Origin of the sequence: Pseudomonas sp. AOB-7 (genome assembly GCF_003696305.1) — a bacterium.
In the GTDB taxonomy this organism is placed as follows: Bacteria; Pseudomonadota; Gammaproteobacteria; order Pseudomonadales; family Pseudomonadaceae; genus Aquipseudomonas.
In genome coordinates this window covers 1-224,400 of sequence record NZ_RFFK01000003.1, presented here as the reverse complement: position 1 = coordinate 224,400, position 224,400 = coordinate 1, and the positions used below count along the sequence as shown (strand labels likewise).

General features: G+C 65.9%; 218 protein-coding genes and 2 pseudogenes (1 of these 220 only partly in view). 111 read left to right on the top strand and 109 right to left on the bottom strand.

Annotation, left to right across the window (positions count from 1 at the left end; genetic code table 11):
- The 11 genes from EA796_RS07645 to EA796_RS07595 form a co-directional block, all read left to right on the top strand.
- Positions 1-1,063, top strand: partial view of a TonB-dependent receptor domain-containing protein gene (locus EA796_RS07645; RefSeq protein ID WP_122108193.1) — the final stretch only. Its footprint begins 1,166 nt before the window's first position; 1,063 of the gene's 2,229 nt are visible here — the last part of the coding sequence; its start codon lies beyond the left edge, outside the window; it ends in the stop codon at positions 1,061-1,063.
- A 304-nt stretch (positions 1,064-1,367) separates the two neighbouring features.
- Entirely contained in the window at positions 1,368-2,030 is a 663-nt protein-coding gene (locus EA796_RS07640; RefSeq protein ID WP_021446338.1) for a TetR/AcrR family transcriptional regulator, read from the top strand.
- Positions 2,030-2,614 carry a YigZ family protein gene (locus tag EA796_RS07635; protein ID WP_122108192.1) on the top strand — a complete coding sequence of 195 codons (585 nt, stop codon included), beginning with the start codon at positions 2,030-2,032 and terminating at the stop codon, positions 2,612-2,614. The genes EA796_RS07640 and EA796_RS07635 overlap by 1 nt, the downstream gene beginning before the upstream one ends.
- The gene (locus EA796_RS07630; RefSeq protein WP_122108191.1) at positions 2,611-3,165 is read left to right on the top strand and encodes a DUF922 domain-containing protein; all 555 of its coding nucleotides are present in this window, start codon (positions 2,611-2,613) and stop codon (positions 3,163-3,165) included. The genes EA796_RS07635 and EA796_RS07630 overlap by 4 nt, the downstream gene beginning before the upstream one ends.
- 121 nt (positions 3,166-3,286) lie before the next feature.
- On the top strand, positions 3,287-3,997 hold the full coding sequence (locus EA796_RS07625; RefSeq protein ID WP_122108190.1) for an SIMPL domain-containing protein: 711 nt from the start codon (positions 3,287-3,289) through the stop codon (positions 3,995-3,997).
- Between the two features lie 224 nt (positions 3,998-4,221).
- Complete coding sequence (locus EA796_RS07620) at positions 4,222-5,820, top strand: ABC transporter substrate-binding protein (protein ID WP_122108349.1); 1,599 nt, start codon at positions 4,222-4,224, stop codon at positions 5,818-5,820.
- A gap of 53 nt (positions 5,821-5,873) precedes the next feature.
- Positions 5,874-7,472: an ABC transporter substrate-binding protein gene (locus EA796_RS07615; protein WP_122108189.1), complete on the top strand. Its 1,599-nt coding sequence runs from the start codon at positions 5,874-5,876 to the stop codon at positions 7,470-7,472.
- A gap of 136 nt (positions 7,473-7,608) precedes the next feature.
- Positions 7,609-8,619, top strand: a complete 1,011-nt coding sequence (locus EA796_RS07610; RefSeq protein ID WP_122108188.1) for an ABC transporter permease subunit — start codon at positions 7,609-7,611, stop codon at positions 8,617-8,619.
- Between the two features lie 117 nt (positions 8,620-8,736).
- Positions 8,737-9,639, top strand: a complete 903-nt coding sequence (locus tag EA796_RS07605; RefSeq protein WP_021442280.1) for an ABC transporter permease subunit — start codon at positions 8,737-8,739, stop codon at positions 9,637-9,639.
- A 72-nt stretch (positions 9,640-9,711) separates the two neighbouring features.
- On the top strand, positions 9,712-10,677 hold the full coding sequence (locus tag EA796_RS07600) for an ABC transporter ATP-binding protein (protein ID WP_021442281.1): 966 nt from the start codon (positions 9,712-9,714) through the stop codon (positions 10,675-10,677).
- On the top strand, positions 10,674-11,645 hold the full coding sequence (locus EA796_RS07595) for a peptide ABC transporter ATP-binding protein (RefSeq protein WP_021442282.1): 972 nt from the start codon (positions 10,674-10,676) through the stop codon (positions 11,643-11,645). Before EA796_RS07600 ends, EA796_RS07595 begins: the two co-directional genes overlap by 4 nt.
- Before the next feature lie 137 nt (positions 11,646-11,782).
- Here the strand turns inward: EA796_RS07595 and EA796_RS07590 are convergent, their stop codons facing one another.
- Entirely contained in the window at positions 11,783-12,970 is a 1,188-nt protein-coding gene (locus EA796_RS07590) for an HD domain-containing phosphohydrolase (RefSeq protein ID WP_021442283.1), read from the bottom strand.
- A 15-nt stretch (positions 12,971-12,985) separates the two neighbouring features.
- Positions 12,986-16,492 carry a response regulator gene (locus tag EA796_RS07585; protein ID WP_122108187.1) on the bottom strand — a complete coding sequence of 1,169 codons (3,507 nt, stop codon included), beginning with the start codon at positions 16,490-16,492 and terminating at the stop codon, positions 12,986-12,988.
- Between the two features lie 121 nt (positions 16,493-16,613).
- Here EA796_RS07585 and ada point away from each other — a divergent pair, with 121 nt between their 5' ends.
- The gene (gene ada / locus EA796_RS07580; RefSeq protein ID WP_122108186.1) at positions 16,614-17,636 is read left to right on the top strand and encodes a bifunctional DNA-binding transcriptional regulator/O6-methylguanine-DNA methyltransferase Ada; all 1,023 of its coding nucleotides are present in this window, start codon (positions 16,614-16,616) and stop codon (positions 17,634-17,636) included.
- A 48-nt stretch (positions 17,637-17,684) separates the two neighbouring features.
- Here the strand turns inward: ada and EA796_RS07575 are convergent, their stop codons facing one another.
- Entirely contained in the window at positions 17,685-18,236 is a 552-nt protein-coding gene (locus tag EA796_RS07575) for a DJ-1 family glyoxalase III (RefSeq protein WP_021443695.1), read from the bottom strand.
- Between the two features lie 193 nt (positions 18,237-18,429).
- Here EA796_RS07575 and EA796_RS07570 point away from each other — a divergent pair, with 193 nt between their 5' ends.
- Positions 18,430-19,722: an NCS2 family permease gene (locus EA796_RS07570; protein ID WP_122108185.1), complete on the top strand. Its 1,293-nt coding sequence runs from the start codon at positions 18,430-18,432 to the stop codon at positions 19,720-19,722.
- Between the two features lie 59 nt (positions 19,723-19,781).
- Positions 19,782-20,870: a tRNA (uridine(54)-C5)-methyltransferase TrmA gene (gene trmA, locus EA796_RS07565; protein WP_122108184.1), complete on the top strand. Its 1,089-nt coding sequence runs from the start codon at positions 19,782-19,784 to the stop codon at positions 20,868-20,870.
- Between the two features lie 95 nt (positions 20,871-20,965).
- Here the strand turns inward: trmA and EA796_RS07560 are convergent, their stop codons facing one another.
- Complete coding sequence (locus EA796_RS07560) at positions 20,966-21,358, bottom strand: DUF4345 family protein (protein ID WP_122108183.1); 393 nt, start codon at positions 21,356-21,358, stop codon at positions 20,966-20,968.
- A 130-nt stretch (positions 21,359-21,488) separates the two neighbouring features.
- Here EA796_RS07560 and EA796_RS07555 point away from each other — a divergent pair, with 130 nt between their 5' ends.
- Together EA796_RS07555 and EA796_RS07550 are read left to right on the top strand one after the other, a co-directional pair.
- Positions 21,489-21,923, top strand: a complete 435-nt coding sequence (locus tag EA796_RS07555) for a DUF411 domain-containing protein (RefSeq protein WP_021443691.1) — start codon at positions 21,489-21,491, stop codon at positions 21,921-21,923.
- 67 nt (positions 21,924-21,990) lie between these two features.
- Positions 21,991-22,863 carry a neutral zinc metallopeptidase gene (locus tag EA796_RS07550; RefSeq protein WP_122108182.1) on the top strand — a complete coding sequence of 291 codons (873 nt, stop codon included), beginning with the start codon at positions 21,991-21,993 and terminating at the stop codon, positions 22,861-22,863.
- On the opposite strand, the gene EA796_RS07545 is transcribed toward EA796_RS07550, so the two are convergent.
- On the bottom strand, positions 22,860-23,876 hold the full coding sequence (locus tag EA796_RS07545; protein WP_122108181.1) for an AraC family transcriptional regulator: 1,017 nt from the start codon (positions 23,874-23,876) through the stop codon (positions 22,860-22,862). The two genes, EA796_RS07550 and EA796_RS07545, sit on opposite strands and share 4 nt — an antisense overlap.
- 161 nt (positions 23,877-24,037) lie before the next feature.
- Here EA796_RS07545 and EA796_RS07540 point away from each other — a divergent pair, with 161 nt between their 5' ends.
- Positions 24,038-25,864 (top strand): long-chain-acyl-CoA synthetase, encoded by a 1,827-nt coding sequence (locus tag EA796_RS07540; protein ID WP_122108180.1) that lies wholly within the window; start codon positions 24,038-24,040, stop codon positions 25,862-25,864.
- Between the two features lie 99 nt (positions 25,865-25,963).
- Positions 25,964-26,425, top strand: a complete 462-nt coding sequence (locus EA796_RS07535; RefSeq protein ID WP_178082542.1) for an SRPBCC family protein — start codon at positions 25,964-25,966, stop codon at positions 26,423-26,425.
- A 224-nt stretch (positions 26,426-26,649) separates the two neighbouring features.
- Here the strand turns inward: EA796_RS07535 and EA796_RS07530 are convergent, their stop codons facing one another.
- From EA796_RS07530 to EA796_RS07510, 5 genes are all read right to left on the bottom strand, one after another.
- Positions 26,650-27,177 carry a Gar/GrdA family gentamicin resistance ATP-binding protein gene (locus EA796_RS07530; protein ID WP_158603092.1) on the bottom strand — a complete coding sequence of 176 codons (528 nt, stop codon included), beginning with the start codon at positions 27,175-27,177 and terminating at the stop codon, positions 26,650-26,652.
- A 91-nt stretch (positions 27,178-27,268) separates the two neighbouring features.
- On the bottom strand, positions 27,269-27,883 hold the full coding sequence (locus EA796_RS07525; protein WP_122108177.1) for an HAD family hydrolase: 615 nt from the start codon (positions 27,881-27,883) through the stop codon (positions 27,269-27,271).
- Positions 27,880-28,749 carry an acyl-CoA thioesterase II gene (gene tesB, locus EA796_RS07520; RefSeq protein ID WP_021445253.1) on the bottom strand — a complete coding sequence of 290 codons (870 nt, stop codon included), beginning with the start codon at positions 28,747-28,749 and terminating at the stop codon, positions 27,880-27,882. The genes EA796_RS07525 and tesB overlap by 4 nt, the downstream gene beginning before the upstream one ends.
- Positions 28,746-30,350, bottom strand: coding sequence for a SagB/ThcOx family dehydrogenase (locus EA796_RS07515; protein WP_122108176.1), 1,605 nt, complete (start codon positions 30,348-30,350; stop codon positions 28,746-28,748). Before EA796_RS07515 ends, tesB begins: the two co-directional genes overlap by 4 nt.
- Positions 30,347-30,907, bottom strand: a complete 561-nt coding sequence (locus EA796_RS07510; protein WP_122108175.1) for a GNAT family N-acetyltransferase — start codon at positions 30,905-30,907, stop codon at positions 30,347-30,349. The genes EA796_RS07515 and EA796_RS07510 overlap by 4 nt, the downstream gene beginning before the upstream one ends.
- A gap of 69 nt (positions 30,908-30,976) precedes the next feature.
- On the opposite strand from EA796_RS07510, the gene EA796_RS07505 reads away from it, so the two are divergent.
- The 25 genes from EA796_RS07505 to ureC all read left to right on the top strand — a co-directional run bounded on the left by EA796_RS07505 (position 30,977) and on the right by ureC (position 59,404).
- The gene (locus EA796_RS07505; protein ID WP_122108174.1) at positions 30,977-31,897 is read left to right on the top strand and encodes a histone deacetylase; all 921 of its coding nucleotides are present in this window, start codon (positions 30,977-30,979) and stop codon (positions 31,895-31,897) included.
- Positions 31,898-32,015: 118 nt separating this feature from the next.
- On the top strand, positions 32,016-33,788 hold the full coding sequence (gene dsbD / locus EA796_RS07500; protein ID WP_178082541.1) for a protein-disulfide reductase DsbD: 1,773 nt from the start codon (positions 32,016-32,018) through the stop codon (positions 33,786-33,788).
- 143 nt (positions 33,789-33,931) lie between these two features.
- On the top strand, positions 33,932-34,381 hold the full coding sequence (gene aroQ, locus EA796_RS07495) for a type II 3-dehydroquinate dehydratase (RefSeq protein ID WP_021445594.1): 450 nt from the start codon (positions 33,932-33,934) through the stop codon (positions 34,379-34,381).
- Positions 34,382-34,403: 22 nt separating this feature from the next.
- Complete coding sequence (gene accB / locus EA796_RS07490) at positions 34,404-34,862, top strand: acetyl-CoA carboxylase biotin carboxyl carrier protein (RefSeq protein WP_122108172.1); 459 nt, start codon at positions 34,404-34,406, stop codon at positions 34,860-34,862.
- A 17-nt stretch (positions 34,863-34,879) separates the two neighbouring features.
- Positions 34,880-36,235 carry an acetyl-CoA carboxylase biotin carboxylase subunit gene (accC, locus tag EA796_RS07485; RefSeq protein WP_122108171.1) on the top strand — a complete coding sequence of 452 codons (1,356 nt, stop codon included), beginning with the start codon at positions 34,880-34,882 and terminating at the stop codon, positions 36,233-36,235.
- Positions 36,236-36,376: 141 nt separating this feature from the next.
- Positions 36,377-37,255, top strand: a complete 879-nt coding sequence (prmA, locus tag EA796_RS07480) for a 50S ribosomal protein L11 methyltransferase (RefSeq protein WP_021442646.1) — start codon at positions 36,377-36,379, stop codon at positions 37,253-37,255.
- A gap of 50 nt (positions 37,256-37,305) precedes the next feature.
- A complete protein-coding gene (locus tag EA796_RS07475; RefSeq protein ID WP_122108170.1) occupies positions 37,306-38,565 on the top strand; it encodes a DUF3426 domain-containing protein in 1,260 nt (419 codons plus the stop codon).
- A 231-nt stretch (positions 38,566-38,796) separates the two neighbouring features.
- Positions 38,797-39,795: a tRNA dihydrouridine synthase DusB gene (dusB, locus tag EA796_RS07470; RefSeq protein WP_122108169.1), complete on the top strand. Its 999-nt coding sequence runs from the start codon at positions 38,797-38,799 to the stop codon at positions 39,793-39,795.
- On the top strand, positions 39,792-40,112 hold the full coding sequence (gene fis, locus EA796_RS07465) for a DNA-binding transcriptional regulator Fis (RefSeq protein ID WP_031302786.1): 321 nt from the start codon (positions 39,792-39,794) through the stop codon (positions 40,110-40,112). The genes dusB and fis overlap by 4 nt, the downstream gene beginning before the upstream one ends.
- 70 nt (positions 40,113-40,182) lie before the next feature.
- Entirely contained in the window at positions 40,183-41,790 is a 1,608-nt protein-coding gene (gene purH / locus EA796_RS07460) for a bifunctional phosphoribosylaminoimidazolecarboxamide formyltransferase/IMP cyclohydrolase (RefSeq protein ID WP_122108168.1), read from the top strand.
- Positions 41,791-41,989: 199 nt separating this feature from the next.
- Positions 41,990-43,279, top strand: coding sequence for a phosphoribosylamine--glycine ligase (purD, locus tag EA796_RS07455; protein WP_122108167.1), 1,290 nt, complete (start codon positions 41,990-41,992; stop codon positions 43,277-43,279).
- A gap of 206 nt (positions 43,280-43,485) precedes the next feature.
- On the top strand, positions 43,486-46,272 hold the full coding sequence (locus EA796_RS07450; RefSeq protein ID WP_122108166.1) for a hybrid sensor histidine kinase/response regulator: 2,787 nt from the start codon (positions 43,486-43,488) through the stop codon (positions 46,270-46,272).
- Positions 46,273-46,309: 37 nt separating this feature from the next.
- Positions 46,310-46,906 (top strand): MarC family protein, encoded by a 597-nt coding sequence (locus EA796_RS07445; protein WP_021442653.1) that lies wholly within the window; start codon positions 46,310-46,312, stop codon positions 46,904-46,906.
- 215 nt (positions 46,907-47,121) lie between these two features.
- Positions 47,122-48,921, top strand: a complete 1,800-nt coding sequence (gene atzF / locus EA796_RS07440; protein WP_178082540.1) for an allophanate hydrolase — start codon at positions 47,122-47,124, stop codon at positions 48,919-48,921.
- An 8-nt stretch (positions 48,922-48,929) separates the two neighbouring features.
- The gene (locus EA796_RS07435) at positions 48,930-49,634 is read left to right on the top strand and encodes a GntR family transcriptional regulator (protein WP_021442655.1); all 705 of its coding nucleotides are present in this window, start codon (positions 48,930-48,932) and stop codon (positions 49,632-49,634) included.
- 75 nt (positions 49,635-49,709) lie between these two features.
- Positions 49,710-50,975, top strand: coding sequence for an urea ABC transporter substrate-binding protein (gene urtA, locus EA796_RS07430; RefSeq protein ID WP_122108164.1), 1,266 nt, complete (start codon positions 49,710-49,712; stop codon positions 50,973-50,975).
- 144 nt (positions 50,976-51,119) lie between these two features.
- Positions 51,120-52,688: an urea ABC transporter permease subunit UrtB gene (gene urtB, locus EA796_RS07425; protein WP_122108163.1), complete on the top strand. Its 1,569-nt coding sequence runs from the start codon at positions 51,120-51,122 to the stop codon at positions 52,686-52,688.
- Positions 52,688-53,779: an urea ABC transporter permease subunit UrtC gene (gene urtC, locus EA796_RS07420; protein ID WP_122108162.1), complete on the top strand. Its 1,092-nt coding sequence runs from the start codon at positions 52,688-52,690 to the stop codon at positions 53,777-53,779. The genes urtB and urtC overlap by 1 nt, the downstream gene beginning before the upstream one ends.
- The gene (urtD, locus tag EA796_RS07415) at positions 53,776-54,618 is read left to right on the top strand and encodes an urea ABC transporter ATP-binding protein UrtD (RefSeq protein ID WP_122108161.1); all 843 of its coding nucleotides are present in this window, start codon (positions 53,776-53,778) and stop codon (positions 54,616-54,618) included. The genes urtC and urtD overlap by 4 nt, the downstream gene beginning before the upstream one ends.
- 109 nt (positions 54,619-54,727) lie before the next feature.
- Entirely contained in the window at positions 54,728-55,426 is a 699-nt protein-coding gene (urtE, locus tag EA796_RS07410) for an urea ABC transporter ATP-binding subunit UrtE (RefSeq protein ID WP_122108160.1), read from the top strand.
- A 142-nt stretch (positions 55,427-55,568) separates the two neighbouring features.
- Complete coding sequence (locus EA796_RS07405; RefSeq protein ID WP_122108159.1) at positions 55,569-56,405, top strand: urease accessory protein UreD; 837 nt, start codon at positions 55,569-55,571, stop codon at positions 56,403-56,405.
- 86 nt (positions 56,406-56,491) lie between these two features.
- Entirely contained in the window at positions 56,492-56,794 is a 303-nt protein-coding gene (gene ureA / locus EA796_RS07400) for an urease subunit gamma (protein ID WP_122108158.1), read from the top strand.
- 3 nt (positions 56,795-56,797) lie between these two features.
- Entirely contained in the window at positions 56,798-57,298 is a 501-nt protein-coding gene (locus EA796_RS07395; RefSeq protein ID WP_122108157.1) for a GNAT family N-acetyltransferase, read from the top strand.
- Positions 57,299-57,305: 7 nt separating this feature from the next.
- Positions 57,306-57,611 carry an urease subunit beta gene (locus tag EA796_RS07390; RefSeq protein ID WP_021442664.1) on the top strand — a complete coding sequence of 102 codons (306 nt, stop codon included), beginning with the start codon at positions 57,306-57,308 and terminating at the stop codon, positions 57,609-57,611.
- Between the two features lie 92 nt (positions 57,612-57,703).
- Positions 57,704-59,404 (top strand): urease subunit alpha, encoded by a 1,701-nt coding sequence (ureC, locus tag EA796_RS07385; protein ID WP_122108156.1) that lies wholly within the window; start codon positions 57,704-57,706, stop codon positions 59,402-59,404.
- A 73-nt stretch (positions 59,405-59,477) separates the two neighbouring features.
- Here the strand turns inward: ureC and EA796_RS07380 are convergent, their stop codons facing one another.
- Entirely contained in the window at positions 59,478-60,341 is an 864-nt protein-coding gene (locus EA796_RS07380) for a DMT family transporter (protein ID WP_256679188.1), read from the bottom strand.
- Between the two features lie 186 nt (positions 60,342-60,527).
- On the opposite strand from EA796_RS07380, the gene EA796_RS07375 reads away from it, so the two are divergent.
- Positions 60,528-60,998, top strand: coding sequence for a YMGG-like glycine zipper-containing protein (locus tag EA796_RS07375; protein WP_122108154.1), 471 nt, complete (start codon positions 60,528-60,530; stop codon positions 60,996-60,998).
- Here EA796_RS07375 and EA796_RS07370 read toward each other — a convergent pair whose 3' ends face one another.
- From EA796_RS07370 to EA796_RS23200, 4 genes are all read right to left on the bottom strand, one after another.
- On the bottom strand, positions 60,999-61,265 hold the full coding sequence (locus tag EA796_RS07370; protein WP_021442668.1) for a DksA/TraR family C4-type zinc finger protein: 267 nt from the start codon (positions 61,263-61,265) through the stop codon (positions 60,999-61,001). It lies immediately after the preceding gene.
- Between the two features lie 69 nt (positions 61,266-61,334).
- The gene (locus EA796_RS07365; protein ID WP_122108348.1) at positions 61,335-62,198 is read right to left on the bottom strand and encodes an oxaloacetate decarboxylase; all 864 of its coding nucleotides are present in this window, start codon (positions 62,196-62,198) and stop codon (positions 61,335-61,337) included.
- A gap of 155 nt (positions 62,199-62,353) precedes the next feature.
- Complete coding sequence (locus EA796_RS07360) at positions 62,354-63,124, bottom strand: ABC transporter substrate-binding protein (RefSeq protein WP_122108153.1); 771 nt, start codon at positions 63,122-63,124, stop codon at positions 62,354-62,356.
- A gap of 80 nt (positions 63,125-63,204) precedes the next feature.
- Positions 63,205-63,348, bottom strand: coding sequence for a hypothetical protein (locus EA796_RS23200; protein WP_158603091.1), 144 nt, complete (start codon positions 63,346-63,348; stop codon positions 63,205-63,207).
- A 77-nt stretch (positions 63,349-63,425) separates the two neighbouring features.
- Here EA796_RS23200 and EA796_RS07355 point away from each other — a divergent pair, with 77 nt between their 5' ends.
- Together EA796_RS07355 and EA796_RS07350 are read left to right on the top strand one after the other, a co-directional pair.
- Positions 63,426-64,154 (top strand): VC0807 family protein, encoded by a 729-nt coding sequence (locus EA796_RS07355; protein ID WP_021442672.1) that lies wholly within the window; start codon positions 63,426-63,428, stop codon positions 64,152-64,154.
- A 40-nt stretch (positions 64,155-64,194) separates the two neighbouring features.
- Positions 64,195-64,632, top strand: a complete 438-nt coding sequence (locus tag EA796_RS07350) for a YqaA family protein (RefSeq protein WP_122108152.1) — start codon at positions 64,195-64,197, stop codon at positions 64,630-64,632.
- A gap of 197 nt (positions 64,633-64,829) precedes the next feature.
- Here EA796_RS07350 and EA796_RS07345 read toward each other — a convergent pair whose 3' ends face one another.
- The 4 genes from EA796_RS07345 to EA796_RS07330 form a co-directional block, all read right to left on the bottom strand.
- On the bottom strand, positions 64,830-65,936 hold the full coding sequence (locus EA796_RS07345) for an alpha-hydroxy acid oxidase (RefSeq protein ID WP_122108151.1): 1,107 nt from the start codon (positions 65,934-65,936) through the stop codon (positions 64,830-64,832).
- 94 nt (positions 65,937-66,030) lie between these two features.
- Complete coding sequence (locus EA796_RS07340; protein WP_122108150.1) at positions 66,031-66,696, bottom strand: Fe2+-dependent dioxygenase; 666 nt, start codon at positions 66,694-66,696, stop codon at positions 66,031-66,033.
- 147 nt (positions 66,697-66,843) lie between these two features.
- Complete coding sequence (locus EA796_RS07335; RefSeq protein ID WP_021442829.1) at positions 66,844-69,138, bottom strand: TonB-dependent siderophore receptor; 2,295 nt, start codon at positions 69,136-69,138, stop codon at positions 66,844-66,846.
- Positions 69,139-69,372: 234 nt separating this feature from the next.
- Positions 69,373-70,536, bottom strand: a complete 1,164-nt coding sequence (locus EA796_RS07330; RefSeq protein ID WP_021442828.1) for a type III PLP-dependent enzyme — start codon at positions 70,534-70,536, stop codon at positions 69,373-69,375.
- Between the two features lie 569 nt (positions 70,537-71,105).
- Here EA796_RS07330 and EA796_RS07325 point away from each other — a divergent pair.
- Positions 71,106-72,689, top strand: coding sequence for a peptide chain release factor 3 (locus tag EA796_RS07325; RefSeq protein WP_122108149.1), 1,584 nt, complete (start codon positions 71,106-71,108; stop codon positions 72,687-72,689).
- 84 nt (positions 72,690-72,773) lie between these two features.
- Here EA796_RS07325 and EA796_RS07320 read toward each other — a convergent pair whose 3' ends face one another.
- The 3 genes from EA796_RS07320 to ptsP are packed head-to-tail and all read right to left on the bottom strand — an operon-like array spanning position 72,774 to position 78,302.
- Complete coding sequence (locus EA796_RS07320; RefSeq protein WP_122108148.1) at positions 72,774-74,504, bottom strand: fructose-specific PTS transporter subunit EIIC; 1,731 nt, start codon at positions 74,502-74,504, stop codon at positions 72,774-72,776.
- 13 nt (positions 74,505-74,517) lie between these two features.
- Positions 74,518-75,438 carry a 1-phosphofructokinase gene (pfkB, locus tag EA796_RS07315; protein WP_122108147.1) on the bottom strand — a complete coding sequence of 307 codons (921 nt, stop codon included), beginning with the start codon at positions 75,436-75,438 and terminating at the stop codon, positions 74,518-74,520.
- Complete coding sequence (gene ptsP, locus EA796_RS07310) at positions 75,438-78,302, bottom strand: phosphoenolpyruvate--protein phosphotransferase (protein ID WP_122108146.1); 2,865 nt, start codon at positions 78,300-78,302, stop codon at positions 75,438-75,440. Before ptsP ends, pfkB begins: the two co-directional genes overlap by 1 nt.
- Before the next feature lie 174 nt (positions 78,303-78,476).
- Here ptsP and cra point away from each other — a divergent pair, with 174 nt between their 5' ends.
- Both cra and EA796_RS07300 read left to right on the top strand, forming a co-directional pair.
- Positions 78,477-79,463 (top strand): catabolite repressor/activator, encoded by a 987-nt coding sequence (gene cra, locus EA796_RS07305; RefSeq protein WP_122108145.1) that lies wholly within the window; start codon positions 78,477-78,479, stop codon positions 79,461-79,463.
- A gap of 268 nt (positions 79,464-79,731) precedes the next feature.
- Positions 79,732-80,511, top strand: coding sequence for a TatD family hydrolase (locus EA796_RS07300; RefSeq protein ID WP_122108144.1), 780 nt, complete (start codon positions 79,732-79,734; stop codon positions 80,509-80,511).
- A 226-nt stretch (positions 80,512-80,737) separates the two neighbouring features.
- Here the strand turns inward: EA796_RS07300 and EA796_RS23675 are convergent, their stop codons facing one another.
- The 5 genes and pseudogenes from EA796_RS23675 to EA796_RS07280 form a co-directional block, all read right to left on the bottom strand.
- Positions 80,738-81,442, bottom strand: coding sequence for a methyl-accepting chemotaxis protein (locus EA796_RS23675; protein ID WP_371921463.1), 705 nt, complete (start codon positions 81,440-81,442; stop codon positions 80,738-80,740).
- Between the two features lie 150 nt (positions 81,443-81,592).
- Positions 81,593-81,799, bottom strand: a pseudogene (locus EA796_RS23670) (HAMP domain-containing protein); the annotation flags it as partial.
- A gap of 1,296 nt (positions 81,800-83,095) precedes the next feature.
- Positions 83,096-83,929: a regulatory signaling modulator protein AmpE gene (gene ampE / locus EA796_RS07290; RefSeq protein ID WP_122108142.1), complete on the bottom strand. Its 834-nt coding sequence runs from the start codon at positions 83,927-83,929 to the stop codon at positions 83,096-83,098.
- 12 nt (positions 83,930-83,941) lie between these two features.
- Positions 83,942-84,490: a 1,6-anhydro-N-acetylmuramyl-L-alanine amidase AmpD gene (gene ampD, locus EA796_RS07285; RefSeq protein WP_122108141.1), complete on the bottom strand. Its 549-nt coding sequence runs from the start codon at positions 84,488-84,490 to the stop codon at positions 83,942-83,944.
- A gap of 202 nt (positions 84,491-84,692) precedes the next feature.
- The gene (locus EA796_RS07280) at positions 84,693-86,975 is read right to left on the bottom strand and encodes a DUF1631 domain-containing protein (RefSeq protein ID WP_122108140.1); all 2,283 of its coding nucleotides are present in this window, start codon (positions 86,973-86,975) and stop codon (positions 84,693-84,695) included.
- Positions 86,976-87,281: 306 nt separating this feature from the next.
- On the opposite strand from EA796_RS07280, the gene nadC reads away from it, so the two are divergent.
- The 9 genes from nadC to EA796_RS07235 all read left to right on the top strand — a co-directional run bounded on the left by nadC (position 87,282) and on the right by EA796_RS07235 (position 96,773).
- Entirely contained in the window at positions 87,282-88,130 is an 849-nt protein-coding gene (nadC, locus tag EA796_RS07275) for a carboxylating nicotinate-nucleotide diphosphorylase (RefSeq protein WP_122108139.1), read from the top strand.
- 466 nt (positions 88,131-88,596) lie between these two features.
- The gene (locus EA796_RS07270; protein WP_122108138.1) at positions 88,597-89,034 is read left to right on the top strand and encodes a pilin; all 438 of its coding nucleotides are present in this window, start codon (positions 88,597-88,599) and stop codon (positions 89,032-89,034) included.
- Between the two features lie 97 nt (positions 89,035-89,131).
- Positions 89,132-91,090: a hypothetical protein gene (locus EA796_RS07265; protein WP_122108137.1), complete on the top strand. Its 1,959-nt coding sequence runs from the start codon at positions 89,132-89,134 to the stop codon at positions 91,088-91,090.
- Positions 91,083-91,949: a glycosyltransferase family 2 protein gene (locus EA796_RS07260; protein ID WP_122108136.1), complete on the top strand. Its 867-nt coding sequence runs from the start codon at positions 91,083-91,085 to the stop codon at positions 91,947-91,949. The genes EA796_RS07265 and EA796_RS07260 overlap by 8 nt, the downstream gene beginning before the upstream one ends.
- Positions 91,930-92,739 (top strand): class I SAM-dependent methyltransferase, encoded by an 810-nt coding sequence (locus EA796_RS07255; protein WP_122108135.1) that lies wholly within the window; start codon positions 91,930-91,932, stop codon positions 92,737-92,739. The genes EA796_RS07260 and EA796_RS07255 overlap by 20 nt, the downstream gene beginning before the upstream one ends.
- The gene (locus EA796_RS07250; RefSeq protein ID WP_122108134.1) at positions 92,732-93,565 is read left to right on the top strand and encodes a bifunctional 2-polyprenyl-6-hydroxyphenol methylase/3-demethylubiquinol 3-O-methyltransferase UbiG; all 834 of its coding nucleotides are present in this window, start codon (positions 92,732-92,734) and stop codon (positions 93,563-93,565) included. The genes EA796_RS07255 and EA796_RS07250 overlap by 8 nt, the downstream gene beginning before the upstream one ends.
- Positions 93,566-93,704: 139 nt before the next feature.
- Positions 93,705-94,427 (top strand): class I SAM-dependent methyltransferase, encoded by a 723-nt coding sequence (locus EA796_RS07245; protein WP_158603090.1) that lies wholly within the window; start codon positions 93,705-93,707, stop codon positions 94,425-94,427.
- The gene (locus EA796_RS07240; protein ID WP_158603089.1) at positions 94,409-95,665 is read left to right on the top strand and encodes a lipid II flippase MurJ; all 1,257 of its coding nucleotides are present in this window, start codon (positions 94,409-94,411) and stop codon (positions 95,663-95,665) included. The genes EA796_RS07245 and EA796_RS07240 overlap by 19 nt, the downstream gene beginning before the upstream one ends.
- The gene (locus EA796_RS07235; RefSeq protein WP_122108131.1) at positions 95,643-96,773 is read left to right on the top strand and encodes a glycosyltransferase family 4 protein; all 1,131 of its coding nucleotides are present in this window, start codon (positions 95,643-95,645) and stop codon (positions 96,771-96,773) included. Before EA796_RS07240 ends, EA796_RS07235 begins: the two co-directional genes overlap by 23 nt.
- Here the strand turns inward: EA796_RS07235 and EA796_RS07230 are convergent.
- The 7 genes from EA796_RS07230 to tviB all read right to left on the bottom strand — a co-directional run bounded on the left by EA796_RS07230 (position 96,749) and on the right by tviB (position 105,951).
- Positions 96,749-97,828, bottom strand: a complete 1,080-nt coding sequence (locus EA796_RS07230; protein ID WP_122108130.1) for a glycosyltransferase — start codon at positions 97,826-97,828, stop codon at positions 96,749-96,751. The genes EA796_RS07235 and EA796_RS07230 overlap by 25 nt on opposite strands.
- Complete coding sequence (gene asnB, locus EA796_RS07225; RefSeq protein WP_122108129.1) at positions 97,825-99,678, bottom strand: asparagine synthase (glutamine-hydrolyzing); 1,854 nt, start codon at positions 99,676-99,678, stop codon at positions 97,825-97,827. The genes EA796_RS07230 and asnB overlap by 4 nt, the downstream gene beginning before the upstream one ends.
- A 7-nt stretch (positions 99,679-99,685) precedes the next feature.
- Positions 99,686-100,915 (bottom strand): glycosyltransferase family 4 protein, encoded by a 1,230-nt coding sequence (locus tag EA796_RS07220; RefSeq protein ID WP_158603087.1) that lies wholly within the window; start codon positions 100,913-100,915, stop codon positions 99,686-99,688.
- Between the two features lie 128 nt (positions 100,916-101,043).
- Positions 101,044-102,369 (bottom strand): UDP-glucose/GDP-mannose dehydrogenase family protein, encoded by a 1,326-nt coding sequence (locus tag EA796_RS07215; protein WP_122108127.1) that lies wholly within the window; start codon positions 102,367-102,369, stop codon positions 101,044-101,046.
- Positions 102,370-102,387: 18 nt separating this feature from the next.
- Positions 102,388-103,395, bottom strand: coding sequence for an NAD-dependent epimerase (locus EA796_RS07210; RefSeq protein WP_122108126.1), 1,008 nt, complete (start codon positions 103,393-103,395; stop codon positions 102,388-102,390).
- Positions 103,396-103,561: 166 nt separating this feature from the next.
- Positions 103,562-104,590, bottom strand: a complete 1,029-nt coding sequence (locus EA796_RS07205; protein WP_122108125.1) for an SDR family oxidoreductase — start codon at positions 104,588-104,590, stop codon at positions 103,562-103,564.
- A gap of 83 nt (positions 104,591-104,673) precedes the next feature.
- Positions 104,674-105,951, bottom strand: a complete 1,278-nt coding sequence (gene tviB / locus EA796_RS07200; RefSeq protein WP_122108124.1) for a Vi polysaccharide biosynthesis UDP-N-acetylglucosamine C-6 dehydrogenase TviB — start codon at positions 105,949-105,951, stop codon at positions 104,674-104,676.
- Positions 105,952-106,227: 276 nt separating this feature from the next.
- Here tviB and pilB point away from each other — a divergent pair, with 276 nt between their 5' ends.
- The 4 genes from pilB to lnt all read left to right on the top strand — a co-directional run bounded on the left by pilB (position 106,228) and on the right by lnt (position 111,767).
- Positions 106,228-107,934 (top strand): type IV-A pilus assembly ATPase PilB, encoded by a 1,707-nt coding sequence (gene pilB, locus EA796_RS07195; RefSeq protein WP_122108123.1) that lies wholly within the window; start codon positions 106,228-106,230, stop codon positions 107,932-107,934.
- A 2-nt stretch (positions 107,935-107,936) separates the two neighbouring features.
- Entirely contained in the window at positions 107,937-109,157 is a 1,221-nt protein-coding gene (locus EA796_RS07190) for a type II secretion system F family protein (RefSeq protein ID WP_122108122.1), read from the top strand.
- Positions 109,157-110,026, top strand: a complete 870-nt coding sequence (locus EA796_RS07185) for an A24 family peptidase (RefSeq protein ID WP_122108121.1) — start codon at positions 109,157-109,159, stop codon at positions 110,024-110,026. Before EA796_RS07190 ends, EA796_RS07185 begins: the two co-directional genes overlap by 1 nt.
- A gap of 217 nt (positions 110,027-110,243) precedes the next feature.
- Positions 110,244-111,767 carry an apolipoprotein N-acyltransferase gene (gene lnt / locus EA796_RS07180; RefSeq protein WP_122108120.1) on the top strand — a complete coding sequence of 508 codons (1,524 nt, stop codon included), beginning with the start codon at positions 110,244-110,246 and terminating at the stop codon, positions 111,765-111,767.
- An 89-nt stretch (positions 111,768-111,856) separates the two neighbouring features.
- On the opposite strand, the gene EA796_RS07175 is transcribed toward lnt, so the two are convergent.
- The 5 genes and pseudogenes from EA796_RS07175 to EA796_RS07160 form a co-directional block, all read right to left on the bottom strand.
- Positions 111,857-112,975, bottom strand: a complete 1,119-nt coding sequence (locus EA796_RS07175; RefSeq protein ID WP_122108119.1) for a GGDEF domain-containing protein — start codon at positions 112,973-112,975, stop codon at positions 111,857-111,859.
- Positions 112,976-113,071: 96 nt separating this feature from the next.
- Positions 113,072-113,788: a methyl-accepting chemotaxis protein gene (locus EA796_RS23665; protein ID WP_371921462.1), complete on the bottom strand. Its 717-nt coding sequence runs from the start codon at positions 113,786-113,788 to the stop codon at positions 113,072-113,074.
- Positions 113,789-113,929: 141 nt separating this feature from the next.
- Positions 113,930-115,030: pseudogene (locus tag EA796_RS23660) on the bottom strand (methyl-accepting chemotaxis protein); the annotation flags it as partial.
- A gap of 100 nt (positions 115,031-115,130) precedes the next feature.
- Positions 115,131-116,252 carry a GGDEF domain-containing protein gene (locus tag EA796_RS07165; RefSeq protein ID WP_122108117.1) on the bottom strand — a complete coding sequence of 374 codons (1,122 nt, stop codon included), beginning with the start codon at positions 116,250-116,252 and terminating at the stop codon, positions 115,131-115,133.
- Positions 116,253-116,492: 240 nt separating this feature from the next.
- Complete coding sequence (locus EA796_RS07160) at positions 116,493-117,344, bottom strand: universal stress protein (protein WP_122108116.1); 852 nt, start codon at positions 117,342-117,344, stop codon at positions 116,493-116,495.
- A 258-nt stretch (positions 117,345-117,602) separates the two neighbouring features.
- On the opposite strand from EA796_RS07160, the gene EA796_RS07155 reads away from it, so the two are divergent.
- Positions 117,603-118,538, top strand: coding sequence for an SdiA-regulated domain-containing protein (locus EA796_RS07155; protein ID WP_122108115.1), 936 nt, complete (start codon positions 117,603-117,605; stop codon positions 118,536-118,538).
- Positions 118,539-118,665: 127 nt separating this feature from the next.
- On the opposite strand, the gene EA796_RS07150 is transcribed toward EA796_RS07155, so the two are convergent.
- The 7 genes from EA796_RS07150 to EA796_RS07120 all read right to left on the bottom strand — a co-directional run bounded on the left by EA796_RS07150 (position 118,666) and on the right by EA796_RS07120 (position 123,075).
- Positions 118,666-119,115 carry a DMT family transporter gene (locus EA796_RS07150; RefSeq protein ID WP_031302760.1) on the bottom strand — a complete coding sequence of 150 codons (450 nt, stop codon included), beginning with the start codon at positions 119,113-119,115 and terminating at the stop codon, positions 118,666-118,668.
- A 79-nt stretch (positions 119,116-119,194) separates the two neighbouring features.
- Positions 119,195-119,683, bottom strand: a complete 489-nt coding sequence (locus EA796_RS07145) for a GNAT family N-acetyltransferase (RefSeq protein WP_122108114.1) — start codon at positions 119,681-119,683, stop codon at positions 119,195-119,197.
- A 92-nt stretch (positions 119,684-119,775) separates the two neighbouring features.
- Entirely contained in the window at positions 119,776-120,336 is a 561-nt protein-coding gene (locus EA796_RS07140; protein WP_122108113.1) for a DUF4136 domain-containing protein, read from the bottom strand.
- Positions 120,337-120,355: 19 nt separating this feature from the next.
- Positions 120,356-120,955, bottom strand: coding sequence for a DUF4136 domain-containing protein (locus EA796_RS07135; RefSeq protein WP_122108347.1), 600 nt, complete (start codon positions 120,953-120,955; stop codon positions 120,356-120,358).
- Between the two features lie 79 nt (positions 120,956-121,034).
- Entirely contained in the window at positions 121,035-121,784 is a 750-nt protein-coding gene (locus EA796_RS07130) for a methyltransferase domain-containing protein (RefSeq protein WP_122108112.1), read from the bottom strand.
- On the bottom strand, positions 121,781-122,086 hold the full coding sequence (locus EA796_RS07125) for a MazG-like family protein (protein ID WP_021445759.1): 306 nt from the start codon (positions 122,084-122,086) through the stop codon (positions 121,781-121,783). The genes EA796_RS07130 and EA796_RS07125 overlap by 4 nt, the downstream gene beginning before the upstream one ends.
- A gap of 131 nt (positions 122,087-122,217) precedes the next feature.
- Positions 122,218-123,075: a MaoC family dehydratase gene (locus tag EA796_RS07120; RefSeq protein WP_122108111.1), complete on the bottom strand. Its 858-nt coding sequence runs from the start codon at positions 123,073-123,075 to the stop codon at positions 122,218-122,220.
- A 177-nt stretch (positions 123,076-123,252) separates the two neighbouring features.
- On the opposite strand from EA796_RS07120, the gene EA796_RS07115 reads away from it, so the two are divergent.
- A complete protein-coding gene (locus tag EA796_RS07115; protein WP_122108110.1) occupies positions 123,253-124,245 on the top strand; it encodes an AraC family transcriptional regulator in 993 nt (330 codons plus the stop codon).
- Positions 124,246-124,332: 87 nt separating this feature from the next.
- On the opposite strand, the gene EA796_RS07110 is transcribed toward EA796_RS07115, so the two are convergent.
- Entirely contained in the window at positions 124,333-125,688 is a 1,356-nt protein-coding gene (locus tag EA796_RS07110) for a 3-oxoacyl-ACP reductase (protein ID WP_122108109.1), read from the bottom strand.
- A gap of 301 nt (positions 125,689-125,989) precedes the next feature.
- Between EA796_RS07110 and EA796_RS07105 the strand changes: the two genes are divergently transcribed.
- The 4 genes from EA796_RS07105 to EA796_RS07090 all read left to right on the top strand — a co-directional run bounded on the left by EA796_RS07105 (position 125,990) and on the right by EA796_RS07090 (position 130,350).
- Positions 125,990-127,267 (top strand): acetyl-CoA C-acetyltransferase, encoded by a 1,278-nt coding sequence (locus EA796_RS07105; RefSeq protein WP_122108108.1) that lies wholly within the window; start codon positions 125,990-125,992, stop codon positions 127,265-127,267.
- 483 nt (positions 127,268-127,750) lie between these two features.
- Positions 127,751-129,190, top strand: a complete 1,440-nt coding sequence (locus tag EA796_RS07100; RefSeq protein ID WP_122108107.1) for a cytochrome ubiquinol oxidase subunit I — start codon at positions 127,751-127,753, stop codon at positions 129,188-129,190.
- Positions 129,191-129,192: 2 nt separating this feature from the next.
- Positions 129,193-130,200 (top strand): cytochrome d ubiquinol oxidase subunit II, encoded by a 1,008-nt coding sequence (cydB, locus tag EA796_RS07095; RefSeq protein WP_021443069.1) that lies wholly within the window; start codon positions 129,193-129,195, stop codon positions 130,198-130,200.
- Between the two features lie 9 nt (positions 130,201-130,209).
- Entirely contained in the window at positions 130,210-130,350 is a 141-nt protein-coding gene (locus tag EA796_RS07090; protein ID WP_021443070.1) for a DUF2474 domain-containing protein, read from the top strand.
- A gap of 144 nt (positions 130,351-130,494) precedes the next feature.
- On the opposite strand, the gene EA796_RS07080 is transcribed toward EA796_RS07090, so the two are convergent.
- The 3 genes from EA796_RS07080 to EA796_RS07070 are packed head-to-tail and all read right to left on the bottom strand — an operon-like array spanning position 130,495 to position 132,165.
- On the bottom strand, positions 130,495-131,085 hold the full coding sequence (locus tag EA796_RS07080) for an LON peptidase substrate-binding domain-containing protein (protein WP_122108106.1): 591 nt from the start codon (positions 131,083-131,085) through the stop codon (positions 130,495-130,497).
- Positions 131,086-131,092: 7 nt separating this feature from the next.
- Positions 131,093-131,809 carry an LrgB family protein gene (locus EA796_RS07075; RefSeq protein WP_122108105.1) on the bottom strand — a complete coding sequence of 239 codons (717 nt, stop codon included), beginning with the start codon at positions 131,807-131,809 and terminating at the stop codon, positions 131,093-131,095.
- The gene (locus tag EA796_RS07070) at positions 131,806-132,165 is read right to left on the bottom strand and encodes a CidA/LrgA family protein (protein ID WP_122108104.1); all 360 of its coding nucleotides are present in this window, start codon (positions 132,163-132,165) and stop codon (positions 131,806-131,808) included. The genes EA796_RS07075 and EA796_RS07070 overlap by 4 nt, the downstream gene beginning before the upstream one ends.
- Before the next feature lie 303 nt (positions 132,166-132,468).
- Between EA796_RS07070 and EA796_RS07065 the strand changes: the two genes are divergently transcribed.
- The 6 genes from EA796_RS07065 to EA796_RS07040 all read left to right on the top strand — a co-directional run bounded on the left by EA796_RS07065 (position 132,469) and on the right by EA796_RS07040 (position 139,119).
- The gene (locus EA796_RS07065) at positions 132,469-132,924 is read left to right on the top strand and encodes a MaoC family dehydratase (RefSeq protein WP_003240173.1); all 456 of its coding nucleotides are present in this window, start codon (positions 132,469-132,471) and stop codon (positions 132,922-132,924) included.
- A 109-nt stretch (positions 132,925-133,033) separates the two neighbouring features.
- Complete coding sequence (locus EA796_RS07060; protein WP_122108103.1) at positions 133,034-134,758, top strand: C13 family peptidase; 1,725 nt, start codon at positions 133,034-133,036, stop codon at positions 134,756-134,758.
- Between the two features lie 30 nt (positions 134,759-134,788).
- A complete protein-coding gene (locus EA796_RS07055; protein ID WP_122108102.1) occupies positions 134,789-135,430 on the top strand; it encodes an oxidoreductase in 642 nt (213 codons plus the stop codon).
- A gap of 16 nt (positions 135,431-135,446) precedes the next feature.
- Complete coding sequence (locus tag EA796_RS07050) at positions 135,447-135,779, top strand: DUF5629 family protein (protein WP_122108101.1); 333 nt, start codon at positions 135,447-135,449, stop codon at positions 135,777-135,779.
- A gap of 3 nt (positions 135,780-135,782) precedes the next feature.
- A complete protein-coding gene (locus tag EA796_RS07045; protein ID WP_122108100.1) occupies positions 135,783-136,394 on the top strand; it encodes a class I SAM-dependent methyltransferase in 612 nt (203 codons plus the stop codon).
- A gap of 121 nt (positions 136,395-136,515) precedes the next feature.
- The gene (locus tag EA796_RS07040) at positions 136,516-139,119 is read left to right on the top strand and encodes an EAL domain-containing protein (protein WP_122108099.1); all 2,604 of its coding nucleotides are present in this window, start codon (positions 136,516-136,518) and stop codon (positions 139,117-139,119) included.
- Between the two features lie 4 nt (positions 139,120-139,123).
- Here EA796_RS07040 and EA796_RS07035 read toward each other — a convergent pair whose 3' ends face one another.
- Positions 139,124-139,756: a response regulator transcription factor gene (locus tag EA796_RS07035; protein WP_122108098.1), complete on the bottom strand. Its 633-nt coding sequence runs from the start codon at positions 139,754-139,756 to the stop codon at positions 139,124-139,126.
- Between the two features lie 44 nt (positions 139,757-139,800).
- Positions 139,801-141,711, bottom strand: coding sequence for an ATP-binding protein (locus EA796_RS07030; RefSeq protein ID WP_122108097.1), 1,911 nt, complete (start codon positions 141,709-141,711; stop codon positions 139,801-139,803).
- Between the two features lie 141 nt (positions 141,712-141,852).
- Here EA796_RS07030 and EA796_RS07025 point away from each other — a divergent pair, with 141 nt between their 5' ends.
- From EA796_RS07025 to EA796_RS07000, 6 genes are all read left to right on the top strand, one after another.
- Positions 141,853-143,472, top strand: a complete 1,620-nt coding sequence (locus EA796_RS07025; protein WP_122108096.1) for an acyl-CoA synthetase — start codon at positions 141,853-141,855, stop codon at positions 143,470-143,472.
- A 91-nt stretch (positions 143,473-143,563) separates the two neighbouring features.
- The gene (locus tag EA796_RS07020; protein WP_122108095.1) at positions 143,564-144,937 is read left to right on the top strand and encodes a solute carrier family 23 protein; all 1,374 of its coding nucleotides are present in this window, start codon (positions 143,564-143,566) and stop codon (positions 144,935-144,937) included.
- A 59-nt stretch (positions 144,938-144,996) separates the two neighbouring features.
- Positions 144,997-146,769: an acyl-CoA dehydrogenase C-terminal domain-containing protein gene (locus EA796_RS07015; RefSeq protein WP_122108094.1), complete on the top strand. Its 1,773-nt coding sequence runs from the start codon at positions 144,997-144,999 to the stop codon at positions 146,767-146,769.
- A 157-nt stretch (positions 146,770-146,926) separates the two neighbouring features.
- Positions 146,927-147,793, top strand: a complete 867-nt coding sequence (locus tag EA796_RS07010) for an MBL fold metallo-hydrolase (protein WP_122108093.1) — start codon at positions 146,927-146,929, stop codon at positions 147,791-147,793.
- Positions 147,794-147,899: 106 nt separating this feature from the next.
- Entirely contained in the window at positions 147,900-148,382 is a 483-nt protein-coding gene (locus tag EA796_RS07005) for a YbaK/EbsC family protein (RefSeq protein ID WP_021445123.1), read from the top strand.
- 98 nt (positions 148,383-148,480) lie between these two features.
- The gene (locus tag EA796_RS07000; protein WP_256679185.1) at positions 148,481-148,753 is read left to right on the top strand and encodes a thiol-disulfide oxidoreductase DCC family protein; all 273 of its coding nucleotides are present in this window, start codon (positions 148,481-148,483) and stop codon (positions 148,751-148,753) included.
- Positions 148,754-148,760: 7 nt separating this feature from the next.
- On the opposite strand, the gene EA796_RS06995 is transcribed toward EA796_RS07000, so the two are convergent.
- The 3 genes from EA796_RS06995 to mpl are packed head-to-tail and all read right to left on the bottom strand — an operon-like array spanning position 148,761 to position 151,035.
- Positions 148,761-149,057, bottom strand: a complete 297-nt coding sequence (locus tag EA796_RS06995; protein ID WP_021445125.1) for a YceK/YidQ family lipoprotein — start codon at positions 149,055-149,057, stop codon at positions 148,761-148,763.
- On the bottom strand, positions 149,050-149,679 hold the full coding sequence (gene ubiX / locus EA796_RS06990) for a flavin prenyltransferase UbiX (protein ID WP_122108092.1): 630 nt from the start codon (positions 149,677-149,679) through the stop codon (positions 149,050-149,052). Before ubiX ends, EA796_RS06995 begins: the two co-directional genes overlap by 8 nt.
- Positions 149,680-151,035, bottom strand: coding sequence for a UDP-N-acetylmuramate:L-alanyl-gamma-D-glutamyl-meso-diaminopimelate ligase (mpl, locus tag EA796_RS06985; protein WP_122108091.1), 1,356 nt, complete (start codon positions 151,033-151,035; stop codon positions 149,680-149,682).
- Between the two features lie 242 nt (positions 151,036-151,277).
- Here mpl and EA796_RS06980 point away from each other — a divergent pair, with 242 nt between their 5' ends.
- A complete protein-coding gene (locus EA796_RS06980) occupies positions 151,278-151,733 on the top strand; it encodes a GNAT family N-acetyltransferase (protein WP_021445133.1) in 456 nt (151 codons plus the stop codon).
- A gap of 6 nt (positions 151,734-151,739) precedes the next feature.
- Here the strand turns inward: EA796_RS06980 and EA796_RS06975 are convergent, their stop codons facing one another.
- Positions 151,740-153,332: a protein kinase gene (locus tag EA796_RS06975; protein WP_122108090.1), complete on the bottom strand. Its 1,593-nt coding sequence runs from the start codon at positions 153,330-153,332 to the stop codon at positions 151,740-151,742.
- 115 nt (positions 153,333-153,447) lie between these two features.
- Here EA796_RS06975 and EA796_RS06970 point away from each other — a divergent pair, with 115 nt between their 5' ends.
- From EA796_RS06970 to EA796_RS06960, 3 genes are all read left to right on the top strand, one after another.
- Positions 153,448-154,275, top strand: a complete 828-nt coding sequence (locus EA796_RS06970) for a zinc-dependent peptidase (RefSeq protein ID WP_021444771.1) — start codon at positions 153,448-153,450, stop codon at positions 154,273-154,275.
- Positions 154,276-154,352: 77 nt separating this feature from the next.
- Positions 154,353-154,880 carry an inorganic diphosphatase gene (ppa, locus tag EA796_RS06965; protein WP_017675534.1) on the top strand — a complete coding sequence of 176 codons (528 nt, stop codon included), beginning with the start codon at positions 154,353-154,355 and terminating at the stop codon, positions 154,878-154,880.
- A 310-nt stretch (positions 154,881-155,190) separates the two neighbouring features.
- Complete coding sequence (locus EA796_RS06960) at positions 155,191-156,105, top strand: DUF4760 domain-containing protein (protein WP_122108089.1); 915 nt, start codon at positions 155,191-155,193, stop codon at positions 156,103-156,105.
- 66 nt (positions 156,106-156,171) lie between these two features.
- Here EA796_RS06960 and EA796_RS06955 read toward each other — a convergent pair whose 3' ends face one another.
- The gene (locus EA796_RS06955) at positions 156,172-157,449 is read right to left on the bottom strand and encodes a Y-family DNA polymerase (RefSeq protein WP_122108088.1); all 1,278 of its coding nucleotides are present in this window, start codon (positions 157,447-157,449) and stop codon (positions 156,172-156,174) included.
- Positions 157,442-157,879 carry a LexA family transcriptional regulator gene (locus tag EA796_RS06950; protein WP_122108087.1) on the bottom strand — a complete coding sequence of 146 codons (438 nt, stop codon included), beginning with the start codon at positions 157,877-157,879 and terminating at the stop codon, positions 157,442-157,444. The genes EA796_RS06955 and EA796_RS06950 overlap by 8 nt, the downstream gene beginning before the upstream one ends.
- A 99-nt stretch (positions 157,880-157,978) precedes the next feature.
- Between EA796_RS06950 and EA796_RS06945 the strand changes: the two genes are divergently transcribed.
- Positions 157,979-158,677, top strand: a complete 699-nt coding sequence (locus EA796_RS06945) for an SOS response-associated peptidase family protein (protein ID WP_122108086.1) — start codon at positions 157,979-157,981, stop codon at positions 158,675-158,677.
- Between the two features lie 793 nt (positions 158,678-159,470).
- Here the strand turns inward: EA796_RS06945 and EA796_RS06940 are convergent.
- The 35 genes from EA796_RS06940 to EA796_RS06765 form a co-directional block, all read right to left on the bottom strand.
- A complete protein-coding gene (locus EA796_RS06940; protein WP_122108085.1) occupies positions 159,471-159,737 on the bottom strand; it encodes a hypothetical protein in 267 nt (88 codons plus the stop codon).
- Positions 159,738-159,741: 4 nt separating this feature from the next.
- A complete protein-coding gene (locus EA796_RS06935; RefSeq protein ID WP_122108084.1) occupies positions 159,742-159,942 on the bottom strand; it encodes a hypothetical protein in 201 nt (66 codons plus the stop codon).
- A gap of 66 nt (positions 159,943-160,008) precedes the next feature.
- The gene (locus tag EA796_RS06930; protein WP_122108083.1) at positions 160,009-160,812 is read right to left on the bottom strand and encodes a DNA adenine methylase; all 804 of its coding nucleotides are present in this window, start codon (positions 160,810-160,812) and stop codon (positions 160,009-160,011) included.
- 160 nt (positions 160,813-160,972) lie between these two features.
- Entirely contained in the window at positions 160,973-161,443 is a 471-nt protein-coding gene (locus EA796_RS06925; protein ID WP_122108082.1) for a DUF2514 family protein, read from the bottom strand.
- Positions 161,440-161,928, bottom strand: coding sequence for a TIGR02594 family protein (locus tag EA796_RS06920; RefSeq protein ID WP_122108081.1), 489 nt, complete (start codon positions 161,926-161,928; stop codon positions 161,440-161,442). The genes EA796_RS06925 and EA796_RS06920 overlap by 4 nt, the downstream gene beginning before the upstream one ends.
- 312 nt (positions 161,929-162,240) lie before the next feature.
- On the bottom strand, positions 162,241-162,507 hold the full coding sequence (locus EA796_RS06910; protein WP_147459038.1) for a hypothetical protein: 267 nt from the start codon (positions 162,505-162,507) through the stop codon (positions 162,241-162,243).
- Between the two features lie 339 nt (positions 162,508-162,846).
- Positions 162,847-163,083, bottom strand: a complete 237-nt coding sequence (locus EA796_RS06900; RefSeq protein ID WP_122108077.1) for a hypothetical protein — start codon at positions 163,081-163,083, stop codon at positions 162,847-162,849.
- On the bottom strand, positions 163,083-164,840 hold the full coding sequence (locus EA796_RS06895; protein ID WP_122108076.1) for a hypothetical protein: 1,758 nt from the start codon (positions 164,838-164,840) through the stop codon (positions 163,083-163,085). The genes EA796_RS06900 and EA796_RS06895 overlap by 1 nt, the downstream gene beginning before the upstream one ends.
- Entirely contained in the window at positions 164,840-165,628 is a 789-nt protein-coding gene (locus EA796_RS06890; protein ID WP_122108075.1) for a hypothetical protein, read from the bottom strand. Before EA796_RS06890 ends, EA796_RS06895 begins: the two co-directional genes overlap by 1 nt.
- Positions 165,628-166,596 (bottom strand): hypothetical protein, encoded by a 969-nt coding sequence (locus EA796_RS06885; RefSeq protein WP_122108074.1) that lies wholly within the window; start codon positions 166,594-166,596, stop codon positions 165,628-165,630. The genes EA796_RS06890 and EA796_RS06885 overlap by 1 nt, the downstream gene beginning before the upstream one ends.
- Positions 166,596-170,174: a hypothetical protein gene (locus EA796_RS06880; RefSeq protein ID WP_122108073.1), complete on the bottom strand. Its 3,579-nt coding sequence runs from the start codon at positions 170,172-170,174 to the stop codon at positions 166,596-166,598. The genes EA796_RS06885 and EA796_RS06880 overlap by 1 nt, the downstream gene beginning before the upstream one ends.
- 65 nt (positions 170,175-170,239) lie before the next feature.
- Positions 170,240-170,974 carry a hypothetical protein gene (locus EA796_RS23060; RefSeq protein ID WP_147459037.1) on the bottom strand — a complete coding sequence of 245 codons (735 nt, stop codon included), beginning with the start codon at positions 170,972-170,974 and terminating at the stop codon, positions 170,240-170,242.
- A 76-nt stretch (positions 170,975-171,050) separates the two neighbouring features.
- Positions 171,051-171,467 (bottom strand): hypothetical protein, encoded by a 417-nt coding sequence (locus EA796_RS06875; RefSeq protein WP_256679184.1) that lies wholly within the window; start codon positions 171,465-171,467, stop codon positions 171,051-171,053.
- On the bottom strand, positions 171,467-174,892 hold the full coding sequence (locus EA796_RS06870) for a phage tail length tape measure family protein (protein ID WP_122108072.1): 3,426 nt from the start codon (positions 174,890-174,892) through the stop codon (positions 171,467-171,469). Before EA796_RS06870 ends, EA796_RS06875 begins: the two co-directional genes overlap by 1 nt.
- Before the next feature lie 56 nt (positions 174,893-174,948).
- A complete protein-coding gene (locus EA796_RS06865) occupies positions 174,949-175,752 on the bottom strand; it encodes a DUF6694 family lipoprotein (protein WP_122108071.1) in 804 nt (267 codons plus the stop codon).
- A gap of 203 nt (positions 175,753-175,955) precedes the next feature.
- On the bottom strand, positions 175,956-176,312 hold the full coding sequence (locus tag EA796_RS06860; protein ID WP_122108070.1) for a superinfection immunity protein: 357 nt from the start codon (positions 176,310-176,312) through the stop codon (positions 175,956-175,958).
- A 78-nt stretch (positions 176,313-176,390) separates the two neighbouring features.
- Entirely contained in the window at positions 176,391-177,143 is a 753-nt protein-coding gene (locus EA796_RS06855) for a hypothetical protein (RefSeq protein WP_122108069.1), read from the bottom strand.
- Positions 177,144-177,180: 37 nt separating this feature from the next.
- Complete coding sequence (locus EA796_RS06850) at positions 177,181-177,372, bottom strand: glycogen branching protein (RefSeq protein WP_122108068.1); 192 nt, start codon at positions 177,370-177,372, stop codon at positions 177,181-177,183.
- A gap of 10 nt (positions 177,373-177,382) precedes the next feature.
- On the bottom strand, positions 177,383-177,829 hold the full coding sequence (locus EA796_RS06845) for a hypothetical protein (RefSeq protein ID WP_122108067.1): 447 nt from the start codon (positions 177,827-177,829) through the stop codon (positions 177,383-177,385).
- Between the two features lies 1 nt (position 177,830).
- Positions 177,831-178,139, bottom strand: a complete 309-nt coding sequence (locus EA796_RS06840; RefSeq protein ID WP_122108066.1) for a hypothetical protein — start codon at positions 178,137-178,139, stop codon at positions 177,831-177,833.
- A complete protein-coding gene (locus EA796_RS06835; protein WP_122108065.1) occupies positions 178,139-178,348 on the bottom strand; it encodes a hypothetical protein in 210 nt (69 codons plus the stop codon). Before EA796_RS06835 ends, EA796_RS06840 begins: the two co-directional genes overlap by 1 nt.
- Position 178,349: 1 nt before the next feature.
- Positions 178,350-179,372: a major capsid protein gene (locus EA796_RS06830; protein WP_122108064.1), complete on the bottom strand. Its 1,023-nt coding sequence runs from the start codon at positions 179,370-179,372 to the stop codon at positions 178,350-178,352.
- Positions 179,373-179,387: 15 nt separating this feature from the next.
- Positions 179,388-179,738 (bottom strand): head decoration protein, encoded by a 351-nt coding sequence (locus EA796_RS06825; RefSeq protein WP_122108063.1) that lies wholly within the window; start codon positions 179,736-179,738, stop codon positions 179,388-179,390.
- Between the two features lie 12 nt (positions 179,739-179,750).
- Positions 179,751-180,932, bottom strand: coding sequence for a S49 family peptidase (locus EA796_RS06820; RefSeq protein WP_256679183.1), 1,182 nt, complete (start codon positions 180,930-180,932; stop codon positions 179,751-179,753).
- 45 nt (positions 180,933-180,977) lie between these two features.
- The gene (locus EA796_RS06815) at positions 180,978-182,591 is read right to left on the bottom strand and encodes a phage portal protein (RefSeq protein ID WP_122108061.1); all 1,614 of its coding nucleotides are present in this window, start codon (positions 182,589-182,591) and stop codon (positions 180,978-180,980) included.
- Between the two features lie 2 nt (positions 182,592-182,593).
- Complete coding sequence (locus tag EA796_RS06810; RefSeq protein ID WP_122108060.1) at positions 182,594-182,809, bottom strand: hypothetical protein; 216 nt, start codon at positions 182,807-182,809, stop codon at positions 182,594-182,596.
- A gap of 8 nt (positions 182,810-182,817) precedes the next feature.
- Positions 182,818-184,836, bottom strand: a complete 2,019-nt coding sequence (locus EA796_RS06805) for a phage terminase large subunit family protein (RefSeq protein ID WP_371921461.1) — start codon at positions 184,834-184,836, stop codon at positions 182,818-182,820.
- The gene (locus tag EA796_RS06800) at positions 184,754-185,281 is read right to left on the bottom strand and encodes a terminase small subunit (protein ID WP_122108058.1); all 528 of its coding nucleotides are present in this window, start codon (positions 185,279-185,281) and stop codon (positions 184,754-184,756) included. The genes EA796_RS06805 and EA796_RS06800 overlap by 83 nt, the downstream gene beginning before the upstream one ends.
- A 130-nt stretch (positions 185,282-185,411) precedes the next feature.
- Positions 185,412-186,185 (bottom strand): hypothetical protein, encoded by a 774-nt coding sequence (locus EA796_RS06795; protein ID WP_122108057.1) that lies wholly within the window; start codon positions 186,183-186,185, stop codon positions 185,412-185,414.
- Entirely contained in the window at positions 186,182-186,526 is a 345-nt protein-coding gene (locus EA796_RS06790; protein ID WP_122108056.1) for a phage holin family protein, read from the bottom strand. The genes EA796_RS06795 and EA796_RS06790 overlap by 4 nt, the downstream gene beginning before the upstream one ends.
- A 566-nt stretch (positions 186,527-187,092) precedes the next feature.
- Positions 187,093-187,437, bottom strand: a complete 345-nt coding sequence (locus EA796_RS06785) for a hypothetical protein (protein WP_256679182.1) — start codon at positions 187,435-187,437, stop codon at positions 187,093-187,095.
- A 17-nt stretch (positions 187,438-187,454) separates the two neighbouring features.
- Positions 187,455-189,689 (bottom strand): VapE domain-containing protein, encoded by a 2,235-nt coding sequence (locus EA796_RS06780; RefSeq protein ID WP_122108054.1) that lies wholly within the window; start codon positions 189,687-189,689, stop codon positions 187,455-187,457.
- Positions 189,686-189,904, bottom strand: coding sequence for a TraR/DksA C4-type zinc finger protein (locus EA796_RS06775; RefSeq protein WP_122108053.1), 219 nt, complete (start codon positions 189,902-189,904; stop codon positions 189,686-189,688). The genes EA796_RS06780 and EA796_RS06775 overlap by 4 nt, the downstream gene beginning before the upstream one ends.
- Positions 189,897-190,415: a phage regulatory CII family protein gene (locus EA796_RS06770; RefSeq protein ID WP_122108052.1), complete on the bottom strand. Its 519-nt coding sequence runs from the start codon at positions 190,413-190,415 to the stop codon at positions 189,897-189,899. Before EA796_RS06770 ends, EA796_RS06775 begins: the two co-directional genes overlap by 8 nt.
- 406 nt (positions 190,416-190,821) lie before the next feature.
- On the bottom strand, positions 190,822-191,049 hold the full coding sequence (locus EA796_RS06765; protein ID WP_122108051.1) for a helix-turn-helix transcriptional regulator: 228 nt from the start codon (positions 191,047-191,049) through the stop codon (positions 190,822-190,824).
- Positions 191,050-191,153: 104 nt separating this feature from the next.
- Between EA796_RS06765 and EA796_RS06760 the strand changes: the two genes are divergently transcribed.
- The 13 genes from EA796_RS06760 (at position 191,154) to EA796_RS23340 (ending at position 197,262) form a co-directional block, all read left to right on the top strand.
- Positions 191,154-191,840 (top strand): LexA family transcriptional regulator, encoded by a 687-nt coding sequence (locus EA796_RS06760; RefSeq protein WP_122108050.1) that lies wholly within the window; start codon positions 191,154-191,156, stop codon positions 191,838-191,840.
- Entirely contained in the window at positions 191,840-192,286 is a 447-nt protein-coding gene (locus EA796_RS06755) for a hypothetical protein (RefSeq protein ID WP_122108049.1), read from the top strand. The genes EA796_RS06760 and EA796_RS06755 overlap by 1 nt, the downstream gene beginning before the upstream one ends.
- On the top strand, positions 192,240-192,872 hold the full coding sequence (locus EA796_RS06750) for a BRCT domain-containing protein (protein WP_122108048.1): 633 nt from the start codon (positions 192,240-192,242) through the stop codon (positions 192,870-192,872). The genes EA796_RS06755 and EA796_RS06750 overlap by 47 nt, the downstream gene beginning before the upstream one ends.
- A gap of 94 nt (positions 192,873-192,966) precedes the next feature.
- On the top strand, positions 192,967-193,128 hold the full coding sequence (locus tag EA796_RS23285) for a hypothetical protein (RefSeq protein WP_178082539.1): 162 nt from the start codon (positions 192,967-192,969) through the stop codon (positions 193,126-193,128).
- Complete coding sequence (locus EA796_RS06745; protein ID WP_122108047.1) at positions 193,125-193,457, top strand: hypothetical protein; 333 nt, start codon at positions 193,125-193,127, stop codon at positions 193,455-193,457. The genes EA796_RS23285 and EA796_RS06745 overlap by 4 nt, the downstream gene beginning before the upstream one ends.
- Positions 193,454-194,053 carry a hypothetical protein gene (locus EA796_RS06740; RefSeq protein WP_122108046.1) on the top strand — a complete coding sequence of 200 codons (600 nt, stop codon included), beginning with the start codon at positions 193,454-193,456 and terminating at the stop codon, positions 194,051-194,053. Before EA796_RS06745 ends, EA796_RS06740 begins: the two co-directional genes overlap by 4 nt.
- A gap of 10 nt (positions 194,054-194,063) precedes the next feature.
- Complete coding sequence (locus EA796_RS06735; protein WP_122108045.1) at positions 194,064-194,354, top strand: phage antirepressor KilAC domain-containing protein; 291 nt, start codon at positions 194,064-194,066, stop codon at positions 194,352-194,354.
- On the top strand, positions 194,344-194,541 hold the full coding sequence (locus EA796_RS06730; RefSeq protein WP_122108044.1) for a hypothetical protein: 198 nt from the start codon (positions 194,344-194,346) through the stop codon (positions 194,539-194,541). The genes EA796_RS06735 and EA796_RS06730 overlap by 11 nt, the downstream gene beginning before the upstream one ends.
- Positions 194,541-195,014 carry a hypothetical protein gene (locus tag EA796_RS06725; RefSeq protein WP_122108043.1) on the top strand — a complete coding sequence of 158 codons (474 nt, stop codon included), beginning with the start codon at positions 194,541-194,543 and terminating at the stop codon, positions 195,012-195,014. The genes EA796_RS06730 and EA796_RS06725 overlap by 1 nt, the downstream gene beginning before the upstream one ends.
- Positions 195,011-195,331 carry a pyocin activator PrtN family protein gene (locus tag EA796_RS06720; RefSeq protein ID WP_122108042.1) on the top strand — a complete coding sequence of 107 codons (321 nt, stop codon included), beginning with the start codon at positions 195,011-195,013 and terminating at the stop codon, positions 195,329-195,331. The genes EA796_RS06725 and EA796_RS06720 overlap by 4 nt, the downstream gene beginning before the upstream one ends.
- A 70-nt stretch (positions 195,332-195,401) precedes the next feature.
- Positions 195,402-196,103 (top strand): hypothetical protein, encoded by a 702-nt coding sequence (locus EA796_RS06715; protein ID WP_122108041.1) that lies wholly within the window; start codon positions 195,402-195,404, stop codon positions 196,101-196,103.
- Entirely contained in the window at positions 196,100-196,645 is a 546-nt protein-coding gene (locus EA796_RS06710; protein WP_122108040.1) for a phosphohydrolase, read from the top strand. The genes EA796_RS06715 and EA796_RS06710 overlap by 4 nt, the downstream gene beginning before the upstream one ends.
- Positions 196,642-197,262 (top strand): hypothetical protein, encoded by a 621-nt coding sequence (locus EA796_RS23340; protein WP_218567627.1) that lies wholly within the window; start codon positions 196,642-196,644, stop codon positions 197,260-197,262. The genes EA796_RS06710 and EA796_RS23340 overlap by 4 nt, the downstream gene beginning before the upstream one ends.
- Before the next feature lie 281 nt (positions 197,263-197,543).
- On the opposite strand, the gene EA796_RS06700 is transcribed toward EA796_RS23340, so the two are convergent.
- A complete protein-coding gene (locus EA796_RS06700; protein ID WP_147459036.1) occupies positions 197,544-198,149 on the bottom strand; it encodes a hypothetical protein in 606 nt (201 codons plus the stop codon).
- Between the two features lie 71 nt (positions 198,150-198,220).
- Between EA796_RS06700 and EA796_RS06695 the strand changes: the two genes are divergently transcribed.
- The 6 genes from EA796_RS06695 to EA796_RS23050 all read left to right on the top strand — a co-directional run bounded on the left by EA796_RS06695 (position 198,221) and on the right by EA796_RS23050 (position 201,730).
- Positions 198,221-199,075: a DNA adenine methylase gene (locus EA796_RS06695; RefSeq protein WP_122108038.1), complete on the top strand. Its 855-nt coding sequence runs from the start codon at positions 198,221-198,223 to the stop codon at positions 199,073-199,075.
- Entirely contained in the window at positions 199,072-199,413 is a 342-nt protein-coding gene (locus EA796_RS23415; protein ID WP_256679181.1) for a hypothetical protein, read from the top strand. The genes EA796_RS06695 and EA796_RS23415 overlap by 4 nt, the downstream gene beginning before the upstream one ends.
- Positions 199,308-200,441, top strand: a complete 1,134-nt coding sequence (locus tag EA796_RS06690; RefSeq protein ID WP_256679191.1) for a tyrosine-type recombinase/integrase — start codon at positions 199,308-199,310, stop codon at positions 200,439-200,441. Before EA796_RS23415 ends, EA796_RS06690 begins: the two co-directional genes overlap by 106 nt.
- 257 nt (positions 200,442-200,698) lie before the next feature.
- Positions 200,699-201,034, top strand: a complete 336-nt coding sequence (locus EA796_RS06685; protein ID WP_122108036.1) for an outer membrane protein assembly factor BamE — start codon at positions 200,699-200,701, stop codon at positions 201,032-201,034.
- Between the two features lie 41 nt (positions 201,035-201,075).
- Positions 201,076-201,300 carry a hypothetical protein gene (locus tag EA796_RS23055; protein ID WP_147459035.1) on the top strand — a complete coding sequence of 75 codons (225 nt, stop codon included), beginning with the start codon at positions 201,076-201,078 and terminating at the stop codon, positions 201,298-201,300.
- Positions 201,293-201,730 carry a hypothetical protein gene (locus EA796_RS23050; RefSeq protein ID WP_147459034.1) on the top strand — a complete coding sequence of 146 codons (438 nt, stop codon included), beginning with the start codon at positions 201,293-201,295 and terminating at the stop codon, positions 201,728-201,730. The genes EA796_RS23055 and EA796_RS23050 overlap by 8 nt, the downstream gene beginning before the upstream one ends.
- A gap of 220 nt (positions 201,731-201,950) precedes the next feature.
- On the opposite strand, the gene EA796_RS06675 is transcribed toward EA796_RS23050, so the two are convergent.
- The 9 genes from EA796_RS06675 to EA796_RS06640 form a co-directional block, all read right to left on the bottom strand.
- The gene (locus tag EA796_RS06675) at positions 201,951-202,349 is read right to left on the bottom strand and encodes a hypothetical protein (protein WP_122108034.1); all 399 of its coding nucleotides are present in this window, start codon (positions 202,347-202,349) and stop codon (positions 201,951-201,953) included.
- Positions 202,346-203,605, bottom strand: coding sequence for a hypothetical protein (locus tag EA796_RS23560; protein WP_122108033.1), 1,260 nt, complete (start codon positions 203,603-203,605; stop codon positions 202,346-202,348). The genes EA796_RS06675 and EA796_RS23560 overlap by 4 nt, the downstream gene beginning before the upstream one ends.
- 193 nt (positions 203,606-203,798) lie before the next feature.
- Positions 203,799-204,017: a hypothetical protein gene (locus EA796_RS23045; RefSeq protein WP_147459033.1), complete on the bottom strand. Its 219-nt coding sequence runs from the start codon at positions 204,015-204,017 to the stop codon at positions 203,799-203,801.
- 55 nt (positions 204,018-204,072) lie between these two features.
- Positions 204,073-204,606, bottom strand: coding sequence for a hypothetical protein (locus EA796_RS06665; protein ID WP_122108032.1), 534 nt, complete (start codon positions 204,604-204,606; stop codon positions 204,073-204,075).
- 142 nt (positions 204,607-204,748) lie between these two features.
- On the bottom strand, positions 204,749-205,075 hold the full coding sequence (locus EA796_RS06660; protein WP_147459032.1) for a hypothetical protein: 327 nt from the start codon (positions 205,073-205,075) through the stop codon (positions 204,749-204,751).
- 390 nt (positions 205,076-205,465) lie between these two features.
- Positions 205,466-207,568, bottom strand: coding sequence for an AAA family ATPase (locus EA796_RS06655; RefSeq protein ID WP_158603085.1), 2,103 nt, complete (start codon positions 207,566-207,568; stop codon positions 205,466-205,468).
- Positions 207,565-207,864, bottom strand: a complete 300-nt coding sequence (locus EA796_RS06650; protein WP_122108029.1) for a helix-turn-helix domain-containing protein — start codon at positions 207,862-207,864, stop codon at positions 207,565-207,567. Before EA796_RS06650 ends, EA796_RS06655 begins: the two co-directional genes overlap by 4 nt.
- Before the next feature lie 3 nt (positions 207,865-207,867).
- On the bottom strand, positions 207,868-208,062 hold the full coding sequence (locus tag EA796_RS06645; RefSeq protein ID WP_122108028.1) for an AlpA family transcriptional regulator: 195 nt from the start codon (positions 208,060-208,062) through the stop codon (positions 207,868-207,870).
- A gap of 340 nt (positions 208,063-208,402) precedes the next feature.
- The gene (locus tag EA796_RS06640) at positions 208,403-209,671 is read right to left on the bottom strand and encodes a site-specific integrase (protein WP_122108027.1); all 1,269 of its coding nucleotides are present in this window, start codon (positions 209,669-209,671) and stop codon (positions 208,403-208,405) included.
- Positions 209,672-210,102: 431 nt separating this feature from the next.
- Between EA796_RS06640 and aroQ (EA796_RS06635) the strand changes: the two genes are divergently transcribed.
- A complete protein-coding gene (gene aroQ, locus EA796_RS06635; protein ID WP_021444772.1) occupies positions 210,103-210,543 on the top strand; it encodes a type II 3-dehydroquinate dehydratase in 441 nt (146 codons plus the stop codon).
- Between the two features lie 4 nt (positions 210,544-210,547).
- On the top strand, positions 210,548-211,399 hold the full coding sequence (locus EA796_RS06630; protein WP_122108026.1) for a shikimate dehydrogenase: 852 nt from the start codon (positions 210,548-210,550) through the stop codon (positions 211,397-211,399).
- A gap of 121 nt (positions 211,400-211,520) precedes the next feature.
- Here the strand turns inward: EA796_RS06630 and EA796_RS06625 are convergent, their stop codons facing one another.
- Positions 211,521-212,192, bottom strand: a complete 672-nt coding sequence (locus EA796_RS06625; protein ID WP_021445556.1) for a TetR family transcriptional regulator — start codon at positions 212,190-212,192, stop codon at positions 211,521-211,523.
- A 76-nt stretch (positions 212,193-212,268) separates the two neighbouring features.
- The gene (quiC, locus tag EA796_RS06620; protein WP_122108025.1) at positions 212,269-214,176 is read right to left on the bottom strand and encodes a 3-dehydroshikimate dehydratase QuiC; all 1,908 of its coding nucleotides are present in this window, start codon (positions 214,174-214,176) and stop codon (positions 212,269-212,271) included.
- Positions 214,177-214,787: 611 nt separating this feature from the next.
- On the opposite strand from quiC, the gene EA796_RS06615 reads away from it, so the two are divergent.
- Positions 214,788-216,125: an MFS transporter gene (locus EA796_RS06615; protein ID WP_122108024.1), complete on the top strand. Its 1,338-nt coding sequence runs from the start codon at positions 214,788-214,790 to the stop codon at positions 216,123-216,125.
- Between the two features lie 16 nt (positions 216,126-216,141).
- Here the strand turns inward: EA796_RS06615 and EA796_RS06610 are convergent, their stop codons facing one another.
- The 4 genes from EA796_RS06610 to EA796_RS06595 all read right to left on the bottom strand — a co-directional run bounded on the left by EA796_RS06610 (position 216,142) and on the right by EA796_RS06595 (position 220,056).
- Positions 216,142-217,017, bottom strand: coding sequence for a DMT family transporter (locus EA796_RS06610; RefSeq protein WP_122108023.1), 876 nt, complete (start codon positions 217,015-217,017; stop codon positions 216,142-216,144).
- A gap of 2 nt (positions 217,018-217,019) precedes the next feature.
- Positions 217,020-217,835 carry a sugar phosphate isomerase/epimerase gene (locus EA796_RS06605; RefSeq protein ID WP_122108022.1) on the bottom strand — a complete coding sequence of 272 codons (816 nt, stop codon included), beginning with the start codon at positions 217,833-217,835 and terminating at the stop codon, positions 217,020-217,022.
- Between the two features lie 12 nt (positions 217,836-217,847).
- The gene (locus EA796_RS06600; RefSeq protein ID WP_122108021.1) at positions 217,848-218,897 is read right to left on the bottom strand and encodes a Gfo/Idh/MocA family protein; all 1,050 of its coding nucleotides are present in this window, start codon (positions 218,895-218,897) and stop codon (positions 217,848-217,850) included.
- 382 nt (positions 218,898-219,279) lie between these two features.
- The gene (locus EA796_RS06595; protein ID WP_122108020.1) at positions 219,280-220,056 is read right to left on the bottom strand and encodes an IclR family transcriptional regulator; all 777 of its coding nucleotides are present in this window, start codon (positions 220,054-220,056) and stop codon (positions 219,280-219,282) included.
- Positions 220,057-220,585: 529 nt separating this feature from the next.
- On the opposite strand from EA796_RS06595, the gene EA796_RS06590 reads away from it, so the two are divergent.
- The 4 genes from EA796_RS06590 to EA796_RS06575 all read left to right on the top strand — a co-directional run.
- Positions 220,586-221,056: a tripartite tricarboxylate transporter TctB family protein gene (locus EA796_RS06590; RefSeq protein ID WP_122108019.1), complete on the top strand. Its 471-nt coding sequence runs from the start codon at positions 220,586-220,588 to the stop codon at positions 221,054-221,056.
- Between the two features lie 13 nt (positions 221,057-221,069).
- Positions 221,070-222,584 (top strand): tripartite tricarboxylate transporter permease, encoded by a 1,515-nt coding sequence (locus EA796_RS06585; protein WP_122108018.1) that lies wholly within the window; start codon positions 221,070-221,072, stop codon positions 222,582-222,584.
- 67 nt (positions 222,585-222,651) lie between these two features.
- Complete coding sequence (locus EA796_RS06580; protein WP_021444420.1) at positions 222,652-223,653, top strand: tripartite tricarboxylate transporter substrate binding protein; 1,002 nt, start codon at positions 222,652-222,654, stop codon at positions 223,651-223,653.
- 127 nt (positions 223,654-223,780) lie between these two features.
- The coding region (locus EA796_RS06575; RefSeq protein WP_122108017.1) for an OprD family outer membrane porin at positions 223,781-224,400 on the top strand (620 nt) is incomplete at its 3' end.

Below are 224,400 nucleotides of genomic sequence, written 5' to 3'. Positions count from 1 at the left end.
GTACTGGGACGCCAAGGTCGAGGACGGCATCGCCGACGAAGACTTCCAGCAGACCTCCTGGGCGCTGTTCGTCGAGGACGAGTGGCGCCTGCGCCACGATCTGGCCCTGACCCTGGGCGGCCGTTACGAGGATCACGAAGCCTTCGGCGGCCACTTCAGCCCGCGCGCCTACCTGGTGTGGAACACCAACGACAACTGGACGCTCAAGGGCGGCGTGAGCAAGGGCTACAAGACGCCGAGCCTCAACCAGCTGCACGACGGCATCAACGGCGTCACCGCCCAGGGCCGCACCATCACCATCGGCAGCCCGGACCTCGACCCGGAAACCACCACCAACACCGAGTTCGGCGCCTACTACGACAACCTCGCCGGCTTCAGCGCCAATGCCACGCTGTTCCACACCAAGTTCAAGGACAAGATCGACGACGGCGCGCCGATCGCCAACTGCAACTTCCCCGGCGCCGCGAACCAGCCGGGCTGCATCAGCCTGGGCAGCAGCTTCCTGCAGGAAAGCTTCGCGCAGAGCGTCAACATCGGCGAAGCCAAGACCCGGGGCGTGGAACTGGCCAGCCGCTGGCAGTTCGCCCCGGGCTGGACCCTGGCCGGCAACTACACCTACACCGACAGCGAGCAGAGCAGCGGCGCCGACAAGGGTGCACCGCTGACCAACACGCCGCAGCACATGCTCAACGCCAGCCTCAACTGGCATGCAACCGAGCGCCTGAGCCTGTGGTTCAAGGGCGAGTACCGCGGCGAGCGGGCGCGCTTCAACCAGCGCTACGCCAACCTGACGGCCGCCAACCAGGCGCTGCAGGATCAGGTCGGCGACCTCAAGGCCTACGAGCTGTTCCACCTCGGCGGCTCGTTCAAGGCGTCGCAGAACCTCACCCTCAACGCCACCCTCTACAACCTGTTCGACAAGGACTTCCTCGACGGCGAGAGCTACACCACCAATACCGGCGCCAGCGGCTGGGCCTCCTACTACACGCAGATCGCCCAATCCACCACCGGCACCCTCGAAGAGGGCCGTCGCCTGTGGCTGTCGGCCGTGCTCGAGTTCTGACCCGGCACCGTCCCAACCCCGGCCGCACGGCCGGGGTTATCGAATCGGCACCCTGCGCCAACGGCACTGGATCGGCTCGGCTCGGCCGCGAGCAGGTGCAGGCCCTGCGCGAGGCCGGGCGTTATCGGCGGGATCTGTAGCGAGGGCGGCCATGGGGCGTGCTGGGGACAGCGCCGCACAGCCTTGGTGCACACCCCGGATTCGCGGCATTTCCCGCCACTTTTCCGCGACTTGCGCTTGTCACCCGGGCGACGCTGGGGTATCTGTGCACTCGCTGTGCTCCCAGATCAGTTCGGAATCGCCCATGACCTTCGAAGTCCCCGCCCATAGCGCCAGCGGCAAGCCCGCCGGGCGCATCCGCCAGAAGAACGAAGAAGCCATAATCCAAGCCGCCGAAGAGGAGTTCGCCCGCCACGGCTTCAAGGGCACCAGCATGAACACCATCGCGCAGAACGTCGGCCTGCCCAAGGCCAACCTGCACTACTACTTCAACAACAAACTGGGCCTGTACCTGGCGGTGCTGAGCAACATCCTCGAACTGTGGGACAGCACCTTCAATACCCTGACCGTCGACGACGACCCGGCCGAGGCGCTGGCGCGCTACATCCGCGCCAAGATGGAATTCTCCCGCCGCCAGCCGAAGGCCTCGCGGATCTTCGCCATGGAAGTGATCAGCGGCGGCGACTGCCTGTCGCAGTACTTCAACCAGAACTACCTGGACTGGTTCCGCGGCCGCGCCGCGGTGTTCGAGGCCTGGATCGCCGCCGGCAAGATGGATCCGGTCGACCCGGTGCACCTGATCTTCCTGCTGTGGAGCAGCACCCAGCACTACGCCGACTTCGCCTCGCAGATCTGCCGGGTCAGCGGCCGCTCGCGTCTGACCAAGCAGGACTTCGAAGCCGCCACAGGCAACCTGATCCAGATCATCCTCAAGGGCTGCGGCCTGACGCCGCCCGCCAAGCCCTGATGGCCTTCACCCTCAGCGCGCCCTGCGAGTACCGCGAGGAGATCCGCAAGAGCCGCTTTCACGCCCTCGCCGCGCCGGTCGCCAGCGCGGCCGAGGCGCAGGCCTTTATCGCTGCCCACAGCGACCCCGGTGCCTCGCACAACTGCTGGGCCTGGAAGGTCGGCGCGCAGTACCGCTTCAGCGACGACGGCGAACCCGGCGGCACCGCCGGCCGGCCGATTCTCGCCGCCATCGAAGGCCAGGCGTGCGACCAGGTGGCGGTGCTGGTGATCCGCTGGTACGGCGGCATCCAGCTCGGCACCGGCGGCCTGGCGCGTGCCTACGGCGGCAGTGCGGCCAAGTGCCTGCAGGGCGGCGAACGCCGCGAGCTGGTGCCGCGCCAGGCCTGCCACTGCCACCTGCAGTTCGCCGAACTGGCGCCGTTCAAGGCGCGCCTGGGCGAGTTCGACGCCCTGCTGGAAAACGAGGCCTTCGACGCCAGCGGCGCCCGCCTCGAGCTGGCCGTGCCCGCCGCCCAGCTGGACGCGCTGGATCGACTGCTGGCCGACCTCAGCCGCGGCCGCGAACGGCTGCGCCGGTCATGAAGCGCGCCCTGCTGCCGCTGCTGCTGGCCGCGCCGCTGCACGCCGAGGTGCGCGAGCAGCTCGACTACCGCCACTACGACGCCCACCTCGAAACGCACGCCAGCCTGCGCCAGGCGCTGAACAGCGCCTCGCCGATCCGTCTGGACAGCCAGACCTACCACGGCTTCACCCGCTGGCAGGTGGAATGGCGCTTCTGGTGGCGGGAGGCGCGCGATGGCCGCTGCCGTATCGAACGCAGCAGCACCCAGCTGCAGGCCAGCATCACCCTGCCGCGCCTGCACGGCGGCGACGCCCAGCAGCAACAGCGCTTCGCCCGCTACCTGGCGGCGCTCGAGGAACACGAACTGGGCCACTACCGCATCGGCCAGGCGGCGGCGCAGGCCATCGACACGGCGCTACTGGCGCTGCCGGAGCAAGCCGACTGCAAGACCCTGGAACAGCAGGCCAATGCCCGCGCCCACGCCACCTTGCAACGCCATATCGAGCGCGAACACCGCTACGACCGTGACACCGGCCACGGTGAAACCCAGGGCGCCTGGCTGGACGATTGAGCCGGCACGACCCGGTGCCGACGCGGCACAGAAAAAAGTTGAACCGCCATTAACCCGAACAGTCACTCTGCTTCGTCTACCCTCGCGTAACGGCCCATCGGCCATCGACAAGGAACCGCCCATGCGCACCATGACCCGTATCGCCACCGCCCTCGCCCTGACCGCCGCCAGCCTGGCCAGCACCGCCCTGCTGGCCGAGGAGGCGCGCTACAACCAGATCGCCCTGCGCGCCGAGGTGAATCAGGAGGTCGCCCACGACCTGATGCACGTCACCCTCTATACCGAAGCGCAGCACGCCGACCCGGCCAAGCTGGCCGCCGAGATCACCAACACCCTCAACCAGACGCTGGAGCAGGTGCGCCAGGTGCGCGGCGTCTCGGTCAAGCTCGGCAGCCGTCACAGCTACCCGGTGTATGACGACAAGGGCCAGAAGATCACCGCCTGGCGCGAGCGCGCCGAAGTGCGCCTGGAAAGCGCCGACTTCGCCCGCCTGTCGGCACTGACCGGCGAGTTGCTGCAACAGATGAAGATGGCCGGCATGGACTTCAGCATCGCCACCGACACCCGCAAGACCCGCGAGGACGCCATGCTCAAGGACGCGGTGAATGCCTTCAAGGCCCGCGCCCAGCTGGCCACCGAGGCGCTCGGTGGCAAGGGCTACAAGCTGGTCAGCCTCAACCTCAACACCGGCGGTTTCCAGCCGCCGATGCCGCGCCACTACGCGGCCAAGGGCATGGCGATGATGGAAGCGGCGCCCACCCCGGAAATCGAGGCCGGCACCAGCCAGGTCACGGTCAGCGCCGACGGCGTCATCGAAGTGCAGATGCCCTGACCACGCCCCGCAACAAGGCCACGCCGTTATCGTCAGATAACGGCGTTTCGCCATCTTTTCCCTGCAAAATTTTCATAAATGCGACAGCAAGTTACAGCGCTGTAGCGCTAACCATTTGCTGTGCGACATCGCGCTTGCCTCGGGCACAAGGGCTGCATAGTTTCGGCGGTGGCCTCCACAAGAGGCTCCTCAAGGATCACAACCACAACAACGATGAGGTCATGATGCGCAAGAACGCCGTTATCCAGGCTTTGCTTACCGCTGGGCTGATCGCCAGCGCCCCCCTCGCCAGCGCCGCCAACCTGGTGTTCTGCTCCGAAGGCAGCCCCGCCGGTTTCGACCCGGGCCTGTACACCACCGGCACCGATTTCGACGCCGCGGCGGAAACCATCTTCAACCGTCTGACCCAGTTCGAGCGCGGCGGCACCCAGGTCGAGCCCGGCCTGGCCGAAAGCTGGGAGGTGTCCGAGGACGGTCTGGTCTACACCTTCAAGCTGCGCCCCGGGGTGAAGTTCCACAGCACCGAGTACTTCAAGCCCAGCCGCGCATTCAACGCCGACGACGTGCTCTTCACCTTCGGCCGCATGCTCGACAAGGATCATCCCTTCCGCAAGGCCTACCCCACCGAGTTCCCCTACTTCACCGACATGGGCATGGACGCCAATATCGCTAAGCTGGAAAAGCTGGACGATCAGACGGTGCGCTTCACCCTCAACGAAGTGGACGCCGCCTTCGTGCAGAACCTGGCGATGAGCTTCGCCTCGATCCAGTCCGCCGAGTACGCCGACCAGTTGCTCAAGGCCGGCAAGGCCGCCGACATCAACCAGAGGCCGATCGGCACCGGCCCCTTCGTGTTCAGCCGCTACCAGAAGGACGCGGTGATCCGCTACAAGGGCAACCAGGACTACTGGAAGCCCGAGGACGTGAAGATCGACAACCTGATCTTCGCCATCAACACCGACGCCTCGGTGCGCATGCAGAAGCTCAAGGCCGGCGAATGCCACGTGACCCTGTTCCCGCGCCCGGCCGACATCGCCTCGCTGCAGCAGGACGCCAAGCTGCAGATGCCCGAACAGGCCGGTTTCAACGTCGGCTATATCGCCTACAACGTCACCCACCCGCCGTTCGACAAGCTGGAGGTGCGCCAGGCGCTGGACATGGCGGTGAACAAGCAGGCGATCCTCGACGCGGTGTACCAGAACGCCGGCCAGCTGGCAGTCAACGGCATGCCGCCGACCCAGTGGTCCTATAACGAGACCATCAAGGACCCGGCCTTCGACCCGGAAAAGGCCAAGGCGCTGCTCAAGGCCGCCGGCGTCGAGGAAGGCACCGAGATCACCCTGTGGGCCATGCCGGTGCAGCGCCCGTACAACCCCAACGCCAAGCTGATCGCCGAGATGCTGCAGGCCGACTGGGCCAAGATCGGCATCCAGGCGCGCATCGTCAGCTACGAGTGGGGCGAGTACCTCAAGCGCGCCAAGGCCGGCGAACACGACGCCATGCTGATCGGCTGGAGCGGCGACAACGGCGACCCGGACAACTGGCTCGGTACCCTCTACGGCTGCGACGCGGTCGACGGCAACAACTTCTCCAAGTGGTGCTTCGAGGACTACGACAAGCTGGTCAAGGCCGCCAAGCGCACCACCGACCAGGCCGAGCGTACCGAGCTGTACCGGCAGGCGCAGGTGATCCTCAAGCGTGAGGTGCCGATCACCCCGCTGGCGCACTCCACCGTGTACCAGCCGATGCGCAAGGAGGTGCAGGACTTCCGCATCAGCCCCTTCGCGCTCAACTCCTTCTATGGTGTAGGTATCGCCCAGTGATGGCAGGCGGCGCGCCTGCGGGTGCGCCGCTTCTACCCGGATCAGGAGTTCACATGTCTTCCATGCCCTTTAAGCGCGGCGGCCTGCTGCTGGCCGCTTTGCTGTGCGCACAGGTCCAGGCGGCGAATAATCTGGTGGTGTGCAGCGAAGCCAGCACGGAAGGTTTCGATATCGTCCAGTACACCGCCGCGACCACCGCCGATGCCACGGCCGAGACCCTGTTCGAGCGTCTGGTGGCCTTCGCCCCCGGCAGCACCGAGCTGGTGCCGGCGCTGGCAGAAAGCTGGGAAATCTCCGCCGACGGCCTGAGCTACAGCTTCACCCTGCGCCAGGGGGTGAAATTTCACGCCAACAACGACTTCACGCCCACGCGCGCGTTCAATGCCGACGACGTGCTGTGGAGCTTCCAGCGCCAGCTCGATCCGAATCATCCCTGGCACAAGCTGTCGCTGCGCGGTTTCCCCTATGCCGAGGCCATGGGCCTGGCAAAGCTGATCGAGCGCATCGACAAGCTCGACGAACATCGGGTGCGCTTCGTCCTCAGGCATCCGGAGGCGCCCTTCCTGGCCAACCTGGCCATGGGCTTCGCCTCGATCTATTCGGCCGAATACGCCGAGCATCTGCTCGCAACGAACAAGCCCGAACGGCTCAACAGTCAGCCGATCGGCACCGGCCCCTTCGTCTTCGAGCGCTATGCCAAGGACGCCCAGGTGCGCTTTCGCGGCAACCCGGAGTACTGGGATGGCGCGCCAGCGATCGAGCGCCTGGTGCTGGCCATCACCCCCGAACCCAACGTGCGCCAGCAGCGGCTCAAGGCCGGCGACTGCCAGATCGCCCTCTACCCGCGCCCGGTGGACATCCCGGCGCTCAAGGCCGACGCCAGACTGCAGGTGCTGGAACTGGATTCGCTGCTGACCGCCTATATCGGCATCAACACCCGTCACCCGCCGCTGGACGACGTGCGCGTGCGCCAGGCGCTGAATCTGGCGTTCGACAAGGCTGCCTATATCCGCGCGCAGTACGGCGAAGGCAACGCCACCCCGGCCGTGGCGCCCTACCCGGCGACGCTCTGGGGCCATGACCCCGAGCTCGCGGACTGGCCGCATGACGTTGAACGGGCCAAGGCCCTGCTGGCCGAGGCTGGTCACGCCGACGGCTTTTCCCTGTCGATCTGGACCCGCCCCGGTGGCGGGCCGACCAACCCCAACCCGGGCATCGGCGCGCAGATGCTGCAGGCCGATCTCGCCGCCATCGGCATCCGCAGCGACATCCGCGTGTTCGAGTGGGGCGAGCTGATCAAGCGCGCCAAGAACGGCGAGCACGACCTGGTGTTCATGGGCTGGGCCGGCGACAACGGCGACCCGGACAACTTCCTCACCCCCAACCTGTCCTGCGCCGCCGCCGAAAGCGGCGAGAATCAGGCGGGTTGGTGCGACAGGGCCTTCGACGCGCTGATCACCCAGGCGCGCCGCGAGCCCGAGCAGGAAAAACGCGCCGCGCTGTATCGCCAGGCCCTGGCGATCTTCCATAAGCAGGCGCCCTGGATCGCCCTGGCCCACCCCAAGCAGTTCGCCGCCCTGCGCAAGGGCGTCGAGGGCTTCGTGCTGAGCCCGCTGGGGTCGAACAATTTCGCTCGGGTGAAGCTGCCATGAACAACCCTAGCCCGGATGCGATCCGGGACTCCTCTCGCGCCCTATCCCCGGATTGCATCCGGGCTACGACAAGACCACAACAACGCCGGACCATGCAGTCCGGCACCCGCATCCCGCCACGGAGTAGAACCGCCTGATGCTGTCCTTTATCGCCAGACGCCTGGGGCTTTTGATCCCCACCTTCTTCGGCGTCACCCTGCTGACCTTCGCCCTGATCCGCCTGATCCCCGGCGACCCGGTGGAAGTGATGATGGGCGAACGCCGCGTCGACCCGGAGATGCACGCCCAGGCCATGGAGCGCCTGGGGCTGAACAAGCCGCTGCATGAGCAGTACTTCGACTACATCGGCCAGCTCGCCAGCGGCAATCTGGGCGAGTCGCTGCGTTCGCGCGAAAGCGTGTGGCGCGAGTTCCTCAGCCTGTTCCCCGCCACCGTCGAACTGGCCCTGGCGGCCTTGTTGTTCGCCGGCACCCTGGGTCTGATCGCCGGGGTGATCGCCGCGCTCAAGCGCGGCTCGCTGTTCGACCACGGGGTGATGGGTATCTCGCTGACCGGCTACTCGATGCCGATCTTCTGGTGGGGCCTGCTGCTGATCATGTTCTTCTCGGTCGGCCTGGGCTGGACGCCGGTGTCCGGGCGTATCGATCTGCTCTACGACATCCCGCCGGTCACCGGCTTCATGCTGATCGACACCCTGCTCAGCGACGAGCAAGGCGCTTTCGTCGACGCCCTGCGCCACCTGATCCTGCCGGCCATCGTGCTCGGCACCATCCCGCTGGCGGTGATCGCCCGGATGACCCGCTCGGCCATGCTCGAAGTGCTGCGCGAGGACTACATCCGCACCGCGCAGGCCAAGGGCCTGTCGCCGGCGCGGGTGGTGTTCGTGCACGGCCTGCGCAACGCGCTGATCCCGGTGCTGACGGTGTTCGGCCTGCAGGTCGGCAGCCTGCTGGCCGGCGCGGTGCTGACCGAGACCATCTTCTCCTGGCCGGGCATCGGCAAATGGCTGATCGAGGCCATCGGCGCCCGCGACTACCCGGTGGTGCAGAACGGCATCCTGCTGATCGCCTGCCTGGTGATCCTGGTCAACTTCACCGTGGACATCCTCTACGGCCTGGCCAATCCCCGTATTCGCCATCAGAAATAAGGACGGCGCCATGCATAACCACATCGATCACCTAGGGTGGATGACGCTCTTTTCATCCACCGTGAAAAGGCATCGGTGGACGGATGAAACGTCGTCCACCCTACGCGAGGTACGCCCATGACCGCCGCCACCAGCCTCGACCAGAGCCTGCTCTACCCCTCGCCGCTGAAGGAATTCTGGCAGGCCTTCAGCCATAACAAGGGCGCCCTCGCCGGCCTGGCGTTCATGCTGCTGATGCTGTTCTGCGCGCTGTTCGCGCCCTGGATCGCGCCGCATGATCCCAGCGAGCAGTACCGCGACTTCCTGCTCACCCCGCCGGTATGGCTGGACGGTGGCCAGTGGCGTTTCCTGCTCGGCACCGACGAGCTGGGCCGCGACCTGCTCTCGCGGCTGATCCATGGCGCGCGCCTGTCGCTGCTGATCGGCCTGGCCTCGGTGCTGCTGTCGCTGATTCCCGGCATCCTGCTGGGCCTGGCCGCCGGCTTTTTCCCGCGCCTGCTCGGCCCCGGCATCATGCGCCTGATGGACGTCATGCTGGCGCTGCCGTCGCTGCTGCTGGCGGTGGCCATCGTCGCCATCCTCGGTCCGGGGCTGATCAACACCATCTTCGCCATCGCCATAGTCTCCTTGCCCAGCTACGTGCGCCTGACCCGCGCGGCGGTGATGGGCGAGCTGGGCCGTGACTACGTCACCGCCGCGCAGTTGTCCGGCGCCGGCCTGCTGCGGCTGATGTTCGTCACCGTACTGCCCAACTGCATGGCGCCTTTGATCGTGCAGGCCACCCTGAGCTTTTCCTCGGCGATTCTCGATGCCGCCGCACTGGGCTTTCTCGGCCTTGGCGTGCAGCCGCCGACGCCCGAGTGGGGCACCATGCTGGCCTCGGCGCGTGACTACATCGAACGCGCCTGGTGGGTGGTGACCCTGCCCGGCCTGGCGATTCTGCTCAGCGTGCTGGCCATCAACCTGATGGGCGACGGCCTGCGCGACGCGCTCGACCCGAAACTGAAGAACGCCATCTGAGGAGGCCCGTATGCACAAGATGATCCCGCTGCGCATGGCGCTCCCTACCCCGATCCACACGGGGGGCCATGCATGAGCCTGCTGGATATCCGCAACCTCTCGGTGCGCTTCGGCGCCGCCGATGCCGTGCCGGTGGTCGACGGCCTCGACCTCTGCGTGGAAAAGGGCGAGGTGCTGGCCATAGTCGGCGAGTCAGGCTCCGGCAAGTCGGTGACCATGATGGCGCTGATGGGCCTGATCGACGCGCCTGGCATCGTCCATGCCGACTGCCTGCAGTTCGACGGCACCGACATGCTGCGCCTGAAGGGCCGCCAGCGCCGGCATATAGTCGGCAAGGACCTGGCGATGGTGTTCCAGGACCCGATGACCGCGCTCAACCCCAGCTACAGCGTGGGTTTCCAGATCGAGGAAGTGCTGCGCCAGCATATGGGCCTGAAAGGCAAGGCGGCGCGCGCCCGTGCCCTCGAGCTGCTGGAGCGGGTGGAGATCCCCGCCGCCGCCAGCCGCCTGGATGCCTACCCGCACCAGCTCTCCGGCGGCATGAGCCAGCGCGTGGCGATCGCCATGGCGATTGCCGCCGAACCCAAGCTGCTGATCGCCGACGAGCCGACCACGGCGCTGGACGTGACCATCCAGGCGCAGATCATGGAACTGCTGCTGAACCTGCAGCGCGACCAGGGCATGGCCCTGGTGCTGATCACCCACGACCTGGCGGTGGTCGCCGAGACCGCCCAGCGCGTCTGCGTGATGTACGCAGGGCAAGCGGTGGAGCTGGGCCGGGTGCCGACCCTGTTCGACGCGCCCAGCCACCCCTACACCGAGGCGCTGCTCAAGGCCATCCCCGAACACAGCGCCGGCGCCCGCCGCCTGGCGACGCTGCCCGGCATAGTGCCCGGCCGCTACGACCGTCCGCAGGGCTGCCTGCTGTCACCGCGCTGCCCCTACGTGCAGCCGCGTTGCCGCGAGGAGCGCCCAGCGCTGGACGCACACGAGCGTGGCGCCGCGCGCTGCTTCTTTCCCCTGGAGGTGGCCCGATGAACAGCGTTCTCCAAGCCCATGAGCTGACCCGTCACTACAGCGTCTCGCGCGGCCTGTTCAAGCCGGCGGCCTTGGTCCAGGCGCTCAACGGCGTGTCCTTCAGCCTCGAGGCCGGCAAGACCCTGGCGGTGGTCGGCGAGTCCGGCTGCGGCAAGTCCACCCTGGCCCGCGCCCTGACCCTGATCGAAGAGCCCAGCGCCGGCAGCCTGCAGATCGCCGGGCGCGAGGTTGCCGGCGCCAGCCGGGCCGAGCGCAAACAGCTGCGCCGCGACGTGCAGATGGTGTTCCAGAACCCCTATGCCTCGCTCAACCCGCGGCAGAAGATCGGCGATCAGCTGGCCGAGCCGCTGTTGATCAACACCGATCTGTCCCGCGCCGAACGCCGCGAGCGGGTGCAGGCGATGATGCAGCAGGTGGGCCTGCGCCCCGAGCATTACCAGCGCTACCCGCACATGTTCTCCGGCGGCCAGCGCCAGCGCATCGCCCTGGCCCGCGCCATGATGCTGCAACCCAAGGTGCTGGTGGCGGACGAGCCGACCTCGGCGCTGGACGTGTCGATCCAGGCCCAGGTGCTCAACCTGTTCATGGACCTGCAGGAGCAGTACCGCACCGGCTACGTCTTCATCTCGCACAACCTCGCCGTGGTGCGCCACGTCGCCGACGAGGTGCTGGTGATGTACCTCGGCCGCCCGGTGGAGATGGGCGCCAGCGCCGCCATCTACCATCGCCCGCTGCACCCCTACACCCAGGCGCTGCTGTCGGCCACCCCGACCCTCCATCCCGATCCGCACAAGCCCAGGATCAAGATAGTCGGCGAGCTGCCCAACCCGCTCGACCCGCCCTCCGGCTGCGCCTTCCACCAGCGCTGCCCGCATGCCGACGCACGCTGCCGCGGCGAGCGCCCGGAGCTGCGCCTGATCGAAGCGCGCCAGGTGGCCTGCCACCATGTGGAGCGGATCAACGGCTAGCAGGCTCAACCGTAGGTTGGCGCTGAGCGCAACGAAGCCCAACGAGCAGCCCCGAGCAGCGCTCATGGGGGGCGTTGGGCTTCGTCGTCGGCGCCTCAACCCCACCGACGAGCCGAGGGGAAAACCTCCTCGCCAACTCAAGGCGCCGGCGGCAGGGTCAGCTCGATGCTTTCTGCCAGCGAATCCTCCAGCCGCTGCAGCTCGAGGCCCACGGCAGCGGCGTCGTCGGCCAGGGATTCGGCGATGCGAATGAACTGCGGCGTCGCTTCGACGAAGGCCAGCACCACCATGGGGTCGAAGCGCGTGCCGCTGGCCGCGCCGATCTGCGTCACCGCCTGCGCCGGGCTGATGCGCGGCAGGTAGGGATGCTGGCAGGTCAGCTCCTCGAAATGGCCGATCAGCGCCATCAGCCGCGCCGACAGCGGGATCTGCTCGCCGTGCAGGCCCTGCGGGTAGCCCTTGCCGTCCCAGCGCTCGTGCTGGCCGTAGACGATGTCCTTGGCATCGCAGAGAAAACCGGCGCTACCGCCCAGCTTGCGCTCGGCGCGCTCCAGGGCATCGCGGCCGGCCGTCACGCCCTCCTGCAACAGGCGCAGATCGGCCTCGTTCGGCTCGCCGTGGCTGAGCAGCACGCGATCGGGCAGGGTCAGACGACCCAGTACATGGAGCATGGCCGAACGCCCCAGCTGGGCGATGCGCTCGGCGTCCAGCTCGCCGCTCAGCGCCGGCTGCTGACGGGCCAGGGCCTTGGCCAGGCAAGTCATGTAGCGCTCGATACGCTGCAGGTGCCGGCTGCGCGGGTTGTCGCGCATCAGCGCCAGGCTGGCCATGGCCTCGATGGTCACGTCCTGCAGCTTCTGGATGTCGCGGGTGCGACGCTTGACCTCCAGCTCCAGGTACTCGCTCTTGTCGCGCAGGTAGTCGGTGGCGGCCTTGAGCTGCAGCTGCGCCTTGACCCGGGCGAGGACGATGGGCGGGCTGATCGGCTTGGTGATGTAGTCGGCGGCGCCGAGGTCGAAACCCAGCTGTTCGTCGGCCACCTCGCTCTTGGCGGTGAGGAAGATCAGCGGAATGTCGCGGGTCTGCGGGTCGGCCTTGAGCCGCCGACAGACTTCGTAGCCGTCCATCTCCGGCATCATGATGTCGAGCAGGATCAGGTCCGGTGCCGGGCTGCCCTGGGCGATGCGCAGGGCCTTGGCGCCGTTGTTGGCGACCTTGACCCGGTAACGGTCGATCAGCAGTTCGCTGATCAGCTGCAGGTTGTCCGGGGTGTCGTCCACCACCAGGATCATCTCCTGCTCGGGCCTGTCGAGCATCTCGACCATCGCATCCCCCCTGTTTCAGCACTCTATGCCCTGCTCGGCCGCCGCCTCGCGCAAAGCCAGCAGCCCCTGTTCGAAATCGTAGCCGTGCACCGCGCGGGCGATGGCGGCATATCCCTCATTAAAGGCGCTCTGCAGCATTTCGCGCTGTTCCTCCAGCAGTTTTCCGCTGCGCGGATCGTCCTCGTCGAGCAGCCGCGCCAGCTGCTGGCAGACCCGCTGCAATTCGCCGGGCTCGACGGCGACCTCGCGCGGCAACGGCGGCGCCGGCAGCTGCGCGGCGATGGCGGCGAGCAGCGCTTGCAGCGGGGGCTCCAGCTCGCCGAGCAGCGCCTCGATCCGCGCCGCGGCGGCGCCCTGCCTGAGGGCCTCCTCCAGCGACGCGGCCTGCGCCTGCAAGGCGCCGGCGCCGATGCTGCCGGCCAGGCCCTTGAAGGTGTGGGCCAGCCGTTCGGCGCGCGCGCCATCGGCGTCCGCCAGGGCGGCGCGCAGCTGCGCGGGGAACTCGCCCTGACCGGCGGCGAACTTGCCGAGCAGCTCCAGGTACAGCGCGCGCTTGCCCAGCACCCGGCGCAGGCCGCTGGCCACGTCCACGCCCGCCAGCTCGAAATCCAGAGCCTGCGCCGCCGGCGCGCCAGCGACCGCCGCGCTCCCCGGCAGCCAGCGCTGCAGGGTGGCCCAGAGCGTGGCCGGCTCGATGGGCTTGCTCAGGTGATCGTTCATCCCCGCGTCCAGGCAGGCCTGGCGGTCGGCGTCCAGGGCGTTGGCGGTCATGGCCAGGATCGGCAGCGCGGCGAAGCGCGGCTGGGCGCGCAGCACGCGGGTGGCCGCCAGGCCGTCGAGCACCGGCATCTGCATGTCCATCAGCACCAGCTGGTAATGATCGTCCGCCGCCGCCTGCAGGCGCTCGATGGCCTGCGCGCCGTCGCCGGCCAGTTCCACCTGCAGCCCGGCCTCCTGCAGCAGGCCGCTGGCCACTTCCTGGTTCAGCTCGTTGTCCTCCACCAGCAGCACACGACGACCGGCGAAATCCGGTACCGCCTCGCCCACGCCGCTGCGCGCATAGCTGCTCAGCCCGCCGTTGCCGCCCAGGCAGCGCATCGCCGCATCGAACAGCAGCGAGGGGTTGAGCGGCTTGAGCAGGACGTCCTCGACGCCGACCCGCTGCGCGCCCTGCAGCAGCTCCTCGCGGCCGTGGGCGCTGACCATCAGCAGCTTGGGCGGCGGCGTCAGCGCCAGCGCGCGCACCCGCCGGGCCAGCTCCAGGCCGTCCATGCCGGGCATCTGCCAGTCGATGAAGAGCAGCTCGAAGCCCTCGCCGGCGGCCTGCGCCTGGCGTACCAGCGCCAGCGCCTGCACGCCGTCTGCGGCCTCGGCGACGCGAAAGGTCATGCTGGTCAGCAGCTCGGCAAGCACCTGGCGGGCATTGTCGTTGTCGTCCACCACCAGCACCCGCCGCCCGCGCAGATCGGCCTGCGGCTGCAGCGCCGGGCGCTGGCGACTGGCCAGGGCGAACGGCAGGCGGCACCAGAAAAGGCTGCCGACGCCGACCTGGCTGTCGACCCCGACCTCGCCGCCCATGGCCTCGGCCAGGCGCTTGCAGATGGCCAGGCCGAGGCCGGTGCCGCCGTACTTGCGGGTGGTGGAGCTGTCGGCCTGCTGGAAGGATTCGAACAGCCGCGCCTGCTGCTCGGCGTCCAGACCGATGCCGGTGTCGCGCACCGCGAACAGCAGCCAGACCTGCTTGCCGTCGCGCCGCTCCAGCTCGATGCGCACCTCCACCTCGCCCTCGGCGGTGAACTTCACCGCGTTGTTGGCGTAGTTGATCAGGATCTGCCCCAGCCGCAGCGGATCGCCGAGCAGGCTGCAGGGCACCTGCGGATCGAGGCGAAACAGCAGCTCCAGGCCCTTGGCCGCGGCCTTGTCGCCGATCAGGTTGGCCAGGTTGTCGAGCACCTGCTCGAGGTCGAACTCGATGCACTCGACGCTGACCTTGCCGGCCTCGATCTTGGAGAAGTCGAGGATGTCGTTGATCACCCCGAGCAGGTGCTGGCCGGCCTGCTGGATCTTGTTCAGGTAGTCGCGCTGGCGCGGGTCGAGGTCGGTCTTCAGCGCCAGGTGCGACATGCCGATGATGGCGTTCATCGGCGTGCGGATCTCGTGGCTCATGTTGGCGAGAAAGTCCGCCTTGGCCCGCGCCGCCTGCTCGGCCAGGGCCTTGGCGCGCGCCATGGCCTCCTCGACCTCCTTGCGCACGGTGATGTCGCGGCCGGTGCCGACCAGCCCGAGCAACTGCCCGCGGTCGTCGTAGAAGGCCACGCGCAGGGTGTCGTAGAGCACCCGCCGACCGTCGGCGTGGTCCAGCCAGGTCTCGTTTTCCAGCGGCGCGCGGCTGGCCAGGGCGCGGCGGTCGAGGTCGGCGCGCTCGCGGCTGAGCGCGGCGTCGAACAGCTGCTCGTCGCGGCAGCCGACCAGGCTCTCCGGACTGCGCGCGAAGATCGCCGCGAAGGCCTGGTTGCAGCCGCGGTAGACGCCGTCGCTGTCCTTGAACCAGATCGGGTCGGGGATCGCATTTACCAGCGCCAGCAAGGTGCTGCGCTGGCGCCTGGCCTCGGCCTCGGCGCGCTGGCGCTCGGCGATCTGCACCGTCAGGCGGCGGTTCCACACCAGCACGAAGACGATCAGCGCCAGCAGGCCGAGGGCGTAGGGCCAGCCCACCTGCAGCGCCTTGCGCCAGTTGAACTCGGTCAGCGGCGGCAGCCAGCGATCGCGGATCGCCTCGCGCTCCTCACGGCTGAGGCTGGCCAGGGCGCGGTCGAGCAGATCGACCAACTGCGGCAGGTCGCGGCGTACGCCGAAGCGGATCTCGCTGCTGCTCAGCCCCGACTCGCCGCGCAGCTCCAGGTTGGCCAGGTTGTGCCGGCGGATCAGGTAGCTGGCCACTATCATGTCGCCGACGTAGGCCTCGGCGCGCCCGGACGACACCGCGCGCAGGGCCTCCTCGGTGTTCAGGGTCTCGACGAACTCGATGCCGGCCACCTCGTCGCGCAGCAGTTGCTGCAGCACGTAGCCGCGCTCGATGGCCACACGCTTGCCGGCCAGGTCGGCGACCTGCTGCACGCGCACCTCCGGGCGGCTGAAGATCAGGCTGCTGCTGATCAGATAGGGATCGCTGAAGCGCATCCAGCCCTCGCGCTCGGGGGTGCGCGCCACCGACGGCAGGATTTCGATGCGGCCCTCGCGCAGGGCGGCCAGGGCCTGCTCCCAGTCGTCGAAGTAGACCGCGTCGATCTCCACCCCCAGGCGTTCGCCGAGCAGGCGCAGGTAGTCGGCGCTGATACCCTGATAGCGGCCGTCCTCGACCATGTCGAACGGCGGCCAGCCGGCGCGTTCCACCCCCACCAGCAGCTGCGGGTGCTGCGCCAGCCAGTGCTGCTCCGCCTTGCTCAGCGGCAGCGCCGCCAGTGCCGGCGCCAGCGCGCCCCACAGCAGCAACGCCAGCGCCCAACGAGCGTAACGCGCCATGCCTGCATCCCCTTGCCGGCCGTCGATGGGCTGTAAGCCTAGCCCGGCTTTGAAAGCGCATTACGGATTGGCAGCGCGCGGCTGCGGGCCGACAATCGAAAGCATCAGGAGGAAGGCCCCCATGCTCGACACCGACCACTGCTGGCAAGCCGTCTGCGCCCGTGATGCAGGCCAGGACGGGCGCTTCGTCTTCGCCGTACGCAGCACCGGCATCTACTGCCGGCCCAGTTGCCCGGCGCGGCGGCCGCGGCGCGACAACGTCAGCTTCCACGGCGATGCGGCCAGCGCCGAGGCCGCCGGCTTCCGCCCGTGCAAGCGCTGCACGCCGCAGGGGCAGAGCCCGGCGCAGCAGCTCGACGCCCTGGTCGCCGCCGCCTGCCAGCTGCTGCGCGGCGAGCAGCGCCTGAGCCTGGCGCAACTGGCGGCGCGCATCGGCCTGTCGCCCTCGCACCTGGCCCGCGCCTTCAAGGCCCGTACCGGGCTGACGCCCCATGCCTGGGCCGCCGCCCAGCGGCGCCAGCGCCTGGAGGCGCAACTGGGCACGGCAGATAGCGTGCTCGATGCCGCCCTGGCCGCCGGCTATTCCGGCACCCGCGCCCTCTATGAAAAGCCCCAGGCCATGAGCCCGGCGCAGCGCCGCCAGCGCGGCGCCGGCGAACGCCTGCGCTACGCCAGCGCCCCCTGCCCGCTGGGCCAGATGCTGATCGCGGCCAGCGCCAAGGGCGTCTGCGCCCTGCTGTTCGGCGACGACGCGCAGGCGCTGCGCGCGGAGTTGCGGCAGCGCTTCGCCCTGGCCCATCTCGAAGAGGACGACCTAGGGTTGAGGGATTGGCTGCAGCAGGTGCTGCAGCAACTGGACGAGCCCGAGCGGGCCGCCCAGCTGCCCCTGGACATTCGCGGCAGCGCCTTCCAGCAGCGGGTCTGGCAGGCGCTGCAGACGATCCCGCCGGGGCAGACGCGCAGCTACGGCGAACTGGCCGTCCAGCTGCACAGCCACCCGCGCGCGGTGGCACGCGCCTGCGCCAGCAACGCCATCGGCCTGCTGCTGCCCTGCCACCGCGTGGTGGCCAGCGATGGCAGCCTCAGCGGCTACCGCTGGGGCCTGCAGCGCAAGCGGCGCTTGTTGGAGCAGGAACAGTCGTAGGGCATCGCGGGTTCTCGGTGCGCGCGGCGCACCAATCCTCCCCAGGTGCTATACCAACATCGCCTTGGCCACCTCGTTGCGTGTGCTGCGGCCCACCAGTTGTTCCACCAGGCACAGGGCAAAGGCCAACGCCGTACCGGGCCCCTGACTGGTGATGCAATTGCCATCGACCACCACCGCCTCGTCGACGAAGGTGCAGCCGGAAAGACGCTCGCTGAATGCCGGGTAGCAGGTCATCCGCCGCTGCTTGAGCACGCCGTACTGCTGCAGGGCCAGCGCCGGCGCGGCGCAGATCGCGGCAAACAGCTCGCCGGCCTTGGCCTGCTGGCGCACCCGCTCGGCCAGCGGTTCGAAATCGGCCAGGTGCTGGGCGCCGGGCATGCCGCCGGGCAGCACGATCAGGTCGAAATCCTGGGCCAGCACGTCCACCAGCATGGCGTCGGCGGTCAGCCGCGTGCCGCGGGCGCAGGTGATCATGCGGCGTTCCTCGATGCTGGCCACCAGCACCTCGATGTCGGCGCGGCGCAGCACGTCGATCAGGGTCACGCATTCGAGGTCTTCGACGCCGTCGGCGACGGCGATCAGCGCACGCTTGCTCATATCTCAACTCCTTCAGGCAGGAAACGAAACTGTCCGCCCGGTCATAAAATGAGACGACAGGCCATAAATTCACCGGGGAAAACCTTGCTGCTATGATGCGCGGCTTTTGCGCAAACGGGCAATTTTCCGGCACGGATATGCTTAGCTTGCTGCACATCACTTTCGGCGCGTTCGCGCCTCGGGGGAGCCCACCATGCTGGAAAAACTGTTCCAACTCAAAGCGCACCACACCAACGTGCGCACCGAGGTCATCGCCGGTCTCACCACCTTCCTGACCATGGCCTACATCCTCTTCGTCAACCCCAACATGCTGGCCGAGACCGGCATGGATCACGGCGCGGTGTTCGTCGCCACCTGCCTGGCGGCCGCCATCGGCTCGCTGATCATGGGACTTCTGGCCAACTACCCGATCGCCCTGGCACCGGGCATGGGCCTCAACGCCTTCTTCACCTACACCGTGGTGATGACCATGGGCTACAGCTGGCAGACCGCCCTGGGCGCGGTGTTCCTCTCCGGCGCGATCTTCTTTCTGCTGTCGATCTTCAAGATCCGCGAGTGGATCATCAACAGCATCCCGCTGGCCCTGCGCGCCGGCATCGCCGCCGGCATCGGCCTGTTCCTCGCGATCATCGCGCTGAAGAACGCCGGCATCGTGGTCGATCACCCGGCCACCCTGGTCGGTCTCGGCGACCTCAGCCAGGGCGGCGCCCTGCTCGCCTGCCTGGGCTTCTTCGTCATCGCCGCGCTGGCCTATCGCAAGGTCACCGGCGCGGTGATGATCGGCATCCTGCTGGTCACCGGCCTGTCCATCGCCCTGGGCCTTTCGGAGCTGCCGGGCGTGGTGTCGATGCCGCCGTCGCTGATGCCGACCCTGCTGCAGCTGGATATCGCCGGCGCCCTGGACATCGGCCTGATCAGCGTGATCTTCGCCTTCCTCTTCGTCGACCTGTTCGACACCTCCGGCACCCTGGTCGGCGTGGCGCAGAAGGCCGACCTGCTGGACAAGGACGGCAAGATGCCGCGCCTGGGCCGCGCGCTGATGGCCGACAGCACCGCCACCATGGCCGGCGCCGCGCTGGGCACCAGCACCACCACCAGCTATATCGAGTCCGCCGCCGGCATCAGCGCTGGCGGGCGCACCGGCCTGACCGCCTGCGTGGTCGCCGCGCTGTTTCTGCTCAGCCTGTTCTTCGCCCCGCTGGCCGGTTCGGTACCGGCCTACGCCACCGCGCCGGCGCTGCTGTTCGTCGCCGTGCTGATGATGAGCAGCCTGGCGCAGATCGACTGGGACGACCTCACCGTCGCCGCCCCGGTGGTGGCCGCCGCCCTGGCCATGCCGCTGACCTTCTCCATCGCCAACGGCATCGCCTTCGGCTTTATCGCCTGGACCGCGGTCAAGGTGCTGTCCGGGCGCTGGCGCGAGCTGAACCCGGCGATGTGGATTCTCTCTGCGCTGTTCGTCGTCAAGCTGGGCCTGTTCGCCTGATCCCCCTTTCGCCGACGACCGGCTGCAACGCCGGTCGCCGGCCGCTTTAGAGTGTTGCCATGAGCGCCCCCGTATTCGACCCCGCCACCTACGCCGCCCAGCTCGCCGAGAAAGAGCAGCGCCTGATCGAACTGCTGGCCCCCTTCGCCGCCCCCGCGCCCGAAGTGTTCGACTCGCCGCGCGAGCACTACCGCCTGCGCGCCGAGTTCCGCCTGTGGCGCGAGGACGGCCAGCGCCACTATGCGATGTTCGCGCCGGGCGACAAGCACACGCCGATCCTCCTCGACGACTTCCCCATCGCCAGCCTGCGCATCAACGAGCTGATGCCACGCCTGCGCGCAGCCTGGCAGGCCAGCGAGGCGCTGTCGTTCAAACTGTTCCAGGTGGAATTTCTCACCACCCTGGCCGGCGATGCGCTGATCACCCTGGCCTACCACCGCCCGCTGGACGCCGCCTGGCAGGCCGAGGCCGAGCGCCTGGCCGCGCAGCTGAACGTCAGCCTGGTCGGCCGCTCGCGCGGCCAGCGCCTGGTGATCGGCCGCGACTACGTCGAGGAAGAACTGAGGGTGGCCGGGCGCCGCTTCCGCTACCGCCAACCGGAAGGCGCCTTCACCCAGCCCAACGGCGCGGTGTGCGAGAAGATGCTGAACTGGGCCCATGATGCCCTCGGCCAGCGCGACGACGACCTGCTGGAGCTGTACTGCGGCAACGGCAACTTCACCCTGCCGCTGGCCACTCGCGTGCGCCGCGTACTGGCCACCGAGATCAGCAAGACCTCGGTGAACGCCGCGCTGGCCAACCTGGCTGATAACGGCGTGGACAACGTCGAGCTGGTGCGCCTGTCCGCCGAGGAACTGACCCAGGCGCTGAACGAGGTGCGGCCGTTCCGCCGCCTGGCCGGCATCGACCTGAAAAGCTACGACTTCGGCAGCGTCTTCGTCGACCCGCCGCGCGCCGGCATGGACCCGGACACCTGCGAGCTGACCCGGCGCTTTCAGCGCATTCTGTATATCTCCTGCAACCCCGAGACCCTGGCGGCCAATATCGCCCAGCTCAACGATAGCCATCGGGTGACGCGCAGCGCGCTGTTCGACCAGTTCCCCTACACCCACCATATGGAAGCCGGGGTGTTGCTGGAGCGGCGCTAAGCCATGCTCTGAGCCGTCTCGGAGTAGGGTGGAAAACCGCGCAGCGTTTTCCACCACAAGCGACAGGTGGACAAGCTTCGCGTTGTCCACCCTACCTAACTAGGTGTGCCGCGTAGCCCGCGCAACGCCCACCAGGCCAGCCCGGCCGAAACCAGCTCCAGCAGCAATGCGGCCAGGTTGAAGGTCTGCTGCGCGCCACCGTCCAGCCACAGCCCGGCGATACGCGCCAGCGCCAGCACGCTGTAGAGCAGCACCAGCAGCGTCAAGGCCGGACGCAGCAGTTCCAGGCGCAGCAGCGCCAGCACCAGGTAGGCGGCCAGGCCCAACTGCAGGCCGCCGTAGTAGGCGCGCACCTCGGTCACCGCGGCGTTACCCATCAGCAGCGCGCCGCTGAGGCTGGCCATTTCATGGGGTTTGACGAAATACACCAGGCCCAGCCCGGTCAGGGCGGCGATCTGGATCAGTACGACGATCCGGGCGAACAGCATCGAACAGCCTCCTTGTCGACATCGGCTGCAGGCAGCATAGGTGCAGCCGGTCGCGACGCATAGTCGCAACGCCTTGGGCTGTGCTCGCCACGGCGCTATGCTCTGCGCCACAGCCCATCGGAGTCCCATCATGCGCCGCTCGCTACTCGCCCTCGCCCTCTTTGCCGGCCTGGCCCAGGCCGCCGAACCGCTGACCATCGACGTGCACCGCGACGCCAACTGCGGCTGCTGCAAGGCCTGGATCAGCCACCTGCAGGACAACGGCTTCACCGTCAACGACCACGTCGAAACCGACATGGCCGCGGTCAAGCAGCGCCTCGGCGTACCGCCGCGCCTGGCCTCGTGCCACACCGGGGTGATCGACGGCAAGTTCGTCGAAGGCCACGTGCCGGCCGCCGACATCCTCAAGCTGCGCCAGCGCCCGGACCTGCTCGGCGCCGCCGTGCCCGGCATGCCGGTCGGCTCGCCCGGCATGGAGTACGGCGACCGCGTCGACGCCTACCAGGTGATCGGCCTGGACCGCGAGCGCCGCGACCAGGTGCTGGCCGACTACCCCGGCAACTGACGGCCGGCCTGGCGCGCAGCAGCGGCGCCGACGACACTGAACAGCCAGAGCCACAGGGAGAGCGAAGATGCGCTGGCGCAAGGCAAGACGCAGTGACAACGTGGTGGACGCGCGCGGCCGCTCCGGCGGCATGCGCATGGGCGGCAAGGGGCTGAGCCTGGGCGGGGTGGCGGTGATCGTCATCGTCGGCCTGCTGATGGGCCAGGATCCGCTGCAGATCCTCGGCCAGATCGCCGGCCAGGCCACCCAGACCAGCCAGGTCGGCCTGCCCCAGGGCGCGCCGCCGGCGGCCAACGACGAGCACAGCGAGTTCGTCCGCGCCATTCTCGGCGACACCGAGGACACCTGGCGCGAGCTGTTCCAGAGCGCCGGCCAGCAGTATCGCGATCCTAAGCTGGTGCTGTTCTCCGGCGGCGTCAACTCGGCCTGCGGCTTCGCCAATTCGGCGGTCGGCCCCTTCTACTGCCCGGGCGACCAGCGGGTCTATCTCGACCTGACGTTCTTCCGCGAGCTGGAACAGCGCTTCGCCGCCGCCGGCGACTTCGCCCAGGCCTACGTCATCGCCCACGAAGTCGGCCACCACGTGCAGACCCTGCTCGGCGTCTCGGCCAGGGTCAACGCGGCGCGCCAGCGCGGCGAGCGGGTCGAGGGCGACGGTGGCCTGCTGGTGCGCCAGGAACTGCAGGCCGACTGCCTGGCCGGGGTCTGGGCACACCACGCCCAGCGCCGCCATGCCTGGCTGGAGGAGGGCGATCTGGAAGAAGCGCTGAACGCCGCCAGCGCGATCGGCGACGACCGCCTGCAGAAACAGGCGCGCGGCCAGGTGGTACCGGACGCCTTCACCCACGGCACCTCGGCGCAGCGGGTGCGCTGGTTCCGCATGGGCTTCGACAGCGGCCAACCGGGGCGCTGCGATACCTTCAAGGTGGCGCGACTCTAGGCGTCCCGGTCTACCTGGTAGGCTCTGGGTGAAACGCCGAACCAGCCCTTGAACGCCTTGTAGAAAGCGCTCGGCTCGGCGAAGCCCAGCTCGCGGCTGAGCTGCTCGACCCGGCACCCTGGCTGCGCCAGGCGCTGCAGGGCGTAGTTGCGGCGCACTTCGGCCAGCAACCCGGAAAAACTGCACTGCTCCGCGCGCAGGTGGCGGTGCAGGGTCTGCCGACTGATCCCCAGGCGCCGCGCCACCCCCGCCACCGACAGCTCGCCGCTCGGCAAGCCATGCTCGATCTGCTGCAGCACCCGGGCGCGCAGGCTGTGCTGCGCCGGCAGCTGCGCCTGCATGGCGCTCACCCGCTGCTGCATCAGGCCCTTGAGGTAGTCATTGGCACTCGGCACCGGCAGCTGCAGGTCACTCGCCAGCAACTCCAGGTAGTCCGCGTCCTCGCCGAAACGCGCCGCCACGCCGAACACCTGGCGATAGATCGCCGGTGCCGCCAGCGGCGCATGACGAAAGCCCACCGCCTGCGGCACCAGGCGCACCGCCGTGAGCTGGCGCGCCCAGCACAGCGCCGAGCTGAGGCTGTGCTCGCAGGCCACGGCGTGCCCGAGCAGCGGCGCATGGAACAGGAAGTGTACGCGAATGCGCGTGCCGAGCGCCTCGACCCGCAGGCTCTCGCCCTCGCTCATCACCGGGATGTAGCGGCGGAACAGCTCCACCGCCTCGCCCAGGGTGGCGCTCTGCGCCGCCAGGTGGGCGACCGGCCCGCGGGTATGCAGGCCGCGCCGCTGGCCGACCAGCAGGCCGATCTCCGGCGGCGCCCCGCGACTGGCCGCGCGCTCCCAGAGATGCACGGCCCAGCGCACCGGCACGCGCATCTCCAGGTTCCTCAGCTGCTCCAGCTCAATGCCCAGCACCTGCAGATCCGCCGGGCCGACCAGGCCGAAACCCTGCAGCGACAGGTACAGGTCCAGCAGTTGCGAGGCGGTCGCGCTGGGGCTGTTCGGCAGCGACATGGGGGCTCCTTGCGCCAATCGAAGGAGTCCGATTGTGCGCCGCGCATGAGACGAATTGCCAGTTTCGTGCGACCCCTGGCTATCAACAGCGCGGCGGCGACTGACTAGATTGGCCGGCAAACAACAACACCGAGTGCCTCGCACCGCCTGGAGTCCGCGCCATGAGCCATGCCGACCTGATCACCCTGCCCCGCCTGCTGTCCCGCCTGCCCCGCCTGCTCGTCGACCTGCCCGGCATCGTCAAGGGCCTGCACATCGGCAACCGCAGCCGCGGCGCCTACCCCGCCAGCCTGGCCCGCTGCGTCGAGACGGCCGCGCGCGAGAACCCCGACGGCGTGGCGCTGATCCAGGACGACGAGCAGCTCAGCTACGCCGAGCTCGAGCGCTGGAGCAACCAGCTGGCCCACTACCTGCGCGCCCATGGCCTGCGCCAGGGCGACCGCGCCGCGCTGATGTTCGAGAACCGCTTCGAGCTGCTCGCCGCGGTCATCGCCTGCGCCAAGCTCGGCGCGGTCAGCGCGCTGATCAACAGCAGCCAGCGCGGCCGCGTGCTGGCGCACAGCATCGGCCTGGCGGCGCCGCGCATGGCGCTGGTCGGCGAGGAGCTGCTGGAGGCCTTCAACGAAGTCGCTGAGGACACGGCGCTGCCCGCCGATGCCCGCCTCTACTTCGCCGACCGCCCGACCTGGCGCGACCCGGGCGAGGCGCCGAGCGGCTGGCTGCACCCGGCCGCCACGCTGCACGACTACCCCAGCGAGGCGCCGCTGCTGGAGCGCGCCGTGCGCGCCGACGACCCGTGCTTCTTCATCTACACCTCGGGCACTACCGGCCTGCCCAAGGCCGTGGTGTTCAACCACGGGCGCTTCATCAAGGGCTATGGCGCCTTCGGCTTCGCCGCCGTGCGCCTGGGCCGCGCGGACCGCATGTACGTCAGCCTGCCGTTCTACCACGGCACCGCCATGGTGGTGTGCTGGGGCTCGGTGCTGGCAGGCCAGGCGGCGCTGATCATGGTGCGCAAGTTCAGCGCCAGCCGCTTCTGGGACGAGGTGCAACGGCATCGGGCGACCGCCTTCGGCTACGTCGGCGAACTCTGCCGCTACCTGCTCGACCAGCCGCCGCGCCCCGAGGATGGCAACAACCCGATCCGCGTGATGGTTGGCAACGGCCTGCGCCCCAGTCTCTGGCAGGCATTCAAGCAGCGCTTCGCGGTCGAGCGGGTGGTCGAGCTGTATGCCTCCAGCGAGGGCAATATCGGCTTCACCAACCTGCTCAACCTGGACAACACCGTGGGCTTCTCGCCCTACCCCTACGCCATCGTCCGCTACGACCAGGAGCGCGAGGCGCCGCTACGCGAGAACGGCCGCCTGCAGCGCGTGGCCAAGGGCGAAACCGGCCTGCTGCTGGGCAAGATCACCGACAAGACGCCCTTCCACGGCTATACCGACGCGCGCGACACCGAGCGCTGCATCCTGCGCGACGTGTTCGAGCCGGGCGACGCCTGGTTCAACACCGGCGACCTGATGCGTGACATGGGCTTCCGCCACGCGCAGTTCGTCGACCGTCTCGGCGATACCTTCCGCTGGAAGGGCGAGAACGTCTCCACCACCCAGGTCGAGGCCGTGCTCGACGGCATCGAGCACGTCAGCGAGACGGTGGTCTACGGCGTGGAAATCCCCGGCACCAACGGCCGCGCCGGCATGGCCTGCGTGCGCCTGGACTGCGCGGCAGCGGACTTCGACTTCCACGCCCTGCTCGGGCAGCTGCGCCAGGCACTGCCGGCCTATGCCATCCCGCTGTTCCTGCGCCTGAGCGCGCAGCTGGAGACCACCGGCACCTTCAAGCACAAGAAGGCACCGCTCAAGGAGCAGGGCTTCGACCCGCAGCGCTGCGCCGACCCGCTGTACGCCTGGCTGCCCGGCACGGCGAGCTATGTGCCGCTGACCGGCGAGCTGCACGCCGCGATCCTCGCCGGCAGCTACCGCTACTAGCGACCGAATATTAAAGGAGGGGCTTGGACCACACAGAGTCTAGTCAGTCTCTGGTTTTACATACGACCAGAGCCTGGCTCAAAGCTTGGAGTCGCCTTGATGGAAATTAGCAACTTTGTAGTAGAGTCCCAGATGCTTATCCTGCGCTCTGCAGCTGATTGTTTCGAAGCATTTGTTAATCCAAAAATCACAACCAAATTTTGGTTCACGAAAAGCAGCGGCCGCCTTGCAATTGGCAGAAAAGTACGCTGGGACTGGGAAATGTTCGGAGCTAGCGACACCCTCACAGTCAAAGAATTGAAGGAAAACCATCGCATACTAATCGAATGGGATTCCGATCTAACCAAAGTAGAATTAAATTTTGAACCTATTGGCGAAGACGCCACTTTAGTCAAAATAGCTAACTGGGGCTTCCCAGGCAGTCTTGAAAAAATATTATCTCAAGCAGTTGATGCAAAAGGGGGCTACACAATAGTCCTTGCTGGGCTCAAGTCATGGCTTGAGCATGGCATTGAGCTCAACCTGGTTCGAGATCAATTCCCAAAGGGATATCCGACTTGAAGCATACGTATAAAAAGCGCAGAAAAAGCGACACAAGAGACAGCATCTACCGCAAACTTTAGCGATACACAAAGGCGCTAAAATTGACAATCAACAGAGTGACAATGACCCGACCAAGATCAACTCCTCATACATAGCCATATATTTAGACTTCAACATCGCAAGCATTAAATCAACAAGACTCTGGCACTCCCATCAAAACATTGATCCGTCAGTCCCGGGCTCTAGGGCTCTGTACGCCCATCGATTCCAAGAGTGATCAGCAGCTTCGCGACTAACTCCTCCGGCGAAGCTGACGCATCAAAGGGCTCACCCACGCTTTCGCTACCTGCCGTGAACAGTAGTTCTCGCTCAGCCAAAACAGTCCTGCTTTCAAACTCCGCCTCATCGAGGGCGCGGGCGCTCTGCCGACGCTCAATCCGTCGCAGGTTTTCGTCGAGTGGAAGTTGCAGCAGGAAGCAGCGAATCTCTGCCTCAGGGTAATGGACCAGGAGCCGGCGGCGCAGATCGGCCAGTTCCTCGGCCGTGCGCCACAGGTGGCTGATGACGAAGTGGCGGTAGCCCGCGGCGCGGTGGTGGCCGATAAGCAGGGCCAGGAGCCCGTGCAGGTAGTCCACTTCATCGGCCGGCGCCGGGGTCATGGCGATCAGCTGGTCGCCATCGAGCATCACCGCTCCGTCGAGGCTCTCGGCCAGCGCCTCGGCCAGGGTCGACTTGCCAATCCCCAGCGGTCCGTTCAGAAGGATGACCATGTGCTTGTCGTCACCAGGTTGCTCGTTTGCCGCAGGGTACTGCGCCAGGCCCGCCGAGCGCCGACGGAAATGTAACGGGATGCATGGACGCCTAGAACGCCAGCCCCTCGGCACAGTCGATGCGCGCCAGCAGCTCGGCGCAATCGCGCGCATGCAGCCCGGTCAGCTCGGGCCAGGGGTTGTCCGGCAGGTTGACCAGCACAGCGCGCGCACCGGCGGCCTGGGCGCATTCCAGGTCGAAGCGGTAGTCGCCGACCATCACCAGCTCGCTCGGCGCCACGCTCCAGCGTTCGGCCAGCTGCAGCAGGCCGCCGGGATGGGGCTTGGGCGGCGCCTCGTCGCGGCCGAGGATATCGGCGTCGGCGAAACAGTCGGCCAGGCCGATGGCGACCAGCGTCAGCAGCGCCAGAGGATGAGCGTTGCGGGTCAGGATGCCGAGCCGGCAGTCGCGCTCGCGCAGGGCGCGCACCAGCTGCAGCGCGCCCGGCGCCGGCTGCGCAGCCAGGGCCAGTTCACGTTCGTGCTGCAGCAGCCAGGCGTGCTTGGCCGCCGCCACCTCGGCCGGCAGGGCGGCGAGGTGATGGAGGATGTCGTGCTCCTGGGGTATCTCCAGGGCGCGCTTGATTGCCGGAAAATCGTGCACCGCCAGGGTCAGGGTGCCGTCCATGTCGAACACCCAGTGGCGCGCCGTCGCCAGTTGCCTCATTTCCAGTCTTCCCGCACGCGGGTCAGGCCTTCCTGGGCCGCCGAGGCCACCAGTTCGCCCTGGCGGTTGTAGATGCTGGCGCGGGAGAAGCCGCGGGCGTTGCCGGCCCAGGGGCTGTCCATGGCGTACAGCAGCCAGTCGTCCAGGCGCAGGTTGCGGTGGAACCACAGCGAATGGTCGAGGCTGGCGACTTGCATGAACTTCTGGAACACCGACACGCCATGCGGCTGCATGGAGGTGGTGAGCAGGTTGAAGTCGCTGGCGTAGGCCAGCAGGTACTTGTGCAGCTGCGGGTCGTCCGGCAGCTCGCCGGCGGCGCGGAACCACACGTACTTGACCGGCTCGCAGGGCTCGGGGGCGAAGGGATTGATCAGGGTCACCGGGCGGATCTCGATCGGCTTGTCGCTGATGGCGCGCTCGCGCAGGCGCTCGGGGATCATCGGTGCGACCATCCGCGCCAGTTCGGTTTCCGATTTCAGCCCCTCGGGGCCGGGCACCTCGGGCATCGGGCTCTGGTGGTGGAAGCCCTCCTCGTCGGACTGGAACGAGGCGCTGCAGAAGAAGATCGGCTGGCCCTTCTGCACCGCCACCACGCGGCGGGTGCTGAAGCTGCCGCCGTCGCGGGTACGCTCGACCTGGTAGACCACCGGCAGGCTGGCGTCGCCCGGACGCAGGAAGTAGCCGTGCATCGAATGCACATGGCGTTCGGCGGCCACCGTCTGGCTGGCCGCGGAGATGCACTGGCCGAGCACCTGGCCGCCGAACAGCTGGCGGAAACCCAGGTCCTGGCTGCGCCCGCGGAACAGGTTTTCCTCGATCTGCTCCAGGCTGAGCAGCGCCACCAGATCGTCGAGCACCTGGGTCATGGGGTCTCTCCTTGCACAGGGGGAATACGGGGTTGCGGGTAGGCCGGCAGGGAGGTCAGGCGTTCGTCCCATACGGCGCGGCCAAGGGTGAAATGGTAAAGGCTTTGCCAGCCGCTGTCGGCAGCGCCGAGCAATTCGTGCAGCGCATCGTCGAAATAGCAGCCGATGCCGGTGGCCGACAGCCCGGCCGCCTCGGCTTCCAGATAGAGCAGCTGGCCGATCTGCCCGCACTCCCAGTAGAGCCTGGGATAGCGCCAGGCGCCATCTGTCAGGGCATCCTCCAGCCGCGCCAGCATGGCCAGGGCCAGGCAGCCGTCGGCGGCGATGTCCTGGCCGCAACTCAGGAACCCCGCCAGGCCGCGGGCATCGCCTTCGAGCAGGCGGTACAGCGGCAGCTCGTCGTCCACCCGCTGCCACAGATAGTCCTCGCGCAGCGCCTGCACGCCGCGGCCGCTGCGATCCAGCCAGTACAGCCCCGGCGCCAGCCCCTGCACGCGATGGACGAACAGCAGCAGGTCGATGGCCGGCGGCTCGCCGGTCGCGGCGAAGGGCACAGGCGACTGCGCCGGCAGCAGGCGCCGCAGCCAGGCCAGCAGCAGCTCGGCCTGGATGCCGCTGCGCCCGTCCATGGCCTGTGCGCTGCGCCGCCGGTGCAGGAGCGGCCGTAGCGGCAGCCCCGGATTGTCCGCTCGCACGACGGCCGGCTCGGCACTCCAGGCCACCGGCGGCAGCGCCGGCGCCCGGCATAGTTCATGTACCCGTGGCAGTTCGGGCCAGTGGCGGTAGTCGCGCGACAGGCGATTGGGCGTGCCCTGCAGTTGCAGCTGCACGAGGTCATCGAGCAGGGTCTCGGGAAGACGAAACTCAGACTCCTGCGCCGGGCCTATCCACAGCAGGCAGTCGCCGCATTCCGCCTCGTGAAAGCCGCTGCGATCCAGCCCCAGTAGGACATCCAGCCGCCTTTCCGCCACACCGCGCAGCAGCCGTACCTGCCAGCCCAGCGCACTGGCGGCGATGGCGATGGCCGCCAGCGCGTGGCCGAGGTCGTGCTGGCAGTAGCGGTAGGCGCGCTCGCCATACTTCCAGGCCTCGCGCCAGGGGATGCTGGCCAGGCCGAGCAACAAGCCTCCGGTCGGCAACGCTGCGGCCAGCCGCTTGCCCAGCGCCCCCGACAGCTCGGCGCGCACTTCCAGGCCGTGCAGATCCGGCGCGTAATGCGCCAGCAAGCCGTGCTCATCGAGCGCGCCGGGCGGCAGCAGCAGATAGGCCTCGGTGGGGTGCAGGTTGCCGGACGAGGGGTTGACCCGCAGCGCCCAGCGGCTGCCGCCGGCCGCCTTCCAGGCGGAAATGGCCAGACTGTCGTAGAGCAGTTGCGCGACGCTGGCGCGATCCAGCGGCGCGGGCGACGCCTGCGCCCCGGCGAATGCCGCGTCGTACGCCGGCCCCTCCTCCAGCGGGCGATGCCAGAGCTCGATCAACGGCGCACCGGCGTAGCGACGAAACGGCGCCGGCTGGGTGGCCCAGTCCAGCTGCCCCGGCCCCGGTGCGAAACGCTCGGGGGCATGCTTGCTGAGTCGGTGGTAGGCGAGTACCTCGTTCATCGCCGTGCCTCCCACTGCGCGCGGCGGATGCGATAGAGCACATGCGGCTGCAGCGGATGACCGTCCGGCACGCGCGGATGGCGGAAATCGCCGCTCTCGTCACGTTGCATGCCGATGGCGCGCATCACCGCCTGCGACGGCAGATTGGCCGGCACGGTAAAGCTCACCACCTGCTCCAGGCCGAGCCGCTCGAAGGCCACCGCCAGCGCCGCGCGCGCCGCCTCGCTGGCGTAGCCCTGACGCCAGTGAGCCCGTGCCAGACGCCAGCCGATCTCCACCGCCGGCACGAAAGGCGCATCGAAGCCAACCTGCGCCAGGCCGGTGACACCGATCAGTTCGCCCGTGTCGCGCCGCTCCAGCGCCCAGAAGCCATAGCCATACGCCTCGAAATGGGCGCGGATGCGCGCCAGCAGCTGCGCGCTCTGCGCGGCGTCCAGCGGCGCGGGAAAGTGGCGCATCACCTCGGCATCGGCATTCAGCGCGGCGAAAACCGGCAGGTCGGCGTCGCGCCAGGCGCGCAGCAGCAGGCGCGGGCTGTGGGTCTCGATAGGCGGCATGGCGGCTCGCTTGAGTAGGGAGGAAGGCTGCGGCCATACTCGGTCGCTCGATTCGTTGATACCTATTCTATGCCGCTACCGCTGGTCTACCACGAGGACTACAGCCCGCCCTTCCCCGCCGGGCACCGTTTCCCCATGGAAAAATTCCGCCTGCTGCGCGATCACCTGATCGCCAGCGGCCTGACCACCGACGCCCAGCTGCAGCGCCCCGCGCTCTGCCCGGCGGACATCCTCGCCCTGGCCCACTGCCCGGACTATATCGCCCGCTACATGGCCGGCGAGCTGGCGCACGAGGAGCAGCGCCGCCTCGGCCTGCCCTGGAGCGAGGCGCTGGCGCAGCGCACGGTGCGCGCAGTGGGCGGCTCGCTGCTGACCGCCGAGCTGGCGCTGCAGCACGGCCTGGCCTGCCACCTGGCCGGCGGCACCCACCACGCCCACTACGACTTCCCCTCCGGCTTCTGCATCTTCAACGACCTGGCGGTGATCGCCCGCTACCTGCTGGAAGCCGGGCGGGTGCAGCGGGTGCTGATCTTCGACTGCGACGTGCACCAGGGCGACGGCACCGCGCGGCTGCTGGAAAACGTGCCGGACGCCATCACAGTGTCGCTGCACTGCGCGCAGAACTTCCCCGCGCGCAAGGCCGAGAGCGACTGGGACATCCCCCTGCCGCGCGGCATGGGCGACGCCGACTACCTCAGGGTGGTGGACGACACGCTGAACTACCTGCTGCCGCTGTACCAGCCGGACCTGGTGCTCTACGACGCCGGCGTCGACGTGCACCAGGATGACGCCCTCGGCCATCTGCAGCTCACCGACGCCGGCATCGCCGCGCGCGACGAGGCGGTGCTGCAGCACTGCCTGGGCCGCGACATCCCGGTGCTCGGCGTGATCGGCGGCGGCTACGCCAAGGACCGCGCCGTCCTGGCCCGCCGCCACGGCATCCTGCATCACAGCGCGCACAAGGTTTGGAACGCGCTGGGGCTGGGCTAGCCGCCGACGTGCCACTGGTCCCCCGGCAATATCCGCTGACACCCTGCGCCACCACGTCGCCTGGGGCCTGGGCGCCAACTTGGGTATGATGCCGGCGAGTCCGTCGTGCGAGTCCACCATGCGCCGTCTGTTGCCCCTGCTTCTGTTGCTGCTCGTCTTCCCGGCCGCCGCCGGCCTGTTCGATCAACGCCCCGCCGTCGCGCCCATCGGCGCCACGCTGAACAACAGCGGCGATTTCCTGCCGGTGCGCGAAGCGTTCAAGCTGAGCCTGGTGAGCAGCGACGCCGAGGCGCTGACCCTGCGCTTCGTCGCCGCCGAGGGCTATTACCTCTACCGCCACCGCTTCAACTTCGCCGTCGAGCCAGGCGATCTCGCGCTCGGCCAGGCCGAACTGCCGCCGGGCCAGGCCAAGCACGACGAGTACTTCGGCGACGTCGAGGTCTACTACGGCGTGCTGGATATCCGCCTGCCGCTGGCCAACCCGGAGCAGCGCCCGCTGCGCCTGCAGGTCGGCTACCAGGGCTGCGCCGACAAGGGCCTGTGCTATCCGCCGGAAACCGAATTCATCGAGATCGGCGAGCTGCCCGCCGTTGCCGCACCCGACAGCCCCGCCAGCGCGCCGGCCGAGGGCTGGAACTGGCAGGAGCTGGCGCTGTTCTTCCTCGGCGGCCTGGCCCTGACCTTCACCCCCTGCGTGCTGCCGATGCTGCCGATCCTCTCCGGCGTGGTGCTGCGCGGCCAGCTCGGCGGCCTGCGCAGCCTGACCCTGTCGCTGGCCTACGTGGTGCCGATGGCCGCCTGCTTCGCCCTGCTCGGCACCCTGATGGGCCTGTTCGGCGCCGGTCTCAACCTGCAGGCGCGGTTGCAATCGGCCTGGGTGTTGGTGCCCTTCGCCGCCTTCTTCGCGCTGTTCGCCCTGGCCATGTTCGGCCTGTTCGAACTGCGTCTGCCGCGCGTGATCAGCGAACCGCTGGACCGCCTGGCAGGCAAGACCCACGGCGGCTCGCACCTCAATGCCGCACTGCTCGGCGTGCTCTCCAGCCTGCTGGTCAGCCCCTGCGTGTCGGCGCCGCTGGCCGGCGCCCTGCTCTATATCAGTGCCAGCGGCGACGCCCTCGGCGGCGGTCTCAAGCTGCTCGCCCTAGGCCTGGGCATGGGCACGCCGCTGGTGCTGTTCGCCGTCGGCGGCGGCGCCCTGCTGCCGAAGAGCGGCACCTGGATGGTCACCGTGCGCAACGCCTTCGGCGTGCTGCTGCTGGCGGTCTCGGTGTGGCTGCTCGAACGGGTGCTGCCGGGCAGCCTCAGCCTGGCCCTGTGGGGCCTGCTGGCCGGCGGCGTGGCGGTGTTTCTCGGCGCCCTGGAGTTCGGCCCCAAGACCCACCGGCAGAAGCTCGGCCAGATCGCCGGCCTGGCCCTGCTGGTCTACGCCCTGGCCAGCTGGGTCGGCGCCCTGCAGGGGGCGAGCGATCCGCTCAAGCCGCTCGGCCAGCTGCAGGCCGGCACCGGCGCGGCGAGCGCCAAGGGCGGCGCCTGGCTGACCCTGAGCAGCCCGGCCGAACTGGACGCCGCGCTGGCCGAGGCCAAGGCTGCCGGCCAGCCGCTGCTGCTGGACTGGTACGCCGACTGGTGCATCAGCTGCAAGGTGATCGAACGCGAGGTGTTCGGCTCGGTCGAAGTGGGCAGCAAGCTCGGCGACTGGCGCCTGATCCGCTTCGACATCACCGAGAGCAACGCCGCGCAGCGCGCCCTGCTCGACCGTTATCAGCTGTTCGGCCCGCCGGCGATTCAATTGTTCGCCGGCAACGGTGACGAATGGCTCGATCTGCGTGTCGTAGGTGAGGTCGATGCCGCCAGCTTCGCCGCCCGCCTGGATCAGGCCAGCGCGCGCTAGGCGCCCAGCTCAGCCTGGCAACGACCGAAACCACCGCTATAGTCATATTTTTGCCGCAAACGCCGGGCATCGTGTCGGCTATTGCTGACATCGGGCCAGCTGCGGCATAGTCCTGCGCAGCTCGAACAACAAGGAACGCGACCATGGCCACCCTACTGGTGCTGCACGGCCCCAACCTCAACCTGCTGGGCACCCGCGAGCCCGACAAATACGGCGCCACCACCCTGGCCGAGATCAACCAGGACCTGGAACGCCGTGCCCGCGACGCCGGCCATCACCTGCTGTACCTGCAGAGCAACGCCGAGTACGAGCTGATCGAGCGGATTCACGCAGCGAAAGGCGAAGGTGTCGACTTTATCCTGATCAATCCCGCCGCTTTTACCCATACCAGCGTCGCATTACGTGACGCGTTGCTGGCGGTGAGCATCCCATTCATCGAAGTGCACCTGTCCAACGTGCACAAACGTGAACCATTCCGCCATCACTCCTACTTCTCCGACGTTGCGGTGGGGGTGATCTGCGGCCTTGGCGCCAGCGGTTATCGGCTGGCCCTGGAGGCCGCGCTAGAACAACTTGAAACTAAACGACCCTGACCTCACCGGGAGTTGAATCGCTATGGATATCCGTAAAGTCAAGAAACTGATCGAGCTGCTGGAAGAATCCGGTATCGACGAGCTGGAGATCAAAGAGGGCGAAGAGTCCGTACGCATCAGCCGCCACAGCAAGCAGCCGGCCTACGCGCCGCAACCGGTCTACGCCCAGGCCCCGGCGCCGGCCGCCGCCCCGGCAGCCGCCGCTCCCGCCGCCGAGGCCGCCCCGGCCGCCGCGCCGAAGCTGAACGGCAGCGTGGCCCGCTCGCCGATGGTCGGCACCTTCTACCGCGCCGCCTCGCCGACCTCGGCCAACTTCGTCGAAGTCGGTCAGAGCGTGAAGAAAGGCGACATCCTGTGCATCGTCGAAGCCATGAAGATGATGAACCACATCGAGGCCGAAGCCAGCGGCGTGATCGAGTCCATCCTGGTGGAAAACGGCCAGCCGGTTGAGTACGACCAGCCCCTGTTCACCATCGTTTGATGCGCGGGGAGCCTGCAATGCAGAAGCTGGAAAAAGTCCTGATCGCCAACCGTGGCGAAATTGCCCTGCGCATCCTGCGCGCCTGCAAGGAGCTGGGCATCAAGACGGTGGCCGTGCATTCCACCGCCGACCGTGAATTGATGCACCTGGGCCTGGCCGACGAGTCCGTCTGCATTGGTCCGGCGCCCGGCGCACGGTCCTACCTGAACATCCCGGCGATCATCAGCGCCGCCGAAGTCACCGGCGCCACCGCGATCCACCCGGGCTACGGCTTCCTCGCCGAGAACGCCGACTTCGCCGAACAGGTGGAGAACTCCGGCTTCGCCTTCATCGGCCCGAAAGCCGACACCATCCGCCTGATGGGCGACAAGGTGTCGGCCAAGGACGCCATGATCAAGTCCGGCGTGCCGGTGGTGCCCGGCTCCGACGGCCCGCTGCCGGAAGACGAGGAGGAAGCCCTGCGCATCGCCCGCGAAGTGGGCTACCCGGTGATCATCAAGGCCGCCGGCGGCGGCGGTGGTCGCGGCATGCGCGTGGTGCACAAGGAAGAAGACCTGATCAAGTCGGCCAAGCTGACCCGCACCGAAGCCGGCGCGGCGTTCGGCAACCCGATGGTCTACCTGGAAAAATTCCTCGGCAACCCGCGCCACGTCGAGGTGCAGGTACTGTCGGACGGCCAGGGCAACGCCATCCACCTGTACGACCGCGACTGCTCGCTGCAGCGCCGCCACCAGAAGGTGATCGAGGAGGCCCCGGCCCCCTACATCGACGAGAAGGCCCGCGCCGAGGTGCTCAAGCGCTGCGTCGACGCCTGCATCGAGATCGGCTACCGCGGTGCCGGCACCTTCGAGTTCCTCTACGAAGACGGCCGTTTCTACTTCATCGAGATGAACACCCGCGTGCAGGTCGAGCACCCGGTCACCGAGATGATCACCGGCTTCGACATCGTTAAGGAGATGCTCAGCATCGCCGCAGGCAACAAGCTGTCGATCAAGCAGGAAGACGTGAAGATCCTCGGCCACTCGGTCGAGTGCCGGATCAACGCCGAAGACCCGGACAACTTCATGCCCAGCCCCGGCAAGGTCAAGCACTTCCATGCCCCGGGCGGCAACGGCGTGCGCGTCGACTCGCACCTGTACAGCGGCTACAGCGTGCCGCCGCACTACGACTCGCTGATCGGCAAGCTGATCACCTTCGGCAAGGACCGCGACGAGGCCATGGCGCGCATGCGCAACGCCCTCGACGAGATCGTGGTCGACGGCATCAAGACCAACGTGCCGCTGCACCGCGACCTGACCCGCGACAAGGGCTTCGTCAAGGGCGGCGTGAACATCCACTACCTGGAAAAGAAACTGGGTATGGACAAGCACTGAGACTTAGGTCTGCTGCACCGACAAGGGCTGCCATCTGGCGGCCCTTGTCGTTTCCGGCCGGCGGCCGAACTGGCAGCCCGCCCATCCGTTCAAGTAAGCTGCGCGGCCAAACGCCCCGCCGCATCGTTCATGAGGTTGCCCATGCCCTGGTTACAAGTCCGTCTCGCCATCACCCCGGAGCAGGCGGAGACCTACGAGGACGCCCTGCTCGAGGTCGGCGCCGTGTCGGTGACCTTTATGGACGCCGAAGACCAGCCGATCTTCGAGCCGGACCTGGGCACCACCCCGCTGTGGTCGCACACCCACCTGCTGGCCCTGTTCGAGGCCGATACCGACGAGACCGCGCTGCTCGCCCACCTGCAGCTGCTGTGCGGCGGCGCTCTGCCGGAACACCATGTCGAACGCATCGAGGACCAGGACTGGGAGCGCAGCTGGATGGACGGTTTCCAGCCGATGCGCTTCGGCCAACGCCTGTGGATAGTGCCGAGCTGGCACGCCGCACCGGAGCCGGAGGCGGTCAACCTGCTGCTCGATCCGGGCCTGGCCTTCGGCACCGGCACCCACCCGACCACCGCGCTGTGCCTGGAATGGCTGGACGGCCAGGATCTGGCCGGCTGCAACGTGCTCGATTTCGGCTGCGGCTCCGGCATCCTGGCCATCGCCGCGCTGCTGCTCGGCGCGCCGCAGGCGGTCGGTACCGATATCGACCCGCAGGCGCTGGAGGCCTCGCGCGACAACGCCTCGCGCAACGGCATCGATCCGGCGCGCTTCCCGGTGTATCTGCCCGCCGACCTGCCGCAGCAGCCGGCCGAGGTGGTGGTGGCCAATATCCTCGCCGGCCCGCTGGTCTCCCTGGCGCCGCAGATCGGCGCGCTGGTCAAGCCGGGCGGGCGCCTGGCGCTGTCGGGCATCCTCGCCGAGCAGGCCGAGGAAGTGCGCGCCGCCTACGCCGGCGCCTTCGACCTCGACCCGACAGCCGTCAAGGACGGCTGGGTGCGCATCAGCGGCGTCAAGCGCTGAACCCCTGACCATTGCGTTAGACTAACCGCCTCGAGTTATCGGACCCGCGCATGAGCGAAAGCCACGTCACCCAGTGCCCCCATTGCCGCACCAGCTTCCGCGTCAGCCAGGCGCAGCTGGCTGCCGCCCGTGGCGCGGTGCGCTGCGGGGCCTGCCTGCACGTGTTCAACGCCGCGCAGCAGTTGTTCGGCACGCCCAGCGCTGCGCCCACGGCCGCCCCGCCGGCAGCGGCCGGCAAACCACAGCCAGCGGCCGCCGGCAAACCGGCCAAGGCCGCCGACGACACCCTGTGGATTCACGACGACCTCGACCTGGATGGCCTCGATCTGGACGAGGAACTGGCCAAGCTGGAGGAACAGGAACAGCAACTGTCGCAGCAGTTCCTCGCCCTGGAACGCGCCCCGCGCCACAGCGAACGCTTCGACAGCGACGAAGCGCCGAGCCGCGACGCGCCGCACGACGAGGCCTGGGCCGAAGCCCTGCTGCGTGACGAGCCGGTAAAACGCGAGCGCGACAGCTTCGCACTGCAACCTACCGAAGAGCAGCCAGAGCCCGCCGCCGCTGAGCCCAAAGCAGCCAGCGAATTCACCGCCCCCGTCACACCCCGCGAGCAGCAGCCCAGCGCCGACGAGCTCGACGAACCGAGCGAGCCGCGCCTGGGTAGCCTCGATGACGAACCGGACGAGCAAGAGCGACAGGATGAAGACCTGCGCAGCGAGCGCGAAGAACCCAGGGCGGCGCGCAACGAGCCGGGCCTGCGCGAGGAACGCCTGTTCGAACTGGACGACGAACCGCTGCAACTGGACTGGCGCCAGCCGCAGTCGCGCCCCTGGGGCCGCTGGTTCGCCTGGAGCCTGCTCAACCTGCTGGCCGCCGGCGGCCTGCTGGCGCAGTACGCCGCCTACAACTTCGACGAGCTGGCGCGCCAGGATCGCTACCGGCCCTGGTTCGAGCAACTCTGCCCGAGCATCGGCTGCAGCCTGCCGTCGAAGGTCGATATCAGCCAGATCCGCAGCAGCAACCTGGTGGTGCGCAGCCACCCGGAGTTCTCCGGCGCGCTGATCGTCGACGCCATCCTCTACAACCGCGCGCCCTTCGCCCAACCCTTCCCGCTGCTGGAAATGCGCTTCGCCGACCTCGGTGGCCAGCTGGTCGCCAGCCGCAGTTTCAAGCCCAGCGAATACCTCGCCGGCGAGCTCGCCGGGCAGAGCGAAATGCCGCCGCAGACGCCGATCCACATCTCCCTGGACATCCTCGACCCGGGCACCCGCGCGGTGAACTACAGCCTCAGCTTCCACTCCCCGGAATAGCCTGCAGGCGGCGCGACAACTGGCCGCAGGCCGCCTATCGAACTCTTGGCGATAAGCCCATAGCTGTTCAGAATTTGTTCAAAACAGCCTTTATCCGGTCATCCAGAGCGGGTATCATGCCCACCCTTTTGCGAGCACAGGCCCACCATTGTTTCCCCCTGCGGAAACCGTGGAGGACAGCTGTTGATCGCCCCATTGTCTCAACTGCGAACCAACAAGCAGGGACGCCCCATGTCGGCCCCACGTATCGGCCCCTACACATTGCCCAATCGGTTGATCCTGGCCCCCATGGCCGGCGTCACCGATCGCCCGTTCCGCCAGCTGTGCCGCCGTCTCGGTGCCGGCCTGGTGGTGTCGGAGATGGTCACCAGCGATGTGCGCCTGTGGAATAGCCGCAAGTCCAGCCTGCGTTTGCTGCACGCCGGCGACCCCGAGCCGCGTTCGGTGCAGATCGCCGGCGGCGACCCGCAGATGCTCGCCGAAGCCGCACGCAAGAACGTCGAGCTCGGCGCGCAGATCATCGACATCAACATGGGCTGCCCGGCCAAGAAGGTCTGCAACAAGGCCGCCGGCTCCGCCCTGCTGCGCGACGAACCGCTGGTGCGCGAGATTCTCGCCGCGGTGGTCGGCGCGGTGGACGTACCGGTGACCCTGAAGATCCGCACCGGCTGGGATCGCGCGAACAAGAACGGCGTCACCGTGGCGAAGATCGCCGAAGATGCCGGCATCGCCGCGCTGGCCGTGCACGGCCGCACGCGCGCCGACCTCTACACCGGCGAAGCCGAGTACGACACCATCGCCGCGATCAAGCAGGCGGTGTCGATTCCGGTGTTCGCCAACGGCGACATCGACTCGCCGCAAAAAGCCCGCGCCGTACTCGACGCCACCGGCGCCGATGCCCTGCTGATCGGTCGTGCCGCGCAGGGCCGGCCGTGGATCTTCCGTGAGATCGAGCATTATCTGCGCACCGGCGAAAGCCTGCCGGCGCCCGGCCTGCTCGAGGTGGAACGCATTCTGCTAGAACACCTGGACGCCCTGCACGCCTTCTACGGCGACGAAATGGGCGTGCGCATCGCCCGCAAGCATGTCGGCTGGTATCTCGCAACCCTGCCGGGCGCCAGGGAGTTTCGCGCCCAGTTCAACCGTCTGGACAGTACGGACGCACAGTGCGCCCACGTTCGCGCGTTTTTCCGCGAACGGCACAACGATGGAAACGAGGTGGCCGCATGACGTTGATGACAGAGACCTTAGTGAGTGGAACCGCACCCGTGAGTGACAACACCAGCCTTAAACAGCACCTGAGCACGCCGAGCGACGAGGGCCAGACCCTGCGTGGCGCCGTGGAAAAGGCGCTGCACAACTATTTCGCCCATCTCGAGGGCGCGGACGTCACCGATGTGTACAACCTGGTGCTCACCGAAGTGGAAGCGCCGCTGCTGGAAACCGTCATGAATTACGTGAAAGGTAACCAGACCAAGGCCTCCGAGCTGCTCGGCCTGAACCGCGGCACGCTGCGCAAGAAGCTCAAGCAGTACGACCTGCTGTAAGCGAATCCCCGGAAAAGGGCGGCCGAGTGCCGCCTTTTTTCACTGTTTTCCTGTTCCGATGGACTTTGCCATGACCGACCAGACCACCCGCCTCCCCGTTCGCCGCGCCCTGATCAGCGTCTCCGACAAGACCGGCATCCTCGAGTTCGCCCGCGAACTGGCCACCCTCGGTGTCGAGATCCTCTCCACCGGCGGCACCTACAAGCTGCTCAAGGACAACGGCGTAGCCGCAGTGGAAGTGGCCGACTACACCGGCTTCCCGGAGATGATGGACGGCCGGGTGAAGACCCTGCACCCGAAGATCCACGGCGGCATCCTCGGCCGTCGCGCCCTCGACGGCGCGGTGATGGACGAGCACGGCATCAAGCCGATCGACCTGGTCGCGGTCAACCTCTACCCCTTCGAAGCCACCGTGGCCAAGCCTGATTGCGACCTGGCCGATGCCATCGAGAACATCGACATCGGCGGCCCGACCATGGTCCGCAGCGCGGCGAAGAACCACAAGGACGTCGCCATCGTGGTCAACGCCGGCGACTACGCCGGCATCGTCGAGTCCCTCAAGGCCGGCGGCCTGACCTACGCCCAGCGTTTTGACCTGGCGCTCAAGGCCTTCGAGCACACTGCCGCCTACGACGGCATGATCGCCAACTACCTGGGCACCATCGACCAGTCGCGCGACACCCTGTCCACCGAAGGCCGTGGCGCCTTCCCGCGCACCTTCAACAGCCAGTTCATCAAGGCGCAGGAAATGCGCTACGGCGAGAACCCGCACCAGAGCGCGGCCTTCTACGTAGAGGCGAAGAAGGGCGAGGCCAGCGTTTCCACCGCCGTCCAGCTGCAGGGCAAGGAATTGTCGTTCAACAACGTGGCCGACACCGACGCCGCGCTGGAATGCGTGAAGAGCTTCGTCAAGCCGGCCTGCGTCATCGTCAAGCACGCCAACCCCTGCGGCGTGGCCGTGGTCCCGGACAACGAAGGCGGTATCCGCAAGGCCTACGACCTGGCCTATGCCACCGATACGGAATCCGCGTTTGGCGGCATCATCGCCTTTAACCGCGAGCTGGATGGCGAGACCGCCAAGGCCATCGTCGAGCGTCAGTTCGTCGAAGTGATCATCGCCCCGAGCATCAGCGCCGCCGCCCGTGAAGTGGTGGCCGCCAAGGCCAACGTGCGTCTGCTCGAGTGCGGCCAGTGGCCGGCCGAGCGTGCCGCGGGCTGGGACTTCAAGCGCGTCAACGGCGGCCTGCTGGTGCAGAGCCGCGATATCGGCATGATCGCCGCCAGCGATCTCAAGGTGGTCACCCAGCGCGCGCCGAGCGAGCAGGAGATCCACGACCTGGTGTTCGCCTGGAAAGTGGCCAAGTTCGTCAAGTCCAACGCCATCGTCTACGCCAAGAACCGCCAGACCGTCGGCGTCGGCGCCGGCCAGATGAGCCGCGTCAACTCCGCGCGCATCGCCGCGATCAAGGCCGAGCACGCCGGCCTGCAGGTGCAGGGCGCGGTGATGGCCTCGGACGCCTTCTTCCCCTTCCGCGACGGCATCGACAACGCGGCCAAGGCCGGCATCACCGCGGTGATCCAGCCCGGTGGTTCGATGCGCGACAACGAAGTGATCGCTGCCGCCGACGAGGCCGGCATTGCCATGGTGTTCACCGGCATGCGCCACTTCAGGCACTGAAATCGGCCGCACTGAAACCGGCATCTGCGTTGTTGCCCCGGGTTCCGCCAATGCTCATTGCCAATAGGCAACTCCGCTTGTCGAAACCCGTGGCGCCTAGCATCTACCGGCTTCATCGCGACCTCGGAATTCGTAGGGTGGATAACGCTTTTCTTATCCACCAAACGGGCCACCGGCCCGCCTCCATTGGGAGAGAGACATGAACGTACTGATCATCGGCAGCGGCGGTCGCGAACACGCCCTGGCCTGGAAAGTGGCGCAGGATCCGCGCGTCGAGAAGGTCTTCGTCGCCCCGGGCAACGCCGGCACCGCGGTGGAAGCCAAGTGCGAGAACGTGGCCATCGACGTGCTGGCCATCGAACAGCTCGCCGATTTCGCCGAGCAGAACGTGCAGCTGACCATAGTCGGGCCCGAGGCACCGCTGGTGAAGGGCGTGGTCGACCTGTTCCGCAGCCGCAAGCTGGACATCTTCGGCCCCACCGCCGCCGCCGCCCAGCTGGAAGGCTCCAAGGCCTTCACCAAGGATTTCCTGGCCCGCCACCAGATCCCCACCGCCGACTACCAGAACTTCACCGAGATCGAGCCGGCGCTGGCCTACCTGCGCGAGAAGGGCGCGCCCATCGTGATCAAGGCCGACGGCCTGGCCGCCGGCAAGGGCGTGATAGTCGCCATGACCCTGAGTGAGGCCGAAGACGCCGTACGCGACATGCTCGCCGGCAACGCCTTCGGTGAGGCCGGCTCGCGCGTGGTGATCGAAGAGTTCCTCGACGGCGAAGAGGCTTCCTTTATCGTCATGGTCGACGGCGAGCATGTGCTGCCGATGGCCACCAGCCAGGACCACAAGCGCGTCGGCGACGCCGATACCGGCCCGAACACCGGCGGCATGGGCGCCTACTCGCCGGCGCCGGTGGTGACGCCTGAGGTGCACCAGCGGGTGATGGACGAGGTGATCTACCCCACCGTGCGCGGCATGGCCAGCGAAGGCAACGTCTACACCGGCTTCCTCTATGCCGGGCTGATGATCGACAAGGCCGGCAAGCCCAAGGTCATCGAGTTCAACTGCCGCTTCGGCGACCCGGAAACCCAGCCGATCATGTGCCGCCTGGAAAGCTCCCTGGTGCTGCTGGTCGAGGCCGCGCTGGCCAAGGCGCTGGACAAGGTCGAAGCGACCTGGGATCCGCGCCCCACCGTGGGCGTGGTGCTGGCCGCCGGCGGCTACCCCGGCGACTACGCCAAGGGCGATGTGATCGAAGGCCTGGACGACGCCGCCCAGCTCGACGGCAAGGTGTTCCACGCCGGTACCGCGCTTAAGGACGGCCGGGTCGTCACCGCCGGCGGCCGCGTGCTGTGCGCCACCGCCATCGGTCGCACGGTGGCCGAGGCCCAGCAGCAGGCCTACCGCCTGGCCGAGAAGATCCGCTGGAACGGCATGTTCCACCGCAACGACATCGGCTACCGCGCCATCGCCCGCGAGCGTGGCGAAGGCTGATCGCCGCCAGGGCATATGACGCAGGCCGGTGGCCGCCAGGGACGGCAGGCCACAAAAAAACGCCTGGAGCGTTTTTTGACGTCGCTTGCGACGGCCCGCAGGGTGGCCGCCAGGGATGGCAGGCCACAAAAATGCCCGCCTACGCCATATTCTCCCGAACAAATGCTTGGCTATAATCCGGCCACTCATTTAGAAGGGATTTGCCCGTGCGCCGGCTCAGGATTGCCATCGGACTATTCGCCAGTTTGCTGCTGCTCGGTGTCAACCTGACAGCCTGCGCCGGCACCGCTCCGACAAGCCCGCAGGGCTGGTCCTACCTGATCGACGCCAGCGCCCGCCTGGGCCTGGAAGAGGTGCGCGCCCAGCGCCAGCAGTTCAAGCCGCTCACTAAACAATCCTTCACCTTCCCGCCCAGCCAGCACGCCGTCTGGTTGCGCGTCGAGCTCGCCGCGCAGCAGCAGCCGACCTGGCTCTGGGTGTTCTCGCCACGGGTGCAGTACCTCGACTACTACCTGCTGCGCGACGGCCAGCTGGAGCAGAACCTGCACACCGGCGAGGCCATGCCGCTGGAGTCGCGCCCGCTGCCCTCGCGTTTCTACCTGATGCCGCTGCCCAACGACGGCCAGGCCCGCGTCGCCTATGTGCGGCTGACCTCCAACCACCCGCTGATGACCTGGTTCAAGGTGATGGACCAGGCCGAGCTGGTCAGCCTGGAAAAGCCCGCCTACCTGTTCGGCGCCCTGTTCGGCGCGCTGCTGCTGCTGACCCTGTACAACCTGATCCGCTTCTTCTACAGCCGCAGCGCCAGCAGCCTGTGGCTGGCCGGGGTGAATATCGGCCTGGCGGTATGTTCCTCGGCCAACCTCGGCATCTTCGCCCAGTGGCTGCCGAGCCTGAGCCACAACCAGTCGCTGATCGCCGACCTCTCGGCGCTGTTCGCCGCCTTCAGCGGCCTGGCCTTCGCCCTCAGTTTCGTCCGCGGCACGCCGGTGCAGGCCAGCCCGCTCAACCGCCTGCTGCAGGGCAACGCGCTGCTGCTGCTGGCCTACGCCGTCACCGTCGCCCTCACCGGGCTGCTCTGGTACAGCTCGCTGGTCTACCTGCTGGTGGCGCTGAGCACCCTCAATCTGCTGCTGGTCAGCACCCTGCACTGGCGCGCCGGTTACCAGCCGGCGCGGCTGATCGCCGTGGGCATGCTGGTGTTCAACCTGGGCTTCGGCTTCTTCATTCCGGTGTTGCTCGGTTACGACCAGCTCAACCCCGGCTGGCTGGTGCTCGGCGTGTTCAGCGTCGCCACCCTGGCCGGGCTGATCCTCAGCGTGTCGCTGACCGAGCGCCAGCGGCAGATCCAGCGCGACACCCTGGACGAGCGCACCGCGCTGGCCGCCAGCAGCGCCGAACTGCGCGCCAAGGCCGAGTTCCTGGCCAAGATCAGCCACGAGATCCGCACGCCGATGAACGGCGTGCTGGGCATGACCGAGCTGCTGCTGGGCACGCCGCTGTCGGCCAAGCAACGCGACTACGTGCAGACCATCCACAGTTCGGGCAACGAGCTGCTCACCCTGATCAACGAGATTCTCGACATTTCCAAGCTGGAATCCGGACAGATCGAGCTGGACGACGTGCAGTTCGACCTCGGCGCGCTGATCGAGGACTGCCTCGACATCTTCCGCGCCAAGGCCGAGCAGCAACGGGTGGAGCTGATCAGTTTCATCCAGCCGCAGGTGCCGCGGGTGATCAGCGGCGACCCGACGCGCCTGCGCCAGGCCCTGCTCAGCCTGCTCGACAACGCCTTCAAGCAGACCGACGAGGGCGAGATCCTGCTGGTCGCCGCGCTGGACAGCAGCGACGGCCAGCACCGCCTGCGCATCGCCGTGCAGGACAGCGGCCGCCCGCTGCTGGCCGAGGAGCGCGACGCCCTGCTCAACGCCGAGCTGCACAGCAAGGACTTCCTCGCCGCCACCCGCCTCGGCGGGCGCCTGGGCCTGATCATCGCCCGTCAGCTGGTGCGCCTGATGGGCGGCGAGTTCGGCATCCAGGGCAGCGGCAACCAGGGCTCGACCCTGTGGCTGACCCTGCCGCTGGACGCCGCCCGCCTGCAGCAGCCCGAAGCCGACCTGGACAGCCCGCTGCAGGGCGCGCGCCTGCTGGTAGTGGACGACAACGACACCTGCCGCAAGGTGCTGGTGCAGCAGTGCAACGCCTGGGGCCTGCAGGTCAGCGCCGTGCCGTCGGGCAAGGAGGCCCTGGCCCTGCTGCGCACCAAGGCGCATATGCGCGAATACTTCGACGCGGTGCTGCTCGATCAGGACATGCCCGGCATGACCGGCATGCAGCTGGCGGCCAAGATCAAGGAAGACCCCAGCCTCAACCACGACATCCTGATCATCATGCTCACCGGCATCAGCAACGCGCCGAGCAAGGTGATCGCGCGCAACGCCGGGATCAAGCGCATCCTGGCCAAGCCGGTGGCCGGCTATACGCTCAAGACCACCCTGGCCGACGAGCTGGCCCAGCGCCCCAACGACAGCCAGGTGCAGGCCGCGCCGACGCCGGTCAGCACGCCGCTCGAGGTGCCCGGCGACTTCCGCATCCTGGTGGCCGAGGACAACAGCATCTCCACCAAGGTGATCCGCGGCATGCTCGGCAAGCTCAACCTGCAGCCGGACACTGCCAGCAATGGCGAGGAAGCCCTCAGCGCGATGAAGGCGCAGCACTACGACCTGGTGCTGATGGACTGCGAGATGCCGGTGCTCGACGGTTTTTCCGCCACCGAACAGCTGCGCGCCTGGGAGGCCGCGGAACATCGCCCGCGCACCCCGGTGGTGGCGCTCACCGCGCACATCCTCAGCGAACACAAGGAACGCGCCCGCGCCGTGGGCATGGACGGCCACATGTCCAAGCCGGTGGAGCTGTCGCAACTGCGCGAGCTGATCGAACACTGGATCGCCGAACGCGAACTGCGCCGCCAGCGTGACGCACTGCCAAACTGATCGTCTCCTTCCCCCAGTTTTCTGCGAGCCTGCCGCCATGGCCTCCGAGTTGTTCAGCCTGTACCTGAAGATGTTGGTGCTCTACAGCCCCTTCTTCGTGCTGTCGTGCTTTATCGGCCTGAGCCGCGGCTACACCCTCAGGGAGCGCAAGCGCCTGGCCTGGAAAGTGGCGCTGGCCACGCTGATCGCCAGCGTGCTGCTGTACCTGTTCGGCAGGCACATCTTCACCCTGTTCGGCATCACCATCGACGCCTTCCGCATCGGCGCAGGCAGCGTGCTGTTCATCTCCGCGCTGGGCATGGCCCAGGGCAAGCCGGCGGTGCAGAGCGACAACGTGCAGCAGGACGTGACCATAGTGCCGCTGACCATTCCGCTGACCGTCGGCCCCGGCACCATCGGCGCCCTGCTGCTGATGGGCGCCAGCCAGCCGCACTGGGACGACAAGCTGGTGGCGGTGGTGGCGATCTTCTTCGCCAGCCTCACCGTCGGCGTGGTGCTGTACCTGTCCAACCAGTTCGAGCGCCTGCTCGGCGACCAGGGCCTGCAGATCGTCAGCCGCCTGATGGGCCTGTTCGTCTGCGCCCTGGCGGCGCAGATCATCTTTACCGGGGTGAAGAACTACCTGGTGCCGTAATCCGCAGAGCCTGCCCCGGATTTCATCCGGGCTACGCCGCTCTCTTCTGCACCATATGCTTGCAACAACGCTCTGGCTCGGTGCATGCCGCTCACCTGGCAGAGCCTCACGCGCCCTAAAAACTCACTAAGCGACTGAAATTAAAAGCTTTAAAAGAAATGGCACTGACATTGCTCTGCTGATCCCAACTTGGATACAAGATGGAATCTCAGCGCATGTCCGACGCCCCGCTCGCCTTCACCCTCACCGACTGGCAACAGGCCTACCGCGACGGCCAATCCCCCTTTGAGCTGCTGCACGCCCTGCGCCGCGAACTGCGCGCCGGCGACAGCGCCTGGATCGCCCTGGCCAGCGAGGCTCAGCTCGATGCCCAGCTCGATGCCCTGGCCAGCGCACTGGACGGTGCAGCCGGCGACCCGAGCAAGCTGCCGCTGTACGGCGTGCCCTTCGCCATCAAGGACAATATCGACGCCGCCGGCTGGCCCACCACCGCCGCCTGCCCCGAGTTCGCCTATAGCGCCGAGGCGGACGCCACAGTGGTGGCGCGCCTGCGCGCCGCCGGCGCCATCCTGATCGGCAAGACCAACCTCGACCAGTTCGCCACCGGCCTGGTCGGCACCCGCTCGCCCTATGGCGCGGTGCCCAATAGCTTCAACCCGGCTTACGTCAGCGGCGGCTCCAGCTCCGGCTCGGCCAGCGTGATCGCGCGCGGCCTGGTGCCCTTCGCTCTGGGCACCGACACCGCCGGCTCCGGCCGCGTGCCGGCCGGCTTCAACAATATCGTCGGGCTCAAGCCGACCAAGGGCTGGCTGCCCAATACCGGCCTGGTGCCGGCCTGCAAGACCCTGGACTGCATCTCGGTATTCGCCCTGACCGTGGCCGATGCGCTGACCGTGGCCACTATCGCCGGCGGCTATGACGCCGCCGATCCCTACAGCCGCCAGAACCCTACCAGCGCCAAGGTCGGCATGCCGGCCCAGCCACGCCTGGCCGTGCCGGCCAACCCCGAGTTCTTCGGCGACGCGCAGAACCAGGCCGTCTACGAAGCTGCGCTGGGCAAGCTGCGCGAACTGGGCGCCGAGCTGGTGGAGATCGACTTCGCTCCCTTCCGGCAACTGGCCGAGCAGCTCTACCAGGGTTCCTGGGTCGCCGAGCGCACGGTGGCGATGGAAGGCGTCGACCCGGCGCATATCAACCCGGTGGTGCGCGGCATAGTCGCGGGCGGCCACAACTACAGCGCCTGCGACGCCTACAAGGCCGAATACATCCGCGCCGAGCTGAGCCGCCGCATCAACGAGGCCTTGGCCGGTTTCGACGCCCTGGTGGTGCCCACCTCGCCGACCATTCGCAGCCTGGCCGAGATGGACGTCGAGCCGGTGCTGTACAACAGCCAGTTCGGCACCTACACCAACTTCACCAACCTCGCCGACCTATCCGCCCTGGCCGTACCGGCGGGTCTGCGCGCCGACGGCCTGCCGGCCGGCATCACCCTGATCGCCCCGGCCTGGCACGACCAGGCGCTGGCCGCCTTCGGCCAGCGCTGGCAGCAGGCACTCAATCTGCCGCTGGGCGCCACCGGCAAGCCGCTGCCGGCGCCAAAACCAAGCGACAAACCGGCGCCGGGTTGCATCCGCGTCGCCGTGGTCGGCGCGCACCTGACCGGCATGCCGCTGAACTTCCAGCTCACCAGCCGCGACGCCGTGCTGGTGGAGCAGACCAGCAGCGCCGCCAGCTACCGCCTCTTTGCCCTGCCCGGCAGCGTGCCGCCCAAGCCGGGCCTGGCGCGGGTCGCCGAGGACGGCGCCGAGATCATCGTCGAGCTGTGGGACGTGCCGCAGGCGCGCTTCGGCGAGTTCGTCGCCGAGATCCCGCCGCCGCTGGGCATCGGCAACCTGCAGCTGGCCGACGGCCGCTGGGTCAAGGGCTTTATCTGCGAGCCGTATGCGCTCGCAGGAGCCCGCGATATCACCAGCTTTGGCGGCTGGCGCGCCTTTATCGCCAGCACCCAGGCCTGAGCACAAGCATGTCGCGCGCCGTTTCACGCCCGCAGAGTCTGGCCGAGCGCATCTACGCCCAGCTCAAGGACGACATCTTCGAGTTCCGCCTGATGCCCGGCGACCGCTTCTCCGAGGGCGAGGTGGCCGAGCGCGTCGCCGCCAGCCGCACGCCGGTGCGCCAGGCCCTGCATCGCCTGCAACGCGAGGGTTTTCTCGAGGTGCACTTTCGCAGCGGCTGGCAGGTACGCCCGCTGGACTTCGCCCACTTCGACGAACTCTACGAGCTGCGCGTCGTCCTCGAACTCGAGGCCGTACGCCGGCTGTGCCTGCGCCCCAACGACGAACAGCCCGCCGCACTGCAGGCGCTCGAGCGCACCTGGTTGGTGCGTAAAGAGGCGCAATTGCAGGACGGCGCCGCCGTTTCACGCCTCGACGAGGCCTTCCATTGCCAATTGCTGGAGGCCGCCGGCAACCGCGAGATGGCCCGCGTGCACCGCGAGGTCAGCGAGAAGATCCGCATTCTAAGGCGCCTGGATTTCACCCAGGCGCAGCGCATCGAGCTGACCTACGCCGAACACGGGCAAATTCTCGAAGCGATCCTGACTCGGCGCCTAGAAGAGGCACAGCAATTGCTCAAGAGCCATATAGAGGTCAGCCAGGCAGAGGTGCACAGCATCACCCTGCACAAGCTGTACGGCGCTCGCCAGCGCGTGCAGCCGATGCCGGAATAGCCGAGCCATGACCTTCACTGCATGACCAATAACAACGCTGTCCACTTACTCACATCTGTGAATGGAGATCGCACCATGCAACGTCGCAGCCTGATCAAGGCCTTTACCCTTTCCGCTTCCATCGCCGCCATGGGCATGACCTGGACCGTACAGGCCGCCGAGACCATCAAGGTCGGCATCCTGCATTCGCTGTCCGGCACCATGGCGATCTCCGAAACCTCGCTGAAAGACATGGCGCTGATGACCATCGACGAGATCAACGCCAAGGGCGGCGTGCTCGGCAAGCAGCTCGAGCCGGTGGTGGTCGACCCGGCCTCCAACTGGCCGCTGTTCGCCGAACGCGGTCGTCAGCTGCTGACCCAGGACAAGGTCGCGGTGACCTTCGGCTGCTGGACCAGCGTGTCGCGCAAATCCGTGCTGCCGGTCTATGAAGAGCTCAACGGCCTGCTGTTCTACCCGGTGCAGTACGAAGGCGAGGAGCTGTCGCCCAACGTCTTCTACACCGGCGCGGCGCCGAACCAGCAGGCCATCCCGGCGGTCGAGTACCTGATGAGCGAGGACGGCGGCGCCGCCAAGCGCTTCTTCCTGCTCGGCACCGACTACGTCTATCCGCGCACCACCAACAAGATCCTGCGCGCCTTCCTGATCAGCAAGGGCGTCGACGAGAAGGATATCGAAGAGGTCTACACCCCCTTCGGCCACAGCGACTATCAAACCATCGTCGCCAACATCAAGAAGTTCTCCGCCGGCGGCAAGACCGCGGTGATCTCCACCGTCAACGGCGACTCCAACGTGCCCTTCTACAAGGAACTGGCCAACCAGGGCCTGGAAGCCACCGACGTGCCGGTGGTGGCCTTCTCGGTGGGCGAGGAAGAACTGCGCGGCATCGACACCAAGCCGCTGGTCGGCCACCTGGCCGCCTGGAACTACTTCCAGTCGGTGGAAAACCCGGTCAACACCGAGTTCGTCAACAAGTGGAAGGCCTATGCCAAGGCCAAGAACCTGCCGGGCGCCGACAAGGCGGTGACCAACGACCCGATGGAAGCCACCTACGTCGGCATCCATATGTGGGCCCAGGCCGTGGAGAAGGCCGGCACCACCGAAGTGGACAAGGTGCGCGAGGCCATCTACGGCCAGACCTTCGAGGCGCCGAGCGGCTACACCCTGACCATGGACAAGAGCAACCACCACCTGCACAAGCCGGTGATGATCGGCGAAATCCAGGAAGACGGGCAGTTCTCCGTGGTCTGGGAAACCGACAGCCCGATCCGCGCCCAGCCGTGGAGCCCCTATATCGAAGGCAACGACAAGAAGCCGGATTACGCGGTGAAGTCGAACTAAGGCAAAAGCCCCTCTCCCCCTGTCCCTCTCCCGCAAGCGGCAGAGGGGCAGCGGCCCGCGCAGGGAGAGGGTCGCTGTAGCCCGGATGCAATCCGGGAAGACCGCGCCCGGATTGCATCCGGGCTACGCCAAGGACACCCCCTTATGCCCACTGCCCTTACCCGAATTCTGCTCGGCCTGTTGCTGCTGCTACCTCTGGCTGCCAGCGCCAATGAGGCCGACGCCTTCGTCGCCGCCAACCCGGCCAAGCAGGCCAAGCTGCTGCAGGACTGGGCCGCCGCGCCCACGCCTGAACGTCTGCCGCTGCTGCAGGCGCTGCAACAGGGCCGCGTCGCCGGCGACGCCGACAAGCGCGCCTTTATCCATCAGGCCGGCACCTGGCAAGCCGCCGACGGCCAAGCGGAGCCCAACGGCACGCCGCGCAAACTGCGCCTGAACAACCGCCTGCGCGGGCTGATCGCCAGCGCCCTGGCCAGCCATGAGTTGCTCGACAAGGATGCCGCCGTCCGCCTCGAGGCCGCCAAACAGCTGCAACGCAATACCCCGCCGGCCCTGCTGCCGCTGCTGGAAAGCCGCCTGAGCATCGAGGCCGACGAGGCCGTGCGCGACGCCCTGACCCTGGCCCTGGCCAACCTGCAACTGGCAGCCGAGGATCCGGCCGTGCGCCTGGCCGCCGTGGAGCGCCTCGGCCAGACCGGCGACCCGCTGGCGCGCACCCGCCTGGAGGCCCTGCTCGATGGTGAGGAAAGCGACACCGCCGTGCGCAGCGCCGCAGAAAAAAGCCTGGCCCAGGTGAAGAACAAGCTGCTGGTCGGCGAGCTGCTCGGCCAGGCCTTTAGCGGCCTGTCGCTGGGTTCGATCCTGCTGCTGGCGGCGCTGGGCCTGGCCATCACCTTCGGCCTGCTCGGGGTGATCAATATGGCCCACGGCGAGATGCTGATGCTCGGCGCCTACACCACCTATATGGTGCAGATCGCCTTCCAGAAATTCGCTCCTGGTTACCTCGCCCTCTACCCATTGCTCGCCCTGCCCATCGCCTTCCTGGTCACCGCGGCCATCGGCATGGCCCTGGAGCGCACGGTGATCCGCCACCTGTACGGTCGCCCGCTGGAAACCCTGCTGGCCACCTGGGGTATCAGCCTGATCCTGATCCAGCTGGTGCGCGTCACCTTCGGCGCGCAGAACGTCGAAGTGGCCAACCCCTACTGGCTGTCCGGCGGCGTGCAGGTGCTGCCCAACCTGGTGCTGCCGTACAACCGCATCGTGATCATCGGCTTCGCCCTGTTCGTGGTGCTGCTGACCTGGCTGCTGCTGAACAAGACCCGTCTCGGCCTTAACGTCCGTGCCGTCACCCAGAACCGCAATATGGCCGCCTGCTGCGGCGTGCCGACCGGCCGCGTCGACATGCTCGCCTTCGGCCTCGGCTCGGGTATCGCCGGCCTTGGTGGCGTGGCCCTGAGCCAGATCGGCAACGTCGGGCCGGACCTGGGGCAGAGCTACATCATCGACTCCTTCCTGGTGGTGGTGCTCGGCGGCGTCGGCCAGCTGGCCGGCAGCGTCACCGCCGCCTTCGGCCTGGGCGTGCTGAACAAGTTCCTCGAACCGCAGATCGGCGCCGTGCTGGGCAAGATCCTGATCCTCGCGCTGATCATTCTGTTTATCCAGAAGCGGCCCCAAGGGCTCTTCGCACTCAAGGGACGGGTGATCGACTGATGACCATGCCACTCAATCAAACGCTGCTGGCGCGCGCCAGCGCCAAGCTCGGCCCGCAGGTCTCGCTGGCCATCGGCCTGCTGGTGCTGGCCGTGCTGCTCGCCATGCCGCTGCTGCACCTGCTGCCGGCCGACCACGCCCTGCATGTCTCGGCCTACAGCCTGACCCTGGTGGGCAAGATCCTCTGCTACGCCATAGTCGCCTTGGCCCTGGATCTGGTCTGGGGCTACGCCGGCATGCTGTCGCTGGGCCACGGCCTGTTCTTCGCCCTCGGTGGCTACGCCATGGGCATGTACCTGATGCGCCAATCGGCGGGCGATGGCCTGCCGGCCTTTATGAGCTTCCTGGCCTGGAGCGAGCTGCCCTGGTACTGGTACGGCACCTCCAGCTTCCTCTGGGCCCTGTGCCTGGTGGTGCTGGCGCCGGGCCTGCTGGCGCTGGTGTTCGGCTTCTTCGCCTTCCGCTCGCGGATCAAGGGCGTGTACTTCTCGATCATGACCCAGGCGCTGACCTTCGCCGGCATGCTGCTGTTCTTCCGCAACGAAACCGGCTTTGGCGGCAATAACGGTTTTACCGGCTTCACCCGCATCCTCGGCTTCGATATCACCGCCGCCGGCACCCGCGCCGCGCTGTTTATCGCCACCGTGGCCCTGCTGGTCGGCAGCCTGTACCTGGGCTTTCGCCTGGCGCGCAGCAAGTTCGGCCGGGTGCTGACCGCATTGCGCGACGCCGAGAACCGCCTGATGTTCTGCGGCTACGATCCGCGCGGCTACAAGCTGTTTATCTGGGTGCTCTCTGCCGTGCTGTGCGGCCTGGCCGGCGCGCTGTACGTGCCGCAGGTGGGCATCATCAACCCCAGCGAGATGGCACCGACCCAGTCCATCGAGGCCGCCGTCTGGGTCGCCCTGGGCGGGCGCGGCACGCTGATCGGCCCGCTGCTCGGCGCCGGCCTGGTCAACGGCATGAAGAGCTGGTTCACCGTGGCCTTCCCGGAATACTGGCTGTTCGCCCTGGGCGCGCTGTTTATCGTCGTCACCCTGTTCCTGCCCAGGGGCGTGGTGGGTCTGCTGCGCAAGGAGAAGGATCAATGAGAACCGCCCCCGTTCCCGAAGCCATGCTCGAAGCGGCCTTCGATCCCACCGGCCTGGCGCTGGATACCGGCAAGAACGTCGGCAAGGGCGTCAACGTGCGCCACGGCACCATCCTTACCCTGGAAGCGATCAACGTCAGCTTCGACGGCTTCAAGGCGCTGACCGACCTGACCCTGTATATCGGCGTCGGCGAACTGCGCTGCATCATCGGCCCCAACGGCGCCGGCAAGACCACCATGATGGACGTGATCACCGGCAAGACCCGCCCGGACAACGGCGTGGCCTACTTCGGCGAGCAGTACGACCTGACCGCCATGAGCGAGGTGCAGATCGCCCAGGCCGGCATCGGCCGCAAGTTCCAGAAGCCGACGGTATTCGAGGCGCTCTCGGTGTTCGAAAACCTGGAGCTGGCGCAGAAGACCAACAAGTCGGTGTGGGCCAGCCTGCGCGCCCGCCTGTCCGGCGAGCAGAAGGACCGCATCGACGAGGTGCTCGCCACCATCCGCCTGGACGCCTCGCGCCACCGCCCGGCCGGCCTGCTCTCCCACGGCCAGAAGCAGTTCCTGGAGATCGGCATGCTGCTGATGCAGGAGCCGCACCTGCTGCTGCTCGACGAGCCGGTGGCGGGCATGACCGACGCCGAAACCGAGTTCACCGCCGAGCTGTTCAAGTCCCTGGCGCGCAAGCATTCGCTGATGGTGGTCGAGCACGATATGGGCTTTGTCGGCTCCATCGCCGACCACGTCACCGTGCTGCACCAGGGCAGCGTGCTGGCCGAAGGCTCGCTGGAGCAGGTGCAGAACGACGAGCGGGTGATCGAGGTGTATCTCGGTCGGTAAGGGATTCGTAGGGTGGATGACGCTTTTTTCATCCACCAATGGCATCGCACGGTGGATCGATAGCGCGCGAGCTACGCGCCCCGCTCCACCCTACGCAAAGGACATCGACATGCTGCAAGTTGAACAACTCCACCAGTACTACGGCGGCAGCCATATCCTCCGTGGCCTGTCGTTCGACGTGAAGGTCGGCGAAGTCACCTGCCTGCTCGGCCGTAACGGCGTGGGCAAGACCACCCTGCTCAAATGCCTGATGGGCCTGATCCCGGCCAAGGACGGCAGCGTGCAGTGGGAGGGCCAGGCCATCACCGGCCACAAGCCGCACCAGCGCGTACAGGCCGGTATCGCCTACGTGCCGCAGGGCCGCGAAATCTTCGGTCGCCTGACGGTGGAGGAAAACCTGCTGATGGGCCTGTCGCGTTTCCCCGCCGGCCAGGCCAAGGCCGTGCCGGAGTTCATCTACGAACTGTTTCCGGTGCTGCGCGAGATGAAGCATCGCCGCGGCGGCGACCTCTCCGGCGGCCAGCAGCAACAGCTGGCCATCGGCCGCGCCCTGGCCAGCCAGCCGCGCCTGTTGATCCTCGACGAACCCACCGAAGGCATCCAGCCCTCGGTGATCAAGGAAATCGGCGCAGTGATCCGCAAACTGGCGGAACGTGGCGATATGGCCATCCTGCTGGTGGAGCAGTTCTATGATTTTGCCGCCGAACTGGCCGACCAGTACCTGGTGATGAGCCGCGGCGAGATCGTCCAGCAGGGCCGCGGCGAGAATATGGAAGCCGAGGGCGTGCGCGGGCTGGTGGCCATCTAGTAGGGTGCGCCGCGCGCACCGCCGCCCTCTCGGGTCAGCGCAGTCCAGACGCGCACGGCGCGCCCCACGCACCGAATTGGTTCGAGGCACGCCTCTTGCTTGCCCACTCGGTCAACTAATGCGCGGAAATCTTTGCCCTGTCATGAACCTGCCTGTCGCCCCGTTCACGCCGAGCTGGCCCGCCGAGCTGGAGCTGGCCTACGCACGCCACGGCGAACGCACCACGCCAGTGCAAAGGCGCCACCTCGGCCCTCTTAGGGTGCAGAAGCACCTCTATGCCGAAGGGCCGCAAGTCTGCCAGCACATCATCGTCCATCCGCCCGGCGGCATCGCCGGCGGCGACCGCCTGGACATCTCCGCCCATGCCGGCGAAGGCACCTGGGTGCAGCTCACCAGCCCCGGCGCCGCCAAGTGGTACCGCGCCGCCGGCGTCGCCCGCCAGGAGCTGCGCCTGAGCGCCGCGGCCGGCGCCACCCTGGAATGGCTGCCGCAGGAGACCATCGTCTACGCCGGCGCCCAGGCCGAACTGCACACGCAGATCGAGCTGCACGGCGACGCCCGCCTGCTGTACTGGGACATCGTCGCCCTCGGCCGCCCCGCCGCCGCCGAGCGTTTCGCCAGCGGCCACTTCCAGGCCGCCCTGGGTATCCGCCGCGACGGCCAGCTGCTGTGGCACGAGCGCCAGCGCGTAACCGGCGGCGACGGCCTGCTCGACTCGCCCGTGGGCCTCGACGGCCAGCCGGTATTCGCCACCCTGCTGGCCAGCGGCGAAGTGGACAGCGAATTGCTGGAACGCTGCCGCGAACTGAAGATCGACGGCGTGCGCGGCGACCTCAGCCAGCTCTCGGGCCTGCTGATCGCCCGCTGCCTGGCCAGCGAGGCGCTGCAGGCGCGCGCCTGGCTGATCGCCCTGTGGCGCCTGCTGCGCCCGGCGCTGCTCGGTCGCGAGGCGCTGCTGCCGCGCATCTGGAGTACCTGACGGATGTAGGGCCAAGGCACGCGCCTTGGCTACCCCAATGATTGCGGCGGCTGCGACAGGCGGTCGCCCAGAAACGGAGTCACGAGATGGATCTGAGTCCACGCGAGAAAGACAAGCTGCTGATCTTCACCGCCGGCCTGGTGGCCGAGCGTCGCCTGGCCCGCGGGGTCAAGCTCAACTACCCGGAGGCCATGGCCTATATCTCCGCCGCCCTGCTCGAAGGCGCCCGCGACGGCCGCACCGTGGCCGAGCTGATGCACTTCGGCACTACCCTGCTGAGCCGCGAGCAGGTGATGGAGGGCGTGCCGGAGATGATCCCGGAGATCCAGATCGAGGCCACCTTCCCCGACGGCACCAAGCTGGTGACCGTCCACCAGCCGATTGCCTGAACCATGAGCTATTCGATACATGACGCCGGCGAGGCCGACCTGCCCGGCATCCTGGCCATTTACAACGACGCGGTGGCGTACACCACGGCGATCTGGAACGAGACCCTGGTGGACCTGGCCAACCGCCGCGCCTGGCTGGCCGAGCGCACGGCGGCGGGCTTTCCCGTGCTGGTGGCACGCGATGCCGCCGGCGGGGTGGTCGGCTATGCCAGCTACGGCACCTGGCGCAGCATCGAGGGCTTTCGCCAGACCGTCGAACACTCGGTGTATGTGCGCAGCGACCAGCGCGGCCAGGGCCTGGGACCTGTGCTGATGCAGGCGCTGATCGAACGCGCCCGCGCCGCCGCCCTGCACGTCATGGTCGCCGCCATCGAGTCGCAAAACGCCGCCTCGATCCGCCTGCACCAGCGCCTGGGTTTCGTCACCACCGGGCAGATGCCCCAGGTCGGCCGCAAGTTCGGCCGCTGGCTGGATCTGACCTTTATGCAACTGATTCTGGAGTGAACCGCCCATGATTCCCGGCCAATACCAGATTGCCGACGGCGAGATCGAGCTCAATGCCGGCCGCCGCACCCTGACCCTGTCCGTGGCCAACAGCGGCGACCGCCCCATCCAGGTCGGCTCGCACTACCACTTCTTCGAGACCAACGATGCGCTGCTGTTCGACCGTGCCAGCACCCGTGGCATGCGCCTGAATATCCCGGCGGGCACCGCGGTGCGTTTCGAGCCGGGGCAGAGCCGCGAGGTGGAGCTGGTCGATTTGGCCGGCGCGCGCCGGGTATTCGGCTTCGCCGGCCGGGTAATGGGCGACCTTTGACGAGTAGGGTGTCGCGGGGCCGCCTGGGCCATGCGCGCCACAAACAACGCGGATAGCGATGGTGCGCACGGCGCACCCAACGGGACGAACCAATGAAGATCAGCAGACAAGCCTACGCCGATATGTTCGGCCCCACCGTCGGCGACAAGGTGCGCCTGGCCGATACCAACCTGTGGATCGAAGTGGAGAAGGACTTCACCAGCTACGGCGAGGAAGTGAAGTTCGGCGGCGGCAAGGTGATCCGCGACGGCATGGGCCAGGGCCAGCTGTGCGCCGCCGACGTGGTCGACACCCTGATCACCAACGCGCTGATCATCGACCACTGGGGCATCGTCAAGGCCGACGTCGGCCTCAAGAACGGGCGCATCCACGCCATCGGCAAGGCCGGCAACCCGGATATCCAGCCCGACGTGACCATCGCGATCGGCGCCGGCACCGAGGTGATCGCCGGCGAGGGCATGATCCTCACCGCCGGCGGCATCGACACCCATATCCACTTCATCTGCCCGCAGCAGATCGAAGAGGCGCTGATGAGCGGCGTCACCACCATGATCGGTGGCGGCACCGGGCCGGCCACCGGTACCAATGCCACTACCTGCACTTCCGGGCCCTGGCACATGGCGCGCATGCTGCAGGCTGCCGACGCCTTCCCGATGAACCTGGGCTTCACCGGCAAGGGCAACGCCTCGCTGCCCGAGCCGTTGATCGAGCAGGTCAGGGCCGGCGCCATCGGCCTCAAGCTGCACGAGGACTGGGGCACCACCCCGGCGGCCATCGACAACTGCCTGAGCGTCGCCGACAAGTACGACGTGCAGGTGGCGATCCACACCGACACGCTGAACGAGTCCGGCTTCGTCGAAACCACCCTCGGCGCCTTCAAAGGCCGCACCATCCACACCTACCACACCGAGGGCGCCGGCGGCGGTCACGCGCCGGATATCATCAAGGCGTGCGGCTTCCCGAATGTGCTGCCCAGCTCGACCAACCCGACCCGGCCGTTCACCGAGAACACCATCGACGAACACCTGGACATGCTGATGGTCTGCCACCACCTCGACCCGAGCATCGCCGAGGACGTCGCGTTTGCCGAAAGCCGCATACGCCGGGAAACCATTGCGGCGGAGGATATCCTGCATGACCTCGGCGCCTTCTCCATGATCAGCTCCGACAGCCAGGCCATGGGCCGCGTCGGCGAGGTGATCACCCGCACCTGGCAGACCGCCGACAAGATGAAGCAGCAGCGCGGCCCGCTGCCCGAGGACGTGCCCGGCAACGACAACTTCCGCGCCAAGCGCTACATCGCCAAGTACACCATCAACCCCGCCATCACCCATGGCATCAGCCACGAGGTGGGCTCGGTGGAAGTGGGCAAGTGGGCCGACCTGGTGCTCTGGCGCCCGGCCTTCTTCGGGGTGAAACCGACGCTGATCCTCAAGGGCGGCGCCATCGCCGCCAGCCTGATGGGCGACGCCAACGCCTCGATCCCCACGCCGCAACCGGTGCACTACCGGCCGATGTTCGCCAGCTACGCCGGCAGCCGCCATGCCACCAGCATCACCTTTATCAGCCAGGCCGCGTTCGACGCCGGCGTGCCGCAGCAGCTCGGCCTGCAGAAGAAAATCGGTGTGGTCAAAGGCTGCCGCGAGGTGCAGAAGACCGACCTGATCCACAACGGCTACCTGCCGAACATCGAGGTCGACCCGCAGAACTACCAGGTCAAAGCCGACGGCCAACTGCTCTGGTGCGAGCCGGCCGAGGTGCTGCCGATGGCGCAGCGCTATTTTCTGTTTTGAAGCAGCCGACAGTCCTGCCCCCGTTGGGCTTGGGCGCAGGCGCCTCGACCCACCGAATGCGCCACAACCGTATCTAGCCCGTCCGCCGCTGGCTCCAGGCCAGACACAGGCCGCTTAGGATGATGATGGCCATGCCGGCGATGCCGCCGGCGTCCGGGGTGTGGGCGAAGAAGAGCATGCTCAGCAGGGTGGCGATGACGATCTGGCCGTAGGTGAAGGGCGCCAGGCTGGCCGCGCTGGCGAAACGGTAGGCGTGGGTCAGCAGCATGTGCCCGGTCATCGCCAGGGCGCCGAGCGCCGCCATCAGCAGGCCGTGGGAGAACTCCGGTAGTTGCCAGACCCAGGGCAGCGCCAGGCTCATCAGCAGCGCGCCGAGCAGGCTGGTGAGAAAGTTGCTGGTGGCCGGATGGTCGGTGGCGCTCAGGCGCCGGGTGAGCAGCTGGTAGAGGCCGAAGCACAGCGCCGCCGCGAACGGCAGCAGGATTGCCGGGGTGAACAGCGCGCCGCCAGGGCGCACGATGATCAGCACACCGAGCAGACCGCAGCCCACCGCCAGCCATATCCCGGCGCCGATCTGCTCCTTGAGCACGAAGGCCGATAGCAGGATCACCACCAGCGGCGCCAGGAAGATCACCGCCGTCGCCTCGCCCAGCGGTATGTAGCGCAGTGCACTGAAGAACAGCAGGCTGATCGCCACCAGGCTCAGGCCACGCGTCAGTTGCAGCCAGGGCCGCCGGGTGCGCACCAGGTCCCAGCCCAGGCGCGGGGCGAACAGCACCGCCATCAACAGGGTCTGCGCCAGGTAGCGCGCCCACACCACCAGCAGCACCGGGTAGAGCTGGGTCAGGGATTTCGACAGGGCGTCGTGGCTGGCCAGCAACAGGCCGGCGGCGAGGATCAGCAGGATGCCCAGGCCCGGGCGATGGGAAGTCGGCACGAAACAAACCAAACGAATAGTTAGCAGGCTACCAACTCTAGCGAGCATTCGCCGCTTTGCCCAGGGGCACCACGCCTCCGACCGGACCGTCCATCGAACGCCCGTCGGCAAACCCGAGCGGGCGCCAGCGGCCGTCCATGGCGGGACTATAGTGAAAATCCATCCCTCCGATGGGAGATCGACCTCATGCGCCCGCCCTCGCCGTCTTGCCGCCTACTCGGCGGCCTGTTGCTGCTCAGCCTGCCCCTCGCCCAGGCGGAAACACTGACGCCCCTGCAGGGGCAAAGCCCGGAGCAGATTCAAGCCGATATTGCCAGCTGCCAGGCCCAGGCCGGCGGCAGCCAAACGCAGAGCGGCAACGACGGCGTCGGTGGCGAGCGCCTGCGCGGCGCGGCCAAAGGTGCCGCGGTGGGTGCCACGGCGGCGCAGATTCGCGGCAATCGCCACGACGAGGTCTACGACCGGGTGGACGACGATATCAAGCAGGATTACCGGCAGAATCAGGCGCGCGACGCGGCGGCAGTCGGCATGGCCGTGGGAGGCTCCAGGCAGCGCCAGGAGCGGCGCGAAAACCGTCGCAACGACAGCGCCGGCGACAACGCGCAGCAGGCCTATATCAATTGCATGAGCGGGCGCGGCTACTCCGTCACGCCCTGATCAGCGCAGCTGACTGTCCTTGCTGCCGCGCCTGTTGTAGCCGCTGAAAGCGGCCTGCTCGCGGTCGTGCTCGGCCTGGCAGGCCACGCACAGGCGTACGCCGGGAATGGCCTGGCGGCGCGCCTCGGGAATCGCCGCGCCGCATTCCTCGCAGTGGCGCAGGCTCTCGCCTTTCGGCAGCTGGCTGCGGGCGCGCGCCACGGCGTCCTCGATGCTGCTGTCGATCTGTTCCTGTACTGCCGTGTCGCTCGCCCAACCGCCTGCCATCGTCTGTCTCCTCGCCCCCACCAGACAGATATGCGCCCACGGCGGGCGAAGTTCAAGAGCAGCCCGTCGTCACTCCTTGACCTCCATAAACTCGCGGGCCCAGACGATATAGTCCTCGGGCAGGCTGTACTTGTGGGTCAGCTCGGTGGCGTTGAGATCGCCCGGCTCGATGCCGCGCTGCTCGCGCAGGCAGTCGTAGGTGGCCTTGATCGCGGCGAAGTAGGCGCCGTGGCCGTTGACCAGGATGCGCACGCCGAGCCGCGCCAGGCGGGCGTTGTCGCGCAGCTGCGGGTTGCCGTAGGTGACCAGCATCAGCGGCACGCCAAGGCCGCCGGCGATCTGCTCCAGGTGGGCGAAATCCTTGACCCCGACCAGGCAGATGGCGTCGGCGCCGGCAGCCTGGTAGGCGCGGGTGCGGCGGATCACCTCGTCGGCCTCGAGCACCCCGGCGTGGCTGCGGGCGATGATCGCCAGCTCCGGATCGATGCGCGCCTCCAGCGCCGCGCGGATCTTGCCGACACCCTCCTCGACCGAGATCAGGTCGGTGGACTTGCGGCCGAACTGCGCCGGCAGCAGGGTGTCCTCGATGGTCAGCGCGGCCACCCCGGCACGCTCCAGTTCGACCACCGTGCGCATCACGTTGAGCGCGTTGCCGTAGCCATGGTCGGCGTCGGCGATCACCGGCAGGCGCGCGACCCGGCCGATGCGCGTGGCCTGCTCGACGAACTCGCTCAGGCTGATCAGGGCGAAGTCCGGCGCCCCCAGCACCTGCAGCGAGGCCACCGAGCCGCCGAGGATGCCGACCTCGAAATCCAGGTCGGCGGCGATCCGTGCGGACATCGGGTCGAACACCGAGGCGGTGTGGTAGCAGCGGTCGGAGGCCAGCAGCGCGCGAAAGGCGCTGCGCAGTTGGTGGTGGGAGGCGCGTTGCAGGATGGGCATGGTGCGTATTCCAGTCAGGTGAATCGCGGATCGGCTGTAGGGTTACCCGGATAGACGCGACGAACCGGGGCGCAGGACACCGACATGCGCCACCGCTGGCCGAGCGGTGTCACTCGGCGCGCTGCGGCAGGAGGCGTGCCGAGCGCTCAGTCGTCGCGCAGCAGCTCGGCCAAGGTCTCGGCATCGACCCAGGGCAACCAGTGCCGGTAGATGCGTTCCAGGCTGCCGTCACGGCGCATCTCCAGCAGCGCCTGCTGCCAGCGCTCCACGCGCCGCGCATCGGTCTGGCGGGAGAAGGCGATGTAGGAATCGTTGGGCATCAGGTCGAACTGCGCCTGCAGCTGCTCGGCCTGCATGCCCTGTTCGGCCAGCATGCCGTCGAGGGTCAGGCTGTTGGCGAGCAGCAGCTTGACCCGGCCGTGGCGGAACATGCGCAGCATGTCCTGCGGCGTCGGCACGCCGTAAAGGTTGTCCAGGCCCAGCTCGGTCAGCAGCTCGTAGGAGTACCACTGCTTGGGCACGGCCAGGGGACCGAGACGGCGCACGCCGTCCAGGTCGGCGACGTGCAGGCCGTCCGCCTTGCGGCTGTAGAAGCGCGTATGGCCGCGGGCGATGGGGCCGACCCAGTGGAACAGCGCCTCGCGCGGCGCCGTGCGCACGGTGGAGAACAGCGCCGTATCGGGCAGCCGGCGAACCTGGTGGTAACCGCGCGTCCAGGGCACCACTTCGATGCGCGCCGACTCGCCGGTGCGGCGGATCAGTTCCTCGACCACCGCCACTGCCATGCCGCTCGGCTGGCCGTCCTCCAGGTAGCTGAACGGCCGATAGTCCTCGGTGTACAGGCGCAGCTCGGCGGCCAGGGAGGTGGCCAGGCTGCAGAGCAACAACAGGACACAGGCTTTGCATTTCAGGGTCATCAGCGGCCACCGACTGAGGCGCGCCCCACTGCAGGATTCGGAGCGACCAGGCGCACGATGATAAACGCCTGCCCGGCGCATCACCAAGGCTGCTCGGCGGCGGCGGCGGCGTCGACCAGCTCCGCCGCAGTCAGCACGCGCGGTTCGGGCAGCAGCTGCAGGCGCGACGCCGCCGGTTCGCCCTGCAGCGCCTGTCGCCCAGCTGTCGGCTCATACTTTTTCACATTCCAACCGACGGTCGGGCTAGCCCTGGCGCGCCGGGCAGGCGATCATCGGGCCTCCTACGCAGACTCCAGACGTTATGACCGCTACCACCGACAGCCGCATCCCGACGCACAAGCCCCGCCCGCTGATCGACCTGGCCATCAGCATCCTGATCCCCTCGTTCATCCTGATGAAGCTCAGCGGCGACGAGCGCCTCGGCGCCGACGGCGCGCTGCTGCTGGCGCTGGCGTTCCCGCTGGGCTGGGGCGCGTTCGAGCTGATCAAGTACCGCAAGTTCAACTTCATCGCCCTGCTCGGCCTGATCAGCGTGGCGCTGACCGGCGGCATCGGCCTGCTGCACCTCGACACTCAGTGGCTGGCAGTCAAGGAGGCGGCGATCCCCGGGCTGATCGGCATCGCCGTGCTGGTCTCGACCCGCACCCGCTACCCGCTGATCCGCACCCTGCTGTTCAACAAGTCGGTGCTCAACGTCGACAAGATCCACCAGCGCCTGGAACAGGGCGGCCACCTCGAGCACTTCGAGACGCGGCTGATGCGCGCCACCTACTGGCTCAGCGGCACCTTCTTCTTCTCCTCGCTGATGAACTACGTGCTGGCCAAGTGGATAGTCGTCAGCCCGGCCGGCACCGAGGCGTTCAACGACGAGCTGGGGCGCATGACCCTGCTCAGCTACCCGATGATCGCCATCCCCTCGATGATCATGCTGATGGCGATCTTCTACTACCTGTGGAAGACCATCCACGGCCTCACCGGCCTGAGCCTGGAAGAGATCATGGCCCACCAGGGCCAGGAGTCGCAGTCCTGATTCCCGTCCGCGCCGGCCGCCCGGTCGGCGCAACGCCACGATGCTGAGCCTGTCCGCCTACCCGGCCCTGTTCCTCTCCGCCTTCGGCGCCGCCACCCTGCTGCCGCTGCAGTCGGAGGCCGTGCTGGTGGGCCTGCTGCTGCACGGCGAACACGCCCTCTGGGCCCTGCTGCTGGTGGCCACCTGCGGCAACGTGCTGGGTTCCTGGATCAACTGGCTGCTCGGCCGCTCCCTCGAGCGCTACCGGGAACGCCGCTGGTTCCCGGTCAGCCCGGCGCGCCTGCAGCAGGCGCAGGCCTGGTACGCCCGCCATGGGCGCTGGTCACTGCTGCTGAGCTGGCTGCCGGTGATCGGCGACCCGCTGACCCTGGTCGCCGGGGTGATGCGCGAACGCCTGTGGGTATTCCTCGCCCTCGTCAGCCTGGCCAAGGCCTCGCGCTACGCCGTGCTGGCCGCGCTGACCCTGCAGCTGAGCTGAACGCGCGCCCAGCAGGCCGTTGAAAAACGTAGGCGAGGCAGCCAGCGCAATACCGATGGCGGCCCCGCAAAAACAGGCGAAAAACGGCTGGGGTCGCAGGCGACTTTACGAGCTGTAAATGAGCATTTTGATCGGACTCGCGCACGAGCCTGTTTTTAACGCCGCGATGGCAACGCAGGTAGTTTTTCAACAGCCTGCTACGCCGGCCGCCAGATAGTTTCGGCACCGATGGAGGCCAGGTCGCGGCAGCCGGTCAGGGCCATGGCCACTTCCAGTTCGCCGCGCAGCATCTGCAGCACATGGGCCACGCCCACCGCGCCGGCCGCCGCCAGGCCGAACACATAGGGCCTTCCCACCAGCACTCCGTCGGCGCCCAGGGCCAGCGCCTTGAGCACGTCGCTGCCGCGACGAATGCCGCCGTCGAGCAGCAGCGGCACTTGCTTCTGCACCGCGGCGGCCACTTCCGGCAGCGCCTCGATGGTCGCCGGCAGGCCGTCCAGGCTGCGCCCGCCGTGATTGGAGACGATCAGCCCATCCATCCCCGCCGCCAGCGCCTGCTCGGCATCGGCGCCGCTCATGATGCCCTTGAGCAGGATCGGCAGGCGGGTCAGACCACGCAGCCAGGCCAGATCGGCCCAGGTCGGCGCCGCCGCCAATAGCGGGCCGCCGAGCAGCAGGCTGCCGGCAGGCGGCTCGATTGATGCCTGCAGCGGGCGCATGCCGCGCAGGTTGACCGCCTCGACACCCGCCGGCAGGGCGAAGCCGGCGCGCTGCTCGCGGTTGCGCACGCCGCTGACCGGCGCATCCACGGTCAGCACCAGCGCCTGGTAGCCGGCCGCCTCGGCGCGGCGCACCAGCGCCGCGGTGAAGTCGCGATCGGGCTGGATATACAGCTGGAACCACAGCGGCGTCTGCGCGGCGGCGGCGATAGTTTCCAGTTCGACGCTGGCCTGGGTGCTGACCAGCATGCCGGCGCGCACCGCGCCGGCCGCCAGCACGCTGGCCAGCTCGCCGTCGGGGTGGGCCAGCTTCTGATAGGCCACCGGGGCGAGGAAGATCGGGTGGTCGAAGTCCTGGCCGAACAGGCGCAGGCGCGTGTTGCCGCCGCTCAGGTCGCGCAGTACGCGGCTGCGCAAGCGCAGGCGGTCGAAGGCGGCACGGTTGTCGGCCAGGGTCAGCTCGTCGGCGGCGCCGCCGGCCAGGTAGGCCCAGGCCTGCTCGCTCAGGCGCTCGCGGGCGAAGCGCTCGTAGTCGGCCAGCGCGGCGATTTCTGCGGGTATCTGCTGCAGTTTGGGCAAGGGCATGGGAGCCTCTCCGCGAGTTGTTCGTCGCCCGGATGCCATCCGGGAAATGCGCGCCAGCTATCCCCGGATTGCATCCGGGCTATGGGTCGGGCGCTCAGGTCTGCGACCACTGGCGCAGCAGGTTGTGGTAGACGCCGGTCAGGCGCAGCAGCTCGGGGCTGTCCGGCAGTTGCTGGCGCAACGCCTGGATGCTGTCGTCCAGCTCCAGCAGCAGGTTACGCTGCGACTCCTCGCGCACCAGGCTCTGCACCCAGAAGAAGGCGGCCAGGCGCGCGCCGCGGGTCACCGGCTCGACCCGGTGCAGGCTGCCGCTGGAATAGAGCAGCAGATGGCCGGCAGGCAGCTTGACGCGCTTGTCCTGCAGCACCAGCTCGCCGCCGTCGTACTCGTCCGGCTCGCTGAGGAACAGGGTGGCCGACAGGTCGGCGCGGATGCGGTGCGGCGTGCCCGGCACGCTGAACACGGCGCTGTCGATATGCGCGCCGTAGCTGCCGCCCTCGGCGTAGCGGTTGAAGCGCGGCGGCAGCACCTTGAGCGGCAGTGCAGCGGCCATGAAACGCGGGCTCTGGCCGAGCTGGGCGAGGACGAACTCGGCCAGTTGCTGGGCCAGCGGATCGTCCTGGGCCAGTTGCTGGTTGGCCTTGACGCCGACCGCCTGGTGCCCGGCGCTGTGCCGACCGTCCTGCCAGTTGGCGGCCTGCAGCGCGGCGCGACACTGGCGCAGCTGCTCGGCGCTCAGCAGATCGGGGATATGCAGCATGGGTGAGGTCTCCAGGGCGGCTCGCCGTTGGCGCAGAATTCTAAAGAGAGCGAGGCCACTATGACAGCCATGCCTGGCGCTCGCTCCTGCTATAGGCAAACGCCCCGGCCGCTGGCGCGGTCGGGGCGTTGCCACAGGCACTTGCGCTTAGAAGCGGAAGTTGGTGCTCAGGGTGAAGGTACGCGGGTCGCCCAGCAGCACGCGGCGACCGTTCCAGTTGCTGGAGACGGCGTATTCCTCGTCGGTCAGGTTGTCGACGTTCAGGCGCACATCGAGGTTCTGGTTGACCTCGTAGCTGGCCATGGCGGCGAAGGTGGTGTAGCTCGGCAGCTTGCCGTACAGGCCGTTGGCGACGATACGGCTGGCATCGTCCGGGCGACCCAGGTAGGACGAACCGACGTGCTGCGCGCCCAGGCCCAGGGTCAGGCCGACCGGCAGGCGGTAGGTGGTCCACAGGTTGCCAGACACCTTGGGGGTGAAGGCCAGCTCGTCGCCGTCGGTGCGCAGCGCAGTGCCGTAGTCGCCGGCGTTGGCGCGTCGACGCACCTCGTCCAGATAGGCGCTGTGCTTGCGCTCGCTGTCCATGAAGACGATGCCGCCGTAGACGTTCCAGGCCTCGGTGATCTGGCCCGAGGCGCCCAGCTCCAGGCCCTTGACCACCTGCTCGCCGTAGCCCTTGAGGCTGTCGCTGGTCTCGCCGGCGTCGCGGCCGGTGATGGCCACGTCCTTCTTCACCGTGTAGAACAGCGCTGCGGTGGTGGACAGGCGCTTGTCGAAGAAGTCCCACTTGGTGCCGACTTCGTAGTTGTGCGCGCGCACCGGATCGGCGCCCGGGACGAAGCCGGGGAAGGCCTGGCCGTTGACCCGCGAGATGTCCGGGTTGGACAGGTAGGAGCCGGGCGGCTGGGTGGACACGCCGTAGGCGGCATACAGACTGCCGTTCTCTGCCGGCTTGTAGACCAGGCCGAGTTTGCCGCCGATGCTGAACTCGCGGTCGTCGAAGCCGTCGGCGCCCACCGCGGCGCCGGTCTGGACGTTACGGCTGCGGATATCGACGTCGTACTGCTCCAGGCGCAGGCCGCCGGTCAGTTGCCACTGCGGGGTGAACTCCAGGGTGTCGTAGAGGTACAGCGCCACGGTGTCGACGGTCACGTCGCTGCGCTCGCGCAGGCGGCTGTGCTTGGAAACCGGCCCGCTACGCTCCCAGTCCGGATCGAAGATATTGACGTTGCCCGGGTTGACCTCGGCATAGGTGCCGGCCTCGGACTCCTCGCGGGTCAGCTCCAGGCCGGCGGCCAGGTTGTGCTTGATCGAACCGGTGGCGAACTGCGCCGACAGGTTGGTCAGGTTGCTCAGGCTGGTGTTGACCCGGTCGTAGAACTGGGTGTCGGTACGCAGCTGGTCGCCGCCCAGGTACTGGAAGGGCAGGGTGTAGCGCGCCTGGCGGTCGACGCGCGCCCAGCGGGTCTGGTTGCTCAGGGTCATGCCGGTGGACAGGTCGTGTTCCAGACGCACCAGCAGCGCATCGCTGGTGGTGTCGTCGAAGTCCGACTTGAGGCCGTAGAACTCGTCGCGGTCGACCCCGGACAGCGCCGGGTTGTAGGGCGTGTCGCCCTTCATGCCCTTGACCGACGCACCGGAAACGCCCCAGTCCGGGCGGTCGTTCATCTGCACGTGCTCGTAGGCGAAGATCGCGCGGGTGTCGGTGCCCAGGCCGAAGGCCAGCGACGGCGCCAGGCCCCAGCTGTTCTTTTCGGCGTGCTCGCGACCGGCCACGCCGCTGTCTTCCACCAGCAGGTTGAGGCGGAAGGCGGCGCTGTCGTGGATGATCTGGTTGGTATCTAGGGTGGCGCGGCGGCGCGCCTCGGAATCGTACTGATCGAAGCCGAAGCTGGCGCCACCGGCAATGAAGCTTTCCAGGGTCGGCGTCTTGGTCACCAGATTGACGTAGCCGCCGGCGCCACCGCGGCCGTTGTCGGCGGCCGGGCCCTTGGCCACTTCCACCTGCTCGACGTTGAACACGTCGCGGGTGTAGCTGCCGTTGTCGCGGGCGCCGTCGATGAAGATGCTGCCGCTGGTGTCGAAACCGCGCAGGCTGAAGTTGTTGGTGCCGCTGGCGAAGCCGTTCTCACCGGCGTTGAAACTGATCCCCGGGGTGTTTTTCAGCACCTCGGTGAGGGTGCGCGCGTTCTGCTCGCGAAACAGCGCTTCGGGAATGATGTTGATCGTCTGTGGGGTATCCAGCAGCGCCGCGGTCTGCTTCGGCGAGGACGCCTTGTCGACCTTGTAGCCCTGGTCCTGCTGCCCCTGCACGGTGACGTTGTCCAGCTCCACTGCACTGTCCTGAGCCACGGCGAAGCCGGACGCCAGGGCCAGGCCGACGGCCGAAGCCAGCAGGCGACGCTGGGGAAGAGGTGCACGCTTGTTATGCTTATCGCTCACGAGAATCACTCCAGATAAAAACTGCGCGCGATAGTAGATGAGATTCAGTTGCAATCAATCTTTACGAACGATTTACAAAGGAGAATTTGTAACAAATATGTCACTGACAATCGCGCCTAGCCAACAGAGCGCTCTGGAAAGGGGTTTACAGCCGAACCGGGGGAAAGCGCAGAAGCCCGGCGGCAGAAATGACAACGCCCACACAAGGTGGGCGTTGCTGACCAGGCAGGTCGCTTACAGGTAGTAGGACTTCAGCGGCGGGAAGCCGTTGAACTCCACCGCGCTGTAGCTGGTGGTGTAGGCACCGGTGGACAGCCAGTACAGGCGGTCGCCGCTGGCCAGGTTGAGCGGCAGGCCGTACTTGTAGTGCTCGTACATGATGTCGGCGCTGTCGCAGGTGGGACCGGCGATCACCACTTCCTCCATCTCGCCCTTCTTCTCGGTCCAGATCGGGAACTTGATCGACTCGTCCATGGTTTCGATCAGGCCGCTGAACTTGCCGACGTCGGCGTAGACCCAGCGCTCCACCGCGGTGCGCGACTTGCGCGCCACCAGCACCACTTCCGAGACCAGCACGCCGGCGTTGGCGATCAGCGAGCGACCCGGTTCGAGGATGATTTCTGGCAGCTCGTCGCCGAAGTCTTCCTTGAGGAAACGGGTGATTTCCTCGGCGTAGGTTTCCAGGTCGTTGGTGCGCTGGATGTAGTTGGCCGGGAAGCCGCCGCCCATGTTGATCATCTGCAGGGTGATGCCGTCTTCTTCCTTGAGGCGCTCGAAGATCACCTTGACCTTGGCGATGGCCGCGTCCCACACGTCGATGTCGCGCTGCTGCGAGCCGACGTGGAAGGAGATGCCGTAGGGCACCAGGCCCAGCTGCTTGGCCAGGATCAGCAGGTCCAGGGCCATGTCCGGCTGGCAGCCGAACTTGCGCGACAGCGGCCAGTCGGCGCTGGTCGAGCCTTCGGTGAGGATGCGCACATAGACCTTGGCGCCCGGTGCGGCCTTGGCGATATTGCGCAGGTCGGCCTCGGAGTCGGTGGCGAACAGGCGCACGCCCTTGTCGAAGAAGTAGCGGATGTCGCGCGCCTTCTTGATGGTGTTGCCGTAGCTGATGCGCTCGGGACCAACGCCGGTGGCCATCACCTTGTCCAGCTCGTAGATCGAGGCGATGTCGAAGCTCGAGCCCTTGTCGCGCAGCAGCTCGATGATCTCGACGGCCGGGTTGGCCTTGACCGCGTAGTAGACCTTGGCGAACGGGAAGCAGTTGCCCAGCTGATCGTAGGCATCGCTGATGATCTGCCGGTCGATCACCACGAAGGGGGTTTCGTGCTGATCGGCGAACGCCTTCATGCGGGCAAAAGTGGCGGGTGCGTAATAGTCTTCGACCTTGATCGACATGCTGGTGACTCCAATGGCAAAACCGGGAACACATTGATTCGGGCAGCAGAACCGCTTACAGGTTCCGCCACGTGTCGGGGCTGGCCGCGCGTTGCTCCGGCCTGAACGTCTGACAGTTTCCCCACTTTGGTTCGCCTACTTCCCAAGGCATGTCGCCGAGCATCACCGGTACCGACCTGGCCGGCCGGCAACCTCTCGTCGTCAGTACTTGAGCCGGATGGATCGTTTCCAGCATGGACGTTCGGGCGCGGACTTTAAGACCATGCGCCCCTCAGATCAACCGGAAATTTCATCGTTCCGGATATCGCACGAAATGCCCGGAAATGCTGAACGGGCGCGGCCTGCAGCCGCTTGCCCGGCAGGCGAACTCCTTGCGGCAAAACAGTCTAGAACAGCCTTGAGTCAGCGCCATGACCAGGCCGGAGATTGGCTTCGCAAAAACCCATCCGACACTCTGCAGCGGCGCGACAAGCTGCCGGCGGCTCGCCACCGAGGTGCAGGCACCCGCACGGCGCTTGCTGTATACTTCGCGACCAATTTTTCGCCCCATCTTCATCCAGGTTCAGCCCATGACCACCCAGGCCGCCGAAGTCGCCAAGCGCCGTACCTTCGCCATCATTTCCCACCCGGACGCCGGTAAGACCACCATCACCGAGAAGCTGCTGCTGATGGGCAAGGCCATCGAGGTCGCCGGCACGGTGAAGTCGCGCAAATCCGACCGCCACGCCACCAGCGACTGGATGGAGATGGAAAAGCAGCGCGGCATCTCCATCACCACCTCGGTGATGCAGTTCCCCTACCGCGAGCACATGATCAACCTGCTCGACACCCCCGGCCACGAAGACTTCTCCGAAGACACCTACCGCACCCTGACCGCGGTGGACAGCGCGCTGATGGTGCTCGACGGCGGCAAGGGCGTGGAGCCGCGCACCATCGCCCTGATGGACGTGTGCCGCCTGCGGGATACTCCGATTGTGAGCTTTATCAACAAGCTCGACCGCGATATCCGCGACCCCATCGAGTTGCTCGACGAGATCGAGGCGGTGCTGAACATCAAGGCCGCGCCCATCACCTGGCCGATCGGCTGCTACCGCGACTTCAAGGGCGTGTACCACCTGTCCGAAGACAAGATCATCGTCTACACCCCGGGCCACGGCCACGAGCGTACCGAGGTGAAGATCATCGAGCACCTCGACTCGGACGCGGCCCGCGCACACCTGGGCGACCTCTACGACAACTTCGTCGACCAGCTGGAGCTGGTGCAGGGCGCCTGCCACGAATTCGATGCCGAAGCCTTCCTCAAGGGCGAGATGACCCCGGTGTTCTTCGGCACCGCGCTGGGCAACTTCGGCGTCGACCAGGTGCTCGACGCCGTGGTCGACTGGGCACCGCGCCCGCTGCCGCGCGCCGCCCACGAACGGGTGGTGGAACCGATCGAGGAGAAGTTCAGCGGCTTCGTGTTCAAGATCCAGGCGAACATGGACCCGAAACACCGCGACCGCATCGCCTTTATGCGTATCTGTTCGGGCAAGTACGAGAAGGGCATGAAGATGCGCCACGTGCGCATCAAGAAGGACCTCAAGGTCGCCGACGCGCTGACCTTCTTCTCCAGCGAGCGCGAGCACCTGGACGAAGCCTTCGCCGGCGACATCATCGGCCTGCACAACCACGGCACCATCCAGATCGGCGACACCTTCACCGAAGGCGAGAGCCTGGGCTTCACCGGCATCCCCCACTTCGCCCCGGAACTGTTCCGCCGCGTGCGCCTGAAGGACCCGCTGAAATCCAAGCAGCTACGCCAGGGCCTGCAGGAACTGGCCGAGGAAGGCGCGACCCAGGTGTTCTTCCCCGAGCGCAACAACGACATCATCCTCGGCGCGGTCGGTGTGCTACAGTTCGACGTGGTCGCCAGCCGCCTGAAGGAGGAATACAAGGTGGAATGCGCCTACGAGGCGATCAACGTCTGGTCGGCGCGCTGGATCGACTGCAGCGACGAGAAGAAGCTCAAGGAGTTCAAGGACAAGGCCTACGAGAACCTCGCCGTCGACGGCGGCGGCCACCTCACCTACCTGGCCCCGACCCGGGTCAACCTCAGCCTGATGGAAGAGCGCTGGCCGGAGATCAAGTTCCGCGCCACGCGTGAGCATCACTGATCGGCGGTGAACCCACGACCCCCCCCCCCTCGCCGGGCACCCCATCCCTCTCCCTTATAGGAAGAGGGATGGGGTAAGAGGGGCCTACGCCGCCGCCCCCACCGCCAGCGGCGGGGCATCGGCGCGTTTGATCACGGCATAGACCACCCCGGTGAGCAGGCTGCCGGCGACGATGGCCAGCAGATACGGCAGCGCCTGGTTGATCGCGTTGGGGATCAGCAGCACGAACAGCCCGCCGTGCGGCGCCATCAGCTTGCAGCCGAAGTACATCGACAGCGCACCGGTCAGGGCACCGCCGGCGATGCTGGCCGGGATCACCCGCAGCGGGTCCTTGGCGGCGAAAGGGATCGCCCCCTCGGAGATAAAGCAAAGCCCCAGTACGCCAGCCGCCTTGCCGGCCTGGCGTTCGCTCTGGGCGAACTTGCGCCGCGCCAGCAGGGTGGCGATGGCCATGCCGATCGGCGGCACCATGCCGGCGGCCATGGTCGCGGCCATCGGCGCGTAGCTCTGCGAGGCCAGCAGGCCCACGGAGAAGGCGTAGGCGGCCTTGTTGATCGGTCCGCCGAGATCGACGCACATCATGCCGCCGAGCAGCAGGCCGAGCAGAATCGCATTGGTGCTGCCCATGCCGTCGAGGAAGGCGGTCAGCCCGGCGAGCATGCCGGCCACCGGGCTGCCCACCAGGTAGATCATCACCAGGCCGGTGAACAGGCTGGCGACCAGCGGGATGATCAGGATGGGTTTCAGCGCCTCGATGCTGTCCGGCAGGCGCAGCCAGCGGGCGATGGCCAGGGCCGAGTAACCGGCGAGAAAGCCGGCGATGATGCCGCCGATAAAACCGGCGCCCAGCGAGCTGGCCAGCAGCCCGCCGATCATCCCCGGCGCCAGCCCCGGGCGATCGGCGATGGAGTAGGCGATATAGCCGGCCAGCAGCGGCACCATCAGCTGGAACGCCGTCTCGCCGCCGATCTTCATCAGCGCCGCGGCCAGGCTGCCCTCCTCCTTGAACGCCTCGATGCCGAAGACGAAGGACAGGGCGATCAGCAGACCGCCGGCCACCACCATCGGCAGCATATAGGACACGCCGGTGAGCAGGTGCTTGTAGGGCCCGGCCTTGGCACCGGGTTTGGCCGTGGTGGCGCCCTCGGCCGGCGTCGCCTCGCTCAGCGGCCGGGCCTCGGCCAGGGCGCGCTCGAGGGTCTGCTGCGGCTGCTTCAGCGCCACCCCGGTGCCGCAGCGATAGACCTTCTTGCCGGCGAAGCGGGCGGTATCCACCTCGATATCGGCGGCCAGCAGCACCGCGTCGGCGGCAGCGATGGCAGCCTCGTCCAGCAGGTTGCGCGCGCCCACCGAGCCGCGGGTCTCCACCTGCAGCTCGAGGCCCATGCGCGCGGCCGCCTGCTGCAGCGCCTCGGCGGCCATAAAGGTGTGCGCCACCCCGGTCGGGCAGGCGGTCACCGCCACCAGACGGGGTCGGTCAGCGGCCACGGCCGCGGCCTGCTCGGCGTAGGGCTGGGCGCGCTCGGCCGCCTCGCGCAGGAAACGCTGCGGATCGGCCAGCGCCTCGGCCGGGGTGGATTGCAGCAGGCGTTTGCCGACGAAGCGGCTCAGCGGCAACTCGCCGGTCTTGACCACCAGTACCAGGTCGGCGGCGGCGATATCCGCCTCGCTCAGCGGCGCGCCGATGGCGCGGGCGTCGTGCACCTCGACGCGGGTGCTCCAGCCCAGGCGCTCGGCGGCGGCCTGCAGCAGGCGCGAGCAGAGCACGCTGGTGACCTGGCCGTTGGGGCAGGCGGTGACGATCAGCAGGTTCATCGTGAAAGGCCTCTTATTCTTCTAGGGACTGCAGCTGCACCGCCGCTTCCAGGCGCGCCAGCTGTTCGCGATCGTGGATGCCGAAGCCGACCTGGGTCACCGCCTGGGCGGCCACCGCGGTGGCCAGGCGCAGGGTGCGCTCGGCCGGCCAGCCCGACAGCACACCGTGCAGGCTGGCGGCCAGCAGGGAGTCGCCGGCGCCGACCGTGCTGGCCACCGCGACCCGCGGCGGAATAGCGCGCAGGGCGATGCCTGGGCCGTGCCAGTCGACGCCGGCGGCGCCGCGCGACAGCAGCACGTGCTCGATGCCCTGGGCGCGCAGGCCGCGCACCGCCGCGTCGAGGTCGCTGCCGCAGGCCTCGGCCAGCTCCTCCTCGTTGGGCTTGATCAGCCAGGGCGTCACCGCCAGCGCAGCGCTCAGTGCGGCGCCGCTGCTGTCGACCGCCAGCGGCACACCGCTGGCCCTGAGCCGGCGCAGCAGGCCGGCGAACCACTCAGGCGCAACCCCGCGCGGCAGGCTGCCGGCCACGACCATGGCGTCGTGGCCGGCCAGCAGCGGGGCCAGCTCTTCGAGCAACTGCTCCAGGTGCTCGGCCTCGACCTGCGGACCGGGGCCGTTGAGGTCGGTGATGCGCCCGTCGGCCTCGGCCAGCTTGATATTGCTGCGCGTCTCGCCGGGCACGCGGACGAACAGGTCGTGGAAGCCGCGCCGGTGCATCAGGGCCTCGAACGGCGCCGCGTTGGCGCGGCCGAGGAAGCCGGCCACGCTCAGGCTGTGGCCGAGGTCGGCGAGCACCTGGGCGACGTTCAGGCCCTTGCCGGCGGCATGGCTGGCAAAATCGTGGCAGCGGTTGACCGCGCCGGGCTGCAGCTGGTCGAGGCTAAGGGTCAGGTCCAGCGCCGGGTTCAGGGTCAGGGTCAGGATGCGCGCCATCAGTGCACCTCCGCGACCAGCGCGCGCACCGCGACGGCGCTGTCCAGCGCCAGCGCCTGCTCGGCCAGCGCGCGCGCATGGCGGCTGTCCAGCTCGCGCACGCGCGCCTTGACCAGGGCGATGGCGCGCGGTGACACGCTCAGCTCGTCCACGCCCAGGCCGACCAGCAGCGGCACCGCCAGACGGTCGCTGGCCAGCTCGCCGCACACCCCGACCCACTTGCCCTCGGCATGCGCCGCCGCCGCCGTCATGCCGATCAGCCGCAGCACCGCCGGGTGCAGGCCGTCGGCCTGGGCCGAGAGGGTCGGGTGACCACGGTCGATGGCCAGGCAATACTGGGTCAGGTCGTTGGTGCCGATGCTGAAGAAGTCCACCTCGCGCGCCAGCACCGACGCCAGCAGGGCCGCCGACGGCACCTCGACCATGATGCCGAGCTGCAGGTCGGCCAGGGGGATTTCCTCGCGCAGGCGCAGGGCCATGTCGCGCGCCACCCGCCACTCCTCCACCGCGCCGACCATGGGGAACATGATCCGCAGCGGACGCCCCTCGGCCGCGGCCAGCAGCGCGCGCAGCTGGGTTTCGAGGATCTCCGGACGCTGCAGGCTAAGGCGAATGCCGCGCACGCCGAGGAAGGGGTTTTCCTCGGCCGGCATCGGCCAGTAGGGCAGCGGCTTGTCGCCGCCGACATCCAGGGTGCGCACCACCAGCGGGCGACCGCCCAAGGCGTCGAGTACGCGGCGGTACTCGACTTCCTGGGCCGCCTGGCTCGGCGCCTGGGCGTGTTCCATAAACACCAGTTCGGTGCGCAGCAGGCCCACCGCCTCGGCGCCCAGGGCCACCGCCTCGGCGGCCTCGCCGGCGGCGCCGATATTGGCCGCCACCTCGACGCGCACGCCGTCGCTGGTCACGGCCGCCTGCAGGCGCTCGGCATGCGCCTGCTCGCGGCGGCGCTGCGCGGTTTCGCGCTCGCGCAGGGCCTGCTGGCGGGTCGCCTGATCCGGCGCCACGCGCAGCAGGCCGCTGTCGCCGTCGAGCAGCAGCGGCGTGCCCTGGGCCAGCGCCAGCACCGCCTCGCCGGCGCCAACCACGGCGGGAATGCCCAGGGCGCGGGCGATGATGGCGCTGTGCGCGGTGGCGCCGCCGCGCGCGGTGAGGATGCCGGCGACGCGCTGGCGGTCCAGGCCGGCGACATCGGACGGCGCCACCTCGGCCATCACCAGTACATAGGGCTCGTCCGGCTCGCCCGGCAGCTCGACGCCGCACAGGCGCGCCAGCACGCGGCGGCCGATGTCGCGCAGGTCGGCGGCGCGCTCGGCCAGCAGCGCGTCGTGCAGGGCCTCCTGACGCTGCGCGGCGGCCTCGATCTCGGCCTGCCAGGCCGCCTCGGCACTGGCGCCGCGGGCCAGACGGGCGTCGACGTCCTCGCGCAGCGCCGGATCGTCGAGCATGGCCAGGTGGGCGCTGAAGATCTCGCGGATGCTGGCCACCCCGGCGCCATCGACCATCCGTTGGATCTCGCCGCCGATGGCCGCCAGCGCCGCATCCAGCCGGCGCCGCTCGCTAGCGGCGCCCTGGCCCTGCTCGGCATAGTCGAAGCGCGGCAGCACCCGCACCAGCGCCGGGCCCATGGCGATGCCCGGCGAGGCGGCCACCGCCTGCAGGCGGCTGCCGGCCGGCGGCGCCTGCAGCGGCACCTGCGCGGTTTCGTCGGCTGCCGGCTCCTGCGGCGCCACTGGCAACGGCTCGACCGCCTCGCCCAGGCCGCTCTCCAGCGCCGCGCGCAGCGCCGGCAGGGCGTCATCGGCGATGCCCGGTTCGGCGCTGAATTCGAGGACCTGCCCACGCCGCGCGCCGAGGGCGAGCAGGCGGCTGAGGCTCTTGGCCGAGACGCCGGCGCCGTCGTCGCCGGCCAGGCGCACGCGGATCTCGCCGGCGAAGCCCTGCGCCAGTTCGCTCAGAATCTTGGCCGGGCGCGCATGCAGGCCGTGGGCGTTGGCCAGTGGCAGCTGCACGCTGGGCCAGTCCGGCGCAACCTCGCCGCCGAGGGCCTCGATCACGCTGCGGCTGCTGTGCGCCTCGCACAACTCGGCGGCGCGCCCGCCGATCAGCACGTCGCACAGCCGTTCCAGCGCCTGACGATGCGCCTCGCCCTGGCTGGCCAGGCAGAACAGGCCCTTGAGCGGCTCGCCGCGAAACCTCAGGGGCGCCGCCGGAGTGACGAAGGCCAGCCCCGGCCGCTCCACGCCCCGTTCGCTGTGCAGCCACCACAGCCCCTCGCCCAGTGGCAGCGGCTCGCCGCGGGCCAGGCTGAGGGCGAAACCGGAGGCCGCGCAGCCGGCCTGCTTGAGCAGCCGCGCGCCCTGCCAGAGCAGCTCGTCGAAATCCTCGACCGGCAGGCCCAGGCCCACCAGTTGGCCGTCCATCGCCAGCGCCTGCGGCGCGCCCTGCAGCAACTCGACGATCTGCTCGGGCGTGCGCGCCGTGCGCAGCGCCTGGCTCAAATCGCCCTCGCCGAGCGCACGGGTGAGCAGCTGCAGCAGGTGCAGGTGCTCGTCGGACTGCGCGGCGATGGCGATGGCCAGGTACACCTGTTGGCCGTTGCCCCAGTCCACGCCGTCGGGGAACTGGATCAGGCAGACGCCGGTGCGCAGCACCTGGTCGCGGGTCTGCGGGGTGCCGTGGGGGATGGCGATGCCCTGGCCGAGAAAGGTCGAGCCCTGTGCCTCGCGCGCCTGCAGGCCGGCCAGGTAATCCGCGGTGGCCAGGCCGGCGGCGGCCAGAGCCTCGCCGAGCATGGCCAGCGCCGCCTGTTTGTCCACGGCCTGACGGCCCATCTGGATCTGGCTGGCGTCGAGTTCGAGCATGGAAATGTCCTCCGGCAGGCGAGGTATCCGAGTCATGCGGCCACCCGGATTCGCGATCTTGTTCTTAGCCTAGTCGATGAAAGCACTTGCTGAAACGTTTCATCTAGCGCTGGCACCTTATCCCAGAATCGGCGATCCTTGAAGCCCGATCGTCGTCGACAGCCTGGAAGCCCCGTGAAACTCAGCGATATCGCCCGCCTGGCGCAGGTCTCGGTGACCACCGCCAGCTACGTGATCAACGGTCAGGCCGAGCGCCGGCGCATCAGCCCGGCCACGGTGGAGCGGGTGCTGGCGGTGGTCGAGCAGCACGGCTATCGCCCCGACCAGCAGGCCGCCGGCCTGCGCCGCGGGCAGAGCCGCTGCCTGGGCTTCATCCTCCCCGACCTGGAAAACCCCAGCTACGCGCGCCTGGCCAAGCTGCTGGAGCAGAAGGCCCGCGCTGCCGGCTATCAATTGCTGATCGCCAGCTCCGACGACGACCCGCACAGCGAGCGGCAGTTGCTCGAACTGTTCCGCTCGCGCCGCTGCGACGCGCTGATCGTCGCCAGCTGCCTGCCGCCGGACGATCCGCTGTACCGCCGCCTGGTGGCCGGCGGCCTGCCGGTGATCGCGGTGGACCGCGCGCTGGACCCGGCGCATATCCGCTCGGTGGTCAGCGACGACGAGCAGGCCGGCGCCCAGCTCACCGCCAGCCTGCTCACGCCGCCGCCGCGGCATATCGCCCTGCTCGGCGCGCGCCCCGAGTTGGTGATCAGCCAAGCCCGCGAACGCGGCTTTCGCCAGGCGCTGCAAGGGTTCGCCGGGCGCATCAGCGTGCTGCACGGCGAGCAGTTCAGCCGCGCCAGCGGCCAGCGCCAGATGCAGGCGCTGCTGGCCGAGGCCGGCGCCCCCGACGCCCTGCTCACCACCGCCTACGTACTGCTCGAAGGGGTGCTCGACGCCCTGCGCGAACGGGCGCCGCAAGCCTGGCCGGCGCTGCGCCTGGCCACCTTCGGCGACACCCAGTTGTTGGATTTTCTGCCGCTGCGGGTCAACGTCATGAGCCAGCAGCACGAGCGCATCGCCGAACGGGTGCTGGCCTGGGCGCTGCAGGCGGTGGAGCAGGACGACTACCGCCCCGGCATCGAGGCCATCGAGCGCAGCTTCAAGGCGCGGCTGTAGAGCGCGGAGAAGACGCCGGTAGAAGCCCGCTGGCGGGCGATCGAGCACAGATCGCCGGCCAGACCAGGCGCCCCGCAGCTCCTAGGATCAAGCCACGCCGATCAATAAACGACCAGCCGAGACAATGCCGCGCCGGCTCTGCGCCGGCGCCATCGGCGCACAACTTATACACAGCTTGCTGCACCGTTACTGTGAGTTAAACGATTGAATCGGCTGGCAAATTTCTGCGCGCCTGGCATCTGCCGGACAAATCGCCGATGCTTGCTCCATGCGCCTGATCGACACCCACACCCACCTGGATTTCCCCGACTTCGACGCAGACCGCGCCGAGATGCTGGCGCGCAGCCGCGCCCTGGGTGTCGAGCGCCTGGTGGTGCTCGGGGTGTACCAGACCAACTGGCAACGGCTGTGGGATCTGGTGCAGGTCGAAGACGGCCTGTACGCCGCCTTCGGCCTGCACCCGGTGTATCTGGAGCAGCACCTGCCCGAACACCTGGGCGAGCTGCGCGCCTGGCTGACGCGCCTGGCCGGCCATCCGCGGCTCTGCGCGCTGGGCGAATTCGGCCTGGACTACTACCTGGACAGCCTAGACCGCCAGCGCCAGCAGGCGCTGTTCGAGGCGCAGCTGGCGCTGGCCGCCGAGTTCGAACTACCCGCCCTGCTCCACGTGCGCCGCGCCCATGCGGCGACCATCGCCACCCTCAAGCGCTTTCGCCTCAAGCGCGGCGGCATCGTCCACGCCTTCGCCGGCAGCTACGAGGAGGCGCGCGAGTACCTCAAGCTGGGCTTTCGCCTCGGCCTCGGCGGCGCCGCCACCTGGCCGCAAGCCAACCGCCTGCGCAAGGTGCTCACGCAACTGCCGCTGGAGGCCATGGTGCTGGAGACCGACGCCCCGGACATGGCCCCGGCCATGCACCCGAACCAGCGCAACAGCCCCGAATACCTGGCGGACATCTGCACCGTGCTGGCGGCGCTGCGCGGCATCACGGCCGAGGAACTGGCCACGGCCAGCAGCCGCAATGCCTGCGAATTGTTCGGCTGGACTTAAAACGCCGTAGGAGCCAGCGTGCTGGCAAGGCTAGGCGCCCCGCAGCACCTATGGGGGGGCACTGTCGTTGTAGCCCGGATGAAATCCGGGCTCAGACGCCAAACCATCCCGGATTGCGTCCGAGCTAAGAGCTGGTCGTGGGTTAGCTCGAATATCCGCGGGAGAGGCTTTAGCCGCGACTACAACCGCTGAAAGCTCGCCGCTAAAGCACCTGCCATACGTATCCCTACACCCGAAACGCACCGATCAGTTGCTTGAGCCGCGAGACCAGTTCGCTCAGCTCGCGGCTGGCCTGTTCGGTCTGGCTGGCGCCGGCGGCGGTGCGTTCGCCGGCGTGGTTGATCTCGACGATGTTCTGGTCGATGTCGTGGGCCACCGCGGTCTGCTGCTCGGCGGCGGCGGCGATCTGCTGGTTCTGGTCGACGATCAAGCCCACCGCACCGAGGATGTTCTCCAGCGCCTGCTGCACCTTGGCCGACTCGCTGACCGTGCCATCGGCCATCTGGTGGCTGGCGTTCATCGCCTTGACCGCCGCGCCGACGCCGCCCTGCAGCTTGGCGATCATCGACTCGATTTCCTCGGTGGACTGCTGGGTGCGCTTGGCCAGGTTGCGCACCTCGTCGGCCACCACGGCGAAGCCGCGACCCTGCTCGCCGGCACGCGCCGCCTCGATGGCGGCGTTGAGCGCCAGCAGGTTGGTCTGCTCGGCGATGCCCTTGATCACGTCGAGCACCTGGCTGATCGAGGCGCTGTCGCTGGCCAGCTGGTTGATCACCGCCACCGACTGGTCGATCTCGCCGGCCAGACGCTGGATGGCGCCGACCTGGGTCTCGACCAGGGCGCGGCCGCTGACCGTTTCCTGGTTGACGCTCTGCGCGCTGCCCACCGCGGCGGCGGCGCTGCGTGCCACTTCCTGGGCAGTGGCGGACATCTGGTTCATCGCCGTGGCCACCTGCTCGATCTGCGCGCGCTGGCCGGCCACCGCCTGGTTGCTCTCGCCGGACACCAGCTCGACGCGGTCGGCCTGGCCTTCGACTTCGCCGACGGTGTGGCCGACCCGTTCGATCAGGTCGTGAATACGCACCACGGTCTGGTTGAACACCTGGCCCAGTTCACCCAGTTCGTCGCGGCTCTGCGCCTGGAAGCTCACGGTCATGTCGCCGGCGGCGACCTTTTCCATCACCTGGCCGAGGGTCTTCAGGGTGGAGCGGGTGGAGACGTAGAAGCCGGCGTAGAGGTAGAGAATCAACAGGAACACCACTACCAGGGCCGCCACCAGCAGCACCATCTGCGCGCGGTTGTCATTCAGGCGCTCGCTCAGCTGGCTGTCGAGGAAGGCCAGCAGGCCGTCGTTGAAGGCGTGGGTCTTGGCCATCTGCTGGCTGACCTGGTCGTAGAATTGCGCCCAGGGCGTGTCCAGACTGTCGGCGATGATCACCTGATCCTCGAACAGCACGGCGCTGTCCTTGAGGGTCTGCCGGCTGGCCTCGGCCAGGCTGCCCAGGCCGTTCTGCGCGGTGACGTTGCCGGCCAGCGCTTCCTGCAGGTTGAGGCCGTACTCGGCGTGCAGCTTTTCCAGTTGCAGCAGCAGGTCGTCGAACTTGGTGCTGGCCGCGGAGTTGAGGAAGCCCTGGCCCAGGGAGTAGGAGCCGATGGCCCGGCCCTGGCTGAGCACATCGGTGACCTGCGGGGTGACGTTGGCGATCAGCTCGGTGATCTGCCGCACCTGCCGCTGCGGGTCCTGGCTGAGGCCGGCCTGGCTGGCCACCAGCTTGATGAACACCTGGGAGGAGCCGAGCAGCTTCTCGACTATCACCGTCTTGCTCTGCAACGAGGTCTCGGCCTCGGCACTCTTCAGTGCGGCGAGCATCTCGTCGCGCTTGGCAACGAACTCGGCGGCCTGCTCGGCATCGCGCACCACCGGCTCGAGACCTTGCAGGCCGGCGTCGAGCGCCTGCTGCAACTGCTTGATGCGCCCCTCCAGATCGCCGGCCTGACCGGACTGGCCGATCATCGCGTTGATCTGCACCAGGTCGTTGAGGCTCTCCAGATCGCGGCGCAACTGCAGGCTGTCGCCGAGCAACTCGAGGCTTTCCAGTGCGCTCTGGGTGCCGACGAACTGACGATAGGAGTCACGCACCAGGTAGAAGTTGGTGACCAGCATGGGCAGGAAGAACAGAACGCTGATCAGGCTGAACTTCATGCCGAAGCTGAGGCGATTCATCAGCGCGATGGCCGGATACAACACGGTCTTCACTAGACGTCTCCAGTTGCCATTATTGTTATGAGTGTTGCCTGGACCGCCGCCGAGCCTCTCATGGGCTGACGACGGCGTCCTGTGCAGCCCGATCTGTATGTGAGTAGGCGCCGTCTATACAGGCAGGCAGTGAGACGGACATCACGAAAACAGGATCGACCACGGCCTCCTATATACCCGTTATCGACGCCGATCTCTGTAACTTAAGGTTAAGCGTCCGCCCCTGGGGGATTAGGCTCGCCATCCGTCGCCTGGATTAGCCGCAGGCGTAATCCGGGCCATGCAAGCGCCGCGGATTTCGGGTTCCGCGTTGATCGCCGATTGCGCTCAGACCAGTAGCACCCACAGGGCGTAGCCGGCGTACCAGACCACCGCGGCGCGGATCAGCAGCTGCCAGAGCTGATCCAGGGTATCGACGCCCGCCTCGCCCAGCACCGGCGCCGGCATTTCCCCGGCGGCCCGCCCGGCCTTGATCACCAGCTGCGCCGCGGAAATGTCCCAGCTGAGCAGCTCGTGCAGCAAGGCACGGCTGACCGCGACGAAATTGCCGACCAGGGCGAAGCTGGAGGCCAGCACCCGCGCCGGCAGCCAGTCGAAGGCGTGCCGCAGCTGCACCGCGCGTTCGCGCAGCGCCGGCTGCTCGGCATGTTCGGCGCAGAGCGCCAGCAGGCGATAGGCCAGGGCGGCCATGGGCCCGAGCAACAGGTACCAGAAGATCACCGCGAAGAAACTCTGGTAGGCCTGCCACAGCAAATGCCCCTGCACCTGCTGCAGGAGTTCGGCGCCCTCCTCCGGCTGCAGCGCCAGGTCACGCTCCACCACGTGGTAGGCCGCCTGCCCGTCACCGCGGCGCCAGGCGTCGCGAAACGGCCCCAGCGCGGTCAGCAGATCGCCCCGTCCTAGGCTGTAGATCAGCACCAGCAGGTGCACCGGCAGCGCCAGCCAGCCGTAGGCCACCGGTTCGAGCACCAGCAACACCAGGCCCAGCGCCAGCACCGGCACCAGCACCAGCGCCGCCAGGCACAACCAGGGCGCCTGCTGCAGGCTGCCCTGCTGCAGCCGCTGCAACTGGGCCAGCCAGGGGCCGTCCTGCTGGATGCGCAGGCGCCAGGCGGAAAACTTCTCGACCCACAGCACCAGCAGAATCACCAGAAAACTCATCGTACTTCTCCTTTAATCCTTGAGCGCTGCGTGCAGACGCGACCAGTCGAAGGCCGGCCCCGGGTCGGTCTTGCGCCCGGGCGCGATATCGCTGTGGCCGCGAATGCGCTGCGCCGAAAGCGCCGGGTAGGCGGCCAGCAACTGGCGCGTCAGCTCGCCCAGACAGGCATACTGGGCATCGGTGTAGGGCTGCTCGTCGGTGCCTTCCAGCTCCACGCCGAGAGAAAAATCGTTGCAGTTGTCGCGCCCCTCGAACCAGGACTGCCCGGCATGCCAGGCGCGATCCAGGCAGGAGACGAACTGGGTCAGCGTACCGTCGCGCTCGATGAAGAAATGCGCGGAGACCCGCAGCGTGGCGATCTCGGCATAGAAGGGATGCTCGTCCAGCGGCAGGCGGTTCTGGAAGAACGCCTGCACCTTGCTGGTGCCGAACTGCCCGGGCGGCAGGCTGATGTTATGCACCACCAGCAGCGATACCTCGCCGCTTGGCCGCGCATTGAAATTCGGCGAAGGGCAATGGCCAATGCCCTGGAACCAGCCGGTGGAGGGATCAAGCTGCATGGGGCGCTCCTGAACGAGGCCCCACTCTAGAGCAGCCAGCCGCAGCGGCCAAGGGCGCGCAAGGATTGGAAAAGATTCGGCCCGGAAATCGGGCACGCGGCTTCGTAGTGGTAGATTGGGCTGAGGAGCCCGCGACGAAGCCCAGCATCGGCGCACGCCGCATCAGCATCACCGGGCCACATGGGTGACCCGGCAGAACGCCTCAGGCGTTCTTCAGCTTGCGCAGATTGCCGATCACCGACTCCAGGGCGCGGTCGAACAGCAGCGCGTCGTCGAGCAGGCGAATGGCGTTGCGCCGGAACTCCACGGCCAGGCCGGTGCGGGTCTTCTCCAGCACCTTCATGCCGGTGCGGTTGACGAAGACGAACTTGCCGGTGGGCTTGATGATCGCAGCCAGCTTGCAGCGCAGCTTGTGCTCGTCGTCTTCCTGAAGCTCGACCCAGCTGCCCACGCGCAGGTTGTCCACCTGCAGCAGCGCCTCGTCGTCGTCCGGCAGCGCCACCTCCGGCTCCTGCGGGCGGGTCTGGCCAGGCGCCAGGAGCACGATCTCCTCGACCACCTCGACCATCGCCGGTGCGTCGTCGGCCACCTCGGCCGGCGGCAGTTCCAGCAGTGGCGCCTCGATACCGGCTTCGGCCTGGGTGCTCGGCACCTCGCCGACTTCGACCTCCGCGACCGCGCGCTTGAAACGCTGGAAGGCCTGCACGTGCAGCATCTCCAGCTGGCTGAAGAACTCGCTGGTGGAGAAGGGATCGAAGGCCGCGCTGGCCATCCCCTCGCGCAGCGCCTTGAGCAAGCCGGGCACCAGTTCCAGCAGGCGCAGGCGCGCCTCGGGATCTTCGTGCGGTGCCACGCTCCAGACCAGGTCGTCCATGGTCTGCAGAGCGGCCTGCCATTCCGGCGAATGCACGCCGTGCTTGAGGCAGGTGAGCATCAACACCTTGCTCCAGGCCTCCTGCAGCAAACGCACCACCACCTCGGGCAGGGTCTTGCCCAGCAGCCGCTCGTTCAGTGCATGCTCCACCTCACGGCGGGCCAGCTCGGCCTTGGCGCTGCCTTCCTCGGCATCGCGGGTGCGCTGCTCGAGCAGCTCGCTGCGTCGGCGTTCGTCGCCGGTGAAGGCCATGAACTCGGCGAGCAGTTCGGAGAAGATCGCCGGATCGTCGACGAAATCGTTGAGCAAACGCTGCACCACCTGCTCGATCTTCTGATACAGGCTGTCGCGCTGGGCGTCGCCCTGATCGCCCCACCCCAGGGCCGCCGAGGCGATCTCGTTGAGCAGCCGGCGTGCCGGGTGGCTGCCGCGGCTGAAGAAGGTCTTGTCCAGCACCGCGACCTTGAGCATGGGAATCTGCAGGCGGCCGATCAGCGCCTTGAGCGAGTCCGGCAGGGTGCGGTCGTCGAGGATGAACTCGAATAGCATGGACACCAGGTTGATCACGTCTTCGTCGACTTCGCCGACCACGCGCGCCTTGCCGCTCTTGGCGCTGGCGCGCACCAGCAGCTGTTCGAGCTGATCGCGCAGGTCGAAATCGGCGACGCCGACCTGCGCCGGCGCGCGCTGCTGCATGTGCGACAGCAGGCGCATCAGATCGTTGCTGGAAATCGGCAGCGCATCGGCCACCTGGGCGCGCCTGGGCATCGCCGTGCCGCGCACCTGGGAGAGCAGCTCCTGCAGGGCGGCGAACACCTCACGCACGCCCTCGTCGGCCCCGTCCAGCAGCGGAATGCTTTCTTCGCCGGCGGCATGCGCGGAGGCGGCCGCACGTTGCGGCCGCCGCGGCAACGCGGACTTGAGTTCAGGTAGTACGCCGACCGCCACCAGGGTTTGATTGGCTTCGGCATAAAGCTGATCACAGCCGCCTAGCACGTACTTTTCGAACAGCTTGAGGATTATCAGCTTGACCTTGATCTCCACACCCAGGCTGCTACAAGCGTCGAGGAAGCAGGCACTGAGCAGGGCTGGCCCGAGCGGGTTGCCCTTGTCGTCGAGTTTCTTGCTGATCACCGCATTGAGGCGCGTGGTGAGGTGCCCGAGGGCGACGCCGTCGCGGCTCATCACCTTGGCCACCATGGCATCCAGGGCCACGGTTTCTTCCAGCTCGTCATCCTGCACCAGGCTCAGGCTGTCGAACGACGCCGTGTCCAGCGCCGGCTGCGGCTTGCCGATCTCGTACTGGTTGAGGTTGGAGAAGGCCTCGAAGACCTTCTGCAGGAAACCGCGCTCGATATTCTTGCGCTTCAGGCGCAAGTCGCGCATGGCTTCGAAAAAGGCGTTCTGCTCGACATTGCTGGTCGCCCGGTCGGCCATCTCGAAGAGGCTGTCGTCGGCATTCTCGAACAGGCTCTGCAGGCTCTGCCTGAGCTGTTGCGCGGCTTTGTCACGCACCTGGATCAGCGCCACGGGCAGTCTTCCTACCGGCGATGTTGGCGATTGCGCAGCGGCGGCCTTGTTCAGGGGCACCACCTTCGCGTCGGTTTTCATTTCAATCTCCTGCAGACTGCCCGTACTTGGGCCATCTGGTCTGCACAGCATCAACCGAGCGTCATCCGTAACATCAATAAAATGGCGTCAAAAAATCGAAAAGCAAAGGCATTATAGAGCGCTCGCACCCCGAACCAAGCCCATTCTTCCACTTCCATGAAACCGCTCACAGATGCGACACCGACACACCCAACGACTGCCATCGACCGCTGGGCGCATAGAACAGCGTAACTGTCGAAACGCCAGCACGCTGCACCGATGGTCGGCTGCCCCTATAATCGCCGCACCCCTGACCCGGAGCCGACCATGCCCAACCTGACCCTCGCCGACCTCACCGCCGAAATCGAGGCCAATGTTCGCCGCGCCCTGGCCGAGGACATCGGCAACGGCGACATCACCGCCCAGCTGATTCCCGCCGAGCGCCTGGCCAGCGCCCGCGTCATCACCCGCGAGGCGGCGGTGGTCTGCGGCACGGCCTGGGTCGATGCGGTGTTCCGCCAGCTCGACCCGCGCGTGGCGGTGCACTGGCAGGTGCAGGACGGCGACCGGGTCAGCGCCGAGCAGACCCTGTTCAGCCTCGAAGGCCCGGCCCGCGCCCTGCTCAGCGGCGAACGCAGTGCGCTGAACTTCCTGCAGACCCTGTCGGCGGTCGCCACCCGCTGCCGCCACTACGCCGACCTGGTCGAAGGCACCACAGTGAAACTGCTGGACACCCGCAAGACGCTGCCCGGCCTGCGCCTGGCGCAGAAATACGCGGTGACCTGCGGCAGCTGCCACAACCACCGCATCGGCCTGTATGACGCCTTCCTTATCAAGGAAAACCATATCGCCGCCTGCGGCGGCATCGCCCAGGCCGTGGCCGCCGCCCACCACATCGCTCCGGGCAAGCCGGTGGAGGTGGAAGTGGAAAACCTGGAAGAACTGCGCCAGGCCCTGGCAGCCGGCGCCGATATCGTCATGCTCGACGAACTGTCGCTGGCGGACATGCGCGAAGCCGTGCGCCTGACCGCCGGCCGCGCCAAACTGGAGGCCTCCGGAGGGATCAACGACAGCACCCTGCGCAGCATCGCCGAGACGGGCGTGGACTATATCTCGCTGGGCACGCTGACCAAGGACGTCAAGGCGGTGGATCTGTCGATGCGGCTGGCGCTGTGACCCCCTTAGCGATTGCCCGGTCACCATAAAGCCAAGGAGCCAAAGACACCTTCATCTTGCGCAATACGGCCACGCGGTTCATTGCGCAACAACCCCGAACCTTCTCGCGACAAGCGCGCTATCCACCGATCTACTGCGGCAGTACATAAAGGGGGCGTCCTGCACCTGGGCACTCGCCATATGCCCCTACAATCCATCACTACCAAATTACGCCCGCCTGCTCGTCAAACGACCCAAACGACAGAGAGTGACGCTTTTGGTCACCGAACTTACCTTAAATGTCAGCCTTGCTATTTATCCCACCCCTTCGCCGGCACCTGACACAGACTGCAAAGCCCCGCAACCCGGGAACCTCGAGCCTGCCCCAGGCACCAGAACCCACCACTGGCACAGCTCTTGCTGAATGATCCGACAGGAATCCATCGTTCCTACTCAAAACGCCTGATCCAACACTAGGAGCAAGACCATGAAGAAGGTGCAGCAAGGCTTCACCCTGATCGAACTGATGATCGTGGTAGCGATCATCGGTATCCTGGCCGCCATCGCCATCCCGGCTTACCAGGACTACACCATCCGCGCCCAGGTGACCGAGGGCATGTCCCTGGCCTCCGGCGTACGTACCGCGGTTTCCGAGGTGTATCAATCCACCGGCTCCTTCCCCACCGGCAACGGTAGCGCTGGTGTGGCTGCAGCAACTGCCATCAACGGCAATTACGTCGAATCCGTAACTGTGGCCAGCACTGGCACCAACACCGGCACCATCACCGCACTGTTCAGCTCTGGCGCCAACCCTGCAATCACCGGCCAAAACCTGGTGCTGACCGGCAGCGGCAGCGCCGGCAGCGTCACCTGGGACTGCGCCGGTTCAGTCGACGCCAAGTACCGCCCGTCCAGCTGCCGTTAATCGGTTAGTGGATGCCCAGGAGGGCCCGATAGCTATCGGGCCCTCTTGCTTTGCAGGCTACACTGCCTCCCTGATCAGCCCCCCCAAATCAAGACCAATGAACGACGCCCCGTCCGCCCGCAAGCCCCCATCATTTGCCATCTTTGCCGTATTGCTTGCCCTCGCCCTGGCGCTCTGCGCGGCGGCCTATGCCCCCGGCCTGGGCGGCTCGTACCTGTACGACGACGAGCACAACCTCGGCGGCCTGGCCTATGTACACGACCTGACCAGTGCGCTGGACTTCGCCTTGCTCGGCAACGCCGGCCCCCTGGGCAGGCCGGTTTCTCTGCTGAGCTTCGCCGCGCAGGCCTATGCCTGGCCGGCGTCTCCTGAGGTGTTCCTCTACACCAATATCGCCATTCACCTGCTTAACGGCTGCCTGCTGGCGTTGTTCCTGAGCCTGCTGGGCCGGGCACAGGGCCTGGACGCCAACCGCTCGGCGCTCGTCGCCCTCGCCTCCGCCACGCTCTGGATGCTGCTGCCCATACTGGCCTCCAGCAGCCTGATGATCGTGCAGCGCATGACGCTGCTAGCCGGCACCTTTTCCCTGGCGGGCCTGTGCGCCTATCTCCATTTCAGGCTAAGACTTAACAAGCGGCCGCTGCCCGCACTAGCCGGCATGACCATAAGCCTCGGCCTCGCCACGCTGTTAGCGGCTCTGGCCAAGGAAAATGGCGCACTGCTACCCGCGCTCACCCTGGTCATCGAAATAACGCTGCTTGCACGCCCGGCAAACCTGAATGCCAGGCTATGGCTCGGCTGGCGGATTTCGGTGCTGGGCGCCCCCGCCCTGATCGTGCTTGCCTATCTGATCATGCGCCTGGACTACAACGAGGCGACGGTCGCCATGCGCGGCTACACAGCGGACGAGCGCATACTGACCCAAGCCCACATCCTCTGGGCCTACCTGTTCAACAGCTTCATCCCTAACCCAGCTCTGCTCGGCCCGTTCCACGATCACCAAACGATCTATCACGACTGGCTCAGCCCTCTGTCGATTGCCGCCGTCGGCGGCTGGCTGCTAATCATCGCAGCCGCCATTCGCTTTCGACGCAAGGCCCCTCTATTCAGCTTCGCAGTACTCTGGTACCTCATCAGCCACAGCCTGGAATCGAGCAGCATCCCGTTGGAGCTCTACTTCGAACACAGGAACTACCTCCCGCTGCTGGGACCGATCTATGCGCTGATGGCGGCCGTAGCCGGGCTTCAGGCGCAATGGCGGGCCTACCTCGCGACGGCCATGTGCACCTACATGCTGCTGCTGGCCGCGGTGCTGTACAGCGTCACCAGTACCTGGGGCAACCCTGCACTGGCCGCCGAGATGTGGGCCATCCACAACCCGGACTCGCCCCGCGCACTCAGTTACCTCGTTCAGCAGCTACAGAGGGATCGCTATAACAAGGCCGCCCTACGCGCGCTTGAGCGCTTCCTCGAGGCCCATCCGGACGCCGGAGGCACTCGGCTTCAGGCAGTGGCGATGTCCTGCATCGCTCGCGATGAGGGCGTCACGCCGGAGCAGGTCGCGACCATGGATACGCAACTCAAGACGATGCGTTTTCAGCACGGCATCATCGATCAGCTGGAGAAGATCCGCAGCATGATCCTGGAGGGACGCTGCGCATCGCTGGCGCCCGAAGTCGTATACCGATTCGCCAGCAGCCTTGCAGAGAATCCGAACTACCAGGCCAATGCGGTGACCCACCATAACCTGCACATCACCATGGCCATGACCGGCTTCGACACCAGGAACCTGGCGCTGACCATGCGTCACCTGGAACAAGCCTTGGACATCTACTTCAGCCTCGATACCGTCGCCCTGATCGTGAATACCCTGCGTAGCGCAGGACTATCGGAGCAGGCTGCCGCCGTCATCGCCAAGGCCGAGGCTCGTCGCCCCAGCAATCCGCTACAGGCTAGAACCTGGGATCGCCAGCTGGCCCTGCTGAATCATAGTCCCGCCCCGCCGCGTCCCAGAAGTGACGAGGCCGCCTTGCTGGAACCATCAGTCTATGAATAGCCGTATTTCCGTCATTCTTCCCGCCAAGAATGAAGCACCGAGCCTACCAACCGTTGTCGCCCGGATAGAACAGCACCTGCCCGGGGCAGAGATCATCGTCGTCAACGACGGATCGACCGATGACACCGCAAACGCCGCCCAGACCGCTGGGGCACAGGTCGTATCCCATCCCTACTCCAAGGGCAACGGCGCGGCGATCAAGACCGGGGCACGAGCCGCGACGGGAGAAATACTGGTCTTCATGGACGCCGATGGCCAGCATGATCCGGCCGATATCCCACGCCTGCTGGCACGCCTGGACGAGGGCCACGACATGGTGGTGGGCGCCCGCCAGAACGGCTCGCAAGCCAGCCTCGGCCGCGGCGTGGCCAACGGCTTCTACAACCGCCTGGCCAGCTATATGACGGGCCAGCCGGTGGAGGACCTGACATCCGGCTTCCGCGCAGTGCGCGCCGACAAGTTCCGGGAATTTCTCTACCTGCTGCCCAACGGTTTCTCCTACCCCACCACCAGCACCATGGCCTTTTTCCGCGCCGGCTACTCCGTCGCCTACGAGCCCATCCATGCCGCCCAGCGTATCGGCAATAGCCATATCCATCTGCTTAAGGATGGCGTGCGCTTCCTGCTGATCATCTTCAAGATCGGCACGCTCTACTCGCCTCTCAAGCTGTTCGCTCCGGCAGCGCTGCTGTTCTTCCTGGTCGGCCTGGGCTGGTACGGGTATACCTTTCTAAGCATGGGCCGCTTTACCAACATGAGCGCCCTGCTCATGAGCGGCAGCGTGATCATTTTTATGATGGGCCTGATCTCGGAACAGATAACCGCCCTGATGTATAAAGATGATTCGCGCAGGTCGTGACATCCCTTATGCCGCATCCCTAACCCGCATGGCCAATATGACAAGTTCAACCGAAGTCGACGATCTCGCTACGAAAGCAAGAAGATGGCTTGATTGCATACGGTCGACTCCTTTGCACCCGCAATTCTTCGCATTCAAGTATGAAGAACTGCGCCACCGCTACACGGCGGGGCATTGCCGAGGCCTGGTACTCGATATCGGCAGCGGCAGGCAACCCCTGCGGGATCAACTGGATCGCAGCTGCCGCTATATTCCCCTCGATTACCCCCGCACCGGCAATGCCTACGACTCCAAGCCGCTCGTTCATGGCGACGCCGGCCAACTCCCCTTTGCCGAAGCAGTGTTTGACACCGTCGTGCTTCTGGAAGTACTGGAACACCTTCCTGCACCGAAAAAGGCAATGCAAGAAGCCTGCAGAGTGCTGAAACCCAACGGCAAGCTCATAATTTCCACCCCGTTCATCTATCCAATACATGATGCTCCGCATGATTACCAACGCTGGACGCAATTCGGCATAGAAGAACTTTCGCAACAAAGTGGCCTGGTTATTGATGAGTCGCTCCCACTGGGGCAAACGCTTGAGTCCAGTGCTCTACTTTTCAACCTTGGCTATGCGTGGGAGGCCTTGAACAGCAGGGGGTTGCGCCGCATGGCGCTGCTCATACTGGCGACCGTGCTGATCCCCCTATCGAACATTCTGGCCATGCTTTTCAATACAGGCCGACTGAATCGCGCATTAAGCCCAATATCCATCGGCTATTTGTGCGTCCTGAGGAAGAATAATGTCTAGCCACCAAGACGACCTAGACCGCGGCGAAAGATTCACCTTTGGGAAGAACTGGAAGGCCTTCCTTGAAGTCCTGAATGAGAAACGCATCACCAGCGCCCAAAACTCACTCCGTGAAATGCTTGGTGTTGAGCGCCTGGACGGAGTTTCTTTTCTGGACATAGGAAGCGGTAGCGGGTTGTTCTCGCTTGCAGCGCACCGTTTAGGCGCTAGCGTCCACTCCTTCGACTTCGACCCACAATCGGTTGCAACCACTGTGGAGTTACGCCGGCGCTTCGGCTCCAACCCGGAAAACTGGATAATCGAAGAGGGCTCGATCCTTGACGACAACTATCTTTCAAACCTTGGCCAGTTCGATATCGTTTATTCATGGGGAGTACTGCACCATACAGGTAGCATGTGGCAAGCCATAGAAAACAGCATTGCCCGTGTAGCCCCGGGTGGCAAACTATTCATTGCGCTATACAACGACCAAGGTATGCGTTCCCGCGCCTGGCATGAGGTCAAAAAGCTCTACTGTAGAAACGCTCTTGGCCGGTACGTGGTAAGCGCACTGTTCTTCCCGCTTTTCGCTTTTAGCGGTTTATTGCAGGATATCGGCCGACGTAAGAATCCACTACAGCGATATACCGAGTATTACAGCAAGCGTGGCATGTCCCTATATCACGATTGGGTTGACTGGCTTGGCGGATTTCCATACGAAACCTGCACTCCACAGGCAGCCACAGAGTTCTGTGAAAAAAAGGGATTAACCGCTAGAAAGAAGAAAACGACCGACACACTAGGTTGCAACGAATACCTATTCATAAAACAAGCGACAGATATCTGACATTATGAAAAGTCAATGTTGCCCTATATGTGATGGCCCCGTAAGGATCAACCCTAAAGCTCGTGACTTTCTCGCCCTCGACAAAGCTCCCAAAAGCTACACCATCATGTCCTGCATATCGGGTTGCAAGCTAAGCTGGATGACGCCATACCCGCAACCTGATGACTATCAGGAGTTGTACAGCAACTCCTACTATGAAGACTCACAAGCGGAGTGTTCCCCCTATAGCCAAGAAAAAGACGAGCTCGCTGACCACTACAATTCCATCGCAAGAAATTTTCTCGCATTGAATATCAGCGGAACACTTCTGGACATAGGATGTGGCACCGGAAGTTTCCTCGTAGCGGCCCAATCCAACGGCATAAATGCCGAAGGCATCGAGCCCTCCGAATACGCCGCCAATAAAGCCTCGGAGCAGGGACTGAAGGTGACATGCGGAACATTAGGCGCCCACTCAAAAAAACTTTACCAGGCCGCCTTCTGCAGCCATGTGCTTGAGCATGTACCTGACGCACACGACTTCATGCAGAACCTCAGCGCTACACTGTCGCCTGGCGCTCCTGTTTACATCGAAGTCCCCCTGCAATTCGATGGAGTTCTCGACCTCTTAAAAAGAACCATCAAAAAGAAAACTCAATACTCCATATACTCTATTCACCACCATTACTTCTTCACCCCGTCCGCCATAACGCTACTACTGCAACGACACGGCTTTGAAGTGCTCTCACTCAAAACTTTCCTTCCCAGCAGACGATCTCGACGCAAAGGATTTCGAACCCACGCAATCCAATTCTTGCTATGGACAGCAGATCGTTTCCTCAAGCGCGGCGACGTTATTTCTGTATGGGCAAGACGGGTATAATTCTCACAAGGGCTATCCACCGAGTTGCTTTGGCATCTACCGGGGAAATAATAGGCCGAGCAGTCAACCTGCTACTCCCTTTACTCCTGATAAAGCTGTACGGCCTTGCCCCACTGATAGATGTTTTTTTCCTTGCGCTAGCCATCGCCTTTTTCTTCCAAGGCACACTGGCAAACTCACTTACTAACGCACTCGTTCCAAGCTTCACAGAGAACAATGACAGGAAAAATGCAAAGCCCATCCTGTACATATCACTGTTAGGAGGAGTCATTGCGGGCCTCACTACGCTCTCGATAGCCGGTGTTACGGCAGACGCCACTCGCGCCGCCATCTACACTTGCTCCATTTTTATTATTTCCTGCACGGGCCTAGCATCGGCCGCACCAGTTGCATCGCTATACGCAAATCACAGGTATGCTCTAGCAGGGTGCACGTGGGGACTCAGGGCCTTTCCCGTAGCCCTATATTACTTCTCACACCCCAGCATTAACGATTTGCACCTCCTGCTCGCAGGACTAGCCTTGGCAGACACCGCACGACTCGCCATCCTCAGCGCAGCCTGCAGAAACAAACTATCTATTTGCAGCAACCTTCCCACACTAAGAGCCCCAACAGCTACCTTACACCTTATCGCAGCAAGTGTTATCGCCGGTCTTTCACCACTTCTTCTACGTGGAATCGCCGCCTTCGGACCAGAGGGAACGATCACTTTATTCGAAGCCACTGATCGACTCTATTCAGCTATAGCATCTCTAGCATCAATCGGTGTCGGCAGTGTAACCCTGGTTTATCTATCAAGACTTAGAGGCAACGACGACAACAAAAACACATGGCGATGGATCTTGTATGCGACTACTTCCTGGAGCCTGCTATGGTTATTTATAGCCATTACTATAGGAATTTCACTGCCGGGCGCAGCCAGCCTTTTCGGAATAAATCAAGACCACCACACGAAAGAAATCCAAGGTACTTTTATAATATTAGCCCTAGGGCTCCCCGGATTCATGCTCACAGGACTACTTAGCCGACGCATGCTCACACTGGGACTTGCCCACCACCTTACTTTACTTGCGATAATAGGTCTTTCCTTCACAGCACTCTCAGCCTTTCTCATGTTCGACAGATATGAGATCCTCGGCCTTGCGCTTGCTACGACACTAAGCCATTACCTGGTTGCAGCACTCATGGCCATAAAACTCTCGAGCCCAACTAATCGTGCGAATACTAATACTAGCTAATGTACCCCCTGGCGCCGTTGGCGGTGCAGAAGTTCAAGCATTGCATCTCGCTCGACGATGGGCCGCCTCGGGTCATCAGGTTACGGTTGCAGGACACGCCAACCAGCCACTAGTAGAAGAAAATCTAAGCATTCGTAGAATTCCTACCATACGCTTGGGCCGCCCATTGAGAGCGGCATCCTATCTCGTCTCCACATTGGGGCTACTCTGGACGCACAGAAACGACGTGGATGTCATCTACTGTCGTTTTTTAAAGGAGCAAGCCATAGCCGCGAGCCTAGGCAAACTGCTATTCGGGCTCAAGCACCCCCTGATTGCTTGCCCCGCCTGCGCCTCTATCGGTGGCGAGGCTGAACTGATCAAAGCGTCACGATTTCGCAAACTACTGACAAGCCTGTTCGCCAGGGAAATCAACACCATAAACACAATGAGCAGTGCAATCAGGTCGGAAATGCTAGATCTGGGCTTCACTCCAGAGAAGCTCAGCAATATTCCGAACGGGGTAGTAATACCGCCTCTTCCTGATAGAACCTGCCCTGCAAGCAGCACGCTGAAAATTATTTTCGTGGGTAGGCTCACCCACCAAAAAGGACTCGACACACTCATCAAAGCAGCCCATCTAGTAAGAAAAAGGAACTGCGCATTCCAGCTAAATTTGGTGGGAGACGGCCCTCTTCGCCAAGAACTGAGGTCACTGATCGAGAAACTTGATTTGGTGAATCATGTATTTCTGGATGGCCCCGTTTCGCCAATGGAAGTATCAGACAAGCTATTGGGGGCCGATCTCTTCATTCTGCCCTCTCGATTCGAAGGCATGCCCGGCGCTCTACTTGAAGCCATTGCCCATGGGCTACCTGCCATTGCAACAGAAGTGAGTGGCTCAGAAGAGATAGTCGATGCTTCCATCGGCTGGACAGTGCCTGTCGACGACAGTAGCGCCTTGGCCGACGCCCTGCAAAATGCCATTGGCCTAGGTTCAATCAAACTGAGAGCAATGGGTGGAAAATCACGCAAGAAGGCTCTAGCCCAATTCAGTGCGGATATAGTCGCCGAACGCTACGAAAAACTCTTCATTCAACTTCTTCAGCGAAAGAGTATCGACTCGTAACGATCCAGCATACTTACGCCGTCCACTCGCACAGTCGCCTCGCCGCTAGGTTCGCTCTCAAGTTTCACTTGCATGGCCGAGGCCAGGGATTCGAAATCGCCAACCGCTACTGTTTCGAACCCATGCCGTTGCGCCATTTCGCACAGCGACTGGTCATAGGCAGTTGCAACAACGGGAACCCTCAGGGCCAAGGCTTCAAGCAAAGAGTTTGGATGACCTTCAGAGTTTGAAGAAAGCACATAAAGATCAGCCTTAGTCATCCAGCGCCAGGGATTGGAGTCATAACCCAGGAGAACGACCTGCCGTTCAACCCCCAGACTCTTGATCAATTGCTCAAGTCTATTGCGCTCTTCCCCCTCACCGATGATCACGAGCCTGACAGGCAGGCTGCGAGCAAGAACCGCCACCGCCTTGATCAAGGTCGGATAGTCTTTCTGGGGGATCAAGCGCCCAACAGAAACGACCAACTTGGCGTCACTATCCAGAACGCCCCCCTCGATGCCCTCCGCTCCCTTCTTCAGCAAGTAATCGAGGTCGACTGCATTAGGAATGCACTGGATGTCACTTGTGGGAACGCCGATGCGACCGGCCAGTTTATCTGCCATCACTGGTGTCAGCGCCACCACCGTATCCGCCTTGGGGTAAAGTCGCCGTAGCAGCCACAGCCTAATCCTCCCCCTCACATCATCTACATTCCCTGCTTCTCTTATCACCACGCGCACACTACCGCCAAGCAGTTGGCGAACAATCAACGCGACGATGTTCGCCCCGGTGACCGAACTGAGCAGTACTGCAGGCCTGTTAACCCTTAACCACCGCCATAATCTCAACACAGCGATAAGCGCTAGTGTCCCGTGCCTGTATTGTTCGTCACCCGGGCAGAGCTCGATAAGATTGACTTTGTTAGGAATAACTTCACGCAGCGAACCGTGTCCAGAAATCACGAGCAGGGTAGCGATATAGCCTCGCCCAGCCAGCCCCTCGGCTAGGTTGAGAATGATTCTTTGTGCTCCGCCCACTTCGAGATCGGGAAGCAAAAGAGCCACATGCTTCATGCGCCACTCCGCCGCCAGAGCAAATAATTGAAAATCAGCCAAAGGCGGTAACCGTTGTCGCGGCCGGCTTGTCGGTGCTGCTCGAGCAACTTCATGACTACTGAAGGCTCGATTGGTCCTGGGTCGGCTTCCAACAGGCCAATCAGCTTGTCTTGGAGGCCGTTTCTAAACCAGTCCTGAATGGGAACACCAAAACCTTGTTTGCGGCGTCGCCACACCTGACTAGGTAGATCGGCATGAAAACTTCGCTGCAGCATGCGCTTTCCCGATATGCCCCGCCGATGCCACTCCCTCGGCAAGGAGAACGCCAACTCGACGACCTGCCGATCCAGGAAGGGTGCCCGCGCTTCCAGTGCGCAGGCCATGGAGGCTCGATCCACCTTGGTGAGGATGTCTTGTGGCAAATAGATAAGTGCATCGGCCAACATCATCCGCCGCAAATCATCCAGGCCAGTTTCCTGCGGAATACCAGGAGGCTGGTGCCCACGATCTCTTAACGCAGGCGCCAGCAGTCGAATATCCTCCGGCGAGAACATCAAGGGGGCGAAGTAGGGCCACTCTGCCTCCTGCCTGGCGGCGACGTCCATGAACAGATGGGCCTTTTTCAGCAAGCTGCGACTGTGATGCACCATGGGCTCGGGCAGTGCGCGCACAGCGTGCTCCGCCAGTTTGCGGGCCGACTGGGGCAAGCGCGAGTACCAGCGCCAGAGCGTACGGGCCTGGTAACGCTGGTAGCCGCAGAACAGCTCGTCCCCGCCGTCTCCCGAGAGTGCCACCTTGACCTGCCTGGCCGCGACCTTCGACACCAGGTGGGTGGGCAGCAGTGACGAATCGGCGAAAGGTTGCCCGACATGCTCGAGCATGAGACGCTCCAACTCGCTTTCATCCCAGTTGGCCAACACCTCTTCGTAGTGGTCGGTGCCTAGCGCATCGGCGACCTGTCGTGCGAACGGACGCTCATCGAACGCGGCTTCGTTGAACCCAATAGTAAAGGTCTTGAGTGGCTGCTGTAGTTCGCGCCGAACGATCGCGCAGATCAGCGAGGAGTCCACACCGCCGGACAGGAATGCGCCGACCTCCACGTCGGCGACCATACGCTTGCGAACAGCGTCGACCAGCACTTCGCGCAATTGCTCGGCAGCCTGCTGCTGAGTCCCTGAATAGCATCCGAGCTGCAGTTGCCAGTACTGCCGCATGTCCGTCTGACCGCTCCGCGCATCCCAGCGCAGGGTGTGGCCAGGTAGCAGTTCACCGACCTCCCGGTAAGCAGTGTGGCCAGGCAGGAAGTAGCCATAGCGCAGATAGTCCGCGGTGCTGTCCTCATCCTCCGACCAAACTGCGCCGCCGAGTCGACGCAGGGCAGGAAGCTCCGACGCGCAGGCGATGCCGCCCCCCCGCAGTGACTGGAAGAAAAGCGGCTTCTTGCCCATTCGGTCACGTCCGAGCACAAGCTGCTGCGTCTGCACATCCCACAAGGCGAATGCCCACATGCCCTCGAGGCGCGCGAGAAAGTTCTCGCCCTCGAGAATCAGCCCAGCTAGCAACACCTCCGTGTCGCCTTGAGTCTGGAATGCCCAGCGCGACTGCAGGGTGGCCCGGACCTCCCGGTAGTTGTAGATCTCGCCGTTATAGGTCAGTGCGTAACGCCCCGATGGATCGGTCATGGGTTGCGGGCTGCCGGCGATATCGATGATCGACAGACGGCGATGGCCGAGCAGTGCCCCTCCCACCTGCATGAGGTGACCATCATCAGGTCCGCGATGACGCATCGCCTGAAGGCAGGCCGCCATCTGCTGAACCGCGGTCTGGTCCGGAGTCGATGGCGCAAACAGAAAAGCGAAACCACACATGAAGGGCTCAGTTCCTGGATCGGAGATATTGAAATATGTTGGCGTAACGCTGGGCAGAGCGCTGCCAGGTCAGGCCCTCGTCCTCGATATAGCGACGGGCATTGACGCCAAGCTGGGAACGCAACTCGAAGTCGCCAAGCCTGGCGATGCATCGAGCCAGGGCTTCACTATCGCCCACAGGGAAGAGCAGTCCGCGCTGATCCTGCCCTACCAGCTCGAACAGTCCATCGATAGCTGTTGCGATCACGGGACGAGAGGCTGCAAAGGCCTCCAGCACCACATTGGGACGTCCCTCGGCACGACTGGGCAGTACCAGCACGTCTGCCGCAGCCAGATACGCCGGTAGTTTCTCCGGGGCCTGGAACGGCAGGAATTCAATGCGGGAGCGAACGCCTAGACGAGTTGCCAGAGCTTCGAGGGATGCCTGCTCCCCTCCTTCACCTATAAGCGTCAGGCTTACATTGGGAGAACTGAGCGCGAGCGCCCGGACAAGCGTGGAGACGGACTTGCGCGGAATCAGGCTGGCCACGCAGAGCAGCCGCAGCTCTTCGCTGCCAGCCTGCGTAGGAGAGACGGACAAGAACGGCTGAGCCACCCCGTTGGGTATGACCTCAAGCTTTTGTGCAAGCGCCGGCATTGCGAGCTGCAAGCGGCTTCCCATGGCTTCGCTGACAGTGACAATGCGGGAACACAGCCAGCCGCATAGCCTAAGCATCCAGCGGGAAGCCAGGCTGCTTGCCACCCGGTTGGCATCCTCGCCCCGCAAGGTCACCACCACCGGAGTTCCTCGGAGCGCACCGATCACCCCAGCAATAACTCCGCAGATGGACCAATTGGCGAACAGCACATCCTTGCCTTTGGCCAACTTCCAGCAGGACCAGAGCATCGACAGCAGAAAGAGCGGAATCAGCAGGGCGTTGAAACGATTCTCACGCAATGCTGTGGGTATGCCGCCGGCGCCATGCGCCAGTACCTGGAAGGCACGGGGTGCATAACGGAACTCATGCACGCTTGGTTCACCTTCGGCATGGACGCCCCGTTGAGTGGCGGAAGGCGCCAGCACCTCGAGCTGGCAGACTTCTGCCAAAGCGCAGGCCAGGCGCTTGACGAAGACCCCGCTTACGGAGCCGGGACTGAGAGGGTAGGAGGTTGTGAGCAACAGGATGGATGGCTTGCCCTTCGCCGGAACCTGTTCCGGCGAAGCAGTCTCGAACCCCGGTCTTTCTGGCATGGACATCGGCATTCTCAGGTTATGGTCGTTTACCTGTTGAAGGGCAGGCATCCCCCGATCGCGGTATATCTTTGCACGCGCAGCGCCTAGATGATGCCGATAGCTACGCAGAAGCCGAGGGGACTCGCTCGCCGTCAGCGCCCCACACCATAGTAGGCCCACCCTTCGTCCTTGAGCCGTTGCGGATTATAGAGATTGCGCCCGTCCACAATCACCCTGGCATTCAGGCGATTCTGCATCTCGTCGAAGTCGGGGGCGCGAAATTGCTGCCATTCAGTACAGATCAGAAGGGCGTCGGCTCCTTCCAGAGCACCGTACTTGTCGCGGCACAGACTGAAGCCCGGCTGCTGGCCATAGAGTCGCTCAGCCTCCCGGCCGGCCACCGGGTCGAAGGCCCGCACCTGGGCACCGGCCTGCCACAGGGCCTCCATCAGGGTACGGCTGGGAGCCTCGCGCATGTCGTCGGTGTTGGGCTTGAAGGCCAACCCCCAGAGGGCGAACGTGCGCCCCTCGAGCCCCTCGACACCGCCGAAGTGCTGGACCAGCTTGGCGAACAGGCGGGTCTTCTGCCGCTCGTTCACCGCTTCCACCGCCTGCAGCAATTCGGCCTGGTAACCAGCCTGGCGCGCAGTATGAGCCAGTGCCTTGACGTCCTTGGGGAAGCAGGAGCCGCCATAGCCGCAGCCGGGGTAGATGAAGTGGTAACCGATGCGCGGATCCGCGCCGATACCACGGCGTACCTCTTCGATGTCCGCTCCCAGCAGTTCGGCCAGGTTGGCCATCTCGTTCATGAAGCTAATCTTGGTCGCCAGCATGGCATTGGCTGCGTACTTGGTCAGCTCGGCCGAACGCAGATCCATGAACAGGGTGCGGTCGTGACTGCGGTTGAACGGTTCGTACAGTTCGCGCATCAACTGTCGGGCCCGCTCGCTGCGGGTACCGACGATAATGCGATCCGGCTTGAGGAAGTCGTTGACCGCAGCCCCTTCCTTGAGGAATTCCGGGTTGGACACCACGTCGAACTCCGGCTGCAGGCCTCGGTCGGCGAGCACCTCGGCGATACGCTGATGGACCTGATCGGCGGTTCCCACCGGCACCGTGGATTTGGTAACCACCAGCCGGTACTGGGTCATTCGCTCGGCGATCCCCTGGGCTACCGCCAGCACATGACTGAGGTCGGCGCCGCCATCCTCGTCCGGTGGCGTGCCCACGGCGATGATCTGCAGCACTCCGTGCTCCACTGCCAACGCCACGTCATCGGTGAAGCGCAGGCTGCCAGCCTCCACGTTGCGCCGCACGATGTCCTCCAGACCCGGCTCCCAGATCGGCAACTGGCCCTGGCGTAGCCTAGCCAGCTTGGCCTGGTCGATATCCACGCAGACCACCTCGTGACCCACCTCAGCCAGGCAGGCGCCAGTTACCAGCCCCACGTAGCCGCTGCCGAAAATGGAAAGTTTCATCATCCAACTCCGAAAAACTCAGTATCCGTAGTAACCGCGGTACCACTCGGCGAAACGTGCCAAGCCTTGTTCCAGCGGGGTGTCGGGAGCGTAACCGGTGTCGCGCACCAGATCCGCGACATCGGCGTAGGTATGCTCCACGTCTCCCGGCTGCAGCGGCAAAAGCTCCTTGTGCGTGCTGCGACCGAAAGCCTGCTCCATCAGTTCGATGTAGCGCAGCAGTTCCACCGGCTGGCTGTTACCGATGTTGTAGAGTTTCCAGGGGGCGCGACTGCTGGCCGGGTCCGGCGCCAGCCCGGACCATGCCGGATTGCCCTGGGGAATGCGCGCCAGGCAGCGCAGCACGCCTTCGACGATGTCGTCGACGTAGGTGAAGTCGCGCCGGTGCCTACCGTGGTTGAACACTCTGATCGGCTCGTCGGCGAGGATCGCCCTGGCGAACAGGAAGGGCGACATGTCCGGCCGGCCCCAGGGCCCGTACACGGTAAAGAAGCGCAGGCCGGTGGTCGGCAGGCCGTATAGATGGCTGTAACTGTGCGCCAGCGCCTCGTTGGCCTTCTTGGTGGCGGCGTAGAGCGACACGGGATGGTCGACGTTGTCGCCGGTACGAAACGGCATGGATTCGTTGGCACCGTACACCGAACTGGACGATGCATAGACCAGGTGCTCGATACGGCTCTGGCGGCAGGCTTCGAGCAGGTTGACGAATCCCACCAGGTTGCTGTCAACGTAGGCGTGGGGGTTTTCCAGCGAATAGCGCACCCCGGCCTGGGCGGCCAGATGCACCACGCGCTGGATACCCCGCTCCGCACACAGGCGCTCCAGAGCACCGCGCTCAGCTATGTCCAGGCGCATGAAATCGAAGCCGGCGCATCCCTGCAGCTGCGCCAGGCGAGCCTGCTTGAGGCTCACCTCGTAGTAGTCGTTGAGGTTATCGACACCTACCACCTCGTCGCCCTGCCGGCACAGGCGCCGGGCGACATGCATGCCGATGAAGCCGGCTACCCCTGTCACTAATATGCGCATGGAGGCCTCATGGAATGACTACAGGTCGTCGATGGCGCCCCATCGCTTTGCATCGCGCGGTGCGCCTTGCGCAGCACCGAGCCCTCCCGCATGCATCGCAGGCTGGCTCGGTGGCGAGCCATGGCGGCCAGTTTGGTGGTGCGCGCGGCGCCCCCTACGGAGGTGTTCATTGGAGTTGCTCGACGTACCAGGGCATGGCTGCCTGCAACCCGGCCAGCAGATCATAGGCCGGATCATAACCCAGCAGCTGCTTGGCCTTGCCGATATCGGCCTGCGAATGACGTACGTCGCCGGGACGGAAGTCGCGGTGGACGGGCTTCTGGTCGTACTGGATACCGTTATCGGCCAGCGCCTGGCGCAGCCCTTCGAATAGTTGGTTGAGCGTGACACGCCCACCAACCGCGACGTTGTACACCTGGCCGCGCGCCTCGGGCGGGGCCAGTGCAGCCAGCAGGTTGGCCTGCACGGCATTGTCGACATAGCAGAAGTCGCGGCTGGTCTCGCCGTCGCCGTTGATGAACAGCGTCTCGCCTCGGATCATCGCCGCCGCCCACCTGGGGATCACCGCGGCATAGGCGCCCTCGGGATCCTGACGCCGACCGAATACATTGAAGTAGCGCAGGCCGACACAGGGGAAACCATAGCTGCGGGCGAAAACCTGGGCATACAGCTCGTTGACGTACTTGGTCACGGCATAGGGTGACAGCGGTTGGCCGATGCACTCTTCCACCTTCGGCAAACCGGGATGGTCGCCATAGGTGGAACTGGAGGCAGCGTAGGTAAAACTGGCCACGCCGGCGTCGCGAGCCGCCACCAGCATATTGAGAAAACCGTCGATATTGGCCGCATTGCTGGCCAGCGGATCCTCCAGGGAGCGAGGCACGGAGCCCAACGCCGCCTGATGCAGCACATGCTCGATGCGTCGGCCCTCCAGCGCATGGCGGCAGTCTTCGAGCCGACGAATATCACCCTCGACAAAGTGAAAGCGTGCCCACTGCTCGGTGCTCACCAGTTGTCGCACTTCCTCTAGATTGCGTCTGTGGCCGGTAACGAAATTGTCCATGCCGACCACTTCCTGGTCGAGCCGCAGCAGCGTCTCCAGCAGATTGGAACCGATGAAGCCCGCTACCCCGGTCACCAACCAGGTACCTGGGGCGTGGCGTAGTTGCTGTTGCAGATGGTGGTAGGCGGACATAGATACTCTCGGATGGCTGCAGGTGATTCGGCTCACGCTTTCGTGGCACTCGGTGCGCACGGCGCACCCTGCGGCCAGGTGGATCAGAGACGAAGGTGGCTATCTTCGGCCGGCAACAGGTATTTGAGGTCGTAGAGAACGTGCTCGGCCTTGCCCAGACGACGTATCTGCTCGGCGCCCAACTGCCGAAACTGCTCATGGGCCACAGCCAGAACAATGGCGTCGTAGGCGCCCGGCTCCGGCTCAGTGACCAGGGCCAAGCCGTATTCCCGGCTGGCATCCTCGGCGCAAACCCAGGGGTCGTGCACTTCGACCCGGGCATTGTAGTCCTGCAACTCGCGCACTATGTCGATAACCCGAGTGTTACGCAGGTCGGGACAGTTTTCCTTGAAGGCCAGGCCCATCACCAACACCCGCGAGCCCTCCACCTGGATGCGTCGCTTGAGCATGGCCTTGACCAGTTGCGCCACCACGTAGGCCCCCATGCCGTCGTTCAGCCGGCGACCGGCGAGAATAATCTCCGGGTGATAGCCGATGGCTTGTGCCTTGTGCGTCAGGTAGTAGGGATCGACCCCGATGCAATGCCCGCCAACCAACCCGGGGCGAAACGGCAGAAAGTTCCACTTGGTTCCCGCGGCCTCCAGCACCGCCTGGGTGTCGATGCCTAAACGATTGAAGATCATCGCTAGTTCATTGACCAGCGCGATATTGAGGTCGCGCTGAGTGTTCTCAATCACCTTCGCCGCCTCGGCCACCTTGATACTGGCAGCCTTGTGCGTGCCCGCACTGACAATACGTCGATAGAGCCTATCGACCTGTTCGGCCACCTCGGGGGTTGAACCGGAGGTCACCTTCTTGATATCAGCGATACGATGCTGCTTGTCGCCCGGGTTGATTCGTTCCGGGCTGTAACCGACGAAAAAGTCACGATTGAAGCGCAAGCCGGATGCACGCTCCAGCACCGGCACGCACTCTTCCTCGGTTGCCCCCGGGTAGACGGTGGACTCATAGACCACCATATCGCCTTGCGACAACACCCGCCCTATGTCCTCCGAGGCCTTGAGCAACAAGCCCAGGTCAGGGCGTTTGTGCGCATCGACAGGGGTTGGCACTGTAACGATATAGACGTTGCAGCCCGCGAGATCGGCCAGATCGTCGGTAAAGACCAGTTGCACCGCCTCGGCCAGCTCCGCGGCACTGACCTCGAGCGTCGCATCCTCGCCGGCACGCAAGGCATTGATACGCTGAGCGTTGATGTCATAGCCAACAACGGGTACTAACTTGCCGAAAGCGACCGCAAGTGGCAAACCTACATAACCCAGGCCAATCACCGCCAGCCGGGGACTCCCAGAATCAATCATCCCGCTTCCTCTTGACAGTGCCACCAGGCACCACCGCAACAACGTACCAGCAACCCGAAGTAGTCGAATTGCCGGCTATCAGACTACATTTTTGCTAGGCTGAGCCAGCGTGATAGTGGCGAATGCACATAGGGTTCGCAAAACCCACAGAAACTCAAGGGCCAGCATTGATAATCTGTGCATCCGTCTACGCGGCCTGATAGTTTTTCCCGCACACTCAGCCACTTGGCCGGCAGGCCTTACCCAGCATGACTCAGTCAACCAGCGTGACCCGACATGAATGAACCTGCAGTAACGCTCTCCGGCCTGGCCAGGCAAATGGTTGTGGCCGAACTCTTGGACGAAAAACAGGCCCTGCAGGCTCAAACTCAGGCGCAACGCAACAAGGTGCCACTAGTAACCTACGTGGTGCAGAACAAACTGGTGCGAGGTCGCGATCTCGCTGAGCTGGCCTCCGAGCAGTTCGGAGTCGCCTTTCTCGACCTCAGCACCATCGACCGGGACAGCCAGCCCCGCGAACTGGTCAGCGAGAAACTGATTCGTCAGCACCGCGTGCTGCCGCTGTGGCGCCGCGGCAACAAGTTGTTCGTCGGCCTGTCCGACCCGACCAACCACCAGGCTGTCACCGACGTGCAGTTCAGCACGGGCCTCACTACCGAAGCGATTCTGGTCGAGGACGACAAGCTCGGCGAGGCCATCGACAAGTTCTTCGACACCGGCGCCACCGGCCTGGAGGAACTGGCGGACGTCGACCTGGACGGGGTGGATGTCCAATCCGTAAACGACGACAGGCAGGACGACGGCCCCGGCGCCGACGCCGACGATGCCCCGGTGGTGCGCTTCGTCAACAAGATGCTGCTCGACGCCATCCGCGGCGGCTCCTCGGACCTGCACTTCGAGCCCTACGAGAAGGTCTACCGGGTGCGTTTTCGTACCGACGGCATGCTGCACGAGGTAGCCCGCCCGCCGATCCAGCTGGCCCCGCGCCTATCCGCCCGCCTCAAGGTGATGGCGGCGCTGGATATCTCCGAGCGGCGCAAGCCGCAGGACGGCCGGATCAAGATGAAAATATCCAAGAACAAGGCCATCGACTTCCGGGTCAACACCCTGCCCACACTGTGGGGCGAGAAGATCGTGATGCGGATTCTCGACCCCACCAGCGCGCAGATGGGCATCGACGCGCTGGGCTACGAGCCGGAGCAGAAAGACCTGTATATGGCCGCGCTCAAGCAGCCGCAAGGCATGATCCTGGTGACCGGCCCCACTGGTTCGGGCAAGACGGTGTCGCTCTACACCGGCCTAAATATCCTCAACACCGCGGACGTGAACATCTCCACCGCCGAAGACCCGGTGGAGATCAACCTGGAGGGCATCAACCAGGTCAACGTCAATCCCAAGCAGGGAATGGACTTTTCCCAGGCGCTGCGCGCCTTTTTGCGCCAGGACCCGGATATCATCATGGTCGGCGAGATCCGCGACCTGGAAACCGCCGAGATCGCCATCAAGGCCGCGCAGACCGGGCATATGGTGATGTCGACCCTGCATACCAACAGCGCCGCGGAAACCCTCACCCGCCTGCGCAACATGGGCGTGCCCTCGTTCAATATCGCCACCTCGGTCAACCTGATCATCGCCCAGCGTCTGGCGCGCAAGCTGTGCACCAGTTGCAAGAAGGAAATCCAGATACCCCGCGAGACGCTACTAGAGGAAGGTTTCCCCGCAGACAAGATCGGCACCTTCAAGCTCTACGCCCCGGTTGGCTGCGACAACTGCAAGGGCGGTTACAAGGGCCGCGTCGGTATTTATGAAGTGGTTAAAAACACGCCCAACCTGCAGCGGATTATCATGGAAGACGGCAACTCCATCGAGATCGCCGCGCAGATGCGCAAAGACGGCTTTAATGATCTACGCACCTCGGCCCTGGTGAAAGCCATGCAAGGCGTGACCAGCCTCGAGGAAGTCAACCGCGTGACCAAGGATTAACCATGGCAGCAAAAGCGCTCAAGACCAGCACCTTCAGCTGGGAAGGCAAAGACAAGAAGGGCGCCACCGTCAAGGGTGAGATCAGCGGCCAGACCCCGGCGCTGGTCAAGGCGCAGCTGCGCAAGCAGGGCATCAACCCGACCAAGGTGCGCAAGAAGTCGACCTCCCTGTTCGGCGGCGCCGGCAAGAAGATCAAACCGATGGACATCGCCCTGTTCACCCGGCAGATGGCAACCATGATGAAGGCCGGCGTGCCGCTGCTGCAGTCGTTCGACATCATCGGCGAGGGCTTCGACAACCCCAACATGCGCAAGCTGGTGGACGAGGTGAAGCAGGAGGTAGCCGCGGGCAACAGCTTCGCCGCCTCACTGCGCAAGAAGCCGCAGTACTTCGACGAGCTGTATTGCAACCTGGTGGAATCCGGCGAGCAGGCCGGCGCCCTGGAAAGCCTGTTGGACCGTATCGCTACCTACAAGGAAAAGACCGAGGCGCTGAAAGCCAAGATCAAGAAGGCGATGAACTACCCGATCGCGGTGATCGTGGTGGCGATCATCGTCTCGGCCATTTTGCTGATCAAGGTGGTGCCGCAGTTCGAGTCGGTGTTCGCCAACTTCGGCGCCGAACTACCAGCCTTTACCCAGATGGTCATAGGCATCTCCCAGGCACTGCAGAAGTGGTGGTTCATCATTCTACTGTTGATGTTCGCCGCCGCCTTCGCCTTCAAAGAGGCGCACAAGCGCTCGCAGAAGTTTCGCGACTGGGTCGACCGTTCCGTGCTGAAGCTGCCGATCGTCGGCGACATACTCTACAAGTCCGCCGTGGCACGCTTCGCCCGCACTCTGTCGACCACCTTCGCCGCCGGCGTACCGCTGGTAGATGCATTGGACTCGGTGTCAGGCGCCACCGGCAACGTGGTGTTCAAGAACGCCACCAACAAGATCAAGGCCGACGTGTCCAGCGGCATGCAGCTGAACTTCTCCATGCGCAGCACCGGCACCTTCCCTAGCATGGCGGTGCAGATGACCGCCATCGGCGAGGAGTCCGGCGCGCTGGACGAGATGCTCGACAAGGTCGCCAGCTTCTACGAGGAAGAGGTCGACAATATGGTCGACGGCCTCACCAGCCTGATGGAGCCGATCATCATGTCGGTACTGGGAGTGCTGGTGGGTGGTTTGATCATTGCCATGTACCTGCCGATCTTCCAGCTGGGCGCCGTGGTCTGATGCCGCTGTTCGAGTTCCTGGCCGGCCATGCGCTGGCATTTTCTCTGTGTGCCGGCCTGCTGGGTCTGCTGATCGGCAGCTTCCTCAACGTAGTCATCTACCGCCTGCCGCAGATAATGCAGCGCGACTGGCAAGCCCAGGCGCGCGAGGTGCTGGAGTTGCCGCCGGCGCCCAAGGCGCAGACTTTCAACTTGGTTTTGCCCAATTCCAGTTGCCCCAGCTGCGGCCATGAAATCCGTCCCTGGGAGAACATCCCGCTGATCAGCTACCTGTTCCTGCGCGGCAAGTGTTCGAACTGCAAGGCGCCGATCGGCAAGCGCTACCCGCTGGTGGAGCTGGCCTGCGGGCTCCTCTCCGGCTATGTCGCCTGGCATTTCGGCTTTACCTGGCAGGCCGGCGCCATGCTGGTGCTGGCCTGGGGGTTGCTGGCGATGAGCCTGATCGACGCCGACCACCAGTTGCTGCCCGATGTGCTGGTGCTGCCGCTGCTGTGGCTGGGACTGATCGTCAATTACTTCGGCCTGTTCACCAGCCTGGAAGACGCGCTGTGGGGGGCGATTGCCGGCTACCTGAGCCTGTGGTCGGTGTACTGGCTGTTCAAGCTGATCACCGGCAAGGAAGGCATGGGCTACGGCGATTTCAAGCTGCTGGCCATGCTCGGCGCCTGGGGCGGTTGGCAGATTCTGCCGCTGACCATCCTGCTGTCGTCGCTGGTCGGCGCGGTGCTCGGAGTAATCATGCTGCGCCTGCGCGGCAGCGACGCTGGCACGCCGATCCCCTTCGGCCCCTACCTGGCCATCGCCGGCTGGATCGCCCTGCTCTGGGGCGATGCGATTACCGGCAGCTATCTGAAGTTCGCCGGGTTCTAGCCTTGGGGTGCGCCGCGCGCACTAACCAGCCGGTTCCGCCAGAAGCCTAGACTGGACAGGCCGCCAGGCTTGTCCAGCGCGGAACCGGCAATGGTGGACAAGGCGTCGTCATGTCCACCCTACCCATTCATGCAATTGCCTTCGTTTGTGGCTTGAGGCTTGCCGCTGGCGGCTCCCTACCCCTACCCTTGCGCCACCCGAATCCAAGGACTTGCCCATGTTGCAATGGATGACTCGCCCGGGCTGGCCCGGCCACCTGCTCGCCCTCGGCGCCGGCGCCCTCACCCCGCTGGCCCTCGCCCCCTTCGATATATGGCCACTGGCCCTGCTGTCGATCGCCCTGCTCTACCTGGGCCTGCGCGAGCTGCGCCCCGGCCAGGCGGCGCTGCGCGGCTGGAGTTATGGCTTCGGCCTGTTCGCCGCCGGCACCAGCTGGGTCTACGTCAGCATCCATGACTATGGTGCCGCCTCGCCGGCGCTGGCCGGTTTCCTCACCCTGGGCTTCGTCGCCGGTCTCGGCCTGTTCTTCGCCCTGGCCGCCGCGCTCTGGGCGCGCTGGCTGCGCCGCAGCGAGGCGCCGCTGGCCGACGCCCTGGCCTTCGCCGCCCTGTGGCTGGCTCAGGAAGTGTTCCGCGGCTGGTTCCTCACCGGCTTTCCCTGGCTCTACGCCGGCTACAGCCAGCTGGACGGGCCGCTGGCCGGCCTGGCACCGCTCGGCGGGGTCTGGCTGATTTCCTTCAGCCTGGCGCTGTCCGCGGCGCTGCTGGTCAACCTGCCGCGCCTGCGGGCGCGCAAGGCCTTTCTCGCCGGCGGCCTGGTGCTGCTGCTGACGCCCTGGGTCGCCGGCCCGGCGTTCAAGGATCGCCCCTGGACTCGCCCGGCCGGCGAACGCCTGACGGTCGCCGCCGTGCAAGGCAACGTCGAACAGAACCTGAAATGGGACCCGGCCCAGCTCAACGCCCAGCTGGCGCTGTACCGCGACCTCAGTTTCAGCGCCGAGCGGGTGGACCTGCTGGTCTGGCCGGAAACCGCCATCCCGGTGCTCAAGGATCTGGCACAAGGCTATATCGGCGTGATGGATCGCTTCGCCAGCGAACAGGGCAGCGCGCTGATCACAGGGGTGCCGGTGCGCCAGGCCAATGAACGCGGCGAGCTGCGTTACTACAACGCCATCACCAGCTTCGGCGACGGCCAGGGCACCTACCTCAAGCAGAAGCTGGTGCCCTTCGGCGAGTACGTGCCGCTGCAGGAGGTGCTGCGCGGGCTGATCGCCTTCTTCGACCTGCCGATGTCCGACTTCGCCCGCGGCCCGGCCGAGCAGCCGCCGTTGCTGGCCAAGGGTTATCGGGTGGCGCCCTATATCTGCTACGAGGTGGTCTACCCGGAGTTCGCCGCGGCGTTGGCGGCCGATAGCGAGATCCTGCTGACGGTGAGCAACGACGCCTGGTTCGGCACCTCTATCGGCCCGCTGCAGCACCTGCAGATGGCGCAGATGCGCGCGCTGGAGGCCGGTCGCTGGATGATCCGCGCCACCAACAACGGCATGACGGTGGTGATCGACCCGCAGGGCCGCATCCAGTTCGAGCTGCCGCAGTTCGAACAGGGCGTGCTCTACGGCGAAGTGCTGCCGATGGCGGGGCTGACGCCCTACCTGCAGTGGCGCATCTGGCCGCTGGCGATCCTCTGCGCGCTGCTGCTGGGCTGGGCGCTGCTCGCCGGGCGCATGGCCAAGACGGTCTAGCCGGCTGTTCCAGGATAATTGCGGTTCGTCATGAGCCTCCGCTGGCCAGCGGTGTGCGCGGCGCGCCCTACTCACACTGGCGAACCGGCTCAGGCCAGTTCGACGCGGTTGCGGCCCTTGCTCTTGGCCTGGTAGAGGGCGTCGTCGACCCGTTTGTAGAAGGCCTCCGGCGAGTCGTCGCACAGCGGCAGGTAGTCGCCGACGCCGATGCTGCAGGTGATCGACAGGTTCAGCGCCGGCAGCTGCAGCGGCTCCTGCTCCAGTTCGCGGCGAAAGCGTTCGGCCAGTTGCAGCGCCTGCTCCAGGCTGGTGTGCGGCATCAGCACGGCGAACTCCTCACCGCCCAGGCGCAGGAGGATGTCGCTGTCGCGGCGAAACACCTTGCGCATGCGTTCGGCGAACAGGTGCAGGCAGAGGTCGCCGGCGCTGTGGCCGTGGCGGTCGTTGACCTGCTTGAACCAGTCGATATCCAGAAGCACCAGGGCCAGCGGGCTGTGCTGGCGACGCACGGAGGCCAGCCAGTTGGCCAGCAGCACGTTGAACTGGTAGCGATTGCCCAGCCCGGTAAGGGCGTCGGTACGGCTGCGCTGGTCGAGCTCCTCGCTGTGCTGGCGCAAACGCATCTCGCGTTCAAGGCCGATGCGGTACTCGCGGTGCCAGCGGTAGAGAAACAGCATCATGTAGGCGAGGTACACCAACAGCGCCACCGACTCGCCCGGCGCAGTACGCTCCTGCCAGAACTTCACCGCGGTGGCCGGCAGGTAGATCAGCAGCATGGCCAGGGCACAGGGGCCGCGACGCATGGGGAAGGTGAACGCCATCGCGGTAGCGAACACCACCGCGGTGAGCATAACCATCAGGTGCGAGACATCCAGCGCCCGGCTCAGCTCGATCCCGGCCAGCATCAGCCCCCAGAGCAATGCCTGCAGCAGCATCAGCAACCAGTGCTGGCGCAGCCAGTGCTGCAGGGCGACCTCGCCGCGCTGCTCGCGGGGCTCGTGAAGGATGCGCAGGGCGACGAATGCCAACAGCAACAGGCCGCCGGCCAGCCACAGCCAGAGGTTCTGCGTCGGCGAGCGGCTGGTCAGCCACAACAGGCACCAGGCCAGCAGATAGTAGAAGCCGCCGAAACGCGAGCGCGCGTGCATGTCGCTCGCCTCGCGCCACAGCTTGAAGGCACTGCTGGACATCTTCACTTCAGGCAGCATGGCGCGCACTCCGACCACTACAGCATCAGCCTAGTCGAGTGATGGCATTTTGCTGCAGCGTCCCGCAAACGCCGCAACGCGCTTGCGGGACGGCGCTCAGGCCAGCTTGAATCGATTGACCAGTGTTTGCAGCTCACCGCCAAGGCGGGCCAGGTCGATGCTGGCGGCCGAGGTTTCCTCGGTGGCCGCCGCCGACTGCTCGGCCACATCGCGGATGCTCGACACGCTGCGGTTGATCTCTTCGGCCACAGAGCTCTGCTGCTCGGCCGCCGTGGCGATCTGCTGGTTCATCTGCTGGATCAGCGACACCGAGGCATTGATCGCGCCCAGCGCGCTGCCGGCCTGCTTGGCCGCCACCACGGTGTTCTCCGCCTGGGTGCAGCTCTGCCCCATCATGGCCACGGCATTCTCCGCCCCGCCCTGCAGATTGGCGATCAGCCCCTCGATCTGTGCAGTCGACTCCTGGGTACGGCGGGCCAGGGCGCGCACCTCGTCGGCGACCACGGCGAAACCGCGGCCCATCTCGCCGGCGCGCGCCGCCTCGATGGCAGCGTTGAGCGCCAGCAGGTTGGTCTGCTCGGCGATCCCCTTGATCACGTCGAGCACGGCGCCGATGTTGGTGCTGTCGTGCTTGAGCCGTTCGATGGCCTCGGCCGAGCGTTCGATGGAGTGGGCCAGGCCCTCGATACGCTCGATGGCCTGCTGCACCGTCTGATTGCCCCGTTGCGCCTGTTCGTCGGCGTCGCGCGCCGATTCGGCGGCGGACTCGGCATTGCGGGCCACGTCCTGCACCGTCGCGGTCATCTGGTGCATGGCGGTGGCGACCTGCTCGGTTTCCATCTTCTGCTGGGTGACACCAGCGCTGGTCTGCTCGGTGACCGCCGACATTTCCTCGGCCGCCGTGGCCAGTTGCTGGATGCCGTCGGTCAAGCGACCGAGCAGCTCGCGCAGGCTCTCGGTCATGGCGTGCATGGCCTGCATCAGTTGCCCCAGCTCGTCCTTGCGGGTGCTCTGGATATCGGCGGAGAGGTCGCCGGCAGCCACCTGGCGGGCGACGCCAACCACGCGCTGCAGCGGGCCGACGATCAACTGGGTGATCAACAGGGCGCACAGCAGTCCCAGGACGAAGGCCAGTACCGCGGCGCCGAGCAGCACCGCTTCGGCCTGCGCGGCTTCGGCTTGCAGGGTCTTGAGCTGCAGGGCCAGCGAATCGCCGGAGGCGACCGACACCTGGCGGGCACGCTCGGTCATGTCGCGTTCGCTCGCATCGCGGTTGGCGACGGCCTGCTGCAGCCCCTGGAAACCGCTGCGGTACTGCGCCAGTTGCGCCAGCGCGGCATCGATATCGGCGCGCGCCGCCGGGTCGTCGAGGTTGCCGCGCAGTTGCTGGCCGGCCCGTTCTAGCGAGCTGAAGTGGGCCTGCAGCTGGTCGGCGTACTGCTGCTCGCCGCGCAGGATGAAGTCCTTCTCGCGACGGCGGGCCTCCAGCAGCTCCTTGGCCATGGCACTGGCCTGGTTGGAGAAATCGAGCAGACGGATGCTGGTTTCATCGCCGCTCAGGCGGATTTGCCTGACTGCCGCCTGATTGAGCCGCTCCTCCAGTGCGTCGAACTGTTTGAGCGCCCCGCGGGCGGCCGTTTCCATCGCGGTCTGCGCCGTCTGGTTGGTGTCGACGGCCTGGCCGAGCTGCGCCAGTTCTTCGCGGTAACCGGCGACATCGCGCTGGATGTCCTGCATCAGGGCAATGGTCTCGGGGCGCGTCAGCCTGGCCAGGCTCTGCCGCGCCAGGGTTTCGATCTCTTCGGCCAGGGCCTGCGCCTGGGTCAGGTAGCGGCTATCGCCGCGCAGGATGAAGTTCTTCTCCTCCTGGCGGGCCTGGGACAACTTGGTGTCGATTTCGTTGACGCCCAGCAGGGTGTCGAAACGCTGCAACGTGCTGCTGAGCGAGGCTTGGCTGATCCAGGCAATGCCCAGGGTGATAAGCAGCACGAGGCCGAAGCCGGCGAGCAGCTTCTTGCGTACGCTCAGGTCGAGCAGGAAGTGGATAGGGCTCATGGTTCACTCCTTGTGTACGAGCCGCCCACATGGACGGCCGATGCCGCGTTGGATTGTTCCTGCATCCGGCCGCCAGCCGGTGGCGCCCACGGCCGGGCGTTCATGCAATCACCAGACGGTCGCGGCCCTCCATCTTGGCGCGGTACAGGGCGTCGTCGACCCGTTTGAAGAAGGCCTCGGCACTGGCGTCGCTGTCTGCCAGATACGCCCCCACGCCGAGGCTGGTGGTCAGCGGACGCCGCTCGCCTTCCAGCGCCACGCCCTGGCTGGCCAGGGCCGCGCGAAATTCCTCGGCCAGCTGCCGGGCCTGCTCCAGCGAGGTGTTCGGCAGCAGCACGCCGAATTCCTCGCCGCCCAGGCGCAGCAGGGCGTCGCTGTCGCGGCGGAACACCTCGCGCAGGCGTTCGGCGAAGGCTTGCAGACAGGTGTCGCCGGCCGAATGGCCGAAGCGATCGTTGACCTGCTTGAAATGGTCGATATCCAGCAGCACCAGCGACAACGGCTCGCCGCGACGCCGGGAGCCGGCCACCAGGCTGGGGAACAGGTTGTTGAACTGGTAGCGATTGCCCAGCTGGGTCAGGCTGTCGGTGCGGCTGAGCAGGTCGAGGCGCGCCTGCTGCTCCAGCAGCTTGAGCTCCAAGGCCAGAGTGGCCTGGTATTCGCGGTGACTGCGGCCGAGCACCAGCAGCAGGTAGCTCAGGTAGCAGGCCAGGGTCACCAGCAGCGCGCGCTGCTGCGGCCACTCCAGCGCCAGCACGACCAGACCGGGCAGGTAGAGCAGCGCGATGGCGAGCATGGCGCGGCGCTTGCGCATGGCAAAGTTGAAGGTCATCGCCGTGCTGAAGGCGACGGTGGCCAGGGTGGCGATCAGCGCCGAGTCGGCGAACTCGCTGCGGTACAGCGCCCAGGCGTGGGCCTGGCCCCAGCACAGCGAGGTGAGCAGCAGCAGGCCCCAGTGCTGGTCGAGCCAGCGCTGCAGCTGCTGCGGGTTGTCCAGCGGGCCGGGACGGTGCAACTGGCGCGCCAGCAGCAGGACGAAGAACAGCGCGCTACCGCCCAGGCCGACGGCGAGCAGGCCAGCGGGATCGGCGCTGAACAGCCAGGTCAGCAGCCAGGCCAGCAGGTAGTAGAAACCGCCCAGACGGGTCCGAATGCGGGTGTCTTGCACTTCGCGCCAGAGGGCAAAGGCGGCGGGATGGCGCGGTACTTCGGCGTCGGTCATGGTGTTTGTGATCACAGCAACTACTGGCCTGAGCATAGCGCCTTTTCGCGACCGCCAAGATGTCGAATTGCCAGTATTTGAGTACCGCTCGTCTGCCGGCGCGCTTAGCGTGAACGTCGCGTAGCGACGCCCCCCCTTGATGTCCTTATCCCCCTGGGAAAAGGTGGCGCGAAACGCCGGATGCGGGAGGACATACCGCGCAGGCTTTCATCATGCAGGGTGTCGCTCGCAGCATGCCCGCTAACGCAACAGCAGCAGCGGGCTGACGCTGGTCTGCAGCATATGGCTGGTGGTGCTGCCGACCAGGAACTGGCGGATGCGCGAATGACCATAGGCACCCATCACCAGCAGGTCGATGTCTTGCTCGGTCTGGTAGTCGTGCAGGCTCGGCTCGACCTCGCCGGCGCGGATCGCCAGCTGCACCTGATGGCCGCCGGCGACCAGGCGCCGCTCGGCCTGCTGCACCTGGGCGCGAGCGGCGTCGCTGTCGGCGCCGACCATCACCACATGGATCGGCAGGCCCTGGAACAGCGGGCTGGCGGCGAGCAGGTCGACGCCCTTGTCGCAGGTGGCGCTGCCGTCGTAGGCCAGCATCAGGCTGCGCGGCGCCCGGAACTGGCCGGGGCTGACCAGAATCGGCCGGTGCAGGGTGCGGATCACGCTTTCCAGCTGGCTGCCGACCAGTTGGCTGATCGCGTCGCTGGTCTCGCCCTGGCGGCCGATCACCAGCAGACGGATGTCGTTCTCCAGCTCACGCAGACTGTCCACCAGATCGCCATGGCGCTGACGCAGCTGCGGGTTGGCCACGCCGTCGCGCTGGGCGCGTTCCCTGGCCGCCTCCAGGGCCAGGCGACCTTGCTCCAGCCCCAGCTTGCTGCGCCGTTCGTCGAGTTCGGCCAGTTCCTGCAGCAGCTGCTCGCGGCTGCCCAGGGCGATATTGCCGGACAGGTCGCTGCGCGGCGGGTACTGCTTGTGGTCGAGCACATGCAGCAGGGTCAGCGGCGCGCCCAGACGCAGGCTGGCCCAGGCGGCGTAGTCGCACACCGCCGGGGACGACAGGGAACCGTCGATGCACGCCAGTACCTGGGTCATGGTGGTTGCTCCTCTCGCTCAAGTCCGGCCTCAACGGCTCGCGGCATCACCTTAGCAACCCCGCCCTCGAAGTCAAAGGCGGGGCGCAGCCGCCAGGCCCGGCTAACACCCGGTTACCTTTTGCCCCAAAGCCCCGACCGAACACATGCCGCAGCGCCCGGTCGAACGCCAGCCTCTTGCGAGGCCGGCAGGCGCGTTCAACTGCAACACAGGGCCGCCATACTGCCGTTTTCCCACCTGTCTGCGAGCGCTTTAGCGATGCTGTCCGCTGCCAAGGGGGTGCTAGGAAGGCTACCTGTCGTCAGCCCATGGAAATGGGCACTGTTGCTATTCGTCCTGCTGATGGTCTATCAGGTGCGCGCCCTGCATCTGGACGACCGTCTGTACTTCTGGATCAAGACCAGTTGGCACGAAGAGGCCTGGGAACACCGCAGCCTGTGGCTGCCGGAATACCGCGTGAGCATCGAGGCCAAGGCGGTGGCGGGGGTGACGGACAATTTCTCCGGGCTGAGCTACGACGACGACCGCGACCAGCTCTGGGCCGTGGTCAACAACCCCGAACAGTTGCTGCGCCTGAGCCCGGATGGCGAGCTGCTGGCGCGCTACCCGCTGAGCGGTTTCGAGGACGTCGAAGGCGTCACCTACCTGGGCGACGGCCTGTTGCTGCTGGCCGAGGAACGCCAGCACGGCCTGGTCGCGGTTCAGGTGCCGGAAAAGCCGGGGCCGCTGTTTCGCGAGGACTACCGGGCGCTGACCCTGGGCATCGGCCTGGGCGGCAACCAGGGCTTCGAGGGGCTGGGCTACGACCGCGCCGGCGACCGCCTGTTCGTGGTCAAGGAACACTCGCCGCGCAAGCTCTACGAAATCCGCGGCCTGAAAAGCAGCCTGGCCGGCGACTTCAACCTGGAGGTCATCGACCGCCAGGCCTGGATCGAACGCAAGGTGTTCGCCACCGACCTGTCGTCCGTGCATTTCGACGAACGCACCGGGCATCTGGTGCTGCTCAGCGACGAATCCCAGCTGCTGATCGAACTGGACGGCGCGGGCCAGCTGATCAGCTTCCGCTCCCTGCTGCAGGGCTTCGCCGGCCTGGGCAGCAGCGTGCCGCAGGCCGAGGGGGTGACCTTCGACAAGCGCGGCAACCTCTACCTGGCCAGCGAACCCAACCTGTTCTACCGCTTCGAGCGCTACTGACCCAGCCTTGCCGGGGGGTCGGGCGGCGCTCCGCTCTAGCCCATGCCAACTCCCGTGGTGGGCTGAAGCCCACCCTACGGGCCTTTGTCCCCACCACCAAAACTTGCCTTTGCAAGCGCCGGCAAACTCAGCCGCGGCGAATCAGCCAGATCCCGGCGACGATCAGCAACAGGCCGGCAACCTTGCCCAGGCTGATCGGCGCCTGGCGAAAGCCGGCCCAGCCGAAGTGGTCGAGCAGCAGCGCCATGCCCAGCTGGCCGGCGATCACCAGCACCATGAACAGCAGCGCGCCGACCCGCGGTCCGGCGAAGGCGGCGGTGGCGATGAAGAAGGCGCCGAGCAGGCCGCCGCTCCAGTGCCACCAGGTCAGCCCCTTGAGCGCGGCGAAGCTCGGCGCCTCGCGCTGCACCAGCACCATCAGCAGCAGCGCCAGGCCGCCCACGGCGAAGGAGATGAAGGCCGCCGCCAGCACGCTGGAAACCTGCTTGGCCAGCTGACCGTTGATCCCGGCCTGCAGCGGCAGGAAGGCGCCGGCGACCAGCGGCAGGGCGAGCATCCACCAGGGTATGGCAGGCATGGCGATCTCCAGCAGAACACGAGCGCGCGATTATGCCGCAAATCCTGTCCGCCCCGTCAGCCTACGGAGGCCGGCGGCATCACAGCGGCTTGCTGAACTGCAGCAGGGCGACCCGCTGCTGGCGGTGATCGCGACGCTCCACCAGGCCGCTGAGCGCGTAGCCCAGGCGCGGATAGAGCAGCAGCCCGGCGCTGTTGGCGTTGAAGCAGGACACGCGCATCTCGCGGGCCTTGAAGTGCTGACGGGCGAGCGCCTCCATGGCCTCGATCAGCCGCTGCGCCACGCCCTGGCCGCGCGCCCAGGGCGCCACCATGACGTTGCCCAGGGCGCAATACTCGCCGTGCTGCCACTGGTAGAAGTTGGCGAAGCCGGCGACCCGGTCGTCCAGGCAGACCACCGTGCTGTCGCGGCGCTCGGCCATGGCCGCGGCCAGTTGGCCGACGCTCAGCGGCCAGCTGGCCTTGGGGTAGCAGTAGAAGAGTTCGTCGGCGTTCTGCGGAAAGGTCACCACCGCGGCGAGGTCGGCGGCCTGCGCCGGGCGGACGGTGAAGCTGGAGGTCGTGGGCATGGCGGGACCAGTCGGGGAAGGAGATGCCGAGCCTAGTGGGTCGTCTGGCAATAATCCATCGCGCCGCGATTCTCCGCGACAGCCTGAGGACCTTAGCGTGGCGGATACTGCGCGAGCACCTTGGCCACGGTCTCGCGGATCGCCGCGGCGCGCTCCGCCGGGCTGGGTGCGTTGTTGCGCAGCACCTGCCGGGCGCTGCCGCGCCAGACCAGCTTGCCGTCGCGGCCGTCGATCAGGTCGATCTGCAGGGTGCCGACCTGGTAGTCCAGGGTGCGCGTCTCGGTGTAGGCCGGGCCGCCCCAGTAGCCGCCCCAGGGCCCGCCCCAGAAGCCGCCGTGGTAGGTGCTGACCTGGTTCTGCTTGTTCTCCACGATCAGCGCCGCCTGCACCCGCAAGTCGGCCGGGGTGCCGCCGGCGGCCGGACGCAGGCCGCGCTGGTCGAGCTGTTCGGCGGTGGCGTCGCGGATGCGCTGCTCGGTGAGGTCGCTGTGCAGGCGCGGGTCGTTGGGGCTGTAGGTCAGCGCCGGCTCCTGCCAGCTCCAGCTGCGGTAGGCGGCGAAGTCGCGGCTGGTGTCGTAGTCGCGCTCGACCTGGATGCTCTGGCAGGCGGCCAGCAGCGCCAGGGCCGGGAGAATCAGTAGACGCGGGAACATGGTGGTTTTTCCTCAGCCATCAATAGGGCGGGTAACCGCGCAGGGCGGCCTTGACCGCGGCGCGCAGGGCATCGGCGCGCTCGCTCTGGCTGCCGCCGCTGCGCGCCTCGCCGCTGCCGCTCCACACCGGCTGGCCGTCGCGGCCGTCGAAGAACTGCACGTGCACCACCGCCACTTCCTCCTCGTAGGTGCGCACCAGCGGCACGCTGCCCCAGGCGCCGTAACCATCCCAGTGCCGGCCATGGCCGTAGTAGGCGCCGTAGTCGTCGTAATACTGGCGCAGGCGCCGCTCCAGGTTGAGCGAGGCGCTGACCTGCAGGTCGCCGGGCTGGCCGGCCGGCGCCGGACGCAGGCCGTGCTGGTCGAGGCCGCTGCCGAGGCTTTCGGCCAGCAGCTCGCTGCCGGCCCAGGCGCTGCCCGCCGGCAGCTGACCGCCCTGCCAGCTCCAGTTGCGGTAGCGTCCGTAGTCGCGCGGCGGCGCCGGGTAGGCGCTGCGGTCGAAGACCTGGGCGGCCTCGGGCGGCGCCGGCGGCGTCGGCAGGGATTGCGCCTGGTAGGGATTGGGGCTCTGGCAGGCGACCAGCAACGGCAAGGACAGGATGGCGATGGCGGTGCGCATGGTGTTCTCCGTGGTCGCGCGCGGCATACCCAGTGGTTTCAGGCTACGCCCGGCCTGCCGCGGCGTCCATCGCGGCCGATCAGAGCGGCCGGCACAACCAGTGCAGGTAGCGCCCCAGCCCGGCGAAGCTGGGGTGGCGGCGGTAGGCCAGCTCCATTTCCAGCAGGTCGAGCAGCTCGGCCTTGGCCTGGAACTCCTGCGGCATGTAGTCGTGGAACACGCGCACGCCGCTGCGGCTTTCGACCTGCCACTGCGCGCCGAGTTGCGCCGCCAGCTCGCGTGGGTCGAGCGGGCGTTGCGGGGTCAGGCTCTGCCCCTCGCCGGCGAAGCGCTCCTTGCGCAGCTTGCGGAAATGGCCCTTGAGCAGGTTGCGGTAGACCAGCGCGTCCTTGTTGTAGAAGGCCAGCGACAGCCAGCCGTCCGGCGCGACCAACTGGTGCAGCACCGGCAGGATCGCCGCCGGCTCGGCCAGCCATTCCAGCACGGCGTGGCACAGCACCAGGTCGAAGGGCCGCTCGAGCTGGCCGAGCAGCTCCTGCCAGGGCGCCTGGATAAAGGTGGCGGCCTGGCCGGCCTCGGCGAAGCGCTGGCGGGCGCCGTCGAGCATCGGCGCGGCCGGCTCGGCCAGGGTCAGCTGGTGGCCGCGCTGGGCCAGCCACAGGCTCATGTGGCCGAGCCCGGCGCCGACGTCGAGCACCCGTAGCGGACGCTCGGGCAGCGCCTCGGCCAGGTCGGCCTGGAGCACGGCGAGGCGGATGGCGCCCTTGGCGCCGCCGTAGATCTTCTCGGCGAAACGGGTCGCCAGCTCGTCGAAGTGGCGGTCGCTCATTGGCCGAAGCGCCGTTCGCTATCGGCCAGCTTGGCCCGCACCACCTGCTCCATGTCCAGACCCAGTTCGCTGCACAGCAGCAGCAGGTAGAGCACGATGTCGCCGACTTCCTGGCCAGCATGGGCGAGCTTGTCCGCCGGCAACTGGCGCGATTCGTCCTCGGACAGCCACTGGAAGATCTCCACCAGCTCGGCCATCTCCACGCTGGCGGCCATGGCCAGGTTCTTCGGGCTGTGGAAGCGCTTCCACTGGTTGCCGTCGCGGATGGCGTGCAGACGGGCGGTGAGTTCGGGCAGGTTCATGACGGGCTCCTTTCGAGCCGCATAGCTTCGGCTCGAACGGGGCGTGCTGCAAGCGGCGCTTGACCGGCGCGTAGCCCGGATGCAACCCGGCAGCGGTGCATCCCGCCCCCCCGGATGGCATCCGGGCTACTTCAGGCTTGCAGCGGCTGCCAGCTGCCAGCCATATGCGCCACGTCGCCCGTGCCGAGCAGACGGAACTGGCCGCTCGCCGCGGGTTCGCTGGCCTGCAGGGCGACATGCGCCGGCAGCAGCACCGGCTTCTGGAAACGCACCTCCACCTCGTAACCCGCCAGCGGCAGCCGCCCCTGCAGCTCGGCCAGGCAGCGCGCCTTGTTCCACAAGCCATGGGCGATGGCGCGGGGAAAGCCGAACAGCTTGGCGCTGGCCGCATACAGGTGGATCGGGTTGTAGTCGCCGGCCACCCGCGCGTAGCGCCGTCCGGTATCGGCCGGCGCCGCCCAGTCGGCCAGCGGCGTCAGTTCCAGCGGCGCCTGCTCCGCGCGTGGCGGCGGCTGGCCATCCAGGCGCAGGGCGCGGCAGAGGATGCGGCTGTCACCCTCCCAGAGCAGGCCGAGCTGGTCTTCCAGGCGGGTGATCAGGCTGAAGCTGGCGCCCTTGTCGTGCGCCTGCAGGTCGGCCAGTTGCACGCTTGCCTGAAACGGCCCCAGGCCACCGAGCGGGCGCAGCACGCGGATGCGGTTTTCCAGGTGCACCAGGCCGAGCAGTGGGAAGGGAAAGCGGCGGTCGGTGAGCAACTTCATCTGCAGACCGAAGGCGAGGAGATGCGGGTAGACCGGCGGCAAATAGGCGCTCTCGGCGATGCCGCAGACCTGGCGATAGCGCGCCAGGTGGGCCGGGCTGACCTCTACCGGGCAGCGCAGGCCCAGCTGCGGCAGGCGGCGGCCAGTCACCCGGCGCCGCAGGGCGGCGCGCAGGAACAGGCCGGGCAAGGCCGGCGGGGCGTTGAGGTCGAGCCAGTCGACGGCCATGGGCAAACTCCTCGGCAAATGAATGCAGCAGCTTAGCCGCCCCGCTCGTCCCGACATTGGCTGCGCTGCCCGCCTCTGCGGCAAGCCAGTCAATCCGCCTGCCGCGCCGGTTTGCGCCATGGCCTCTGCTGCCCCTAAGATGGCGGCGCCTCACGGATAACAAGAAAACCTAAAAAAATGCGTGATCTGACCGACGATGTGGCGCTGATGCGCCCGGTAATCGATGCCTTGCGTGCCAGCGGAACCGACCCCGACCGGGTGTTGGCGCGCGTCGGCCTGCCGCCCGGCGGCCTGCCCGCCGGACGCTTCCCGCACAGCGCCCAGGCGCTGTTCTGGAAAGCCGCCAGCGAAGAGTGCGGGCAGGAGCATGTCGGCCTGTTCCTGGCCCAGCACCTGCCGGCCTTCCATGGCCTGCTGCTGGAATACCTGTTCCTCTCCAGCGACACCTTCGGCAGCGGCCTGCGCCACGCCCTGCGCTACGTGCGCCTGCTCTCCGACACGCTCAACGCCGGCCTGCAGGTGCAGGGCGAACGCGCCGTGCTCAGCCTGGGCCTGGCGCCCGATACGCCGCGGCACTTTCCGGAGATGCTCGCCGGCGCGGTGATCCGCCTGTTCGACGCCCTGACCGAAGGCGCATTCGTCGCCCGCGAGGTGCGCCTGATGCATGCCGCAGGTGCACCGGCGGCGCGCTACCAGCAGGTCTACGGCTGCCCCGCACGGCTCGGCGCCGAGGACTACGCCCTGGTGTTCGACGCCGCGGTGCTGGACAAGGCCTCGCGCCATGCCGCGCCCGAACTGCTGCGCATGCACGAGTCGCTGGCGCGCCGGCAACTGGCCGAGGTGGAGCGCCTGGACCTGGTGCGCCAGGTGCGCGAGCTGATCGGCGAGCTGCTGGTCGATGGCGGCGCCACCCTGGAGCAGGTGGCGGCGCGGCTGAACATGCCGGCGCGGCGCCTGCGCGAGCGCCTGGCCATGGCCGGGGTGCGCTTCAACGACCTGATCACCGACTACCGCTGCCGCCTGGCCAAGGAGCTGCTGCTGAAGACCGACGAGCGCATCGAAGTGATAGTCGAGCGCACCGGCTTCTCCGAGCCGAGCACCTTCTACCGCGCGTTCAAGCGCTGGGTCGGCGAGACGCCGGTGGAGTTTCGCAAGCGCGGCAAGGCGTAAGGCGACGTTCCGCTTCAGCCCAGCCTGCAACCGCTCTCTGCCGTAGGATGGGCCGGGCGGCGCTCCGCTTCAGCCCACCAATTCCACTCAGGCGCCCAGCAGACTCTGCCCGCACACCCGCAGCACCTGCGCGGTGACCGCGCCGGAGCCGGGCTGGGCGAACCAGGCCACGGCCTCAGCGACGTCCTGCGGCAGGCCGCCCTGGCTCATCGAGTTCATCCGCCGTCCGGCCTCGCGGATGCCCAGCGGGATGGCGGCGGTCATCTGCGTCTCGATAAAGCCCGGCGCCACCGCGTTGATGCTGATGCCGCGCTTGGCCAGCGCCGGCGCCCAGGCCTGGGCCAGGCCGATCACCCCGGCCTTGCTCGTCGCATAGTTGGTCTGGCCGAGATTGCCGGCGATGCCGCTGATCGAGGCGATCAGCACCACGCGGCCGTTGTCGTGCAGCTTGCCGGCGTCCAGCAGGGCCTGGGTCAGCACTTGCGGGGCCTGGAGGTTGACCGCGATCACCGAGTTCCAGAACGCATCGCTCATCTTCGCCAGGGTCTTGTCGCGGGTGATGCCGGCGTTGTGCACGACAATGTCGACGCCGTCGGGCAGCGCCTCGACCAGGCGCTGCGGCGCCTCCTCGGTGCAGATATCCAGGGCCACGCCGCGCCCGCCCAGGCGCGCGGCCAGAGCCTCGAGCGCTGCGGAGGCCGGCGGCACGTCGAGCAGGATCACCTCGGCGCCGTCGCGCGCCAGCACTTCGGCGATGGCCGCGCCGATGCCGCGCGAGGCGCCGGTGACCAGCGCCTTCTTGCCGGCCAGCGGCCGCGTCCAGTCGCGCACCTGCTCGGCGCAGGCCCCCAGGCGCAGCACCTGGCCGGAGACGTAGGCGCTCTTCGGCGACAGGAAGAAGCGCAGCGCGCCTTCCAGCTGCTGCTCGCCGCCCTTGCCGACGTAGAGCAGCTGCACGTTGCCGCCGCGGCGGATCTCCTTGCCCAGCGAGCGACTGAAGCCTTCCAGCGAACGCTGCACGCTGGCGGCGACCGGGTCCTTCAGCGATTCCGGCGCGCGCCCCAGCAGCACCACCCGCGGGCACTGGCCCAGGCCCTTGAATGCCGGCTGGAAGAAGTCGCGCAGCTCGATCAGTTGCTCGAAGCGGGTCAGGCCACTGGCGTCGAACAGCAGCGCCTTGAGCTTGGGGCCGTGCTCGGCGGTCCAGCGTGGCAGCTCCAGCTGGCCTTCGCGGGCGGCGAACAGCTGATCGGTGAGCTTGTTGGCGAAGGGCTGCACGGCCTTGAGCAGGTCACCTTCGCCGCCGAGCAGCAGGGCGCCGTCCACCGGGCGCATGCGGCCGGCCAGCCAGCGCTCCAGGCGCAGCGGCGCCGGCAGGCCGAGGGCGCCGACCAGGCGGCGGCCGGCGGCGGAGTTGGCGAAGGCGAGGTAAGGGTCGGACATGAACGGGCTCCTGTGGGCGAATCAAAGAACGTGTCTACGATTTCGCGAGCTAGAGCCATGCAAGGCGAAAACAGGCGAGGACGCGGAGTTTACGAGTTGTAAATGAGCAGTCCGAGCCTGTTTTCAACGCAGCAGGGCCGACGCGCAGCAGATCGTAGACACGTTCTAAAGTCGTGCCACTCTACGCAGTGACGGGCCAAGCGCAATTGACCGCACTGCCTGGGGCCGCGGCAAGGCGGCCAATGCAGATGCGGCGGCGCGCGCTAGCCTGTAGCCCAATCTTTATTCGCAAGGAGTCAGCATGGCCCAGCTACGCCGGGTCGCCATAGTCGGCGGCAACCGCATCCCCTTCGCCCGCTCCAACACCGCCTACGCCACGGCGAGCAATCAGGAGATGCTGACCAGCGCCCTCGAGGGCCTGGTGGAGCGCTTCAACCTGCACGGCGAGCGCCTCGGCGAGGTGGTGGCCGGCGCCGTGCTCAAGCACTCGCGCGACTTCAACCTGACCCGCGAATGCGTGCTCGGCTCGCGCCTGGCGCCCGAGACCCCGGCCTACGACCTGCAGCAGGCCTGCGGCACCGGCCTGGAGGCAGCGCTGCTGGTGGCCAACAAGATCGCCCTGGGGCAGATCGACTGCGGCATCGCCGGCGGCGTCGACACCACCTCCGACGCGCCGATCGGGGTCAACGAGGGGCTGCGCAAGATTCTGCTGGAGGCCAACCGCGGCAAGCGCACGTTGGACAAGCTCAAGAGCCTGCTGCAGATCCGCCCGCGCCACCTGGCCCCGGCCATCCCGCGCAACGGCGAGCCGCGCACCGGGCTGTCGATGGGTGAGCACTGCGAGCTGATGGCGCAGCGCTGGGCGATTGCGCGCGACGAGCAGGACCAGCTGGCCCTGGCCAGCCACCAGAAACTCGCCGCCGCCTATGCCGAAGGCTGGCACGACGACCTGCTCACGCCGTTCCGCGGCCTGACCCGCGACCAGAACCTGCGCGCCGACATCAGCGCCGAGAAGCTCACCAGCCTCAAGCCCTGTTTCGAGCGCGGCCCGCGCGGCACCCTGACCGCGGCCAACTCCACGCCGCTGACCGACGGCGCCTCGCTGGTGCTGCTGGCCAGCGAGGACTGGGCCAAGGCGCGCGGCCTGCCGGTGCTGGCCTACCTGCGCGACGGCGAGGCGGCGGCGGTGGATTTCGTCCAGGGCCAGGAGGGCCTGCTGATGGCACCGGTCTATGCCGTGCCGCGGCTGTTGGCGCGCAATGGCCTGAGCCTGCAGGACTTCGACTACTACGAGATCCACGAGGCCTTCGCCGCCCAGGTGCTGTGCACCCTCAAGGCCTGGGAAGACGCCGACTACTGCCGTGAGCGCCTGGGCCTGGACGCGCCGCTGGGCGCCATCGACCGCAGCCGAATGAACGTCAAGGGCAGCTCGCTCGCCGCCGGCCACCCCTTCGCCGCCACCGGCGGGCGCATCGTCGCCAACCTGGCCAAGCTGCTTGCGGCGGCCGGGCAGGGCCGCGGGCTGATCTCCATCTGCGCCGCCGGCGGTCAGGGTGTGACCGCGATCCTGGAAAAGTAATCCAATGTCGGTGAGCGCAAGTCATCGCGCTCACAGGATGTAAGCAACTCCGTGAATTGGGGCGGCCCGCGCGATGCGCGGCCGCCTATTTTTTTGGCCTGCCATTCCTGGTGGCCAGCCTGCGGGCCCTCGCTGCGCGACGGCGAAGGATGCTCCCGGCGTTTTTTGGCCCGGCCGTGCCGCCCACCTGTAGGGTGTCGCGGGCCGCCTGGGCCGTGCGCACCGCCCATACCCCAGCCTGCGGTAGCCTGCCGCGCGGCAAATCACCACAGCGTCAAGTGCGCCCAGACCCGCTAGTCTTTTCGATGTGGATTGATCCAGGTCAATACAACCTTCGTGGGTTTGCGCCTGCGGGCCATTGGGCCCGACCTCCGCTGCGCCTCGCTCGACAAGAACAATTGCGCCTTGCTGTGACTCCAACGCCTGGAGTCTGTGGCCCGGCAGACCGTGCCGGGTCCGAGATAACCTGTATGAGGATGTGCCATGTTCGGTTTAGAGGCCCTCGATCTCGCCCGAATCCAGTTTGCCTTCACCATTTCCTTTCACATCATCTTCCCCGCCATCACCATCGGTCTGGCCAGCTACCTGGCCGTGCTCGAAGGTCTGTGGCTGAGAAGCGGCGAGACGGTGTACCGCGACCTCTACCACTTCTGGGCGAAGATCTTCGCCGTCAACTTCGGCATGGGCGTGGTCTCCGGCCTGGTCATGGCCTACCAGTTCGGCACCAACTGGAGCGCCTTCTCCGACTTCGCCGGGGCGGTCACTGGCCCCTTGCTGACCTATGAGGTGCTCACCGCCTTCTTCCTCGAGGCGGGCTTCCTCGGCGTCATGCTGTTCGGCTGGAACCGCGTCGGCCCGGGCCTGCACTTCTTCTCCACGCTGATGGTGGCGATAGGCACCCTGATCTCGACCTTCTGGATTCTCGCCTCCAACAGCTGGATGCACACCCCGCAGGGCTTCGAGATAGTCGACGGCCGGGTGATCCCGGTGGACTGGTTCGCCGTGGTGTTCAACCCCTCCTTCCCCTATCGCCTGGCGCACATGGCCACGGCGGCCTTCCTCGCCACCGCCTTCTTCGTCGGCGCCTCGGCGGCCTGGCACCTGCTGCGCGGGCGCGACAACCCGGCGATCCGCAAGATGCTGTCGATGGCGGTGTGGATGGCGCTGATCGTCGCGCCGGTGCAGGCCTTTATCGGCGACCTGCACGGCCTCAACACGCTGAAATACCAGCCGGCCAAGATCGCCGCGATGGAAGGCCACTGGGACAACAGCAGCGGCGAACCGACCCCGCTGATCCTGTTCGGCTGGCCGGACATGGAACGCGAGGAAACCCGCTTCAAGCTGGAGATTCCGGCGCTGGGCAGCCTGATCCTGACCCACAGCCTGGATAAGCAGGTGCCGGCGCTGAAGGAATTCGCGCCCGAGGATAGGCCCAACTCCACCATAGTGTTCTGGACCTTCCGGGTGATGGTCGCCATGGGCCTGCTGATGATCCTGGTCGGCCTCTGGGGCACCTGGCTGCGCTACCGCGGCCGGCTGTTCGCCTCGCGGCCCTTCCTGCACCTGGCGGTGTGGATGGGCCCGTCCGGCATCCTGGCAATCCTCGCCGGCTGGTACACCACCGAGATCGGCCGTCAGCCGTGGATCGTCCAGGGCCTGATGCGCACCGCCGATGCCTCGTCCGGGCACAGCTTTGCGCAGATGAGCCTGACCCTGGCGCTGTTCGTGGTGGTCTACTTCGCCCTGTTCGGCGCCGGCATCGGCTACATGCTGCGCCTGGTGCGCAAGGGCCCGCGGATCGACGAGGGCCAGGAAGTCACCCAGGGCGGCCCGGGCCAGCCGCGCACGCCGTCGCGGCCGCTGTCGGCGGCGCAAGAGGACTTCGACGACACGGAAACCGATCTGCCGGGCGGGAGGGCCTGAACATGGGTATCGATCTTTCGCTGATCTGGGCGGTGATCATCGCCTTCGGCGTGATGATGTACGTGGTGATGGACGGCTTCGATCTGGGCATCGGCATCCTCTTCCCCTTCGTCCGGGACGAGGGCGAGCGCGACGTGATGATGAATACCGTGGCGCCGGTGTGGGACGGCAACGAGACCTGGCTGGTGCTCGGCGGCGCGGCGCTGTTCGGCGCCTTCCCGCTGGCCTACGCGGTGGTGCTCGACGCCCTCTACCTGCCGCTGATCCTGATGCTGCTGGGGCTGATCTTCCGCGGCGTGGCCTTCGAGTTCCGCTTCAAGGCCAAGGCGGCCAAGCGTCACCTGTGGGACAAGGCCTTTATCGGCGGCTCGCTGACCGCGACCTTCTTCCAGGGCGTGGCGCTGGGCGCCTATATCGACGGTTTCGAGGTGGTCGAGCGGACCTATGCCGGCGGCGCCCTGGACTGGCTGACGCCCTTCTCGCTGTTCTGCGGCCTGGCGCTGATCGCCGCCTACGCGCTGCTCGGCTGCACCTGGCTGATCATGAAGACCGAAGGCCGACTGCAGTTGCAGATGCACGATCTGGCGCGGCCGCTGGTGTTCGTCCTGCTGGCGGTGACCGGCATCGTCAGCCTGTGGACGCCGCTGGCACACCCGGAGATCGCCGAGCGCTGGTTCAGCCTGCCGAACCTGTTCTGGTTCATGCCGGTGCCGGTGCTGGTGCTGGTCTGCACCTGGGCGCTGCTCAAGGCGGTGGCGGAAAACGCCCACTACTCGCCCTTCCTGCTCACCCTGGTGCTGATCTTCCTCGGCTACAGCGGCTTGGGGATAAGCCTGTGGCCCAACGTCATCCCGCCGTCGATCAGCATCTGGGAAGCCGCCGCGCCGCCGCAGAGCCAGGGCTTCATCCTGGTCGGCGCGCTGTTCATCATCCCCTTCATCCTGATGTACACCGCCTGGAGCTACTACGTGTTCCGCGGCAAGGTGACCCAGGAAGACGGCTACCACTGAGGGCGCGCCATGCACGATGCCGAGAAGAAACCGCTGTGGCAGCGCCTGGGCTGGCTGGTGTTGATCTGGGCCGCCAGCGTGCTGGCCCTGGGCGCGTTGTCCTGGTTGCTGCGCCTATTCATGCAGGCGGCGGGGATGGGCACGCCCTAGCAGGCCGTTGAAAAACGTAGGCGAGGCAGCCAGCGCAAGGCAAAAACAGGCGAAAAAGCGGAGTTTACGAGCTGTAAATGAGCATTTTGAGCCTGTTTTTAACGCCGCGATGGCAACGTAGGTAGTTTTTCCACGGCCTGCTGCTCAGCCGCCGGACTCGCCCTGCAACTGCTCGAGCAGCAGTTGCAGCTGGGCCAGGCGCGCGCCGGGGTCGTCCTGCTGCAGCACCTGCAGCTTCTGCCCCGGCTCCAGCGGCAACAGGTAGGCCAGCTGGTTGGCCAGTTGCGCCTGGCCGACGGCCACGCCGCCCATGCCCAGCGAGGCCACCAGCGGGTGTTCGGCCAGCGCCGCCAGCAGCGCAGCGAGGTCGGCATGCTCGGCCTGCAGCGGGCATTCCGCGGCCTCATCCAGCCAGTCCACCTCGGCGATGGTCAGCTGATCCGGCAGCACCTGGGCGCTGCGCACCCGGAAACGCCGACCACCTTCGACGCGAATCCCCAGCAGGCCGTTGGGCCGCTGCTGGAAGTCACGCACCAGCGCCTCACACCCGATGGCGGCAAAGCTGCTGGCGGCCTCGCCGACCTCCTCGCCCTCGACTATGCAGACCACGCCGAAACCGCTGCCCTGCTTCATGCAGCGGCTGATCATGTCCAGGTAGCGCGCCTCGAATATCTGCAGATCGAGCATGCAGCCGGGGAACAGCACAGTGTTGAGCGGAAACAGCGGCAGATTCATCGTCACCTCACAGCAGCAGAACAATCGCCAGCGGCAACAGCACGGCGGTGATCACGCCCATCAGGCTCATGGCCAGGGCGGCGAAGGCGCCGCACTCGTCGCTTTCCTGCAACGCCCGCGCCGTGCCCACCGCATGCGCGGTGATGCCCAGCGCCATGCCCTGCGCCGCCGGATGCTGGACCCCGCACAGGCGCAGCAACGAGGGCCCGACGATGGCGCCGATGACCCCGGTGATCATCACGAACACCGCCGCCAGCGCGGCGATGCCGCCGATCTGCTCGGCCACCAGCATGGCGATTGGCGAAGTCACCGATTTCGGCGCCATGCTCATCAGCATCAGCCGCTCGGCGCCGAACAGCCAGGCCAGCCCGGCGCCCAGCACGGTGGCCAGGGTGCCGGCAATCAGCAGGGTCAGCACGATCGGCCAGAACAGCTGGCGGATGCGTCGCAGGTTGAGGTACAGCGGCACGGCCAGGGCCACAGTGGCCGGGCCGAGCAGCAGGGTCAGGGCCGCGACGCTGCTCCTGTACTCGGCGAAGCTCAGGCCGCAGAGCAACAGGATGCCGATCACCGTCAGCATCGACACCAGCACCGGCTGCAGGAACACCCAGCGGGTGCGCTCGTAGGCGGCGATAGCCAGCTGGTAGGCGCCCAGGGTGATGCCGATACCGAACAATGGGTGGTGGGTCAGCGCCTGCCAGGCGCCCTGCCAGTCCGGACTCATGCCTGCTCCCGGCGCTGCTGGCGCTCGATCAGTTTCTGCATCAGCCAGCCGGCGAAGGCCAGCGACAGCAGCAGCGACAGCAGCAGCGCGCCGACCACCGCCCAGAAGTCGGCGAGGATGTCGCCGGCATAGGCCATCACCCCCACGGCCGGCGGCACCAGGATCAGCGGCAGGTACTTGAGCAGGCTGCTGGAGGCGACGCTGAGCGGCTCGCCCACCTCGCCGCGCAGCATGAGGAAGACGAACAGCAACAGCATGCCGATGATCGGCCCGGGCAGCATGGGCAGCAGCAGGACGTTGAGGGCGGTACCGAGCAACTGGCACAACACCAGCCAGGACAGGCCGCGAAGCAGCATGGGCAAAATCTCCGAAAGGTGCGATGCCGAATGGCGGAAGCCGTTTGCGCTCTCCAACGCAGCAAAGCCGCCGCGCAGCAGATCGCCAACGGGTTCTCAGGGGTATTCGGGCATCTTCAAGGACATGCCGGCCATTATAGGCGCGATGGCCGCGCGCTGGCCCCTGTCTTGCTTCGCCTGCCGCGCCTATGCCGCGTCATTCAGTGCGGCGAGCCAGGCTTGACCCGGTGCCGGCCTCGTGATGATCTAGCCGGCAAGGGTTCCACGCAAAAACAACAACACCCGCGTCCTCAAGGAGGAACTATGCCGTTCGTACCCGTAGCAGAGCTCAAGGACTATGTTGGCAAGGAACTCGGCAAGTCCGAGTGGCTGACCATCGACCAGCAGCGCATCAACCAGTTCGCCGAATGCACCGGCGACCACCAGTTCATCCACGTCGACCCGGAAAAGGCCAAGCTGACCCCCTTCGGCACCACCATCGCCCACGGCTTCCTGTCGCTGTCGCTGGTGCCGATGCTGATGGAAGGCATCATGATCATGCCCCAGGGCCTGAAGATGGCGGTGAATTACGGCCTCGACAGCGTACGCTTCATCCAGCCGGTGAAGGTCGATTCCAAGGTGCGCCTGACGGTGACCCTGACCGACGCCAACGAGAAGAACCCCGGCCAGTGGCTGCTCAAGGCCCGCGCCGTGCTGGAGATCGAAGGCCAGGAAAAACCGGCCTATATCGCCGAACCGCTGACCCTCTGCTTCGTCTGACCCCTCGCGGCGGGCTCCGCCCCGCCCTTCGCCGAAGCGTGCGGCGCAGCAGCGCAAGCGCCCGCGCTTGCGGCATACTGCCGGCAATGCCCCGACCCGGACGTCTGCCATGAAGCCGCTTGCGCTGCGCCTACTGCCCCTCTGCCTGACCCTGCTGCTCGGCGGCTGCGATGAGGCGCGCAGCCTGCTGCCGGCCGATGCCGTGCTGCCCGACGGCGCGCAGTACCGCGGCGAGATAGTCGACGGCCTGCTGCAGGGCTCGGGGCGTCTGGACTACCGCAACGGCAGCTGGTTCGTCGGCCAGTTCAAGGACGGCCAGCTCGACGGCCCCGGCGAATGGCAGGGCCCGGGCGGCGAACATTACCTGGGGGAATTTCGCCAGGGCATGTTCCACGGCCAGGGCACCCTCACCTACAGCGACGGCAGCCGCTACCAGGGCGGTTTCGCGCACAACCGCTTTGCCGGCGAAGGCCTGCTGGAACAGGGCGGCCAGCGCTACCAGGGCGAATTCGCCGACGACCGTTTCCACGGCCTGGGCAAACTCGAAACGGCCGACGGCAGCAGCTTCCAGGGCCAGTTCGTCAACGGCCAGCCGGAAGGCCAGGGGGTCCGCCGCGACGCCTACGGCAACCAGTTCAGCGGGGTGTTCAGCCAGGGCCAGCTCAACGGCCAGGGCAGCTTCAGCAACGCCGAGGGCGACACCTACAGCGGCGGCTTCAAGGACAGCGAGTTCCACGGCAAGGGCCGCTACCAGAGCGCGGCTGGCGACGTCTGGAGCGGCGAATTCAGCGCGGGCGTGCTCGACGGCCCGGGCGAGTACATCGGCAGCGACGGCAGCCGCTATGTCGGCCAGTTCGAGGAGTGGCGCTACCAGGGCGAGGGCCTGCTGACCCTGGCCGACGGCAGCCACTACCAGGGCCAGTTCGTCGCCGGCGACTATGCCGGCAACGGCACCCTGACCCTGGCCGACGGCAGCCGCCAGGCCGGCACCTGGCAACGCGGCCGGCGCGTGCGCGACGAACAGGGCCAGGCCCTGCCGGATGCCCTGGAACTGGGCCTGCTGCAGCAGGGCCGGCTGCTCGACGAGGCCATCGCCGCGCTGCCCGCCTCCACCCCCGCGCGCGAGCTGTACGCCCTGACCCTGGCCGGCGACGGCAAGCAGAGCGTGTTCATGCGCGAGGCAGACTACGTCAGCCGCCTGCTGCGCGAGCGCTTCGGCGCCCACGGCAGCATCAGCCTGATCAACCACCGCGACCACCTCGCCGACCGCCCGCTGGCCACCCGCGAGAACCTCAGCCGCGCGGTGCAGGCCCTGGCCGAGCGCAGCGGCGAGGAAGACCTGGTGTTCATCTACCTGACCAGCCACGGCTCGCGCGAGCACGAGCTCAACCTCGACCAGCCGCGCCTGCAGCTGGCCGACCTGCCCGCCAGCGAGCTCGCCGCGCTGCTCGCCCCGCTCAAGCAGCGGCACAAGGTGGTGGTGATCTCGGCCTGCTATTCCGGCGGTTTCATCCCGCCGCTCAAGGACGACAAGACCCTGGTGATGACCGCCGCGCGCGCCGACCGGGTATCCTTCGGCTGCAGCGAAGAGAACGACTTCACCTACTTCGGCCGCGCCCTGTTCGCCGAGGCCCTGGGAGAGACCGACAACCTCGAACGCGCCTTCGAACTGGCCAAGGAACGCGTCGCCGAACGCGAACAGGCCGACGACTATCAACCCTCCGAACCGCAGATCTGGGCCCCGCGCGGCGTGCTCCAGCACTGGCGCAGCCTGCGCCAGAGCCAGGCCGAACGCGCCCTCAGCGCCGTGGCCAGCAACGACGCCAACGACTAAGCTCAGCTGTAACGGACAAGAGACAACTGCATGTACCTGACCCCGCAGCACATCCTGCTCGCCGGCGCCACCGGCCTCACCGGCGAACACCTGCTCGACCGCCTGCTCAGCGAACCCACCGTGGCCCGCGTGCTGGCACCGACGCGCCGGCCGCTGGCCACCCACGCCCACCTGGACAACCCGGTGGGCGAGTTGGCCGAGCTGCTGCCGCAGCTGGCCGGGCCCGTCGACACCGCCTTCTGCTGCCTGGGCAGCACGATCAAGCAGGCCGGCTCGCAGGAGGCCTTCCGCGCCATCGATCACGACCTGGTCCTGGCCTTCGCCCGCCGCGCCCGCGAGCTGGGCGCACGGCATCTGCTGGTGGTCAGCGCCCTCGGCGCCGATCCCAATTCCTCGGTGTTCTACAACCGCGTCAAGGGCGAGACCGAACAGGCGCTGAAAGCCATGGACTGGCCGCAACTGACCATCGTCCGCCCCTCGCTGCTGCTCGGCGCGCGCCGCGAGTTCCGCCTCGGCGAACGCCTGGCCGCGCCGCTGCTGCGCTGGCTGCCGGGCAAGTACCGCGGCATCGAGGCCTGCGCCCTGGCCCGCGCGCTGTGGCGCCTGGCCCTGGAGGAAGAGGATGGCGTGCGCGTGATAGAGTCCTCCGACCTGCGCCGCCTGGGGCGCTGACGCCGTGGACGAAGCAATGCAACCGACAAGCCTGATCGAAGCCCTGCAAAACGCCGACATGCTGGAGATCGACGGCCTGCACGCCTGGCAGTTCGACCTCGACACCGAACTGCTGGCCCAGGTCAGCTCCGGCAGCGCCGACAGCGCGACCAAGCCACTGCTGCAGGTGCACTGCATCGACGGTCGCGAGCGCCGCCTGTGGCAGTTCTCCCTGGCCGCGGTGCAGGCCGCCCGGCACGTCGCGGAGGACGACAGCTGGCGCCTCGACGGCAGCGACGCGAGCCACAGCCTCAAGTGCTTCGCCGCCTTTCGCGGCGACAACGAGACTGACGACGCCGACGAGGCCTGAACCGTGGGCCTCTACGAGCGCCATATCCTGCCGCACCTGATCGATTTCGCCTGCGGCATGGGCGAGGTGATGAAGGTGCGCGCGCAGCTCGTGCCCCTGGCGCGCGGACGGGTGCTGGAGATCGGCATCGGCAGCGGCCTCAACCTGGGGTTTTATGATCCGCAGCGCGTCGAGAGGGTAGTCGGCGTCGACCCGTCCGCCGCAATGCAGGCCCTGGCCAGAAGCCGCGCCGCCGCCTGCGCGGTGCCGGTGGAAATGATCGCCCTGGAACTGGGGCAGATCCAGGCCGAGGACGCCAGCTTCGACGATATCGTCTGTACCTTCACCCTGTGCACCATCCCCGACGCCGTGGCGGCCCTGCGCGAGATGCGCCGCGTGCTCAAGCCCGGCGGCCGCCTGCTGTTCGGCGAGCACGGCCTGGCCCCGGACCTGCCGGTGCTGCGCTGGCAGAAGCGCCTGACGCCCTGGTGGAAACCGCTGGCCGGCGGCTGCCACCTGGACCGCGACATCCCCGCGCTGATCGAAGCCGGCGGCTTTCATGTCCGCCAGCTGGACAGCGGCTACCTCAAGGGGCCGCGGCCGATGACCCATGTCTATCGCGGCTGGGCCGACTAGCAGGGGCTGTTGAAAAACCACCTACGGTTTTCAACGGCCTGCCAAGCTCGCATCCTCGCCGCGGCAGGCCATACTGCAACTCAGGTTGTTGGACCTCCACCGAAGGGAAGCCGACTCGCGCATGAAGCCCGCCACGCCGTCCATCCGTCTCCGCCCGTTCGCCCTCTGCCTGGCCCTGCTGGCGGGTGCCTGGCCGCTGTTGGCCGAGGCGCGTACGGTGCGCGTCGGCCTGTATGCCAACGAGCCGAAGCTGTTCCAGAACGACGCGGGCCAGCCCGCGGGCATTCTCGGCGAGCTGCTGCTGGCCATCGCCCGCGAGGAGGGCTGGCAGCTGCAGCCCGTGCCCTGCGCCTGGCAGCAGTGCCTGCAGCTGGCCCAGGACGGCGAGATCGACCTGCTGCCGGACGTCGCCTTCAACGAGGAGCGCGCCCGCGTGCTGGATTTCCACCGCGTGCCGTCGCTGTTCAGCTGGTCGCAGCTGTACAGCCACGAGGAAGTGCAGCTGCGCAGCGTGCTCGACCTGCGCGGCCTGCGCATCGCCGCGCTGGAGGGGTCGGTCCAGTACCAGTACCTGCAGAACCTACTGTACAGCTTCGGCCTGCAGGCGCAGATGATTCCGCTGCGCGACCTGCGCCAGGGCTTCGAGCTGGTGGTGGCGCGCCAGGCCGATGCGGTGGCGGCCAATCATCTGTTCGGCGACTTCAACGCGCCCAGCTACCGCCTGACCGGCACGCCGATCATGTTCCAGCCGGCGCAGCTGTTCTACGCCACGCGCAAGGGCCGCAACGCCGACCTGCTGAGTGCCATCGACCGGCATCTACAGGTCTGGCAGGACGCGCCCGACTCGATCTACTACCAGGTGCTGCAGCGCTGGGGCGGCGAGCAGGCGCGCTGGCGCGTGCCCACCCTGCTCTGGTGGGGCCTGGCGACGCTCGGCCTGCTGCTGGCGCTGGCCGTCGGCGGTGGCCTGCTGCTGCGCCGCCAGGTGGCGGACAAGACCCGTCACCTCAAGGCCAGCGAAGAGCGCCTGAACACCATCCTCGACAGCGTCGAGGCCTACATCTACATCAAGGACCCGCAATTTCGCTACCAGTACGCCAACCGCAAGGTCTGCGAGCTGTTCGGGCTGCCGCCGGCGCAGGTGATCGGCAAGACCGACGCCGCCTTCTTCGACGCCGAGACCGTGCTGGCGCTGCAGGACAACGACCGCCGCGTGCTCGCCGGCGAGCGCATGGAAACCGAGGAAACCAACCGCGACCGCAACGGTCGGCGCGAACGCACCTACCTCTCGGTCAAGCTGCCGCTGCGCGCCGCCGATGGCAGCATCTACGCCCTGTGCGGCATCTCCACCGACATCAGCGAGCACAAGAAGAACCTCGAACAGATTCACCAACTGGCCTATTACGACGCGCTGACCGGCCTGCCCAACCGCCGTTTGCTGCTCGAACGCCTGCAGTTCGCCCTGGCGCGCAGCGCACGCAACCGCCGCGAGGGCGCGCTGCTGTTCATCGACCTGGACAACTTCAAGACCCTCAACGACACCCTCGGCCACGACCAGGGCGACCTGCTGCTGCAGCAGGTCGCCGAACGCCTGCTCGACCAGCTGCGCCAGGAGGACAGCCTGGCGCGCCTGGGCGGCGACGAGTTCGTGCTGATGCTGGAAAACCTCGCCCCCGAGCCGCAGGCCGCCATCGCCGCCATCGAGCAGGTCGCAGGCAAGTTGCTGGCGAGCCTGGCCACTCCCTTCAAGCTGCCCGGCTACAGTCACAGCTGCAGCGCCAGTATCGGCGTGGCGCTGTTCTCTCAGCCCCACGCCCGGCCGGAGGAGCTGCTCAAGCATGCCGACCTGGCGATGTACGAGGCCAAGGCCGCCGGGCGCAACACCCTGCGCTTCTTCGACCCGGCCATGCAGCAGGCATTGAACGCGCGCGCCGCCCTGGAACACGAACTGCGCCGCGCCCTGGCCGACGGCCAGCTGCTGCTGCACTACCAGCCGCAGGTCGACCAGCACGGCACACTGCTCGGCGTCGAAGCCCTGGTGCGCTGGCAGCACCCGCAACGGGGTCTGGTGCCGCCGGGCGAGTTCATCCCGCTGGCCGAGAGCTGCGGGCTGATCCTGCCGATGGGCCGCTGGATTCTGCACAGCGCCTGCCGCCAACTGGCCAGCTGGGCGCAGGACCCGCGCCAGGCCGGGCTGACCCTGGCGATCAACGTCAGCGCACGCCAGTTCCACCACCCCGACTTCGTCGCCGACGTGCTCGCCGCCCTGACGGAAAGCGGCGCCGACCCGCAGCGCCTGGAGCTGGAGCTGACCGAAAGCCAGCTGGTGCAGGACATCGAGGCGCTGATCGGTAAGATGGGCCAGCTCAAGGCCCACGGCGTGCGCTTCTCGCTGGACGACTTCGGCACCGGCTACTCCTCGCTGAGCTACCTCAAGCGCCTGCCGCTGGACCAGCTGAAGATCGACCGCAGCTTCGTCCACGACCTGCAGGGCAGCGCCAGCGACACCGCCATAGTGCGCACCATCCTGGCCCTGGGCCAGGCGCTGGAGCTGCGGGTGATAGCCGAGGGCGTGGAAAGCCAGGCGCAACGCGACGCCCTGCTGCGCCTGGGCTGCCATTACTTCCAGGGCTATCTCTACGGCGCCCCGCAGCTGGCCGAGCAACTTGACCTGCACGGCCCGACGCCGGCCGACGTGCGCCAGGGCGCGGGTCTGCAGGGCTGAGGCGTCAGGCCGTCTCGCGCAGCGCCAGGCCATCCACCAGGCCGGCGGCGATGGCCATGCCCACCAGCTCCGCCAGCGTCTCGGCCTGCATGCGCTTCATCACCCGCGAGCGGTACAGGTCGACGGTCTTTACGCTGATATTGAGCTGCTCGGCGACTTCGCGGTTGGTGTAGCCGCGCACCAGCGGCAACAGCACGTCACGCTCGCGCGGGGTGAGCTGGTCGAGCCGCGCCTGCACCTCGGCCAGGCGCGGATCGTGCCGGGGCCGGGACGGACGGCGATCCAGCGCCTGCTGCACGCTGTCGAGCAACAGCTGCTCGTTGTAGGGCTTCTCGATGAAGTCCACCGCGCCGGCCTTGAACGCGCGCACGACTATGGGCACATCGGCATGGCCGCTGACGAAGATCACCGGCAGGTCGATGCCGCGCGCGCGCATCTCCTCCTGCACGTTCAGCCCGCCCATGCCCGGCATGCGCACGTCCAGCAGCACACAGGCGTTGGCGCTGGGATCGCAGGCGTCGAGAAAGGCGCGCCCGCTGGTGAAGGGCACGCCGGTCAGGCCCACCGATTCCAGCAGCCAGAGCGTCGAGTCGAGCATGCCCTGGTCGTCATCGACCACGTAAACCCGTTGTTGCATCCCTGTGCTGCTCCTCTTGTTGTTATGACTCTCGTTGCTCGCGGCTACTCGTCCCTGCCCAAGGGCAAACGACACTCCAGACACAGCCCGCCGCCCTCGGCCGGGAAGGCTTCCAGCGCCCCGCCAAAGCCCTCGACGATGCTGCGGCTCATGGACAGGCCGAGGCCCAGGCCGTCCGCCTTGCTGGTGTAGAAGGGCGTGAACAGCTTGGCCAGTTGCTCGTCGCTGACGCCCGGCCCCTGGTCGATCACCCGGATCATCAGGCTGCCGTCGCCCTCCCCCGCTTCCAGACGAATCTGCGACGGCGCTCCCGGATGCTGATCGCGGTTGGCCTCGATGGCGTTGCGCAACAAGTTCAGCAGCACCTGCTCCAGCAGGACGCGGTCGGCGAATACCGGCGGCAGATTGTCCGGCAAGACGTCGCTGATCGCCACCTGCGCCGCGCCGGCCTCCCAGTTGCACAGACGCACCGCCTCGCGCGCCACCTCGGCCAGGTTCAGCGCCTGCATGCGCCGCTGGCCCTTGCGCAGGAAGGCGCGCAGGCGCTTGATCACTGCCGCGGCGTGATTGGCGTGCTCGGTGATGCGCGCCAGGCCCTGGGCCACCTTGTCGACACCGGCCGGATCGCCACCGACGCCCTGCAGGTAGCGCTGGCTGGCGCTGGCGTAGTTGACCACCGCCGCCAGCGGCTGGTTGATCTCGTGGGCGATGCCCGAAGCCAGTTCGCCCAGGGTGATCAGCCGCGTGGTGTGCGCCAGTTCGTCTTCCAGGCGGCGCTTGTTCTCCTCGGCCTGGATGCGCGCGGTGATGTCGCGCGACACGCTGACCACCTCCACCACCGCGCCGGTGTAGGTTTCGCGAATGGCGCGGCTGGCGGTCTCGAACCACAGGTAGTGGCCGTCGCGGTGGCGGATGCGGTAGGTCATGGTGTGGTAGCCGTCCTGCTCCAGCGCCTCGCGCGCCTGCTTGGCCTGCTGCAGTTGGTCCTGCGGATGCAGCAGGCCGTCGACCGCCAAGCCGCGCAGTTCTTCCGGCCAGTAGCCGAGCAGCGTCCAGCAGGCCGGCGAGGCATCGAGAAACACGCCGTCCGGGGTATGACGGGAAATCAGGTCGGTGGTGTTCTCGGTGATCAGCCGGTACAGCCGCCGCGCCCGCGCGGCCTCGCGCTGCTCGCGAATTTCCTGGGTCGCCTCGCGGCAGCGCGCCAGCACCCGCCGTTCGGCGACATCGGGGATAAAGCTCCAGATCAGGATGCGCTCGCCGTCCTGCGCCTCCACCGCCTCGATGGCACGCGCCTGCTCCAGGCAGGCGCGCACCAGCGGCACATGGTTGACCGGCAACAGCGCGCCGACCTGGGCCAGCGCGCGCTCGCCGAGCAGCGCCTGTAGCGCCTGGTTGAACTCCAGCGGGCACGCCCGCTCATCGAGCAGCAGCGCCGGCTGCGGATCGGCCGACAGCAGCGGCGCACTGCGGCTCATGCCACCAGCCAGGCCGACCAGTTGCGCCAGCAGCTCGCGCAGCCAGGGCAGCCACTCCAGGCCGGCGTCTTCGTCCACCTGCAGCAGCAACAGACCGGCGCCCCCCTCCTCCAGGCTCAGCGCCAGCGCCTGACCGTGATGAATGGCGGCGCGGCGCAGGCGCCCGGCCAGCCAGCAGGGCAGCTGACGCACAGCCTCCAGGCTCAAACAGGGCTGCGTCGTCAGCGCCTCGAACAGGGCCTGATCGCTGGCGGCCAGCGGATCCCCCTGCCCCGGCGGCAGGCGCGGGCCACCATCGTCCTGGGCATAGGTGCGACTGGCCGGCTGCCAGGCCAGGTACCAGGCCTGGCGCACCTGCGGGCAGCCCAGCACGGCGCGGCGCAAAGCGGCCGCCCGCTCGTGGAGGGATGGCGCTTCGCGCTGGATACGCAGCCAGGCCTGCAGCGGCACGGCCGCTCGATCGCTTGAAAGACTCATATAGTAATTATTCTATAAAACCTTGGTATATATTCCATAAAAAATAGAAATTACCTATAAATCACCGCCAGCAAGCTTCGGTAATGCCTGCATCATTACCGGAATAACCAGAGCTAACAATCAGCCAAAGGTGTATCCGCCATGTCGATCTACGAGCAGGGCCTCGGCCGCGCCGCCGTCAACCATGTCGCCCTCAGCCCCCTGAGCTTCATCGAACGTACCGCAGCGGTTTACCCGCACTATCCGGCCGTGGTGCATGGCTCGATTCGCCGCAACTGGGCCGAGACCTATGCACGCTGCCGGCGCCTGGCCTCGGCGCTGGCCGGCCGCGGCATCGGCCAGGGCGATACGGTGGCGGTGATGCTGCCGAACATTCCGGCCATGCTCGAAGCGCATTTCGGCGTGCCGATGATCGGCGCGGTGCTCAATACCCTTAACGTGCGCCTGGATGCCGAGGCCATCGCCTTCATGCTGCAGCATGGCGAAGCCAAGGTGGTGATCGCCGACCGCGAGTTCCATGAGGTGATCCACGCCGCCATCGGCATGCTCGACCACCCGCCGCTGGTGATCGATGTCGACGACCCCGAGTACGGCGAGGGCCAGGCGGTCAGCGAGCTGGACTACGAGGCCTTCCTCGCCGAGGGCGACCCCGCGTTCGCCTGGCAGTGGCCGACGGACGAGTGGCAGGCCATCAGCCTCAACTACACCTCTGGCACCACCGGTAACCCCAAGGGCGTGGTCTATCACCACCGCGGCGCCTTCCTCAACGCCATGGGCAACCAGATGACCTGGGCCATGGGCAACCACCCGGTCTACCTGTGGACATTGCCGATGTTCCACTGCAACGGCTGGTGCTACCCCTGGACGGTCACCGCGCTGGCGGGCGTGCATGTGTTCCTGCGCCGCGTCGACCCGGCGAAGATCCTCACCCTGATCCGCGACGAGCAGGTCACTCACCTGTGCGGCGCACCCATCGTGCTCAACGCCCTGGTGAACATGCTGGCCGAGGCCAAGGCGGCCATCGATCATCCGGTCAAGGCCATGGTCGCCGGCGCTGCGCCGCCCGCGAAGGTGATCGGCGCGGTGGAGGAGATGGGCATCCATGTCACCCATGTGTACGGCCTGACCGAGGTCTACGGTCCGGTGACGCTGTGCGCCTGGCACGCCGAATGGGACGAACTGCCGCTGGAGGAGCGCGCCACCATCAAGGCGCGCCAGGGCGTGCGCTACCCGACCCTGGAAGGGGTGATGGTGGCCGACCCGAAGACCCTGGAACCGGTGCCGCGTGACGGTCAGACCATCGGCGAGATCTTCATGCGCGGCAACACCGTGATGAAGGGCTACCTGAAGAACCCCAGCGCCACCGCCGAGGCCTTCGAAGGCGGCTGGTTCCACACCGGCGACCTGGGCGTGTGTCACGCCGACGGCTACATGGAAATCCGCGACCGCCTCAAGGACATCATCATCTCCGGCGGCGAGAACATCTCCACCATCGAGGTCGAGGGCGTGCTCTATCGCCACCCGGCGGTGCTGGAGGCGGCGGTGGTCGCCCGTCCGGACGAGAAATGGGGCGAGACGCCCTGCGCCTTCATCACCCTCAAGACCGGCCAGCAGGCCAGCGACAGCGAAATCATGACCTTCTGCCGCGAGCACCTGGCCGGCTTCAAGGTGCCCAAGACCGTGGTCTTCACCCAGTTGCCCAAGACCAGCACCGGCAAGATCCAGAAGTTCGTCCTGCGCGATATGGCCAAGGCTCTCTGAGCTCGTAGCCCGGATGCAATCCGGGCTACGGCAAAACCGCACCGTTTGCACAACAACAAGAACCGGCCCAGGCGGCCGACGGAGAACCCTCATGCAAATCTTCCAGCGCCGTGACGGCGACGAACAACCGTACTGGCCCCTCGGCCCGTTCAAGCTGCGCCTGCCCTTCGTGCATTACCGCTGGGAAACCGCGGAGATGTTGCAGGCGCTGATCATGTTCGTGGTCAGCCTGGCGATGATCCCGCTGCTGGAGAAATACCTCGGCCTGCCCTATGACGTCGCCCTGGCCTACGTGGTGGTGTGCGGTATCGGCTTCATGCTGCCGGCGCTGCTCGGCGTGCCGCTGGTGCCCGGCTGGATCACCCCCGGCATTCCGGTGGTGCTGCTGTTTCTCGGCGACTTCGAGCCGGGTCCTGCGGCCATTCAGGCGCTGTTCGCCCTGCAGTTCCTGGTGTTCGTGATCTTTCTCTTCCTCGGCGTCACCCGCCTGGGCAGCGCCCTGGTGCGGCTGATCCCCAACTCGATGAAGGGCGGCATCATCATCGGCGCCGGCATCGCCGCACTGATGGGCGAGATCAGCGCCGGCGGCCGCCTGGCCAACACGCCTATCTCTCTGGTGCTGGGCAGCCTGATCTGCCTGTACCTGATGTTCTCGGTGTCGTTCAAGGGCCTGACCGAGCGCGTGCCGCTGGCGCGCAAGATCGTCAACTACGGCATGGTGCCGGGCATGCTGATCGCCATCTTCATCGGCATCGCCGTGGGCGAGTACAAGATGCCGGACGTCAAATGGGGCATCACCGCGCCGGCCTTCGGCGAAATGTGGAACTACCTGCCGTTCAACGTCGGCTTCCCCGGCCTGGACGTGTTCATGCTGGCCGTGCCCACCGCGGTGATCGCCTACGTGATCGCCTTCGGCGACATCATCGTCGGCCAGTCGCTGATGCAGCGCGCCGATGAACTGCGCACCGACGAGGTGATCGAAAACAACGTCGACCGTATCCACTTGGTGACCGCCATCCGCAACGCCCTGCACGCCTTCTTCGCGCCCTACCCGGGCCTGGCCGGACCGCTGTGGACGGCCGTGGCGGCGACCATGGCCGAGCGCTACAAGTACGGGCGCAAGGCGATGGACTCGATATATAGCGGCGCCGGCACCTTCTGGATCACCGGCTTCGCCGCGCTGTTCATGCTGCCGCTGGTCAGTTTCTTCCAGCCGGTACTGCCGATCGCCCTGTCGCTGACGCTGATCCTCACCGGCTACATCTGCCTGATGGTCGGCTTCGAGCAGCTCAACAACAACACCGAGCGCGGCATCGCCGGCACCATGGGTGTGGTGCTCGCCGTCTACGGCGCGGGCTGGGGCTTGGCCGCGGGCGCGGCGCTGTACATCCTGGTCGAACGCACCCATCTGCTTAAATTCACCAGCATCAAGGATAAGACGCGCGAGCCGGCCGAAGCCGACTGACGCATTTCGTTCCACACGCGCCGCGCCTGTCGCGGCGCCTCCGCTGTCGAGGTTGCACCATGCCCGAATTCAACGCCCCGCTGCGCGATATGCGCTTCGTGCTTCATGAGGTCTTCGCCGCCCCGCAACTGTGGGCACGCCTGCCGGCCCTGGCGGAAACCGTCGATGCCGACACCGCCGATGCCATTCTCGAAGAGGCGGCCAAGGTCACCGGTACGCTGATCGCCCCGCTGAATCGCAGCGGTGACGAGGAAGGCGCGCAGTGGGAGGGCGGCAACGTGCGCACCCCGGCCGGTTTTCGCGAAGCCTACGCCACCTACACCGAAGGTGGCTGGGTGGGCCTGTCCGGCAACCCGAATTACGGCGGCATGGGCATGCCCAAGATGCTCGCCGTGGCCTTCGAGGAGATGCTCTACGCCGCCGGCTCCAGCTTCGCGCTGTACTCGGCGCTGAGCTCCGGCGCCTGCCTGGCCATCGACGCCCACGCCAGCGAAGACCTTAAAACCACCTACCTGCCGCCAATGTACGGAGGCCGCTGGGCCGGCTCCATGTGCCTGACCGAGGCCCATGCCGGTACCGATCTGGGCATCATCCGCACCCGCGCCGAGCCGCAGGCCGACGGCAGCTACAGGATCACCGGCAGCAAGATCTTCATTACCGGTGGAGAACAGGACCTGACCGAGAACATCATCCATCTGGTGCTGGCCAAGCTGCCGGACGCACCGGCCGGGCCGAAGGGCATCTCGCTGTTTCTGGTGCCCAAGGTGATGGTCAACGCCGATGGCAGCCTCGGTGCACGCAACGCCGTGAGTTGCGGCTCCATCGAGCACAAGATGGGTATCAAGGCATCAAGCACCTGCGTGATGAACTTCGACGGCGCCACCGGCTACCTGATCGGCGAGGTCAACAAAGGCCTGGCGGCTATGTTCACCATGATGAACTACGAGCGTCTGTCCATCGGCATCCAGGGCATTGGCTGCGCCGAGGCCTCCTATCAGTCGGCCGTCAGCTACGCCCGCGAACGTATCCAGAGCCGCGCCGCCACTGGCCCGGTGAATCAGGACAAGGTCGCCGACCCGATCATCGTCCACGCCGACGTGCGCCGCATGCTGCTGACCATGAAGGCGCTGAACGAGGGCGGGCGGGCCTTTGCCTGCTACGTCGGTCAGCAGCTGGATCTGGCCAAGTACGCCGAGGACGCCGACGAGCGACACAACGCCGAAGCCCTGGTCGCCCTGCTGACACCGGTGGCCAAGGCGTTCTTCACCGATACCGGCCTGGAAAGCTGCGTGCACGGCCAGCAGGTGTTCGGCGGCCACGGCTATATCCGTGAATGGGGCCAGGAGCAGCTGGTACGCGACGTGCGCATCGCGCAGATCTACGAAGGCACCAATGGCATTCAGGCGCTCGACCTGCTCGGGCGCAAGGTGGTGGCCAACGGCGGCGCCGCGCTGCGCCTGTTCGCCGGCGAGGTGCGCGACTTCGCCCATGCCCATGAATCGCCCTTCGGTGATCGCCTGGTGGAAGCGCTGGAACGCCTGGAGGCGGTCAGCGGCTGGCTGCTCGAGCAGGCCAAGGCCGACCCGAACTCGGTGGGCGCCGCCTCGGTGGAATACCTGCACCTGTTCGGCTACGTCGCCTATGCCTACATGTGGGCGCGCATGGCGGCGGTGGCGCAGGGCAAGCAGGGCGAAGACGAGGCCTTCTATGGCGGCAAGCTGGCCACCGCCGAGTTCTTCTTCGCCCGTCTGCTGCCGCGCACCCTGAGCCTGGAGGCGAGCATTCGTGCCGGCAGCGCCCCGCTCTACGGCCTCGCTGCCGAGCAGTTCTGAAACTTTTGAGCGTGTTGCGCGGCGTCCCTCTGCGAGGCGCCGCGCCTTTTTATTCCCCGCAGCCCGGATGCAATCCGGGGACAGTCGGCAGGCCTCTCCCGGATTGCATCCGGGCTACAATCCCCGCCGCACCACGGCCCATAACAAGAGTCCTCCCATGCGAACCCTGACCACCCTGACCGGCAACAGCCAGAAACTCGATGGCGGCGCCATGTTCGGCAACGCGCCCAAGGCGCTGTGGCAGCGCTGGATGCCGGCCGACGACCTCAATCGCATCGACCTCGGGTGCCGCGCCCTGCTGGTGCAGGAAGACGAGCGCAATATCCTGGTGGAAACCGGCATCGGCGCCTTCTTCAGCCCCGAGCTGAAGCAGCGCTTCGGCGTGCAGGAAGAGCGTCACGTGCTGCTCGACAGCCTGGCGGCCGTGGGCCTGAGCGACGCCGACATCGACATCGTCGTGCTCACCCACCTGCACTTCGACCATGCCGGCGGCCTGCTCGCCGCCTGGCAGGAGGGTCAGCCGGCGCGCCTGCTGTTCCCCAACGCCCGCTTCGTCAGCGGCCGCCGCCAATGGCAGCGGGCGCGCCAGCCCCATGCCCGCGACCGCGCCTCCTACATCCCCGAGCTGCTGGACCTGCTGGACGCCAGCGGCCGCCTGCAGCTGATCGACGAAACCGAAAGCTGTGAGCTGCTCGGCCCCGACTGGCGCCTGCACTGGAGCGACGGCCACACCCCGGGCCAGCTGCTGCCGGAAGTGGCCATGCCGGGTGGGCCGGTGGTGTTTCCCGGCGACCTGATCCCCGGCGCGCCCTGGGTGCACCTACCGATCACCATGGGTTACGACCGCTTTCCCGAAGGCCTGATCGAGGAGAAGGAAGCCCTGCTGGCCGACCTCGTCGCCCGCGGCGGCCGCCTGGTGTTCACCCATGATCCGGAGGTGGCCATGGGCCGGGTAACGCGCGACGAAAAAGGTCGCTACGGGCTCGATGAGGCGGTAAAAGCGGCACATCTGCTGGCAAGTTGAGGCCAAGCGGTCTTGACGGCCTCGGCGGGCAGCGCGAGCATGGCCGCTTCGCTCGGCCGCCCGCCGAAACCGCCGCGACCATTCGACAGCCCTGGGGAACCGCCTTATGAGCCTGGCCTCCGTTCGTGCCTTCCTCGCTGAAAAAGCGCCCGACATCCACATCATCGAGCTGCCCTCCAGCACCGCCACCGTGGCCCTGGCTGCCGAGGCACACGGCGTATCGCCGGGGCAGATCGCCAAGACCCTGGCCTTTCGCATCGCCGAACGCGACGTGCTGATCGTCGCCCGCGGCGATGCGCGCATCGACAACCGCAAGATGAAGGAATGCTTCGGCGCCAAGGCGCGCATGCTCGATGCGCAGACCGTGGTCGAACTGACCAGCCATCCGGTCGGCGGCGTCTGCCCCTTCGGCCTGGCCACGCCGCTCAGCGTCTACTGCGACCGCTCGCTGCTGGCCTTCGCCGAAGTGCTGCCGGCCGCCGGCGCCACCCACAGCGCCGTGCGCATCGCCCCCGAGCGCATGGCCGAGTTGGTCGACGCCGAGTGGATCGATGTGTGTATAGAAGTGGAAACCGAGCCCTGCCTCTGATGGCCAAGCTCAAGGTGTTCTACAACAGCGCCTGCCCGGTGTGCGACGCCGGCATCGCGGCGCAGCGCAAGCGCATGTAGGCCGGCGGCGACTGCCCGGTGGAATGGGTCGACGTGCACCGGCAGCCGCAGACCGTCGAGGAGCTGAACCAGGCTCTGGAGCCGGTGCGCGAGCGCCTGCACCTGCGCGACGAGCAGGGCCAAGTGCTGGTCGGCGTGGACGCCTTCGCCGCGCTCTTCGCACACACCCGCGGCCAGCGCTGGCTGGCCCGCCTACTGCGCCTGCCCGGCCTGCATTGGCTGGCGCAGCGCGCCTACAACCTGTTCGCCCGCGCCCTGTATCGCTGGAACCGCTGGCGCCGGCACTGGTAGCGCGGCCCTACAGCCCGCCGCTGACGCCCAGGCTGATCCCCAGCGCGGTGGCCAGGGAGAACGGCAGCAGCAGGGTATCGAGCAGCGCGCTGGCCGGCAGGTCCAGCCCCGGGTAACGCGGCGCCTCGGCGCCGAAGCGGTCCAGCGGGCAGCACCCTCCATTGATGGCATACCAGTCCAGCCGCGTGCCGGCATAGACCACCGGCGCATCGACCTTGGCCGCATCCAGGGTGCGCACCGTGGCGCAGCCGGTCAGGCTCAGCAACGCCAGAGCGAAGACGCTCAGGCGCAGGGCGCTAGTCATCCGACACCAGGTGATGCTCGCCCCAGCGCGGCAGCATGTCCTGGGGTATGCCCAGGCAGTTGAGGATGCGCGCGACGACGAAGTCCACCAGATCGTCGAGGGTCTGCGGCTGGTGATAGAAACCGGGCGAGGCCGGCAATATGGTCACGCCCAGGTTCGACAGCTTGAGCATGTTCTCCAGGTGGATACTCGAATACGGCGCCTCGCGCGGCACCAGGATCAGCTGGCGGCGCTCCTTCAAGGCCACGTCGGCGGCGCGCTCGATCAGGTTGTTGCAGGCGCCGCTGGCGATGGCCGACAGGGTGCCGGTGCTGCACGGCACCACCACCATGGCGGTCGGCGCACCGGAGCCGGAGGCCGCTGGCGCCAGCCAGTCCTCCTTGCCGTAGACGCGGATCTGCCCCGGCGCGGCGCCGGTGTACTCGGTGAGGAACTGGGCCATGGCCTGCGGCTTGGCCGGCAGCGCCACGTCGGTCTCGGTGGCCATCACCAACTGCGCGGCCTTGGAGATCAGAAAGTACACCTCGCGCTCCTCCTGCACCAGGCAGTCGAGCAGGCGCAGGCCGTATTGCGCGCCGGAGGCGCCGGTCATCGCCAGGGTGATGCGTTCGGGGCCTGACATCTATCCCTCCAGGGCCTTGGCCAGTTTGCCGTGCAGGCCGCCGAAGCCGCCGTTGCTCATGATCACTACCTGGGTGCCGGGGCGCACCAATGCTTTGACACCGTCGATGATCGACTCCAGCGAGTCGCATACGCGGGTCGGGTTACGCGCCTGCGCCACGCTGGCGGCCAGATCCCAGCCCAGGTTCGGCGGCGCGTACCAGAACACCGCGTCGGCCTGCTCGGCGGACTCGGCCAGGCCGTCGCGATGGGCACCGAGTTTCATGGAGTTGGAGCGCGGCTCGATCACCGCGATCACCTGGGTCTCGTCCCCCACGCGCTTGCGCAGGCCGTCGAGGGTGGTGGCGATGGCGGTCGGGTGGTGGGCGAAGTCGTCGAAGACGGTCACGCCACCCACTTCGGCGACTTTCTCCATGCGCCGCTTGGCGTTGACGAACCGGCCCAGCGCCTCGATACCCAGCGCCGGCACCACGCCGACGTGACGTGCCGCGGCCAATACGGCCAGGGCATTGGCGACGTTGTGCTGGCCGGTCAGTTGCCAATACACCACGCCCTCGACCTTGCCATCGAAGCTCACCTCGAAGCGCGAACCGTCGGCGGCGAGCAGGCGCGCCTGCCACTGGCCGCCTTTGCCTGTGGTCTGCACGGGCGTCCAGCAGCCCATCTCGATCACCCGCGCCAGCGCGCTTTCGCCGGCCGGATAGATCACCAGCCCCTCGCCGGGAATGGTCCGCACCAGATGATGGAACTGCCGTTCGATGGCCGCCAGATCGGGGAAGATATCCGCGTGATCGTACTCCAGGTTGTTGAGGATTGCGGTGCGCGGGCGGTAGTGGACGAACTTGCTGCGCTTGTCGAAGAAGGCGCTGTCGTACTCGTCGGCCTCGACCACGAAGAACGGCGTGCCGCCCAGGCGCGCGGAAATACCGAAATTCTGCGGCACGCCGCCGATCAGAAAGCCCGGGCTCATGCCGGCATGTTCCAGCACCCAGGCCAGCATGCTGGAACTGCTGGTCTTGCCGTGGGTACCGGCCACCGCCAACACCCAGCGCCCCTGCAGCACGTGATCGGCCAGCCACTGCGGGCCGGAAACGTAGGGCAGCCCCTGGTTCAGCACATATTCCACCGCCGGATTGCCGCGGCTCATGGCATTGCCCACCACCACCAGATCGGGCGCCGGCTGCAGGTGCGCCGGATCATAGCCCTGCATCAATTCGATGCCCTGGGCTTCGAGTTGGGTGCTCATGGGCGGGTAGACGTTGGCGTCGGAGCCGGTGACGCGGTGGCCGAGTTCCTTGGCCAGAACGGCCAGCGAGCCCATAAAGGTGCCGCAGATGCCGAGAATATGGATATGCATGAATGCCCTCTGAAGATGGCCACACCGGGCCTGGACGCGATGGCGGCAGGTTAGCACAGCGCCCGCCGGGCGACTGCTGCGCCCTGTTCAGACCGAGGCGCGAAGACCAAGTTGCTCCGCAGCGAAAAATCAAACGCTTGCTTGGATTGCGCTTTCAACTGGCTTTGAGGCAGCATCGCCTGGCCTACTGGCACAACAGCTGCATCGTCACTCCAGTCCAATCACAGAAGTCGAGGCCCGCCATGCGCATCGTCCAAGCCACCCTGGAGCACCTGGACCTGCTGACCCCGCTGTTCGTCAAATACCGCGAGTTCTACAACGAACTGCCCTTCCCCGAGTCGTCGCGCAAGTTCCTCGAAAAGCGCCTGCGCCGCAAGGAATCGGTGATCTACCTGGCCCTGGCCGACGACGAGGACAAGCTGCTCGGTTTCTGCCAGCTCTACCCCAGCTATTCGTCGCTGTCGCTCAAGCGCGTGTGGATTCTCAACGACATCTATGTCGCCGAGGACGCCCGCCGCCAACTGGTGGCCGACCGCCTGCTGCAGACCGCGAAGAAGATGGCCAAGGACACCAACGCCGTACGCATGCGCGTGGCCACCAGCCGCGACAACGAGGTGGCGCAGAAGGTCTACGAGTCCATCGGCTTCGTCGAGGACGAGCAGTTCAAGAACTACGTGCTGCCGATCAACGCCGACTGAGCCACCTCAGCCCAGGCTGAGCAGCAGACCCAGCAGCAGCGGCAGGGCAAACAGCCCCAGCAACGCTAGGCGCGCCGGGCGCAGCGGCGGACGCGAACGCCGCGCGCTGCGGCGGCGATCGAGCGGCTGCTGCAACGCCTGCTGCAACTCCGACAGCGCCTCGAAGCGCGCCTGCGGCTGCGGCGCCAGGGCGCGCGCCAGCACACCATCCCAGCCCGGCGGAATGCGCACGGAGAAATGCGCCAGCGGCACGTAGCAATGGCCGGGGCCGACCTCGCTGCGCGCCACCTCCGGCCATTGCCCGCACAGCAGCCAGTAGGCCAGCGCCGCCAGCGCCAGTTGATCGGCGCGGCCATCCACCGCCCGCCCAGCGCGCAGTTCCGGCGCCAGCGGCACCGCCTGTGCCGGCAGCGGCTGGCGCGCCACGCCCGGCAGGATGGCGGCGTGTTCCGCCAGCAACAGCAACCGCCCGTCGTCGCCGAGCAGGATCTGCCTGGGGTTCAGCCACAGCCCCTGCATGCCGCGGCGCTGCAGCGCGCGCACGGCGCCGATCAGTTGCGTCAGCAGGGTCAACAGGGTCTGCGCATCCGGCGCGCCATGAGCCGCCGCCCAATCCACCAGGCTGCGCATGCCGGGCGGCGGCGCGGCCAGCGCCAGGTAGGCATGGCTGCGCGCGCGCAGCGGCGACAGCACCTGCGCCAGGGCGCGCTGCGGGCTGCGGCGCAGGGCCCATTCGCGCTGCCAGAAAGCCTCGTCGGCGTCGCGCTCGGCGAACCACAGCAGCGCCTCGCGCCCGGCCTCGTCGCGAGCCAGGAACAACCGGCCCGGCGGGCCGTAGGGGCAGCCGCGCAGCAGCGTCCAGCCGTCGACCTGCAGGCCGGGTGCGACATCGACCAGCGCCGTACGCTGCGGCGTCACCGGCGTCGGCGGCAAGCCGCCACCGGCCCCCGGACAGAGCAGCACCGCCGCCCCCGGCGCCTGCAGCAGCGGTCGCAGTGCCTGACCCAGGCCCGCGCCGTCGAGCGTCCCGACGCCCTGGCACAGCGGCTGCAGGTCGCCGACCGCGAGCAGCGGCTGCGGCGCCAGCAGCAACAGCTCGTCCGTGCGCAGCGTCAGGCCGTGCTGCACCAGCGCCAGCTCGGCCTGAGCGCCCAGGGCCATGCCGTCGCGGCCGACCAGCGTCTGCACGCCGGCGCCGTGCACTCGCGCCAGGCCGATGCTGCCGGCCTGGAGGAACTGCAACGCGTCGCCCTGCACCAGCAGCAGTCCGGCATACAGCTCGGCGATGCCCTGCCCGGCCTGGCGCCGGCGAAACAGCTGCAGATTGAGCGCCGCCAGCACCTGGCGCGCGGCCTGGGTCTCGCTCCAGCCCTCCGGCGTGCAGCGGTAGTCGGCGAACAGAGCATCGAGATACTGCTCCAGGCTTTGCACCACATCGGGGCAATGGCGCGCCCAAAGCAGCGCCACCAGCAGCAGCGGCGGCCGCCCCTGGCGTCCGGCCAGCCACATGGCTCGGGCCCGCGCCGCCTGCTGCGGCAAGTCCAGCCCGGTGCCGAGGGCCAGGCTGAGCGTGGGGTGTTCGAGCAGTTGCAGCGTCATGGCCGGCCCTCCTGCGCAAGCAGCATCCTGCCCGGTCGTTGCAGGCTTTATGCCGACTTGTGGCAGGCGCCCGCGGCGCTTAAGGTGGCCGCATCTTCCCTGCGAGCCTTTCAGCATGTGGTCCTTCAAGGCCTGGCGCCGCCAGCGCACCCTCGAACGCAACCCGATCGACCCGGCCCACTGGGCCGAGGTGCGCCGTCGCCTGCCGATCCTCGACGGCCTGGACGAGGCGGAATTGCAGCGCCTGCGCGAGCGCGCCGCGCTGTTTCTCGCCAGCAAGCGCCTGACCGCCCTGCCCGGCGTCGAGCTGGGCGCGGTCGAGCGCCTGCTGCTGGCCGCGCAGGCGCAGCTGCCGCTGCTGCACCTGGGCGAGCAGGACTGGTACCGCGGCTTTCACGAGATCGTGCTGTACCCCGACGACTTCCTCAGCCCGCAGCGCCACCGCGACGCCGCCGGGGTCGAGCACGAATGGGACGACGCCCGCAGCGGCGAGGCCTGGCAGCAGGGCCCGGTGATACTCGCCTGGCCCGGGGTCGAGGCCAGCGGCGGCTGGGAGGGCTACAACCTGGTGATCCACGAACTGGCGCACAAGCTGGACATGCTCGACGGCGGCGCCAACGGCCTGCCGCCGCTGCATCGCGACATGCGCGTGCAGGACTGGGCGCAGGCCATGCAGAGTGCCTTTGACGCGCTCAACGCCGAACTGGACGCCGATCCCGACGCCGAAACCGCCATCGATCCCTACGCCGCGGAGGACCCGGCGGAGTTCTTCGCGGTGACCAGCGAATACTTCTTCAGCGCCCCGGACCTGCTGGCCGAAGCCTTCCCTGCGGTTTACCGACAACTGGCGCTGTTCTACCGCCAGGACAGCCTGGCCCGCCTGCAGCGGCTGCAGGCCGAGCACCCCGACTACCGGATGGCGACAAACGCGACCAATGGCTGAGTAAGCCGGCGTAGTCACCCCGTGCGAATGTGCCTATAATCCGCCCCACTTTTTTGGCCCTCCCTGGGAGTTCCCCCATGAGCTACAGCAAGATCCCGGCTGGCAAAGACCTGCCGAACGACATCTACGTTGCCATCGAGATCCCGGCCAACCACGCGCCGATCAAATACGAAATCGACCACGACAGCGATTGCCTGATGGTCGACCGTTTCATGGCCACGCCGATGTTCTACCCGGCCAACTACGGCTTCATCCCGCACACCCTGGCCGACGACGGCGACCCGCTGGACGTGCTGGTCGTGACCCCCTACCCGGTGGCGCCGGGTTCGGTGATCCGCGCCCGTCCGGTCGGCGTGCTGCACATGAGCGACGAAGCCGGCGGCGACGCCAAGCTGGTCGCGGTACCGCACGACAAGCTGACCGTGCTGTACAAGGACGTTCAGGAATACACCGACCTGCCGGCCCTGCTGATCGAGCAGATCAAGCACTTCTTCGAGAACTACAAGGATCTGGAGAAGGGCAAGTGGGTCAAGGTCGAAGGCTGGGGCGGCGCCGAAGAGGCCCGCGGCCTGATCAACAAGGCAGTCGCGGCTTACCAAAAATAGTTTTTTGGGGGGCTCAGCGGGAGGTGTGTTAGGATCCGTGCAGGTTTCAGCCCCCTCTAGCCCCCTTAGCTACCTGTGATTGGTACAGGATTTGGTACAAAAGGCACTTGACGCAGCTGCTCAGCAGACCTAAAGATTATCGGTAAGAAAGCTTCACAGAGCCGAAACCGTAGAACCGTAGCGTTTGAAGATCCTCATCAGCGACCTAGGAGGTGAACATAATGGTATTCAATATTGGTGTAGGTGAAGGCTGATTAGCCTTTACGAAAAAGGCCCTTGAAGGGCCTTTTTTAATGTCCAGAGGAAGCACATGGAAAAGTACTTTAACAACTTCAAGATCGGCGCATCATTCACAGCCTTTATTCTGAGCATCATTTTTAGGCTGTCTTTCACTTACCTGATAACCGACCCCCTCCCATTTAGCATGGGAATAGTTGACGCCATTATTGTCGCAGCCGGCGCAACACTATTCGTTCTATCCGCCTACGAATTTATCCATATTCGCTTCCCTGACACAGCGGAAATGCTTCCTCTATTCGCCGCTATCGTCTGGACAGTGATAGTTTCCAGCTACATTATTCTGCGCTACCAGCCAAACTATCAATCTTCGCTATCAATTCTTGTCACGGCTGTATTCGTTGGAATGGGATGGTGGATTCAAGCCATTTCAACAGCCGCCAATGCTCGACGAACTCACACCCTAAATATAATCATGGCGTCCCGAACGAGTTCCGAGTATCAAGAGCAGACCAGAAAGAGCGCTAAGCACTACCGTGCCAACGTAGTCCCACCAGAGCTTGCCGAGTGGCGCTTCAGCCCGAACAAGGAGGAATTTAGGTATATTGATGTACCTGACGACCTCAACGACTCCATTAATGGCTCAGTCTACGTACTGAATTATTTTGAGTTCCTAGCACAGGGAATAAAGTGCAGAGACCTAGATGAGAAACTTCTCAAAGAGTGCTTCTCTGGCATACTCAAGGGAGTAGAACGCCGCTGCTTTTATATAATAATAGAGGCGCAGAAGGGCGACCCAGCCTGCTTTGAGGGAATAATTTTCCTCTCAAAACGATGGAACAATGAATCTATCGTAGAACGATATCGCTCGAATCCCGATGGAGCAGCACTGGGCCCCTTCTACCCCGCTAGCGAAGCCCTTCAGAAAATCTTACAAGCCAAAAAGAGGGGTGATTGCGAGGATAACGACAACCCCGAGCACAGCTGATCTATTGAACTGACGTTGGCGGCAGGACCTATATCGACTCTGCCGCCGACTCTCGAACTTAACGCACTATTTGGCTTCGACACTCCAAAGAGCAGCCACGCTAGTCGTAAAACTCCGACTCATCATCTCCCGCCTCATCCCCCACCCCGGCGTCGGCGGCACCCCCCCCGGGCGCAGCGTTCCTCTCCCCCACTTCGCGTTCACTGCATCCAGCACCGCCATCACCTTCTGCGATGACTCCGGCTGGACAGGGGCGAACAGGTCGTCTGTGTACTCCCCGCGCTGGCACAGGTCGAGCAGCAGCACCTCGGCCTTGCTGAAGGCGAAGCCTGGCCGATACACCTGCTCCAGGCCGGCCAGCGCCGCCTGGGTGATCAGCCGGGTATCGTCGCTCGGGTACGGCAGCTCGCACAGCACACCGCGGGCGAACTTGGGTTCATCCGGGTTGAACATGCCAGTGCGGATGCTCACCCGCACCCGCTTGCACACCGAACCCTGGGCGCGCAGTTTCTCGCAGGCCCGGGCGGCGTAGGTAGCCACCGCCTCGCGGATCGGCGGCAGCTCGTGCAGGCGCTTGCCGAACATCCGGCTGCAGCAGATCTCCTGCTTCGGCGGCGCCTCGCCGTCTAGCTCGAGGCAGGCGATGCCGCGCAGCTCGCGCGCCGTCTTCTCTAGCACCACGCTGAACTGCTTGCGCAGGGTCCAGGCATCGGCCGCTGCCAAGTCGGCAGCCGTCTTGATGTTCATGTCGGCCAGCCTGGCGGTCAACCGGCGGCCAACACCCCACACCTCGCCCACCGGCGTAGCGGCCAGCAGCTTGGCGCGCCGATCAGGGTCGCGGATATCGACCACCCCGCCCGTTTGCTTCTGCCAGCGCTTCGCCGCGTAGTTCGCCAGCTTCGCCAGGGTCTTGGTCGGCCCGATGCCGACGCCAGTGGGGATACCGGTGCACGCAAGCACCTGGGCGCGGATCTCGCGGCCGAGTGCATCGAGGTCGCCGACCATGCCAGTCAGCTCGGCGAACCCTTCGTCGATGCTGTACACCTCCAACGCCGGCACCAGGCCCTCGATCACCGTCATCACCCGCTCGCTCATGTCGCCGTACAGCGCATAGTTGGAGCTGAACGCCACGCCGCCGGCCGCCTCGAACTCCTTGCGGATCTGGAACCACGGCACACCCATCGGCACGCCCAGCGCCTTGGCCTCGGCCGTTCTGCTCACCACGCAGCCGTCGTTGTTGCTCAGCACCACGATGGGCGTGCGCACCAGTTCCGGCCGAAACACCCGCTCGCAGCTGCAGTAGAAGGCGTTGCAGTCGATCAGCGCGAACACGTGCTCAGCCACAGTGGCGGCCCTGCCGGCACAGGCCGATGAACACGCCCCACACCTGGAACTCCTCGGCCTCGAGCACGTAGCGCGGCGGGTACTGCGGGTTGGCCGAGAGCAGAATCACCTGGTGCTGGTCGCCCTCGAGGATCTTCAGCAGCGGCTCGCCGTTCACGCACGCCACCACCACGTCGCCGCGGCGCGCCTTCAGCGCCTTGTCCACCAGCACCAGGTCGCCGTCGAGAATGCCCAGCCCCTTCAGGCTGTCGCCGCCCACGCGCACCAGGTAGATCTGCGGTCGATGCAGACCGAACAACTCGTCGAGGGAGATGCGCTGCTCAAGGTGATCCTGGGCCGGGCTCGGGAAGCCGGCCGGCACGCTGGGGAGGAAGTAGGGAATTTCGGCGCCGCCGGGGGCGACGGGACCGAGGATGCTGACGCTGGCCAAGGCTATTACCTAAAGCAATACTGTGTATGCACACAGTATTTGCATTGACACGCACAGCGTCAATGCCATGCTGATGGCGAGCGACAGGAGGACGAGGAGATGTGCGGAAGGTTCGCCCAGTACCGGGGCATGCGCGACTACCTGCGCGAGCTGGACAGCGAGCAGGATGTGATCGGCGGCTGGGAGGCCGAGGCGATACAGCGCTACAACGTGGCGCCGAGCACCCAAGTGCAGCTGCTGCACAGCACAGGCGGCCACCTGGTGGTGGCAGAGGTGAGGTGGGGATGGGCGCCGCACTGGGCGCGAGGGAAGATGCCGCCGCCGATCAATGCCCGGGTCGAGAAGGTCGCCACCGGCAACTTCTTCAGGCAGATCTGGCCGCACCGCGCGCTGGTCGCGGCCGACGGCTGGTATGAATGGGTGAAGGAAGAAGACAACCCGAAACTCAAGCAGCCCTACTACATCAGGCTGCGCAGCGGCGACCCGCTGTTCTTCGCGGCCATCGGTCAGCTACCACCCGCCGGCGGGGTGAGCCAGGAAGGCGACGGCTTCGTGATCATCACCGCCGACGCCGAGGGCGGCATGGTAGACGTGCACGACCGCCGGCCCGTGGTGCTCAGCCCTGAGCTGGCCCGCGAGTGGGTGGACGAAGCCACCACCACCCACCGCGCCGAGCAGATACTGCTGCACCAGGGCCGACCGGCCGAAGACTTCGAGTGGCACTCGGTCGATCGGGCGGTGGGGAATGTGCGGAATCAGGGACCGAAGCTCATACAGCCTCAGCTATCAGACTCATAAGAGGCAACACCCGAGCCAAAGGATATCCACTCACTCCCCAATGCCGACGAGTCTTGGCGAACTGCAAGCAGGTGGACGACGCTGATCGCCATCAGCCGCGAGGACTTCAAGGCCTACCCCGTAACCACAGGCGCGGGTACAACCCGGAACTACTTGGCCGGATCGAGCCAACCGCCCTGTCCCGCTGCGCCTCCTACCGCTCGATTCACAACAGCACCTGGCCGACGCAGCTTAGCCGCGGTGGCGTCGAGGGCGCACCGCCAGCAATCATTGACCAAAAGCACCGGGTGTACGGGCAGGCACGCTGGGAAGAAGGTCGGGAAATTCAGCGGGTTCAGATGTCGTGAACTCGGGCGGGCAGACCTTCCGTTTGCAAAATCTGAAAGCGATGTATCCTTTCTAAAAAATGGCGACCCGACGAGTGACATAGGCACCCAAAAATTAAAAGCCTGACAATCAGGACATCAGACTTCACGGTGATGCAGAAAAGAAAAAGCCGAGAGGGCAGCCACCCTCTCGGCTCTGACTAGACTGCAGCGGCAATGGAGAATCTGGACTACCAGCCCCGCATGCGTTTGCATTGCTAGTGCGTACTTGCAAGAGAACATTAGCACGTGCAAAACGCCTCACCAACATCCGGCCATCGCTGTTGGACCCAGGAGGACGTGTATGCCATCGCAGATCGTTGCGTTGCTGATTGAAATGCTGCGGTTGCTTCAACTGCTGGTGCAGTTACTTTTGACCAGCTAACTGAGGGCGCCCTTGCGGCGCCCGTTTTCTTTTGAACACAGCCTCAGCTGTCGGACTCGTAAGCCGCGACGCCCTCGCCGAACGAGATCCACTCAGCCTCCGGCGCCGACGCTTCGCGCATGATGAACAGCTCGACAGGCTTACCTGCTGCCGGCTCAGCCGGTTTGATGCGCGCCAAGCGGTGCGTCTTCACGCCGAGGGTGTAAGAGCTTTCCGCACGGTGGAAGTCCCACAGCCCCCAGCCACCGGTCTCGCTAAGCTTGCGTTCTAGCTTGATCGGCCGCTTGCCGCTCACTCGGATTACCAGCACGCCACTACCCCTGCGAGGAAGAAAGACCGCAGTCTACCCCACCCCATGCTGCAGCGGCCTGCTCGAAGCCTACCCACCTCCCCTCGCGATCAAGCCCGCGGCCCACCATCAGCTGGGCGGCCACAGCCTGCGCATCCACTTCGCCTTTCGCCATAGCCTTGAGCAGCTCGGTCGGCAGCGGTTGCAGGTGCTCGTGCAGGTTCATGGTGACGCTCCTTGATGGTTTCCGTTGCCACCAGTAACGCTCTGGCGCCAACACATAGCAAGCGGCTCAAAGCCCATCGAACAACCCGCCCAGGGCGGCCGGCTCCCAGTTCATGATGACCAGTTCGCCGGTCGTTTCGGCCGTGCTGCTGCGCTGGTTGGTGCAGCTGTAGCGAATGTCCAGGCGCTCCATATGGAAGCCGGCGAACGCCTCACGGATATCGGGGTGGTCGTTGATGCTCACCATCACCCTGCCCTTGGAGCGCCGCATAAAGTCGGCCATCGCCAGGTACTGCTCGAACGGGAAGTCCACGCCATATCCCTCGGTTTTCCAGTACGGCGGGTCCATGTAGTGGAAGGTGTGCGCACGGTCGTAACGCTCCACGCAATCGAGCCAGGACAGATTCTCGACGTACACCCCGGCCAGCCGCTGCCACGCCGCGGAGAGGTTCTCCTCGATGCGCAGGATGTTCGGCGCAGCGCCGGTGGTGGCGGTGCCGAAGGTCTGCCCTGCAACCTTGCCGCCGAAGGCATGGTGCTGCAGGTAGAAGAAGCGCGCCGCGCGCTGGATATCGGTCAGCGTCTCCGGGCGGGTGATCTTCTGCCACTCGAACACCTGCCGCGAACTGAGCGCCCACTTGAACTGCCGCACGAACTCCTCGAGGTGGTTCTGGATCACCCGGTACAGCGACACCAGGTCGCCGTTGACGTCGTTCAGCACCTCGACGGGCGCCGGCTGGGGGCGCATGAAGAAAAGCGCTGCGCCACCGGCGAAGGCCTCGACGTAGCACTCGTGCGGAGGGAACAGCGGGATGAGACGGTCGGCCAGGCGGCGTTTACCGCCCAGCCAGGGGATTACTGGTAGGGTCATATGCAAGCCTTTACTGTATGGATAAACAGGTGTTAGCCTGCCCCCGCTTCGTGCACGAGGCGAGGGCCTTGGCCGGGCTTGCAGGGCTAGTCTGCGGTCTGGCGACCGCTCAGGGTGTTGGCGCACTCTGGGCGGTCGCCCTCTTCTGATAGGGAAACGGCTAACCGCCGCTCCTCACTCCGTCATAGACGCGCTCGCAGGTGAGGCCAGCGGCGCGGGCACGGTCAGCAGCTTCTGCCATTGCGCGCCCTTCTGACTCCATCTCGCTAAACACCCTGCCGAGCACTGCGGCGGCGTCTTCCCTTGCCGCGCGCTCGCCGGCAGTTCCGGCATTGCAGGTAGCGAGCTGGGTGGCCAAGCTGCTGGCTTGCTTGCGCAACCCGTCAGCAGCAGCCCCAGCATCAGCAGCAGCACGCCGCAGTTCTTCGAGTTCGTCATGCCCCTTCTGCCCCTCTGCGTCAGCGACGCTCTGTTGTTGCCGCTCGACCACGCGAACGGTAGTCACGGCCTCGACCTGGCCCTGCGCGATCCCCTCGCCCAGCCGCCAGCCATTGACCTTCCAGCCGGCCAAGAAGGCCAGCGCCGCCACGACTCCGAGAACCGCGGTTCGATCCGCCAAGGCGCCGATCATGCTTCACGCTCCGATATTCGCGCGCCGCTCAGTACCGGCAGCGGATCAGTCGGCACCACCAGGCCTGCCGGCCAGCGATAGCCAGTCACGCGCGAGACGGGAAAGGCCTTGATGCTCACCGCGTCTGCCTGGTTGCCGCCCAAGACCAGCAGGTTGCCGGCCTTGTCACGGCCGACAGCAAAGCCAATATGGCCACCGCCCTGGCGGGTGAACACCACGACGCAACCAGGCACCGGCAACGCCAGCAGTTGACCCCAATCGAGGTACGACCGCGCGCTCTCGAAACGGCTGGAGCGAATGCCGACACGCTCCAGCATTGCCCCCACGAATGCGGCGCACCAAGGCGTCTCGTCATCTTTGATGCCTCCGCGCTTGATGTCGCGCCACATCTGCAGGATCTCGGGGTTATGATCGGAGCCTTTCACTTCGGCCAGGCCGAGGTGCTTACGGGCCTGGATCACCCACTTGGGTTCGTTGCTGCTCATCTTTCCTCCGGGCAATAAAAAGCCCGCGCTTGGCGGGCTGGGGGTTAATCAATGGCAAATGCAAGGGTGAGAGCGCTTGCTGCTGGGCTAGCCGCACAAGCGATACGCGATGTAATACCGACCGACAGCGATCTGATTGACGCCGAGCTATTCCGCCCGGAGGACGGAGCGCAGGTAGTGCAGGAGCTGGAGCGGCTCGCTAATCAGCTACTCGCCGAAGCGCTGAAACTCGAATCGATCTAGGCAGGCGCCAATGGGGCACAAAAAAGCCCGCACGAAGCGGGCCTAAGCGGATTTGTAGAGGTACGGGCTTTACTCGCCCAGATAACCCCTCTTGAAATCATCGTAGAAATCATCCTCCAGGACTTCCCTGAAATCACTGCAGGGCACGCGCAGCTTCGCCGCCAGCTCTCCGATGAGCGAATAGCGATACTCAGCGGGAGTGCCTACATTGGCAGACTCACCATGCCCCATCACATATCCCACACGGAATTTATCTGAATACTGAGACAGCCTGAAGGCGTCCATCGGGCTGCGGTCTTGGCCACCCGCTTCGTATCCATCCTTATAGTCGCTCATTGCCTGACCCTCTGGTTGATCGAGACAAAGGATATGGATGATACCTAGCGTTATTTCAAGCACTAGCTAATCTCGCCTGATCGCTGATGGTCTACGATAGGCAGACAACCCTAGTGCATGGAGGCAAAAAAATGGGATTGGTAGTCGAGCGCAAACCCGGCGAGAGCATTCACATCCAATTCGACCAGCGCATGTCGGCAGAGGAACTAGATGACTTGCTACGCACCGGCATAACCATCAGGGTCGTTGACATCGGACACCAGGTTCGGCCGAAGGCAAAGCTCCATATCGAAGCCGGGCAAGGCGCGCGGATCTGGCGCTCAGAGCTGCTCGAACGCGCTACACATCCACATCAAAATGCGGCAGAGCCGGAGCCGGCCCGGTAATCAGGCCGTCCGCAATATAGGCCTTGCTGTTCACGGCGATGTCGACGCCGCGCACGGTTACGCGGGTCCCGCTGCGCAGTTCCACCTCGCTGGTGCCGGCCGAGGTGTTGATGCTGCGCACAATGGCTACCGTGCGCACGCCGCCGGGCAGTAGGCCGATAAAGCGGCGCCAGGGGTTGATTGTCGCCATCAGTGGTGCCGCTCCAGTTTGATCTGCTGTTTCACCCGCACGGCCCCGGTGCCCTCGGCGCTGATATCCACGCCGAGGCACAGGCCAACCCAGGCGCCGGACTCCTCGGGTACCTGGTACAGGTGCGCCGGGAGGATCAGCCCCACGCCGTGGTCATCGCTGACCGGGAACAGCGGGATGGTAAGGCTGACGATCTCAATGTTGCCGCCCTTGCTCAGCTCATGCGTGCCGCGGGCCAGGTTGGCGGGCTGGTCAGTCAGCCAGTCGTCGAACACGTCCGGCGTCGGGTTATCGCCTGCAGTGCCGGCGCGGCGCACGAGCATCGAGCAGCCGACCGAGGTGCCGCTTGTGTAGCAGGCGTTCCAGGCTGGCTGCGGCGTCCACTCGCCGCCCAAGTCGGTCATCATCGCCGGCGGGATGATGCGCGTGATCGGCGCGTCGACCTGGTCCCACTCCCACGGCGGCACCGGGTAGCGCGGCAGCACGTCCAGGTGGTCGCTGTCGCGAGCAGGCAGCACCACGGCGCCCACCGTATCGGCCAGCCGGGCGATCACCTGGATGGCCGTCTGGCTCTGGTAGCTCAGCGCGCCGGCCGGGAACGGCCAGTCGGTGGCCTGCCAGGTCAGGGTAAAGCCGGTGTTCAGCAGCTCCGCCTCGGCGGCCTGGGCGGCGTTGATCGGCGCCGCGTTGAGCGCACTGCGCAAGGGCGCATAGGGCGCGGCCAGCAGCTGGCCGCGCGTGGCGCCGGTGATGGTGTAGGCCTCGGCCGGGAAGCGCTGCTGACGGCTGTAGCGCTCGACGAGCAGCACCCATGTCCAGCCGTTGATATCCAGCTCCAGCTCGCCGGCGCCGTCGGCATCCGGCTTCACCAGCTCAAGCGCCGCGCGGGTGAAGATGTCGGCGCTGAAGGCCCAGCTGAACGAGTCCGCATCCAGGGAGATGCGCACGTTCTTCGCCTCGATGGGCGTGCGCGAGGGCAGCGCCACCAAGTTGACGGTGTTGGCGATCATGTAGGTATCCAGTATCTCGGGAACGGGCGGCGGCTCGGGCAGCGGTTTGACCGGGCCGGGGTAGTCGATGTACTCGATGCCAGTCAGCGGCCCATCGAGCACCCGCGCCCGCCCCCAGGGCAGGCGGTGGCGCAGGTTGAGCCGGCGGGCGTCCTGCCAGCGCAGGCTCGTGCGCGCCGTGTCGGTCGGCTGGATGCCTCCCGTCGCCGGCACCTGGCGAAAATCGAAGAATACCTGCGGTGAGGTGTTCGGGAAGTACGGCCGGCCGCCCAGGGTGAAAGTCAACGGCCCGGTGCCGGGCACATACAGGCTGGCCTGCAGTGCGGTGGCGGCATCGAAGCGCGGACCGAACTCATTCGAGCGGCGGTGGCCGAAACCCAGGCGCACGTCCTTGAGCGCCGGTTCTGGGTTATAGATCAGCCGCAGCCGCAGCTCGGCCGGACGGATCGACCGATCCCAGCCGGCAGCCAGGGCCAGGTCCCGGGCAGGCACCCAGCTCCAGGGCATGGCACCTGGGTGCCGATCCAGCGCCTGGGCAGGCAACCAAGGCGCGCCGCGCGACAGGTCACGCAGCGGCACCGCAGACCAGCCCACATCGGCGGCGGCGCGATCCAGCACCCGCCCCTGCTGCCAGACCGCGCAGCGCGACAGCGACAGAGGCCGCAGGCCATTCCAAGGCACGGCCTCGCCCTGGCGGTCTGCCGGGGCCGCACGGCCCCAGCCACCACCGACGATGATGCTCAGCATTAAGAGACCTCGACAGGGATCGGCCCATGGGCCAGGGGGCGGAAGTAGCGCACGGCGACCGCACGGGCAGTGCCCAGCGGGCGGGAAGGATTCTCGCCCTCAGCCGCCCACCACTCGGGCTCGATGCCTGGCAGGGTGCCGGCTTCTACAACACGGTAGAGCCACCCGCTGTACTGGGTAGGTCTGATGACCTGCCCGGCTAGCACCGCCAGGTTCGGCGTAAACACCGCGCCCCAATCATCGACCGCAACCGCGTAGAGGCTTCCGTCTGTCACGCGCACGTCGATCACACCATTGCCGGCAGGCGTCGGCCCGTAACCAGCCAGGCGCCATTGACCATTCAACGGGCGCTCGATCACCACCACCTCGCGCTCAGCCAGGTCGCCCTCGACCTTCACCACTGCATCCATGGTGGCGGGGCTACCCACATCTCCTCCGCCCTCGCCCGTCGTGATGTTGTAGGTAAATGTGCCCGACTCGCTCAGCGTCATGTACACCGCGCGCGTCTTCCGGGGCACTGCATCATCCACGGCGCAGGCCAACCATTCACCCTGGGCCAGCATCGTCGCCAGACTCAGGCTGTAGCTTTGCGTGAACTCGCCGTCACCGGCTTCGGCCCAGAACACGATCTCCGGCTGCTGGATATTGGCCCAGCCGCGGTAGAAGCGCAGGAACTTGGGCCCGGTAGTTACCTCACCCTCCCGAAGCAGGCGGAAGCTCACAGTGATGCGCGGCGCAGTCGCTGGGCGCAGGGGGTATGTGTTGTAAGCCGGAAAGAAAGTCGCCATCACCAAAAATCCGGGTTATCCGTCAGGAAAAAGAATGCTTGCTGCCAGTTCGTCACACGTACGAAGTAGCTGTAGGCGTCGCCCAAAGGGATGGGAGTGTTCAACGTCCGGCAGCTGAGATCGAACGTCAGCCCCATTGCTCGGCCCACAATCCTGGCGTAGGTGTAGAACACCAACTGGGGGCAGAGGGCAATGCCCCGCAGATAGCCCGCGTGGAAGGCCGCTAGCAACCAAGGCGCTCTGGATAGCGAGACCTCAGCAATAGGGACGTTGGGAGCGACAGGATTGAACGATAAATCAGGCAGGCCAGGGGTATAGACAGCGATGCTGCCGCTCCCTACCAACAACCCCGTCTGTGGATTCTTCAGCGTAGTAAATCCACAGTCCCCGAAGCCGGGGACGTAGGACGAGGTGGACCCGGTTAGGTCACCGCCACAAGCAACAAAAGTTCCAGCCGAGTCCTCACCTATGTAGATGGTCCTCACATTCGCATTTGCCAGGCCATTATCGAGAGAACCCGGCGCGTTATTGGTGCTGGCAGATGCCAGGATAAACGTCCTCTCGTCCGCGATGATCACCCAGCCAGTGAGCGCATCGCTGAATGCAAAGAACCCAAGGGGAAACATGTGAGGGTTAGCATTATCGACGGACAACCCCGACTTCAAACCGTCTCCGGTCATCACATCGCCGGACATCCCGGTGTAGGTCTCCGCCAGATAAATCCGCACCACCCCGCCGGTAACCCAGGTGAAGCAGACGAACCCGGTGTGCGAGCCATTGCGCAACACCAGATAATTTGTCCCCTCGGCAATTAGCTCCCACCCGGCCGCGGGCTTACCCGTATAACCACTCACCAAGCAGCCCTTCACCACTACCTTAAACGCTTGGAACTGGGCGTTATGGTTCTGAGAAGTAAAGTAAGTGGGCACCGGCGCGCCGGGCTGATCGCGATGATAGACAGTTGGCATCAGTCCGCATCCCCCCTGATCTGTAGATAGAACTCGTCGTCATCCACCGTGCCCTGCCCGCTGATCACCGTGCGAATCACCCACATCGGGCCCAGGGCCGAATCGGTGTTGAAGCGCACAGCGTTGCCGGCCGCCCAGCCGCCACCCCACCCTTCCCAACGGATGGTGAAATACGGCTGGCCGGTCAGGGCGTTGATCGGCGAGCAGTCGCCCGTGGTATTGCCGGTGGCGATCACCCCCAGCTTCTCCTCCACCACGTTGAACGCGCCGGAGCTGGTGAACACCAGCGCCCACTTGCCGTCGATGGCGCCGCCGTTGGTGATGATTGGCGGGTAGCTCAGGCTGTTGTATTGCGCGGTGGTGGTGTTGCCGATGGGCGAATCCGTCCAGTTCGGCGCGCCGCTGCTCCAGGTCTGCTGGGTGAACCAGGTGTGGATGCGCGACTGCAGGTCGCCCCAGGCCACTGCACTGGAGACCTGCGCTTCACCGGCAGGCAGATCCCACGGCAGCGGCGAGCCAATGCCCAGCTCGCCGGTAATCTGCACCTCGGTGCACAGCGTCATGTGCTCCACCCGGTCGCGAATCAGCAGCGGCGTGGAGAGCGGGTTGCCTTCCTCGTCCTGCAGCACCAGCGGGTTGGCCCAGGTCACGGTGCCGGCGTCACGGTCGGCGCTGTAGGAGGCCGCGCGCAGCACCACTCCGTTGCCATCCACCACCTCGATGGCCGCTTGCTGCTGGCGGGCCAGCGTCACGGTGCCGCCTGGGTCCGGCGAGGCCACCGGCGTTTCGGCCGTGTGGTGGATCACCAGCACATAGCCCTCGCTGTAGATCGGTACCCGGCCATCGGCCGGCAGGCGCACCGGGTCCAGCCCGAGCAGGCCGGCATCGAGCGGCAGGCGCGTCTGCACCACGGCGTTGTAGCGCAGCAGCAGCGGGATCACCGGCACGTCGCTATTGCCAGTGTCGTCGGCCGGGTCGGTGGTGAACGTCAGCCGGGCGATGCCGGTTGTGGCGTCCACCGTGCCGCGCACGATGCCGGTATCGAACTCGCCATTGAGATCCGCCGCGGCCGTGACGATCTCGGCCGTATCGGCCCGCACCACCGTCACCTGCATACTGCCGGCGCGCAGGGGCGCGCCGGGGGTGCGGAAGGTCGCAGCGGTTACGCTGAAACCTACCGCCGTCGTCAGGCAGGCCAGCAGCGCCACGGTGCCCGAGGCGTTGCCCGCGTAGCTGCTCAGCGTCGCGGTACGGTCGGCATAGTTCACCGTGCCCACCGCGGTGCCGCCGTTGGTGTTGCTGGCGATATCGCGGTAGAGGATGCCCGAGCGGTCGGTGTACAGCCCGCCATTCCACGAGAACAGCAGCGAGCCGGGCACGATTGGCTCGGCAATGCCCGGCAGCAGCTCGACGGTGATCGGCGGCTGGGCCTGGCTGGCACTCTGCGGGTCGGTGCTCACGCTGTCGGCCTGGGCCGAGTGGGTGAGGGTGCCGCCAAAGGCCTCGCGCAGCTGCACCACGGTGGTGACCAGCACCGGCTCGGTCTTGCGAAGGAAGCCGCTACCCGTAGAGCGGTTGCTGTAGGTGTACTCGGTGTAGTCGTACAGCGCTGCCACCTGCAGCACCACCTCGCCGGTGGTGTAGTTGATGCTGCCGGCCCGGCCGCCCTGCCAACCACCGGCGCCGTTGTCGTTCGCCACGTTGGCCAGGTCGCGGTAGCCGTCATACACCGGTAGCGCGTTGCCGGTCTCGATCACCTGCCAGTTGATGGCGGGCGCGGCCTGGCGGCGGGTGGTCATCCAGCTCACCCGCACACTGCCCGGCTTGAGCGGCGCACCCGGGATGGTGAACGTCGTCATGCCGCTGCCGTCGCTGCTCACGCTCTGCGTCGCGCTGTCGACGGCGCCCTGCTGCCAGCTGTAGGCGATGCCGCTGGCCGGGGTGGCGGCGAGCAACATGTTCACCTCGCCCGAGGCGTAGGCGATAGTGCCACTGCCGCCGGTGCCGCTCAGGTTGCCCTGGCCGTCGTCGGTCAGCGTGCGCACGGTGCCGGCGGTGTAGGTGGCCGAGAAGGTGCCTGGCACCGCCCCGCCCTCGGGCAGGGTGTAACGCACCCGCAGCTGAGGCACCACGCTGCCGCCGGCGCGCTGGGTGATGGCGTTGTCGGCCGAGCTGACGTAGCTGTACACCAGCGAACTGCCCACATCCGGCAGCGCGTTGAGGGTCAGCGACACCGAGCCGGTCGCGAAGGCAATGGTGCCAGCGCCCTCGCCCACCAGCAGCCCGTCGCCGGGGTCGCGCAGTTCGTACCATTTGCCCAGCGCCATGTAGGCGACGGACAGCGTGCCGGCCCGCGGCACGGCGCCGGCCAGGTTCAGGGTGTAGACATAGCCGCGGTTGCCCAGGGTGATTTCCAGCTCGCCGGTGATGGTGTCGCCGGTGGCCGCGGCGCCAGGCCGGTAACTGCCGGTGGCCGAGCCGGTGAAGCTGGTACCGGTGCGAACCAGGGTGATCTCGCCGGTCTGGTAGTCGATGCGCCCGGAGCTGAGCCAGTTGCTGCCGCTCACATAGCGCAGACCGCCCTTGCTGTCGTCGGCGTAAGTGCCGCTGTTGACGGTGATGCTCAGCGTGCCAGGCGCACAGCCGGTACCCAGGAAGGTTCGCGACTCGCCCGCCACCGCACCCGCGGCGACGGTGAGGTTTACCGAGCGCTGCGGCCCGGCCGGGACATAGATCTGCCGCTGGTAGCCGCCGAGTAGGTCGACCAGGGCGGTCTCTTTCGTGGTGCTCGGCACCAGTTGGGAATACACGCTTTCGACGCGCAGGTTGAGCGCGCCAGCACTTACAGCTTCGGCCAGCGGGCTGATGCCGTAGTAGCGCGCGGCGTCCGCCACCTGGGTGCTCAGCACCCGGGCGCGCGCCTGGCCGTCCAAGCTGGTGGACGTGGTGCCGGCCGGGGTGACCTGGCCGCCCGGGAACAGTACCTGCAGCGGCGCGCTGATCTTCATGTCCAGCCGGCGGCGGGTGAAGTTGATGAAGTTGCCGCCGCCGTAGTCGTAGGTGAAGGTTTCCAGGCGGGCGTCCACCTCGGTCAGGCGCACATACTGGGCGCCGTTGATGCCCGCCAGCTGGAATACCTCGCCCACCTCGGGGATGCGCTGCTCCTCGCGCTGCACGCAGGCGATGGCGCGCTGGCCGGCCAGCTGGGTGCCGAGCAGCTCGAACGGCGCCGCGGTGGCGGCGGCCACGTAGCTCTCGATGGCATCGCGCGCATTGGCGCGCACGTCGGTCTGGCTGCCGGTGTTAAACAGCAGCACGCTGACGCGCGGGTCGGCCGGTGCCTGGGTGACGATGCCATGGGCGCCCAGGTAGGCGTCGTTGTTCTGCGTCATCACGCCGGCGAACACCTTGCGCAGGTTGATGCGGCCGGTGGTACGGTCAAGGCGGCTGATGTCGGGAAACAGGTTGTTCACCTCGCCATCGACCACGGCGATGCCGGTGGCGCGGCCACCACCGTCGGCCTCGTCGGTCAGGCGTTGGGACTTGAGCAGCTTTACATCGTCTTTGCTGATCGTCACGTCTCTTTTCTCCGGGCATAAAAAAGCCCCGCATGGGCGGGGCTCTGTCAATTTTATTGGAGCAGCTACTGGGTATTCTCTTCCCTTATTTCGTCAGCTCGCCTTCCCACCGAATCATTAACAAGCTCCATTATCCCCGACTGTGTGCAGTGAAACACATAATCATCCAATGCCCTTTGCGCCTGAGCAAGTGTATCTATCGATTCTGGATATGTTTTACCCACAGCGTTTAACCGACCAAAAATATCGCTTTCCTTCTGGCTTTGGCGCTCCTTAACCAGAAGCTGCAACTTCCTGATATCAACGCCAAACAGGAAAGCTTCGTTATATGCATCAAAAGAGGCCCCACCAAAGCCAAAAGTAGAACCGGTGGCAGCAATAGCCCCTGAGCTAGCGCCGGCCAGCCCCATCAAAGCACTGCTTAAACCTCCAAGCAAACCAAGCTCTTTCTGTGCAAAATTCCTATGTGCATGCGAGAAATCCAAACGATCAAAGTAGCTGGAGCACAACAACTTTGAGTAAGTCACTCCGGTATCGACGTACTTATAAACAGCTCCATTATAGCCAGCATCACCCTCATTCATTGCCTTCACACTTCTGTATGCATTCACCCATATCTGGGCGGAATCACCCAGCATTGTTTGAGCCTCACTGGTGCTGCCTTGCGCCGCAGGAGAAAATTGCCCTTCAATGATAGGATTGCGCACCCCATATGGCGTTTGATACTTACTTAATGGTGATGTCGAACAGCCAGACATCAGCACTGATAATGCAGCGACGTAAAGCACTGCTCTGTCCATAGCCAGCTCCCTTGGTTTCCGTATTGCCCTCTCAAAGTTAGCAGAGTGAATCCATTAAGCCATTACAGAGCCATCATCACTGAGGCGGAGCAACAGTGACCAGGCGTAGGGTCAGCTCGTGCAGCCAGTCGGGGTCGGGATTGACGGTGCGATGCACCGCCCGCGCTTGCACCGCCGGGCCGGCCACGCGATTCCAGGTCACATAGTGCTGGGCGCCGGTGGGCAGGGTGAGCAGGTGCACGGCGCCAGGCACGCTGGCCAGCGCTTCCAGCTCGCGCACCCTGGCCAGGGTGAACCAGGCGCCACCGTTGCTGCTGAGGGTGATTGGGCGCCCGTACAGCTTGGCGCCCTCCTGCACGATCAGCGCGCCGGTGAGGCTGCGTTCCTGCTCCTGCTCGACGGCGTTCCAGTCCCATTCGTCTACCCACTCCATCTGCTCGCCGCCCAGGGCGGGATTGTCCGCCAGGTCGATTGCGTCCAGGGTCAACTGCATTACAGCGTCCTCAAGCCGGCCTGCTCGAGAATGCCGAGCAGGTTGGTTTCATCGGTGTCACTGCCCACGGCCACGTCCACAGCCGCCCGCCCCGGCACCTCCAGGCGGATGACCTTGCTCGGGGCCTGCGCCTGCGGCTCGGCCGGCTTGGCCTGCTGGGCTTCCATGCGTTTCTTCTGTTCCTCGGCCTGCCGCTGCTGGGCGGCCTCGGCCTCGATCTGCCGCAGCATGCCGAGCGCGCGGCTGGCGTTGGCCACGGCCTGGCTGTCGCCACCGGCCTGAGCTTCGGCCAGCTGCGCCTGCAGCTCGCGCTGGCGGGCAGCGAAGCGGCGCCGCTCGATGTCCTCGGTGCGGCCCTGCAGCCCGTCCAACTCATCCTGCAGGCTCTCCAGCGTGGTGCGCGTCGAGTCGTTCATCTGCTGCATGCGCTGGTTTGCCGAGGCGATGGCCGACTCCAGACTGCTGAGGTCGGAGCCGTCGAGCAGGCTCATGGCCCGCTTCATGCTGCTGGCCCGCTGCACGAATCGCTGGGCGCTGATCGCCCCGCGCTCGTAGTCCTGCATCAGGCTCTGCAGCGCGGCCTTCTGCCCGAGGAACGCCTGCTGGGTCTGCAGGCTGGCGGCCTGCGTCTCGGCCGCCCAGCGCCCCAGGCTGCTCATCATCGGGCGAGCCAGGTCGGCACGGAGGTTCCCCAGCGCCTGGCTCACCTGCTCCAGGCTGCGCTGGGTGTCTGCCAAGCTGCTGGTGTCGATGCTCGGCGCGGCGCTGCCGATACCGCGCAGGCGGTCGAAGGCCTCCAGCGCGGCGCGGCTCAGCCCGGCAGCGCCCTCGCGGGCACGGCTGACCACGCCGCCGAAGAAGCCTTCCATGGCGGACAGGTCGCGCTGGGCGTCGCTGGATTCCTTGCGGCGGCGCTGCATGGCTTCGTCGCCGGCCTGCCGTTCCGCCTCCATGCGCTTGCCGCTCTCGCGGCGCAGCTGCTCGCTGGTGACAATGGCCTCGCGGTCGACCTTGTTCTTGTCGTCCTGGGCTTTCTTGCTGCCTTGCAGTGCCTGGGTCAGTTCCTTCTGGCGGGCGTTGAGCTTGGCCAGCTCGGCGTTGTACTCGCCGGCCGTCACCTGGCCGGTGTTGTACAGCCCCTGCAGTGCCGTACGGATGGCGGCGATGTCGCGATCTGTCTTGGCATCGCCGATGGCGCGCTGTACGTCAGTGAGGGTTTTCAGCGATGCACCGAGCGCTTTCGCGCTGCCACTTGCCTTGGCGCTCTCCCCCTCCAGCCTGCGGATGGATTCAGCCGCTTCGTTGTGGCCGTCCTGCCACTGCTGCAGGGTGATGTCGCCGGCCTTGTACGCCTCCTGCAGGCGCACTTGCTCAGCGCGCAGACGCTCAAGCTCGGTGATGGTGCGCTTCACATCCTCGCCAACGGATACAAACCCGCGTCGCTGGTTCAACGCCTCGATGGCCTGGCCAAGCTCTTCGGTCGTCAGCTTCGAGTTGCGCAGCCCTTCGCGAACCTCCTCCAGCTCTGCAGTGGTCTCGGCAAAATTGATCGCTGCTAGCGCCCCCTCGAGGGTGGCGATGTTCTGCCGGAAGTGCGCGGCGATATCGTTGCCAGTCTGCTGCATGGCCTGCCGGCTTTCTGCCGCGGCCTTCTTGGCTGCCGCCACCTGGCGCTCGGCGCTGCCCTCAGCCGCCCCGGCCACGCTGTTCCAGGTATCGACGATGTCGCGGCCGTCTTGCCGCACCTGGCCTGCCAGCCCGCGCATGATGCCCAGCGCCTTGTCACGGGCACCTTCGAGACGAGCCACGATCTCCGACCCACCAAATGCATCGGGCAGCGCCTTGGCCAACAGAGCCATACCACTCAACGAGGCAGAAACCAGGCCGGTAAAGGCCACGCCGATGGCCGAGATCCCGCCGGTAACCGCGTTGACCAGCACACGGAACGGCGCAGTGAGCAGCGCTATCCATCGTCCGGCAGTATCGAGTTTCTCGCCGAAGTCATCCAGCCAGCGGCTGGCATCGTCCGCCAACGTGCTGAAATCGACGGCGAGCAGCTTCTTGCCAAACGCTTCGACACGCTCGGCCGCGTCGATGAATGCCGTGCTCAGCGCCTCGGCCAGCGCATCGAGCCGACCATCGTTGGCCATCTCGTCCAGGTAGTCGCTCAGCTCCAGCAACTTGCGCTGCATGAACTCGAACGCACCGGAGTTGGCCACCCGGCTGACGAAATCGCCTATGCGATCCCCGAGCCCTTTCCAAAGACCGGCAGCGGTGTTCATCCGCGCCGCCGCTGCCGAGCCGCCATAGGCCTCGGCCAGCATGTCCATGATGATGGCCTGGGCTTCGGCGGTTCTGCCGGTGGCCTCCAGCTGTTTCAGCAGGCGCTTCTGGTCATCCTCCAGCTTGAAGCCCTGCCGACCCAGTGCAGCCATCGCCTGCGAAGGCGATTGCAAGGCACGGCCGACAATCTCGGCGGACTGCTCGACGCTGATTCCGAGCCGCTGCTGCTGATCGATGATGATCTGCAGCGCCCGCGGGAATTCGGTAGCCGCCACATCGGTGTAAGACAGCAGGCGAGCCTGCGCCGACTGCACCTGCTCGGCGGTGAGCATCGAGCTGGCTTCCATGGCATCGGCCATGTCCAGCAGCTGCTGCGAAGTGAACTCGGCTTGGCGCCCTGTCGAAGCCAGGGTCGCCTCGAGCTGGCCCAGCGCCTGCTGCTTGTCGGAGCCCTCCAGCGCAACAGCGCGGATGCCCTGAGCGAGCAAGCGCAGGCCACCCTGCACAAGGCCGATAGCCGCATTCACCGACAGATACGCGGCCACGAAGGCGCCGGCCTTCTTGGCACCGCTCGCCAACATCTCGCCCAGTCCTTCCTGGCTGTCGGCATGTTCAGCGGCACTGCGCGCGGCCTTGGCCTGCTCGCGCTGCGCTTCTTTCAGCTTGGCGTTGTTCTCGTCCAGCGCCTTGCGTGCCTTGTCCACCTCCCCGGCCAGGCGCTGCTGCTCGTCGCCCAGGCTGTCAGTGTTCACACCTGCAGACTTTGCCGCCTTCTCGGCGTCGGCCAGCTGCTGCGTCAGCGCGTTCAACTGCCGGCGGCTGCGGCCGGCTTCGCGCTCGGCGTCCCTCAGCGACTGCTGCAGGCCCGCCGCTTCAGGCGAGGCGCTCAGCGCATCGCGCAGATCGGTGACTTGCTTCTCGGCCTGCTCCAGGTTGCGCTGGGCCAGCTCGACGGCACGCTTGGTCTGCCCCAGGCCCTTGGCCAACCCCTGGGCATCCTTGGCATTGTCCAGCGCCTGGCCGAGCTGCTCACTCGCATCCTTGAGGCTGGTCAATGCCTCCTCAGATTGATTCGCGGCGGGCGACAGTTCGTCCTTGCCGCGCAGTACGAACTGGATCAGGCGCTCTTTCAAACTGGCCATGCTTTTCTCCGGGCAATAAAAAACCCGCCGAAGCGGGTTTGTAGTTAACGTTGTACTTACTGATACTGGGCTTTCAATTTCTCGAGCCTGGCTGCCTGACTCTCGGACAGACCACTAGCATCAAACAACGCCTTGCTATCGGGACCATCCAGCTTCACCACTTCTACGGTGAACAACGCGTCTTCAGGCGCGTCCACCTTCCCCCAATCGCTGAACATATTCGGAGCCAGCGCCCACTCTTGAGCCTCACCTGGCTCAAGACCACCGGCGATGGTGTAGTTGAAGTCCTCGACGAGCCAGGGGATTGAGCGGCCTGGCGAGGAAATGGTGCCTTTGAAGTAAGCGCGCGATATCGGGTGTTCTGTCCCGTTCCGCACGGTTAGCTCGATGATTGGCTCTTTGCCATAGGAATACTCGCGCTCGCGCAAGTAAAAGCGAGATCGACTTACCTCGAATTTTGCCAACTGCGCCTTGGCTTCTTCAGCCTTTACCGCGCGCGATTCAAGCTCAGCGATCTCCTTTAGGGCCTGCTCTTTCTCGCGAGCAGCTCGCTCGGCCTTGATGGAAGCAGCCTTGGCGATCACCTCATCCGCAGTTTTGCCATCAAGCTCGCTAAACATTTTCCCGGCCACGCCATCAGGTGTTTGCTCACCTTTCATAAGCGCGCCGAGGTCCATCTGGCTGAATGCTACGACTTGCAGCGCTTCCTTGAACTCGGCCTGCTTTCCTGGCTCCAGCTTGGAAGAAATCTTCTCAACAGATTGCTTCATGGCTTGCTCGCTGGTGCCATCCAATTTCGGTTCACCACATCCTACAAGAATTGCAGCAGCGGTACACATCACCCACAGACGCAGCTTCATGGCTTCCCTCCCACCTAGACTTTGTAGGGAATCTAACATCACAACGCCAGCACCGAAACCCAGCACCTGGTTGGGTACCGGCTATGCGTTGGCTTAGCGGCTGGGTATAGCCTGGAGAGTGTCTAGGAAAGCCGGGCGATTCAGTTTTCCAGACAATATAAAACCCGCCGAAGCGGGTTTAAGTCATTCGATAAAGCACACCACTAACTAAGCAACTGGCGTTTCTGTTGCTCATACTCTTGATCGGTCAAGGCACCCTCAGCTTTAAGCTTGGCCAGCCGTTCCAACTGGCTCAGCCGCACAGCAACTGGGTCAACCGATGGTGCCTCGATCGGCTGCGGCGAGGGCGCCGGAACAGGCGCAGGCGCGGCAACAATTACCGGCTTGGCCGGGGTGGTGAACGACCAGATCAGCGCGGCGATCCAGCCGATACCGCTCCAGCCCAGAAAAAGGTTCAGAACAAAAATTGCAACCGTATTGGGGTGGGAGCGGCCAGCCGCGATGATCCAGGGAGTGAAGTAAATCACCAGACCAAAGCCGATTATGAGTAAAGCCTCCACTGCCCTGCCCCTTGAATCCTAGGATGACCAGGCGAAATCTAACATCACCTGGCCATAATCGGGAACCAAGGCCTCCGGTCAAGCCGCCTTATCCACCAGGTTCATCTCGCAGAACTTGGACAGGTCGGTGGCGGTGACCAGCGGATCGGCCAGCAGCTCGGCCGGGCCTTCCAGGCGAAGGTATTCCTGGCCAAACACCGGCAGCTCGCTGAGCAGGCCGAACTTCACGCGCTTCAGGTGCAGGCTGTACGGCTCGCCGCTCTGCGCGTCGTTCAGGCCGGCGATGAAGATCTCCAGTTCCACCTGGCTGCCGTTGAGCATCTGCACTGCGCTGGCTTTCAACTTGTTGTAGGTGACCTTCACCCCGGTGTCATCGATGGCGCTGCCGGCCGTGACGATGATGCCGTGTGGCGTCAGCAAGTAGTCGGTGCCGGCGGCGAGCGCAGTATCGGCGGCCGTCACTACGGTTACTGGCTGGGCCAGATCCGGCAGATGCTTGAACGGAATCAACTCGCCCTCAACGCCGGCACAGGCACGGGGCTCGGCAGTGACCTGCCCCGCAGCCACGGCGTTGATGGTGGAGCGAGTTACCCGGGCCAGGTTGGTAGCGGTCAGGTCGTAGAGGCCGATGGTCGAGGTAACGTCGGTAACCTGCTCGCGCACGTTGCGGTTGCCGCCACCGCCGCGGAAATTACGCAGGGTCTGGCGGTCGGTGGTGAAGCTGATGTTGAAGGTGTCGCAGTTGCCGATATCGATCAGCGGGTCCTGCGACTGGTAGGCGCGAGCATAGGGAATGCCTTCGCCGATAAACGAACGGTCGATCTGAGCCATGGGACTCTCCTGTCAGACGATAGGGTTGGCGCGGCGATTACTGGGCGGCGGGCTGCTCGGCATCGGGCGCCGTCGCGGCCGACTTCTTGCTGCCAACCAGGTAGCCACGCGCCTTGGCGTGCTCGGCAACGTCGGCCGTCACTTCCTGCTCGCCCTTCTTGATGTGTTGCACTTGGCCGCCCTTCTGGAAGTTGAAGGGCTTGGCCACGTTGATCTTGACCTTGCTCATGCGGGGTTCCTCACTTGAGGGGCTGCACGTAGGTGATCTGTACCGGCATCACCTGCGCGGCCCAGCGCCGTCCACTGCGGGGCGGCATGGGGGTTTCGGGTTGGAAGGCGGCGAGCTGTACGCCCTGCTGCACCAGACCGAGCTTCTGCCCGGCCAGGGCCGCCTTGACGCCAAGCCGCCCGGCCCGCAGGGCGGGGCCGTATTTGCGCTGCTTGGTCATCAGGGTGATGTTGATGGTTACCCGCTCGCGCACGCTGCCGGGACCGCCTTGTCGCTCGACCTCCTCGGTTGTGCCAGCCTGCAGCACGATCAGGCTCTCAGGCAGGGTGTCGTCCTCGGCGTCGATCACGCGCAGGGCGTCGTCCTCGCTCACCTCGGCGCCGAACTCCGGCACCGAGGCGAGCAGGGCCAGCAGCTCGGCGAAGATCGCCGACTGCATGTCGATGGGTTGAGGCATATCAGGGCACCACGTAGAGGGTGATCATGTGGCCGTCATCGCGCTCGATGCCGTCGATGTGCCAGGTCTTGCCGTCCATGACGAAAGCGCCTTGGCGGTCGAAGGGCTGCAGGTGGCGCTTCTGCACCTCGTGCGTGCGAACCCGGTCGGCACCGTGCTCGCTGAAGCGCTCCACGTTCTGCTCGACGATCACCGGCACATCGAGCGCTAGCACCTGGCCGTTGCGGTCCAGGTAGGTGGCGGTGCCATCGCTGAGGCTGTTCATCACCATGTCGTCGAGGTCGGCGACAAGGTCAGGGAAGCCGCTCATTACTCAGCGCCCGGGGTTTGCTCGGGCGCCTTGTAGGAGGCAGCTGCGGCCTTGCCAGCCTCGCTGTCAGCGGCAGCAATGGTGCCGGCCTTAACCAGCGCCGCTGCCCATTCGGCTGACAACGGCGCATAGGGCTGCCCCTTCACAAAGACCTCCTTGCCTTCCTGAATGCACCCGTCAACCACAACGTACTTTGCTTGCTTGGCCATGTCACACCACCTTCGCGAAGATGAAGGCGTCGGGCTCCAGCAGGGCAGCCAGCGGCGCGGATTGCAGCTTCAGCCAGCGGGCGCTCGGCTCCTTGGTCACCCAGGATTTCGGGAAGCGGCGCGCTTCGATCAAGCCGGTCTCGATCGCTTCCACATCCTGAATGGCGCCATACAGCACGCCGTTGCGGGTGGCGGTAGAACCGAGAATGATGCCGCCAGCGCTGATCATCGGCTGCTCGACGCTCTCCGCATCCAGGAACCACTCGTCGTAGGCATAGAGATCGATGCCCGGATCGTTCAGGTAACCCAGGTAAGTAACTCCGTCCGGGAGTTCTTCAGGCTTGATCATGCCGAGGTCAACACGACGGGTGTTGAGCATCTTCATAACCATTTCGTTGGCCTGGAAGGCATCGACGGCCTCGGCGCTCATGACCGCCACATTGGCGGTACGACCCGAGTCCTTGGCGACCTTACGCTTCCAGGCGCGCAGGTGGCCGATAGGATTGGAGCCGGTAGCATCCCATTTCTCGGTCGTGAGGGTGATCTTGTGATCGGATGCCATCAGGAAGTCGATGGTGTCGTCTACGCCCTCACCCACTACGCGGATCTGGCCGGTGGTAAGCGCCTGGGCGCACATCCACTCTTCGCGCCGCACGATTTCTTCATCCAGCTCTGCCAGATCCTTGCCGAGCTGCGCGGCCGCACGCATCGCCGGCGGCTGGCTGGCGAACGGGTTTTCGCCGGGGGAGCGCTTCAGGATCAGCTCGGCATCGGTTTCCAGCTTCGGCTGAATGTACGGCGGGGTGTAGTTGTCACTGCGGTAGCCTTCGCGCGTGCTGTTGCTACCAGGAAGGCGCGGGTGAACGAACGGCGCCATCTTGCGCTTGCCCTTGACGATGTCGATGTCCACCGTCTTGGTCGGGAAGGTACGCCCGGCACGGAAGAAGGTGTCCATCAGGAAGCGGCGCGCCGGCTTCATCTGCTCGACGGCGTCGAGCATGGTGCGGGTTTCGAAAATATCCATCAGTGTCGGCTCCTATCAGCGGACGAACAGGGAAAGGAGGCGCAGCGCGGCTTTCACCGACGCAACGGTATGGCCCGCACCGAGGGTCAGCCCGGAGCCAAGCACTTCGCCGGTGAGCAGCAGCGGACCCGGAGCGGCGCCGCCGGTGGTGTCGATGTCAGCATCGAGCACCACAACGGGTACTTCAGAACCGTCTGCCGCGGCAGCCAGCGAGAGCTTGTACTGGCCGTCGGCAGTGACCTTGCCGAGCACGGCGCCACGCGCCAGCTGTTGGCCGGCGGCGATGACGCCGGACTCCTTGACCTGGGGGAAGTCGCCCGCGATCAGGTGATCCGGCGTGTAGGTGGAACGAGTGGGGTTCGGCATGGCGACCTCCTATCAGCGGGCGTTGGCGCCGGCGACAATCGCGGCGACAGCGGATTGATGTTCGGCCAGGGCTTTCTCGTCGGCCGGTTTGGTGGCGGTAGTCTTGACGCCCTGGGCGTCGGACTTGATGCCGTCGATGCTGATGCCGCGATCCTGAGCGGCCTTGAACAGCACCAGAGCGGTGGCCTCGACGCTGGAGCCATCCTCGATGGCCGCACTGATCTCTGCCTCGAAGCCCTTCACCGCCAGTGCATTGATGCCGTTGATGCGCTCGCGCTCGGCCTTGGCGGCGTCGGCCTTGATAGCCGCGGTATCGACCTGTTCGCCCGCCGCGATCTGGATGGTCTGCGGATCGGCGCCGGCCGCCAGTGCCTGCTGCAGCTCCGCTGTGGATTTCACAATGGTCATGCTGAGTTTCCTCGTGGTGTTGCTGGCAGTGCCGGCCAGTTCGGCGATCAGGGTTTCCAGCGAGCCCAGTCGATGCGCCAGGCCCGCCTTGACGGCAGCGGCACCGACCAGCAGGCCGCCGTGGTCGCCCATGGCGGGGACCGATTCGGCATCGACGCCGAGATTGCGAGCGACCTTGGCGACGAACACATCACCAAGGGCGTCGATGCTTTTGGAGATTTCGGCCCGGCCCTCTTCGGTAGAGATGTCCGGCCGCTTGTTGGGGGCGTTGCGGCTGGTGATCGTCCAGCGCTTCTCGCCTTCTCGGGCTTCGCGGGTGAGCACCTCGACCACAACGCCGATGCTGCCCAGCAGCGCGGTGTCATCAATCACCAGCTCATCGGCCGCTGAGGCCACCCAGTAGGCACCGCTGGCCACGCTGCCGCCGCCATACGCCTTGATCGGCTTCTTGCCACGGGCGGCGTGGATCATGTCGGACAGCTCGTTGATGCCGTTGGCCTCGCCGCCTGGGCTGTCGACGTTGAAGACGATGGCCTTGACCTTGGGGTCGTCCAGCGCAGCCTGGAAGTCTGTGGCCAGTTCCTGCGTACTGGTCGCCCCGCTGATACGGGTAAACAGGTTCGCGTAGCGCATGATCGGGCCGACCACCGGAATGACAGCCACGCCGTCGCGCACTGTGACGGCACGAGTGTTTTCCAGTTGGCGACCCAGCCGCGCCTCCAGCGCCTCCGGGTCGCCTTGCCGATCAGCGATGGCCATCAGCCCGTCCAGGGCGTCAGGCAGCATCAGCCAGGGCCGCGAAGCGGCCAGCTCAAAAGCTCGGGACATGGGTTATTCCTCGTCGGGGTTCGCCGGGGCCTTGGTTGGCTCCGGTGTGCCGCTCTTGGTGTCGTAGGGCATGCGAGCAACGCGCCGTTGCTCCACCTCCCGGCGCCGCTGGGCAAACACCATTTGCCAGGGCTCGCCGGTCATCGCGGCGGTTTCCAGGGTTTCGTTGCTGAGCCCGCCCTCGATCCGCTCACGGGCCGCCTTGGCTTCCTTGAGCTCGTCGATTGCGCCACGGGCCGGGCCGATCCAGAGCGCCTGGCAGTACGCCTTTCGCTTGGCTGGATCGTTGTAGCCAGGGAGGCTGATCATCCCCCGCGCCACCGCTTCGTCGATGATCAGCTCACGGCTTGGCTGGCAGAAGTCGCATGTCAGCCACCAGCGCCGCAGGATGTAGAAGCGCCAGGCTTGCAACATCGCGGCGCGCGCGGCGCTGTAGCTGCTGTTGTAGTGCAGCAGCAACTCCTCGAAAGGCAGCTCCAGAGCCGCGCCGATTTCCTTGACCACCGCCACGAAGAACGGATCGAACTGCGCGTTGGGGCGCGCGGGGTTGGCGATGCTCGCCTTTTCGCCCTTGCCCAGATCGACAATGGCACCCTCGCCCAGCGCGATATCCTCACCGCCGGCATCATCGGTGCTGTAGCCCTCATCGCTCCCGGCAAGGGCAGCCATGCTCATCTTGCCTTCGTCGAAGTCGCCGCTCTTCTCGATGAACACGGTGAACATCGCGGAGATAACGGCGGCCATCAGTTCGGCGCTGCTGTAGCGTTCGAGCTTCTGCAGGGGCTCCAGCACAGCGGCCAGGTAAGGCGCGCCGCGCTTCTGCATCGGGCGATCCTTGTCCGCCATTACATGCAGCACCCGGCGCCGGCCGGTCTGGGCTCCAACAGCTTCCAGACTTTCCCAGGTCATCGCCCCGCCCACGTCATACTCGCCCGGGTAGCCCGAACAAACGTGGTAACGAATGGCATCCCCCAGCCCACCGAACTCCACTCCATCCACCAGGTTGGCGGTATCAGGATGCAGGTTCGGATTGCACACCCGCTCCGACTCGATTAGCTGCAGCCGCGTGCTGAACAAGCAGCCGGGCCGCTCCTCGTCGGGGCTGGCCACGAACACGTCACCGCCAACCAGGGCGGAAACCAGCACCAGCGCTTGAAGCTGGTAGTGGTTCAGCGCGGCCTCGGCGTCGCACTCGCGAGGGTCATCGGCATACAGCGACCAGATGCGGTCGAGCTGCCCATTCAGTTGCTCGGCTTCCGCCTCGCTGATGCCAAGCGCCTGGTAATCCACCTGCGCACGACACACAAGGCCGGTGCCAACGATGTTGGTGCGACACCGCATGATGGCGGCACGCGCGATCAGGTGATTGCGCAGCGCATCCCGCGAGCGGGCGACCAACATCGCCCGCTCATTGGCCGGTAGCGAACGCCGCGGACTGGAAAGGCCAGGTATCCAGCTGGCCATGCTGCGCAGAATGCGCGAGGCGCCCCGCCAACGTGTTTCGACCCCGCCGCCGCCACCCTGAACAGCGATCTTCGGCAGCTCGACCGTAGCACGGGCCAGGCGAATGGCCTCCTGCATCAGCAGCTCTTCAGGCTTCTTACGGAACAAGCCCATGGTTAGATCCTCGGGTAGGTCAGGCGACTACGACCACGCCCGCCCAACCGAGCGGTTTCGGCAGCTACCTCGGCGGCCAGTTGCCCCTCAAGCACCCGAAGGCTGGCCAATTCAGCGCGCTGCACTTCGCGGTCGCCTTTGCGCACGCGCTGCCCCTTTTCGAGGATGGAACGGATCGCCGCCCGGCAATCCGCCAGGCGCTGCTGTGCTTCGGTCATGGGTCACCTCAATGGCCAGCGCGGCTGCGCGTTCCTCGGCCACGTGGCTTGGCACGGCGAGGCGTGGCGTTAACGGGTTGCTCGGCGCTGGAGAACAGCGTCGGCTGCATCAATTGCTGCTCGATCTGATCCCATTCGGCATCTCGGAGCAGGTGGGTTTTCAGGCTGCGAGCGGCGTGCAGTGAGTACACCTCGCAGTCCAGCGCTTCGTTGCGCCGGCCGGCTTTCCTCTGCCAGACCATCTTGCTGGGGCTACGCGGGTGCGGTGCCAGCACTTCGTTGGTCAGTTGCTCGAAGTAGTCCGGGCGGATCTCGGCGTACCAGTGCATGCGGCCGGGACCGGCGCCGGGCAAGCGCAGGCGCGCATCGATCAGCGTCTTCGCCTTGTGGGTGCCGACGATGTGCACACGCAAGCCGTACTTGGCGGCCTTGGTGTTCGCCTGGTTGGTGTCAACGGACTGCGGCGGCTTGGAGTAGATCTCCTTATCGAGGCTGTCCACCGAGGCGCCCTTGATCGCCATGATGTTCACGTGCGACCGATTGCGGACGTAGGTGTAAACCGCGTCGTTGGTGTTGCCGTCCGAGCTGTCGATGCTCACGCCGGCAACGGCCAACTGGCAGCCGTACTCCGATGGGATCGGTGTAGCGAGCAGCTTGTCCAGCTCAGTCCAGACCGGGTCGTTCGGATCGATGGGGTTGCCCGGCAGCTCGCCCCAGTAGAGCCGCCAGGATTCCTCGCCGCGACCATAGCCAACGATGGTCACCGCTAGTCGGTCGCCCTGCACGTCGACGCCAGCCGTGACCAGCAGCACGCCCTTCGGCGCAGTCAGTTCGGCATAGGCCTCGGAGCGCTTCGCCAGTTCGTCCGTCTTTGGCGCGTCGCTCTTGTACTCGTAGCTTTCGCCCTTCTGGCTGTTGGTGAAAGCGATCATCGGGCCGATGTTGCCGCGCTCGGCGGCGTACTCGGCCTGCAGCTTCTTCTCCATCAGCACTTGGAAGCGCGACCCGTAGAACGTGGCATAAAGCTCGTTCAGCACGTAGCCAGCCACCCCACGAAACTCGGCTGTCGCGACCCAGCGGCCATGCTTCAGGTTGGCGTTCTTCTGGTTGTCGTCCCAGCTGCAACCGCAATGCGGGCAAGCGTAGTAAGTCAGCTCGGGGCGCTTGTGCCCGTAGATTTCGTGGTGGAAGTCAGGGTCGTCGGCGCAGTGCAGGTGATCGAAGCTCAACGCATGCTCTTCGCCACATTCATGGCAAGGCACCATGCCCAGGCGCTTATCGGATAGCTCCATCTCGGCTTCGATTGCCGAGAGCCCCTTGAGGGTTGGCGTGCCGCCGATGATCAGCTTGCTGCGCCGGAACGTCTTCATACGTTCCTTGGCCAGCTTGATGCTGTCCCCCTGCCCCCGCAGGTTCAGGTTGCAGTCATCGGGCTCTTCCACGCCAACACGCGATACCGGCGTCGACTTCACACTGGCCGGGCTGTTGGAGCCGACCATCTTCAGGAACCCGCCCGAAAATTTCTTGAAGTCCTGACGCTGCTGCAGCCGGCGGCTGCGCATATCGACCCGCTTACGGAGCCGAGGCGTCGCCTCGATCATCGGCTCCAGCTTCTCACCAACGTACTGCTTGACGGCTTCAGCCTTCGGGAACAGCACGAGGATCGGTGACGGATCGATGTCGATCCACTTCGCGATGGCGTTGCCCAGCACACCGGACGTCCAAGCCACCTGCGCAGACTTGATGCCGACCACCTCATGCACCGCGGGATCATCAATGGCTTCGAGCGGTCCGCCTGGCCAGATCAAGTGGGGCGTGATATCGAATCGGTACTTGCCAGGGCGCGCAGCCTCGACCGGCGAGAGGTATCGGTACTTCTTAGCCCATTCGATGATGGACATCCGCGGCGGCGGCGCCCACTTGCGATTGATGCGCTTGAGCGCCTTAGTCGCCGTCTTCTTCAGCTGCCTCCGAATCGTCCGGTTCGTCAGAATCCCCGTCTGACGGGTCGTCGTCATCCAGGTCATAGTTCGCTAGCTCATTCAGGATGGTCTCCAGCGGCTCGCGAATCAGCTGGATATCAACGTCGATCCCGTAGCGGGCCGAGAGGTCGGCTGCCAGGTTCTCGGTGTAGGTGTTGAGCAGTTCGACCTTGGCGACGGTGATCATCGACTCGAAGCGCTCCAGCAGATCGCCGAGCACCACCACCTCTTCCAGGTCTTTCGCCAGGGCCAGCTCTTCGCGGTCGCCCTTGATGCGGTCGAGCCGGTCGCGCACCGACTCCTTCTTGCCGTTGAGCGCAGCTACCTGAACCAGCCAGCCGATCACGTCCTCGGTGTCGTACTGGTTTTCGTTGCCGCGGCCCAGGCCGATCTCGAGCACCGGCATACCTTCCCGTTGCCAGCGGCTGAGGGTTCGCTCATCACGGCCAACAATCTCGGCCAGGTCGGCCTTGGAAACCTGCCTGCCCATACCTAACCCTTTGAAAAGACGGACATCCCCAGCCAAATTCCAGCTAGAGAGAAAACGTGGCTCGAATTACCCGTACCCCCCTCCCGACCGCCGGGAGGACCCGCGCTGGCCTGAGGCACGCCAGTGCCCCTCAGCGCCGCCGGCCAGCCGGCTGACTGGGCAGCCGCCCCGCCAACGCATCGGCGATGGCCTTGTCGATGTTGGCTTCCAGCTGCGCGTCGTTCTCGGCAACCCGCCGCACCACGTCGTGAAACTTGAAGCGCTCGCGGTACTGCGGCTGGCGGACGAAGGCGAGCACCATCACCAGGTTCTTACCCCGGCGCTCGGCGATGCCGATGGGCGTCTTGCCGCGCTTCATCACGAAGAACGCCTGCGCGTGCCCCTTGCGAAGTGAGCGCCGGCTATCGGTCGCCGCGTTGTCCGAGCCCGACAGCTTCATCGCCTTCAGGCCCGAGAGGATCTGCGTCATGTGCCCTTTCTGGATATTCCCGTAGGCATCCAGCCTGGCGCCCTCGGCCGGTACGACGAAGCGACCAGCCGGCAGAATCCCCGACTCGCGCAGGTACTTCTCCGACTGCCTCGTGATCCGCTCGCCGCCATCGACCTGCGGCAGCAGGTAATCCTCGGCGCTGAACGGATTCTTGCCCGCGCCCTGATCCTGCACCCACACCGCCGCTTCAGGGTCAGCCGATGGCTTGGCGTGCAAGATGCGGATCGAGTTGAGCACCCAGGGCGTCGGCTTCGGGCTGAACACGCTTTCCATCTCAGCCCGCAGTGCGATGCGCGCCTGGTTCGCCGTATGGTTCAGCGCATCCGCCAGCGCCCGAGGCGCGAGCCCGCGGCCCAGCTTCTGCAGGGCCGCCAGTGCATCGTCCAGGTCACGGGCGTGGATGCTGCCCTTCACTCGCCAACCTCGCGCGGCGGAACCTCACACACCCCGGCCCGCTTCGCCAGCCAGCGCTCGTACAGCCCACTAGCCACGTCGGCGCCCATGGTGGCCACCACAAAGCCGATGGCCGCAGCCACCAGCACATGCGCGCCTGCCGCCCAGATCAGCAGCAGCGTGCTCAGCCCGAACACCACCGAGGCGCCAGCCCGGAGCGCCACGCGATACACCAAGTCCCAGCCGCGCAGCCCAGCCTTGTCGGCCCGCCACATCTCGCCACTGAACCCGGCGACGACGGCGATAACCACCACCACCCAAATCGGCAGCTCGGCCAGCGCCTGCTGTTGCTCCTGAGTCATCACCGCACCTCGCCAGCCAGAAACAAAAAGCCCCGGCAACCGCCGAGGCTCGAATGGGTAGCGCATCCCTGCGCAAGGCGCCGGGACCACCGGAGCGCCATAAACAAAAAACCCGGCGCGGTGGCCGGGTTTGCTGAGAAGCCGCCTAAGCGCACTTCTTCGAAGATGACGGATTTATACCCCTCCAATCCGGTGGCAGCAAGCGGGACGCCCTGCCACCCCTGCAATCAGCGGCCACGCACCGGAAAAAAGCGGCCATATACCGTCACTGGCTACAGCGCCGCAGGCCAACGACCTACCGGACTCACTACCGCGCCAACAGGAGGGACGCAAAACCCCCAGCAAAAACAAGGCGTTGCCCACCGTCCCACTTATTTCTCCCTTTCTCGTGTATAGAGAGAGATTAATAAACGCTGCGCGTAACGCGCGCGCGTGCTCCTGCCTGCGCACCTCATGTGCGAGTGTGTGAGAAAGGTAGGACGGCGGGACAAACCCAGCACAGGCGCGGGTTGTAGAAGTCCCGCCAGCAAAAACGCGGGCGGGACAAGCAGGGGCGGTGCGACCAATCACGCAGCCCGCTCCAGCAGCATACCGGCAATCGCCACGTGCGCGGCATGCAGGCGCTCATAAAACTGCGTCCGGCCACATCGGCAAGCCGAATACTTCTGGCTATCCATCCGATGCGGATCACGCACCAGGTAGTGCTCGCGCACCACCACGGCAAGCTGCGCGTCCAGATGCTTGTTCACGATCAGCTCGATATCCGCACTGTACGGCAGCAGCATGCGCGAGCCCCCGCCCTTGGCGCGAATCAGCTCGCCCTTACAGGCCATCAGCTCGGCAATCATGCTGCCGCCGGAGCCACCACCGCCAGGCCCGCCGTGCATATCGAGAGCCCACAGTTTCAGCATGTCATCCATCTCCGGGATCAAAATGCGGCCTCCCTCTGCACGGGCTTGCCGCCACGCTTCCACTCGTCCGGCCGCATGTACACGTAACCGCGCGACCCCGTCGGCCTGTCTGGCTTGCTCTGTCGCTTCCTCGGCCACTTCAGCCGATGCATGATCTTGCCGACCCGCATCTGCTCGGGCTTGCCCCAGTGGCTCGGGTCGATGTTCAACGCCTTCTCCAGGATCTGCGCCCCCGTCACGCTCTCGCCGGCGGTCGGCTGGGTCAGATACGCAATGATCGGCTCCTCCCACATATCCGCCTGATAGCGCTGGTCCTGCTCCACCGCGAACAGCTCGGCCTCGTCCCGCTCCACCCACCAGGGATGCCCGGCGCGATAACACGCTACCGCCTCGGCCCAGAGTTGTTCGCGCTCAGCCCGCAGGCCATCCAGATCGACCTTCGTGCACATCACCGGCCAGTACCGCCGGTTGCCGGTGTCGTCCTTCAGGTACTCATCCTGGTTGGTCGTACCGACGAACACGCACTGCCGCGGCACGTCCAGCACGCGGCGCCCGTAGCTCTCGCGGTAGGTATCCACCGAGGCCGAGAAAAACTGCTTGGCCCTGGTCGACTCGGCCTTGTTGAACGCATCCAGCTCGCCCAGCTCGACGATCCACTTGCCGCGGATCGCCTGATAACCGTCCTTGTCGCCCAGGTTGAACGGCGTATCCATAAACCACGCACCGCCCAGCACCGACATCGAGGTCGACTTACCCGCCCCCTGCGCCCCCTCCAGAATCAGCACCGAGTCCGCCTTGCAGCCAGGCTGGAACACCCGCGCCACCGCGGACAGCATCCAGCGCTTGGCCACCTTGCGCGCATACTCGCCCTCGATCACTCCCAGATGCTTCTGCAGCCAGAACTCGAGCCGCGGCGTGCCATCCCACTCCAGCCCCTCAAGGTACTCGCGCACCGGATGGAAGGCATTGTCGTGCGCCACCGAGTTCACCGCCTCCAGCACCATCGCCGACTTCACCCGCAGCCCGTACACGTCCGCCAGCCACAGCGTCACCTTGATGTCGTCGAGGTCGCTCCAGTCGCCCGCCCCACCGCCATAAGGCGGCGTCCGCAGCTTGCGGATCTTCGAAGCGAACGAGTCATAGGCGATCACGCCCTGCCAGCGCGTATCGTTGCCCAGGATCAGCGCGATGTTGTACGGGTGCGCCACCATCCCGCCCTTCTCCGAATACTGCAGCTTCTCCCGCCACGGCGCGTCAGTCGCAGGCCGCACCACCGCCAGCACCTGGCGGCGCACCGCCTCCAGTCCCTCAGCCGCGTGCAGGTCGTTGAAGTCCGTCCACTTGTCCTCCCGATCGTCATCAAAGATCGGCAGCACAACCTCACCGCCCACCACGATGGCCGCGTTCTCGGCCTTGATCTTGCCGACGTTGACCGGCTTGCCCTGGATGACCGTTTTCCAGTCGTCATCCGCGCAGAACACCAGGCGCCGGCCCGGGTAACGCACCCGCAGCCCCTCGGCCACAGGCAGCAGGTTGCCTGCGTCGAAACACACCGCCACCGTCAGCGCCGTGGCCATATGCAGGCTAGCGCCGGTGGCGTAGCCCTCGCACACCAGGATCACATCGCCCGGCTCGGGCTCGGGGCCGATCAGATGCACCGCCCCTTCCTTCTCCAGCCCAGCCGGCCAATAGGTCTTATTCCGCCCCAGCTTCGGATGCACTGCCGGGAACAGCACCTGCAGGCCGACCACATCCCAAGTCTTCACGTTGCGCATCGGCACCAGCGCCGTGCCCGACTTGCGCTTGTAGCGCAGCCCGAAGCCACCGACGCCCTTGTCGACCAGGTACTGGCAGGCGCCCTTCTCCTCCAGATGCTTCCACATGCCTGCGGCGCGCCGGGCGGCGGTGCGATGTTTACGCAGCTCGGCCTCGGCCGCCTTGCGCTGGCCCTCCTCGGCGCGGGCCTTCATCACCGCCCGATCCTCGGCCGAGATCTTGCCGCCCTTCGGCTTGATCTTGTGCCAGCTGCCCTTCTCGCCCGAGCGCCAGTCACCGAAGGCGCCGCAGTAGAAGGTCTCGCCCTTCGCGCTCAGGTGCTCATAGATCACATACCAGCCGGTTTTCTCCGGCGCCTTGTCACCTTCCACCTCGCAGCGTGTGCGCTTGCCGATTGCCAGAGGTGTCGCCGGTCGAAGGTCACCGGCCTGCAGCTGGGCCAGCACGTCGTCGAGTAGCTCGTGACGGTCAGTCATCGCCCACCCCCTTTCCGCTCCAGCAGCACCTGGCAATCGATGCAGGTCAGGCAGTCATGCCCAGCCAACGCCTCGCGCCGGGCCAGCGGTATCGGCTCGCCGCACTCATCGCAACCCAGGCGATGCACCGGCGCCGCGGCAGCGTTGCGGGTGGCCTCGCGAGCGTGCTCGTGCACAGCGTACTCATCCGCCGCGCGATCAGCGTTATCAGCCATGCTCAACGTCCTCCGCATGCTTCTTGCGCAGGACCGCCCGCAGCTTGTACACCGCCTGCACCGTGCGCTCGGCCAGTAACTCGAACTCGGCCAGCTCATCGTCGTCGACCCTCCCGTCATCGAGGCTTTTCGACATATGCGTGCTCAGTTCCCCCTCGCGGGACAGCAGCTCACCGATGCCGGCCATAAGCGACTGCGGCGTGTCCGCCTCGCTCAGTGTCGAAACGTCGATGCCCACCCAGCCAATCGGGTGCAGCAGCGCATCGATGATTCGCGGGTCACGGGTCAGATCGAGGATCAGCTGCAGCTCGTCGATATTCACCCGGTGCTTCGGGTTCGTACCGGTCAGGCTCAGCTTATGGTTCAGGGTGGAGGGGCTAAGGGCGCCGTCTACAGCGGCAATGGCGGTGGCACCGCCGGGGTACTGGTGCACGGCGTGGTAAAGCGCCTGCGGTAGGGTCAGCAACGTGCGCTTGGCACGCTCGGTGGAACTGAGCCGGGCTCGGTTCATAGGGCAAAACTCCCGGGCCCATACCATCTGGTATGGCGCCCATAGTCAGGTGGTCACATGCGGCCGGCGAACCGACCGCACCCCAGGCTAGGCCCATGCTCCGCGCAGGCCCCGCCTCTACAGTCCGCCCGCCGGTGGTGGCGGCAAGCGAACAACCCCAGGCATCCCGTCCTAGGTGCGGCGCGCAGTGGTGGTACGCGCCTCGGGTGTGGCAGCCGCCAAAGCAAGCTGCCAGTGACCACGGCATGACGTGTTGCTATAGTCACGCCGTGGCTCCCCTTAGTCAGGTGGTCACAGCTAGCCTGCTGATCTGTGGTGGAGAGGCAGGCGACACAGAGCCCTCGGGCTCTGGCGGCCACCGGTACAACGGCGGCCGGGAAACGAGGCGCCTAACGGCGCCTTTTTTCTATGCAGCAGCCAGAGCCTTCTCAGGCTCGGGCGGGAACACCTCGTCCAGGGTGCACGGCGCGCCGAGCGCACCAAGAGCGCGGACAATGGCGCGGCACTCGGCCAGCCCTGGCTCACGCCGGCCTGCCTCGTAGTTGCTCAACCGGCCTTGAGACCAGCCAAGCTCTGTAGCCAGGGCGAGCTGGGCAATCTTGGCGCCGCGCCGAAGCTGAGAAATGCGGTTCATATTGAGACCTCCGGATACTTCGAGAGGAACACTAACAACAATTCGTTGTTTTCACAACACGTTTAGTCGTTATGAAAATAAACATAGCGTGATATTTTCCAGCCATGGAATCTCTCGGCAAACGCATCGCTCGGCTCCGCCGCGCAAAAGGCCTCTCCCAAACAGCACTCGCCGCCGCCTGCGGGTGGGACAACGGCCAGGCCCGAATCGGCAACTACGAGCACGACAAACGCGAACCGAGCATCTCGGATCTGCGCATCCTGGCCGCCGCCCTCGACACAACGCTCATCGAGCTGCTTGATGACAACTCACCGGACCAGGCTGCCGATCATCCAGGCACTTACGGGTACACCCCATCAGCCCAGGACTACGCCCTGGTGCCCCAGTACACCGCGCATGGCGCCGCCGGCAATGGCCAGCTGAACGACCATGTCGAAGTCAAAGGCGGCCTGGTGTTCAAGCGCGCCTGGCTATCCCGCATGAGCCTGCGCGAGCGCAACCTGCACGTCATCTACGTCCAGGGCCACAGCATGGAGCCGACCGTCTGTGACGGCGATGTCGTATTGCTGGACGAAAGCCAAACAACCCCGCGCGACGGCCGCGTCTATGCGATCCGCAAGCCGGACGGCGAGCTGATCATCAAGCGGCTTATCCAGTCCCTCACTGGCGGGTGGCTGATTCGCAGCGACAACGAAGACAAGCGCGCCTATCCCGATCAGCCGGTTACCGATAGCGACATCGGGCAACTGAGCATTGTCGGCCGTGTGGTTTGGCATGGAGGCGCACTGTAATGACGATGATCCGCCGCAGCATCGACACCCCCATACGTACCGATCTCGACTGGCACACCACCTGGAAAGGCGAGGACAAAGGCCTGATCAAGTGCTGGGAAGTCGGCCGCCAGCTGGCCCAGTCGAAGCCCGAGCTGGCCGAGGCCGCTGGCCGCGACGAACTGCCAGTCACCAACTGGAAAGGCGGCGTCAGCCGGACCCTCAAGAAACTGGATAAGTATGGCGCCCTGAAATACCTCGCCCAATGGCAAGGCCTGCGCGGCGAGGATCTTGCGGTAGACCTGGCGAGAGAGGTGACGATCACCTGCAGCAAAACCGGCATGGTCGTGACCTTCACACCGGACGTCAGCAAGTTCCTAGACCAAACTACGGAAGACGCAGCCGAAGGAGACGAGCAAGATGGTCGATCTGCACCAGGAATTTCAGAACAGTCGCTGTTTTCATGAGGCCCGCATCGACCGCCGATCAGCCGACGCACTGATCGGTCTGGCGGCAGGCATAACCGCGGACGGCACCATCAACCAGCAGGAGGCCGAGTTCCTCAAACGCTGGATCGAGACCAACCTGAACCATCTAGCCGACCCGGTGGTGAACATCCTCTATCGCCGCCTCGCCAGCATGCTCAGCGATAACGTGCTGGACGCCGACGAAGCCGCTGAGCTGCTCGGCCTGCTCCAGCAGTTCACCGGCCTGGAACTCAGCAAAGCCCATCCGTTTCAGACCCCAACCACCCTCCCCATCGACCAGCCAGCGCCAAGCCTGCAATGGGAAAGCCGCCTGTTTCTGTTCACTGGCGTAATGGCTTACGGCCCGCGCAAAGCCTGCGAAGCACTGGTGATCGAGCGCGGCGGCATCATCGCGCCGAACGTAAGCAAGAAGATCCACTACCTGGTTGTTGGCAGCATCGGCAACGACCAATGGCTGCACAGCAGCTACGGCACCAAGATCAAGAAGGCCGTGGAACTACGCGAAAGCGGCATCCCGCTAGCGATCGTCACCGAGGAGCACTGGCAGAAATCCATCTTCGGATAACACACCCGAACGCAATACAACATTTTGTTGTTGACACAACAACAACGATACGTTTTATTTGCCTCGTCTCTCCACCACAGAGCCGAGGTAAACCATGTCTGCATCTGTTCACGCGCTGCCGTCGTGCCCGACTGAGCGCATCTTCGAGCTGCGCCGCGCCACCCAGGCCGCCGGCTGCCAGTTCTCCCGCGTAAAACCCAAGCCCCGCACCGCGCAGGCCCCCTTCGATCCGAACGATGGAGGGCGCGCGGCATGAAACCCACCATCGAAGAGCTGATGCTGCAAATCATCAGCACCGCCCTGTTGATCAATCAGCAAGGCGTCTGGACGGTGTACTTCTACGGCCGCGGCCGTAATGGCGGCACCCTCGACATCACCATCCTGAAAGCCGGCGAACTGTTCGCGCATCAAGACCCCGAGGAACGCCGGCAAAAAGGCGCCTACTGGAGTCGCCCGGACGGCTGGGGTGGCCAGAGCGCCGAGCAGAACCAGCAGGAATGCTATGACGAGATGACCGCCCTGCTTGCCTGGCTGCAGGGCTATCTCGACGTGCCAGCGACCACCGCACAGGAGGCCGCAGCATGAACTTCACCCTGTCAGAAGAAGGCCTGCAGCGCCTCGCTGCCCAGCTCAACCTCACCGGCACGTTCACCCACACGCTGCGCTCGGCCTACGGCGGCCACCAGTTGCTAGCGCGCGTTCGCATCGAGCGCGGCAACCCCACCACCGCCGTCAAGGTCGAGATGGGCGACCAGGTGCACAGCCTCGACGTGCAGACCGCACACCTGGAGAAGCACCTGCAGGTCGCCGACTTCATCGACGCCATCGCCAACGGCCGCGTGGACGGCGGCGAACTGGCGCCGCCCCGCGTCACCCGCCAGCCCCTGCTGCCCGAGCCCGAAGCCCTGCTGGACGAATCCCAGCTCGGCCGCCTCAAGCACATGGTCCGCTACGGCGGCTTCGCCAGCATCGAGACCGGCCACGAGCACCCGATTCACGTAGCCGTGCACCGCACGAGGCCGGCCGAGGGCGTCACCGTCATCGCCAGCATCGGCGCCGCCCGCCCGCGCACCAAGTGCTTCACCGTGCGCGGCGACCAGCGCGAGTGCCTCAAGCGTCTGCTGATCAGTATCGAGCACCTCCACATCACCGCCACGCCTCAGCGCGCGGCGGCAGCGTGAGGAGGCCGCCATGTCCAACTCACTCAAATACACCGCCCAGCGCCTCGGCATCGGACATCGTGACTTGATGAAGCGCATGCGCGAGAAGGGCCTGCTCGACCGCTTCAACCTGCCGGCCAACCCGGAGATGACCAAGCTCTACCTGGTCACCAAAGAGAACCGCTACCACCACCCCGAGCACGGCATGCAGTACCCGCGCACTACCCGTGTCACCGACGCCGGTATTCCGTGGCTCGCCGACAAGCTCGGCATTGAGCGGCCAATGCCAGTTCCACAGGCGGACCCACGCGATGTCGCTTGAGCCCTTCACCGTCACCGAGGGCGCCGCCACGTTCCCGCGCCGCCCTCGCCAGTACGCCGCGGCCATCGTCGCGCTCAAGAGCAAAGACGAACGTCGCGCCGCACTGGCCGACGTGCCGGCGAACCTGCGCGACCTCGTACGCACCCACGTCGAGATCGCCTGGAATCACCCACAGAGGAAAGACTGATGGACACCCGATTGATCGAAGCCCTGCTGATCGAACTGCTCAAGCTCCCGGCCGAGCGCTTCACCCAGGACAAGATCCTGGCCAACCTCACCCTGGCCGCGACCGCCGCCGGGCTCTCCCTCTCCACCGAGGGCAGCACCCTGCAGCGCGAGCACCTGCAGCTGGCCGCGGCTCTGGAACACCTGGCCGCGGACCTCGGCAGCCAGTACCGAGCACGCGCGATGCTGCGCCTCGGCGCCGGGCTGGATGGCATCGAGCTGGGCGCGGTGATCGAACCGATCGACAGCACCAGCACGCTTCCCCGCTTCGTGGCGTTCGGCTCCAGCGCCCGCGCAACCCTCGCCGGTATCGGCGCCGACATCCGCAAGGCCAGCCAGCCCCACACCCAGCCGGCACCGCCTCGCCTGGCCGGCCGCGTAAGCCTCAAGCGCCTGGCTGACCAGCTGGCCGACGACAAGGCAACCGCGGCATGAGCCAGGCCCAGCGCGAACTGCGCCTGCCGCCTGCGCCCCGCGCGCAGACCGTCGAGCTGCTGTACCGAACCTTCGGCGACGTGCTCGCTCCAGTCGACCAAGTGCGCGAGCGCTACTTCCAGCGGCTCAGCGACGACAACTTCACCCGCGCGCTGCGCGAGCTGCGCATCCCACTGCCAGTCACCCGGCTCGACCCCAGCGCGAAGGCCGGCCGCTTCATCGACATCCGCCACCTGGCCATCTTCATCGACACCCAGGCCGAGGCGGCAGACGCCGAGCTGGCCGAGAAGGTTCAGCCGGAAACCATAGCTCCCTGATCCACCAAGACCACCTGACCACCGCAACCGCTGCCACCACCAGCGACCGGACAACACGAGGAAGACCGCAATGGAACTCACCACCCAACAGCTGTACGCCCTGTTCGCCATGCTCAGCACCAGTGCCCTGGCGGCCCTGATCTTCTACTCCATCGGCCTGCGCACCGGCAAAGCCGCTGGCCACGAGCAAGGCCGAGAGACCGCTGCCAAGCACTGCAAATCCATCGTGCACCCGCTCCGCGAGGCGCTGGCCGAGCAGCGCGACCTGCTCGACGCCCGCACCCGCGAGGCAATGACCCTGCGCGCCAACATCCGGGCAGAGGCCGAGGACCACGGCAAGGTCGAGCGCGGCCTGCTCAACCGCCTGGCCGCTGCAGCGCCACTCAGCGACGAGGACCATGCCGTCCTGCTCGCCGTCGCCAACAAGCTGGAGCTGGCCGGCGACACCTTTGCCGGCCTCAACGCGCACGATCACGCCCGCTTCAGCCGCCACCTGCAGGCCCAGGTGCTGGACATGGCCGAGCGCATCAGGAAGGCCCAGGCCAACACCCAGCCCCACCCCGACAGCGAGCTGATCGACTGGCTGGACGAGAACGCCACCCTGCATTTCGACCTCGAAACCGCCGAGCTGCGCTTCCAGGCATTCGCTGAGTACCACCCGATCATCGACGACCTGCGCACTCTGCTGCGCAAGGCTAAGGCCGACAGCGACGACCTCGACCGCAACCACGGCGAACTCCTGCAGGCCGCAGCACAGGAGGCCGCAGCATGAGCTGGATCATCACCCGCAGCGGCAAGCGCTTCGACCTGCTCGAACCCACCGCCGCCATGATCGACGCGACCGACATCGCCCATGCGCTCAGCATGCAGTGCAGGTTCAACGGCCACGTCAAAGCCTTCTACAGCGTCGCCCAGCACTGCCTCGTCGTCGCCGAGCTGGTGCCCGCGCAGTACCAGCTGGAAGCCCTGCTGCATGACGCCACCGAAGCCTACGTCGGCGATCTGGTCAGCCCGTTGAAACAGGCCCTGCCCGAGTACCGCCAGATCGAAATGCGCGTCTGGCACGCCATCTGCCACCGCTTCGACATCGAGCCGGTGCTGCCGCCCTGCGTCCACGACGCCGACCTGATCGCCCTGGCCACCGAAAAGCGCGACCTCATGGCCCCGCACCCGGACGCCTGGCCGTGCCTCACCGGCACCCACCCGGCGCAGTTCCGCATCAAGCCCATGACCCAGCCCGAAGCCGCACAGGCCTATTTCGACCGCCTGCTGCAGCTGCTGGCCACCACCCACCGCGCGAGGGCTGCAGCATGAGCAACCAACCATTGCCGGCATCCTGGCTGCCCATGGAATCAGCGCCGAAGGACGGCCGCCTTGTCCGCCTACTGGTGAGTTTCGAAGAGAACGCTATTGATGACGGCGACGAACCCTTCGCTACGATCGGCCAGAACAACTTCCAGAACGACCAGGTAGATCGCTGGCAGTTCGTGGGCTGGAACTGGACACACGACGAGTTCACCGACGGGCTGGGCACGCCGCTGGGCTGGCTGCCGATGCTGGATGAACAGAGCGCCGCCGCGCGCGATGTGCTCGCTGAACGCCAGCGGCAGATCACCGCCGAGGGCTGGACGCCTGAGCATGATGACGAGCACTGCTGCGACGAAATTGCCGCCCTTGCCTGCTACTACGCGATGCCGCCGGCAGCTCGGCTGTGGTCTGCCGAGTCAACCGGATACGGCGACACGCTGGAAGAGGCGATCCTTCCCGAAGGATGGACGGTAAAGCACTGGGATGGCAGCGAGAATGGTCGGCGCCGTGAGCTGATCAAGGCCGGCGCTCTAATCCTGGCCGAGATCGAGCGAATCGACCGCCAGCAATCCGGCTCGCCCGTAGGGCTCATGAGCCAGGCTCAGAAAGGGGGCGACCAATGACCCAAGCCCCCGCCACCACCGTAGCCACTGCCGTGCGACAGCACGGCGGCGGCCGTCACCCGCTGGATCCGCTGTGCACGGCGCCGGCCGGCCGCCTGCAGGACTCGCGCGGGGGCGTTATAAACCGCCGCGCCGAAGGCGCGACATCATCCAATCCCCTGCCCGCTAGCTGCGCAGCAGCTGCACACCCCACGACAGGCGTGCGCCGCGCCCGCGACTTGAGCCCATCGCTCCGCTCTCAAAATTGCCAGCACGCGCAGCTTGTTAAGGGGTATGCGACATTATCGATCTACGCTCTCTTGGGCGTTGAACCTTGCGCTAGATTCAGCCAGCCGCGAGCTCAAACCCGCTTGAAACTCATTGGTGAGCCTGACGAAGTCATCTTCAGCGTCGAGCTTCTGCATACGCCTCTCACAAACATGTATGTAGACACCGAGCATGTAACGACAGTCGCTTGCTGTATCGAGTCGCCACACGTCCAGATCGTCATCGAAGTTTCTAACCGCTCGGTCAAGACACCTACTCAACAAATCCTTTGTTTCCTTGCCCGGCATAATCGACTTATCTGCTTCGAGCTGATCTTTAAGCTGAGTGGCCAAATAGTTGCATTCCCAGAGCAAGCACCACAGGCGCTTCTCGTGGGCCAAATTAACCTGCGCAGCGTCAAGCTCTTTCTGGCGCTTTTGCTCTCTACGGGCTGCCTCGGCAATTCCTATAGCAGCGAAGATGGCTGCTACAGAGCCTACAGCTTGCACCCAAGCCGCAGCTCCTTCTGCTCTCGCAATGAAGAACAGCGCCACTGTAGCTACCGGACTCAATGCTCCCCAGAGAATCAAGGTGCGCCAAGTAATTCGCGGCACATCCCTGTCAAGAAAACCATCAGACATCGCTGGCTCCTAGCCATCACCAAAACTTGGAGCTTGCCGAGGCCTTATCACCATGTCCAGCGGGGTGCAGCATGACCATCATCGCTCCCGTCATCCGCTACCACGGCGGCAAGTTCCGCTTGGCGCCGTGGGTCATCGAGCACTTCCCGCCCCACCAGGTGTATATCGAGCCGTTCGGCGGCGCGGCCGGCGTGCTGATGCAGAAGCCTCGCAGCCATGGCGAGGTCTACAACGACCTCGACGGCGACATCGTGAACCTGTTCCGCGTGCTGCAGGCCGCCCCCCAGCGCGAGGCCCTGGCCGAGCTGCTGGTGCTCACACCCTACGCCCGCGACGAGTTCGAGCTGGCGTGGATCTACACCGACGAGCCAGTAGAGCGAGCACGCCGCACCGTCATCCGCGCCCAGATGGGCTTCGGCTCGGCCGGAGCCAGCAAGGGCACCACCGGGTTCCGCATCGACTGCTATCGCCAGTACGGCACGGCCCAGCAGCTATGGGCACGCTACCCGGAACAGCTCAGCGCGATCGGCAAACGCCTCGCCGGCGTGCTGATCGAGAACCGGCCGGCGATCGACATCATGCAGGCGCACGACTCGCCCCAGGCCCTGCACTACGTCGACCCGCCCTACATGCACGACACCCGCGTGCGCGGCGCGCAGAAGGGCCGCTACTACCGACACGAGCTGGACGACGACCAGCACGCCGAACTGCTGGCCACCCTCAACCAGCTGCAGGGCATGGTCGTGCTCAGCGGCTACCCGAGCGGGCTGTACATGGAACGCCTCGAGGGCTGGACGATGAACACCACCCAGGCCCGCATCGCCGCCGGCCGAGGCGGCGATACCCGCACCGAGTGCCTATGGATCAACCCCGCCTGCATGGCTGCCCTCCATCAGCGCGGGCTCCCGCTGGAGGGCGCGGCATGAGCGCAGCCGAGGAACTGAACGCCTACCCCGTCGACAAGGTGCTGGAGGCCAAGCTGGCCGAGCTGATCGGCACCACGCAGAAGGCTCTGGAGCGCAAGCGCGAACGGAAGATCATCCCCGAGGGCGTCTGGCAGAAGCTGGACGGCCGCATCATCTACAGCATCAGCAGGTACAACGCATGGCTCGAAAGCCAATGGACATGCCCGCCGGCGTCGAATCCGTCGGCCAACGACTGCGCATCCGCTTCACCTGGCGCAAAGTCCGCCGCTGCGAAACGCTCCCCTATCCTCAAACGCCCAAGGGGATCGCGGCAGCCGCCAGTCTCCTTGATCAAGTAAAACAGCTGAACCGGCTCGGCCTGCTCACCGACGACAAGTACCTGGAGCTGTTCCCCAACACCAGCTACATGCTCGGCCAGGCCACGCCCACCTTCGGCGAGTACGCCCAGCTCTGGCTCGACAGCCGCGTGATCGTCAAGAACACCCGCGATAACTACAAGCGGGTGCTCAATAGCTACTGGATGCAGGAGCTGGCCGGCGTGGCCGTCAACCAGGTCACCTCGCTCATGCTGCGCAAGATCGTCCAAGCCACTGCCTGGCCGTCGATGACAGACCGGAAATTCGCGGTGAACACCCTCAGCGGGATCTACCGCGCCGCGATCGCCGACGGCCTGATCGGCCAGAACCCTGCCGCAGCCATCCCCAGGGTGAAAGTCCAACCGCCAGAGGTCGACCCTTACCTGCAGGCCGAGGCCGACCGGATCATTGCCCACCTGCACGCCACCCTGGAGGGCGCGCAGCGTGTCTATGCCCACTACTTCGAGCTGGCCTACTACAGCGGCATGCGCCCCTGCGAACTGCTCGGCCTGGCCAGAAGCGAGGTCAACCTGGAACGCAGGCGCGTGCGCGTGTGCCGTGTGATGGTTGGCGGGAAAATCCACGAACGGGTGAAGACCAAGTATGCCCGCGACGTGCTGCTCAATGACAGGGCACTGCATGCCTTGGAAGGCGCGCTGGCTATGAACGAAGGCGCAACCTACGTCTTCAAGCCGGCGGATGGGAGGGGCGAGTACATCGCCTCGGAGAGCACGCCCAAGGAATACCTCAAGGCTGCGACCGAAGCACTGGGCATTCGCTGGCGACCACAGTATGCTGCGCGCCACACGTACGCGACCATCTGCCTGATGGCCGGCATGACCCCAGCGTTTGTTGCCAAGCAGCTGGGACACAGCGTCCAGATCCTGCTCGATCGCTACGCCCGCTGGATCGATTCAGACGCCGACATGCTGGAGCTGGAGAAGCTCAAAAGTGGCGGTATTGGTACTGTTTTGGTACAGTCCGCGCCCCGCGATCAGGCAAACACCTGATGCGTATAGATTTTTAAAGGTTGTTGCGGCTTACCAAAAATAAGTCCTGACCACCCCCTAAAAGCCGGCCACAAGCCGGCTTTTTTATTTCTATACGCCTAGTGCTGCAAGGGTCTACGAATATCGGCTGCGTGTACCCGCCAAATCACCCGCCAGCGGGCAGAACCTCGGGTTGCCGATCCGCGTCTATAAGCCGCTGTCCTTTTCACCGAAGCCGAACTAGGATCAAAAGGCCATTACATAAGGAGCTGGGAGCCATGGGAAATCTAATCAAAATCGCCGCGTCTATTGCGTTCGCCGCTCTCCTATCCGCCTGCGCCAGTAGCGGGACAAAAATTGAGCAAGGCGACGTTGATCAGATAGAGATTGGGACGACCACAAAGAGTCAAATGCTACAGACCTTTGGCGCTCCGCTGAGTCAGACGTTCAATTCAGACGGCAAGCTAATGATGACTTGGTTTTATGTCTTCGTCGGCCCCTTCGGCACTGGCATGGAGCAACAAAACTTGACTGTGCTGTTCGATCAGGGCGAAAAGGTCGAAAAGTTCAGCATCACGAATAGTGACACCAACGGGCCTCGCCTAGGCTACTAACTCAGCGAACCTTGCATCACCATCCAAAGGAAGCAGGACGCATGCCGAAGATCCATGAGCTTATAGAAAAGATTGCAGCCAGGGACGCCGCTGGCAATCATTATCAGATTAATATTTATCAAGAGTTCGCGGTAGACGGCGGCGATAGATTGCCAACCTACAAATTCCTGAAACTTGTTGACGGAACCCCTGTAGAACAGAAAGAAGATGGCTCCTTTCTGGCTCTTGGCTTTGATCAGATTCAATTGTGGCCAGAACATGACTAGATCGCACGACCCAGCCCCCTTGATAAAGGCTTCAAGCGCCCAAGCCAAATCATCCAACTTTAAAGACGCAATCAATACGCTAAAGCAAGCACTACCTCTAATATCAGGCTCACCACTTAGCTTTGGCGCCGCCAGCTACTCAAAAATCGTCCCCTACTTCCAAAAGGCAGGCCTCTACAAAGAGGGTTTAGCCTACACTTTAGAAATACTCATCCCTACAGGGCTGCAAGACATAGAAAGAAAGCTCTCTCATGTTCCTGAGAAAAATAGAAATGCGCTATCGCACGCCCTCTTGGCCGAAATCTATGGGAAGTTGCGGCTAATCGCCCAGCGAGAAGGATTGATAGAAGATCGGGATGTATTTTTAGAAAAACATAAGTACCACACAGAAAGCCATAGAGCCTTAATGAACGAACTCTACCCGCGATAGATTTTGCCCATACCCTACAGCCAATCCCTCGACGGCCTCGGTTTGACCGCCTCGCCTACGATTGCCACAAGCCGCTGATAACGCCGCACGGTCATAGCCCTGCAATCCATGTGCTCGGGCAGGTTGTGTATTCCAGTGATGCTGACACCCTATTCCAGAGATTGTGAGCCACCACGCTGATGATTCTGACCAGGGGCGTTTAGCCCCAGCATTCTTACCCTTACTCAACTCCGCTGAGCTTGAGCAGACCCACCATCAGGAACAGCCAAGCCATGCCGACGATTACCAGCCAGGCAGATACGAGCATTAGGCGACGCAGTGAGGGTGGGAAGTTGCTGATATCGTCAGCGTCTATCACACCTTTGCGCACGAGGTACTGCGGAAAGAGCAAAGTTCCACTGAGCGTGCTCACCAGGTAGCAACGAGACGCCAGGCTGGTCGTTCCCAAAATATCCTGCTGCCTGGCCCAGGTGCTTTTGGAAAACGCTGAGAGCATGGCGTCGAAATGACGACTACAGGCGATAAAGACGCCAAGTGCTAAGCCCGTTAGCGCAATCACAAAGGGAGCCAGAAGGAGGGTGATCCGCAAGTACGGGTGCAAACTATAAAAGTCAATCATTGCATCACCTTGAAGATTTCTTCTCCCGCTACCTCTCCAGCCCATCCGCCACCGGCCCCTCCTGCAACCGAAGCCCCACCAACGACAACCATGCTGCAAATGATGCCGCCTATACCGCCTGAGCCGAGGCCGATTGCGGCACAAACCGCAGGGCCGGCAAGCCCCCCTGCCCATACTCCTGCACTTCCACCTACCACCCCACCGGCGAAACTCCCCGTCTCGGTGAAGCGTATCTTCTCGCAGGCCTGGGTTTCTCCGGAACGACACACCTCCTGCACCTTCAGGGTGGACGCCGTACCGCCGAGGGCGATGCCGATGTGACCGCCGTACTTAAGGTACTTAGCCGCCTTGGCGACTTCCGCCATGTGGGTGGCATAGCCGGGGATCTGGCCCGGCGCACCGCCTTTGCTCCAGTGGTGCACTAGGCTGCGGGTGGAAATACCGAGGTCACGGCGCAGCGTTGGATAATTACCCAGGCCCAGCTGCTTGCCGAGGAAGGTGGCCTTCAGTTGGTTGTCGAGCTGGCGATACAGCTGCTGGCGAGAGGCGAAGAATTGCGAGCTCTGCAGGTGGCCATGCGTGGCGAACTCACGCTGATGAAGGAACTCGAGGTCGCGCAGGGTGCCCTCGATCTGCTTCAAGCCCTTGCCCAGCATATCGCTGCCAACCCCTAGTGACTCGCTGGCACCACCCACCATCAAGGCGATTTCAGCCTGATGCTCGGCCATGAAGTTGGCCTCGTCCTCGCTCAGCGGAGCCAATGCGGCGCGCACCTTGGCGGCAGCGGCCATCAAGTCAGCTTCTTCACGTAGGCAAGCAGTGGGGTTGAGAAGGTTGCCTAGGACGAACATTTCCCCGGCCTTGAAGCCCTGGTCGAAGGTGGGGTTCAGTGCCTTGATGCGGTTGACCAGGTGTTTGTGGGGCGTATCGGCAAACAGCCGGGCCAGCACCTGTTCGCCGGACAGGCTGCGCGGTAAGACGTAGAAGCCGGGTGGCAGGGGCTCAGGAACTTTGAGCATGTCCGGCGGCGGCCAGTCCGAAAGCTCGGGCGCGGCCTCGGTTTTCTTCTCCCAGGCGACAAATGAGGCGCCGCCGTTACCTGGCGTGATCTTCGGCACTTCGGCCTGGCTACCCCAACCACGATCAGGCCCCCAACTGAGGTCGCGGTTGCCGAGGCTTTCTGCCTTCCAGCCGTTGTCTGCGTCCCAGCCCTGATCGAAAGGGTAGGCGGGGTCTTTAAGGTTGTCCGTTCCCATGAATAGCTCCCTGTGCTGTCGAGTTCGGGTGCGAGTGTACCCGCTTCACAGCATGTGGCTGAACAGCTAAGAGGGGGCCTTGCCTGAGATCAGTGACCAAGTGAGTGCGATTGCGCAGGGTGGGTAAGAATCATCAGCGCGGCGGATCACAATCGCTGGAATGGGTGGGGTCAGAACCTCCAGCGCGGTTGGGTCAGAACCACTGGAACAAGGTGTCAGAATCACCAACGCCTACAGGCAGGTAGCCGCCGAACCGCTGGAGCCATTCGCGCCCTGGGGTTACTGATAGCGCGACGATGGCCTTCTCTAGAAGCGGGTCGTCGCCATAGGTGCGCGTCGGCTTCATTTTCTTGACCCATGGGTCAGATTTATTAGACCCGCTACAGTGCGGAATTAAAATGTCGTTCGACATATAAACACCTCAAGAAAAAGCCCGCTCTGTTAGCCGGGCTGTGGTGTGGCGTGGATCACTTGACCTGATAGGCGCCAGATTCCAAGCCAGACGCGGCCAGATGCTGAGTAGTGCGCCAAGCTTCCTCGAACGCGCGGGCGTCGTAGGTGTGGCCAATAAAGGTATGCGCTACTTCACGCGGCAGGGCTTCCCCGCCAAGCGCCTTTAGCTTGCGGATATCAGTCTGAATCACATGCTCGGCAGCCTGGTTGAACTTGGCCAATTGCGCGGTAAGTTTGTCGGCCTGGGCCTTGATCCCGCTGTAATCGCGCAGCAGGTCGCAATACTTGCCAATTACTTGTTCGCGCAAGTCAGCAGCCTGGCTAGCGCGTTCGGCTTCGGCCTCGTCGCTAAGTTGCTCGCGCAGATATTCCAGGCGAAGGGTCAGGCGCTCGACTTCCTCGCCCGCCTGGCGCTGCTGTGCGCGTTCTTTAATGCAATCGCTGCCAGTCCTTGCGGCAACTTCAAACGCGCGTTGTGCAGCCTCTACGGCCCCTTCTGCGGCCTGTAGTTCGGACTCAGTTTGTTGGATAAGTTCGGCGGTATTCATTGTTGGTCATCCTGTAGACGTTGAATAAGTTGCTTGAGTGCTGCGGCGAGAGTCTTCGGCTTATTACGGCTGCCCTTGGGGCGTCCAGGCCCTGGCTGTGACCCATCGAACAGCCAGGGCTTGCGCTGCGTGTGGTCTGCCATCAGTGCGCCCCAGGTACATAGCCGCGCAGGCTCGCGTTGATGTCGTAGTCTTTCCACTGGTCGTCTGCGGCGTTGGCTACTGGTGCGGCAATAAGCTGGCGCATACCTTCCACGGAATCGCCTAGCTGGCTGACAACGTCGTCGCCGAAGCGCTGGGCAACAATGGCTTTGTTAGCCGCAATCTGGTCTTTTTTCAGTGTGGCGATCTCAGACTTCAGCGCGGCTATTTCTTTCGCTACAAGTTCCAGCACCCCCATTAACGCGGCGGTATCGCCGGGGGATAGTTTCAATTGATCTTTGCTTGCTACAGCGAGCTTTCTAGACATGACGGGATAACCTTCAGATAACGATTTAAGAAGGTTATATTATAACGTACTATTAAATCATCGTTATTGTGCACTGCGCAATTGTTGCGGGAGAGTGCTTTTCGTTAGCCGAGCGGTGTGTGGGCGGGAAAACTGAAAAACTACCCCCCTCTGTAAACCATGGAAAGTTAAACAAGCTTGAGAATTTAGAGATTATTAAGAAATTAAGCAAACTCAGTAACCACGCGGGTTACAGGCCGGGAACGCGTGCGAGGCCCACCCCCAGCAAGGCTAAAAAAGCGTGCGCGAGAGGCCGGGTGCCTGGCCAGTTTTTCTAAATTCTCTAACTTTCCATGTTTTTGATAGGGAGGGGGTAGGCACAAAAAAGGCCGCGTCTGCGGCCTCTCCTGTTTATCCGTTGGCGTATCGTGGCGGTGCAGAGAATGACAGCAGCAAGCTGTAAACCCGTGCATTCTTAGCTTCGCCCTTACTTACCGTCCAGCGGTGGCCCATCGCGTAGTTCGTGCCGGTATGGTCATCCAGAGCCTTAGTGACTTTGGCTTTGCTGCATCCGCTGTACTCGACTGCCGCTTCGATAAGCTGAGTTTTATGCGTAACGCCTTCGCCTATGACCTCGATGATTGCCTCGACGATTGCAGCATTCTTCTTTAACAGCTCTTCGGCCTGCTCGCGCTTGCGGGCGTCTTCTGCCTCCTCTCTCGATACTTCGCGCACGCTCTCCAGCAGATCGTCATAAGTCAGCCCCTTTTGCGTGGTGTAGGTATAAGTCGCGGTATCGGCAACATCACCTCGGGCCTTGATATTCTCGAAGATAACTGTTTTCTTGCTCTCGCTGGTGTCGCTTTCGATTACGTCCAGAACATAGGCACAGTCGGCATCGTCAATAATGTCACTTGTTCCTGCCGGAATTGACTTGCCATCGGCGCTTTTGTGCTTGTTCGTGTGCGCCAGCATTATTACGGTGCCGCCGCTAGAAACAAACTCCCGCACGACCTTACCGAACGCCGTAGCAACCGTTTTATCCATCAGGTCGGTAAACTTTTTGAGCGTGTCTAGGATTACGATCTTACCGCTCGCGCTTTCCTCCTCGGTCATCTTTTGCAGATAACGCAAGAACATAGCGGACTCGAACCCGTTAAAGCCGGGGGCAAGCTGGTTAAAGCCCCACCGCTCGGCCAACTTGAGTTTGTGCACAAGCCCTTTAAAGTTATCGTCGGCATTTATATAGAAAACATCCTTCGGATTAATCTGCCCCGCCTCAATGGCCCGAATCAGCAGCCACAGTGTTAACAGCGTCTTGCCGCTATTTGGCTTGGCATAGAAAGCGGTTGCTTGCCCGAGGATGGCCAGGCGGCCCAGTACGAAAGTATCTTCTAGCATTCTCGCCTCCATAGCGGCGGATTGGCCATTGAGCGCGAACCGCGCCAAGTCGAAAGGTTCATCGTTTGCAGCCTTAGCCAAGCTGGGGGGCGGCTCCGGCGACTTATCTGCCTGGCTCGCTGCCTTGGCCTGCATGTGCTCGCGCTGGCGTTGGCGCTGGCCTTCAGGGTCTACCTGCGGGGCGAGTGCTCCCACAGCTCGGCTAACATCCCCGCCGAACTCCAGAATGCAGATCACGTCGAATACGTCCAGGGCATGACCGCCATTGTTCAGGGCCGATAGCGGGTCGGCTGTGCCGTGCCACGAGTAGGCGACCTCCTTGCCGTCACGCTCCAAGATATGCACGCCAGCATTGCCGGTGCTGCTCCAGGGCGACAGGTACAGGTCAGCGCCCTTGCGAACGTAACCAGCGCTCTCTAGAACGGCCCTCAGACTTTCTTGGGCGACTACCCTGCCGATGATCCCGGCGTCACCAGTAGACGTGCTGCGCGGCCTTACAGCGGCCTCCTGGGCGACCTTCTGCCGTTCTTGCTGTAGGTCAGCCCATCCCGCCATCGCCTCGATAACAAACGGGTGCGAGCTGTTGCCCGCGTCCAGTGGTGGTCGGCTTGCGCAGTCGATGAAGTCATATGGCGCGTCTGCATTCTCTCGGTTTGGCGCGAAGAACACTTGAGCGGCCCGAGCTTGTGCAGGATCGGCCCCTAACGCAAACGCGATGCCCTGCGCCAGTTGTTGATACCTCTCAGCGTCAACGGGCGCAGCGAGGGGCACGATCACCCGCCAGCGGTTGGCGATTACGTCCTGCTTGTCAGGTCGCTGGTGTGTGCTGGTCGTGTAGGCCAGGAACGCCACGCCGAGGCTGTCATATATACAGGCGATAGCAGCGGCGTCGCGGTCGTCGTGGTCGTGGTCAATCACCACGACGCCATAGGTCGCCGAGCGGGCGTGATCCTTGGTCTTCCCATCGGCGCTGTAAGGCGTTATCGCGCGGGCCTTGATCTTCGGCCCGGTGCTGGGCGCCTTGGCCATAGACGACAGCCAAGCCAGGCTAATATGCCTAGCTGGTGCGGTGTCGTTAACCGAGCTGTAGAGCGGCAGATTGCTGGTCTTCATACTGGCGCACCTTCCTTGATCAATACATAGCGGGCCACCCCTCGATGCGTGCGCCCTTGTGCGTCTACTGAAACAGTCGGCACGGTGTGAATCTTCCATCCGTATTGATTGCGGAGCGTGTCGATACGCCCCGCGCCGTGCATGACGTTCCATAGGTCGCGCAACTCGTGCGTGGTGGGCTGAGAGATTCGCAGAGCCTGTGCCGTGCGCTTGAGCTGCGACGCCGTGCTGGTATCGGCTACTTTCTCCAGGCCAGCCGATCCCGTCCCGCTATCGCGGGTGAATTGTCCGGTCATAGGTCAGCCCTCGTTGCTAGCTTGGGCTAGGTAGGCGTCTACCATCGCCACGTCGAAGCGTACCGAGCGAGCGCCCACGCGGCGGATCGCGTCGCGCGGGAAGTCGGCGGCCTTCGTAATGCGCCAGAACGTGGTGCGGGATATTGCGTAGCGGGCGCACATCGCTTTGACGGGCGCGTAGGTCATTTTGTCTTGCATGGTCTGATTTCCTTAGATCAAGGCGACCGCCAATGCAAAAAGTCGTTGACTCAGGCTTCGCGCGTGCTAACCTTCGCCTTGTGGTAACAACCTTGCTTCAGCGGCCATTAGTTAGTTAACGGCGTTGGGCATGAAAGAAAAGCCCGAGCCTGGCCGCTCGGGTTTTTCGTTTCAGCTTGGGTTGCATTGTACCAGACGGCACCTAGCGGCCAGCCCCCCAGCCCTCGGCACTCCCCTAAGCCGCGCCACCCTCATCGCAAACCCTTGATCTATAAGCCCTCCGGCTTCCTTGACGAAGGCTGCCCACAAGTTACCCACAGATTACGCACAGGTTGTTGATTCAGGCCCGCCGCCCGAACTCCCCCCGCACTACCTCTCCCGGCGTACTCGCGCAGTAACGCGCCCAGTCGCACATAAGGTTGCGTCGTTTCTCTAGGAAGTCTGACCGGCTATAAGCCGCCTCGGTCTGGTCGCGCTCGTCGTGGGCAAGTGCCAGCTCGCACACCTCGCGCGGGTATCGGGTCGCCTCGCTCGCCCAGTCGCGGAAGCTGGAGCGGAAGCCATGCCGGGTAATGTCGTCGTGCCCCATGCCATGCAATAGGGTGCGGATCGCGTTGGCGTGCATGACGCCGCTCTTACCCTGGCCGGGGAACAGATACGGGCTGCCCTCCTGGCGCGGCATAGCCTTTAGCATGCCGACAACCTCAGCGGCCAAGGGGACGGCGAATGCCTTACGCATCTTCATCCGCGCGGCGGGCAGTGACCAGACGCCATCGTCAAGATCGAACTCAGCCCAGGCAGCGAAGCGCACCATATGGGCACGCGCCCCGGTCAGAATCATTAACCGCGCTGCGACTGCGACATGCCCCTCAGTCTGTGCCAGCTTGACCATAAGGGCCGGCACGTCACGCCAGTGCATCGCCGGGAAGTGCTGGCGCTGGCGGGCTTTTTTCTTCTCAGCCTTGCTCAGCAGATTGTCCAGGTGCCCACGCCAGCGGGCCGGATTATCTCCATCGCGCAGTCGGTGAGCCTTGGCGGCGTCTAGTACCTGCTCAATTTGGCCGCGCACCTCATCAGCTGTGCGGGTCTTGGCTGCCCATATCGGTTGCAGCACCTTTAGAACGTGCTCGGTCCGAATCTCGCCGGCAGGCATCTTGCCTATGATCGGGAAGGCGTACAGCTCCAGCTTGCGCAGCCAGCCCCTACGCCACTTATCTGACCAGCTCGCGCCGTGCGCCTGCTGATACTCGTTCGCCAGAGTCTCGAACGTAATGCGGCGGGCCTGCGCCTGGCGTTCGGCCTCGCGCCTCTGCTCGCGCTCGGCGTCACGGGCGGCGAGCGGATCATTCCCAGCAGCAAGAATCTTGCGCTGGTCGGCAGCCCGCAACCGGGCCTCAGCCAGCGTTACCACCGAGCACGAGCCTAGCCCCATCTCGCGCCGCCGTCCGTCGAGCTGATAGCGGAATACCCAGCTCGCCACCACAGCGCCGCCAGCCTTCTTGGGTCTGCTTATTTGCAGGTACAAGCCAGGCCCTGCAATGGTGTTGCCCGGCACCGCCGCCTTGATAATCGTCGACACGTTCCTAGCAGTAAGCTCACCCGTCGCCATTCTTCACCCTCCACTTCACCCGCCACCAAAGTCTGGCACGCAGAAAATAATCTGCGAACATTATGAAACATGGGAACGGGCAAAATCCAGTGACTACGGGGCTTGCAGGCGGTCAAGCGGCAACAATCTGGAAGTGCGAGAAACATTAAAGACGCCGGCCACAAGCCGGCTTTTTTATTGCCTGCTCGCCGCCAATCCCCGCCCCCCGCCCCAGCGCCTAGCCGGTAATCGCCCAGTTTCGCCGCCCGCCCTGGCGCCCTGCCATCTGGCTGCAAGCCCCGCCATTGCTGGCCTGCAGCGCTCCCACCGAACTTTCCCCGGCTGCCGTTGGCCAGCGCAAGCGATCCGCTCGATTGACCGTATTAACTAGTTAGTACATTTTCCCGGAACGACCTGCCGCCCGTTGCCACAACAACAAGAGATCGCCCCCTATGTCCCCCTGCATCCTGGTGCTCAACGGCCCCAACCTGAATCTGCTCGGCACCCGCGAACCGGCCACCTACGGCCATGAGACCCTCGCCGACATCTCCCGGCTGTGCGCCGACACCGCGGCCGAGTGCGGCCTGGCCATCGAGTTTCGCCAGACCAACCACGAAGGCGAGCTGCTCGACTGGATTCACAAGGCGCGCGGGCGCTGCGCCGGCATCCTGATCAACCCGGCGGCCTGGACCCACACCTCGGTGGCGATTCGCGACGCCCTGGTGGCCAGCGAGCTGCCGGTGCTCGAGGTGCACCTGTCCAACGTGCACAAGCGCGAGGCCTTCCGCCATCACTCCTTCGTTTCGCCGATCGCCGTCGGGGTGATCTGCGGCCTCGGCAGCCAGGGCTATCGCCTGGGGCTGCAATACTTCAGCCAGTTGCTCAAGGGATAACGCCATGTCCTCCGCCACATCCAGCATCCTCGCCGGCCTGATCGGGGCCGGCATCCAGGGCTCGCGCACGCCGGCCATGCACGAACGCGAGGGCGACGCCCAGGGCCTGCGCTACCTCTACCGGCTGATCGACCTGGACCAGCTCGGCCTCGACAGCGGCGCCCTACCCGAGCTGCTCGGCGCCGCCGAGCGCATGGGCTTCACCGGGCTGAACATCACCTTCCCCTGCAAGCAGGCGATCATCCCGCTGCTCGACGAGCTGTCGGACGAGGCGCGCGGCATCGGCGCGGTGAACACCGTGGTGCTCAAGGACGGCAAGCGCGTCGGCCACAACACCGATTGCCTGGGCTTCGCCGAGGGCCTGCGCCGCGGCCTGCCGGGCGTGGCGCGCCAGCGCGTGGTGCAGATGGGCGCCGGCGGCGCCGGTGCCGCGGTGGCCCATGCGCTGCTCAGCGAAGGGGTCGAGCAACTGAGCCTCTTCGACGTCGAGCCGGCGCGCGCGCAGGCCCTGGCGGACAACCTCAACCAGCACTTCGGCGCCGGTCGCGCCCTGGCCGGCAGCGACCTGGCGGCCGCCATGGCGGTGGCCGACGGCCTGGTCAACACCACCCCGATGGGCATGGCCAAGCTGCCCGGCACGCCGGTGCCCAAGGCGCTGCTGCGCCCGGCGCTGTGGGTGGCGGAGATCGTCTACTTCCCGCTGGAGACCGAGCTGCTGCGCGACGCCCGCGCCCTCGGCTGCCAGACCCTGGACGGCGGCAATATGGCGGTGTTCCAGGCGGTCAAGGCGTTCGAGCTGTTCAGCGGCCGGCAGGCCGATGCCCAGCGCATGCTGGCGCATTTCGCCAGTTTCTAGGCGAGCGGCGAACAATAGAAAGGGCCTGCGGGCCCTTTTTTAATGAACGATGCCAAACCGCACGGGGTGTGCCATGTGCGCATCCTGGCAGTGGCGAATTGGCGCGCACGGCGCCCTCGTCTCAGGCCTGCATATAGCGCAGCACCGATTCGCAGATCACTTGCTTGTGCCGCTGCTTGTTGTCCTCGGCGGACAGGTCGATCTGGAAGATGGTGCCGAAGGTGTGACGGTTGGACACCCGGTAGAAGCAGAACGAGCTGATCAGCATATGGATGTCCAGCGGGTTCAGGCCACTGCGAAACAGCCCCTCGGCCTCGCCGCGGCGGAGAATGTCGGCGATGGCCTCGAGCACCGAGTTGTTCAGCGTCGGGATCACCTCGGAGCGGGTGATGTGTTCGCCGTGATGGATGTTCTCGATGCTGACGATACGCACGAAGTCGACGTTGCGGTCGTGGTGGTCGAAGGTGAATTCGATCAGCCGGCGGATCGCTTCCGGCGGCGTCAGCTCGCCCAGGTGCAGCCGCGCCTCGGTGTTGCGGATATCGCCGTAGAGCTTCTCCAGCACCGCCAGGTAGAGCTGCTCCTTGCTGGCGAAGTAGTAGTAGATCATCCGCTTGGAGGTGTGGGTGCGCTCGGCGATGGCGTCGACCCGCGCGCCGGACAGGCCGTGGCGGACGAACTCGTCGACCGCCGCCAGAAGGATGCTCTCGCGGGTCTTCTCCGGGTTGTTCTTGCGCCCCTTGCGCGCCGCCTCGGTGGCGGGGGTGGCGAGGCTCTCTGCGGTATCGCTCATACGGACTCACGGCTTCTTATTGGAATGGGCGGATTATCCGTGGCGGCCGGGGCGCTGGGAAGCCGCCCCCCTGCGCTCACAGCCGCGGACGCTTGGCCGCGCCGCTGCGCGCCTTGGCCATGGCCGCCAGGCGCACCGCGACGTTGGCCGCACCATAACCGACATAGCCGTTCTTGCGCTGGATGACCTCGAAGAAGAAGCGCTCCTCGAACGGCTCGGTGTACACGTGGAACAGCTCGCCGCCCTGGGCGTCGCGGTCGTAGAGCACGTTGTAGTAGGCCAGCTCGCTCAAGAACTCGTCGTCGAAGTCGAAGCGCGCGGCCAGGTCGTCGTAGTAGTTCAGCGGGATTTCCAGCAGCGGCACGCCGGCCTCCTTGGCCCGCGCCACCTCGGCGAAGATGTCCTCGCAGGAGAAGGCGATATGATGCACGCCGGAGCCACGGTAGCTGGACAGCGCGTGGGCGATGGCGGTGTTGCGGTTCTCCGAGATGTTCAGCGGCAGGCGCACCGAGCTGCAGCGGCTGCGCAGCGCGCGGCTCTTGACCAGGCCGTAGGGGTCGGGCAGCACCACCTCGTCGTCGGCCTCGAAGTCCAGCAGGCTCTTGTAGAACAGCACCCAGCTGTCCAGCGACTCGGCCGGCAGCGCCAGGGCCATGTGGTCGATGCGCTGCAGGCCGCCGGCGGCCACGGCGTTCGGGTCCAGCTTGAAGTCGGTGTCGTAGATGGTCTGCCCGGCGCCGGCCTGCTCCACCAGGTAGATCAGGCTGCCGTCGGGGGCGCGCACCGCGGGGATTTCCCGCTCGTTGGGGCCGACCAGGCCGCGATAGGGCTGGCCGCGGTAGTCGCAGGCGCGCTGCAGGGCGGCGGCCTCGTGCTTCACCCGCAGCGCGGTGGCGCACAGCGACGGGCCATGGGCCTCGAAGAAGTTGTGGGCGAAGGAATAGGGCTCGGCGTTGAGCACGATATTGATATCGCCCTGACGCAGCAGGCTGACCTCCTTGGAGCGGTGCTGGCCGGCGCGGGCGAAGCCCAGGCGCTCCAGCCAGCCGGCCAGGCGCGCGCCGACCGCCTCGTCGACGGCGAATTCGAGAAACTCCACGCCGTCGTAACGGCTGGCCGGCGGCGGGGTGAACAGCACGCCGGGCTCGATCGCCAGGCCTTCCTTGTCCAGGCGCTTGGCGGTCTTCTCTTCCAGATAGAGCAGCGAACGCAGGCCGTCGGCGGCGTTCTGCCGCGGCGGCGCGGCGCGGAAGCCGTCGTTGAAGATTTCCAGCGACAGCGGGCCGCGGTAGCCGGTGCGCAGGATCGGCGCGAGAAAGCCGGCCAGGTCGAACTCGCCCTGCCCCGGGAAGCAGCGGAAATGCCGGCTCCACTCCAGCACGTCCATGGCCAGCAGCGGCGCGTCGGCCATCTGCACGAAGAATATCTTGTCGCCGGGAATCTCGGCGATGGCGGCCGGGTCGCCCTTGAGCGACAGAGTGTGAAAGCTGTCGAGGATCACCCCCAGCGCCGGGTGGTCGGCCTGGCGCACCAGCTTCCACACCTGCTGGTAGGTGTTGACGTGGCGGCCCCAGGCCAGGGCCTCGTAGCCGATGCGCAGGCCACGCGCGCCGGCGCGCTCGGCGAGCAGGCGCAGGTCGTCGACGAGGATCTCCTCGTCGCCCAGGGAGTCGGCGGCGACATTGCTGCACACCAGCACCAGGTCGGTGCCGAGTTCCTGCATCAGGTCGAACTTGCGCTCGGCGCGGTCGAGGTTGCGCGCCAGGCGGTCGCGCCGGCAGCCCTCGAAGTCGCGAAACGGCTGGAACAGGGTGATGGCCAGGCCGAGGTCGGCGCAGCGCTTGCGAATCTCGCTGGGGCTGCCGTCGTAGTAGAGCAGGTCGTTCTCGAAGATCTCCACGCCGTCGAAGCCGGCGGCGGCGATGGCTTCGAGTTTTTCCGGCAGGGTACCGCTCAGGGAGACGGTGGCAATCGAACGCTGCATGCTGCAACTCCTGGTTGGGGACGCCGGCGCTCAGCGGCGGCGCGGTGCCGGGGGTTGCGGCGCTGGCCGCACGACCCATGCACCCGCCGACCAGGTGCCAGTCAGGGTGAAAGGATTATTGGCGCAGTCGCACGGCGCGGTAAACCTAAATGTACGAACCGGTTAGTTTTCCGTGCGTTTATCGAACAGAAGCCGGCTTGGCGAATTGACCCTGGGCATGCCCGCTGCGCACCATCTCCAGCGAATCGCCAGCCGGCCGGTGCCAGTCACCCCTGCGCCTGACGACAGGCGCGCCGCCCACGGGCGCGCGCCGACAGCGTTGTGCCATAACAATTTCAAGATTCGGGTTCCTACGATGTTCATAGTCACTGCCGTATTCGCCTGCCCTTCCCTGCCTGCCCTCGCGCGCGCCGACAGCGCCCCGCAGCCACGCCTGCGACGCCCAGCGGCCCACGGCTGACCGCTCGCCCCTGCCAGACCGGCAATCCCGCGCGCCCCCGGTGGCGCCGATACCCGCAGCGTGGCGCCCGCGGCACCCCGTCCGCCCGCCCACATGCCCGACTCCTAGTCCGACTGGCGCACGTCCAGTCACCGAATGGATGGCCATGCCGATGAACCACTCCCCCAGCACCACCCTGCCCGCCGCCGGCCTTGGCCAAGGCGGAATCGGCGACAAGATCCGCGGCGCCATGGCCGTCGGCAAGACGCGCTGGGGCATGCTCGCCCTGGTGTTCTTCGCCACCACCCTGAACTACATCGACCGCGCCGCCCTCGGCATCATGCAGCCGGTACTGGCCGAGGAGATGAGCTGGACGGCGATGGACTACGCCAACATCAACTTCTGGTTCCAGGTCGGCTATGCGGTGGGTTTCCTGCTGCAGGGCCGCTTCATCGACAAGGTCGGGGTGAAGCGCGCGTTCTTCCTCGCGGTGCTGCTCTGGAGCCTGGCCACCGGTGCCCACGGCCTGGCCACCTCGGCGGTCGGCTTCATGATCTGCCGCTTCATCCTCGGCCTGACCGAGGCGGCCAACTACCCGGCCTGCGTCAAGACCACGCGCATCTGGTTCCCGGCCGGCGAGCGCGCCATCGCCACCGGCATCTTCAACGCCGGCACCAACGTCGGCGCCATGGTCACCCCGGCGCTGCTGCCGCTGATCCTGCATGTCTGGGGCTGGCAGGCGGCATTCGTCAGCATGGGCCTGCTCGGCCTGGTCTGGCTGGTGTTCTGGGCCCTGAAGTACTTCAACCCGGAAGATCACCCCAGCCTCAAGCGCAGCGAGCTGGCGTACATCCAGCAGGAGGTCGAACCCGAGCCGAGCAAGGTCGCCCTGGCGCGTATCCTGCGCATGCGCGGCACCTGGGCCTTCGCCCTGGCCTACGCGATCACCGCCCCGGTGTTCTGGTTCTACCTCTACTGGCTGCCGCCCTTCCTCAACGAGCAGTACGACCTGGGCATCAGCGTCACCCAGATGGGCATCCCGCTGATCCTGATCTGGCTCACCGCCGACTTCGGCAGCATCGGCGGCGGCATCCTCTCGTCCTGGCTGATCGGCCGCGGCATGCGCGCCACCACCGCACGCCTGCTGTCCATGCTGCTGTTCGCCTGCACCATCGTCAGCGTGGTGTTCGCCGCCAACGCCAGCGGCCTGTGGGTCGCGGTGCTGGCCATCGCCCTCGCCGTGGGCGCGCACCAGGCCTGGACCGCGAACATCTGGAGCCTGGTGATGGACTACACGCCCAAGCACATGATGAGCACCGTGTTCGGCTTCGGCGGCATGTGCGCGGCCATCGGCGGCATGTTCATGACGCAGATCGTCGGCTACGTGCTGACGGTGACGCACAACAACTATGCCCTGCTGTTCAGCGCGATCCCGGCGACCTACTTCCTCGCCCTGCTGTGGCTGTACCTGATGGCGCCGCGTCGGCTCAGCAGCGAGTCCGCCGGCTAAACGCGACGTTGCCGGTTCAGCCGCGGCGCTGCTGCCAGGCCGCCGCCAGCCCGCTCAGGCAGATCAGGGCGATGCCCACCAGCCCGGCCAGGTCCGGGACATGGCCGAACAGCAGCGCGCCGAGCAGGCCGGCGAAGACGATCTGGCCGTAGCCGAAGGGCGCCAGCAGCGCCGGCGGCGCGTGGCGAAAGGCCTGGGTGAGGAACAGGTGCGCGGCCATGCCGCAGCCGCCCAGCGCCAGCATCCACAGGGCGTGCGCCAGGCTCGGCAGCTGCCAGAAGAACGGCACCAAGGCGCTCATCAGCAGCGTGTTGCACAGCCCGGCGAAGAAGTTGCTGGTGGTGGCGCTGTCGCTCTCGCTGAGCTTGCGCGTCAGCAACTGGTAGAGGCTGAAGCACAGCGCCGAGGCCAGCGGCAGCAGCACCGCCGGGGTGAACAGCGCGCCGCCGGGGTGGACGATGATCAGCACCCCAGCGAAACCGGCCAGCACGGCCGCCCACTGGCCGCGACTGACCGCCTCGCCGAGCAGCGGCACGGACAACGCGGTGACCAGCAGCGGGGCGAGGAAATTCACCGCAGTGGCCTCGGCCAACGGCAGGAACAGCAGGCCGCTGGTGAACAGCAGGCTGGTGGCGCCCAGGCACAGCGCGCGCAGCAGCTGCAGGCCGGGACGCCGGCTACGCAGTACGCGCAGCCCCGATTGGGGCAGGAAGATGACCGCCATCAGCAGGCTGTGCACCAGGTAGCGCGCCCACACCACCATGACCACCGGGTAGAAGCCGGACAGGTACTTGGACAGCGCGTCGTGGCTGGCGAACAGCAAGGTCGCCAGCAGCACCAGGGCGATACCGGCCAGCGGCCGCGCCGGCGCGCCGTCCAGGCTGGCGGCCACGGCTACAACCGCGCCAACAGCGTGCGGCTCTTGTCCAGCGCCAGCTGCGCCCGCTCCAGCGCGCCGACGCCCTGCTCCAGCAGCTGGCGGGTGGGAATCTCCAGGCTCAGCGGGATGTTCGCCGGCAGGCTGCGCAGCAGGCCGAGCAGGTCGCAGTCGCCGTCGCCGGGAAAGCGCCGTTCGTTGCGCGCCTGGCGCAGGATCTCGGCCATGTCGGCCGGGCGCGGCCCGGCCACGTCGCACAGCTGGGCGTAGCGCAGGCGCGCGGCCGGCAGCGCGGCGAGATCCGCCAGGCGCGAGGCGCTGCGGTCGAAGTGGAAGGCATCGACCAGCACACAGCCGTTGGCCCGGTCCGCCGCGGCGACGATGCGCGCCGCCTGGCGCAGGTCGCGGGCGTCGGTCCAGGGCATGAATTCCAGGTGCGGATGCAGGCCGTAGGGCGCGGAAAGGTCGCACAGGGCGGCGAAGTTGGCGGTCAGGCGCGCCTCGTCCGCATCGTTGCCGGCCACCAGCAGCTCGCTGGCGCCCAGCTCGGCGCCGGCGGCGAGGATGGCCTCGAACTCGGCGACGCGAGTCTCGGGCTTCAGCCGCAGGATCTCCACGTCGAGCACGCGGATACCGGTATCGCGCAGGCGCTGGCGGGTCTGCGCGCGCAGCCCGGCGTCGGCCAGCAGGGGGAAGTGCTGCTCCTCCGGCGTGGCCGGCACCAGGCGCAGGCCGACGTGGCTGTAGCCGGCGCGGGCGGCCACCTCGACCATCTGCGGCGGCGACAACTCGAGCACGGTGAGGGCGGCCAGGGAGAAAATGCGTTGGCTCATGGACTCTACTCTTCAGACGATCTGCGGGGCGCAGGCGCGACCGGATTCGGCGGCCTGGCGGATGGCTTCGACCAGCGCCAGGGTGCGCCCGGCGTCCTCGGCGCCGACCAGCGGCGCGGCCTGGCCGCGGGTGACCTCGAGGAAATGCTGCAGCTGACGACGCAGCGCCTCGCCGGCGGCGAACGGCTCCTGCACCTGCAGCAGCGGCTCGTGCCAGCCGGCGCCGGCCTCGGCGTAGTGCCAGCGCTTGAGCTGGGGGATGCTCAGCGCGCCCGCGGTGCCGGCCAGCAGGTAGCAGGGCTGCTCGGCCTGGCGCGGGTAGACCGGGTTCTCGCCGGAATCCAGCTCCCAGCTCCAGGGCGCCGCCACCGCGTCGGAGCCGGTCAGGCTGCCCAGGGCACCGCTGGCGAACTGCAGCAGGATGGCGGCGCTGTCCTCGTTGGCGAAGCCACGCACGCCGTTGCTGGTGAAGGCCTGCACCTGGCGCACCTCGCCGCACAGGTGGCGCAGCAGGTCGAGGTCGTGGATCAGGTTGGTCAGCAGCAGCCCGGCGCCGGCCTCGCGGCGCCAGGGGATGGCGTAGTAGCTGTCGGGCTTGCGCAGCTGCCACAGCGCGGTGACGGTGGTCAGGCGGCCGAGCGCGCCCGCCTCGATCAGCTCGCGGGCGCGCACGATCAGCGGGTTGTGCCGGCGGTGATGGCCGACCAGCACCGGCACGCCGCTGGCGCGGCTGGCGGCGACCAGCTCGCGCACCTCGTCCAGGTGCACGCCCACCGGTTTCTCCAGCAGCACCGGCACCCCGGCGGCGAGGCAGTCCAGCGCGGTGGCGACGTGCAGGGCATTGGGGTTGGCGATGATCGCCGCCTCGGGGCGCGCCGCGGCGAGCATCTGCCGGTGCTCGGCGAAATGCGCCACGCCGCACTGCGCGGCGAACTCGGCGGCCTGCGGGCCGGGATCGGCGATGGCGCAGAGCTGCGCCTCGGGCAGCTGGCGCAGGTGCTGCAGGTGCTGGCGGCCCATGACGCCGGCGCCGATCAGGGCGATACGCAGGGGGGAAGTCACGCGGGCGATCCTCTTGTCGTCGTCGAAGCGGAAGGCCAGGGGCTGACCTCTTTTTTAATTTAGAACTCAGTTCCAAAAAATTCGCAAGGCGAAAATGGCGACGATGGATTGCCTTTGGTCGGTAGTCGGCGGGGAAGATGCGGGGCGAGGGTCACTCCCGGATTGCATCCGGGCTACCGATCGGCGGCAGCTCGTGTGGGAGGCGCTTCAGCGGCGACACCAACAGGCGTCCGTCGCGGCTGAAGCCCTTCCCACAGCCTGCCCGATGCCAGTTCGTAGGGCGGATGTCGCTGTTCACATCCGCCAAAACGGTGGATCGGTAAAGCGCGATCCACCCTAGGTCCAGACGAGGCGCAGGGCGGGTATCCCGCCGCGAGGGGGCTCAGGCGAACAGTTCGGAAGCCGGGCTGGCGGCGGACAGTTCTGCGGCGGCGGCCAGCAGCTGCGGCGCCAGTGCGTGCAGGCGCGCCAGCGGCAGGCGCGCGCTGGGCCCGGCGATGCTGAGCACGCCGATCACCCGGTCGTCCAGCGGATGGCGCACCACCGCGGCCAGCGCCGAGGTGCCCAGCGAAGCGCTCTCCACCACCCAGGCGTACCCCTTCTCGCGGGCCAGGGCCAGGCGTTCGAGCAGCTCCTGCTCGCTGCGCGGCGCGTTGGGGCCGAACTCGGCCGGGTCGGCGATGCCCTGGCGCGCCACCAGCGCCAGCGCCTGCTCATCGCTCATGCTGGCCAGCCAGGCATGCCCGGAGGCGGTGTAGAACAGCGGCGCGTCGCGGCCCATGTCCGGGTCGTAGCGCAGACCGGAGCGGGCGCCCTGGCTCTTGGCGATCCAGGTCTGCCGCTCGCCGTCGATCACCCCCAGGCGCACCAGCTCACCGCTGTCCTCGGCCAGGCGGTCGAGGATCGGCTGCACCACATCGGCGCCGCTGCTGGCCAGGTAGCGAAAGCCCAGCGCCACCAGCTTGGTCGACAGCCGATAGCGGCTGGTCTGCGCGTCCTGGCGCACGTAGCCGAGGCGGATCAGCTCGGCGAGCATACGGTGGGTGGCGCTCTTGGGGATGTCCAGCTCGTCGGCCAGGCTCTGCATGGGCAGGCCGTGGGCGTCGCGGGTGAGGCTTTCGAGGAGGCTGAGCGCGCGTTCGATCTGACTGCCGGCCATGGGAGATCCCTGCTGAATTTGCCGCGATTCTAGGAGACAGCGACCACCGGAGGCGAGCCCCAGGCTGGATGAGAATCGGCAGACGGGCGATACTGCCCGCGCCACGACGAATGTACTAACCGGTTCGTTCTTGTTCGGTTATCGAACAAAACCCGGTTTGGCGAATTGAAATGGCCAGGGGCTCGGCCCACTATTCCGAGCACGCCCTGAAGCGAAGTCGTTTTCTGCCTGCTGCCATCCGACTTCGAAAACTCAGTAGCCAATAAATATAAAAAGGTCGATTGCCATGTCACAGCCCCTGCACCTGCGTGCCCCGGCAACCCCCGCAACCGCGCCGGCCGTTGCCCACTCCTCCAGCCTCGCGCTCGACGGCCGCGCCTCCCCGTCGCCCGCTGCCCTTGCCGTTCTCGCCTGCCTTGGCTGCCAGCTGCCGCCGCGCGCTGCGCTGCGAGCGCGACTGGCCCACGCGGCCTGACGACCATCCGTATCCGGACCGCGTCGCGGTTCCCCAGCCTGTCGGAGCAAGCGCATGAACAAGACAGAAAAAATGCTGGTCGGCGAACGCAGCTTCTGCGTGCTGCTGCTGGTCTTCAGCCTGGCCATCCTCTATCTGGCCTACCAGATCGCCGGCTTCAGTTCGGCCAACTCGCCAGGCGCCTTCCCCCTCGGCGTCGGCCTGGTGATGCTGCTGGCGGCACTGAAGATCGGTGCCGAGACGCTGGCCAAGGCCAAGCCCGATTGCAGCGGCTGGCTGGATGCCTTCGGCCAGTTCCGCCGCGCGCATTTTCCCCGCCGCACGCTGATCTTCGCCGTGCTGGCGGTGGCCTACCTGGCCGCCATCCAGTGGATCAGCTTCTACCTCAGCACCTTCCTGTTCCTGGTGCTGTCGATCGTCTACCTGCGCCGCGGCCGGGTGGTCGCGGCGGTACTGATCGCCGCCCTGTTGCTGCTGTTGATCTACCTGCTGTTCACCCTGGCCTTCAGCGTTTACCTGCCATAACGAGGCACCCGAGATGAGCGATACCTTTTCCTATCTGCTGATGGCCTGGAGCGACCCGCAGCTGCTGCTGCTGACCGCCCTGGGAACCTTCGCCGGCATCTACATCGGCGCCATCCCGGGTCTGTCGGTGACCATGGCGGTGTCGATCCTGGTGTCCTTCACCTTCTCCTGGGAGGTCAACGACGCCCTCGCCCTGATCGTCGGCATCTTTATCGGCGGCGTCTATGGCGGCTCGCGCAGCGCCATCTTGCTGAACATCCCCGGCGCGCCGTCGTCGGTGGCCACCGCCTTCGACGGCTACCCGCTGGCGCAGCAGGGCGAGGCCGGTCGCGCCATCGGCCTGAGCACGGTGATGTCGGTGATCGGCGGCCTGGTCGGCACCCTGATGCTGGCCAGCGCGGCGCCGCTGATCGGCGATCTGGCGCTGAAATTCGCCCCGCGCGACTACTTCCTGGTGGCCGCCATCGGCCTGCTGCTGGTCGGCAGCCTGGCCGAGGGTTCGCTGGCCAAGGGCATCTTCGCCGCCGCCCTGGGCGCGGTGATCGGTCTGGTCGGCATGGACCCGGTGACCGCCGAGGGGCGCTTCACCCTGGGTCAGGTCGAGCTGATGGGCGGCATCCACTACGTGGTGCTGATGATCGGCCTGTTCGGCGTGGCCGAGGCCTTCTACCAGCTGCACAACCTGGACAGCCCGGTGGTGCGGCAGAAGGTCGACAAGATCCTGCCGTCCTTCGCCATGGTGCTGAAGTTCCTGCCGCTGTCGATCCGCACCTCGATCATCGGCGTGGTGGTCGGCGTGCTGCCCGGGGTCGGCGGCGACATCGCCGCGCTGATGGCCTACGACCATGCCAAGCGCACCGTGAAGAATCCCAGCAGACCCTTCGGCAAGGGCGCCTACGAGGGCCTGGTGGCGCCGGAAACCGCCAACAGCGCGGCGGTCGGCGGTGCCTACGTGCCGATGCTGACCCTCGGCATGCCGGGCGATGCGGTGACCGCGGTGATCATCGGCGCGCTGGTGATCCACGGCCTCAACCCCGGCCCGATGCTGATGGTGGAGAACCCGCACATTTTCTACTTCACCGTCGGCAACCTGCTGCTGGCCAACGTCTTCCTGATGATCTTCGGCCTGATGGGCATCAAGCTGTTCGCCAAGTTCGTCGAGATGCCCAAGGCCGTGCTGATCCCGCTGATCCTGGTGCTCTGCGTGGTCGGCACCTACTCGATCAACAGCAGCATGACCGAGGTGTACTGGATGCTCGGCTTCGGCCTGCTCGGCTACCTGCTGAAGATCTTCGGCTTCCAGATGGGCCCGATCATCCTCGGCGCCATCCTCGGCCCGCTGATGGACACTTCCTACCGCCAGGCCATGTCCTCGGCCGGCGACAACCCGCTGGAGCTGCTGCAGGGCCTGGTCACCAGCCCGCTGTCGCTGATCCTCAGCAGCGCCGTGGTGCTGATCCTGCTGGGCAACACCTCGCTGCTGAAGAAACTCAAATCCAAGTTCAAGACCGCGGTCGCCCGCGGCTGACCTGGCAAGGCAAGGTGCGCCCCGGCCGACAGGGGCTTACAACAACAATCCGATGGAGAATCTCCACATGTTCAAAGCTCTACTGACCGGCGCCGCCCTCGGCCTCAGCGCCCTGACCCTGGCCCTGCCGGCCCACGCCGAATACCCCGAGCGCAGCATCCAGGCGGTGATTCCCTGGGGTGCCGGCGGCGCCACCGACAACGTGATGCGCAGCCTGACCCCCTACGTGGAGAAGGAGCTGGGCGGCAAGCTGATCCTCAACAACCGCCCCGGCGGCACTGCGGTGATCGGCAGCACCTTCGTCAAGCAGCAACGCCCGAACGGCTACACCATCCTGCTCGGCGCCGAGAACCCGCAGCTGTACCCGGTGCTGGGCCTGGCCGACTTCGACTACAGCGACTTCTACCCGGTCAACATCATCGGCCAGAACGTGGTGGTGATCGCCGCCAACGCCGAGGCGCCGTTCAACACCATGGGCGAGCTGCTGGCCGCCGCCAAGGCCAATCCGGACAGCCTGCGCATGGGCTCCACCGGCGCCGGCGGCCTGCCGAGCACGGTCAGCGCGATGATCAACGCGGTGGACGAGCTGAAAGTGCGTGAAGTGACCTTCGGCGGCGACGGCCCCGGCATCACCGCGCTGATGGGCAAGCACATCGACTTCATGCCGCTGAGCCTGGCCGCCGCCCGCGAACTGGTACGCAGCGGCAAGCTCAAGGCGCTGGCCGTGTTCGCCACCGAGGAAACCCCGGAACTGCCGGGCGTCGAGCCGATCACCAAGTCCCTGCCGGCGATCGCCGAGTACCTGCCCTGGGGTCCGTTCTGGGGCGCCTTCGTGCACAAGGACACCCCGGACGAGGTCAAGCAGAAGCTGGTCGAGGCCTACGCCAAGGCCGTGGCCAACGAGGAGTTTCAGGGCTTTTTGAAGAACTTCGGCGCGCAGAGCCTGAACCTCAACGGCGCCGAGGCCGAGGACTTCCTCAAGCGCTGGCAGTCGGTCACCACTTGGTCGATGTACAAGGCCAAGGCCATCGAGATCGCCCCGGACTCGGTCGGTATCGCCAAGCCCTGAGACGGCGCTGAAACGAGCCGCCGGCGAACGCCGGCGGTCATTCCCCTCCCCTGCTGCTTTTTCCGCATCCGCTGCGGTGGAGGGATTCGTGCGCCCCGAAAATCAGTCACCACGAGGAACCATAACAATGAAAAACGCCGTCTCCCGTCTGCTCCCCAGCGCCCTGGCCGTGATCGCCGCCCTGCCGACCGGCGCCCAGGCCGCCGGCTTCGTCGAGGACGCCAAGGTCTCGCTGAACCTGCGCAACTACTACTTCAACCGCAACTACCTCAACGGCACCGACCCACTGATCCAGGGTGAGCGCCAGGGCCAGGCCGAAGGCTGGACCCAGAGCTTCATCCTCGACGCCCGCTCCGGCTTCACCGAGGGCACCGTCGGCTTCGGCCTCGACCTGCTCGGCCTGTACAGCGTCAAGCTGGACGGCAACCGCGGCGCGGCCAACAGCCAGCTGCTGCCGATCCACGACGACGGCCAGGCCGCCGACGACTTCGGCCGCACCGCGGTGGCCGCCAAGGCGAAGCTGTCCAAGACCGAGCTGAAGGTCGGCGAGTGGTTCGCCGTGCTGCCGATCCTCCGCGCCGACGACGGCCGCTCGCTGCCGCAGACCTTCCAGGGCGCCCAGCTGACCTCCAACGAGATCGACGGCCTGACCCTCTACGGTGGCCAGTTCTGGAAGAACAGCCAGCGCCACGACGCCAGCCGCGAAGAGATGAGCTTCGGCGGCGTCGAGGGCGACGACTTCAACTT

What these genes read in the sequence shown, in the direction of transcription:
- EA796_RS06935 (WP_122108084.1), bottom strand. Translation starts at nt 159,942, where the DNA reads ATGAACCTGCACGAGCACCTGCAACCGCTGCCGACCGAGCTGCTCAAG.
- EA796_RS06660 (WP_147459032.1), bottom strand. Translation starts at nt 205,075, where the DNA reads ATGTCTAGAAAGCTCGCTGTAGCAAGCAAAGATCAATTGAAACTATCC.
- EA796_RS07560 (WP_122108183.1), bottom strand. Translation starts at nt 21,358, where the DNA reads ATGCTGTTCGCCCGGATCGTCGTACTGATCCAGATCGCCGCCCTGACC.
- EA796_RS07545 (WP_122108181.1), bottom strand. Translation starts at nt 23,876, where the DNA reads ATGTCGCTGCCGAACAGCCCCAGCGCGACCGCCTCGCAACTGCTGGAC.
- urtD (WP_122108161.1), top strand. Translation starts at nt 53,776, where the DNA reads ATGAGAACCGCCCCCGTTCCCGAAGCCATGCTCGAAGCGGCCTTCGAT.
- EA796_RS07130 (WP_122108112.1), bottom strand. Translation starts at nt 121,784, where the DNA reads ATGAGCGACCGCCACTTCGACGAGCTGGCGACCCGTTTCGCCGAGAAG.
- EA796_RS06910 (WP_147459038.1), bottom strand. Translation starts at nt 162,507, where the DNA reads ATGAGCGACTATAAGGATGGATACGAAGCGGGTGGCCAAGACCGCAGC.
- EA796_RS07355 (WP_021442672.1), top strand. Translation starts at nt 63,426, where the DNA reads ATGACCGCTACCACCGACAGCCGCATCCCGACGCACAAGCCCCGCCCG.
- EA796_RS07035 (WP_122108098.1), bottom strand. Translation starts at nt 139,756, where the DNA reads ATGCAACAACGGGTTTACGTGGTCGATGACGACCAGGGCATGCTCGAC.
- EA796_RS06595 (WP_122108020.1), bottom strand. Translation starts at nt 220,056, where the DNA reads ATGGCCGGCAGTCAGATCGAACGCGCGCTCAGCCTCCTCGAAAGCCTC.
- EA796_RS06830 (WP_122108064.1), bottom strand. Translation starts at nt 179,372, where the DNA reads ATGGATATTTTCGAAACCCGCACCATGCTCGACGCCGTCGAGCAGATG.
- EA796_RS06930 (WP_122108083.1), bottom strand. Translation starts at nt 160,812, where the DNA reads ATGACCCTACCAGTAATCCCCTGGCTGGGCGGTAAACGCCGCCTGGCC.
- EA796_RS06870 (WP_122108072.1), bottom strand. Translation starts at nt 174,892, where the DNA reads ATGGCCAGTTTGAAAGAGCGCCTGATCCAGTTCGTACTGCGCGGCAAG.
- EA796_RS06675 (WP_122108034.1), bottom strand. Translation starts at nt 202,349, where the DNA reads ATGATTGACTTTTATAGTTTGCACCCGTACTTGCGGATCACCCTCCTT.
- mpl (WP_122108091.1), bottom strand. Translation starts at nt 151,035, where the DNA reads ATGCATATCCATATTCTCGGCATCTGCGGCACCTTTATGGGCTCGCTG.
- trmA (WP_122108184.1), top strand. Translation starts at nt 19,782, where the DNA reads ATGAGCGCCCCCGTATTCGACCCCGCCACCTACGCCGCCCAGCTCGCC.
- tesB (WP_021445253.1), bottom strand. Translation starts at nt 28,749, where the DNA reads ATGACCCAGGTGCTCGACGATCTGGTGGCGCTGCTCAGCCTGGAGCAG.
- EA796_RS06975 (WP_122108090.1), bottom strand. Translation starts at nt 153,332, where the DNA reads ATGACGCTGCAACTGCTCGAACACCCCACGCTCAGCCTGGCCCTCGGC.
- EA796_RS06805 (WP_371921461.1), bottom strand. Translation starts at nt 184,836, where the DNA reads ATGACCTGGATGACGACGACCCGTCAGACGGGGATTCTGACGAACCGG.
- ubiX (WP_122108092.1), bottom strand. Translation starts at nt 149,679, where the DNA reads ATGTCAGGCCCCGAACGCATCACCCTGGCGATGACCGGCGCCTCCGGC.
- EA796_RS06615 (WP_122108024.1), top strand. Translation starts at nt 214,788, where the DNA reads ATGAACCACTCCCCCAGCACCACCCTGCCCGCCGCCGGCCTTGGCCAA.
- EA796_RS07595 (WP_021442282.1), top strand. Translation starts at nt 10,674, where the DNA reads ATGAACAGCGTTCTCCAAGCCCATGAGCTGACCCGTCACTACAGCGTC.
- EA796_RS06740 (WP_122108046.1), top strand. Translation starts at nt 193,454, where the DNA reads ATGAACTTCACCCTGTCAGAAGAAGGCCTGCAGCGCCTCGCTGCCCAG.
- EA796_RS06580 (WP_021444420.1), top strand. Translation starts at nt 222,652, where the DNA reads ATGTTCAAAGCTCTACTGACCGGCGCCGCCCTCGGCCTCAGCGCCCTG.
- aroQ (WP_021444772.1), top strand. Translation starts at nt 210,103, where the DNA reads ATGTCCCCCTGCATCCTGGTGCTCAACGGCCCCAACCTGAATCTGCTC.
- fis (WP_031302786.1), top strand. Translation starts at nt 39,792, where the DNA reads ATGACGTTGATGACAGAGACCTTAGTGAGTGGAACCGCACCCGTGAGT.
- EA796_RS06645 (WP_122108028.1), bottom strand. Translation starts at nt 208,062, where the DNA reads ATGCAAGACAAAATGACCTACGCGCCCGTCAAAGCGATGTGCGCCCGC.
- purD (WP_122108167.1), top strand. Translation starts at nt 41,990, where the DNA reads ATGAACGTACTGATCATCGGCAGCGGCGGTCGCGAACACGCCCTGGCC.
- EA796_RS23415 (WP_256679181.1), top strand. Translation starts at nt 199,072, where the DNA reads ATGAGCGCAGCCGAGGAACTGAACGCCTACCCCGTCGACAAGGTGCTG.
- EA796_RS23340 (WP_218567627.1), top strand. Translation starts at nt 196,642, where the DNA reads ATGAGCAACCAACCATTGCCGGCATCCTGGCTGCCCATGGAATCAGCG.
- EA796_RS06715 (WP_122108041.1), top strand. Translation starts at nt 195,402, where the DNA reads ATGGAACTCACCACCCAACAGCTGTACGCCCTGTTCGCCATGCTCAGC.
- EA796_RS23045 (WP_147459033.1), bottom strand. Translation starts at nt 204,017, where the DNA reads ATGTCGAACGACATTTTAATTCCGCACTGTAGCGGGTCTAATAAATCT.
- EA796_RS07245 (WP_158603090.1), top strand. Translation starts at nt 93,705, where the DNA reads ATGACGCCATACCCGCAACCTGATGACTATCAGGAGTTGTACAGCAAC.
- EA796_RS06855 (WP_122108069.1), bottom strand. Translation starts at nt 177,143, where the DNA reads ATGGCTCAGATCGACCGTTCGTTTATCGGCGAAGGCATTCCCTATGCT.
- EA796_RS07320 (WP_122108148.1), bottom strand. Translation starts at nt 74,504, where the DNA reads ATGAACCTGCTGATCGTCACCGCCTGCCCCAACGGCCAGGTCACCAGC.
- EA796_RS06765 (WP_122108051.1), bottom strand. Translation starts at nt 191,049, where the DNA reads ATGAACCGCATTTCTCAGCTTCGGCGCGGCGCCAAGATTGCCCAGCTC.
- EA796_RS06865 (WP_122108071.1), bottom strand. Translation starts at nt 175,752, where the DNA reads ATGAAGCTGCGTCTGTGGGTGATGTGTACCGCTGCTGCAATTCTTGTA.
- EA796_RS07390 (WP_021442664.1), top strand. Translation starts at nt 57,306, where the DNA reads ATGATTCCCGGCCAATACCAGATTGCCGACGGCGAGATCGAGCTCAAT.
- EA796_RS06780 (WP_122108054.1), bottom strand. Translation starts at nt 189,689, where the DNA reads ATGACTGACCGTCACGAGCTACTCGACGACGTGCTGGCCCAGCTGCAG.
- EA796_RS07555 (WP_021443691.1), top strand. Translation starts at nt 21,489, where the DNA reads ATGCGCCGCTCGCTACTCGCCCTCGCCCTCTTTGCCGGCCTGGCCCAG.
- EA796_RS07050 (WP_122108101.1), top strand. Translation starts at nt 135,447, where the DNA reads ATGCAACCGACAAGCCTGATCGAAGCCCTGCAAAACGCCGACATGCTG.
- EA796_RS07185 (WP_122108121.1), top strand. Translation starts at nt 109,157, where the DNA reads ATGCCGCTGTTCGAGTTCCTGGCCGGCCATGCGCTGGCATTTTCTCTG.
- EA796_RS07600 (WP_021442281.1), top strand. Translation starts at nt 9,712, where the DNA reads ATGAGCCTGCTGGATATCCGCAACCTCTCGGTGCGCTTCGGCGCCGCC.
- EA796_RS07100 (WP_122108107.1), top strand. Translation starts at nt 127,751, where the DNA reads ATGTTCGGTTTAGAGGCCCTCGATCTCGCCCGAATCCAGTTTGCCTTC.
- EA796_RS07260 (WP_122108136.1), top strand. Translation starts at nt 91,083, where the DNA reads ATGAATAGCCGTATTTCCGTCATTCTTCCCGCCAAGAATGAAGCACCG.
- EA796_RS07120 (WP_122108111.1), bottom strand. Translation starts at nt 123,075, where the DNA reads ATGGCCGTCGACTGGCTCGACCTCAACGCCCCGCCGGCCTTGCCCGGC.
- EA796_RS07360 (WP_122108153.1), bottom strand. Translation starts at nt 63,124, where the DNA reads ATGACCCTGAAATGCAAAGCCTGTGTCCTGTTGTTGCTCTGCAGCCTG.
- EA796_RS07510 (WP_122108175.1), bottom strand. Translation starts at nt 30,907, where the DNA reads ATGCCGCCTATCGAGACCCACAGCCCGCGCCTGCTGCTGCGCGCCTGG.
- EA796_RS07175 (WP_122108119.1), bottom strand. Translation starts at nt 112,975, where the DNA reads ATGCTGCCTGAAGTGAAGATGTCCAGCAGTGCCTTCAAGCTGTGGCGC.
- EA796_RS07630 (WP_122108191.1), top strand. Translation starts at nt 2,611, where the DNA reads ATGAAGCGCGCCCTGCTGCCGCTGCTGCTGGCCGCGCCGCTGCACGCC.
- ppa (WP_017675534.1), top strand. Translation starts at nt 154,353, where the DNA reads ATGAGCTACAGCAAGATCCCGGCTGGCAAAGACCTGCCGAACGACATC.
- EA796_RS07010 (WP_122108093.1), top strand. Translation starts at nt 146,927, where the DNA reads ATGCGAACCCTGACCACCCTGACCGGCAACAGCCAGAAACTCGATGGC.
- EA796_RS06655 (WP_158603085.1), bottom strand. Translation starts at nt 207,568, where the DNA reads ATGAAGACCAGCAATCTGCCGCTCTACAGCTCGGTTAACGACACCGCA.
- EA796_RS06820 (WP_256679183.1), bottom strand. Translation starts at nt 180,932, where the DNA reads ATGCTGCCTGACGCCCTGGACGGGCTGATGGCCATCGCTGATCGGCAA.
- EA796_RS23675 (WP_371921463.1), bottom strand. Translation starts at nt 81,442, where the DNA reads ATGTCCGCCACTGCCCAGGAAGTGGCACGCAGCGCCGCCGCCGCGGTG.
- EA796_RS07345 (WP_122108151.1), bottom strand. Translation starts at nt 65,936, where the DNA reads ATGCCCTTGCCCAAACTGCAGCAGATACCCGCAGAAATCGCCGCGCTG.
- EA796_RS06710 (WP_122108040.1), top strand. Translation starts at nt 196,100, where the DNA reads ATGAGCTGGATCATCACCCGCAGCGGCAAGCGCTTCGACCTGCTCGAA.
- EA796_RS06825 (WP_122108063.1), bottom strand. Translation starts at nt 179,738, where the DNA reads ATGCCGAACCCCACTCGTTCCACCTACACGCCGGATCACCTGATCGCG.
- EA796_RS07635 (WP_122108192.1), top strand. Translation starts at nt 2,030, where the DNA reads ATGGCCTTCACCCTCAGCGCGCCCTGCGAGTACCGCGAGGAGATCCGC.
- EA796_RS06970 (WP_021444771.1), top strand. Translation starts at nt 153,448, where the DNA reads ATGTGGTCCTTCAAGGCCTGGCGCCGCCAGCGCACCCTCGAACGCAAC.
- EA796_RS23560 (WP_122108033.1), bottom strand. Translation starts at nt 203,605, where the DNA reads ATGGGAACGGACAACCTTAAAGACCCCGCCTACCCTTTCGATCAGGGC.
- EA796_RS06585 (WP_122108018.1), top strand. Translation starts at nt 221,070, where the DNA reads ATGAGCGATACCTTTTCCTATCTGCTGATGGCCTGGAGCGACCCGCAG.
- EA796_RS07625 (WP_122108190.1), top strand. Translation starts at nt 3,287, where the DNA reads ATGCGCACCATGACCCGTATCGCCACCGCCCTCGCCCTGACCGCCGCC.
- EA796_RS07020 (WP_122108095.1), top strand. Translation starts at nt 143,564, where the DNA reads ATGCAAATCTTCCAGCGCCGTGACGGCGACGAACAACCGTACTGGCCC.
- EA796_RS06810 (WP_122108060.1), bottom strand. Translation starts at nt 182,809, where the DNA reads ATGACCGAAGCACAGCAGCGCCTGGCGGATTGCCGGGCGGCGATCCGT.
- EA796_RS06695 (WP_122108038.1), top strand. Translation starts at nt 198,221, where the DNA reads ATGACCATCATCGCTCCCGTCATCCGCTACCACGGCGGCAAGTTCCGC.
- EA796_RS07370 (WP_021442668.1), bottom strand. Translation starts at nt 61,265, where the DNA reads ATGGCAGGCGGTTGGGCGAGCGACACGGCAGTACAGGAACAGATCGAC.
- cydB (WP_021443069.1), top strand. Translation starts at nt 129,193, where the DNA reads ATGGGTATCGATCTTTCGCTGATCTGGGCGGTGATCATCGCCTTCGGC.
- EA796_RS06800 (WP_122108058.1), bottom strand. Translation starts at nt 185,281, where the DNA reads ATGGGCAGGCAGGTTTCCAAGGCCGACCTGGCCGAGATTGTTGGCCGT.
- dsbD (WP_178082541.1), top strand. Translation starts at nt 32,016, where the DNA reads ATGCGCCGTCTGTTGCCCCTGCTTCTGTTGCTGCTCGTCTTCCCGGCC.
- urtE (WP_122108160.1), top strand. Translation starts at nt 54,728, where the DNA reads ATGCTGCAAGTTGAACAACTCCACCAGTACTACGGCGGCAGCCATATC.
- EA796_RS07080 (WP_122108106.1), bottom strand. Translation starts at nt 131,085, where the DNA reads ATGAATCTGCCGCTGTTTCCGCTCAACACTGTGCTGTTCCCCGGCTGC.
- ptsP (WP_122108146.1), bottom strand. Translation starts at nt 78,302, where the DNA reads ATGCTCGAACTCGACGCCAGCCAGATCCAGATGGGCCGTCAGGCCGTG.
- EA796_RS07620 (WP_122108349.1), top strand. Translation starts at nt 4,222, where the DNA reads ATGCGCAAGAACGCCGTTATCCAGGCTTTGCTTACCGCTGGGCTGATC.
- purH (WP_122108168.1), top strand. Translation starts at nt 40,183, where the DNA reads ATGACCGACCAGACCACCCGCCTCCCCGTTCGCCGCGCCCTGATCAGC.
- quiC (WP_122108025.1), bottom strand. Translation starts at nt 214,176, where the DNA reads ATGCAGCGTTCGATTGCCACCGTCTCCCTGAGCGGTACCCTGCCGGAA.
- EA796_RS07570 (WP_122108185.1), top strand. Translation starts at nt 18,430, where the DNA reads ATGCTGGAAAAACTGTTCCAACTCAAAGCGCACCACACCAACGTGCGC.
- EA796_RS07435 (WP_021442655.1), top strand. Translation starts at nt 48,930, where the DNA reads ATGTCGCGCGCCGTTTCACGCCCGCAGAGTCTGGCCGAGCGCATCTAC.
- EA796_RS07110 (WP_122108109.1), bottom strand. Translation starts at nt 125,688, where the DNA reads ATGTCCGACCCTTACCTCGCCTTCGCCAACTCCGCCGCCGGCCGCCGC.
- EA796_RS07165 (WP_122108117.1), bottom strand. Translation starts at nt 116,252, where the DNA reads ATGACCGACGCCGAAGTACCGCGCCATCCCGCCGCCTTTGCCCTCTGG.
- EA796_RS06770 (WP_122108052.1), bottom strand. Translation starts at nt 190,415, where the DNA reads ATGAACCGAGCCCGGCTCAGTTCCACCGAGCGTGCCAAGCGCACGTTG.
- EA796_RS06840 (WP_122108066.1), bottom strand. Translation starts at nt 178,139, where the DNA reads ATGAGCGGCTTCCCTGACCTTGTCGCCGACCTCGACGACATGGTGATG.
- EA796_RS06785 (WP_256679182.1), bottom strand. Translation starts at nt 187,437, where the DNA reads ATGCTGAAACTGTGGGCTCTCGATATGCACGGCGGGCCTGGCGGTGGT.
- asnB (WP_122108129.1), bottom strand. Translation starts at nt 99,678, where the DNA reads ATGTGTGGTTTCGCTTTTCTGTTTGCGCCATCGACTCCGGACCAGACC.
- ureA (WP_122108158.1), top strand. Translation starts at nt 56,492, where the DNA reads ATGGATCTGAGTCCACGCGAGAAAGACAAGCTGCTGATCTTCACCGCC.
- EA796_RS07040 (WP_122108099.1), top strand. Translation starts at nt 136,516, where the DNA reads ATGAAGCCCGCCACGCCGTCCATCCGTCTCCGCCCGTTCGCCCTCTGC.
- EA796_RS07155 (WP_122108115.1), top strand. Translation starts at nt 117,603, where the DNA reads ATGCTGTCCGCTGCCAAGGGGGTGCTAGGAAGGCTACCTGTCGTCAGC.
- EA796_RS06790 (WP_122108056.1), bottom strand. Translation starts at nt 186,526, where the DNA reads ATGACTCAGGAGCAACAGCAGGCGCTGGCCGAGCTGCCGATTTGGGTG.
- EA796_RS06875 (WP_256679184.1), bottom strand. Translation starts at nt 171,467, where the DNA reads ATGCAGTTGACCCTGGACGCAATCGACCTGGCGGACAATCCCGCCCTG.
- EA796_RS07025 (WP_122108096.1), top strand. Translation starts at nt 141,853, where the DNA reads ATGTCGATCTACGAGCAGGGCCTCGGCCGCGCCGCCGTCAACCATGTC.
- EA796_RS07125 (WP_021445759.1), bottom strand. Translation starts at nt 122,086, where the DNA reads ATGAACCTGCCCGAACTCACCGCCCGTCTGCACGCCATCCGCGACGGC.
- EA796_RS06630 (WP_122108026.1), top strand. Translation starts at nt 210,548, where the DNA reads ATGTCCTCCGCCACATCCAGCATCCTCGCCGGCCTGATCGGGGCCGGC.
- EA796_RS07075 (WP_122108105.1), bottom strand. Translation starts at nt 131,809, where the DNA reads ATGAGTCCGGACTGGCAGGGCGCCTGGCAGGCGCTGACCCACCACCCA.
- EA796_RS07190 (WP_122108122.1), top strand. Translation starts at nt 107,937, where the DNA reads ATGGCAGCAAAAGCGCTCAAGACCAGCACCTTCAGCTGGGAAGGCAAA.
- EA796_RS07115 (WP_122108110.1), top strand. Translation starts at nt 123,253, where the DNA reads ATGCGTGATCTGACCGACGATGTGGCGCTGATGCGCCCGGTAATCGAT.
- ada (WP_122108186.1), top strand. Translation starts at nt 16,614, where the DNA reads ATGCTCGACACCGACCACTGCTGGCAAGCCGTCTGCGCCCGTGATGCA.
- EA796_RS23665 (WP_371921462.1), bottom strand. Translation starts at nt 113,788, where the DNA reads ATGCACCAGATGACCGCGACGGTGCAGGACGTGGCCCGCAATGCCGAG.
- EA796_RS07640 (WP_021446338.1), top strand. Translation starts at nt 1,368, where the DNA reads ATGACCTTCGAAGTCCCCGCCCATAGCGCCAGCGGCAAGCCCGCCGGG.
- EA796_RS23285 (WP_178082539.1), top strand. Translation starts at nt 192,967, where the DNA reads ATGTCTGCATCTGTTCACGCGCTGCCGTCGTGCCCGACTGAGCGCATC.
- EA796_RS07515 (WP_122108176.1), bottom strand. Translation starts at nt 30,350, where the DNA reads ATGAACGAGGTACTCGCCTACCACCGACTCAGCAAGCATGCCCCCGAG.
- EA796_RS06625 (WP_021445556.1), bottom strand. Translation starts at nt 212,192, where the DNA reads ATGAGCGATACCGCAGAGAGCCTCGCCACCCCCGCCACCGAGGCGGCG.
- EA796_RS06590 (WP_122108019.1), top strand. Translation starts at nt 220,586, where the DNA reads ATGAACAAGACAGAAAAAATGCTGGTCGGCGAACGCAGCTTCTGCGTG.
- EA796_RS07585 (WP_122108187.1), bottom strand. Translation starts at nt 16,492, where the DNA reads ATGGCGCGTTACGCTCGTTGGGCGCTGGCGTTGCTGCTGTGGGGCGCG.
- EA796_RS07350 (WP_122108152.1), top strand. Translation starts at nt 64,195, where the DNA reads ATGCTGAGCCTGTCCGCCTACCCGGCCCTGTTCCTCTCCGCCTTCGGC.
- EA796_RS07445 (WP_021442653.1), top strand. Translation starts at nt 46,310, where the DNA reads ATGGCCTCCGAGTTGTTCAGCCTGTACCTGAAGATGTTGGTGCTCTAC.
- EA796_RS07240 (WP_158603089.1), top strand. Translation starts at nt 94,409, where the DNA reads ATGGGCAAGACGGGTATAATTCTCACAAGGGCTATCCACCGAGTTGCT.
- EA796_RS07615 (WP_122108189.1), top strand. Translation starts at nt 5,874, where the DNA reads ATGTCTTCCATGCCCTTTAAGCGCGGCGGCCTGCTGCTGGCCGCTTTG.
- EA796_RS06745 (WP_122108047.1), top strand. Translation starts at nt 193,125, where the DNA reads ATGAAACCCACCATCGAAGAGCTGATGCTGCAAATCATCAGCACCGCC.
- EA796_RS07215 (WP_122108127.1), bottom strand. Translation starts at nt 102,369, where the DNA reads ATGAAACTTTCCATTTTCGGCAGCGGCTACGTGGGGCTGGTAACTGGC.
- EA796_RS07590 (WP_021442283.1), bottom strand. Translation starts at nt 12,970, where the DNA reads ATGGTCGAGATGCTCGACAGGCCCGAGCAGGAGATGATCCTGGTGGTG.
- EA796_RS07280 (WP_122108140.1), bottom strand. Translation starts at nt 86,975, where the DNA reads ATGAAAACCGACGCGAAGGTGGTGCCCCTGAACAAGGCCGCCGCTGCG.
- EA796_RS07105 (WP_122108108.1), top strand. Translation starts at nt 125,990, where the DNA reads ATGGCCCAGCTACGCCGGGTCGCCATAGTCGGCGGCAACCGCATCCCC.
- EA796_RS07230 (WP_122108130.1), bottom strand. Translation starts at nt 97,828, where the DNA reads ATGAAGCATGTGGCTCTTTTGCTTCCCGATCTCGAAGTGGGCGGAGCA.
- EA796_RS06760 (WP_122108050.1), top strand. Translation starts at nt 191,154, where the DNA reads ATGGAATCTCTCGGCAAACGCATCGCTCGGCTCCGCCGCGCAAAAGGC.
- EA796_RS23050 (WP_147459034.1), top strand. Translation starts at nt 201,293, where the DNA reads ATGACTAGATCGCACGACCCAGCCCCCTTGATAAAGGCTTCAAGCGCC.
- EA796_RS07330 (WP_021442828.1), bottom strand. Translation starts at nt 70,536, where the DNA reads ATGTCGATCAAGGTCGAAGACTATTACGCACCCGCCACTTTTGCCCGC.
- tviB (WP_122108124.1), bottom strand. Translation starts at nt 105,951, where the DNA reads ATGATTGATTCTGGGAGTCCCCGGCTGGCGGTGATTGGCCTGGGTTAT.
- EA796_RS06685 (WP_122108036.1), top strand. Translation starts at nt 200,699, where the DNA reads ATGGGAAATCTAATCAAAATCGCCGCGTCTATTGCGTTCGCCGCTCTC.
- EA796_RS07265 (WP_122108137.1), top strand. Translation starts at nt 89,132, where the DNA reads ATGAACGACGCCCCGTCCGCCCGCAAGCCCCCATCATTTGCCATCTTT.
- EA796_RS07015 (WP_122108094.1), top strand. Translation starts at nt 144,997, where the DNA reads ATGCCCGAATTCAACGCCCCGCTGCGCGATATGCGCTTCGTGCTTCAT.
- EA796_RS07340 (WP_122108150.1), bottom strand. Translation starts at nt 66,696, where the DNA reads ATGCTGCATATCCCCGATCTGCTGAGCGCCGAGCAGCTGCGCCAGTGT.
- EA796_RS23060 (WP_147459037.1), bottom strand. Translation starts at nt 170,974, where the DNA reads ATGGACAGAGCAGTGCTTTACGTCGCTGCATTATCAGTGCTGATGTCT.
- EA796_RS07575 (WP_021443695.1), bottom strand. Translation starts at nt 18,236, where the DNA reads ATGAGCAAGCGTGCGCTGATCGCCGTCGCCGACGGCGTCGAAGACCTC.
- aroQ (WP_021445594.1), top strand. Translation starts at nt 33,932, where the DNA reads ATGGCCACCCTACTGGTGCTGCACGGCCCCAACCTCAACCTGCTGGGC.
- EA796_RS06980 (WP_021445133.1), top strand. Translation starts at nt 151,278, where the DNA reads ATGCGCATCGTCCAAGCCACCCTGGAGCACCTGGACCTGCTGACCCCG.
- EA796_RS07375 (WP_122108154.1), top strand. Translation starts at nt 60,528, where the DNA reads ATGCGCCCGCCCTCGCCGTCTTGCCGCCTACTCGGCGGCCTGTTGCTG.
- EA796_RS07270 (WP_122108138.1), top strand. Translation starts at nt 88,597, where the DNA reads ATGAAGAAGGTGCAGCAAGGCTTCACCCTGATCGAACTGATGATCGTG.
- EA796_RS06665 (WP_122108032.1), bottom strand. Translation starts at nt 204,606, where the DNA reads ATGAATACCGCCGAACTTATCCAACAAACTGAGTCCGAACTACAGGCC.
- EA796_RS07135 (WP_122108347.1), bottom strand. Translation starts at nt 120,955, where the DNA reads ATGCGCACCGCCATCGCCATCCTGTCCTTGCCGTTGCTGGTCGCCTGC.
- EA796_RS06920 (WP_122108081.1), bottom strand. Translation starts at nt 161,928, where the DNA reads ATGAGCAGCAACGAACCCAAGTGGGTGATCCAGGCCCGTAAGCACCTC.
- EA796_RS07140 (WP_122108113.1), bottom strand. Translation starts at nt 120,336, where the DNA reads ATGTTCCCGCGTCTACTGATTCTCCCGGCCCTGGCGCTGCTGGCCGCC.
- EA796_RS06735 (WP_122108045.1), top strand. Translation starts at nt 194,064, where the DNA reads ATGTCCAACTCACTCAAATACACCGCCCAGCGCCTCGGCATCGGACAT.
- EA796_RS07005 (WP_021445123.1), top strand. Translation starts at nt 147,900, where the DNA reads ATGAGCCTGGCCTCCGTTCGTGCCTTCCTCGCTGAAAAAGCGCCCGAC.
- EA796_RS07070 (WP_122108104.1), bottom strand. Translation starts at nt 132,165, where the DNA reads ATGCTGCTTCGCGGCCTGTCCTGGCTGGTGTTGTGCCAGTTGCTCGGT.
- EA796_RS07530 (WP_158603092.1), bottom strand. Translation starts at nt 27,177, where the DNA reads ATGGTCATCCTTCTGAACGGACCGCTGGGGATTGGCAAGTCGACCCTG.
- EA796_RS07395 (WP_122108157.1), top strand. Translation starts at nt 56,798, where the DNA reads ATGAGCTATTCGATACATGACGCCGGCGAGGCCGACCTGCCCGGCATC.
- EA796_RS07475 (WP_122108170.1), top strand. Translation starts at nt 37,306, where the DNA reads ATGAGCGAAAGCCACGTCACCCAGTGCCCCCATTGCCGCACCAGCTTC.
- EA796_RS07605 (WP_021442280.1), top strand. Translation starts at nt 8,737, where the DNA reads ATGACCGCCGCCACCAGCCTCGACCAGAGCCTGCTCTACCCCTCGCCG.
- EA796_RS06720 (WP_122108042.1), top strand. Translation starts at nt 195,011, where the DNA reads ATGAGCCAGGCCCAGCGCGAACTGCGCCTGCCGCCTGCGCCCCGCGCG.
- EA796_RS06640 (WP_122108027.1), bottom strand. Translation starts at nt 209,671, where the DNA reads ATGGCGACGGGTGAGCTTACTGCTAGGAACGTGTCGACGATTATCAAG.
- EA796_RS06885 (WP_122108074.1), bottom strand. Translation starts at nt 166,596, where the DNA reads ATGCCAACTGTCTATCATCGCGATCAGCCCGGCGCGCCGGTGCCCACT.
- EA796_RS07535 (WP_178082542.1), top strand. Translation starts at nt 25,964, where the DNA reads ATGGAAATTAGCAACTTTGTAGTAGAGTCCCAGATGCTTATCCTGCGC.
- EA796_RS07210 (WP_122108126.1), bottom strand. Translation starts at nt 103,395, where the DNA reads ATGCGCATATTAGTGACAGGGGTAGCCGGCTTCATCGGCATGCATGTC.
- EA796_RS06650 (WP_122108029.1), bottom strand. Translation starts at nt 207,864, where the DNA reads ATGACCGGACAATTCACCCGCGATAGCGGGACGGGATCGGCTGGCCTG.
- accB (WP_122108172.1), top strand. Translation starts at nt 34,404, where the DNA reads ATGGATATCCGTAAAGTCAAGAAACTGATCGAGCTGCTGGAAGAATCC.
- EA796_RS07540 (WP_122108180.1), top strand. Translation starts at nt 24,038, where the DNA reads ATGAGCCATGCCGACCTGATCACCCTGCCCCGCCTGCTGTCCCGCCTG.
- EA796_RS07550 (WP_122108182.1), top strand. Translation starts at nt 21,991, where the DNA reads ATGCGCTGGCGCAAGGCAAGACGCAGTGACAACGTGGTGGACGCGCGC.
- urtA (WP_122108164.1), top strand. Translation starts at nt 49,710, where the DNA reads ATGCAACGTCGCAGCCTGATCAAGGCCTTTACCCTTTCCGCTTCCATC.
- EA796_RS07525 (WP_122108177.1), bottom strand. Translation starts at nt 27,883, where the DNA reads ATGAGGCAACTGGCGACGGCGCGCCACTGGGTGTTCGACATGGACGGC.
- EA796_RS06900 (WP_122108077.1), bottom strand. Translation starts at nt 163,083, where the DNA reads ATGGCGACAATCAACCCCTGGCGCCGCTTTATCGGCCTACTGCCCGGC.
- EA796_RS07055 (WP_122108102.1), top strand. Translation starts at nt 134,789, where the DNA reads ATGTACCTGACCCCGCAGCACATCCTGCTCGCCGGCGCCACCGGCCTC.
- accC (WP_122108171.1), top strand. Translation starts at nt 34,880, where the DNA reads ATGCAGAAGCTGGAAAAAGTCCTGATCGCCAACCGTGGCGAAATTGCC.
- atzF (WP_178082540.1), top strand. Translation starts at nt 47,122, where the DNA reads ATGTCCGACGCCCCGCTCGCCTTCACCCTCACCGACTGGCAACAGGCC.
- EA796_RS07300 (WP_122108144.1), top strand. Translation starts at nt 79,732, where the DNA reads ATGCGCCTGATCGACACCCACACCCACCTGGATTTCCCCGACTTCGAC.
- EA796_RS07145 (WP_122108114.1), bottom strand. Translation starts at nt 119,683, where the DNA reads ATGCCCACGACCTCCAGCTTCACCGTCCGCCCGGCGCAGGCCGCCGAC.
- EA796_RS07325 (WP_122108149.1), top strand. Translation starts at nt 71,106, where the DNA reads ATGACCACCCAGGCCGCCGAAGTCGCCAAGCGCCGTACCTTCGCCATC.
- EA796_RS06725 (WP_122108043.1), top strand. Translation starts at nt 194,541, where the DNA reads ATGGACACCCGATTGATCGAAGCCCTGCTGATCGAACTGCTCAAGCTC.
- EA796_RS07505 (WP_122108174.1), top strand. Translation starts at nt 30,977, where the DNA reads ATGCCGCTACCGCTGGTCTACCACGAGGACTACAGCCCGCCCTTCCCC.
- EA796_RS07255 (WP_122108135.1), top strand. Translation starts at nt 91,930, where the DNA reads ATGATTCGCGCAGGTCGTGACATCCCTTATGCCGCATCCCTAACCCGC.
- dusB (WP_122108169.1), top strand. Translation starts at nt 38,797, where the DNA reads ATGTCGGCCCCACGTATCGGCCCCTACACATTGCCCAATCGGTTGATC.
- EA796_RS07160 (WP_122108116.1), bottom strand. Translation starts at nt 117,344, where the DNA reads ATGACCCAGGTACTGGCGTGCATCGACGGTTCCCTGTCGTCCCCGGCG.
- EA796_RS06995 (WP_021445125.1), bottom strand. Translation starts at nt 149,057, where the DNA reads ATGACTAGCGCCCTGCGCCTGAGCGTCTTCGCTCTGGCGTTGCTGAGC.
- urtB (WP_122108163.1), top strand. Translation starts at nt 51,120, where the DNA reads ATGCCCACTGCCCTTACCCGAATTCTGCTCGGCCTGTTGCTGCTGCTA.
- EA796_RS06815 (WP_122108061.1), bottom strand. Translation starts at nt 182,591, where the DNA reads ATGGGCTTGTTCCGTAAGAAGCCTGAAGAGCTGCTGATGCAGGAGGCC.
- EA796_RS06605 (WP_122108022.1), bottom strand. Translation starts at nt 217,835, where the DNA reads ATGAGCCAACGCATTTTCTCCCTGGCCGCCCTCACCGTGCTCGAGTTG.
- urtC (WP_122108162.1), top strand. Translation starts at nt 52,688, where the DNA reads ATGACCATGCCACTCAATCAAACGCTGCTGGCGCGCGCCAGCGCCAAG.
- pfkB (WP_122108147.1), bottom strand. Translation starts at nt 75,438, where the DNA reads ATGGCGCGCATCCTGACCCTGACCCTGAACCCGGCGCTGGACCTGACC.
- EA796_RS06895 (WP_122108076.1), bottom strand. Translation starts at nt 164,840, where the DNA reads ATGCTGAGCATCATCGTCGGTGGTGGCTGGGGCCGTGCGGCCCCGGCA.
- lnt (WP_122108120.1), top strand. Translation starts at nt 110,244, where the DNA reads ATGTTGCAATGGATGACTCGCCCGGGCTGGCCCGGCCACCTGCTCGCC.
- ureC (WP_122108156.1), top strand. Translation starts at nt 57,704, where the DNA reads ATGAAGATCAGCAGACAAGCCTACGCCGATATGTTCGGCCCCACCGTC.
- EA796_RS07060 (WP_122108103.1), top strand. Translation starts at nt 133,034, where the DNA reads ATGAAGCCGCTTGCGCTGCGCCTACTGCCCCTCTGCCTGACCCTGCTG.
- EA796_RS06775 (WP_122108053.1), bottom strand. Translation starts at nt 189,904, where the DNA reads ATGGCTGATAACGCTGATCGCGCGGCGGATGAGTACGCTGTGCACGAG.
- EA796_RS07205 (WP_122108125.1), bottom strand. Translation starts at nt 104,590, where the DNA reads ATGTCCGCCTACCACCATCTGCAACAGCAACTACGCCACGCCCCAGGT.
- EA796_RS06750 (WP_122108048.1), top strand. Translation starts at nt 192,240, where the DNA reads ATGGTCGATCTGCACCAGGAATTTCAGAACAGTCGCTGTTTTCATGAG.
- ampE (WP_122108142.1), bottom strand. Translation starts at nt 83,929, where the DNA reads ATGAGTTTTCTGGTGATTCTGCTGGTGCTGTGGGTCGAGAAGTTTTCC.
- EA796_RS07030 (WP_122108097.1), bottom strand. Translation starts at nt 141,711, where the DNA reads ATGAGTCTTTCAAGCGATCGAGCGGCCGTGCCGCTGCAGGCCTGGCTG.
- EA796_RS07250 (WP_122108134.1), top strand. Translation starts at nt 92,732, where the DNA reads ATGTCTAGCCACCAAGACGACCTAGACCGCGGCGAAAGATTCACCTTT.
- EA796_RS06945 (WP_122108086.1), top strand. Translation starts at nt 157,979, where the DNA reads ATGTGCGGAAGGTTCGCCCAGTACCGGGGCATGCGCGACTACCTGCGC.
- EA796_RS07610 (WP_122108188.1), top strand. Translation starts at nt 7,609, where the DNA reads ATGCTGTCCTTTATCGCCAGACGCCTGGGGCTTTTGATCCCCACCTTC.
- EA796_RS07405 (WP_122108159.1), top strand. Translation starts at nt 55,569, where the DNA reads ATGAACCTGCCTGTCGCCCCGTTCACGCCGAGCTGGCCCGCCGAGCTG.
- EA796_RS07065 (WP_003240173.1), top strand. Translation starts at nt 132,469, where the DNA reads ATGCCGTTCGTACCCGTAGCAGAGCTCAAGGACTATGTTGGCAAGGAA.
- EA796_RS06890 (WP_122108075.1), bottom strand. Translation starts at nt 165,628, where the DNA reads ATGGCGACTTTCTTTCCGGCTTACAACACATACCCCCTGCGCCCAGCG.
- EA796_RS06845 (WP_122108067.1), bottom strand. Translation starts at nt 177,829, where the DNA reads ATGCCTCAACCCATCGACATGCAGTCGGCGATCTTCGCCGAGCTGCTG.
- EA796_RS23055 (WP_147459035.1), top strand. Translation starts at nt 201,076, where the DNA reads ATGCCGAAGATCCATGAGCTTATAGAAAAGATTGCAGCCAGGGACGCC.
- prmA (WP_021442646.1), top strand. Translation starts at nt 36,377, where the DNA reads ATGCCCTGGTTACAAGTCCGTCTCGCCATCACCCCGGAGCAGGCGGAG.
- EA796_RS06730 (WP_122108044.1), top strand. Translation starts at nt 194,344, where the DNA reads ATGTCGCTTGAGCCCTTCACCGTCACCGAGGGCGCCGCCACGTTCCCG.
- EA796_RS06960 (WP_122108089.1), top strand. Translation starts at nt 155,191, where the DNA reads ATGGAAAAGTACTTTAACAACTTCAAGATCGGCGCATCATTCACAGCC.
- EA796_RS06850 (WP_122108068.1), bottom strand. Translation starts at nt 177,372, where the DNA reads ATGAGCAAGGTCAAGATCAACGTGGCCAAGCCCTTCAACTTCCAGAAG.
- pilB (WP_122108123.1), top strand. Translation starts at nt 106,228, where the DNA reads ATGAATGAACCTGCAGTAACGCTCTCCGGCCTGGCCAGGCAAATGGTT.
- EA796_RS07220 (WP_158603087.1), bottom strand. Translation starts at nt 100,915, where the DNA reads ATGTCCATGCCAGAAAGACCGGGGTTCGAGACTGCTTCGCCGGAACAG.
- EA796_RS06835 (WP_122108065.1), bottom strand. Translation starts at nt 178,348, where the DNA reads ATGGCCAAGCAAGCAAAGTACGTTGTGGTTGACGGGTGCATTCAGGAA.
- ampD (WP_122108141.1), bottom strand. Translation starts at nt 84,490, where the DNA reads ATGCAGCTTGATCCCTCCACCGGCTGGTTCCAGGGCATTGGCCATTGC.
- EA796_RS07150 (WP_031302760.1), bottom strand. Translation starts at nt 119,115, where the DNA reads ATGCCTGCCATACCCTGGTGGATGCTCGCCCTGCCGCTGGTCGCCGGC.
- nadC (WP_122108139.1), top strand. Translation starts at nt 87,282, where the DNA reads ATGCCCAACCTGACCCTCGCCGACCTCACCGCCGAAATCGAGGCCAAT.
- EA796_RS06700 (WP_147459036.1), bottom strand. Translation starts at nt 198,149, where the DNA reads ATGTCTGATGGTTTTCTTGACAGGGATGTGCCGCGAATTACTTGGCGC.
- EA796_RS07090 (WP_021443070.1), top strand. Translation starts at nt 130,210, where the DNA reads ATGCACGATGCCGAGAAGAAACCGCTGTGGCAGCGCCTGGGCTGGCTG.
- EA796_RS06755 (WP_122108049.1), top strand. Translation starts at nt 191,840, where the DNA reads ATGACGATGATCCGCCGCAGCATCGACACCCCCATACGTACCGATCTC.
- EA796_RS06925 (WP_122108082.1), bottom strand. Translation starts at nt 161,443, where the DNA reads ATGATCGGCGCCTTGGCGGATCGAACCGCGGTTCTCGGAGTCGTGGCG.